At 55.7% G+C, this 204,654-nt stretch carries 203 protein-coding genes, 3 tRNA genes and 1 pseudogene (1 of these 207 cut by a window edge); 103 read left to right on the top strand and 104 right to left on the bottom strand.

The features are described from left to right. Positions 1–135 precede the first annotated feature (135 nt). From M0R30_RS05080 to hxlB, 4 genes are all read right to left on the bottom strand, one after another. On the bottom strand, positions 136–1,038 hold the full coding sequence (locus M0R30_RS05080) for an IS5 family transposase (RefSeq protein ID WP_292544183.1): 903 nt from the start codon (positions 1,036–1,038) through the stop codon (positions 136–138). A 110-nt stretch (positions 1,039–1,148) separates the two neighbouring features. Further along, entirely contained in the window at positions 1,149–2,186 is a 1,038-nt protein-coding gene (locus M0R30_RS05075) for a M42 family metallopeptidase (RefSeq protein WP_292544181.1), read from the bottom strand. A 4-nt stretch (positions 2,187–2,190) separates the two neighbouring features. Continuing rightward, positions 2,191–3,294 carry a pyridoxal phosphate-dependent aminotransferase gene (locus M0R30_RS05070; RefSeq protein WP_292544180.1) on the bottom strand — a complete coding sequence of 368 codons (1,104 nt, stop codon included), beginning with the start codon at positions 3,292–3,294 and terminating at the stop codon, positions 2,191–2,193. A 14-nt stretch (positions 3,295–3,308) separates the two neighbouring features. After that, positions 3,309–3,908 carry a 6-phospho-3-hexuloisomerase gene (gene hxlB, locus M0R30_RS05065; protein ID WP_292544177.1) on the bottom strand — a complete coding sequence of 200 codons (600 nt, stop codon included), beginning with the start codon at positions 3,906–3,908 and terminating at the stop codon, positions 3,309–3,311. Between the two features lie 122 nt (positions 3,909–4,030). On the opposite strand from hxlB, the gene M0R30_RS05060 reads away from it, so the two are divergent. Further along, entirely contained in the window at positions 4,031–4,885 is an 855-nt protein-coding gene (locus M0R30_RS05060) for a DNA adenine methylase (RefSeq protein ID WP_292544174.1), read from the top strand. A gap of 119 nt (positions 4,886–5,004) precedes the next feature. After that, a complete protein-coding gene (locus M0R30_RS05055; protein WP_292544172.1) occupies positions 5,005–5,355 on the top strand; it encodes a hypothetical protein in 351 nt (116 codons plus the stop codon). Between the two features lie 60 nt (positions 5,356–5,415). Here M0R30_RS05055 and M0R30_RS05050 read toward each other — a convergent pair whose 3' ends face one another. Next, positions 5,416–6,927 (bottom strand): MBL fold metallo-hydrolase, encoded by a 1,512-nt coding sequence (locus tag M0R30_RS05050; RefSeq protein WP_292544170.1) that lies wholly within the window; start codon positions 6,925–6,927, stop codon positions 5,416–5,418. Positions 6,928–7,020: 93 nt separating this feature from the next. Next, the gene (locus M0R30_RS05045) at positions 7,021–8,115 is read right to left on the bottom strand and encodes a PEGA domain-containing protein (protein ID WP_292544168.1); all 1,095 of its coding nucleotides are present in this window, start codon (positions 8,113–8,115) and stop codon (positions 7,021–7,023) included. A 174-nt stretch (positions 8,116–8,289) separates the two neighbouring features. Here M0R30_RS05045 and acsB point away from each other — a divergent pair, with 174 nt between their 5' ends. The 6 genes from acsB to M0R30_RS05015 are packed head-to-tail and all read left to right on the top strand — an operon-like array spanning position 8,290 to position 16,346. Further along, positions 8,290–10,320 (top strand): acetyl-CoA decarbonylase/synthase complex subunit alpha/beta, encoded by a 2,031-nt coding sequence (acsB, locus tag M0R30_RS05040; protein WP_292544166.1) that lies wholly within the window; start codon positions 8,290–8,292, stop codon positions 10,318–10,320. 5 nt (positions 10,321–10,325) lie between these two features. Then, positions 10,326–11,282 carry an acetyl-CoA decarbonylase/synthase complex subunit delta gene (locus M0R30_RS05035; protein ID WP_292544191.1) on the top strand — a complete coding sequence of 319 codons (957 nt, stop codon included), beginning with the start codon at positions 10,326–10,328 and terminating at the stop codon, positions 11,280–11,282. 1 nt (position 11,283) lies between these two features. After that, positions 11,284–12,621, top strand: a complete 1,338-nt coding sequence (acsC, locus tag M0R30_RS05030; RefSeq protein WP_292544164.1) for an acetyl-CoA decarbonylase/synthase complex subunit gamma — start codon at positions 11,284–11,286, stop codon at positions 12,619–12,621. After that, positions 12,622–14,523, top strand: coding sequence for an ASKHA domain-containing protein (locus M0R30_RS05025; protein WP_292544161.1), 1,902 nt, complete (start codon positions 12,622–12,624; stop codon positions 14,521–14,523). A gap of 5 nt (positions 14,524–14,528) precedes the next feature. Then, positions 14,529–15,575, top strand: a complete 1,047-nt coding sequence (locus tag M0R30_RS05020; protein ID WP_292544158.1) for a hypothetical protein — start codon at positions 14,529–14,531, stop codon at positions 15,573–15,575. Positions 15,576–15,587: 12 nt separating this feature from the next. Further along, the gene (locus tag M0R30_RS05015; protein WP_292544156.1) at positions 15,588–16,346 is read left to right on the top strand and encodes an AAA family ATPase; all 759 of its coding nucleotides are present in this window, start codon (positions 15,588–15,590) and stop codon (positions 16,344–16,346) included. Between the two features lie 162 nt (positions 16,347–16,508). Here the strand turns inward: M0R30_RS05015 and M0R30_RS05010 are convergent, their stop codons facing one another. After that, positions 16,509–16,697 carry a hypothetical protein gene (locus M0R30_RS05010; protein ID WP_292544152.1) on the bottom strand — a complete coding sequence of 63 codons (189 nt, stop codon included), beginning with the start codon at positions 16,695–16,697 and terminating at the stop codon, positions 16,509–16,511. A 93-nt stretch (positions 16,698–16,790) separates the two neighbouring features. On the opposite strand from M0R30_RS05010, the gene M0R30_RS05005 reads away from it, so the two are divergent. After that, on the top strand, positions 16,791–17,153 hold the full coding sequence (locus M0R30_RS05005) for a hypothetical protein (RefSeq protein ID WP_292544149.1): 363 nt from the start codon (positions 16,791–16,793) through the stop codon (positions 17,151–17,153). A gap of 419 nt (positions 17,154–17,572) precedes the next feature. On the opposite strand, the gene M0R30_RS05000 is transcribed toward M0R30_RS05005, so the two are convergent. From M0R30_RS05000 to M0R30_RS04990, 3 genes are all read right to left on the bottom strand, one after another. Further along, entirely contained in the window at positions 17,573–17,737 is a 165-nt protein-coding gene (locus M0R30_RS05000) for a hypothetical protein (protein ID WP_292544146.1), read from the bottom strand. 36 nt (positions 17,738–17,773) lie between these two features. Then, positions 17,774–18,316 carry an arginine decarboxylase, pyruvoyl-dependent gene (locus tag M0R30_RS04995; protein WP_292544143.1) on the bottom strand — a complete coding sequence of 181 codons (543 nt, stop codon included), beginning with the start codon at positions 18,314–18,316 and terminating at the stop codon, positions 17,774–17,776. 139 nt (positions 18,317–18,455) lie between these two features. Next, positions 18,456–19,142 carry an HAD family hydrolase gene (locus M0R30_RS04990; protein WP_292544140.1) on the bottom strand — a complete coding sequence of 229 codons (687 nt, stop codon included), beginning with the start codon at positions 19,140–19,142 and terminating at the stop codon, positions 18,456–18,458. Positions 19,143–19,256: 114 nt separating this feature from the next. Between M0R30_RS04990 and M0R30_RS04985 the strand changes: the two genes are divergently transcribed. The 3 genes from M0R30_RS04985 (at position 19,257) to M0R30_RS04975 (ending at position 21,544) form a co-directional block, all read left to right on the top strand. After that, complete coding sequence (locus M0R30_RS04985) at positions 19,257–19,463, top strand: hypothetical protein (protein WP_292544137.1); 207 nt, start codon at positions 19,257–19,259, stop codon at positions 19,461–19,463. A 108-nt stretch (positions 19,464–19,571) separates the two neighbouring features. Continuing rightward, entirely contained in the window at positions 19,572–20,882 is a 1,311-nt protein-coding gene (locus tag M0R30_RS04980) for a 2'-5' RNA ligase family protein (RefSeq protein WP_292544134.1), read from the top strand. 185 nt (positions 20,883–21,067) lie between these two features. Beyond that, the gene (locus tag M0R30_RS04975; protein WP_292544132.1) at positions 21,068–21,544 is read left to right on the top strand and encodes a pyridoxamine 5'-phosphate oxidase family protein; all 477 of its coding nucleotides are present in this window, start codon (positions 21,068–21,070) and stop codon (positions 21,542–21,544) included. Here M0R30_RS04975 and M0R30_RS04970 read toward each other — a convergent pair whose 3' ends face one another. After that, positions 21,545–23,680, bottom strand: coding sequence for a thioredoxin domain-containing protein (locus M0R30_RS04970; protein ID WP_292544129.1), 2,136 nt, complete (start codon positions 23,678–23,680; stop codon positions 21,545–21,547). A 178-nt stretch (positions 23,681–23,858) separates the two neighbouring features. Between M0R30_RS04970 and M0R30_RS04965 the strand changes: the two genes are divergently transcribed. The 5 genes from M0R30_RS04965 (at position 23,859) to M0R30_RS04945 (ending at position 31,106) form a co-directional block, all read left to right on the top strand. Beyond that, a complete protein-coding gene (locus M0R30_RS04965) occupies positions 23,859–24,587 on the top strand; it encodes a hypothetical protein (RefSeq protein WP_292544126.1) in 729 nt (242 codons plus the stop codon). Positions 24,588–24,647: 60 nt separating this feature from the next. Continuing rightward, positions 24,648–27,329, top strand: a complete 2,682-nt coding sequence (gene mutS / locus M0R30_RS04960; protein WP_292544123.1) for a DNA mismatch repair protein MutS — start codon at positions 24,648–24,650, stop codon at positions 27,327–27,329. Then, positions 27,326–29,122 carry a DNA mismatch repair endonuclease MutL gene (gene mutL / locus M0R30_RS04955; RefSeq protein WP_292544121.1) on the top strand — a complete coding sequence of 599 codons (1,797 nt, stop codon included), beginning with the start codon at positions 27,326–27,328 and terminating at the stop codon, positions 29,120–29,122. The genes mutS and mutL overlap by 4 nt, the downstream gene beginning before the upstream one ends. A gap of 460 nt (positions 29,123–29,582) precedes the next feature. After that, a complete protein-coding gene (locus tag M0R30_RS04950) occupies positions 29,583–30,476 on the top strand; it encodes an A/G-specific adenine glycosylase (RefSeq protein ID WP_292544119.1) in 894 nt (297 codons plus the stop codon). A gap of 72 nt (positions 30,477–30,548) precedes the next feature. Beyond that, the gene (locus tag M0R30_RS04945) at positions 30,549–31,106 is read left to right on the top strand and encodes a hypothetical protein (protein ID WP_292544116.1); all 558 of its coding nucleotides are present in this window, start codon (positions 30,549–30,551) and stop codon (positions 31,104–31,106) included. Between the two features lie 3 nt (positions 31,107–31,109). Here the strand turns inward: M0R30_RS04945 and M0R30_RS04940 are convergent, their stop codons facing one another. The 9 genes from M0R30_RS04940 to M0R30_RS04900 all read right to left on the bottom strand — a co-directional run bounded on the left by M0R30_RS04940 (position 31,110) and on the right by M0R30_RS04900 (position 37,067). Next, a complete protein-coding gene (locus tag M0R30_RS04940) occupies positions 31,110–31,286 on the bottom strand; it encodes a hypothetical protein (protein WP_292544113.1) in 177 nt (58 codons plus the stop codon). An 89-nt stretch (positions 31,287–31,375) separates the two neighbouring features. Continuing rightward, complete coding sequence (locus M0R30_RS04935) at positions 31,376–31,957, bottom strand: cobalt-precorrin-7 (C(5))-methyltransferase (protein ID WP_292544111.1); 582 nt, start codon at positions 31,955–31,957, stop codon at positions 31,376–31,378. After that, a complete protein-coding gene (locus tag M0R30_RS04930) occupies positions 31,954–32,961 on the bottom strand; it encodes a cobalt-precorrin-5B (C(1))-methyltransferase (protein WP_292544108.1) in 1,008 nt (335 codons plus the stop codon). The genes M0R30_RS04935 and M0R30_RS04930 overlap by 4 nt, the downstream gene beginning before the upstream one ends. Beyond that, positions 32,936–33,622: a precorrin-8X methylmutase gene (locus tag M0R30_RS04925; RefSeq protein ID WP_292544106.1), complete on the bottom strand. Its 687-nt coding sequence runs from the start codon at positions 33,620–33,622 to the stop codon at positions 32,936–32,938. Before M0R30_RS04925 ends, M0R30_RS04930 begins: the two co-directional genes overlap by 26 nt. Continuing rightward, positions 33,570–34,355, bottom strand: coding sequence for a precorrin-3B C(17)-methyltransferase (gene cobJ / locus M0R30_RS04920; RefSeq protein ID WP_292544104.1), 786 nt, complete (start codon positions 34,353–34,355; stop codon positions 33,570–33,572). Before cobJ ends, M0R30_RS04925 begins: the two co-directional genes overlap by 53 nt. Next, the gene (gene cbiG / locus M0R30_RS04915) at positions 34,339–35,211 is read right to left on the bottom strand and encodes a cobalt-precorrin 5A hydrolase (RefSeq protein WP_292544102.1); all 873 of its coding nucleotides are present in this window, start codon (positions 35,209–35,211) and stop codon (positions 34,339–34,341) included. Before cbiG ends, cobJ begins: the two co-directional genes overlap by 17 nt. Next, positions 35,208–35,942, bottom strand: a complete 735-nt coding sequence (locus tag M0R30_RS04910; protein WP_292544100.1) for a cobalt-precorrin-4/precorrin-4 C(11)-methyltransferase — start codon at positions 35,940–35,942, stop codon at positions 35,208–35,210. The genes cbiG and M0R30_RS04910 overlap by 4 nt, the downstream gene beginning before the upstream one ends. Beyond that, entirely contained in the window at positions 35,929–36,534 is a 606-nt protein-coding gene (locus tag M0R30_RS04905) for a cobalt-factor II C(20)-methyltransferase (RefSeq protein WP_292544098.1), read from the bottom strand. Before M0R30_RS04905 ends, M0R30_RS04910 begins: the two co-directional genes overlap by 14 nt. After that, entirely contained in the window at positions 36,525–37,067 is a 543-nt protein-coding gene (locus M0R30_RS04900) for a methyltransferase domain-containing protein (RefSeq protein ID WP_292544095.1), read from the bottom strand. Before M0R30_RS04900 ends, M0R30_RS04905 begins: the two co-directional genes overlap by 10 nt. Positions 37,068–37,224: 157 nt before the next feature. Between M0R30_RS04900 and M0R30_RS04895 the strand changes: the two genes are divergently transcribed. Next, positions 37,225–39,057, top strand: coding sequence for an AAA family ATPase (locus M0R30_RS04895; RefSeq protein WP_292544093.1), 1,833 nt, complete (start codon positions 37,225–37,227; stop codon positions 39,055–39,057). A gap of 254 nt (positions 39,058–39,311) precedes the next feature. On the opposite strand, the gene M0R30_RS04890 is transcribed toward M0R30_RS04895, so the two are convergent. Beyond that, positions 39,312–39,935, bottom strand: coding sequence for a hypothetical protein (locus M0R30_RS04890; protein WP_292544092.1), 624 nt, complete (start codon positions 39,933–39,935; stop codon positions 39,312–39,314). Between the two features lie 145 nt (positions 39,936–40,080). Next, positions 40,081–40,440 carry a GIY-YIG nuclease family protein gene (locus M0R30_RS14745; protein ID WP_366513111.1) on the bottom strand — a complete coding sequence of 120 codons (360 nt, stop codon included), beginning with the start codon at positions 40,438–40,440 and terminating at the stop codon, positions 40,081–40,083. Positions 40,441–40,767: 327 nt separating this feature from the next. On the opposite strand from M0R30_RS14745, the gene M0R30_RS04885 reads away from it, so the two are divergent. The 4 genes from M0R30_RS04885 to M0R30_RS04870 all read left to right on the top strand — a co-directional run bounded on the left by M0R30_RS04885 (position 40,768) and on the right by M0R30_RS04870 (position 43,544). After that, on the top strand, positions 40,768–41,085 hold the full coding sequence (locus M0R30_RS04885) for a hypothetical protein (RefSeq protein ID WP_292544088.1): 318 nt from the start codon (positions 40,768–40,770) through the stop codon (positions 41,083–41,085). A 137-nt stretch (positions 41,086–41,222) separates the two neighbouring features. Next, on the top strand, positions 41,223–41,774 hold the full coding sequence (locus M0R30_RS04880; RefSeq protein WP_292544085.1) for a TATA-box-binding protein: 552 nt from the start codon (positions 41,223–41,225) through the stop codon (positions 41,772–41,774). A gap of 1,210 nt (positions 41,775–42,984) precedes the next feature. Then, positions 42,985–43,200 carry a type II toxin-antitoxin system HicB family antitoxin gene (locus M0R30_RS04875; protein ID WP_292544083.1) on the top strand — a complete coding sequence of 72 codons (216 nt, stop codon included), beginning with the start codon at positions 42,985–42,987 and terminating at the stop codon, positions 43,198–43,200. 95 nt (positions 43,201–43,295) lie between these two features. After that, on the top strand, positions 43,296–43,544 hold the full coding sequence (locus tag M0R30_RS04870) for a type II toxin-antitoxin system HicA family toxin (RefSeq protein WP_366513110.1): 249 nt from the start codon (positions 43,296–43,298) through the stop codon (positions 43,542–43,544). Between the two features lie 258 nt (positions 43,545–43,802). Here M0R30_RS04870 and M0R30_RS04865 read toward each other — a convergent pair whose 3' ends face one another. The 3 genes from M0R30_RS04865 to M0R30_RS04855 form a co-directional block, all read right to left on the bottom strand. Continuing rightward, positions 43,803–44,291: a hypothetical protein gene (locus tag M0R30_RS04865; protein ID WP_292544080.1), complete on the bottom strand. Its 489-nt coding sequence runs from the start codon at positions 44,289–44,291 to the stop codon at positions 43,803–43,805. A 159-nt stretch (positions 44,292–44,450) separates the two neighbouring features. After that, positions 44,451–44,894 (bottom strand): MarR family transcriptional regulator, encoded by a 444-nt coding sequence (locus M0R30_RS04860; protein WP_292544077.1) that lies wholly within the window; start codon positions 44,892–44,894, stop codon positions 44,451–44,453. 181 nt (positions 44,895–45,075) lie between these two features. Beyond that, the gene (locus M0R30_RS04855; RefSeq protein WP_292544073.1) at positions 45,076–45,768 is read right to left on the bottom strand and encodes a DUF2202 domain-containing protein; all 693 of its coding nucleotides are present in this window, start codon (positions 45,766–45,768) and stop codon (positions 45,076–45,078) included. A gap of 207 nt (positions 45,769–45,975) precedes the next feature. Here M0R30_RS04855 and M0R30_RS04850 point away from each other — a divergent pair, with 207 nt between their 5' ends. Then, positions 45,976–46,677: a TIGR00266 family protein gene (locus M0R30_RS04850; protein WP_292544071.1), complete on the top strand. Its 702-nt coding sequence runs from the start codon at positions 45,976–45,978 to the stop codon at positions 46,675–46,677. A 322-nt stretch (positions 46,678–46,999) separates the two neighbouring features. Here the strand turns inward: M0R30_RS04850 and M0R30_RS04845 are convergent, their stop codons facing one another. Further along, positions 47,000–47,314 carry a transcription factor S gene (locus tag M0R30_RS04845; protein ID WP_292544069.1) on the bottom strand — a complete coding sequence of 105 codons (315 nt, stop codon included), beginning with the start codon at positions 47,312–47,314 and terminating at the stop codon, positions 47,000–47,002. A gap of 162 nt (positions 47,315–47,476) precedes the next feature. On the opposite strand from M0R30_RS04845, the gene artA reads away from it, so the two are divergent. Then, the gene (gene artA / locus M0R30_RS04840) at positions 47,477–48,355 is read left to right on the top strand and encodes an archaeosortase A (RefSeq protein ID WP_292544066.1); all 879 of its coding nucleotides are present in this window, start codon (positions 47,477–47,479) and stop codon (positions 48,353–48,355) included. Here the strand turns inward: artA and M0R30_RS04835 are convergent. Continuing rightward, complete coding sequence (locus tag M0R30_RS04835; RefSeq protein WP_292544063.1) at positions 48,327–48,959, bottom strand: CDP-alcohol phosphatidyltransferase family protein; 633 nt, start codon at positions 48,957–48,959, stop codon at positions 48,327–48,329. The genes artA and M0R30_RS04835 overlap by 29 nt on opposite strands. Positions 48,960–49,098: 139 nt before the next feature. On the opposite strand from M0R30_RS04835, the gene M0R30_RS04830 reads away from it, so the two are divergent. Together M0R30_RS04830 and sppA are read left to right on the top strand one after the other, a co-directional pair. Further along, a complete protein-coding gene (locus M0R30_RS04830) occupies positions 49,099–49,782 on the top strand; it encodes a dihydrofolate reductase family protein (RefSeq protein WP_292544061.1) in 684 nt (227 codons plus the stop codon). Between the two features lie 6 nt (positions 49,783–49,788). Further along, positions 49,789–50,592: a signal peptide peptidase SppA gene (gene sppA, locus M0R30_RS04825; RefSeq protein ID WP_292544058.1), complete on the top strand. Its 804-nt coding sequence runs from the start codon at positions 49,789–49,791 to the stop codon at positions 50,590–50,592. On the opposite strand, the gene truD is transcribed toward sppA, so the two are convergent. Next, on the bottom strand, positions 50,579–51,853 hold the full coding sequence (gene truD, locus M0R30_RS04820) for a tRNA pseudouridine(13) synthase TruD (RefSeq protein WP_292544055.1): 1,275 nt from the start codon (positions 51,851–51,853) through the stop codon (positions 50,579–50,581). The two genes, sppA and truD, sit on opposite strands and share 14 nt — an antisense overlap. Continuing rightward, positions 51,850–52,212: a peptidyl-tRNA hydrolase Pth2 gene (gene pth2 / locus M0R30_RS04815; protein WP_292544053.1), complete on the bottom strand. Its 363-nt coding sequence runs from the start codon at positions 52,210–52,212 to the stop codon at positions 51,850–51,852. The genes truD and pth2 overlap by 4 nt, the downstream gene beginning before the upstream one ends. 62 nt (positions 52,213–52,274) lie before the next feature. On the opposite strand from pth2, the gene M0R30_RS04810 reads away from it, so the two are divergent. Further along, positions 52,275–53,030 carry a class I SAM-dependent methyltransferase gene (locus tag M0R30_RS04810; RefSeq protein ID WP_292544050.1) on the top strand — a complete coding sequence of 252 codons (756 nt, stop codon included), beginning with the start codon at positions 52,275–52,277 and terminating at the stop codon, positions 53,028–53,030. A gap of 333 nt (positions 53,031–53,363) precedes the next feature. After that, the gene (locus M0R30_RS04805; RefSeq protein ID WP_292544048.1) at positions 53,364–54,044 is read left to right on the top strand and encodes a class I SAM-dependent methyltransferase; all 681 of its coding nucleotides are present in this window, start codon (positions 53,364–53,366) and stop codon (positions 54,042–54,044) included. Positions 54,045–54,059: 15 nt separating this feature from the next. Here M0R30_RS04805 and M0R30_RS04800 read toward each other — a convergent pair whose 3' ends face one another. Beyond that, positions 54,060–54,383, bottom strand: a complete 324-nt coding sequence (locus M0R30_RS04800; RefSeq protein WP_292544045.1) for a cupin domain-containing protein — start codon at positions 54,381–54,383, stop codon at positions 54,060–54,062. A 130-nt stretch (positions 54,384–54,513) separates the two neighbouring features. On the opposite strand from M0R30_RS04800, the gene M0R30_RS04795 reads away from it, so the two are divergent. From M0R30_RS04795 to M0R30_RS04775, 5 genes are all read left to right on the top strand, one after another. Continuing rightward, on the top strand, positions 54,514–55,518 hold the full coding sequence (locus M0R30_RS04795; protein ID WP_292544042.1) for an ATP-binding cassette domain-containing protein: 1,005 nt from the start codon (positions 54,514–54,516) through the stop codon (positions 55,516–55,518). Between the two features lies 1 nt (position 55,519). Further along, the gene (locus M0R30_RS04790) at positions 55,520–56,356 is read left to right on the top strand and encodes an ABC transporter permease (RefSeq protein WP_292544039.1); all 837 of its coding nucleotides are present in this window, start codon (positions 55,520–55,522) and stop codon (positions 56,354–56,356) included. 88 nt (positions 56,357–56,444) lie between these two features. Beyond that, entirely contained in the window at positions 56,445–57,533 is a 1,089-nt protein-coding gene (locus M0R30_RS04785; protein WP_292544036.1) for a hypothetical protein, read from the top strand. A 36-nt stretch (positions 57,534–57,569) separates the two neighbouring features. After that, entirely contained in the window at positions 57,570–57,788 is a 219-nt protein-coding gene (locus M0R30_RS04780; protein WP_292544033.1) for a hypothetical protein, read from the top strand. 97 nt (positions 57,789–57,885) lie between these two features. Further along, entirely contained in the window at positions 57,886–60,474 is a 2,589-nt protein-coding gene (locus M0R30_RS04775) for a calcium-translocating P-type ATPase, PMCA-type (protein ID WP_292544030.1), read from the top strand. 133 nt (positions 60,475–60,607) lie between these two features. Here M0R30_RS04775 and M0R30_RS04770 read toward each other — a convergent pair whose 3' ends face one another. Together M0R30_RS04770 and M0R30_RS04765 are read right to left on the bottom strand one after the other, a co-directional pair. Beyond that, on the bottom strand, positions 60,608–60,988 hold the full coding sequence (locus M0R30_RS04770; protein WP_292544027.1) for a response regulator: 381 nt from the start codon (positions 60,986–60,988) through the stop codon (positions 60,608–60,610). 124 nt (positions 60,989–61,112) lie between these two features. Beyond that, positions 61,113–63,179, bottom strand: coding sequence for a PAS domain S-box protein (locus tag M0R30_RS04765; RefSeq protein ID WP_292544025.1), 2,067 nt, complete (start codon positions 63,177–63,179; stop codon positions 61,113–61,115). A gap of 348 nt (positions 63,180–63,527) precedes the next feature. Here M0R30_RS04765 and M0R30_RS04760 point away from each other — a divergent pair, with 348 nt between their 5' ends. The 4 genes from M0R30_RS04760 to M0R30_RS04745 are packed head-to-tail and all read left to right on the top strand — an operon-like array spanning position 63,528 to position 66,332. Continuing rightward, positions 63,528–63,692, top strand: a complete 165-nt coding sequence (locus tag M0R30_RS04760; protein ID WP_292544022.1) for a hypothetical protein — start codon at positions 63,528–63,530, stop codon at positions 63,690–63,692. 7 nt (positions 63,693–63,699) lie between these two features. Then, positions 63,700–64,296 carry an acetate uptake transporter gene (locus M0R30_RS04755; RefSeq protein WP_292544019.1) on the top strand — a complete coding sequence of 199 codons (597 nt, stop codon included), beginning with the start codon at positions 63,700–63,702 and terminating at the stop codon, positions 64,294–64,296. A 5-nt stretch (positions 64,297–64,301) separates the two neighbouring features. After that, complete coding sequence (locus tag M0R30_RS04750) at positions 64,302–65,780, top strand: methyl-accepting chemotaxis protein (RefSeq protein ID WP_292543989.1); 1,479 nt, start codon at positions 64,302–64,304, stop codon at positions 65,778–65,780. Between the two features lie 18 nt (positions 65,781–65,798). Then, on the top strand, positions 65,799–66,332 hold the full coding sequence (locus M0R30_RS04745; protein ID WP_292543987.1) for a chemotaxis protein CheW: 534 nt from the start codon (positions 65,799–65,801) through the stop codon (positions 66,330–66,332). Positions 66,333–66,583: 251 nt separating this feature from the next. Here the strand turns inward: M0R30_RS04745 and M0R30_RS04740 are convergent, their stop codons facing one another. The 3 genes from M0R30_RS04740 to nudC form a co-directional block, all read right to left on the bottom strand. Beyond that, on the bottom strand, positions 66,584–66,736 hold the full coding sequence (locus tag M0R30_RS04740; RefSeq protein WP_292543986.1) for a hypothetical protein: 153 nt from the start codon (positions 66,734–66,736) through the stop codon (positions 66,584–66,586). Positions 66,737–66,862: 126 nt separating this feature from the next. Then, positions 66,863–69,796 carry a hypothetical protein gene (locus M0R30_RS04735; protein ID WP_292543985.1) on the bottom strand — a complete coding sequence of 978 codons (2,934 nt, stop codon included), beginning with the start codon at positions 69,794–69,796 and terminating at the stop codon, positions 66,863–66,865. Positions 69,797–70,043: 247 nt separating this feature from the next. Continuing rightward, a complete protein-coding gene (gene nudC / locus M0R30_RS04730; protein ID WP_292543983.1) occupies positions 70,044–70,922 on the bottom strand; it encodes an NAD(+) diphosphatase in 879 nt (292 codons plus the stop codon). Positions 70,923–71,061: 139 nt separating this feature from the next. On the opposite strand from nudC, the gene M0R30_RS04725 reads away from it, so the two are divergent. From M0R30_RS04725 to M0R30_RS04660, 14 genes are all read left to right on the top strand, one after another. Beyond that, positions 71,062–72,018: an aldolase gene (locus M0R30_RS04725; protein WP_292543981.1), complete on the top strand. Its 957-nt coding sequence runs from the start codon at positions 71,062–71,064 to the stop codon at positions 72,016–72,018. A gap of 199 nt (positions 72,019–72,217) precedes the next feature. Further along, positions 72,218–72,862 (top strand): cobalt transporter CbiM, encoded by a 645-nt coding sequence (cbiM, locus tag M0R30_RS04720; RefSeq protein ID WP_292543979.1) that lies wholly within the window; start codon positions 72,218–72,220, stop codon positions 72,860–72,862. 5 nt (positions 72,863–72,867) lie between these two features. Further along, positions 72,868–73,212, top strand: coding sequence for a PDGLE domain-containing protein (locus M0R30_RS04715; RefSeq protein ID WP_292543978.1), 345 nt, complete (start codon positions 72,868–72,870; stop codon positions 73,210–73,212). 43 nt (positions 73,213–73,255) lie between these two features. Beyond that, positions 73,256–74,083 carry an ATP-binding cassette domain-containing protein gene (locus tag M0R30_RS04710; RefSeq protein ID WP_292543975.1) on the top strand — a complete coding sequence of 276 codons (828 nt, stop codon included), beginning with the start codon at positions 73,256–73,258 and terminating at the stop codon, positions 74,081–74,083. A 2-nt stretch (positions 74,084–74,085) separates the two neighbouring features. Then, entirely contained in the window at positions 74,086–74,913 is an 828-nt protein-coding gene (locus tag M0R30_RS04705) for an energy-coupling factor transporter transmembrane component T (RefSeq protein WP_292543973.1), read from the top strand. A 47-nt stretch (positions 74,914–74,960) separates the two neighbouring features. Further along, positions 74,961–75,269, top strand: coding sequence for a hypothetical protein (locus M0R30_RS04700; RefSeq protein ID WP_292543971.1), 309 nt, complete (start codon positions 74,961–74,963; stop codon positions 75,267–75,269). A gap of 155 nt (positions 75,270–75,424) precedes the next feature. Continuing rightward, a complete protein-coding gene (locus M0R30_RS04695) occupies positions 75,425–76,522 on the top strand; it encodes a PGF-CTERM sorting domain-containing protein (RefSeq protein ID WP_292543968.1) in 1,098 nt (365 codons plus the stop codon). A gap of 297 nt (positions 76,523–76,819) precedes the next feature. Continuing rightward, the gene (locus tag M0R30_RS04690) at positions 76,820–78,904 is read left to right on the top strand and encodes a DNA topoisomerase subunit B (RefSeq protein ID WP_292543966.1); all 2,085 of its coding nucleotides are present in this window, start codon (positions 76,820–76,822) and stop codon (positions 78,902–78,904) included. Further along, entirely contained in the window at positions 78,894–81,386 is a 2,493-nt protein-coding gene (gene gyrA / locus M0R30_RS04685; RefSeq protein WP_292543965.1) for a DNA gyrase subunit A, read from the top strand. Before M0R30_RS04690 ends, gyrA begins: the two co-directional genes overlap by 11 nt. 79 nt (positions 81,387–81,465) lie before the next feature. Further along, positions 81,466–81,882 (top strand): secondary thiamine-phosphate synthase enzyme YjbQ, encoded by a 417-nt coding sequence (locus M0R30_RS04680; RefSeq protein ID WP_292543963.1) that lies wholly within the window; start codon positions 81,466–81,468, stop codon positions 81,880–81,882. A gap of 4 nt (positions 81,883–81,886) precedes the next feature. Next, positions 81,887–82,696: a 4Fe-4S dicluster domain-containing protein gene (locus M0R30_RS04675; protein WP_292543960.1), complete on the top strand. Its 810-nt coding sequence runs from the start codon at positions 81,887–81,889 to the stop codon at positions 82,694–82,696. Positions 82,697–82,761: 65 nt separating this feature from the next. Next, positions 82,762–83,304: an META domain-containing protein gene (locus M0R30_RS04670; protein WP_292543958.1), complete on the top strand. Its 543-nt coding sequence runs from the start codon at positions 82,762–82,764 to the stop codon at positions 83,302–83,304. A gap of 276 nt (positions 83,305–83,580) precedes the next feature. After that, positions 83,581–86,706 carry a response regulator gene (locus M0R30_RS04665; RefSeq protein ID WP_292543956.1) on the top strand — a complete coding sequence of 1,042 codons (3,126 nt, stop codon included), beginning with the start codon at positions 83,581–83,583 and terminating at the stop codon, positions 86,704–86,706. Next, complete coding sequence (locus M0R30_RS04660) at positions 86,703–87,812, top strand: response regulator (RefSeq protein WP_292543954.1); 1,110 nt, start codon at positions 86,703–86,705, stop codon at positions 87,810–87,812. Before M0R30_RS04665 ends, M0R30_RS04660 begins: the two co-directional genes overlap by 4 nt. Before the next feature lie 109 nt (positions 87,813–87,921). Here the strand turns inward: M0R30_RS04660 and M0R30_RS04655 are convergent, their stop codons facing one another. After that, entirely contained in the window at positions 87,922–88,839 is a 918-nt protein-coding gene (locus M0R30_RS04655; protein WP_292543952.1) for a DUF475 domain-containing protein, read from the bottom strand. Positions 88,840–88,950: 111 nt separating this feature from the next. Here M0R30_RS04655 and M0R30_RS04650 point away from each other — a divergent pair, with 111 nt between their 5' ends. Both M0R30_RS04650 and M0R30_RS04645 read left to right on the top strand, forming a co-directional pair. After that, entirely contained in the window at positions 88,951–89,628 is a 678-nt protein-coding gene (locus tag M0R30_RS04650; protein WP_292543950.1) for a DUF2115 domain-containing protein, read from the top strand. 53 nt (positions 89,629–89,681) lie between these two features. Next, positions 89,682–90,023 carry a hypothetical protein gene (locus tag M0R30_RS04645; RefSeq protein ID WP_292543948.1) on the top strand — a complete coding sequence of 114 codons (342 nt, stop codon included), beginning with the start codon at positions 89,682–89,684 and terminating at the stop codon, positions 90,021–90,023. Positions 90,024–90,111: 88 nt separating this feature from the next. On the opposite strand, the gene M0R30_RS04640 is transcribed toward M0R30_RS04645, so the two are convergent. Continuing rightward, positions 90,112–90,375: a UPF0147 family protein gene (locus tag M0R30_RS04640; protein ID WP_292543946.1), complete on the bottom strand. Its 264-nt coding sequence runs from the start codon at positions 90,373–90,375 to the stop codon at positions 90,112–90,114. Between the two features lie 79 nt (positions 90,376–90,454). Between M0R30_RS04640 and M0R30_RS04635 the strand changes: the two genes are divergently transcribed. Both M0R30_RS04635 and M0R30_RS04630 read left to right on the top strand, forming a co-directional pair. Beyond that, positions 90,455–90,883 carry an Sjogren's syndrome/scleroderma autoantigen 1 family protein gene (locus tag M0R30_RS04635; protein ID WP_292543943.1) on the top strand — a complete coding sequence of 143 codons (429 nt, stop codon included), beginning with the start codon at positions 90,455–90,457 and terminating at the stop codon, positions 90,881–90,883. Between the two features lie 55 nt (positions 90,884–90,938). Beyond that, entirely contained in the window at positions 90,939–91,133 is a 195-nt protein-coding gene (locus M0R30_RS04630) for a hypothetical protein (RefSeq protein WP_292543940.1), read from the top strand. A gap of 430 nt (positions 91,134–91,563) precedes the next feature. Here M0R30_RS04630 and M0R30_RS04625 read toward each other — a convergent pair whose 3' ends face one another. After that, positions 91,564–93,804, bottom strand: coding sequence for a DEAD/DEAH box helicase (locus M0R30_RS04625; RefSeq protein ID WP_292543938.1), 2,241 nt, complete (start codon positions 93,802–93,804; stop codon positions 91,564–91,566). Between the two features lie 476 nt (positions 93,805–94,280). Next, positions 94,281–96,002 (bottom strand): glycine--tRNA ligase, encoded by a 1,722-nt coding sequence (glyS, locus tag M0R30_RS04620; RefSeq protein WP_292543935.1) that lies wholly within the window; start codon positions 96,000–96,002, stop codon positions 94,281–94,283. A gap of 326 nt (positions 96,003–96,328) precedes the next feature. Here glyS and M0R30_RS04615 point away from each other — a divergent pair, with 326 nt between their 5' ends. The 3 genes from M0R30_RS04615 to M0R30_RS04605 all read left to right on the top strand — a co-directional run bounded on the left by M0R30_RS04615 (position 96,329) and on the right by M0R30_RS04605 (position 98,412). Continuing rightward, the gene (locus M0R30_RS04615; protein WP_292543933.1) at positions 96,329–96,937 is read left to right on the top strand and encodes a response regulator receiver protein; all 609 of its coding nucleotides are present in this window, start codon (positions 96,329–96,331) and stop codon (positions 96,935–96,937) included. A gap of 173 nt (positions 96,938–97,110) precedes the next feature. After that, on the top strand, positions 97,111–97,773 hold the full coding sequence (locus tag M0R30_RS04610) for a metal-dependent hydrolase (RefSeq protein WP_292543930.1): 663 nt from the start codon (positions 97,111–97,113) through the stop codon (positions 97,771–97,773). 297 nt (positions 97,774–98,070) lie between these two features. Next, entirely contained in the window at positions 98,071–98,412 is a 342-nt protein-coding gene (locus M0R30_RS04605; RefSeq protein WP_292543927.1) for a hypothetical protein, read from the top strand. Between the two features lie 4 nt (positions 98,413–98,416). Here the strand turns inward: M0R30_RS04605 and M0R30_RS04600 are convergent, their stop codons facing one another. Continuing rightward, positions 98,417–98,755: an STAS domain-containing protein gene (locus M0R30_RS04600; RefSeq protein ID WP_292543924.1), complete on the bottom strand. Its 339-nt coding sequence runs from the start codon at positions 98,753–98,755 to the stop codon at positions 98,417–98,419. Between the two features lie 52 nt (positions 98,756–98,807). Next, complete coding sequence (locus tag M0R30_RS04595) at positions 98,808–100,196, bottom strand: MFS transporter (RefSeq protein WP_292543922.1); 1,389 nt, start codon at positions 100,194–100,196, stop codon at positions 98,808–98,810. 212 nt (positions 100,197–100,408) lie between these two features. Between M0R30_RS04595 and M0R30_RS04590 the strand changes: the two genes are divergently transcribed. The 4 genes from M0R30_RS04590 to M0R30_RS04575 all read left to right on the top strand — a co-directional run bounded on the left by M0R30_RS04590 (position 100,409) and on the right by M0R30_RS04575 (position 103,107). Further along, the gene (locus M0R30_RS04590) at positions 100,409–101,362 is read left to right on the top strand and encodes a PEGA domain-containing protein (protein WP_292543920.1); all 954 of its coding nucleotides are present in this window, start codon (positions 100,409–100,411) and stop codon (positions 101,360–101,362) included. 91 nt (positions 101,363–101,453) lie between these two features. Then, positions 101,454–101,657, top strand: a complete 204-nt coding sequence (locus M0R30_RS04585) for a hypothetical protein (RefSeq protein WP_292543918.1) — start codon at positions 101,454–101,456, stop codon at positions 101,655–101,657. A 16-nt stretch (positions 101,658–101,673) separates the two neighbouring features. Next, a complete protein-coding gene (locus M0R30_RS04580) occupies positions 101,674–102,474 on the top strand; it encodes an RsmD family RNA methyltransferase (protein ID WP_292543915.1) in 801 nt (266 codons plus the stop codon). A 117-nt stretch (positions 102,475–102,591) separates the two neighbouring features. Then, the gene (locus tag M0R30_RS04575) at positions 102,592–103,107 is read left to right on the top strand and encodes a GNAT family protein (RefSeq protein WP_292543913.1); all 516 of its coding nucleotides are present in this window, start codon (positions 102,592–102,594) and stop codon (positions 103,105–103,107) included. Positions 103,108–103,116: 9 nt separating this feature from the next. Here the strand turns inward: M0R30_RS04575 and M0R30_RS04570 are convergent, their stop codons facing one another. The 6 genes from M0R30_RS04570 to M0R30_RS04545 all read right to left on the bottom strand — a co-directional run bounded on the left by M0R30_RS04570 (position 103,117) and on the right by M0R30_RS04545 (position 108,150). Continuing rightward, positions 103,117–103,707 (bottom strand): acetate uptake transporter, encoded by a 591-nt coding sequence (locus M0R30_RS04570; RefSeq protein WP_292543910.1) that lies wholly within the window; start codon positions 103,705–103,707, stop codon positions 103,117–103,119. Between the two features lie 310 nt (positions 103,708–104,017). Further along, on the bottom strand, positions 104,018–105,229 hold the full coding sequence (locus M0R30_RS04565) for an ABC transporter permease (protein WP_292543908.1): 1,212 nt from the start codon (positions 105,227–105,229) through the stop codon (positions 104,018–104,020). Then, entirely contained in the window at positions 105,226–105,906 is a 681-nt protein-coding gene (locus tag M0R30_RS04560) for an ABC transporter ATP-binding protein (protein WP_292543905.1), read from the bottom strand. The genes M0R30_RS04565 and M0R30_RS04560 overlap by 4 nt, the downstream gene beginning before the upstream one ends. A gap of 27 nt (positions 105,907–105,933) precedes the next feature. Next, complete coding sequence (locus tag M0R30_RS04555; RefSeq protein ID WP_292543902.1) at positions 105,934–107,232, bottom strand: hypothetical protein; 1,299 nt, start codon at positions 107,230–107,232, stop codon at positions 105,934–105,936. Positions 107,233–107,495: 263 nt separating this feature from the next. Next, complete coding sequence (locus M0R30_RS04550; protein WP_292543900.1) at positions 107,496–107,714, bottom strand: helix-turn-helix transcriptional regulator; 219 nt, start codon at positions 107,712–107,714, stop codon at positions 107,496–107,498. Continuing rightward, complete coding sequence (locus M0R30_RS04545; protein ID WP_292543898.1) at positions 107,704–108,150, bottom strand: DUF2178 domain-containing protein; 447 nt, start codon at positions 108,148–108,150, stop codon at positions 107,704–107,706. The genes M0R30_RS04550 and M0R30_RS04545 overlap by 11 nt, the downstream gene beginning before the upstream one ends. Positions 108,151–108,278: 128 nt before the next feature. Between M0R30_RS04545 and M0R30_RS04540 the strand changes: the two genes are divergently transcribed. Next, a complete protein-coding gene (locus tag M0R30_RS04540) occupies positions 108,279–110,231 on the top strand; it encodes an agmatine deiminase family protein (RefSeq protein WP_292543896.1) in 1,953 nt (650 codons plus the stop codon). Positions 110,232–110,260: 29 nt separating this feature from the next. Here M0R30_RS04540 and M0R30_RS04535 read toward each other — a convergent pair whose 3' ends face one another. Further along, positions 110,261–111,226, bottom strand: coding sequence for a cation diffusion facilitator family transporter (locus M0R30_RS04535; protein ID WP_292543894.1), 966 nt, complete (start codon positions 111,224–111,226; stop codon positions 110,261–110,263). 179 nt (positions 111,227–111,405) lie between these two features. Between M0R30_RS04535 and M0R30_RS04530 the strand changes: the two genes are divergently transcribed. Then, positions 111,406–112,005 carry a hypothetical protein gene (locus tag M0R30_RS04530; RefSeq protein WP_292543891.1) on the top strand — a complete coding sequence of 200 codons (600 nt, stop codon included), beginning with the start codon at positions 111,406–111,408 and terminating at the stop codon, positions 112,003–112,005. Positions 112,006–112,067: 62 nt separating this feature from the next. Here the strand turns inward: M0R30_RS04530 and M0R30_RS04525 are convergent, their stop codons facing one another. Both M0R30_RS04525 and M0R30_RS04520 read right to left on the bottom strand, forming a co-directional pair. Next, entirely contained in the window at positions 112,068–114,197 is a 2,130-nt protein-coding gene (locus M0R30_RS04525) for a SpoIIE family protein phosphatase (RefSeq protein WP_292543888.1), read from the bottom strand. 221 nt (positions 114,198–114,418) lie between these two features. Then, the gene (locus tag M0R30_RS04520; protein ID WP_292543886.1) at positions 114,419–115,996 is read right to left on the bottom strand and encodes a PAS domain S-box protein; all 1,578 of its coding nucleotides are present in this window, start codon (positions 115,994–115,996) and stop codon (positions 114,419–114,421) included. Between the two features lie 369 nt (positions 115,997–116,365). On the opposite strand from M0R30_RS04520, the gene M0R30_RS04515 reads away from it, so the two are divergent. Further along, positions 116,366–117,070 carry a hypothetical protein gene (locus M0R30_RS04515; protein WP_292543884.1) on the top strand — a complete coding sequence of 235 codons (705 nt, stop codon included), beginning with the start codon at positions 116,366–116,368 and terminating at the stop codon, positions 117,068–117,070. A 793-nt stretch (positions 117,071–117,863) separates the two neighbouring features. Here the strand turns inward: M0R30_RS04515 and M0R30_RS04510 are convergent. Beyond that, positions 117,864–118,133, bottom strand: coding sequence for a hypothetical protein (locus tag M0R30_RS04510; RefSeq protein WP_292543882.1), 270 nt, complete (start codon positions 118,131–118,133; stop codon positions 117,864–117,866). Positions 118,134–118,252: 119 nt separating this feature from the next. After that, positions 118,253–118,813 carry a flavin reductase family protein gene (locus M0R30_RS04505; RefSeq protein WP_292543879.1) on the bottom strand — a complete coding sequence of 187 codons (561 nt, stop codon included), beginning with the start codon at positions 118,811–118,813 and terminating at the stop codon, positions 118,253–118,255. Positions 118,814–119,246: 433 nt separating this feature from the next. Between M0R30_RS04505 and M0R30_RS04500 the strand changes: the two genes are divergently transcribed. The 4 genes from M0R30_RS04500 to M0R30_RS04485 all read left to right on the top strand — a co-directional run bounded on the left by M0R30_RS04500 (position 119,247) and on the right by M0R30_RS04485 (position 123,681). Then, on the top strand, positions 119,247–120,233 hold the full coding sequence (locus tag M0R30_RS04500; protein WP_292543877.1) for a MoxR family ATPase: 987 nt from the start codon (positions 119,247–119,249) through the stop codon (positions 120,231–120,233). Between the two features lie 79 nt (positions 120,234–120,312). Beyond that, complete coding sequence (locus M0R30_RS04495) at positions 120,313–121,209, top strand: DUF58 domain-containing protein (protein ID WP_292543874.1); 897 nt, start codon at positions 120,313–120,315, stop codon at positions 121,207–121,209. Next, positions 121,193–122,143, top strand: coding sequence for a VWA domain-containing protein (locus M0R30_RS04490; RefSeq protein ID WP_292543873.1), 951 nt, complete (start codon positions 121,193–121,195; stop codon positions 122,141–122,143). The genes M0R30_RS04495 and M0R30_RS04490 overlap by 17 nt, the downstream gene beginning before the upstream one ends. Further along, positions 122,140–123,681 carry a hypothetical protein gene (locus tag M0R30_RS04485; RefSeq protein ID WP_292543870.1) on the top strand — a complete coding sequence of 514 codons (1,542 nt, stop codon included), beginning with the start codon at positions 122,140–122,142 and terminating at the stop codon, positions 123,679–123,681. The genes M0R30_RS04490 and M0R30_RS04485 overlap by 4 nt, the downstream gene beginning before the upstream one ends. 185 nt (positions 123,682–123,866) lie before the next feature. On the opposite strand, the gene M0R30_RS04480 is transcribed toward M0R30_RS04485, so the two are convergent. The 4 genes from M0R30_RS04480 to cls all read right to left on the bottom strand — a co-directional run bounded on the left by M0R30_RS04480 (position 123,867) and on the right by cls (position 127,763). Further along, a complete protein-coding gene (locus M0R30_RS04480; protein WP_292543868.1) occupies positions 123,867–124,454 on the bottom strand; it encodes an archaellin/type IV pilin N-terminal domain-containing protein in 588 nt (195 codons plus the stop codon). A 498-nt stretch (positions 124,455–124,952) separates the two neighbouring features. Continuing rightward, positions 124,953–125,108 carry a hypothetical protein gene (locus tag M0R30_RS04475; RefSeq protein WP_292543866.1) on the bottom strand — a complete coding sequence of 52 codons (156 nt, stop codon included), beginning with the start codon at positions 125,106–125,108 and terminating at the stop codon, positions 124,953–124,955. A 296-nt stretch (positions 125,109–125,404) separates the two neighbouring features. Beyond that, positions 125,405–126,292: a PHP-associated domain-containing protein gene (locus tag M0R30_RS04470; protein ID WP_292543864.1), complete on the bottom strand. Its 888-nt coding sequence runs from the start codon at positions 126,290–126,292 to the stop codon at positions 125,405–125,407. A 37-nt stretch (positions 126,293–126,329) separates the two neighbouring features. Further along, positions 126,330–127,763: a cardiolipin synthase gene (gene cls / locus M0R30_RS04465; protein ID WP_292543863.1), complete on the bottom strand. Its 1,434-nt coding sequence runs from the start codon at positions 127,761–127,763 to the stop codon at positions 126,330–126,332. 106 nt (positions 127,764–127,869) lie between these two features. Between cls and M0R30_RS04460 the strand changes: the two genes are divergently transcribed. After that, entirely contained in the window at positions 127,870–128,187 is a 318-nt protein-coding gene (locus M0R30_RS04460; protein ID WP_292543860.1) for a hypothetical protein, read from the top strand. Between the two features lie 86 nt (positions 128,188–128,273). Here M0R30_RS04460 and M0R30_RS04455 read toward each other — a convergent pair whose 3' ends face one another. Then, on the bottom strand, positions 128,274–128,714 hold the full coding sequence (locus tag M0R30_RS04455; RefSeq protein WP_292543857.1) for a hypothetical protein: 441 nt from the start codon (positions 128,712–128,714) through the stop codon (positions 128,274–128,276). A 164-nt stretch (positions 128,715–128,878) separates the two neighbouring features. On the opposite strand from M0R30_RS04455, the gene M0R30_RS04450 reads away from it, so the two are divergent. Further along, on the top strand, positions 128,879–129,154 hold the full coding sequence (locus tag M0R30_RS04450) for a hypothetical protein (RefSeq protein ID WP_292543855.1): 276 nt from the start codon (positions 128,879–128,881) through the stop codon (positions 129,152–129,154). A gap of 58 nt (positions 129,155–129,212) precedes the next feature. Here M0R30_RS04450 and M0R30_RS04445 read toward each other — a convergent pair whose 3' ends face one another. Continuing rightward, entirely contained in the window at positions 129,213–131,750 is a 2,538-nt protein-coding gene (locus M0R30_RS04445; protein WP_292543854.1) for a PAS domain S-box protein, read from the bottom strand. Positions 131,751–132,047: 297 nt separating this feature from the next. Here M0R30_RS04445 and M0R30_RS04440 point away from each other — a divergent pair, with 297 nt between their 5' ends. The 9 genes and pseudogenes from M0R30_RS04440 to M0R30_RS04400 all read left to right on the top strand — a co-directional run. Continuing rightward, complete coding sequence (locus M0R30_RS04440) at positions 132,048–132,284, top strand: hypothetical protein (protein WP_292543852.1); 237 nt, start codon at positions 132,048–132,050, stop codon at positions 132,282–132,284. Positions 132,285–132,295: 11 nt separating this feature from the next. After that, the gene (locus M0R30_RS04435) at positions 132,296–132,892 is read left to right on the top strand and encodes an acetate uptake transporter (protein ID WP_292543850.1); all 597 of its coding nucleotides are present in this window, start codon (positions 132,296–132,298) and stop codon (positions 132,890–132,892) included. A 5-nt stretch (positions 132,893–132,897) separates the two neighbouring features. Further along, the gene (locus M0R30_RS04430; RefSeq protein WP_292543846.1) at positions 132,898–134,379 is read left to right on the top strand and encodes a methyl-accepting chemotaxis protein; all 1,482 of its coding nucleotides are present in this window, start codon (positions 132,898–132,900) and stop codon (positions 134,377–134,379) included. 78 nt (positions 134,380–134,457) lie between these two features. Next, positions 134,458–134,931, top strand: a complete 474-nt coding sequence (locus tag M0R30_RS04425) for a chemotaxis protein CheW (protein ID WP_292544186.1) — start codon at positions 134,458–134,460, stop codon at positions 134,929–134,931. Positions 134,932–135,063: 132 nt separating this feature from the next. Then, the gene (locus M0R30_RS04420; RefSeq protein ID WP_292543844.1) at positions 135,064–135,495 is read left to right on the top strand and encodes a PPC domain-containing DNA-binding protein; all 432 of its coding nucleotides are present in this window, start codon (positions 135,064–135,066) and stop codon (positions 135,493–135,495) included. An 81-nt stretch (positions 135,496–135,576) separates the two neighbouring features. Next, complete coding sequence (locus M0R30_RS04415) at positions 135,577–136,644, top strand: class I SAM-dependent methyltransferase (protein ID WP_292543842.1); 1,068 nt, start codon at positions 135,577–135,579, stop codon at positions 136,642–136,644. An 86-nt stretch (positions 136,645–136,730) separates the two neighbouring features. After that, positions 136,731–137,327 (top strand): hypothetical protein, encoded by a 597-nt coding sequence (locus tag M0R30_RS04410; protein ID WP_292543841.1) that lies wholly within the window; start codon positions 136,731–136,733, stop codon positions 137,325–137,327. A 281-nt stretch (positions 137,328–137,608) separates the two neighbouring features. Next, on the top strand, positions 137,609–139,318 hold the full coding sequence (locus tag M0R30_RS04405; RefSeq protein ID WP_292543838.1) for a PAS domain S-box protein: 1,710 nt from the start codon (positions 137,609–137,611) through the stop codon (positions 139,316–139,318). A gap of 12 nt (positions 139,319–139,330) precedes the next feature. Further along, positions 139,331–139,597: pseudogene (locus M0R30_RS04400) on the top strand (PAS domain S-box protein); the annotation flags it as partial. A gap of 155 nt (positions 139,598–139,752) precedes the next feature. Here M0R30_RS04400 and M0R30_RS04395 read toward each other — a convergent pair. From M0R30_RS04395 to M0R30_RS04360, 8 genes are all read right to left on the bottom strand, one after another. Beyond that, complete coding sequence (locus tag M0R30_RS04395) at positions 139,753–140,103, bottom strand: hypothetical protein (protein ID WP_292543836.1); 351 nt, start codon at positions 140,101–140,103, stop codon at positions 139,753–139,755. Positions 140,104–140,340: 237 nt separating this feature from the next. Next, entirely contained in the window at positions 140,341–142,671 is a 2,331-nt protein-coding gene (locus M0R30_RS04390; RefSeq protein ID WP_292543833.1) for a hydrophobe/amphiphile efflux-3 (HAE3) family transporter, read from the bottom strand. Positions 142,672–143,057: 386 nt separating this feature from the next. After that, entirely contained in the window at positions 143,058–144,152 is a 1,095-nt protein-coding gene (locus M0R30_RS04385; RefSeq protein ID WP_292543831.1) for a HAMP domain-containing sensor histidine kinase, read from the bottom strand. Positions 144,153–144,211: 59 nt separating this feature from the next. After that, entirely contained in the window at positions 144,212–144,508 is a 297-nt protein-coding gene (locus M0R30_RS04380) for a DUF4405 domain-containing protein (RefSeq protein WP_292543828.1), read from the bottom strand. A gap of 219 nt (positions 144,509–144,727) precedes the next feature. Beyond that, positions 144,728–145,690 (bottom strand): alpha/beta hydrolase, encoded by a 963-nt coding sequence (locus tag M0R30_RS04375; RefSeq protein WP_292543824.1) that lies wholly within the window; start codon positions 145,688–145,690, stop codon positions 144,728–144,730. Between the two features lie 200 nt (positions 145,691–145,890). Continuing rightward, complete coding sequence (locus tag M0R30_RS04370) at positions 145,891–146,160, bottom strand: DUF3303 family protein (RefSeq protein ID WP_292543821.1); 270 nt, start codon at positions 146,158–146,160, stop codon at positions 145,891–145,893. A 543-nt stretch (positions 146,161–146,703) separates the two neighbouring features. Further along, a complete protein-coding gene (locus M0R30_RS04365; protein WP_292543819.1) occupies positions 146,704–147,084 on the bottom strand; it encodes a hypothetical protein in 381 nt (126 codons plus the stop codon). Positions 147,085–147,138: 54 nt separating this feature from the next. Further along, positions 147,139–147,612, bottom strand: coding sequence for an OsmC family protein (locus M0R30_RS04360; protein WP_292543815.1), 474 nt, complete (start codon positions 147,610–147,612; stop codon positions 147,139–147,141). A gap of 373 nt (positions 147,613–147,985) precedes the next feature. Here M0R30_RS04360 and M0R30_RS04355 point away from each other — a divergent pair, with 373 nt between their 5' ends. Both M0R30_RS04355 and M0R30_RS04350 read left to right on the top strand, forming a co-directional pair. After that, complete coding sequence (locus tag M0R30_RS04355; protein WP_292543812.1) at positions 147,986–148,288, top strand: hypothetical protein; 303 nt, start codon at positions 147,986–147,988, stop codon at positions 148,286–148,288. 280 nt (positions 148,289–148,568) lie between these two features. Further along, entirely contained in the window at positions 148,569–148,757 is a 189-nt protein-coding gene (locus tag M0R30_RS04350; protein ID WP_292543810.1) for a hypothetical protein, read from the top strand. 60 nt (positions 148,758–148,817) lie between these two features. On the opposite strand, the gene M0R30_RS04345 is transcribed toward M0R30_RS04350, so the two are convergent. The 4 genes from M0R30_RS04345 to M0R30_RS04330 form a co-directional block, all read right to left on the bottom strand. After that, positions 148,818–149,675 (bottom strand): alpha/beta hydrolase, encoded by an 858-nt coding sequence (locus tag M0R30_RS04345; RefSeq protein ID WP_292543807.1) that lies wholly within the window; start codon positions 149,673–149,675, stop codon positions 148,818–148,820. 223 nt (positions 149,676–149,898) lie between these two features. Continuing rightward, the gene (locus tag M0R30_RS04340) at positions 149,899–150,231 is read right to left on the bottom strand and encodes a hypothetical protein (protein WP_292543803.1); all 333 of its coding nucleotides are present in this window, start codon (positions 150,229–150,231) and stop codon (positions 149,899–149,901) included. 12 nt (positions 150,232–150,243) lie between these two features. Further along, positions 150,244–150,477: a hypothetical protein gene (locus M0R30_RS04335; RefSeq protein WP_292543800.1), complete on the bottom strand. Its 234-nt coding sequence runs from the start codon at positions 150,475–150,477 to the stop codon at positions 150,244–150,246. A gap of 225 nt (positions 150,478–150,702) precedes the next feature. Continuing rightward, positions 150,703–151,884 carry a bifunctional 5,6,7,8-tetrahydromethanopterin hydro-lyase/3-hexulose-6-phosphate synthase gene (locus M0R30_RS04330; protein ID WP_292543799.1) on the bottom strand — a complete coding sequence of 394 codons (1,182 nt, stop codon included), beginning with the start codon at positions 151,882–151,884 and terminating at the stop codon, positions 150,703–150,705. A gap of 130 nt (positions 151,885–152,014) precedes the next feature. On the opposite strand from M0R30_RS04330, the gene M0R30_RS04325 reads away from it, so the two are divergent. Both M0R30_RS04325 and M0R30_RS04320 read left to right on the top strand, forming a co-directional pair. Then, positions 152,015–152,344 (top strand): carboxymuconolactone decarboxylase family protein, encoded by a 330-nt coding sequence (locus M0R30_RS04325; RefSeq protein WP_292543796.1) that lies wholly within the window; start codon positions 152,015–152,017, stop codon positions 152,342–152,344. A gap of 243 nt (positions 152,345–152,587) precedes the next feature. Further along, positions 152,588–155,131: a cation-translocating P-type ATPase gene (locus tag M0R30_RS04320; protein ID WP_292543793.1), complete on the top strand. Its 2,544-nt coding sequence runs from the start codon at positions 152,588–152,590 to the stop codon at positions 155,129–155,131. 27 nt (positions 155,132–155,158) lie between these two features. On the opposite strand, the gene M0R30_RS04315 is transcribed toward M0R30_RS04320, so the two are convergent. Together M0R30_RS04315 and M0R30_RS04310 are read right to left on the bottom strand one after the other, a co-directional pair. Further along, positions 155,159–155,722 (bottom strand): manganese efflux pump MntP family protein, encoded by a 564-nt coding sequence (locus tag M0R30_RS04315; RefSeq protein ID WP_292543791.1) that lies wholly within the window; start codon positions 155,720–155,722, stop codon positions 155,159–155,161. 87 nt (positions 155,723–155,809) lie between these two features. Further along, positions 155,810–156,601, bottom strand: coding sequence for a PhzF family phenazine biosynthesis protein (locus M0R30_RS04310; protein ID WP_292543788.1), 792 nt, complete (start codon positions 156,599–156,601; stop codon positions 155,810–155,812). 127 nt (positions 156,602–156,728) lie between these two features. Between M0R30_RS04310 and M0R30_RS04305 the strand changes: the two genes are divergently transcribed. Further along, positions 156,729–157,220 (top strand): hypothetical protein, encoded by a 492-nt coding sequence (locus M0R30_RS04305; protein WP_292543785.1) that lies wholly within the window; start codon positions 156,729–156,731, stop codon positions 157,218–157,220. A gap of 190 nt (positions 157,221–157,410) precedes the next feature. After that, positions 157,411–157,908, top strand: coding sequence for a hypothetical protein (locus M0R30_RS04300; protein WP_292543783.1), 498 nt, complete (start codon positions 157,411–157,413; stop codon positions 157,906–157,908). Between the two features lie 7 nt (positions 157,909–157,915). Here M0R30_RS04300 and M0R30_RS04295 read toward each other — a convergent pair. After that, positions 157,916–158,144: transfer RNA gene (locus M0R30_RS04295), tRNA-Trp, on the bottom strand. 155 nt (positions 158,145–158,299) lie between these two features. Between M0R30_RS04295 and M0R30_RS04290 the strand changes: the two genes are divergently transcribed. Next, the gene (locus tag M0R30_RS04290; RefSeq protein ID WP_292543780.1) at positions 158,300–160,000 is read left to right on the top strand and encodes an AMP-binding protein; all 1,701 of its coding nucleotides are present in this window, start codon (positions 158,300–158,302) and stop codon (positions 159,998–160,000) included. Between the two features lie 165 nt (positions 160,001–160,165). Here the strand turns inward: M0R30_RS04290 and M0R30_RS04285 are convergent, their stop codons facing one another. The 8 genes from M0R30_RS04285 to M0R30_RS04250 form a co-directional block, all read right to left on the bottom strand. Continuing rightward, entirely contained in the window at positions 160,166–161,377 is a 1,212-nt protein-coding gene (locus tag M0R30_RS04285; RefSeq protein WP_292543778.1) for a hypothetical protein, read from the bottom strand. 218 nt (positions 161,378–161,595) lie between these two features. Next, the gene (locus M0R30_RS04280) at positions 161,596–161,880 is read right to left on the bottom strand and encodes a hypothetical protein (protein ID WP_292543775.1); all 285 of its coding nucleotides are present in this window, start codon (positions 161,878–161,880) and stop codon (positions 161,596–161,598) included. A gap of 389 nt (positions 161,881–162,269) precedes the next feature. Continuing rightward, positions 162,270–162,839: a DJ-1/PfpI family protein gene (locus M0R30_RS04275; RefSeq protein WP_292543773.1), complete on the bottom strand. Its 570-nt coding sequence runs from the start codon at positions 162,837–162,839 to the stop codon at positions 162,270–162,272. A gap of 37 nt (positions 162,840–162,876) precedes the next feature. Further along, the gene (locus M0R30_RS04270) at positions 162,877–163,080 is read right to left on the bottom strand and encodes a hypothetical protein (RefSeq protein WP_292543771.1); all 204 of its coding nucleotides are present in this window, start codon (positions 163,078–163,080) and stop codon (positions 162,877–162,879) included. Between the two features lie 75 nt (positions 163,081–163,155). Next, complete coding sequence (locus M0R30_RS04265) at positions 163,156–163,374, bottom strand: DUF3006 domain-containing protein (protein ID WP_292543768.1); 219 nt, start codon at positions 163,372–163,374, stop codon at positions 163,156–163,158. Then, positions 163,371–164,798, bottom strand: a complete 1,428-nt coding sequence (locus tag M0R30_RS04260; RefSeq protein ID WP_292543766.1) for a lamin tail domain-containing protein — start codon at positions 164,796–164,798, stop codon at positions 163,371–163,373. Before M0R30_RS04260 ends, M0R30_RS04265 begins: the two co-directional genes overlap by 4 nt. Before the next feature lie 3 nt (positions 164,799–164,801). Beyond that, positions 164,802–166,127: an amidohydrolase gene (locus M0R30_RS04255; RefSeq protein WP_292543762.1), complete on the bottom strand. Its 1,326-nt coding sequence runs from the start codon at positions 166,125–166,127 to the stop codon at positions 164,802–164,804. A gap of 16 nt (positions 166,128–166,143) precedes the next feature. Next, on the bottom strand, positions 166,144–166,818 hold the full coding sequence (locus tag M0R30_RS04250) for an MTAP family purine nucleoside phosphorylase (RefSeq protein WP_292543759.1): 675 nt from the start codon (positions 166,816–166,818) through the stop codon (positions 166,144–166,146). A 216-nt stretch (positions 166,819–167,034) separates the two neighbouring features. On the opposite strand from M0R30_RS04250, the gene M0R30_RS04245 reads away from it, so the two are divergent. The 6 genes from M0R30_RS04245 to M0R30_RS04220 all read left to right on the top strand — a co-directional run bounded on the left by M0R30_RS04245 (position 167,035) and on the right by M0R30_RS04220 (position 172,284). Next, positions 167,035–167,106, top strand: a tRNA-Ala gene (locus M0R30_RS04245). A gap of 148 nt (positions 167,107–167,254) precedes the next feature. Then, a complete protein-coding gene (locus M0R30_RS04240; protein WP_292543756.1) occupies positions 167,255–168,589 on the top strand; it encodes a hybrid sensor histidine kinase/response regulator in 1,335 nt (444 codons plus the stop codon). A 119-nt stretch (positions 168,590–168,708) separates the two neighbouring features. Continuing rightward, a complete protein-coding gene (locus M0R30_RS04235) occupies positions 168,709–169,338 on the top strand; it encodes a DUF47 family protein (protein WP_292543753.1) in 630 nt (209 codons plus the stop codon). A 5-nt stretch (positions 169,339–169,343) separates the two neighbouring features. Further along, positions 169,344–170,525, top strand: coding sequence for an inorganic phosphate transporter (locus M0R30_RS04230; protein WP_292543751.1), 1,182 nt, complete (start codon positions 169,344–169,346; stop codon positions 170,523–170,525). Between the two features lie 65 nt (positions 170,526–170,590). After that, on the top strand, positions 170,591–171,220 hold the full coding sequence (locus tag M0R30_RS04225; RefSeq protein WP_292543749.1) for a DUF47 family protein: 630 nt from the start codon (positions 170,591–170,593) through the stop codon (positions 171,218–171,220). Between the two features lie 32 nt (positions 171,221–171,252). After that, positions 171,253–172,284, top strand: a complete 1,032-nt coding sequence (locus tag M0R30_RS04220) for an inorganic phosphate transporter (protein WP_292543747.1) — start codon at positions 171,253–171,255, stop codon at positions 172,282–172,284. Between the two features lie 5 nt (positions 172,285–172,289). Here M0R30_RS04220 and M0R30_RS04215 read toward each other — a convergent pair whose 3' ends face one another. The 5 genes from M0R30_RS04215 to M0R30_RS04195 all read right to left on the bottom strand — a co-directional run bounded on the left by M0R30_RS04215 (position 172,290) and on the right by M0R30_RS04195 (position 178,192). Next, a complete protein-coding gene (locus M0R30_RS04215) occupies positions 172,290–172,448 on the bottom strand; it encodes a hypothetical protein (protein ID WP_292543744.1) in 159 nt (52 codons plus the stop codon). Positions 172,449–172,481: 33 nt separating this feature from the next. After that, on the bottom strand, positions 172,482–174,326 hold the full coding sequence (locus M0R30_RS04210; protein WP_292543742.1) for an ATP-binding protein: 1,845 nt from the start codon (positions 174,324–174,326) through the stop codon (positions 172,482–172,484). Next, the gene (locus M0R30_RS04205; protein WP_292543739.1) at positions 174,323–175,615 is read right to left on the bottom strand and encodes an ATP-binding protein; all 1,293 of its coding nucleotides are present in this window, start codon (positions 175,613–175,615) and stop codon (positions 174,323–174,325) included. The genes M0R30_RS04210 and M0R30_RS04205 overlap by 4 nt, the downstream gene beginning before the upstream one ends. A gap of 76 nt (positions 175,616–175,691) precedes the next feature. Continuing rightward, positions 175,692–176,903, bottom strand: a complete 1,212-nt coding sequence (locus M0R30_RS04200; protein ID WP_292543736.1) for a response regulator — start codon at positions 176,901–176,903, stop codon at positions 175,692–175,694. Between the two features lie 254 nt (positions 176,904–177,157). After that, positions 177,158–178,192 carry a phosphate uptake regulator PhoU gene (locus M0R30_RS04195; RefSeq protein ID WP_292543733.1) on the bottom strand — a complete coding sequence of 345 codons (1,035 nt, stop codon included), beginning with the start codon at positions 178,190–178,192 and terminating at the stop codon, positions 177,158–177,160. 130 nt (positions 178,193–178,322) lie between these two features. Here M0R30_RS04195 and M0R30_RS04190 point away from each other — a divergent pair, with 130 nt between their 5' ends. Continuing rightward, entirely contained in the window at positions 178,323–179,354 is a 1,032-nt protein-coding gene (locus tag M0R30_RS04190) for an inorganic phosphate transporter (protein WP_292543730.1), read from the top strand. On the opposite strand, the gene nth is transcribed toward M0R30_RS04190, so the two are convergent. The 3 genes from nth to pyrH form a co-directional block, all read right to left on the bottom strand. Next, complete coding sequence (nth, locus tag M0R30_RS04185; RefSeq protein ID WP_292543728.1) at positions 179,351–180,010, bottom strand: endonuclease III; 660 nt, start codon at positions 180,008–180,010, stop codon at positions 179,351–179,353. The genes M0R30_RS04190 and nth overlap by 4 nt on opposite strands. 7 nt (positions 180,011–180,017) lie before the next feature. Further along, a tRNA-Pro gene (locus M0R30_RS04180) sits at positions 180,018–180,092 on the bottom strand. 72 nt (positions 180,093–180,164) lie between these two features. Beyond that, positions 180,165–180,869 carry a UMP kinase gene (gene pyrH / locus M0R30_RS04175; protein WP_292543726.1) on the bottom strand — a complete coding sequence of 235 codons (705 nt, stop codon included), beginning with the start codon at positions 180,867–180,869 and terminating at the stop codon, positions 180,165–180,167. A 43-nt stretch (positions 180,870–180,912) separates the two neighbouring features. On the opposite strand from pyrH, the gene M0R30_RS04170 reads away from it, so the two are divergent. From M0R30_RS04170 to M0R30_RS04160, 3 genes are read left to right on the top strand one after another with little or no spacing between them, the layout of a single operon-like run. Next, on the top strand, positions 180,913–181,086 hold the full coding sequence (locus tag M0R30_RS04170; protein ID WP_292543724.1) for a hypothetical protein: 174 nt from the start codon (positions 180,913–180,915) through the stop codon (positions 181,084–181,086). Between the two features lie 20 nt (positions 181,087–181,106). After that, complete coding sequence (amrS, locus tag M0R30_RS04165) at positions 181,107–182,120, top strand: AmmeMemoRadiSam system radical SAM enzyme (RefSeq protein WP_292543722.1); 1,014 nt, start codon at positions 181,107–181,109, stop codon at positions 182,118–182,120. Continuing rightward, on the top strand, positions 182,110–182,604 hold the full coding sequence (locus M0R30_RS04160) for a Mut7-C RNAse domain-containing protein (RefSeq protein WP_292543720.1): 495 nt from the start codon (positions 182,110–182,112) through the stop codon (positions 182,602–182,604). The genes amrS and M0R30_RS04160 overlap by 11 nt, the downstream gene beginning before the upstream one ends. Before the next feature lie 27 nt (positions 182,605–182,631). Here M0R30_RS04160 and M0R30_RS04155 read toward each other — a convergent pair whose 3' ends face one another. The 11 genes from M0R30_RS04155 to M0R30_RS04105 form a co-directional block, all read right to left on the bottom strand. Beyond that, positions 182,632–183,411 carry an alpha/beta hydrolase gene (locus M0R30_RS04155; protein WP_292543717.1) on the bottom strand — a complete coding sequence of 260 codons (780 nt, stop codon included), beginning with the start codon at positions 183,409–183,411 and terminating at the stop codon, positions 182,632–182,634. A 74-nt stretch (positions 183,412–183,485) separates the two neighbouring features. Further along, on the bottom strand, positions 183,486–184,004 hold the full coding sequence (locus M0R30_RS04150; RefSeq protein ID WP_292543713.1) for an NADH-quinone oxidoreductase subunit B family protein: 519 nt from the start codon (positions 184,002–184,004) through the stop codon (positions 183,486–183,488). Between the two features lie 11 nt (positions 184,005–184,015). Then, positions 184,016–185,596, bottom strand: a complete 1,581-nt coding sequence (locus M0R30_RS04145) for an NADH-quinone oxidoreductase subunit C (RefSeq protein WP_292543710.1) — start codon at positions 185,594–185,596, stop codon at positions 184,016–184,018. Further along, positions 185,596–187,077 carry a proton-conducting transporter membrane subunit gene (locus M0R30_RS04140; protein WP_292543708.1) on the bottom strand — a complete coding sequence of 494 codons (1,482 nt, stop codon included), beginning with the start codon at positions 187,075–187,077 and terminating at the stop codon, positions 185,596–185,598. Before M0R30_RS04140 ends, M0R30_RS04145 begins: the two co-directional genes overlap by 1 nt. Continuing rightward, positions 187,074–187,766 carry a hydrogenase subunit gene (locus M0R30_RS04135; protein ID WP_292543706.1) on the bottom strand — a complete coding sequence of 231 codons (693 nt, stop codon included), beginning with the start codon at positions 187,764–187,766 and terminating at the stop codon, positions 187,074–187,076. The genes M0R30_RS04140 and M0R30_RS04135 overlap by 4 nt, the downstream gene beginning before the upstream one ends. Continuing rightward, entirely contained in the window at positions 187,763–188,704 is a 942-nt protein-coding gene (locus tag M0R30_RS04130; protein WP_292543704.1) for an NADH-quinone oxidoreductase subunit H, read from the bottom strand. Before M0R30_RS04130 ends, M0R30_RS04135 begins: the two co-directional genes overlap by 4 nt. Continuing rightward, positions 188,701–190,638, bottom strand: a complete 1,938-nt coding sequence (locus M0R30_RS04125) for a proton-conducting transporter membrane subunit (protein ID WP_292543701.1) — start codon at positions 190,636–190,638, stop codon at positions 188,701–188,703. Before M0R30_RS04125 ends, M0R30_RS04130 begins: the two co-directional genes overlap by 4 nt. A 325-nt stretch (positions 190,639–190,963) precedes the next feature. After that, positions 190,964–191,302 (bottom strand): hypothetical protein, encoded by a 339-nt coding sequence (locus M0R30_RS04120; RefSeq protein ID WP_292543698.1) that lies wholly within the window; start codon positions 191,300–191,302, stop codon positions 190,964–190,966. A gap of 245 nt (positions 191,303–191,547) precedes the next feature. After that, positions 191,548–192,075 carry a ferredoxin-thioredoxin reductase catalytic domain-containing protein gene (locus M0R30_RS04115; protein WP_292543695.1) on the bottom strand — a complete coding sequence of 176 codons (528 nt, stop codon included), beginning with the start codon at positions 192,073–192,075 and terminating at the stop codon, positions 191,548–191,550. After that, positions 192,072–192,353, bottom strand: coding sequence for a glutaredoxin family protein (locus M0R30_RS04110; protein ID WP_292543693.1), 282 nt, complete (start codon positions 192,351–192,353; stop codon positions 192,072–192,074). Before M0R30_RS04110 ends, M0R30_RS04115 begins: the two co-directional genes overlap by 4 nt. Before the next feature lie 110 nt (positions 192,354–192,463). Then, positions 192,464–192,961, bottom strand: coding sequence for a ferritin-like domain-containing protein (locus tag M0R30_RS04105; protein ID WP_292543691.1), 498 nt, complete (start codon positions 192,959–192,961; stop codon positions 192,464–192,466). 203 nt (positions 192,962–193,164) lie between these two features. Between M0R30_RS04105 and carA the strand changes: the two genes are divergently transcribed. From carA to M0R30_RS04075, 6 genes are all read left to right on the top strand, one after another. Next, positions 193,165–194,220 carry a glutamine-hydrolyzing carbamoyl-phosphate synthase small subunit gene (gene carA, locus M0R30_RS04100; RefSeq protein WP_292543689.1) on the top strand — a complete coding sequence of 352 codons (1,056 nt, stop codon included), beginning with the start codon at positions 193,165–193,167 and terminating at the stop codon, positions 194,218–194,220. Continuing rightward, on the top strand, positions 194,220–197,387 hold the full coding sequence (gene carB / locus M0R30_RS04095) for a carbamoyl-phosphate synthase large subunit (protein ID WP_292543686.1): 3,168 nt from the start codon (positions 194,220–194,222) through the stop codon (positions 197,385–197,387). The genes carA and carB overlap by 1 nt, the downstream gene beginning before the upstream one ends. Before the next feature lie 147 nt (positions 197,388–197,534). Beyond that, positions 197,535–198,035, top strand: a complete 501-nt coding sequence (locus tag M0R30_RS04090) for a hypothetical protein (protein WP_292543683.1) — start codon at positions 197,535–197,537, stop codon at positions 198,033–198,035. A 172-nt stretch (positions 198,036–198,207) separates the two neighbouring features. Next, positions 198,208–199,404, top strand: a complete 1,197-nt coding sequence (locus tag M0R30_RS04085; RefSeq protein WP_292543680.1) for an argininosuccinate synthase — start codon at positions 198,208–198,210, stop codon at positions 199,402–199,404. Positions 199,405–199,772: 368 nt separating this feature from the next. Beyond that, entirely contained in the window at positions 199,773–201,272 is a 1,500-nt protein-coding gene (locus M0R30_RS04080) for a methanogenesis marker 14 protein (RefSeq protein ID WP_292543677.1), read from the top strand. Between the two features lie 15 nt (positions 201,273–201,287). Then, the gene (locus M0R30_RS04075) at positions 201,288–201,533 is read left to right on the top strand and encodes a hypothetical protein (RefSeq protein WP_292543675.1); all 246 of its coding nucleotides are present in this window, start codon (positions 201,288–201,290) and stop codon (positions 201,531–201,533) included. 15 nt (positions 201,534–201,548) lie between these two features. On the opposite strand, the gene argF is transcribed toward M0R30_RS04075, so the two are convergent. The 4 genes in view from argF to M0R30_RS04055 are tightly spaced (at most 36 nt apart) and all read right to left on the bottom strand, a layout consistent with a single transcriptional unit that may run on beyond the window. Further along, complete coding sequence (gene argF / locus M0R30_RS04070; RefSeq protein ID WP_292543673.1) at positions 201,549–202,460, bottom strand: ornithine carbamoyltransferase; 912 nt, start codon at positions 202,458–202,460, stop codon at positions 201,549–201,551. After that, positions 202,457–203,743 (bottom strand): phosphoribosylamine--glycine ligase, encoded by a 1,287-nt coding sequence (purD, locus tag M0R30_RS04065; RefSeq protein WP_292543671.1) that lies wholly within the window; start codon positions 203,741–203,743, stop codon positions 202,457–202,459. Before purD ends, argF begins: the two co-directional genes overlap by 4 nt. Positions 203,744–203,779: 36 nt before the next feature. Beyond that, positions 203,780–204,295, bottom strand: coding sequence for an orotate phosphoribosyltransferase (gene pyrE, locus M0R30_RS04060; RefSeq protein ID WP_292543667.1), 516 nt, complete (start codon positions 204,293–204,295; stop codon positions 203,780–203,782). Continuing rightward, positions 204,289–204,654 carry the 3' portion of a CDP-2,3-bis-(O-geranylgeranyl)-sn-glycerol synthase gene (locus tag M0R30_RS04055; protein ID WP_292543666.1) on the bottom strand. It continues 135 nt past the right edge of the window, so the window shows 366 of its 501 coding nt (coding positions 136–501); the start codon falls outside the window, past its right edge — the gene reads right to left on this strand; it ends in the stop codon at positions 204,289–204,291. Before M0R30_RS04055 ends, pyrE begins: the two co-directional genes overlap by 7 nt.

Raw genomic sequence — 204,654 nt, 5'->3', positions numbered from 1 at the left:
CGGGAGTGATCTCAAAGCTCGACGATTTCTTATACAACTGAAAGAAATCTCCTTGAAAATGATTGTCTGTAACCTTCACAGGTTCTTACAATTTTTCTTCGTGAAGGTTTTCTACAGAGCAAAAAAATAAAAAAATTACGGCTCTGTAGAATTCCTCAATAAAAGGAGAGCGCACAAAGAAGAGATCATTTTTGAGATGTTGTAGAGAATCACTTTGATTTTAATTTCCTTGACCTGTTGCCGGTATTGACGAGCTTTGAGAGCTTCCCCGAACTTTCGTTTTAGGACAGAGAAGACGGTTTCGACTTTGTTTCTCTGATGGTATTTTTCCTCGTCAAAAGATTGAGCGATCCGTTGACGATAATATCCGGAGATCCGCTTCCGTTTTCTGTTTCGGACTGGGATAAGCGAGCAGGCATTCAGCGTATCCCAAACGAGTTCATGGATCTCTTCGGAGTCGTATGCTTTGTCCATGACATAGAGGTCAGAGGGTCTGGTCCTGTGACATTGTTTGAGGAGAGTTCTGGCGTGAATGCTATCATGAACCGGATGTTGGGAGATCTTCAGACCGGTAATAATCTGTTGATTTGTATCGACAGAGACAGAAGTTTTCAGGAACCGTTTTCTCATTTTATCCGTTCTCCAGGAATAGTAGTGGCTGGCATACGAGCTGGTGAACCCTGAGGAATCAATTGCAGTACTGGGAATCCTCTCACCCCAGTCGTAAAACATTTTTACAAGTCGGTTCAGTATCCGGGTGAATGTCGTGGATCTTATCCGTTGACTGAACTTGTGGATTGTTGTAAAATGAGGTACGTTATCGAGATGGATCTTTGCACGAATTAAATCCATTATCTCCGCAAGTTCAACCGCATCCCGATAATCTTCTGACAAATACTCTTTCAGGAGAAGGAGCGTGAGTAACTGATGTTGCGTATAGGTTTTCTTCGAGAACTTCGATGAAAAAAGTGGAATGCGGGAGTCTCTGATTAGGCCAGAGGATAATTCAACAAACCTGATATACCGGTTTGCCGACATTAGTTTGCCTCCTTATCGTTAGTAGCATAACAAAATAAGGAGGCACTGTACCTTAGATCTTTCTGTCACTGTTTTACTTCTGTGAACTCAGCATTTCTACAGAGCCAAAATTACAGCGCTGGCTTCTTCTTCAGCGCAGCGACCAGCAGCTGCACCGCGGCCTCGAGGTCCCGGAGATCGAGGACTTCGACCGGCGAGTGGATGTACCGGGTCGGGATACTCATCGTGGTGCTCGGGATGCCGCCCTTCGTCAGGTGGATCGCGGTGGCATCGGTTGTCCCGCCACTGCCGACTTCGAGCTGCATCGGGATGCTCTCGTTGTCCGCCGCTTCCTTGAGCCAGCTCACGACCTTCCTGCTTGCAATGAGCCCGCGGCCGCTGGCGTCAACAATCGTGACGACCGGGCCTTTCCCCATCTCAACCGGGGCGTCCTTCATCTCGATGCCCGGGTGGTCGCCGGGGATCGTGACATCGGTGGCGATGGCGCAGTCAGGTTCGAGCGTATAAGCGCTCGTCCTTGCTCCCTTGAGACCGACTTCTTCCTGTACCGTGAAGACCGCACAGATCGTGAGCGGGGATTTGACCTCCTGCATGGTCTTGATCAGCATCGCAACCCCGGCCCGGTTGTCGAATGCCTTGCCGGTCACGCGGCCGTACCCGAGTTCCGTGAATTCCCGGTCAATGGTTACCGGGGTCCCCACGTCAACACCCAGCACTTCCACTTCCTGCCGGTTCGTGGCGCCGACATCGATAAACATGTCATCGATCTTGACGCCTTTCTTGCTCTCTTCGGCATCCATCATGTGCGGGGGTTTGCCTCCGATGACCCCGTACACCGGGCCCTTCGTTGAGTGCAGGACCACGCGCTGGTTGTAGAGCGTGGGGCCGTACCATCCGCCCAGAGCAACGAACCGGAGAAATCCTTTCTCATCCACGAACTTCACCATCAGGCCGATCTCGTCCATGTGGGCGGCGAGCATCACCTTGAACTTGTTCCCTTTCTTAATGGCGATCAGGTTGCCCATCGAGTCTTCGCGGATCTCGTCCACGTGGCCCTTGAGTTCCTTCTTTATTATCGACAATACGCTGCCTTCGCTGCCCGAGACACCGTGGGCATTGGATAATTTTGCCAGGAGTTCCTTTACCATGATATCACTTCACGAGTTTTTCGATCCGTTCAAGAGCGGTCATTATATTCTGTCGCGATGTGGCATAACTGAAACGGGTGTACTCCGGCGCATTGGCGCCGAATGCGGAGCCGGGGACCACGATGACGCCCTTTGCGATGATCTTCTCCGTCAGTGCCGGCTTCATCGGGACAAAGGCATAGAACGCACCTTCCGGTTTCGGGAAGGGCAGGCCCAAGTCGGAAAGGCCCTTCCAGATGAGGTCGCGGCGTGCCTCGTACTCGTCCCGCATGACCGCAACCGCACCCTGGTTGCCCTCGTACGCGGCAAGGGCCGCATACTGGGAGATCGACGTGGCGCAGGCCTGGCAGTACTGGTGGACCTTGAGGCACTGCCCGATGATCTCGGGCGATGCCGCAAGATAACCGAGGCGCCAGCCGGTCATCGCGTAGGTCTTGCTCGTGGCGTTGATGGTGATCACGTTGTCGCCGAATTTTGCAGCGCTCACGTGCTTCTTGCCGTAGATGAAATGTTCGTACACCTCATCGGATACGACCGTGACGCCCTTGTCTGCGGCATACTCGACAATCGCCCTGACCGATTCCTCGTTCTCGACTGCACCGGTCGGGTTACCGGGGGAGTTTAAGACAAAGAGCTTTGTGCCACCCATCAGGGCCTTTGCCTTCTCGACATCGATATGAAGGGTCTTTGTGAGCGGGACGCTGACCGGGGTCCCCCCGGCAATGGTGGCAAGCGACGCGTACGAGACAAAACCCGGGTCGGGGCAGAGGACGCGGTCGCCGGGGTTGAGGAGCGCCTGCATCACGATATGGAGTGCCTCGCTTGCACCGGCCGTGACGATGAGCTGGTCCGGGTGGTACTTGATCCCGTTCTCGTTTTTGAATTTTCTGCTGATCGCAGCCCGGAGTTCCGGGAGGCCGTTGTTCGTGGTGTACCCGGTCTTTCCGTCCTGGATCGCCTTGATCGCTGCATCCTTGATATGCTGCGGGGTGTCAAAATCCGGCTGGCCAAGCCCCATGTTGATGGAGTCCGGTCCTGCCGCTTCGAAAATTTTCCGGATGCCGGAGATCTCGATCCCCGCCACCCGTTCAGAGAATTTCATGCCCATAGGTCACTTCCTGTCTACTCGATATTCGTATGCCGGTTCTTGAGGGCAGTCTCGTCCGTCTTCGTTATTTCCATAAGCCGCGAGATGACGGCATCGGAAAAGATCATGGACGCGGTCTCGAAGAGGGTGCCGAGCGGTGCAAAGGACTTGTGCTCGCCCATCATCTGCCGGATCTCGAACTCCACGGTATCGTCTTCGACTTCGTCGCGGTGGTGCTCAATGATGACGATGCAGTCCGCAATCTTCCCGATCCGTGAATCCGCGTTGGAGGAGATGAGGCAGATGTGGGCCCCGATGTCCTTTGCGGTCTCGGCAATATCCGCCACGGTCTTCGTCCTGCCGGAGCCGGAGAAGATCACCATGACATCCCCGGGGCTCAGGGCAGGCGTGATCGTCTCGCCGACCACGTACGCCTTCAGGCCAAGGTGCATCAGCCGCATCGCAAACGCCTTGGCAACGAGTCCCGAGCGCCCGGCGCCGATCACGTAGACTCGCTTTGCGTCCAGCAGTTCGGCAATAAATTTCTCGACGTCGTTGTCAGATATTTTGTTCGCAATCGCCCGGATCTTCGATGCCATCAACAGCATCATTTCCTGCACCCTGTGGCTGTCCATGCTTCTCGCACAAGAGATGCACCCACATAGTAGATGAGAATTTCTGATGCCGGAGCCGGTATTTTCGTTACTGACGCGGGAACGGGGATAGATCTTTATGCAATGTTCTAAAAAGTTAGTCTGTGATTGCCCCGCTCGTGAAATGCTCGCCTTTTATCAAATGGGCCGGCGGAAAGCGACAACTTCTCGTGGAACTGGATCAGCGCCTCCCCCCGGCATGGAACACGTACTACGAGCCGTTCATTGGCGGTGGGGCACTGCTGGTCAACCTCGATAACCACCAGCTCATTTCGCGTGCGGTGATTGCCGACCTGAACAGCGAGCTCATCAACCTGTACCGGGTGGTGCAGGACAAGCCGGAGTCGCTCATCGCTGCACTGGAGGACGATGACCTCCGGAATGATGAGGCGTCGTACAAGGCATTGAAAGAGAAGTTCAACACCATCATCGGTAGCCCGTTGCATGAGATCGAACGGGCCTCCCTGCTCATCTACTTAAACAAGCACGGGTTCAACGGTCTCTGGCGGGTGAACCGGAAAGGGAAATTCAACGTGCCGTTCGGGAGCCACAAGAACCGTTCCATCCCTTCGGGTGCAAGCATCATGAAGTTCTCCGCACTGCTCGCGAAGGTGAAGATCCTGAATGCCGACTTCGAAGCGGCGGTAAAGACCGCCCGGAAAGGCGACTTCATCTATTTCGATCCCCCGTACCAGCCACTCTCAAAGACCGCGAACTTCACGGATTACAATTCCAGGGGGTTCCGGTTCGAGGACCAGGAGCGGCTCGCCCGGTTGTTCCGGAAACTTTCGAAAAAAGGGATCCGGCTCATGTTGAGCAATTCCAAGGTCCCGGCAATCGAGGACCTGTATGAGGGGTTCCGTATCGAGACCGTCACGGCCAGACGGTTCATCAACTGCAATGGCGAACGCCGGAGCGGGATCGAGGAAATTATTGTAACGAATTACCCGTACGACTGACAGGTATTAAGTTCCCCTGTTTTGTAAGATGGTGATGGACCGGTCTCCGGCAGGTCCCGGAGAGATCAAATCACAAGATTTAATGTCAGAGAACTATATCCATCAGCTTGCTTGTGCTTATGCCGATAATTGACACCGGAGTTACGGATAATCTGGAAAATGCCAAAAAAGGAGTCCAGCAGGGAGTCCAGTATTTATTCAAACGGGAAATGGTGAAATTCCTGAAATTCGGGATCACCGATCAGCCCCGGACGCAGTTAAAACAATTCGAGAAGGACGGCCTTCGGTATAATCACCTGTTCCTGATTTACAAAACACGATCATTTGCCAGCGTGAACCTGCTTAAAGAGTATGTCCTGGATACCTACCCGGAATATTGTGACAACGAGATCAGGAACTATGATGAGAAGAGTGGAGATACTCCCTATTTCCTGTATTGTGCAACCTATATCCCCCCAAAAAAAATGTAACTTCTTTCAATCTCAATCGTGTTGACGGGCGTATTTTTTCCGTATGGCCCCGGCCACCCTTCACTCGCTTTTCCCGGCCCGGTACTCGTCAATCTTTCCGTACTGAACAAGTTTCCCGTTCTCGAGCACCGAGACCGCCCCGTGCCCGCCGCAGATGAGGCAGCGCCGGCCGGCGGGTGCGAGCGCATTGTCCGTCTCCTCTGCAAGAGCCGTCAGGGCGATACGCTCCTGCTTTGCCCGGTCGCTGTCAACGTTGACAGAGGTGACGAGGAATGCCGCAAGCGAGCTGTAGTCCGCCCGCTCCTGTGTCAGGCTCCGGAAATTGATGACGCTGTCGGCCGCAAAGATCAGGCCGTGGGTTCTGGAATAGAGGAAGACCTGCCCGAAGGTATGTCCACCCAGGCCGTCCAGCACGTCCAGTTCCAGTCCGCCGATGGTGACCGTCCCGATGACCGGGAAGATCCCCCGCGTCGCACCGGTCGGCCCGGAAAAACAGTGGATGTCCGACGGAATGGCGAACCGCGAGAAGAGGTTGATCATCTTCGTGTAGAACGCCTCGAGCACCGACTCCTGGCTCCGCGAGCCATAGCCCCGGTTGTTGGTCCGGATGATCTCAAGGGTCCCCGTGTGCATGTACACCGGCACGGAGAAGTGGCCCGCGGCCCCGCAGTGGTCCGCGTCCGCGTGCGTGACGATGATGCGGGTGAGTTTTCTCATGTCCACCCCGTACCGGGAGAACATGGTCATGATATCGTCATGGTAGATGCCGTAACCGGTATCGATCATCACCAGTTCTGCCGGGGCCTGGATGAGGAATATGCTCCCCCCGCAGGGAGGCTGGAAGCAGTACAGCATCGTGTCTGGTGTGATCGCGAACTGCTGAACGGCGGAATAAAAATTATCACCGGAAGTTGCATTCATGGTCCGGCCGGTGGCAAGCACGCTGTCGAACACCTGGTGGGGGTTGCAGCCCCGGTCCATGAGCTCCTGCGCAATATGGTTGGTGTCCGCAAGGAACGAGAGCAGGAACGCATCCTCGGATTCGCCGATCAGTTCCCGGACTTCCTGGGCGTACCGGACATAAAAAACCGTGTCGTCAAGGTGTTTCCCGGTCTTGTCGTACTCGACAATCTCAAGCCGGTACCGCGACTTCAGCTGGTCGAGGAGGCGGTCGATCTCCCTGCTCTGCTCGAGGTTGAGGCTGACCGTGAGGCGGTCGGGGTGCCGGCCCTTGTCATCGAAATCGATCAGCGCGATGTTGGCTCCCGCCGAGGTGATGTACCCGAGGAACTCGTAGAGCGCCCCGGGACGGTGCGGGAGGTACACGCAGAACTTCAGGAAGTCAAGGGAGACGAGCGATGTCTGGAGGTACCCGATCCGGGCAAGGTCTTCGGTGATCTTCCGGTAGGCATCGTCCGATGCGGTCACTTCGTAAAAGACGGTCCCGGGGTCGATGCGGCGGTCAAACTGGATACGGTTGATATTGCCGTCATATTTTTTGATGATCTCGGCTGCCCGGTGCAGTGAACCGGGCTCGTCCGGCATATGCGCAACAAAAGAAAATTTTCCCATGATCCACCGTTTGCGGGTATACCGTTGTTGCCGGACTTCGATATAGGTTATGGTTGGCGGACCAGTGTTTTAAAAAAAAGGGATTATCAGAAATTATGGATCTCTTCGTCCTGCCGAAAAGGCCACGAAGAGGAATCCCGCGATGAGGAGCCCCGCACATGCGGTGACGGGAGAGACCGGCAGGGAGAGCGGGTTCTTAACAAGCGTTGGCGAGAGAGAGGTTGTTTCCGCGGGCTTTACGGTTACCTGGACCGAGTAGGCAAAGTAGCCGGGGGGTTTGATCTCCACAAGGTGGTTGCCCGGAGTAATGCTGCCCAGCGTAATCGGGGTTACACCCACGGATACCGAGTCAAGGAAGACCGGTGCACCGTCAGGGGTGGATGAGACCGACAGCGTGCCGGTCCCGGAGGAGGTTCCCGGGGGGACCTGTCCCGGAACGGTTCCGGGCAGGGTGCCAACAGAGGTTACCGGGGTTTCTGATGGCGCCGGAGTCTGGGGAGGGATGACCGTGATCGTGGTACGGAACGTGTTCTTCACGGACGGGCTGGAGACCGTGACGTAATATTCACCCGGCTGCATGTCCACGTGGAATGCATAGGTGAAATATCCTGACGCGGTTGCACCGGTCTCATAGGTATGGAGGACGTTCCCGTTTCCGTCACTGACCTGGATCCTGATATCCGTTGTTCCCTGTTCAGCGGTACCGAGCAGCTGGATGTAATTGCCGGTCTCCAGCTGGTCCGGGTTTGCGACAACGTAAAAGTCCGGTTTTTTCATCATGACCGATGTGGTTGAAGACTGTGTGGGATCGTTCAGGTCAAATGCCGTGATGTAATACCGTGCCGTCTGCATCTGGTCGATTCCCTTGATGGAGGACGTATACCAGGAGAAGCGCCACGTGCCATCAGCGTTCATCGGGACAGGATTGCCGGTCCCTTCAACGCCATTCAGGTCATAGATCGGGACACCGCCGGCAGGCAGTCCCGGGCCGGTGAGTTTCAGGACCGTGACATTCCCGGCATTATTGAACCCGTCGAGGGTGATCGTATCGCCGATATAATATCCACCGGGACCGCGGTATGCAATAGAGATCGTTTCATTTGCTCCCAGTGCCGGTTGTATGCAGACAGCAACGGCAGCAAGCAGAATAAGGGTTGAGATGCCCCTTATGAACTGGACCTTTCCCATATGTACCTCTCGTTATGAAGAATATCGTTTAAAACGTATATATTTCTTTATTGTCAGATTTCTGTAATAATTGCCCCAATTGCCCAAAATCGCCAGATTACACAAATCCGGGTTACCCGATAACGAAACTATATCTATATTACCGCGTAACCCTTGATACGAGGGAAACAGACGATGCCCGATGTTGAGTTGGCCAAAAAACATGGCGAAGACCTGCTGAAAACGAGGATCTCAACACTCCAGAAATCGTTTTCTTATGAAGATACCGCGTATCACCTCCCGATCTCCTATGCACTGACCGGCATTGCAGTGCATGACCAGAAAGCAGCGGCAGAGGTGTTTAGTAAGACCGCGAACAACCCGATCGTTGCATCCGAGTGCCTGCTTGCAGAACAAACCGCGGTGTCCGGCAAGGAGCCGGCACCATACACCGGTTTTATCAATGACACGGTCATCCGCAAGCTCGGGTATTCGCTCGTTGACGGGAGTATTCTTGGCCTCGCGCTGGTTGTCGGCTCACCTGGAAGCGGGGGGAGTGCTGCGGCCATCTGCCGCGAACTGCAGGAAAAATACATGCTCACGTTCCTTGCCGGAAACATTATCCCCACGTTGTCCGAAGCCGGCGTCCGGCTGGGCCTTGAATACCGTCTCATCCCCCTTGGTTCAACACCCTTCCACGGCATCCATTTCGTTGACATCATCGCCCGCGTTGCCATGATGTTCGGCGGTGTCACGCCCGGTGACGCGCACCGCCTGCTCGCGTATGCGACCGAACGTGCCAAGGCGATTGTCATTGTCTTCCCCGGCCTGAGCGATGAAGAGATCGCGCTCGTTGACGGCATGCGGGTGCTTGGTTTCTCCATCCTCTCGGTCGGCGGATATGAGGGCGGGACATGGACTCCCGCCACACCCGAGGACGTGGTCAGGCTGGGCATGGACCAGAAGGGCATCCGGGTCAATATCACCGCGATCCCGATCCCCATGGGATGTTCACCCGCATTCGAGGGAAAGAGCATACGGAAGGAAGAGATGTACGTGGAGTTCGGCGGCGGCAGGTCGCCGGCGTTCGAGCTATTAAGGATGCGCCAGCCCGGCGAGATCGAGGACGGGAAGGTAACGGTCATCGGCCCCGAGATCGATGCACTGAAAGAGGGATCCGCAAACCCGCTCGCGATCATCATCGAGGTCGCCGGCAAGGCGATGAAGAAGGACTACGAGCCGGTGCTCGAACGGCGGATCCACAACTTCGTCAATTATGGAGAAGGCTCCTGGCACGTGGCCCAGCGGGACCTCATCTGGGTGCGGCTCTCGAAGGAAGCCGTGGCAAAGGGCGTAAAGATCGAACACATTGGCAAGCTGCTTGCAAGCAAGTTCCGCATGGACTTCCCCCAGCTGCTCGACGCGGTTGCGGTCACGCTGATCACGGACAGCGCCAAAGTCACTGAAGCGAAGAAAGAGGCGGAGCGGGTGTACGATGAACGCGATGCACGGATCAAGGGGATGCGGGACAGCGAGGTCAGCACCTATTACTCCTGCACGCTCTGCCAGACGTTTGCCCCAAACCACGTCTGCGTCATCACCCCCGAGCGCCTCGCCCTCTGCGGCGCGATCAGCTGGCTCGACGGGAAGATCGCGTACGAGATCGCCCCTTCCGGAGCCAACCAGCCGATCGAGAAAGGTGCGGTCCTCAACGCCCAGACCGGGGAGTTCGAGGGTGTCAACCGCTTCGTGAAGAAGGCAAGCCACGGCGAGATCGAGCGGTGCTCACTCTACAGCGTGATGGAATACCCGATGACCTGCTGCGGCTGCTTCGAGGCGATCGCCCTGATGCTGCCGGAGGTGAACGGGATCATGGTCGTGAACCGTGAACACACGGGAATAACCCCGTCGGGCATGACGTTCTCGACACTCGCCGGCACGATTGGCGGCGGGGCCCAGACACCCGGGTTTGCCGGGATCTCCAAGAACTATATCCTCTCGGACCGGTTCCTCCAGGGGGAGGGCGGGATCGAGCGGCTGGTCTGGATGTCGGCCGCCCTCAAGGAGGAACTCAAAGAACGGCTCGTAAAGAAGCTCGCGGAACGCGGCCTTGCGGGGTTCCTTGAGAAGATCGGGGATGAGACCACCGCGGCAACCATCGAAGACCTCATGGTGTTCCTCGAACGCGTCGGCCACCCGGCCCTTGGGATGAAACCGCTGGTGTGAGCACGATGGCCTTCGACATGAATTTCGGCTGGACGTCAACGATTGGCGAAGTCGTGCTTGGAGCAACAAACGCGGACGGGGGCACGCGGAGACGCTCGTACCGGATTGGCGGGGGGACAACGCTCCCGTTCATGGAAGACCGGGCTGGCTCGCCGTCCCCGCTCATCGCTCTTGAGATCTGTGACTATCTCCCGTTCTGGCCGCCGATCGTGACGAATTACTGCGGGGACCTGGTCAACAACGTGGGCGAGTGGGCAAAAGCCGCTGACGGAACGTACGGGGCCGACCTTATCCGGCTGTACCTGACCAGCACGCGGCAGCGGAATTTTAGCGATATTGCCTCGCTCGGAAAAGTTGTCGAAGATGTGCTCGCGGCGTCCAGCCTGCCCCTGATCATCGAAGGGAGCAACGAGCCGAAGATCGACAGCGAGGTGTTCCAGAAATGCGGGGAAGTGGCGCAGGGTGAGCGGCTCCTCCTCGGCACCGCGGAGGCGGGGAAGTATCGCAGCATCGCCGCCGCTGCCCTTGCCTACAACCACTCCATCATCGCCCAGTCGCCCATCGACATTAACCTAGCAAAACAACTTAACATCCTCTTAAAGGAGATCGGCGTCCAGCGGGACCACATCGTGATCGACCCGTATACCGGGGCGCTTGGGTACGGTTTCGAATATTCTTACTCGGCGATGGAACGGATCCGGTTCTCTGCTCTCAAGGGCGATACCGATCTTGCCATGCCCATGGTCTGTTCCGCGATCGATTCGCTCACCATCAAGGAAGTACGGGAGGCAGAACCCGCGGTGCAGGACGAGATGGCAATCCAGTGGGAGTTCTACACCGGCATTGCCGCGGCGACCGCCGGCGCAGAGATCATCTGCGTCCGCCACCCCGGCACCATCCCCCTCCTCCGGAAGGCATTTACTGACATGAAAAAACCCGGGACAGCAGCGGAGGTGCGATAGGATGGCACTCAAGGCACTGGACATCTACAAGCTCCTCCCCAAGAAGAACTGCAAGGAGTGCGGCGATCCGACCTGCCTCACGTTTGCGATGAAACTCGCCGGCGGGAAAGCGGATGTCGAGCTCTGCCCGTACCTGAGCGACGAAGCAAAATCGGTTCTCGGGGCAAGTACGCGGCCACCCATCCGGCTCATCAGGGTCGGGATGGGCGAGCGCTTCTTCAAGGTGGGAGAAGAGACGGTCCTGTACCGGCACGAGAAGACCTTTTACCACCCGCCCGGCATCGTCTTCCGCGTCAGCGATACGCAGGCACCTGCGGAGATCGCGGCAGTCACCCGCCGGGTGCGGGACGAGACCTTCACCCGCGTTGGCACCGATCTCCGCTTCAGCGGTATTGCCATCGAGAACACGAGCGGATCAGCAAAGACCTTTGCAAAAGCTGTTGCAACCGTGGAGCAGGAGCAGGCCCACCTCCCCCCGGTGCTCATTGCAAAGGACCCTGCAGCGCACGCGGCAGCCCTGGTCCACTGTGGTTCCTACCGGCCGCTCCTCCATGCAGCGACCGGGGAGAACTTCAAGGAGATGTGTGCGCTTGCCAAAAAGTACGGGTGCCCGCTGGTCATCCGGGCGGCAACGCCCGATGGTCTTGCCCGGATGGTGAAGGACTGCACTGCCGAAGGAGTGCAGGACCTTGTGCTTGACCCTGCACCGGAAAACCTCGGGGCATTCCTCACCCGCTCCACGCAGATACGGCAGCTTGCGATCACGCGTTTAGTCCCGGAACTCGGCTATCCCGTGTATCTCGATGCCACCGCGACCGGACAGCAGGACGCGGCGGTTGCACTGGGTATCGTAAAATATGCCTCGGTCATTGTCACGGACCCGCTCTCACCCGGTGCCACAAAGGCCTCGCTCACGCTCCGCCAGAATATCTACACGGACCCCCAGAAACCCATCCAGATGAACCCCGGGCTGTACCGTGTCGGCACACCGGACAAGGACGCACCGGTCCTGATGACGGTGAACTTCTCGCTCACGTTCTTCACGCTCCAGGGTTACCTCGAGTCTACCCGCATCCCCTGCTTCATGCTGATCGTGGACACGGAAGGGCTCTCGGTCCTGACCGCCGTTGCCGCCGGCAAACTCTCCGAGATGCTCGTACGGGACTCGATTAAAAAATTCGGGGTCGAGGACGAAGTAACGCACCGGAAGCTGATCATCCCCGGGTATGCCTCGCCGCTCTCCGGGAGGATCGAGGATGCAACCGGCTGGAAAGTCCTCGTCGGTCCCCGCGATGCCGCGGAGATCGGGGAATTCCTGCACGAGGAGTGGAAAAAGTAGATGCGGACCGTTACCTTCCTCCCCAGTTACCGCAAGATCGATGTCGAACGCGGGACAACAGTCCTCGACGCTGCCCAGCGGGCCGGCCTCTCCATGAACGTGGTCTGCGGAGGCCTGGGCAAGTGCGGAAAATGTATTGTCTACATCCAGTCCGGCCGGGTGGACTTCGACCGCCAGAAGTACGGCCGGTTCTTCACGGAAGCCGAGCTGCAGAAGGGCGCCTGCCTTGCCTGCGAGACAACAATCCAGGGCGACCTTCACGTGGTCGTGCCGGAGAGCACTCTCATCCAGGAGCAGAAGATCCTCGTGGAGGGACTGGACCAGGAGATCGATTTCCGGCCGTCCGTGAAGAAATACTATGTCCAGCTCCAGCCACCAAGCCTTGCCGATCCTTCCCCCGACCTGTCCCGGCTCCTGTGGGGGATCCAGAAAAGCGGGGGGCCGGTGGCGGAGAAGATGTACGTCCCGCTCGAGGTGCTCCGCGAGATGCCGGGAATCCTGCGTCACAGCGACTGGAACGTGACTGCGACCATCGGGCTCGTGCCCGGAGGGTACCGTGTCATCGATCTCCAGGAGAACGATACCTCGAAGAGGGTCTACGGCGCAGCAGTCGACCTCGGGTCGACAACCGTTGTCGTCTACCTCTGGGACCTGGTCACGGGTAAGGTCGTCTGCGTTGCATCCAATTACAACAAGCAGATCAGCTGCGGGGAGGACATCCTGGCCCGGGTCAACTTTGCCCGGAAGAACGGTCTTGTAAAACTCCAGGCCCTTGCCGCGGAGAGCATCAACCAGGCCCTTACTACCGCGTCCAACACGGCAGGGATCGACCGAGAGGACATCTATGAAGTGGTCGTGGCCGGCAACACGGTGATGACCCACATGCTCCTCGGGATCGATCCCGCATACATGATCGCCGAGCCCTATGTTCCGGTCGTCCGCCGGGCGCTCTCCATTGCTGCCAGCCGGCTCGGTATTGCCTGCAACCCGAACGGGGGCGTGTTTGCCTTCCCGGCTGTCAGCGACTTCATCGGCGGCGACATCATCGCTGATATCCTTGCCTGCGGCATGGGCGAGCGGGAAGAGATCTCGCTCCTCGTGGACATCGGCACGAACTTCGAGGTCGTGCTCGGCAACAAGGAGTGGATGTTCTCCTGCGCCGGTGCTGCCGGTCCCGCACTCGAAGGCGGGGAGGTCCTCTTCGGCATGCGGGCAAACCCCGGGGCAATCGAGAAGATCGCGATCGACCCCGTCACGCTGGACCCGAAGTACTCGACCATCAACGGCATCAGGCCCCGGGGCATCTGCGGTTCGGGACTGATCGACCTGCTCGCCGAACTCCTCATCGCCTGCGTGATCGACCGCACCGGCCGGATCAATATGGAGATCAACAACCCCCGCATCCGCAGGAATGCCCACTTCCCGGAGTATGTCATTGCCTGGGCAAAGGAGACGGATATCGGAAAGGACATTGTCATCACGGAGAACGATATCAAGAACCTGATCATGAGCAAGGCCTCGGTCCATGCTGCGTGCCTGAGCCTGATGAAGGAGGCGGGGGTGACCCATAACGAGATTTCCACGATCTATTTCGCAGGTGCATTCGGGAACTACCTGGACAAGAAGAACGCGACCATCATCGGGCTCATCCCGGAGATCGCGATCGACCAGATAATAAACATCGGGAACGGCGCCGTGGCCGGCGCAAACATCGCGCTCATCAACCGCAGGGCGAGAAAGACCCTCGATGATATCGCGTATAAGATTGCTTACATCGAGCTGAACGCGGAAAAATCATTCATGGACGAGTACACCGGCAGTACCTTCCTCCCGCACACGGACCTTACGCTCTTCCCCGGCGTCCAGAAACTTCTCGAATCCTGCCGCACCAGGAGGGAGTAGGCAGCATGGCAAAGATGATCCCCTCGCCCCATTCGCTCGCAACCGGCGTTGGTGCACTGCCCCACACAGACCCGAAGCAGGCGTGCGACGATGTCCTCGCCCTCTTCCCTGATTTCCCGTACATCCCGACCCTCCCGGACCGGGGCCAGCTCGAGAGCATTGTCTTCAACGACTCCGAGCAGCTCCCGGGCCGCCTCATCCGGGAGGACCGGCTCCTCTTCGACAGCACGAAAGACCAGACCGCTGCTATGGAGAAGGTGTACATGGACTTCGTTGAGGGGAATTCTGCCGGTTACGGCCTCCATGTGGAATACGCCTCGGCATTTATCGAGATGCTGTCCCGGAAGGTCCCGCCAACGATCGTCCTGAAATGCCAGGTGACCGGGCCGGTCACGTTCGGTATGCAGGTGGTCGATGCCAACAAGCGGCCGATCTATTATGATTCCCAGCTCGCGGATGTCCTTTCGAAGATGATCGCCCTCAAGGCCCGCTGGTGCGAGCAGGCGATGCGGGATCAGACCGGAGCACAAGAGACACTCGTTGTCTTAAACGAACCCTACCTTGCATCGCTGGGATCGTCCGTTGTCCCGGTAGACCGCGAGACCGTCCGGTCCGGATGGGACGATATCGCTTCCCTTATCGAAGGCGGCCTTGGCATTCACTGCTGCTCCAACACGGACTGGGAGTTCGTCATCGGCCTCTCCCCGTCTGTCATCTCCATGGACGCGTATGCAACCTCAACGGAGTTTCTCCTGTACGCGGATTCCATCATCTCCTACATGGAGAAGGGCGGGGTTGTAGCATGGGGGATCGTACCCGCCGAGCATAAGGTCTTTGCAACGGAAACGGTGGACACACTCAACGCAAAATACCTCGCGATACGCACCCAGCTCTGCGCCCGTATGCCGGAGAAACTCTTCGATGCACAGTCGCTCATCACGCCCAGCTGCGGGATCCGGTTTGCCGACCGCAACGGGTCGCTTGCGATCATGGGAGCGGCAGCAGAGATCTCCCGGCGCATCCGTGCCGGGGAGACGGGCAGCCGCACCTGAAGGACTGACACCATGCCTCCGCACCCGTTCACGATCGCAGTCTCCGGCAAGGGAGGGACCGGCAAGACAACGATCAGCTCCCTTCTCCTCCGCTCGTTCATCGCGCTTGGCGAAACCCCGGTCCTCGCTGTCGATGCCGACCCGAACGCAAACCTCCACGAGGCGCTGGGCGTCGCCGTCCACGAGACCCTCGGGAGCATGCGGGAAGAGGCCTTCTCGCGGAACATCCCTCCCGGTATGAACCGGCACGACTATGTCCGGTTCCGGTTCCGGCAGGCGCTCGTGGAAGCGGAAGGGTTCGACCTCGTGGCAATGGGACGACCCGAGGGGACGGGGTGTTACTGCTTTGCGAACGACCTCCTCTCGGAATGCATGAAGCAGCTGGAACGCGACTACCGCTTCATCGTGATCGACACGGAGGCCGGCATGGAACACATCAGCCGGGGGACGATCGGCAAGCCCGACATGCTGCTCATTGTCAGCGACCCCGGCGCCCGGGGACTGCGGACGATTGCCCGGATCCGGGAGATTGCCACCCAGCTCGGGCTTGAGAAAGAGAAGATCCACGTGGTGTTCAACATGTACAAGACCGGGGCTGCTCCTGTGGATATTGGCGGGGAGCTGCCGATTGCTGTTGTGCCTGAAGATCCCTCTGTTGAGAAGGCGGACCTGGCTGCATCTCCGGTTTCTTTGATTCCATCGGATTCGCCTGCCCGGGTTGCGGTGCGGGAACTTGCGGAGAGGATCCGGGGGATGGCGGGGGAGAGGTGATGGGGATGGCGTTTACGGGAAGGTGTGATAAAAGATGTTACAGCTTATTGCGAGAATGCACCAAATTAAAAATAAAATCACGTGCAATTCTCTGATTTTTACCGAGAGAAATTATCTCGCTTAATTTTTTGCTTATGTTGAATCGCCCGTTCTCCCGGCCACTCACACCTTCGTGGAATAAACCCGCTCATATTGTAAAACGAGATTGCCCTTTTCTTCTTTGACGACAAGCCGGAAGACATCGCCGGGATTGATCTTCTGGGACTTGGCAACTCCAGAGGGGATAGTAAGATCAAGAGAATTAGATCCATAATGAAACCGGGACTTAACGATATTTTCCTTCGCAGGCATACACTCCAGTGTGGGATATGCACATTTAGGGATTAATGTATGCAATGTGCATAAATTTATTTTCTCACCCACCAACATCTCCACCGGTGCCAGGTGAACACAGACAGCACAAGCCCGGATGCCGGCCGTAACAGGGAGCGACAACCTTCGGAACTAGACCTCTTTTCAGATGTGGCGCTCCTCTGCATCCAGTATAATCCGCCAGGCCTCGCCATCATGGCCTCTGAGGAGACTCTCGTTTTTGCCCACCCGGTGCCCGGAGAGGAGCCCTGCTTTTATGTCTGTTACCGGTCCGGGCCTTCAGGCAAGCCGGATGTCTTCCCGTTAGCAGATCGAAACGAGGCAGCCGCATTCATCATCGGGATGACGGACATGAATCTCCAGGGAGCGACAGACGAAGAAAGCCAGCGGATCCGGGAATATTTCCCGGACTTTTTCGGGAGTGGGGACGGATGAGACGAGGGGGGACCGGGTCCGGGGAAATTAACAGGATATACAAAAAAGTTAGCCCGGTCCCGGCTGGTTCCGGATCAGGGCAACTGATCTCTTCAAAGAGGCCGTGGCTTTTCTTCAATATACCTCATCGTGATGTGCAAAGTCCACAAGTGTGATCTGTTCTTTTTTCTTATCCGGTTTATATGTCAGCACATAATGCCCGATATACAGGCGCCGTAAATCCTGCATGATGATTATCAGGAAAACGATCCATTTTTTATATGGTTTCTCGTTCAAAGCTCTGCACGTTGAAGTGCTCAGTGACGTTGAGACTCCATAATTCAGGGAGGATAAACGGCACAGCTGCCGAAGGTTTTTTTTAGAAAAATTTTGGGACTCGGTTTTTTAAGTAAATTCGAGGGCTCCCCGCCTCAGGGCCCCTACGGGTCACGGCGGGGCAGGGAGGTTCCGGCACAGTCAGTAACCGATCCGCCGCGGGGACCGCCGTACGCCGTTGAGAAGATATCAGCCTTCGACTGCATCCCTTCGGGAACAGCCACAGGCTGTAGAGAAGTGATAACTTCGAATGTGGCGGCGTTGCTCATAATTATTGAAAAAAGATCTAAAAAAATAGAGAAAAATTAAAGAAACATTGCCACGGCAATTGTCGTTGTCCAGAGACCGTTCTTGTCCCCTTCCGCTGACTGGCAGATATTCTTGGTCTTGATGATCTTGCCACTTGCCTTGTAGGTCTGTTCGCGTTCCGACCACGCGGCATTCACATCGAACTCGATACCGAGAGTCGTGGCGAGCATGGTCGCCGCGAGGTCTTCGGCATATTCCCCGGTCTTCTTCTCGGTTTCTCCGTACGCGTGGTGTTCCGAAAGGTACCCGTACTCTTCCGAAGCGCTCGGGAGGGCAAGCCCGATGGCCGATGATACGAGACGGTTGGGCTCGTTGGTATCGTTCCTCGCCATGACGCAGAAGGTGATCGCACCGGGTGCAAGTTTCCGAAGACCCGCAGAGCGGGTGATTTGTTTGCATTCAGGCGGGAAGATGCTTGAGACGTACACGAGATTACATTTTTCAATACCGGCCTTTCGCAGGGCCAGTTCAAAAGAGGCTAAACGATCTTTATGGACACCTACCCCTTTGGTGAAAAAGATCTCTTTCGGAACGTACATAGCTCTTATTTTACCGGACACATTTTTTAATTTATTGCTGAAACTGGATTAAAAACCAGAAATACTCGTATTTTTTCCGGAGTTTATGCTATCGCGCCCGCCCATATTGCCCGTTTTTGCCGGAAAAACCGGGTGATGATCAGGACCGGTTGATCTGGTCGATGATGACCGGGAGCTCGTCAAGCCCATCGATGATGAAATCCGCGCCGGGATCCCTGCGGCCGTCCGCAAACCGGTCCCCGTACCGGGCATAGACCGTGCGGATCCCCAGCCGGGCGCAGGGCTCGATATCGCGCCGGATACTGTCCCCGACAAGGAGGGTATTGTCCGGGGAGGCCCGCATCATCTCAAGCGCGGCGAGGAACGGCCCCGGGGCGGGTTTTTTTACCTGCACCAGATCGTACGCAATCATGCCGGTGAAGAACGGCAAAAGGTCGATCTTTTCAAGGCGCAGGGTTGCATCACGGGAGTGCGCATCGGTGACGATGCACATCGGGTACCCCCGTTCGTGCAGCTGCCTCAGGGTCTCTGCGACGCCGGGATAGGGTGAGATATGCCGGAGTTTTTCGGTCTCGTAGATCCTGCAGGCTTTCTTAAAAGTACCGTCGACCGGGATAGTGCGCTCTTCCATGTACTGCCGGATATTTTCATGCGACTCGAACCCGTGCACGGGCCTGAGGAAATACGAGAATAATTCCTCCCCGTCATCATGCCCGAGGAACCGGACAACCTCGCGGCAGGACGCGACCTGTGCCTCAACGAGGTCGAAGAGGGTGTTGTCCATGTCGAAAAAAATCGTGGATACCGGGAGTGAGGGCATACTCATACGTACCGGATTGTTGGCGTGGTATCGTGATGAGGATATTGTTTGCGGTAACGCGGCACCCGGGCCAGCAGGTACCGGAAGCGGTAACCTTTAATTTGACGGGCGATTACCTAATTGATACCATTTGGGGGAATTACTATCGCAGAACCAGTCATGGTACCGGTCATCGCCATCCTTGTCGGGGCTCTCCTGATCGCGATCGGCATCACCTCCGCATCCCCGCTTTCTCCCGGTATCGGGATCATCCTTGGCATCGCGGGGGTTGCAACCGTCCTTGTCGGCATCATCATGCTCTTTGGCCTTGCCAACAAAAAAGAATAATATCCCGCTCTTTTCTTTCCATTCCCCGGTACGGTACCTGCCGGAGTCAACCGGATTCCATTATAACCCGGAAGACCGACAATAAAAAGTGAGTGTGCGGTCTGGACCATGAATGACATATACCTTGTGGAGATCCGGCTCGGCAGGACCAAGTGGCGGGTCCGCCAGACGGTCGCCTCCATTGCCCGGGTATTCGGCATCGGGCAGTTCATGGAACGGCACCCGCACGTGACGCTCTTTGGCCCGATGGAACTGCTGGAGGGCGTCAGCCAGCAGCAGCTCATCGATGCAATCGGCACCGTTGCATCGCACTATGGTCCCGTCCCGTTTACCCTCGACGGTTTTGAGAAGCGCGAAGGCATGCACGGCAGCGTCATTGCTTTTTCTGTACGGCCTTCCGACAGCCTGGTGAGGCTGGTCGCGGAGATGGCCGGGGCATTATTGCCGATCTGCCGCAGCCATAATGCATGGGACGACCGGCCGGAACTGAAATGGTACCATGTGACGGTCGCAAACCACCTGGAACAAAAGAGGGCTTCGGCAGTGTTCCAGGCCCTGCCGGGCCCGGATACCGGGGATGGACAATCAGCGCAACCCGGGGGTTTCCTCTCCGGTCTCCGCACGGCATTCCGTTCTCTCTTTGAATCCGTTGAGGCCCGGAATATCCGGCCCCTCCTCATTGACGAGACCGGGCTCCGGATCTCGCTCATGCACGGGGAAGAGATCCTTGCCGAGTACGATCTCCTGGAAAAATGCTGGCTGCATGACAACCACCGGCATGACAGCCGGTCCTGGAATGAGACATTATCGCGGTTCCGGAAAGATGCGGGGTTCGAGCGCACGGAACCCCGGCTTCAACAACCCGGGGACACCCTCCTCATTGCCGACCTCCACCTCGGTCACGCGAACATCATCCGCTACTGTTCGAGACCGTTCCTCTTCTCCGATCCCGGCGGGATGGATCGGGTCCTGATCGCGAACTGGAACGCCGTGGTTACTCCCGGCACCCGCACCTATCATATCGGTGACCTGTGTTATGGCAGGACTGCCCGTCCCGAACACGAATACCGGGAACACCTTCACGGGGAGGTCACATTCATTGCCGGGAACCACGATGCCCCCGGGCCGGGGGCATGCTCCTCAGCCGTGATTGAACATGCGGGAACGCGGTTCTTCCTTGTCCATGACCCCGCAGACGCCCCGGCAGCGTTTGACGGCTGGGTGATCCACGGCCATCACCATAACAATGACCTCCGTCATTACCCGTTCATTGACTTCGAACACCGGAGGATCAATGTCAGTGCGGAAGTCGCAGGATATGTCCCGGTGAGCCTTGAGGAGACCTGGACGCTGGTACAGTACCGGCTGGCCTCGGGGAACACAAAACCGGTGCTTCTCAATTATCCCGGTACAGAATAAGCGCGGGAGGATCTCATTCTTTGTTTACCGTTTTTTCCGGCATTCTGTCCTCCGGCAACAACACCGCGTTCAGTCGCGTGGAAAGAGGCGGGCTTCTGGATCAAACGCTGAATACTGCTCTTTTTTGTATAAGCACCAATTGAAAAGGTTTATTGTCTTACGTTGGGAATCAGGTTTGAGTGACTATGGAGATCATCAAGATCCCGCGGATGGACAAAGTGGAATATGACAAACTGATCGAGAAAGGGTACATCTGCCGGATCGCATTCCAGGGTGAAAAATACCCGTACATCGCCCCGTTCCTGTATGTATTTGACGGTTCATTCCTCTATTTCCTCTCAACAAAATATGGCAAGAAGATCGAGTATTTCCGGAAAAGCCCCTATGCCTCCGTTGAGATCGAGAAGTTTACCAAGGACCTCTCGTCCTACACGTTCGTCACGCTCCAGGGATACCTGGAAGAAGTGGGCGATTCGATCGAGAAGAAGATCATACGCGACAAATTTGTCGACCTGATTGTCGAGCGCAACCTGTCGTGCAATATCCTTGCCGCACTCGGGCATTCCCCCATGGACGCGCCGGTGGCGATTGCAGAGGAGGACCGTTCCATTGTCTGGAAGCTGGTCGGCGTCAAGGACATCGTGTCGCTGAAGAACCTCTGATCATATCCCCGCTTTTTTATCGTCAAGGGCTTTTTCAAACGCGTCCGGGTCCGTGATCGGCACGGAGCATGCATGGCCCGAACAGAGATAGGCGGTCGTTTTTCCTGGGGTCCCGGCCAGGTCTTTTGTGAACGGCGCAAGGGAAACAAGCAGAGTGTCCGGTCCCGGTGCGGGGCGGAAGATGACCGTGCTGAGGGGGAGGTACCGTGCACGCACGGCAGCAATCATCCGTTCCGTATCCGGCGTCCCCAAATCTCCTGCAATCACGATCTCCTGCGTGGGCCCGGTCGCCCGGTCAACCGCACAGAGGAAGTACCCGTGAGCCGCGGGTTGTTCCTGCACCATCGTCCCAAAGGAGCGGGCGAGCTGGTGCGCATGCTTTTCATGGACCGGGTCCCCGGTGAGCCGGGATAACCGTACCAGGTTGTCGAAGGCAACCGCATTTGACGAAGGGAGTGCCCCGTCATAGATTTCTTTCTTCCGGGAAAAGAGTGACTCGGCTGTATCGGATACAAAGAAAAATCCGCCATGCCGGTTGTCAAAAAAATGTGCCATGAAATGGTTATTGAGCGCGAGGGCATCCGACAGGTATCGCGTATCAAACGTGGTCTCGAACAATTCGATGAGCGCAGTGATGACAAAGGCGTAATCGCCGGCAAAGGCGGGGATCGCTGCTTCGCCATCGCGGTACCGGTGCCAGAGTCCCCCCTCGGGGTCCCGCATGCCGGAGAGCAGGAACGCGGTCGCCCGTTCCGCGGCTGCACGATAGCCGGCATCGGCAAATACCCGCGAGGCTTGCGCCAGTGCAGCAATGAAGAGCCCGTTCCAGTCGGCGAGGACCTTATCGTCGCGTGACGGGCGGGGCCTCAGCCCCCGTGCAGCAAAGAGCCGGGCACGGATGGACGAGAGCCGGGCGTCCAGCTCCTGCCCGGGAATGCCCATGGAGGCAGCGAGGGCATCGGGAGGCAGGGTCCGGTACAGGATGTTTGCCGGACCGTCCCTGCCATCGCCCGGGAAATTCCCTGAAGGCCGTACAGTGAAAACACGGGCAGCGAGCCCCGCGTCGTCCGGCCCAAGCACGGCATCCAGCTCGTTCCGGCACCAGAGATAGAACGCCCCTTCCCCGCCGGGACTGTCCGCATCTTCCGCGGAGAAGAACGCACCTTCAGGAGAGCGGAGATCGCGGAGGACATAAGCAATAATATCCTCAGCAGTGCGCCGGAACCTCTCGTACCCGGTTGCCTGGAACGCTTCGGTGTACACCATCAGGAGGAGCGCCTGGTCGTACAGCATCTTCTCGAAATGCGGCACCCGCCATCCTGCATCCGTGGAATACCGGTGAAACCCCCCGCCCACATGGTCGCAGATGCCGCCGTCCCGCATCGCGTCAAGGGATTTTATCACCATGTCAAGGGCACGGCTCTCCCCGGTGCGGTTCCAGTACCGGATGAGGAAGAGGAGGACATGGGGTGTCGGGAACTTCGGGGCGGTCCCGAACCCCCCGTGCTCCGGATCGAACCGCAGGACCAGTTCCTCGTACCCATCATCGAGGAGCGTGGCATCCGGCTCCTGCCCGCGGGGGGCCGGTTGTCCTGCCGCGAGTGCGCTGATGATCTTCTCCGAAGACACCATAAGCTCGTCGCGCTGCCGGTGCCAGGCCTCCGCGATACGGGGCAGGAGCTCGATGAGGCCGTACACGGAGAAACGCCGTTCCTTTGGGAGATACGTGGCTGCAAAGAAGGGCACCTTATCCGGCGTCATGATGATGGTGAGCGGCCAGCCGCCCTGGCCGGTGACCATCTGGCAGATCTCCATGTAGGTGCTGTCGATATCGGGACGTTCCTCGCGGTCCACCTTGATGCAGATAAAATCCCGGTTGAGCAGCTCCGCCACTTCATTATCCTCGAACGACTCGTGTGCCATCACGTGGCACCAGTGGCAGGTGGCATACCCGATGGAGAGAAAGACCGGCTTATCCTCCTTCCGGGCACGGGAGAACGCCTCGTCGCCCCACGGGTACCAGTCAACCGGGTTCGCTGCATGCTGGAGAAGGTACGGGCTCTTCTCGCCGGCGAGCCGGTTGGAACGAGGGGGTGGCACAGGATTGTTCTCCGCTGACGGTCCTTCCCGCTGCATACCCGCAGATGAGGCGTATGACCATATCAGGCTTTCAGCCGTACCATTCCCGTCTCACAACAATACCGGAGGACTCCAAAAAAGCGGGCGGGATGGGAGGGGACCGGCATTCCGGTCTGCCCTTCGCTGGCATTAAGTGTCATCTGCCCTAACCACTCCTCCGGGATTCCTGATCCGCATGGAAGCACTCTCGTTCTTCATCGTCATTGCAACCGGCATTGTCGTGATGCTCATCTCCACGATGCTGGACCATCTCTGGGCGCAGGTGCTGCCCATGCGGGTCTTCTATTACCTTATCCGGGCACCGGGCGTTGTCGTCCACGAGTGCTCCCACATCCTCGGCTGCGTCCTCACCGGGGCAACAATAACAAAGGTCGTGCTCCTCTCAAAAGACGGCGGTTCGGTCACGTACACGCGGCCGAAACTCCCGGTGCTCGGGGACGTCATCATCAGTTCGGCGCCGCTCTTCTGCATACCGCTCGTCCTGACCGGGCTGACCGGATTCTTTTCCGCGTACCTCGGCTGCACCTTCCCCGCCTTCCCGGCACCCATTGATTCGGCAGGCACGCTGCACAGCCTCGGGATCGATATCGTGGAACTCTTCCGGCAGAACCTTGTTGCGGCCTTCCATCCCTGGTTCCTGCTCTACCTCTACCTCACGCTCAGCCTCGTCCTCTCGGTTGCACCAAGCCGGCAGGACATCAAAAACGCGGCCGTGGGGATCGTCTTAATCGCGCTCTTCGGGCTGCTCATCTTCATGAGCGCCGTCCCTTGGGCAGTCAGCACCCTCTGGCAGGTCACCAGCGTCATCGGCACGGGCTTTGCCCTCGGCCTCGCGTTCGGCCTGGTCGCGTTTGTTATTTCCCTCCCCCCGCTCGCATGGTACGTCTGGACCCACCGGCCATAGCACCGGGAGGATCGATCAGATCGGTATTAATTGATCCGGAGGGATACCTATCAGCACGATATGGTACGCGAAGCCGGGGCTGACAGCAGGACAGAGGACGAGAACGGCACCCGCCTGACTCCGGTCATGCGGCAGTACCGCGAAGCAAAGGAGCAGCACCCGGACACGATTGTCTTCTTCCGCATCGGCGACTTTTACGAGACGTTCGAGGCCGACGCGGAACTGGTGTCCCGGGAGCTGGAGATCGTGCTCACCTCCCGTTCACGGAGCGGCGATAACCGGATCCCCCTTGCCGGTGTCCCGTACCACGCGGTTGACGGGTACATTGCAAAACTGATCGGCAAGGGCTACCGGGTGGCAATCTGCGAGCAGGTCGAGGACCCGAAGACCGCCAAGGGGATTGTGAAGCGCGAGATCGTGCGGGTCATCACGCCCGGCACGGTGATCGATTCCGCGCTCGTCCCCTCGGTCGCGGCCACGTACCTGATGGCGGCATCCCCGGACGCAAAACTGCAGGAATGGGGCATTGCCCTCCTCGACATCTCCACCGGGGAATTCTTTGCAGCCACCACGGCCCACGACCCCGGGCTCGAAGGGCTCCGTTCGGAAATTGCACGGTACCGCCCGGCCGAATGCATCGTGCCGGCATCGCTGCCGGAGCCGGCCCGCCAGCGTATCCGGGACACCGGTGTTGTCGTGACCGTATGCCGGGACGAGCTGTTCGGAGAAGACCGGGCTCGGCAGCACCTGTGCGGGCATTTCCATGTTGCATCGCTTGGCGGATTCGGGTTCGACGGGGCTGCGTGCGCAACCGGTGCTGCGGGCGCCGCGCTGGCCTATGCACAGGAGACGCAGCACGCAACCCTCCCCCACATCAGCGGCCTCTCGATGCGCACCTCCGGCCAGTCCCTGGTGCTGGACGCCGTTACGCTGCGCAACCTCGAAGTCCGTGAGAGCATCCGGGCCGGCACGAAAGGGGCAACCCTCTTTGCCTCGCTCGACCTGACACTGACCCCGATGGGGAGCCGGCTCTTAAACAGCCACCTCACGCGGCCGCTCACGGATATTGCCGCAATCAACCACCGGCTTGACGCCGTGGAATTCCTTGCAGGAAAAACTGCCGCACGGCTCTCCCTCCGGGACCAGCTCAAATCCTGCGGCGACATCGAGCGGATCGCGGCACGCATCGCGTACGGGAACGCCGGCCCCCGTGACCTGGTCGCACTCGCGGAAACGCTCGCTGCCCTTCCCGGGCTCAGGCAGTGCGTAACAGAGATCAACAATGCCGGCCAGCCGGCCCTCGTCTCCGAAGCCCTTGCAGGGATCCGGGATTTGCCGGAGGTCATCGATCTCATCGGGAGGGCGATCACGGACGACCCCCCGGCCATTGCCCGGAACGGGGGGGTCATCCGGACCGGCTATAGCGGAGAACTCGATTCAATCCGCGGCGTCCTGCATTCGGGAAAGGACTGGATCGTCGAGCTGCAGGAGAAGGAGCGGGAAGCAACCGGTATCAAATCCCTCAAGATCGGGTACAACCGCATCTTCGGGTATTACATCGATGTGACAAAGCCCAACGTCCCGCTCGTCCCCCCGCGGTACGAGCGCAAGCAGACCACGGCGACCGGTGAGCGGTACACAATCCCCGAACTACGCGAGAAAGAAGTGCTCATCACGAATGCCGATGAGCGGGTGCTCATTCTCGAACGGGAATTATACTCACAACTCCTCGATACCCTGCGAAAGAGTATCCCCGCATTCCAGTCCATAGCAAACGGGATCGCCGTGCTCGATGTTGCAGCGGCACTCGCGGAAGTGGCACAGGTCCGGAATTACGTGCGCCCGCAGCTCGATGACAGCGACACGATCACCATCCGCGACGGGCGGCACCCGGTGGTCGAGCAGGGCGTGGCAGGAGGATTCATCCCGAACGATACGGAACTCTCCGGCAGCGCCACGCAGATCATGATCATCACCGGCGCAAACATGGCCGGCAAGTCCACGTACATGCGGGCAACGGCGCTCATCTGCATCATGGCGCAGGCCGGCAGTTTTGTCCCGGCACGCCACGCACGCATCGGCGTCCTCGACCGGATCTTCACCCGTGTCGGGGCGTTCGACGACCTGGCGAGCGGCCAGAGCACGTTCTTTGTCGAGATGCTGGAGCTGGCAAACATCCTCAACAACGTCACGCCAAGGAGCCTTGTCATCCTTGACGAGATCGGGCGGGGGACGAGTACCGCGGACGGGTCGTCGATCGCCCGCGCAGTACTCGAATACCTGCACGGGAAATCCGGCGCCGGCCCAAAGACTCTCTTTGCCACGCATTTCCACGAGCTCATTGCGATGGAAGAGCACCTCAAACGGGTAAAAAATTACCACTTCGCGGTGAAGGAGACAAAGGACGAGGTAGTCTTCCTCCGGAAGATCATCCCGGGCGCCACCGACAAGAGTTACGGTATTCACGTAGCGCGGCTCGCCGGCATCCCGAAGAAGGTGACCGAACGGGCGGAGGCGCTGCTTGACGAGAACATGAACGGGCCGGTCAAGGGAGGTACCCGCCCCCAGCGGTATACCCAGATCCTTCTCGTGGATGATCAGGCAAAGGCCCCGGCGGACACGCCCCACCCGGTGCTGGAAGAACTGGGGAACATGAACCCGGACGAGATGACCCCGCTCCAGGCACTCTCGAAGATCACGGAACTGAAGCGGAATCTCGAAGGCAACGGGAGTAACGGATGAAACACGGCAGCACCACACCGGTCATCCGGGTCCTCGACCAGGCAACGGTCAACAAGATCGCGGCCGGCGAGGTAGTGGAGCGGCCGGCCTCGGTTGTCAAGGAACTGGTGGAGAACGCGATCGATGCCGGCGCTCGGTCGATCCGGATCGAGGTCCTCTCTTCACGGACCGACATCACCTCCGTCCGCGTCACCGATGACGGCGCCGGCATGTCGCCGTCCGATGCGCTGCTCGCGTTCACCCCCCATGCAACGAGCAAGATTGTCGGCATCACCGATCTCGACACCATCAGGACCATGGGGTTCCGGGGCGAAGCGCTGGCGAGCATCGCGGCAGTCTCCCGCGTCACCCTCTTCACCCGGCCGAACAACGATGACCTTGCTGCCGGGACACGGATCGTCATCGCCGGGGGAGACGTGATCGAGAATGTCCCGGTGGGTGCGCCCGGAGGAACGAGCGTGCTTGTCGAGGACCTGTTCTACAATACCCCGGCCCGGAAAAAATTCCAGAAGACCAGGAACACGGAACTTGCCCATATCCACGACATGCTGGAGGGCATCTTCCTCGCAAACCCCAAAATCGCGTTCCGCCTTTCAGTAAACGGGTCGGAACTGGTGGTGACGGACAAAAGCCCGTCTTCCCTTGACACGATTGCCCGGATATTCGGTACCGCAGTTGTCCGCGACCTCGTCCCGGTGACGGGAAGCGGTTCGCTCCTGAAGATCACCGGGCACATTTCCCGGCCCTCGCTCTCGCGAAAGGACCATGCCCGGATATTTATCGCGATCAACGGGCGCTACGTCTCCTCCCCGGCGATCACGAATGCGATAAAGGAAGGGTACGGGACCCTGCTCCCGAAAGACCGGTTCCCGGTCGCGTTCCTCTCCCTTGAGACCGGGACCGGCCTGGTCGACGTCAACGTCCACCCCACAAAAAAACTGGTCCGCATCTCACGGGAACCGGAGATCACCCGGGCGGTATGCGATGCCATCAGGGATGCCCTGTCCGGCCACGATCTCATCCCGGACATCCGGTCAGGCCCGGCACTGGCACCGGCCATCACTACCGGCACGTCCCTGCCGGAACAGTCCCGCCCGTACATATATTCATCCATCCAGCCTGGCATTGTCAGCGAACCCACGCATACGGGAACAACAGCCACCGACCGCCAGCTCCGTCAGACCGAACTGGCGGCGGGACCCGTCCCGGCAGGCAGCCTCCCTCCCCTCCGGGTCATCGGTGAATTCGGCGGGATCTATATCCTTGCCACAACCGAGACCGGGGAACTCCTTGTCATCGACCAGCACGCGGCGCACGAACGGATCCTGTACGAGCTCGCGGGCAGGAAAGACGGGAAGGAGAAGCGCGTCCAGGAACTAATCGCCCCCGTGATCCTCCACCGGACTCCCCGCGAGAGCGCGATTCTTGCCGACCTCCTGCCGGCACTCGCAGAGGAAGGGTTCCATATCGAGGAGTTCGGCAGGGACACCTTCGTTGTCCGTGCGATTCCGGTTGTGCTCGGGAAACTGGAGGACACGTCGCTTCTCGAGGACATCATCAGCGACGTGACAAGCCCTGAACGGGGCCAGCGGGTCGATAACCGGGAACGCATCACCCGCATTGTTGCGTGCCGGGGGGCAATCAAGGCCGGGACGGTCTGCACGCAGGAGCAGTGCCAGCGTGTGGCCGACCAGCTCCGGCTCACGAAAAATCCCTTCACCTGCCCGCACGGCCGCCCCACGATGGTACGGTTTTCGAAGGTTGATTTGGATGGGATGTTTAAGCGAACCTGAAGGTTCGCTATAAACTCCTCCGGATGTTTAAGCGGACGTGATGGATTGGAAATTTTAGTCCTGTTGAAATCCTCGATTTATACGCAGTTTGGGAATCCTCTGTGGTAGTTATGAGGGTGACCCCCTCTCTCCCCCAAAGGGGGAGGCAGCCCAAGGGGAGCACCCCTTGACCCCCTTCCGGCATACATGTTTTCCGATTAACCATCTTGCCCAGCGAGGGCCCGACGAGGCGCCCGAGCGACCCCCGTAGGGGGTGGGTGGAATCGTAATTTTATAAAAAAACCTTGACTGTAGCGGCGTTCATCGTTTCGGTGAATACATTCCGGACATATTGTCACATTTTAGAGTTTCCGGTTACATAATCACAGAATTTAAAATCAATATTCCTAAAATGAAAAATCTCCCGTTGCCCTTACCTTCAGGATTATACCCTCTCCCATATTACCCGGGAGTACGAAAAATGCCCGCCCGCAAGAATAAGCCAGAGACTAAACAGATGCATCTCGATGGGACAACACCACCCATTTCTTTTGAAGACAGCGAGCAGGGCATTGCCGCGTTCCGGCAGATGGTACTCTCGCACTACGAGCAGTCCGGCCGCCATGACATGCCCTGGCGCCATACCACCGATCCGTACCATATCCTCGTCTCGGAGATCATGCTCCAGCAGACGCAGGTCGAACGGGTCACCATAAAATACCCGGAGTTCATTGCGGCATTCCCGGACTTTACGGCACTTGCACACGCACCGCTTGCGGATATTCTCCGCGTCTGGCAGGGGATGGGGTATAACCGGCGGGCGATTGCATTGCAGAAATGCGCCATCCGGGTTACTGAGGAATTCAGGGGCATCCTTCCCCGGGATGTTGAAACCCTTGCCACGTTTCCCGGCATCGGCCATGCCACGGCATCGTCCATCGCCGCCTTTGCCTTCAACCTGCCCGTTGTCTTCATAGAGACGAACATCCGCAGGGTCTTCATCCATTATTTCTTCCATGACAGGGACGCGGTGCGGGACGACGAGATCCTCCCGCTTGTCGGAAAAGCGCTCTATCTCGATGACCCGCGGGTCTGGTACTGGGCACTGATGGACCTCGGCACGTTGCTGAAAAAAAGCGTCCCGAACCCGAACCGGAAAAGTGTGCACTATACAAAACAGTCCGCATTCGAAGGCTCCGACCGGCGGATCCGCGGGCAGGTACTGAAACTGCTCCTGTCCCGGGGCGGGACGGCTCCCGCGGCAATCGTCCGGGAACTGGGGGAAGAGAAGAGCCGGGTACTCAGGATCCTTGCTGAGCTCGAAGACGAGGGATTCATCCGGAAGACCGGGACGAAAATTATGCTCGTCTCCTGATTGCAGGCAACGGCAACCAGCCATACGGTCGGACCTGTCTTCTGTAACCATCCAACAATTGATAATACCGGTATGCAATACAACGATCAGGATACGGAGCTTTCGATGATCGGCCTCAGGGATATTCCTGAAGAGACCCGGTGGCGGCTTGCAGCACAGTTCGCCGCACGCCTGCCTGCCATGTACGATACCGCATTCCGCCCGGTTGTTGGCGAACGGTACGACGAGATCGAGCAGGAGGTCTGGATGGGACTCTCCCGTACCGCGTTCACGATTGCCCGGGACCTTTCCCTGCCGGTGGGGAGTGCGCAGGACCTTGCCGAAACGATGCGGATGGTGCTCGTGATTTTGTTCGGCCCCGGCTTTGGGGCCGAAGCCCTCGAAATATCTTCAGACAGGTCGGTGATTATCATCAAGCGGTGCCCGTTCCTGGAGCACGGTGACACTTCCGGGAGTACCGTAAACCCGGCATTCCGGCGGTGCATGGCATTCACCCTGACTGCCACGACGGTCCTCAACAAAGAGTACACCGCCCGTTTTGTCAGGACCATGTGCACCGGGAACCGCCAGTGCGAGATCAAGATTGAAAAGGCAGCGGAACCGAAGGCCGGAACAAAAAAGAAAACGTGATCGTTACTTGAGATAATACCCGATGGCCATGAAGATCAGCCCGAGGTAGAACATCAGCGCAAACGGCCAGGTGAACCCGAGATTGATCGTGTCGAGCCGTTTTAAGTCCTGGACCGCGATCATGACAAAACCGAGAGTAAATAATCCGATGCTGAACTGTGTCCTTGTTGCCTTGTCCATGGGAATGATACCTCCCTACCAGTAATTGACACGGTTTGGGAAAAAAGGTTGTTGTCGGGCTTTTTCCGGCCTGACGATTTTTTGATCCGTCAGAAATTGCCGATGACAAGCGAGTAAAGAGCCGCCGTGGTCCCGGGGGGTGTCTCTACCGGAGCGACCGCGATCTTCTCCTCCGGGTACCCGAGGTTCTCGCAGACCGCGATCTGCAGGGGAATGGCGAGGCGCTGGAGCCGCGAGTACAGTTCATTGACATCGAACTTCGGGTCCGCAAGGAGGAAGACGATCTTCCCCCGTTTCAGTTCCTCGACCGTGTCGGTCATGCCCTTCTCGTGGCCCCGCCCGTGGGCAACGACCACGGATACCCGGGAGAGGGGGATGTGGAGGCGGGAGGTTGCGAGCTGGAGCGAGGAGATGCCCGGGATGACCTCGCCGGTCAGGTACCCGAGGCCGGCAAGCATGGGGTCGCCGGTCGAGAGGATGACCGAGTCCTGCGGGAGCCTGTTCAGGCTCTTGAAATCGTCGATGGACTTGACCCGGCAGGTGGAGCGGAGATAGGGCTTTGCCAGCTCGATTGCCCGCTCCGACCCGTACGCACTCCGGGCCGCCTTCAGTTCCTTTATTGCCTGTTCCGTGAGCAGCCCCGGGCCGCAGCCGACACCAATGATCTTCATGGACTCTCTCCTATGACCTGCCCTTCCCGGTCCACCAGCACCACGCTGATACGGGGATACCGTGCCTTAAACGCGGCAAGGTTCACCTTTACGATCGCAGGAAAGGCCGGGGTGACCGACAGTTCCTCAACGGTCGCGGACCCGGTCCCCTCGAGGACCTGCGGGTTGATATACCGGAGGATGAGAGCGGGGAGGCCAAAAAGGATCGCATCGCCACGGACCGCTTCAACAGACCGTTCGATCTTTCCCCCGATGAGTATCACCTCGCGGTCGGGATACATCAGCCGGGCAAACCGGAGGCCGGTGCGCCCGGTCGTGAGGACCGGGTGTTCCGCAGCCGAGATCCGGTAGATGGTGGAGGAGGTGAGGTGGTCGTCCCAGGGTTCGACAAGGCCCGTGGTGCCGAGGACCGAGATGCCTCCCACGACGCCGATCCGGGGGTTTAAGGTGATCTTCCCGATCTCTTTTCCCTTGGGGATGTGGAGCCGCACCTCGATGCCGGGCTGGCCGGTTGTTCTGAGGGCCTCCTCAACGGATGCCTCGATGCAGGCCATGGCCGGGGGGCTGACCGCAGGAGCGCCGGCCCGGTAGCGCGGGGTATCCCGGGAAAACCTCCCGATGCCTTCCAAAAATGAGAGATGAATGCCATTTTCTTTCCTGACCGCCTCGGCAACAAAGAGGAGGCCGGCCGTGACATCGCCGGGATAATCCCCGGGGATTTTCCTGGCAGTTGCCCGCCCCGCAGCACCCTCGGCGGCAACATCGACGGTCAGCCCGCAGGGGAGCGTGACCGGGACGGACGTGACCGCTGCACCCCCAAGCGAGAGGACCGCTGCCTTGCAGGCCGCTGCGGCAGTCGTGCCGGTGGTGAACCCCCGCACAAGGACGAGGCCCGTTGAGGTGAGAACGGCAAGGCCTTTTTTTACGAGCGCCAGCTTGTCGGGGTCCTGGCACCGCCCGACCCACGCGTCCGGGTATTCAAAGCCGGTGACCGGGTCCCGCATGACCTGAAGCCTCGATATACATGGTGATGCACTCGTTGACCGCGGCAACGGCAACCGGTGTCCCGCCCCGCGTCCCTTCCGAAGAGATCGAGGGGATGTCAAGCGCCCGCAGCACTTCCTTGGACTCGGCGGCGTTGACGAAGCCGACCGGCGCACCGATGATCGCGGCCGGCCGGATGCCGTCGCGGGCCATCGAGCAGAGCGAGAGCAGCGCTGATGGGGCATTCCCGATCACGACAATCGACCCGGGAAGCCGGTCTTTCAGCGCGATGAACCCGGCCGAGCTCCGCGTGATCCCTTTTTCTTTGACGATATCGGCGCCGAAGTCAAGGGCGCAGAGCACTTTGCTCGTATGCCCCTTCTTCTGGATGCCTATCTGGACCATCCGGATGTCGGTGATAATGGGGGCTCCCTGCCTGAGTGCTTCGAGGACCGCTGGGACGGGGTTGTTCACAAACCGCATCAGGTCCGCCATCGCAAAATCGCCGACCGCGATCGAGCACCGCTGCTTCACGCGGTCTTCGGGCGTCTCGTTGCCGATCGCTTCTCGTGCAAGTGCCCGTGACTTTGACGAGATCGCAAAGCCTTCCTGTGTGTCGGCACCAACGTCAATATACGTATTTCCGGTGGTACCCGCGTGGCGTGATGATTCCTTTGACATCGTCTCTCATCCTCCAGATCCTGCTCTCTGTTCCCCCGATGATAACCGTCGTGTGCATGTCAACGGCGTCCATCGATTGTTCCATTGCCCCGAGCGTTGTGACGAGCGTCTTCTCGTCCTCGCGCAGGGCATTTTTAACAATCCCGACCGGTGTCCCCGGCCCAAGATGTTTCCGCGCAATCCCGATGGCCAGCGCAAGGTTGTCCGGCCGGCCCCGGCTCTTCGGATTATACAGGACGACCGGGATCCCGAGCGTGAAGACCGCGTCAAGCCGCTGTTCGATCACGTCAAGCGGCGTGAGAAGGTCGGAGAGGCTGATCACGGCAAAGTCCCCGGAGAGGGGCGAGCCTACCCGGGACGCAGCGGCATTGGCCGCGGTCACGCCCGGGACCACCTCGACCGGGATATCCACGCCTTCGCGCTCCAGCACTTCAAGGACAATGCTTGCCATGCCGTACACCCCGGCATCGCCGCCGGAAACGATCGCGACATGGTTTGTCCGGGCGAGTTCGATCGCCTTTTTTGCCCGGTCCACTTCCTTTCCCATGGTACTGCTGATGACCTGCTTGCCGGCAAGCAGCGGTTCGAGCGGCTTGAGATACGTGGAGTGGCCGAGCACATATTCGGCTTTTGCCACCGCTTTCATGGCACGGGGAGTGATGTACTCCAGCAGCCCCGGCCCGAGGCCGACAATGGCAAGGGTCCCTTTCTCTCCTTTAACGTGCGATGGCAACGGTCACTCTCCCGAAAACTTTCTTTCCCATGACAAGGGTCCTGCTCCCTGACACGGCAAGGGCGCAGGGCTCGGCAACACCAAGGAGCCCGAGCCGGGTTGCCCGCGAGGGGCCGGTGCCTGCCTGTGCGTTTATGGTATCGTCATCAAGGAATATTAAATTCCCGGAAAGCGATGCGACCGCCTCGACAAGGCCGGTCTCGTTGAACTTTTTTTGCGTGGTCGCGTAGATGAGGACGTCCTCCGGTGCGATCCCGTTCTCCGCAAGGGCGGTCCGGACCGCATCCGAGACTTCCTCCGGCCGGATCCCTTTCCGGCACCCGATGCCGACCGAGTACACGCCTTTCCTGACGAGCAGCGAGACGCCGGGACCCGCGAGCACGATGGCAGGACCGTGGACCGCATGGACCGGGATATCGTTCTCCAGCAGCGCTGCGTTCACCTGCCGGGTGGAGTCCCGGTTCAGGACTTCGGTGCCTGTCCGTTCCGCAATAGTCTCGACAGAGTCCCGGCCCCGGGACTCCGTTGCGGTGGTGATGACCGGCACAAGGCCGAGGCCGGCCAGTTCCTTTGCAAGCGAGTTTGCCCCGTGGTGCCCGCCGAGGACCGGCACCGCGAACCGGAGGTCCGGGCTCACGACCACAACCGCAGGATCGGTCCACTTATCGTCCAGCAGCGATGCGATCTTCCGCACCACGATCCCCATCGACATCAGGGCAACGATCCGTTTGCGGCCTGCAAATACCGTGCTGAAAATATCCGACGAGTATTCCACGATATCCGCATTAAGAAATGCCGCGATACGTTCTGCATCCGTGCGGGAATACGGGAACGTGATGACAACCGTGTCGTTCATGAGTAGAGGTGCGATCGCGTGTAGTCGCAGGCGGTCCCGAGCACGGCGTGCCCGACAATGAGCAGGGCCGACCGCGTGATGCCGGCGGATTGTGCTTTCTGTGCGATATCGGCAACCGTGCCCCGGATGATCTGCTGGTCGGGCCACGAGGCGTGGTAGATGACGATCGCGGGCGTGTCTTTCGGGCAGGAGAGCTTTTCCGTGATTTCCGAGAAATGCTCGCTCCCCAGGAAGAACGCGATCGTTGCCGGGACTTTCGAGAGCTCGGGGATGTAATCCACTTCAAGTGTCTTACCCGCAGGCCGGGTGATGATGAGCGTGTCCGCTACGCCCTTTGGCGTGTACTCCGTGGTGAGGGCTGCTGCCGCAGCGAAAACCGATGAGACCCCGGGGACGATCTTCACCGTGAGCCCGGCTTTCTCCAGCTCTGCGATCTGCTCGACAATCGAGCCGAAGATCGCTGAGTCGCCGGAGTGGAGCCGCACGACCCGCTTTCCTTTCTGTGCCCGGTCGATCATGATGGCAACAATCTCGTCGAGCTTCCGGTCCCAGCTGTCCACCTTCTCCTCTGCCGGGCAGGTCTCGACAAGCGCCGGGCTGACGAGCGAGCCCGCGTAGACCAGCACCTCGGCTTTGTCCAGCAGCTTCCTTCCCTTGACCGTGATCAGTTCCGGGTCGCCGGCCCCGGCGCCAACGAACCAGATCACGTTCGCGTCATTATTTACGGGCATACATCACGCTCATGTAATCACTCTTCTCCGGCAGTTCATCGTTCCGGTACACTTTCATGTCATCGAAGAACATCCGCTCGACCAGCACGAACTCGCAATAGTCTTTGGCCCGCAGGCTCTCCGCGGTGGCTTTCGGGTGCCGGACTTTTAAGAGAATCATCGTTTCCGACACCGTACCGTCCGAGACGGTGAAGCCCTGGTTCACCGGCACACCGGCAGCGGCGGCAAACGCGGTGATGGAGCTGATCCCCGGCTCGGTCCGGAACTCAACCTTCGGGTGCGTCTCCGCGATCACGGCACAGAGCCGAGAGAACGTGGAGAAGAAGTTCGGGTCGCCCAGGATCCCGAAGACCGCGAGGCCGTCCTGCGCAACGGGCGCGATCTTCCGTGCGTTCTCCTTCATGCACGAGCGGATCTTTGCCTCATCGTCCGTCATCGGGAAATCGAGCATGACGGGTTCGCGGTACGGGGCCACGAGGTCGTGCGCAATCCGGCCGGGCACAAAGACGGTATCGGCTTCCTTCAGGAGCCGCACCGCACGGAGCGTCAGGAGCTCCGGGTTTCCCGGCCCGAGGCCAAGGCCTACGAGCATGCAGCACCCCGTGCGACAATAATAAAGACGGGATCGATGGGCTTGAACATGATACTGCCGGCAATCCCGTGCGACCGCGAGACCTGCACCTGCACAACTTCACAAAAGAGCCCGAGGTCTTTCAGGACCGTGACTGCGTCCGAGACCGTGGAGAGGAGCACAGCGTTTACCACGATCGTCCGCTTCACTTTCTTTGCGAGTACCGGAAGGATCTTTGCAAGGTGCTTTGTGCCGCCGAGGAATGCGCAGTCGTACACTTCGTTACTTTGCAGGAACGCTGTTGCTTCGGTGCAGGAGAAATTAATATTTTTCACGCCGGCCTCCTTTGCCGTCTTGGTTGCGAGCGTGATCGCTTCGGGGCGGATGTCGATGGCGATCACGGACTTTACTTCGCGGGCCATCGCGACCGAGACCTTCCCGGTGCCGCAGCCGATTTCCAGAACAGTGTCTGTGCTGCGGAGTCCGAGCTTCTGGAGCGAGACTGCCATGATCTCGTCCTGGGTCGGGCCGCCGGGGAGTTTTTCGGGAGGCATTCTGCTCAAGTTTTGTTTGGGGAGGGTATTAAGGGTTGTTTTCGGTTAACGTGCGGTTCGAAATAATGAATCCATCTTACGACAGGTAAAAAATCATAAAGCAAATTTTATACCAATGGCGGGAGTAAAAAGCAAATAATTATTTTGAGGCCTCAATATGCGAATTACGTCAATTAAAATTCAAAATAAGCCCCCTATTGACAATTTCGAAGCAACAAATTTATCAACGATTATAGTACTAGCCGGACCCAATGGAATTGGAAAAACACGTTTAATCCAGCAAATCATTGGCCTTCTTCAAAATCCACAGGCAGATCCGTCACGTTCTCTCAATATTGAGGCTACTTCATCTGGTGAAAGAGATTCTTGGAAAAAGAAATCACTTAATACACTTGATCAAAACGATTCAAACTTATTGCGTCAGCACCTTCAAAAAAACCGGAAACGGGGGAAATTTGAAAGTAGTATCTTGAATTTTGATTCATCAAGAACGTTCGAACAAATTGCACCGTTTCAATGGAGCTGGAATTTTCCAGATCCTTTCGATGAAGATGTTGTGTGGAATCTTATGATGAATCCATTCAAGAATAGATATCAGGATACAATTCACGCATTATACAGGAAAATTGGTCATTATCGAACAGAAGTTTCCCAAAGATATGAAGAGTTAAGAAAGGCTGGCAAAAAAGAAATGCCTATTAATCCTATTGACCCATTAGAGAAATTTAAAACTACATTTGATTTATTGTTGTTTCCAAAAAAACTTGCAGATATTCCATTAAATAATCCTGTTATACAGTATATAGAAAATGGGCAACTTCTATCAATTGACACATTAAGTTCTGGCGAACGGGAAGTATTCACAGTTGTATTTGATTTACTTCTACATGATCCAAAGGATTGTATTATTTTTTTTGATGAACCAGAAGTGCACCTTCATCCAGAACTGAGTTTCCGTCTTTTGAGAGCCCTTGAAAATGTTGGTGAAAGAAATCAATTTATTTTTTGTACTCATTCACCGGACATCATTACGCAATCACTGAACCATTCTGTAATTTTTATCAAACCAAAAAATGGAGGGGAAAATCAAGCCGTATCTGTTTTTAAAGATGATGAAAAAGCGATAGCACTTAATTTGCTTGGACAAAATTTAGGTGTCATCGCACTTGGGAAGAAGATAGTCTTAATCGAGGGTTCGGAATCTAGTTTGGATAAGCAAACATATGGTGAGATCATGGGATCTCACTTCCCTCAATACGTGCTCGTTCCGAGCGGTAGTAGACAGACCATTTTATCATTCTCAAAAATAGTTGAGGGTGTATTGTCAAAATCCCTATGGGGCATAGATTTTTTTATGATATCAGATCATGATAGCAGTCTTCCAGAGAATGTAATGACCGATTTAGTGTCGAAATCTTCAAACCATCTCGCATTCCTTCCACGGTATCATTTAGAGAATTATTTCCTAGACGAGGAAATTATTGCGCGAATGGTTTGTAAAATGGAGCCTCATGACAGTTGGCTTTGTGACCCGGTAAAAATTAGAGACAAACTCAAACAAATCGCTCGAGAATCAATCCCATACACCATTCGATTAGAGTTGGATTCTCTCGTTCAATCAAAAATTGGAAATGTTGGCCTTACCGTTAAGGGAATCAATGATATTGATCTATCAGATTATTTGAGTCTCTTGGAAAATTCATTTTTAGTTGAGCAAAAACGTGTAAATTCAGCATTTTCATTCGAACCTATTAAAGAGCACACTGAACGAAGATGGATTTATTTGAATGATCTGGTAGATAGAGACGATGATGAATGGAAAAAAGTGATTCCTGGACGAACATTATTCAATAAATTATCAAGTGCCGCGAACGTGAGCCCGGGACGATTTAAAACAATGTATATCAATCAAGCCAAAGAAGATAATTTTTCACCATTTGAGGAAATAATTCAAATTTTTGAAGAATTTGAGCATTCAACTAAAACCTGATTGGTATCGAGATAAAATCTTTTTCATTTTAAAGAGCGATTCGTTTTTCCTGCATACAGTTTTTCTGCAAGATTGTAGCGACTCGGAAACATCCTTGATCACGCAAACGTATAGGTAAGTGCGTAGCGCAAAACCCGACTAGGCGTTTTGCGCGTGGGCCATCGCACCACTCTATAAAAATAATTATAACTTAAACTCCATCGGAGTGTACAACTTTTCAAGTCCAAGTATCTTTTCAAAGGATTTGATGATTATCAAAACTGGTGATGGCAGAATGGGCATTCTCTGGTCGGACTAACCATTTGACCCGAATATGCTGTACTTACAGGTCTTCCGCAATTTGGACAAAAAGACAATATTCCCGTCAGACCTCCAGAAATTCTTGCCCCTACAACACTTTTAGCTTCATTACTTCGAACAACTATCCCAACACCAGAAAAAACTGTTGGGCTTTGAACATCCAATCCGATAACGTCTCCATCCACTTTATTGCCTTCAACCAAAATTTGAGTGTCCTTTAAAACAAAAGGTAAAATTTTTTGTTTTTTCAATTTCTCGGAGATTATCTGTTCGTGTTCAGTTTTCATTTGTTGGAGAACGGAGATTGTATAAAGTTCTGGATTATCATCGACAAGTTTATGATGGACATTACATAGTAAAATTGCGTTCTTGTAGGTTTCTTTATCTTGAAATTTTTCTTGATATCTCGCGGCGCTCGGTTTTTCTCCGATAATGTGACACTCTTCACCTAAGTTTGTATCCATCTCTCCATTTTTTGTAAATAACTTTCTTTCACAACTCTCCCCATTAAAATGATAGGAGCATATTCCAGCTGCTGCACTCCATAAATTCTTACGATCCTTAATTGATAAGTCCATAGATGATTGGAATCTTTATTGACATGTGTATATAATTATCTGAATTCCGTAGCGTCACCCTCCGGCATTTTCCCGCGTCAGGCATCGCATCGAAGTTACCCTAACAAGATTTTCAATTATATTCGTCAAAAAAGAAAGATGAGGATTAAGGCAGATTTACTTGGATTGGTGAAGTACCAGGTGGCGTGATATCATTCCACTCAGGCTTATACGTTTGGTAGAGGTATAGTTCGATCCCGTTACGGTTGGCTTGTGATCCAACTTCCGCTGTACAATATCCACATCGAAATTTCGACACTCCCGATTTAATTGAAGTGTTCGACTCCGATGAGGAAATGTGTTGGTAAAGTCTTTGTTCAAGATTCTCAGCTTGTCCAGTGTAATGACATCTCCATTTACCATCTTTGAAGTGAACCCATATCACATACACCCCAGAGGATGTTGGGGCATATTTCGAGATGTCACCGGAGTTAAGTTCGTGGATTAAAGACCATTTTATGTCCATTTTTTTCTCCAAACTTTTTCCTTTTGCATTCGGCTCAATGTTACACGCATTGAGCATCATGATACAAAGTAAATTTTACCGGCATATATACTCCCGGATTGCGCGGGGTGAAAGTGTTGTTTTCGTGTATTTTTACATCTGTATGGAAAATTAAGCAGAATTATCTGTCAATTTCCATGGTCTTGCTTTCATGATTTGCGAACAGGAACGTGCGTAGCCCCACCCCCATCATTCCCCCGCGTCGGGCATCGCAGAGCGGGGGATGGTTCGGAATCCGGGTACAATTGACCGATAACACCTTGCGATCATCATACCTACTTACCTCTCATGAGTAAGGAAAAATCCAAATCTTCTAAGATTGTGAACAGTGTTGATCCAGAATCTGTCTCCGATGCTATTGATATCGAGGTAATTTCCACGAAAATCTTTAAGGAAGGACCGGCCATCAACACCGTGTCATCTCTCTTGGTATACCGACAGGATCTCAAACTTGCTTCTGAATCCAGGGAGTACGCAGCTCTCGTGATAACATCCATCGAAGAGAAAGAAGATGGATCGATCTCGGTTAATCCTCTCGCTCTTGCAGCTACAACAATGGATCATGTCAGTCAGTTTTCCGGGATCGTTGAGTGGATCCACCTCTGATTCCGGGAAAGTCTCCGGAGCAGGAGATTCTGACGGCGTATTGAACTTTGTATTCTCCACAGGTGAATTTTAACCCGGTGAGACTCTGGGATAATTAACCGATAACAACTTGCGATCATCATACCCATCTAACCTTCATGAGTAAAGAAAAATTTCAGTCACCTAAGATTGAGAATATCGTTGCTTCGGGATCTATCGCTGATTCTATCGATCTTGTTGAACTTTCAGAAACGGTTGAGAACTGCGAACTCAACAAGAAACGATTCCCCGGTGCAGTATTACGACTTCAAAACCCCAAAATCACGGTACTCGTTTTCTCTTCCGGGAAGGTGGTAATTACTGGGATCAAAAGTCACGATGAATTTGTCCGTGGTCTGGATAATCTCATCCAGAGAATGAAAAAGGCCGGAGTAACCTGTCATGATGCACCTGAGGTGGCCGTTACCAATATCGTCTGTTCGTATGACCTCGGGAAGTACATTAACCTGAATAAGGTAGTTATCACGCTTAACATGGAAAAAATCGAGTACGAACCGGAACAGTTTCCCGGGTTGGTATATCGTATACCAGATCCAAAAATTGTTGCTCTTCTCTTTTCATCAGGGAAAATAATCCTGACAGGGGGAAAAACGATGGATGATGTAGTGAGAGGAGTTGCATTCCTTGAACAGATGTTAGGTAACATTTGATTATACTATCTGGAATGAAATCTCCCTGCCCCTCACAAGAAAATTTTGCTGAGTCCCCCACCCCCTCATCATTTTTTTTCGGTGACCCCCATGACCCCTCATGATTTCCCGCACGCACAAACACGACGCCCCGTCGTAAACCGTTTCGAAAACAGGGGCAGACCCTCACGGAAATTTTTTGCTGAGGGGGGGTACCCCTCACAAAAATATTTTCGTGACCCCCCGTACCCCTCAGCAAAATTTTCTGGCGATCCACTCATCCCCTCAAATATTTTGCGTGTGAGGCATCGCAGATTATGATTGCTCAAAGAAAAATTTCCAAATTTTTTTACTTCCACAATCCGCAAAAGATTTTCCAAAAATATTTCACCGCACCGGAAAATTTTCTCAAAAAAATTTCCCGTACCTTATCTCCCCAGGACCCTTCCTGTCTCCGACGTTACCGACGTAAATCCCAGCTCCGGAACCCCCTCTTAGATAGTGCAGATCCGGACTCATGCAAAATACCTGTGACAGGTCAGATACCTGTCCGATGCACCTGACCTGTCACGGGTCAGATACCTGTCACAGGTCAGATGACCCGTATTAGGGACCCCTAAAACTGCGATCCAAAACGGGGGTTCTTTTCAATTTTCGGTACCCTAGCCCGTTTTGAGAGAGATCAGCCGTCCAATAGCGCCCATTAGCGCATTTTTTATTCTTCGACGGAGAAAATCCAATCAGGGCCCGTATCGCCCGATAAAATCTCCTCATTGCGCGGTTTTTTGGGAATAAGGCACACTGAAGCGGGTCCGGGGGGTCTTTCTGGCATGGGTCTCCGTCGAAGAGTCTATGACTCTTCTCCTCCTCCAGGTCTGATGACCTGTCGGACGTCGGAGAATTAAGATCTGCTGAGGGTAAATCGGGAACTGAATTCGGCAGACAGTGTCTGCCCAATTGGTGCTTTCGCCGGGCCGATTGCCGGAGATTACCCAGACAGTGTCTGGGGAATCTGTGGGGCAACCTCATGATATTCGACATAAAAGCGGCGTATATACTCAAGATTTGTTGAGGAGAAAACTCGCCCGGGATTTTCTGTCAGTCTGGCCGGGAGATCCTGTAACACATGCGCTCCCTATCCGGCCCGCCGGCTCCCATGCGCAACAGAAACAAAGGGACGATCTCCTTAATATTTCCCGACACCAATAAAATATCAGGAGCGGGACAATCCATGCAGCCTTTCAAGATTATTGTCGAGAAACACCAGGACGGCTTTGTAGCATATCCTGTCGGCATGCGGGGAGTGGTCGTTGGCGAAGGCGACACCTATGAAGAGGCGGTGGCAGATGTCACCTCCGCGATCCGGTTCCATATCGAGACATTCGGCAAGAATGCTTTTTCCGATGACGATATCGTAGATGCACGACTGGCCGAGGTCGTCATCTGAAATGAACTTCGAAGATTTTATAAAATCTTCTCGATTTGTGGAAAACCTGTAACTCACAACCAATCTCACACTTCGTTGTGAGATTGGTTTAATTTCTGGGATTTCCACAAATTTTTCCTCACGACGTCCCCAAACAGCGGGTTCTCCACACGTTTCATATTCTTGGATTTGATGTTGTCCGGACCGGGAATCATATTGCACTGGAACGCATCAACCCGGACGGAACGAAAACTCCTATGACAATCCCGAATCACGAAACGATCAAGGGATCGACCCTGCGGACAATCTGCACGCAGGCCGTGATTTCACGAGACGCATTCCTGGAAGCATTTGAAAAAAGTTAAAGACTGACAGCAGATTTTCGTAGTACGATTCCTCCACCATCTCTGCTCCTCATGGACTCTCCGCGACGCCCCCTTCTCACTCATCCAGGCAAGGTTACGAATCAAAAAAATTTCGTAGCGCCATCCCCCATCATTTTCCCGCGCCGGGCATCGTAAATTAAAAAATTTCTGACTCATTTAAAAAAAATGCCGGATTGGTTTAACGATTATTCCCGGGTCCGCCCAATGACAGGGCGTTGGATAGGCCCGACATCTTTTTTAGAGACCCACAGGCAGCATTGTCCCGGTAGTGAAGTAGTGGTCAAGGCACCGCTTGAGCATCCCCGTCAGGCCGGAGAAACGCTCATCGAGCATGGTGTCAACAAACCGGTTCCCCGCTTCGGAGAGCCCGGTCACCGTCCAGGTAACGGCAAGATCGGTATCACCCGGTGTGGGTTGAGAAAGATCCATCTCCCAGTGGATTGTTATCAGGCCGGGCGTGACCCGGGAGAACACAACGCGCCGGTCGGGCATGTGTTCTGCACACATCCAGATGGTCAGCCCCTCATCGGGAAGCGTGGTGGTAAAGACACAGCCGGGCTCTGCGTAACCGGACTGCGAGTACACCATCGTATAGTCCCACCCGGCAATCCAGTCGCGTTCGCGCTCGGGGCAGAGGAGGGGAAAGACCCTTGAAGGGGGTGCATGAAGATGCAGCACGGCTTTTTTTGTGGCCCGGCTGCCGGATCCATACGTAGGCTGGCTCATGCCCGTCCCCTCGCGGTAAAAAATTCCTGCGCTGCATCGTCCTTTGTCCCTGCAGATTTTTTCATTCCCCGTTTGAAACAGTGATGTTGCATACCGGAAAAGTATTACCCGATCGGATAAATAGTTTGTTAGGGTGAACTAACTAATTTCCGACAGGACTTATTCGCCCGGCTCAAGCGGGCTCTCGACCATAATCCGGAACGCCCGGGTAAGGATCTTCTGCTCATCCGGTGTCGTGCATTGCTCCAGCCGTTCGATAAACTGCCGGCATGCCCGGTGCTTATGCACGAAAACTGCCTGTCCCATCTCTGAAAGGGAGAGGTGGAATTTTCTCTGGTCGACTTTGGACTGAGTACGGATCACAAAGTTGTCACTGATCAACTTGGTGATTGCTGCCGTGGCCGATGGCTTGGAGACCCCGATGATACGTGCAAGTTCGGTCAGCGTGATATTCTCATTGCGCTGGACCGCCTGCAGGTAAAAATACTGGTTGATCGTGATGTCAGGAAACCCGGGTGTCGATCCTGGTTCTGATCCGTCAGCTTCAATGAGGATATGATGATATCGTTCGATGACCTGCAGGAACAGATCCCCTAATTCCATGATTATAGTGGAGCACGGCCGGCGTTTAAAGATGTTGAAAGACCACGGGTCAGGGCAAGTGCCTGGCGCAAACAGTCCCGGCATTGCACGCGTAAGCCCTCGCAAATTCTTTTTTTTCTGACTCCAGAAAAATTAAAAAAAGTTCCGGGCGGCAAAATTAAAAAAAAAATTTCAAAAAAAATTACTGCACCGGGATCTGTTCCATCGGTGTGCTGATAATTTCATTGTAGGATGCCTGCGTGATGTACGTTGGCGTGTACGTCCCGCCGTACGCGGTGATCCACTGGTTGAGCAACCGGAGATTATTACGGGCGGACGCAAGCTGCTGCCGGTAGATGAACTGCAGGTCGCTGTTGTCAGTACGCCCCATGGCACCCTGGAGGTCTGCGATGTGCATGTCCTCGAACGTGGCGCTTGACGTCAGCGCAGTGGTAGCGGATGCGTAACCGCTGTTGATATCTGCCGTATACATCTGCTGGAGTTTCTGGTTCGTAAAGACTCCGGCAGCCTCGTTCTCCGGTGAGGGGATACCGTACCGCTGGAGGATCACGTTGTCGATCGCCATGTAGACCCCGGATGCATTGGCGATGTGCAGGAAGACCGGGATGTCGCTGTGCATGCCGTAGAGCGCGGTATTGAGATCGTGATCGAATTTTTCTGCTTCCTGCAGGTAGAGGATATCCGTAGTCTCAGTCTCATTGAGCGGTGCCTGGGGCATGGAGAGGAACGCTTTTTGCGAGGCATCGTTGTCAGGGACCGCAATGGTGACCGCGGGAGTCACAACGGTCTTGCTGCCCTGCTGGCTGGTGCATCCAGCGGCAACCGCCAGCATGCATACGACAAACAGGAGTGCGATGAAAGGAGTATTGCGCATATCTCTGATTGTACCTGAAATTCTTTTAATGGTTTTCCTGCATGCGGTCAATATCCTGACGGGTACGCAATCCTCTGCTGCGCTATTCACCAGGCTCCTTTGCGGATACCCTCATTCGTTCCTGCTCCCGTCCCGCAATAAAAATATCCCGGCTCACGCTCCCAAACACATTTGTACTTTTCTGACGGAATATCAAACAGGAATATTATGAAGCACGAGATCATTGGCAACAACCTGCAGATGGTGAAGATCGACCTCCAGCCTGGGGAAGGGATCTTTGCCGAAGCCGGATCGATGGTGAACATGACCGGGTCGTTCACGATGGAGAGCCAGCTCAAGGGCGGCATCATCTCCGGCCTGAAACGCGCTGTCACGGGCGAGAGCATCTTCCTCACCCGGTTCACCGCGGGCGACACGGCCGGGTTCGTCTCCTTTGCCGGGACCATGCCGGGGAAAATTTTCCCGGTGACGGTCAGCCCGGACAAGGATTTCATCGCCAGCAAGGAGTCGTTCCTCTGCTGCGATGATGGCGTGGACCTCGAGATCGCGCTCACGAATAAGATCCGTGCAGGGCTCTTTGGCGGGGAAGGCTTCATCCTCCAGCGCATGACCGGGCAGGGCACCGTCTTCCTCCACTGCTGCGGGGACATCATCGAGATGACCCTGAAACCCGGCGAGGTCGTCAAGGTGCAGACCGGGCTCGTTGTCGGGTTCGACCACTCGGTGAGTTACGATATCGCGCTTGTCGGCGGGATCACGACCGCGATCTTTGGCGGGGAGGGGCTGTTCGTCACTACCCTGACCGGCCCGGGAAAGGTCGTGCTCCAGTCCATGGACATCGCAAAACTCGCTGCCTCCATCATCCCCTACCTGCCCAAGCCGGAAGTCGTGCAGGTCAAGGCAGTCTGAAACGGAATCGGGAATGAATCCCGTACTCTTTTTTTAATCCGGATCCCACCTCGGCCATAGCCATTGTATCCAAAAAGGTACAGCAGGACCATCCGGCCTGACAAGTTGTGATGACAAGGTCAAATGTTACACACGTTGCCAAATCTGAATTATCGTAAAAAAAATGGTTACCGGAAATAATTGTTCAGGACCCCCGCAATCGGCCGGGCGGCAGGGAATTACCAAGAAAAATTCTTGAGAAAAATGTTGTCAATGGATTGTAGTTTGCTGGCTGGTTATTGATTTTCTGAATATATCGAATGGGTAAACGTATGATTGGTATCTAATCGTACTGGCGCCAGGTGTGACTGCATTCCGTGCAGCGGAAGAAACGGACCTCGCTTTCATCAGCAGCGCGGAGCTGGCGGAGCCACCAGATTGCAAGGTTGTTCTCGCACTTGGGGCACTTGATCTGGATCGTGGGCATGGTCTTGATGTTGGTATCTTCATCGTCCACGATGGTAATCTCGTTCTCCGTGCGCTCCTTCCTCATTGTCATCTGGTCGTTGCTGTCGATCTTCCTGATATAACCGCACTTACGGCACTTCAGCTGACCTCCGGACGACATCATAAGAGTCTTACATTCAGGACAAAACATGTGCATTACATGGGTCACTATAGAAGATTAACTCTCGTGTAATGCAGCTCATGATTTCCAGATTCGCAATGGTTCCGGCCGGGTCCGGAACGGACCACGGAGACCTGAAAAAAAACCGGCACTTCAGAATCCTTTTTTTGGTACTGCGTGGATAATTTACTAATGATCGAGTATCTGGTCCTTTTATCCTGTGCCGGATTTCTGGCATTCCTCATACCCGGTCGACATCGGAAGTATGCAGCTATCACCGGGTGGATATTCATTGTCCTGACCCTGTTTGCCGAGCTGCCGGAATTTTTTAAGGAATACAATTTCATGTATCCCCTGATCGCGGCAATGTCCGTGCCATTCCTCGCGATCACCATAAAATACCTCCTTATTAACGATGAACGGGCGATCAACATATCAAGGGCGGCGGCAGTCGCGTTCCTCATCTACGCCCCGTTCGGGTTCACGCAGGTGCCCCTCTTTGCCTGGCTCGGGGACCAGCTCATCTCCATGGTTGTCGGGCAGGTCATCTGGATACTCGAAGCCCTCAACTACACGGTCTCGCTCACCTGCATGAACGTGGCCACCGAACGGGCGATGGACCCGGCCGCATGCGGGGACCTGCTCCGCGACACGATCACCCGCAACGGGTACAGCGTCCAGATCGTCCTTGGGTGTACCGGCATCCAGAGCATCGCGATCCTGCTGGGTGTGGCCGCGGCAGTCCCGACAACAGTACGGCAGAAGTGCTATGCCTTCCTCATCATCGTGCTGCCCATCTATTTCCTCAACCTGCTCCGGAACGCCTTTGTGATCATGGCATACACGGACCAGTGGTTCCCGTATTACCCGGATATCGCAAGCAACGGCGAACCCGGGTACGAGAGTTTCTTCTGGGCGCACAACGTGATCATGGAACTGCTGGCGCTCGTGATCCTGGTCATGCTGGCGTACTGGCTCTTTACGCTGATCCCCCGGCTCGGGAAGTTCGCCGACGAGTTGTACCAGATGTATACCGGCGAGATCAGGAAAGCGTTCGGTAAAGGTAGATAATCCGCTGCAGCGCAGAAAGGTTCGTGCAGACGGCAATAATGATCACCGCTGCCCAGATAATCCCGAATACTCCGCCGGTAATTAAAACAACAAACGTCTCCGGCCGGCCGAAGAACCCGACCCCCTCGAGGGGGTCGTCGATCTTTCCTTCGACTTTTTCCCGGTACCCGATCTCCGCGTAGACGACCGGTTTGATAAACGTGTTCATCAGCGAGCCGATGATGGCGAGCGCGACAATACAAAAATCTGCCACCGGGGGAACGGGATAAAACTGGCTGACGATCTGGATCCCGGAGAGGCCGATGCCGAGAATGACCAGCGCATCGACATACTTGTCCACGATCCAGTCAAAGACCGCACCGAAGTTGGTGTGGGCGCCGGTCTTCCGTGCAACACTCCCGTCAATGAGGTCGAACACCGCGGAGAGGAGGAGGAAGAACGCACCTGGCAGGAACTGGCGCTGGAAGAAAAGGACCGCGCAGACGATACCGGCAGCGAGCGAGAGCAGCGAGATCTGGTTGGGCGTGATCCGGAGCCGGACAAAGACATCTGCCACCGGCTCAAGATACCCGATGAACCTTGGCCGGAGTGCAGTAATATTCATAACTTAAATTCATGCGCAGATCAACAATTAATAGTTGCTCATCCGGCGTTGATCTGCCATGCTGGAGGGGTTTTGGTCCGCCGCTATCGCCACGTTATTTATATTTGCCACCCTATTATTCCGGAGAAAAGAGGCTCACATGACCACTACTTCAGACCGTCCGCACGTGCTCATGATGTCGGAGATCACGGCGGATGGCAAACTTACGCTCAAGAAAGGGGCATCCTCAAAGATCCTGATGAAATACATGGCGCACGAGACCGAGATCCTGCTCCACGAGACGCGGGCAGAATACGATGCGATCATGGTCGGGGCCAATACGATCCGGATCGACAACTCGTACCTCACGGTCAGGTACATCGAGGGAAAGAGCCCGCTCCGGGTGATCCCGTGCAGTATGGCCGATCTCCCGCTCGATGCAAATGTGCTGGGCCCCGACGCCCCAACGGCCATCGCTGTTTCGGAAGCCGCTCCCAAAGACCGGGTCGAGGCGATCAAAAAGAAAGGCGCCCACGTGATCGTTGCCGGGAAAAACCATGTCGAACTCCCGCTGCTCATGAAGATTCTCCGGGAAAAATTCGGCGTGAAGAAGCTCATGATCGAAGGCGGGCCGACCCTGAACTGGCACATGCTGCACGACCGGCTCGTGGACGAGATCCGTCTCATCCACCTCCCCTTCATTGTCGGCGGGTCCGACACCCCGTCCCTTGTCGGCGGCATGCACATCGATAACGAGAACGAGATGATCCGGCTCAACCTGAAAAAATACTATATGTGCGGGAGCAATCTTGTCTCGGAATTCGATGTGCTCTACACTCAGTGAGGAACAATGGACATTTTCGAAGAACAGACCACAACTGCCGGTAAAAAACCGCATTCAACGCTGAAACTCGCCCTGGGAATTGCTGCCGGGCTGCTCCTCGTTGCCGGGCTGATGCTCGCCACGTATTACATGACCCACTCGGACACCCAGGGAGTGACCGTCATCCGTATGGAAGGGGCGATGCAGACGGGGGATGTCTCGGACGGCGAGACAATCGGCAGCGAAGTAATCGGGAAACAGTTGCGCGATGCCGCTGATGACCCGCTGGTAGAAGCGATCGTGATCAGGGTGGACAGCCCCGGCGGCACCCCGGCCGCGGCACAGGAAATTATCGGCGACCTCGAATACGCAAAGACAAAAAAACCGGTTGTCGTCTCGATGGGGGACATCGCCACATCGGCAGCGTATTACGTGAGCGCCCATGCCGACAGGATCTATGCGAACCCGGATACGTTCACGGCCGGTGTCGGGGTCATCTGGCAGTTCTCCGACATCAGCGGCTGGATGAAAAGCGAGGGGTATAATATCAGCGTGGTGAAGTCCGGCAGCAAGAAAGACATGGGCTCTACCTCCCGCCCGCTGACCGACGAAGAGACGGCGTATGCGGAGAAGATCGTAAAGGACAGTTTCGAGAATTTCATCACGGACGTGACCACCCAGCGGGCGATCTCGCGCTCGGATATCGAGGACGGCAGGGTGATCCGTGGCGCCGATGCACTCACGATGAATATCGTTGACGAACTCGGGAACCTCAACAACGCGATTGAAGGCGCAAAAGAGCTTGCAGCGTCCCGGTCTAGATCATCCTGACCGGGTCTGCCTTCATGAATTCGCGGCACACGGTTGTCGCGTAGTGGCCGGGCGGCAGGGTAAATTTCAGCCGCACACTGGTTTCTGCAACGGTTGATTCCAGTTCTGCCCTGAGCGAGATCGGGCGGAACGCTCCCTCGAATTTTGTCCCGACAAACCGTGAGGCCCGGTAAAAGTCGTCCGGGGTGATCCCACGCTCCGCAAGAAGGGCATCCATCACCGGTTCGGCCGGACCCGCCCCGCCGGCTTTCTCTTTTCCGGGCATGAAGAACGCGATGCTGCACCGGCCCCGCGTTATGTGCATGGCCGCGGCGGTCACATTTGCCGCTGTCACCGTATCGGTCCGCCCGTTAAGAAAGACCAGGTGGTCGCCCGGGACGGGCACGGTGAGCTGGTGGCCGTCATCGAACCGCTGGCTCAGGGCGCAGTTGAAGAGCCATGACTGGAACGCGGATATGAACATGGAGAGGAGCTTGGGCGGCAGTTCGCGGAGGGCTCCCGCGTAGTCGCCCGGGTGGTTGTGGAGGTACTGCAGCATCGCCCGCTCGTAGTTCATCTGGACCGGGAAGTCCCGGAGCGCCGGTGCCGGGTCGCGACTTTCGAGGAACGCCCTGCGGGTTGCCGCCGTATTCTCATTTTCCGAAGGGAACGGGAGCCCGATGTAGGTGAGGACGGCCTGTTCGTAATTGTCCCGGAGGATCCATTCCCCGACCGTGTGGGTGACCGGGCGGATCGCGCCGAAACGCTGGAGGCCGAAATAGTTCGGCACGCCTTCCCGAACGGTCTTTGTGATCGCATCCACCCGCGTCACGAAGTCCGTCTCTTCAGTGTCCCGTATGACAAGGTCGAACCGGTTTCCCAGCAGGTCGCCAAGGGACAGGGCTTCGTTCGCGTTCCGCACCGGCTCAAGGACAATGTCCTTTAAACGGACAGCGGCCACCTGTTCCGCGGTGACATCGTAGATCGAGATCCACTGCTTCGTGATCGCGTTCCGGTCCTTGGTGCCGGCCCAGCCGATGCGCCGGTGGCTGATGCCGAGCCGTTTTGCGATCTCTTTTACCGCGTGCTGGAGTTCCCAGTTGGTCTTTTCCAGGGTGCAGATGAGGTACGGGCCGGTTGTCCCTCCCTTGCCTTCAGGAGGGATCTCCTCGACAATAAAATCCTCGGGAGCCGCCCGGAGCCTGCCACCGATCCCTTCGGCATCGCTCGCATAGTACCGCATGCCGAGGTCGCATTCAAGCGGGTAGGTGCTCTGTTTCATAAGAGGGTGAGCGAGCCGGTGATCTTGTCGAGGTCCTCGCTCTTTGCCGGGCCAAGGCCGAGTGCGGTGATCGTGCCCGGCGGGATCTCGGTCATGCCGGCGTCCTGGATCAGGGACGTGGAGATGCCGTTCCGTTCGGCAAGGACTTTGAGTTCAAACAGCGTCCGCTCGTCGTTTGCCTTGAGGACGACCTTCTTCTGCCCCTCGGTGAGCCATGCCTTCTGCAGGGACTTGTCCGCACCATTGAAGGCGCCGATCGCGGCGTGCCCGGCCTGTGCGCACCGCTTGCCGCAGCTCATCTTGACATCGTTTCGTATGATAAGGCACTGCTTGTACCGGAATTCGGGCTCGGGAACCATTGGCGTATACTTGGTTGCCGCACGTCAAATAAGTATAGCAGGAAGGCAAACGATCCATAACAATGCCGCCCCCCGTCCCTGAAGCAAAGGCCCATTATGACCGGTTCCTTGCCGGGCATTACCTCTGGATGGCCGGGGGATTTGACGCAAACACGGTCCGGAGCCGGCAGTTTTTTTCTGCACATCGCATCCTGCCCATATTCAGCGGGACGGCAATTGATCTCGGTGCGGGGTGCGGCTTTGCGTCCATCCCCCTTGCGGAAACCGGCTTCCACGTCACTGCCGTGGACATCTGCCAGCCGCTGCTGGACGAGCTCCGGGGCCGGATACCGGGTCCGGGCATAGAAATGATTGCCGGAGATTTACTTGACTTTCCGATCTGGACGGGACGCAGGCCGGAACTTATCACCTGCATGGGGGATACGCTTACGCACCTGCCGGACCTTGATTCTGTTTGCAGGTTGATCCGGCAGTGTCACGTGGAACTTATGCCGGGAGGAAAACTCATCCTGTCGTTCCGGGATTATTCCGGAGAACCGGACGGATCCGTGGTGATTGTCCCTGTGCGGAAGGATGGCAAACGGATCTTCCTCTGCCGGCTCGAATACCTGCGGGAACATGTCCGAGTGACGGATATTATCTATTCCCAACTGTCGGGAAAATGGAAACGGTCAGCAAGTGAATATGCAAAACTCCGGCTGGCGCCGGCATTGGTGAGGGAGATGATGGAGCAGGCCGGGTTCAGGATTGAATTTATAGGGCCGGAGAACGGGATGATTGGGTTAATCGGGATAAACGAAAATATTCGAAAAATTTGAAACCAGTATAACGATCGAGTTTACGATGTAAACAGAAAATGGAAAAATATTTGAATTTACGATGGCTCCCCGCCTCAGGGCCCCTCGCGGGGATTGGGGGGTTTATCAGAATCCCGAAATTGAGAAGAACCTTCAGATTCTTCGAATCACGGCGGGGTAGTGAGTGTTCTCATTTCTAATTAGTTCTTGAACCGCCGCGGGGGCGCCCCTCCGGGGGCGGCGGCGTTCATCACACTGAGAGAGTTGAGTTATGGGCATCTTCTATGGATTTCAGCAGATCGTTGAGATCCATTTGATTTTTCACCCACTCCGGCATACACTCAGGTGACTCTGATGACCAGTGAAAAGCGTAACTTCGACTCCGTGAACGCAGTGAACGGGGAGAAGCGCAACTTCGACACTGCAGCTGCAACATGGGATGACAAAACGCGCCGGCTGAAACTGGCAAACGACGTTTCCCGGGCGATCTGCGAGACCATCGGGCTTTCACCGGAGATGGACGTGCTGGACTTCGGGTGCGGTACAGGCCTCCTCACCCTTCAGATCCAGCCGCTCGTCAGGAGCATCACGGGCATCGACAGCTCGCAGGGCATGCTCACCGTGCTTGAAGAGAAGATCAGGACGCAGGGGCTCACGAATGTAACGGTCCGGAACATTGACCTGGAACAGGGCATGGTGCCGGAAGGGCACTATAATCTCGTAGTCAGCAGCATGACCCTCCACCACATCCGGGACGTGCGCCGCGTCCTTGAGATCCTTGCACAGGTCCTGAAACCTTCCGGCGCTCTCGCCATCGCTGACCTTGACAGCGACAACGGAAAGTTCCACGACACACCGGAGGGTGTATTCCATAACGGGTTCGACCGCTGCACCATGAAGAAATATTTCGAAGCCGCGGGGTTCACGCAGATCCGCAACCGGACCGCCGCCATCGTGGACAAGGAGTCCCCCTCCGGGGAGGTACGGCCATTTACCGTCTTCCTCATGACCGGCCGGAAGAAGAATGAGGAGTAAATTCTTTTTTGGTGTTTACAGCAGGTATTCTTCCCTGACCGGGTAAAAAACCTCGATTGCCACCGAATCTTCATGGATTATTGCCGAATGCCCGACATTCCCGGGGATATTCCAGCTGTCGCCCGGCCGGATCTCCGATTCCTCATGCTGGATCCGGAGGGTCATGTGTCCCGAGACGAGATACCCTGTCTGCTCGTGGGGATGGGCATGCCGCGGGAGCTCGGTTCCCCTGTCCAGCCGGAACTCGGCCATCAGGGTGTTCTTCCCGGAGACAAGGGTCTTCTGCGTGATGCCGGGCAGTGATTCGCGGTAACCGGTTTCAGTGTGACGGGAAAACATAAAGGGTCCCGATCGTGACGTTGGCCGGGTGAACCAATAATGATAGCGCCGCTCTTCATGGCGCGAAGGGAGGGGCTCATGCAGGGTACGATCACTGGTTTCATGTATTACTACCCGGAATATCTCCGGTATGGAACAACCGGGTCCCGGCAGCGATGACACAATCATCCGCGTGGAGAATCTCGAACACCTGTACGGTGATTTCAGGGCCGTTGACGGGATCAGTTTCACCGTGAAAAAAGGAGAGATCTTCTCGTTCCTCGGGCCCAACGGTGCCGGCAAGAGCACGGCCATCAATATCCTAATCACGCTCCTCTCGCTCCAGAAAGGAACAGCGACGATTGCCGGCTATGACGTGACCACCGATGCCCAGAAGGTCCGGGAATCCATCGGGATCGTCTTCCAGGACATCACGCTGGACCGGGACATGACGGTCTGGGAACTATTGGAGTTCCACGGCAGGCTGTATGACATGCCGGTGAAGGAGCGCCGGGAACGGATCGACGAGTTGCTCATACTCGTCCAGCTCGAAGCAAAACGGAACGAACTCTCCAAGAGACTGAGCGGCGGCATGAAGCGGCGGCTCGAGATTGCACGCGGGCTGATGACCCGGCCTAAAGTCCTCTTTCTTGATGAGCCGACCATCGGCCTCGACCCGCAGACCCGGATGCGGATGTGGGAGTACATCAAAAATGTGAACCGCGAAGGCACGACCATCTTCCTGACCACCCATTACATGGACGAGGCGGACCAGCTCTCGGACCGGATCAGCATCATCGACCACGGGAAGATCATCATCTCGGGAACATCGGATGAACTGAAAAACACCCTTGGCCGGGACCTGATCTACCTTGATACCGACAATAACGGGAACGCGATGAAACTGCTTGAACAGGTACCGTCGGTCCGGGAGATCACGGCCAAGGGCAACAGGATCGCCCTCATGGTGAACGAAGACGGGACAAAAGTGCTGCCGGGCATCATCGATACGCTCCGCAACGCGGGGATCGAGATCTCCACCATCAACTTAAAAAAACCCACCATGGACGATGTGTTCGTTTTCTATACGGGCAGCGAACTCCGTGACGAAGGACAGGCGCCTGCACGCCAGATATTCCTCCGGGGAGGGAGATAACATGGGGTACGGCTTCCTGACGGTCTACTGGCGCGATATGATCCGGTTCTTCCGGTTCAAGACGCTGCTCATCTCATCGCTCCTCCAGCCGGCACTCTGGCTCGCGTTCTTCGGCATTGCCATGTCGAGCAACTTCGACCGGCTGATGGCTGGCATGCCGGTGCCCGAGGGGGCGTATGCTGTCGGGTACCTCACGTTCATGGGCGCGGGCATCATCGCGATGACGACCCTTTTTACCAGCCTCTTCTCCGGGATCGTGATCCTGTTCGACAAGAACTGGGGGCTGATGCGGGAGATCCTTGCAAGCCCGGTGAACCGAAACCATATCATTGTCGGCATCGCCATGTCCGGCGTGACCAAGTCGTTCATCCAGGCGATCATCATCATGGCCTTCGGCATCCTGATCGGCGCTGCGTTCTTTGCCGGTTACACGCCCGTGCAAATCGTTATCGGCGTCCTTGGCGTCCTCGCGTTTGTCGCCATGTTCGCTCTCGGTTTCCTCTTCCTGTCCGCCGCGATCGCAATCTCGATGGAGAGTCCCGAAGGGCTCCAGGGCGTGATGACGCTCCTGACCATGCCGATCTTCTTTGCAAGCAACGCCTTGTACCCGATCGACACCTTCCCGGAGGCCCTCAGGATCATCTCGGCTTACAACCCGATGACGATGCTCATCAACGGGATCCGGTACTTCGCGATCGGCCCTGATTTCTACGCACTCGGCCAGCACTATCTCTTCACCCCGGGGGAGGTCCTCCTCTCGTTCCTGGGGCTTGTGCTCTTCTCCGCCATCATGTTCACGCTCGCATGGTGGAGGTTCCGGCGGGCCGTGGTGACATAGCGGCATTCCTTTTTTTCCCTGCATCCGTTCCGGCAGCACCATTCAATACGATTGCCGAAGAATAGTTTCATACTAAGGGGAGCACGGGATGGGACACGTACTGGTATCGCCACTGAACTGGGGACTTGGGCATGCCACCCGGGACATCCCGGTCATCCGGACGCTCCTTGCCCGCGGCCATGACGTCACGATCGCGGGGCACGGGAATGCCCTCTCCGTACTGGAACAGGAGTTCCCGTCATGCACCTTCCGCGACTTCCCGGATTATTCCGTCCCGCTCAGCGCGAACAATTTCTTCCTGGCCCGGTTTGTTGCGTCATCCCCGCTCCTTCTCAAGGGGATTGCAGAGGAACGCCGGAACCTTGCCGCGATCCTCAGGGAAGACACGTACGACCTCATCATCAGCGACAACCGGCTCGGTGTATACTCCGACACGATCCCCTCCCTCTTCATCACCCACCAGCTTCATTACCACCTCCCCCTGATTGCATGGCCGCTGGAACTTGCAATCGCATGGCTCAACGGGCACCTCCATGAAAAATTCAACCGGATCATCGTGCCGGACAATCCACCCGGACCGCTCTCGCTTGCCGGGAAACTGTCCCGGGGAGAATCGGACATCACCCGTTCCCGTACCTATTATGCCGGTATCCTGACCAGTACCCGCAGGCGCGAAGTCGGACAGGACCTCGATTACCTGATAATCATCTCCGGGCCGGAACCCCAGCGGACCGAACTGGAGAAGATCCTGCTGCCGGCTGCTGCCGATCTCCCGGGGTCTGTTACCATTCTCCTCGGAAGCCCACGGGCTGCCGGGGGGACGGGGCACGCTGATCGGTGCAGGGTCCTGTCGTACGCGTCAACGGAAGAGAAGGAGGTCCTGATGAACCGGGCAACGTGCATCATCTGCCGGTCGGGATACACCACCATGATGGAACTGGCCGAACTGAACAAGCACCGTGCCCTGCTCATCCCGACACCGGGACAGCCGGAGCAGGAGTACCTTGCGGACTATTACGAACAAAACGGCTGGTTCCATGCACAGGAGCAGCACCGGCTGGACCTCGCAAACGACCTCCGGATCGCAGACGGGTTCAGGGGATTCCCGGAAGTGCCGGTAACGGATGAGAACGTGCGCCGGCTCTATGACGATGTGCTGGCGGGGTACCTGGAATGAAACGCTGCGCGAAGCAGGTGAGGTGCGTGATACACGATGGATGATATCATTCAGTACGGGATGAAGATCATCCTCGCACTCTTCATGGCGACCGTGGTTTTTCTCTGCGTGGTTGCCTGCCTGATCATCGTGGAACTGCAGGCACTGGCTGCCGGCGATGCAGGATTTATTCTGGCCAGTATCGCAGGTGTCCTGCTGGCATGTGCCGGGTATATCGGCACCGGATTCTGGCTGCGCAGGACCGGGCGGATATAACGGGGAACACCGCACGGGGCATAAGTCCCGGTAAATACCCACATTCTTTTAGACGAACCTCACCAATATACCTGATAAGTACAGAAGAGAATTCCCCATGAAAGAAGACCCGCTGATCCCCTTAGAAAAAATAGAAGTTCTGGTTGGTACCTCCGGCCTTTCCTCCGGCCGTGTCGGGGAGATGCGTACCCGGTACGGCGCCAACATGATGACACCCCCGGTACGGGAACCATTCTGGAAGCAGTACCTGGAAAAGTTCGACGACCCGATCATCAGGATCCTGCTCTTCGCGGTTGCCATATCCATGGCGGTATCCATTGTCAGGGGCAGCGGTCTTTTGGACACGCTCGGGATCATTGCTGCAATCCTCCTCTCAACCGGGATCGCCTTCTTCAATGAATACCGGAGCAGCAGGGAGTTCGATGTCCTGAATGCGCACCGGGACGAGATGGTGGTAAAAGTGGTCAGGGACGGCCACCCGGTGAATGTGTCCTCGCGGGACATCGTGGTCGGCGACCTGGTCCTGCTGGAGGCCGGGGATGCGGTCCCCGCCGACGGGTGGATCCTCTCTTCGGACGGGCTCGTTGCAGATGAGTCTGCCTTTACCGGAGAGAGCGAACCGGTCCGGAAGGACGAGAGCGAGCGCCTCCTGAAAGGCACGTATGTGACTGCCGGGAAAGGCCGGATGATTGCAGCCGCGGTGGGCGACTCCGCACAGATGGGCCTGATCGCCGCCTCGCTCGGCATCGACCATGCCACCCCGACGCCACTCGAACGGAAACTCGGGGAACTGGCCGGGGTGATCAGTAAGTTCGGGTACGCGATGGCGATCCTGATCTGCAGCACGCTGTTCATCCGCGGTTTTCTTACAGGTGAAGTGAGCGGCCTCAACATCGATACCGCCAACAATATCCTCCACTATTTCATGCTCGCGGTCGTTATCGTGGTCGCGGCGGTCCCCGAAGGGCTTCCGATGAGCGTGGCCCTCTCGCTCTCTCTTGCCATGCGGAAGATGACCCGGGCAAACTGCCTTGTGCGGCGCCTGATCGCCTGCGAGACGATCGGGTCGGCTACCACCATCTGCACCGACAAGACCGGCACGCTCACCAAAAACCAGATGCTCGTTGCTGCATCATCGGCCGGCAACCCAACGATGCCGGATTCAATCCCCCGGACACCTGTTGAGTGGATCACCATCAACGCTGCCGTGAACGGGACCGCATACCTTGACATCCACGGGGAGAAGACCACCGTGATCGGGAACTCAACGGAAGGGGCGCTCCTCCGCTGGCTGAAGGAGTACGGCCTCGATTATGCCAATATCCGGGCGGAGATGCACGAGACCAGGCAGTTCCTCTTCGACGGGAACCGGAAACGGATGTCAACGGTCGTCATCATCCAGGGAAAACCATTCCTCCTTGTGAAAGGTGCGCCGGAGATCCTTGCAATGCTCTGCACCGAAACACCGGAACTCGACGGGATCATGGCACTTGCATCGCGGGCAATGCGGACACTTGCCTTTGCCCACAAAGAGATTGTCAATGCCGACGACAGTGAGACCGCTCTTGTGTGGGACGGGTATGTCGGCATCCGCGACCAGCTCCGGGACAACATCGGCGAGTCGGTTGCCACCTGCCAGAAGGCGGGCATCCGGGTGCGGATGGTGACCGGGGACAACCCGGAGACTGCCCGTGCCATTGCACAGGAATCGGGGATCCACAAAGGCGGGACGGTCATGCCGGGCCCGGCCTTCCGGGCACTGTCACCGGAAGAGCAGGTGACTGCTGCCCGTGACCTCGATATCATGGCCCGGGCCGAGCCCATGGACAAACTGCTCCTCGTGCAGGCGCTCCAGAAGTCCGGCGACGTGGTCGCTGTGACCGGCGACGGGACCAACGATGCGCCGGCCCTCAAGCACGCGAACGTGGGTTTTGCCATGGGCATTGCCGGAACCGAAGTGGCACGGGAGGCAAGCGACATCATCCTACTCGACGACTCGTTTGCCTCCATCACGCAGGCCGTCTGGTGGGGCCGGTCGCTCTACGAGAACATCCAGCGGTTCCTCCTCTTCCAGCTGACCATTAATTTCTGCGCCTGCATCCTCGTCTTCATCGCGCCGCTCATCGGGCTCCCGGAACCGTTCACCATCATCCAGATCCTCTGGATCAACATCATCATGGACACCCTCGCCGCGTTCGCGCTCTGCTCCGAAGCCCCCCATGCGGGACTCCTGAAACGGCAGCCGATCCCGCAGGACACAACGATCATCACGCCGTTCATGTGGCTCTCGATCATCGTAACCGGCGCATTCCTGATCATTGCCGGGATCCTCCAGATGGCGACCGGCTTTCTGGGCGGCTCGACACCGGAAGAGATCACCACGGTCTTCTTCTCCGCGTTCATTGTCGCCGCGATCTGGAACGGGATCAACTGCCGGGCCCTTGACGGGAAGATGCCGCCATTTTTCAAAGGCAACCCGATGTTCTTTGTCATCATGGGGATGGTCCTTGTCCTCCAGATCGCACTGGTCCAGTTCGGCGGCAAGATCTTCTCAACGGTCCCGCTCTCTCTGTTCCAGTGGGCAACGATCATCGTTGCATCGGCATCCGTACTCGTGATCGGGTTCCTGCTGCGGGTATCGTTCCGGTATTATACCGGCAGAAAAAACCCGGTTTCCACGGATTAACATCACACTTTTTAATTCCGGCTCGTTCATCCGGGAAACGAGCGGAAACAGGAAATATTCTCCCGGGTTGAACACCCGGGCTTACAAAAAGGTTTATACCGGGAGATCGGGAGATGCCGGCAACCGGGAGTGATCAGGTCTTCTTTTTTGTTATTGACCAGATAACACGGCGGAGCTCGGCAAATTCCTGGTCCGGATCGCCGCCCCGGTGGAGATAATAGTCAGCTCCACAGTCAAGCGCAGTTCGTATGTCGGTATTCATGGTATAACCGGAATAGAGGATAATATAGGATGAACACCCGTCGTTACGCAGTTTCCTGACAAGGTCAGTACCAGTCATGCCGGGCATGCGCCAGTCTGATATGATCACGTCATACAGCTGCTTTCTGACTTTCTCGATCGCCTCTGCAGCGGCATTCGTGATATCTACCGAGTTCTCCGGGTCATCTTCGAGATCGAGACGCATAATATCAAGAATGTCCCGGTCATCATCGACAAGAAGAATCCGTGGCATGGTAATTACCCTCTTATACAGTATTTTGTTACAGGACGGTCGTATTTATGCATTGTCCTTTTTATCAGGGATATACATCAGGTAGATAAAAAAGATTTGCATAAAAAAGATCAAGATAAAGGAATTAGATTTGCGTTTCCTGCAAAAAGCGATAGTAAGTCTCCGGAACCTGTATCTCAAACCGTGCACTGGTTCCGGGTTCACCGGTCTCTGAGAGCGTGATATCGGTCAGGGACAGGATTTCCCGGGCAATGAACAGGCCCCGGTTTCCGGAACCATCGTTCTGGATATCAAAGAGCTGGTCTTTTTCTTCAGCAGAGAACCCGGGGCCGTTGTCATTGAAGATAATCATAAGGGCACCGTCCCTGATCTGGTAGCTCACCTGTATTTCCCGGGGGGGTTCACCCGTGCCGGTCATTTTTTCCATAAGGCGGTCAAAGACCCGGTCCAGCTGGGCGTCGGCAAATATCTCCACTTCCGGAAGGTCCGATACAATCCTGACCGATTTCTGTTCGTACGGGGTTATGATTCCGGCAATGATCGCGGGGAGATTCTGCCATTCCGGGGAGCGGAGCCCCATGTCCTTGAAGTCCCGCGTCATGTTGATCTCGGTCCGGATGGCTTTTACGGCATGTTCCTGCCGGTTGAGATATTCGAGAAGCACGGGATCAGTCATGGCTTTTTTGATCCTCCCAAGATACGCGAGCACGATGGTAATCTTGTTCTGGATGTCATGCCGGGCGATACTGGTATAGACATTGATCTTCTTGTTGGCTTCCTTGAGCGCCCGGTCCATGCGGATGCGCTCTGACAGGTCACGCGACGAACAGTAGACCATCTCCTTGCCCCGGAACTCCAGGTAGGTGAGCCGGACATCGACAGGGATACCTGTGCCATCCTTTTTTACCAGGTACGTTTCACGGGAGACCGACCGACCGTTCTTGAGGTCCTGCCAGAGGAGGTCCCATTCCTCCAGGGAATAAAACGGGACAAGATCGCCAAACTGGCAGTCCAGCAACTCGATTCTGGAATACAACAGACCCTCCGCGGCAACATCGTTTGCATACCTGATCCGGGCATCCTGGTCGATCCAGAAGACCATGTCCGTTGCCCGGTCCATGGCAAACTGGGCAAGGAGGAGCTGTTCCTCCATCCGTTCCCGTTGCGCAATTTCCGAATAGAGCTGGCGGTTGATCCCGCGCAGTTCCTCGGTCCGGTGGACGATGGACTCCTCAAGGGTTTCCTGGGTCTTTTTCAGTTTCTGTGCGGTGAGGACCTGTTCGGTGATGTCGATGCCAAACGAGTTGATGGTGTCCAGTTCCCCCCGCGAATTGAAGAGCGCCCGGTCCTGCCACCGCTGGTACCGCAGTTCGCCGTTCGCCATTACGACCCGGTATTCGATCGTACCCACGGGATATTTGAGAGAAAGACCAGCGAGATGGATTTGGATCCGGTCCGCATCTTCCGGGGAGATCAGTGGCTTGAAAGGGCGGCCGATCAGTTCTTCCCGGGTCTTTCCCACTGCACGGCAATAGGTCTCATTCACGTACCGCGTGATCCCTTCCGCAGTACGCCGGACAACATATTCCATCTCGTCATCCAGCAGTGCAAGGATGTCCGGGGATGTCGTATCTTTCCGGGAGATATCTGCGGACGGATTATCGAGATCGACTATAACGGAAACCCCGGGCCTGCCGTTCTCAAATACCACCGGGACCATGAGGAGAATTACCGACTGGATTTTTTCTCCCTGCCGTACCTGGGCACGGATCCGCTGTTCAGTTCCTTTCAGTACGGCCCGTACCAGTTGACCGGGCTGGATCCCGTCCAGGTACCGTAGAGGCAGGTTTTCGAGGGGATGGCCGGATACTTGGTCTCCCGTCATCGCCACAAGAGTGCAGAAGTCCTGGTTCTGGTCGATGATCATTCCTTCATGGTCGATGACAAAAAACGGGCGGGTGCAGATTTTTCTCAGGGAGGTGACCGGGAGACGTTCGGACTGGTAATAGACTTTTGAGGTCCCCCTTTTGCGCCCGTCAACGGCTCCCTGGATCTGGAGAATATCCATGTATTTGGCAACAGTATTACGGTTCATCGCCAGCACCGTGGAGATCTCCGTTATACTCATCCCGTCAGGATGGGTTGCCAGTAATTCCCTGATACGGATAATCTCTGCATGATTCTCTGCCATATCCGTCTCTGTACACCTGAGTTCGTCTGCTCAAGGTATAAATGCATCGAATATGCCGTGCATATCTGCAAAGCAAATAAAATCCTTTATAAAAAAATTATTGCAAAATGGGTGTATCCCAACAAAATGCTTGGCAGATTAGGATTGTGTTGCAAAACTTTGGAGATGAGAATGGTGGAACACTCGACACAGGCATTGAATTCAGGGATATATTCCCCCTCCCGCAAAGGTGAACGGAACGGGTTGCATGATCAAAAGGAACTCTTGTCACAGTTATCGGTAAAACTGGACGAGTACTTTGCCTTGCGAAACCTGGGCACACGGGAGTAGGAAGGGGAGGAAGCAGTCATGATGTCTAACGATTTGAAGATGAGGAGCCCGGCGGGATTCTGGCGTGACATGCCGATCGTGATCGGGTCTACTTCTTCCGACGCCAGCCGGGCCCAGCTCCTGTATGTCTGGCTGCGCTCCACGGGTATGGATGAGATGAATGAAATCAGAGGAATGTGGTGAATGAAACATGACAGAAACAGTTGACGAAGTATTCAAGAACATAATAAAAATTTCTGATACAACGGCAAACCCGGGCGTACTGGGCCTGCTGGCTTTCGGGATGACTACTGTCATCCTTAACCTGCACAATGCAGGATTCTTTGCAATGGGATCCGTGGTCTTTGCAATGGGCATCTTCTTCGGGGGCATTGCACAGGTCATTGCCGGGATCATGGAGTGGAAGAAGAACAACACGTTTGGTATGCTCGCGTTTATATCGTACGGGTTCTTCTGGATCGTGCTGGTGTTCATGATGCTGATGCCGGCTCTCGGGTGGACGGGAGCACTCGACAAGGTATCGCTCGTATCGTACCTTGCGCTGTGGGGGCTGTTCTCGCTCGTGATGTTTGTCATCACGTTCCGGCTCTCGAAGGCACTCCAGGTCGTCTTCGGCCTCCTTGTGCTGCTCTTCCTTCTGCTTGTCGTAGGCAACGCACTGGGCAACGAGACGATCATCCACATCGCCGGTTTTGAGGGGATCCTCTGCGGGCTCTCTGCCATGTATACCGGCCTTGGGGAAGTAATGAATGAGGTATACAAAGAGAAGGTAATCAACCTCGGGTGATGACAATGGTAGAACTAAACGAATTCAACGAGATGTTTGAGAGAAATCCGCTCTCCCAGGTACTTATCGACGCCGATCTTAAAATGCTGATGGTAAATGAGGCGTTTTGCAAGATGGTCGGGTATAGCAAGGACAGGCTGCTCGCTATCCGGATCAGCGACCTCCGGTCACAGAACATGATTAAGTACCTGGATGATAAAGGGCAGTCCATCCAGGATGCTATTACTACAAAAAGGGTATCGCATGGCGAGAGCACCCTTGAAACCCCTTCGGGGACGCACGTCATTGACAGGACAAACATCCCCCTCATGGATGAAAAGGGGAATGTGAAATACGTCTATGTCACGTACAATGAAATCACGAAGATCGTCAAGAACGGGAAGTTCATGGCAGAAGAGGTGGAGATCCTGTCCCAGGCATATGCAAAGATGGCAGCTGGTGATCTCACCGTCCGTGTGGAACTTTTAAAACCCGATGAAGACACCAAAGATGCGCATGATAATATCGTCAAGCTCCGGGATGCCGTGAGGGGGATTGTCATCAGCCTCGAGAATAACATCGGTGATGTCAACAAGCAGATGACAAACCTGACCGTCACAACTGACAATGCGGCAAAAAGTGTCGAAGACGCTTCCAAGAGCGTCAACCAGATTGCCAAGAATGCCGGTGTCGTCTCGGAAAATGCCCAGAAATCATCTGAGGGCATCGAGCAGATGTCCAAGGCAATGCAGGACATGAGCGCCGCAGTCGAGGAAATCACCTCGAGCATGGAGAGCGTTTCCACCCAGGCAAACAAGGCGAAAGACTCGGCGAAGAGTGGTGCACTCCTTGCAGATAATGTCAACAAGGACATGACGGAGATCACCAAGTCGTCAGAGAATGTGTACGGTATCGTCAAGGATATCGAGAAGCAGATGACCGACATCGGCAAGATCATCGTCCTGATCCGTGACCTCGCAAGCCAGACAAACCTGCTGGCCCTCAACGCCGCGATCGAGGCGGCCCGTGCGGGAGAGCATGGCAGGGGCTTTGCTGTTGTCGCATCGGAAGTCAAGTCACTGGCCCAGGAGTCCCGTTCAAGCGCGGAGAAGATCGAGGAGATGATCACGCAGCTCAACCTTGCCACCAAGAAGGCAACTGAGGCCATGGAATTATCAAAGACACTTGTCAACAAGGGCTCCGAAGAATCCCAGCAGGCCGTCGAGGCATTCCGCCAGATCCAGAATGCCGCCGAAGCGGTTGCAAACAGTGCTTCCGAAGTCGCAGCTGCCACTGAAGAGCAGGCCGCAACCACCGAAGAGATCACGGCAAGTGTACATGAAGTTGCAAAACTGATCGAAGAAACCGCCAAGGAGTCCGGAGACACCGCTGCAGCAACCGAAGAGTCTGCGGCAGCAATTGACGAGATCACACGGATGATCCAGACCGTCAACGACGTTGCTGTCCAGGCCATGGAAGCCAACAGGAAATTCAAGGTGGACTAATAAGGGAGGGAATTGCCCATGACAGCAAAGGTAAGCGAACCTGTTGCAACGGCACAAACTTCCGTTCCTTCCGAGAAACTGGCCGAAACGATCCAGGTTGTAGAATTTGTGCTGGGAAGCGAGCACTTTGCCATCGATCTCTTCGATGTCAAGGAGGTTGTCGAGTATACCACAATCACCAAACTCCCCAATGTCCCCTCCTACGTGAGGGGAATCATCGACCTGCGGGGTGAGATCACCATGATCATCGACCTCAAGCACCGGTTGAACATTACCGAAGAGAGCAGCACGTCTCTCGAGGCGTCCCGGATCATTGTTCTCGATGAAAAAATGGCCAAGTCGAAGATCAGTATCCTTGTTGATGATGTGACATCCGTATCGACATTCGAGGGAAACCAGGTCGATTATACCTCGGCATCCGTCAGCAAGGAGGACACCTCGATCCTGGGGATCATCAAGCGCAAGATCAAGGTCAAGGAGAAGGAGATCAACGAGCTGATCATCTGGATCGATATCAAAAAACTGCTTGGCGATATCGATTCAACCCTGTGATCGGGAATGTGGAGGAGTGCACCCCTCCCCATCCCGCATGGGGATGAAGAACCGGACCTGCCGGACCAGGGAAAAACCCGGAACGGTCCGGCAGCCCGGCGGTGGAGACCCCAGCATCTGCACACCATGATTATGGAAATGCTGGCACATTTCCTTTTTTAATAACTTGAAAGAACGAGATCCCTCTTTTTTAAGGTAATGGTACACACGGTTAAAAACCGGTTCCTGCCAACCGGCCCCCGCCGGGACATTCACGCCGGGGATGTGAAAATAAGAGCACCGATAATAATGACCGATAGGACGAGAGCCCCGCTCAGGACAAAGAAGAGGGAATAATCTGATACGGTACTTTTCTTATCCCGGGGAGTCTTCCCGGTCCCCTTTTTTTTACGGTTCTGGTTCATTCCTGCATCCTGTTAACAGACTGTGAATGGATATGCGCCACAAAAACATAAATGTACCCAGGGGTATGAGTATACCCTCCGCAGAATAACCGGATACTGCACTTAAAAAAGAATTTATGTGAATTATCAGGTAAACCGGTAGCCCTGTTCCTTGACGAGGACGATCATCTCCCTGACCTGCTCTTCCTGCTTATGAGTGAGTTTCCTGCCTTTCTGGATCAGCCGTCCCATCCGCACGATCTGCATCCGCTGTTCCTGGGTGAGGGTCCCGGAATGATGCGCCCATTTCAGGATATCATACCACTGTGCCCTGTTGAACGCGATGCCTGGGGGGATATCGGTACCATATTCGCCGGATTCCGGCGAGGGTTGCTCTTCATCCGCAATCTCGCCACGTTCATCCTCACTCTCTTCCTCTTCATCCGGTTCGTATCCAGGCTCTCCGGGTCCATGTCCCGGGGGCGTGGTGCTGAAGGTATCGGGGCTATCATTTGCCGTTTCGTCATCGTCAGAAGGCTCCCGGATAATCGAAACCGCCGGTACATCCTCCGTTTCGGGCTCGCCAGCGGATCCCTCCTCTTCGAAGAGGTCTTCAACATTGGTTATACGGGGTACCTGCGGTTCTGTACCGCCCGTGCCAGGATAAACATGCAGGGACTGGCCGGGCGTTCCCGTTATCACGGGGAGATCCGGCCCCTTGACAATAAGGGACCGTTTCTTTGCCTTTTCAGATTCCAGGTCCCCGGACTGCTGTAATGACTGTTCCAGATCCTGTTTTTCATGGACGGCAACATCAAGGCGCTCCTGCGCATTCATGTGGTCTTCCCATTCATCCGCAAGTGCCGCCCGTGCCTGGTCAATCTCATCCGAAAGACGGGACATCTTATCTTCAGCCAGCTGTTTTTCCCGTGACAGTGTGGCTACCTGCTCTTCAAGATCCCGGCGGATTGTCTGCGATGATTCGAGGTCGGCCGAGAGTTCACGGACGGTTGCTGTTAATGAGGATTCATTGTTCTTCCCCTCGGTTTTGGCAGACGAGAGCGCTTTGAGGAGATGTTCCTGTTCGGATTCAGCTTCCCTGCGCAACTGTCTCTCGCTCGCAAGCGCCAGCTGCAGGGATTCCCGTTCCCGTGATGCGTTCTGCAATTCCAAGAGAACCAGTTCTTTTTCCCGGTCTTCACCATGGCTTGCTTCTTCAATCCGTTTGTACTGTTCCCTGCTCTCATCAAGGTCGGCATGTGCCTGTTCAAGCTCGTCCGTGAGAGCCCGTACCTGCTGGCCGGCCTCGGCACTGGCAGACAATACCGCATGCAATTCCGATTCCAGGTCATGGATTTTAAAGGTGGCTGACTCCAGGCGGGATTCAAGATCCGAACGGACGGCGATGACTGCTTCGAGATCGGTCCTGGACTGTGCGAGGGCACTTTTGTGTTCTTCAAATGCGGTATTGACCGTCTGGTGCTCCCCGCGCAGCGATTGCAGGAGAGCATCGCGTTCCCGGATCTCGCTGGTCAACCGTTCTTCAGTTTCACGGTGCTGTTCTTTCTCCTGGTCAAGGGAGGCACTCACCGAACGGAGCTCTTCTGCGAGCGCCTGGAGATCCCGTGCGGTTTTATCCCTGGCTTCCCGGGTCTCCCGGACTGCCGCGTTCAGCGATTCCACTTCGCGTTCCTTGTCTGAAAGTTCGGCACGGGTCTTTTCAGCATCTGCCCGGAGATCGCTCTGCGCCTTTTCAGATATCGCGGCGTTGTTGCGCAACTCCGCTTCAACCTGTTCTTTTTCCGTCGTGACCGTTGCCAGTTGGTTCTCCAGGTCATGGATCTGTTTGTTCGCATTCCCGAGTTCATCTCTCTGGCGCAGGAGATCTTCACCCAGCTGTTTTTCAGTGTCCTTCAGCTCATCAATAGTACGGGTGAGGGCTTGTTCGGACTCGTTTTTTACCTGAGTAAGGGTCTGGATTTCATCTTCTGCAGACTGGGCATGGGCTTTCTCCGCGTCAAGGGAACTGCGCAGTTGTTCGCATTCAAGGGACAGTGCCTGCACTGACTTTTCCGATTCTTCCTTCCGGACCGTGGTCTCCAGCAACCGTGCCTCAACATCGATCCTCTGGGCAGTCTCGCTTGCAAGGGAGGCCTTTACGGACTGGAGGCCGGTATTGGCTGTTTCAAGATCTGCTGATACATGCTGGAGCTGCTGCCTGAGGTCATCGATCTCTGCTGCATGCCGTTGTGCAAAGTCTTCTGCCTCACGGATGAGCCGGGAGATCTGGTCTTCTGCCCCGGCAAGAGAGGTCTTCCCGGATTCGATCCCGGCATTGAGCCGTTGGATCTCTCCGGCATTCTCCGAGAGCTGGCGGTCTTTTGCCTCTGCATCGGCAATGAACGTACTGATAGCCTGATCTTTCTCCCTGACAGTCGCATTCAGGTTTTCGATTGACCGTGCCCGGTCACGGGCACGCTCTTCGGACTGGTTTAAAGACAGGGAAAGATTCTCCTTTTCCCCGGTGATCCGATTAATTTCAGCTGACCTGTTGACGGCAATTTCAAATGAGGAGAGGAGGAATTCCAGTAACTTCCGGCGGTCGGCAGTGACTACGAACTGTTGTTCATCATGCTGGATCTTGAACTGGGTCTTGATCTGTTCGGGGGTCTGTCTCTCGACGGGAGTGGCGAGCATTCCTTCAATCAGGGAGGAGAGATATGAGGGATCATACGGGTACGAGATGAAATTGTCAGCATTGCAGTCAAGCACGTGGAGGAGATGGGACAGGTTCGATGCGCCGGTCAGTACAAGGACAGGGACAACCCAGAGATCATAATCCGCCTTGATAGCGCGGCAGAGACCGTATGCCTCTTCCGGGAAGGTCACCGAATCACAGATCAGCAGGTTCGGTTTTCCTGACCGGAGGGTTTCAAAAAGGTTTGTTCCATCGGTGAAAAAGGTCACCCGGTATCCCGGTTTTTCCAGGTCTGCCGCCTGGACCGGGGAATCGGATGTACTTGTACTCAGAACGAAAATATCAACGATATTCTCATTCCCATCTGACAGGGAGTTATTCATTACAATCTCTCACATGTGACTGAAATCTCATCCAGCTGGATGCCTAGTGTAATAATTTTATATTCTGGATTATAGTATTTCTGGTCAAAAACGCCCTGTCCCTGCCACGAAACTGCCAAAAACGGGTAATAAATCATGTACCCGGACAGTGATATGACGTTGCAGATATACCGGGTCACGCCGTGAGAACGTTCAAAACCGGTGTCCCAATACCCGGAATCTTCAAATGCGCAGATTACCTGGAGGATTATGCCCGTCTGTCGGTCCCTTCGGCGATCCACCAGTCGATGAGTGCCCGTGAAATGCTCATCCGCGAGGGCAGGTCGGGGAGATGGTCGCGGTCAAACCAGCCGGCAGAGATGATCTCGTTATTGTCGATCGCGATCTCACCCCCGGCATAATCGGCAACAAACCCGATCATGAGAGAGTTCGGGAAGGGCCAGGGTTCACTGCCGAGATAGCGGATATTTGCGATCTCGATGCCGGTCTCCTCCCGGACCTCCCGGTGCACGGCTTCATCGAGGGTCTCTGCCGGGTCCACAAAACCGGCGAGAATACTATGAAGGCCCGGCGGAAACCGGGGAGATCGTGCGAGAAGGATTTCATCGTCCTTCCGGACAAGGACGATGATTGCCGGGGATGTGCGCGGGTACGTGACCAGGCCGCAGGCATCGCATACCTTCGCGCGCTCCTGACGCGACGGGCGGGTTTTGGCCCCGCACTGTCCGCAGAACCGGGTTGTCCGGTTGAAATCAACGATACGCACGGCAAGCGAGGCAATGGCAAGCTCATCATCGGAAAGGACGCTATAGAGTTCGCGGATATTGGGATAAAAAGTGCCAACGGAAACGGCCGTCCCGGATGGCATTTCTGCCGCATAATATACCGCAGTCCCCCGGTGCCCAAGGTACTGCACATGCTGAACCGGGAGGTCCAACTCTCCATAATCCCACCCGGGAAAAAGAGTTGCCGGAGAACCGGGAAAGATATACACCCCATTGTCCCTGACATACACCATGTTCGTATTTTTTGTGAGCACATCCGGTTCCGGGTACCGGGACTCAAGGAACACTGTTGAGAACATGGCCGTATGGTCGAATGGTTTTCCGGTAGTATCGTGAATCATTGGCAGGTTCCTAAGTTTAATCCCTGATCTCAAAAAAGCAATCTGTTACCCGGATAATAAGGAAAACTGGCGGACACCAAGATGTTATTAAACGTCCCCGCGGATAACTGATCACCCCCATCACCGGCGGTGAATTACCATGCCCTATCGCATCTCCCTCATCACCCTGGAAGAAAAAGATCGCCTGGCTGCCCGTTTCACACCTAACGTCAGGTACGAGATCAAATCCGAGATATACGGCTGCTGCATCAAGCTCCTTTCGGATGACCCCGTGCTCAGGGGTACCTGGCAGGAAAATTTTTACTCGATGTCCCAGAACATCCGTTCACATGGCAGGATGTATGTATTCAGGGACCCGGACTACCCCCCTGATTCGGTTTTTTATGAGCCGCAGTCCAGGACCGCGTTCCTGCTCAATGTCAGATATTACGGGTGGATCAAGTCCCTTGCCCTCAGTCTCACCAGCGATATCCTTGAAGATGAGCACGCAATCTTCTCGGTACACGGGGCCTGCATCGATATCGCGGGCAGCGGGCTCTGCCTCATCGGCACTTCGGGAGCGGGGAAGACAACGCAGACATACGGGCTGCTCCGGCAACCCCATACGCGCATCATCTCCGACGACTGGTTCTTCTCCCGGGTCTTCGGCCCGGAGATCCTTGCCTATGGATCGGAGAAGAACTTTTACATCCGCCAGGACCTTGAGACGGTCTGGAAGGAGTTCGGGGGGCTTGTCAGGGCCGAGGAATATGACCGGGACGGGCGTGCGGTCGCCGATATCCGCTGGGTGATTGGCAAAGGGAGGATGCTCCCCATGACAACGTTGAGGACCGTCATCATCCTCAAGCGCGACCCGGCCGATCGCAATACCGTGCAATCACTTAACCCGGATGCTGCGCTCGCGTTGTTCGAGCGGAACAATTTCTTTAACCCACACTTCCTTGTCAGCAATCCCTACAAGACTGCGATACGGATGAAATATATGAAGGATCTCCTGGACCGCACAGTTATTTACGAGGTAAATACTACCGGCACACCGGAAGGGACACAGAAGATGATCCGGTCCCTTGTCGCAGTCCCGCAGGCTGGATCCTGAAACGAATGGCAAAAACAAAGTACCGAATAGGAAAGTATAGGGAAAGGCCGAATTTGCCATTCAATTTTACTTACATTAAAAAAATATCATTCAATGGTCACTATTTTGTTGAGAATCGTCAAACCTGATAATTGAATCGCAACATTATTAACTCCATAAATATTACTAAAATTTGCAATTGTATTACTCTGGTGTTCACATGCACATCCCTGACGCATTTATTCCAATCTGGCAGGGCGCGATCTACTGGATCATCGCCCTTGTCTTTATCGCTCTTGCCCTCAGGTGGGCAAAGAACGAGATGAACGAAGAGAAACTCCCGCTCGTTGCGGTCCTTGCAGCCGGCATCTTTGCCCTGCAGTCATTCAACCTCCCCGTTTCGATGGGGACCAGCGGGCACCTCGTAGGCGGGGCGCTTGCCGCGATCATCCTCGGCTCTCCGTTTGCGGCAATCTTCATTCTCACACTGGTGTTGATCGTCCAGGCCATCCTCTTTGGCGATGGCGGCATAACCGTGCTGGGTACAAACATCATCAACATGGGAGTGATCGGGGGCTTTGTCGGGTTCTACTCATTCAAGGGCCTGATGGGCGTGACTAAAAGTATGCCCGTCTCGGTCTTCCTCGCAGCATGGCTGGCATGCCTTATCCCGGCACTTGCATGTGCAGTTGAGATGTTCCTTGCCGGAACCTTCCCGCTTACAGAAGGTCTTGTTGCGATGGGTATCTACCATGCCATCATCGGAGTAATTGAAGGGATCGTCACCGTGGCTGCTATATACCTGATCACCACGGCAAGGCCGGATCTTGTAGATATCGGGGTCAAAACTCCATCGGGGGCCTGAAAATCATGATGGACAACAAGACTTTCATTATTGCCGGTATTATTGTCGCACTGCTCATCGGAGGAATTGCAGTCTTTATGGCATCCGGAGATCCTGACGGCCTTGAAAGCACAGCGCTTGTTGTGCAGGGACAAAAGGATCTTACCGGGGCTACACCGGAAGATGCAGAGATCCACGAAGACTTAACCGGAAAATTCTCCTACTCATCTCCCATGCCGGATTACTCTCTTGGCGAATCTTTCGGATCACTTGGAGGTCTCATCGCGATTATCGTCGGTACATTCCTTGCAGTCATCGTAGTGCTCGGGCTTGCGTACGGCATCAAGCTGGCTGGTAAACCAACCAAGTGAAACCAATAGCATTTTACCTTTTTTCACCCAATTTCCTATACTCATGCACCTTATCGAAACCCGCAATCTCTGCTATATCTATCCTGGAGAAGTCAAAGCGCTTCACAATATCAATTTCATTGCCCCGAGGAATGCCCGTATCGCGGTAATCGGATCGAATGGTGCAGGAAAGAGTACCCTGTTCAAGCACTTCAACGGGATCTTCAAACCCACCTCAGGTTCCGTACTGGTCCGTGGGGAACCCATCACCAAGCAGAACACCAAGGAGATCCGGAAATTCGTCGGTATCGTCTTCCAGAACCCGGATGACCAGATCTTCGCCCCAACCGTTGAGCAGGACGTGGCATTCGGCCCTGTTAACCTCGGGCTTGATCCCGAGACAATCCACCACCGGGTGCACGAAGCACTCAGGGTCGTGGGAATCGAGCACCTTGCGAACCGTGTCCCCCACCACCTGAGCGGGGGCGAGAAGAAACGGGTTGCGATTGCCGGGGTGATCGCAATGGAACCCGAGGTGCTGGTTCTCGATGAACCAAATGCAGGACTCGATCCGCGTGGTGTTGCTGATCTCAATACGTTCATCAACTCGCTCTCGAAGAAATACGGGATGACCGTCATCTTCTCCACCCATGATGTCGGGCTCGTGCCGGAGATTGCGGATTACATCTATGTCATGGACAAGGGACGGATTGTTGCCAGCGGGACGGTTGACGAGATCTTTATCCAGCCGGATATGCTGAAATCCGTTCGGCTGGATGTTCCGGTCATTCCGAAACTTCTCAAATCGCTCCAGGAGAACGGCGTGGACGTTTCAATGGCATATACCTACGCAGATGCAGAGGCCGCCCTGCTCCGCTCATTCGGCAAATAACCATGATCGAAAGTCTTTTTCAGATAGAACGTGATGCCAACAGGGACAGCGTCATCCACCGGATCGATGCCCGGGTCAAGATCGCCATTGCATTCGCTGCCATCATCGCGCTTGTGGCTGTTCCATACTCGACAATGATCTATACGGTCGGGGCTATTTTCTTTGCATTTTTCTGCATCCTCTGGTGCTTTACCGGGCTGTCCCCGTTAGTCTTTGTAAAACGTGCACTCGCAATCATACCGCTCTGGGGAGTCATCATCTTCTTCCAGATCTTCTTAAAGAACAAGTATTACACTACCTATGACGTGGTCCTGAGCCTCCCCTTCGGGATCAATATCTATGCCCAGTCCATCGAGTTTGCGTTCATCCTGCTCGTCAAGTTCGCGGTCTGTATTTCGTTCATCATCCTGCTCTCTTCGACAACCAAGATGCAGGACATGCTCGAAGGCGGGGCCCGTATGGGCCTTCCTGCCGAGTTTGCCCTAGCCCTCGGGATGATGATCCGCTACCTCTTTGTATTCGGGTATATGTTCCGCAAGATGAACGAGACATTGAAGACCAAATGTTTCGACGCCTTTGACCGCCACCTCTCCTACCGGTACCGGCTCCGCCAGCTCGGCTATATGATCGGTACGATGTTCATCCGGTCCTACGAGCAGGGTGAGCGGGTCTATACCAGTATGCTGTGCAGGGGGTATGGCAGGGAAAGTTTCCTCTTTGTGGAAAGAAAGTCCCTGAAGGGACCGGAGTGGGCATTCCTCTCCTTCTCACTCCTCTTCATCATTGTCGTACCGGTTGCAGTCTGGTTCGGCCAGTACCGTTTTTTCTGATTGTGCCGGCCGGAACGTTTTAGCCCTCCTGCCACCATCATCTTCTCATGGAGCACCCGTTCGGTCATGGATTTGTAACGAGCATTACCCTGATCGCAATGCACTTTGCCCTGCCACCGGATCAGGCCTGGCACGGTGCCGGCGATCATGTTGAAGGCCTTGTCCTGCCGGAGAAATTCCGTGGAACTGAAGTCGAAGAACTCACGACCCTGCTCCGGAAGAAAGTGATCTGGCACCAGCCGGGTTCGATGGACAAGGAGGATGCCCGGGAAGTGTTCTTCACCCTAAAGCGGCTCGTAGTTGCCATTGATCATGAACTTGGGATCGGGGATGCGGAGATCGGGGAATTTAGGTAAGCGGGATCTCCATGGATTTCCTCTATCTCCTGATACGGTAACAGGGCATGAAAAACTGTTTTTTCCTGACGGTCAGATTAAAATAGAATCATTTATTTGTCAACGTGGTTACATTTACATGATATAATAATCATTGTATGTGCGGTGAAGAACACGTGACGGAACGATTAACCCTTGCACTTGTTGCAATTGCCCTGTTTACCCTTCTGGCAGTCATGCCGGTATTGGCAGAATCTAACCTGACTGATGAACAGATAGCTGCCATCATGGCCGCCAGGCCTTACATTATGGTCATGACAGCCGGCGACCAGAACTACGACGTCGGCGAGACGATCGAGTTCTTCGGCAACAACACCATATCCGATATGACCTACCTGTTCATTACCGGACCCGGCCTGCCCGAAGATGGCGCACAGATCAACAACCCGGACCCGGCACATTCGCCCCTCGAAAACGACAACCCTGCCTCCTACCAGCAGGTAAGTGTCAAGAGCGACCACACCTGGTCCTGGAAGTGGGACACCACCAACTATGTACTTGAAAGCGGTATTTACCGCATCCATGCAGTACCCCGACTTTACGACAAGGACCAGATTACTCCAACCGGCACGGCCCTGATCACCATCAAAAAATCCGCTGGATCAGCAACTTCAACCACGGCAACACCAACCCTGTCCGGAAACGAAAAGACCGTCCTCCCGGGCGCAGTCACCATCATCGCAGCCGGTAACCAGAACTACAACCTCGGCGACGAGATCGAGTTCAAGGGTACCAACACCGGGACCTGGAAGACCTACCTGTTCATTGTCGGACCCAACCTGAAGAGCGCTGGTTCACAGATCCAGCGGGCAGACCCCGGGAACTATGCAGTCCAGAACAATGATACGACCTCATTCAAGTCCATTGATGTCAACGGTGACCACACCTGGTCATGGAAGTGGGGGACTGCACACTATGCACTCGATGCAGGCACCTACACCATCTACGCAGTAAGCCAGCCCTACGACAAGGAAAACCTTGCAAACGCAGCATACGGCACGGTTTCAATCACCATCGGGAAGCCGCTCGAATCAGCAACCACATCCCCGTCAACTGCAATACCGACAACAACTACAATAGTGACAATTACTACAATAGCAACCCCAAATCCGTCAGCCCCCATCACGGCCCCGACAAAGTCGCCCGGCTTCGGTACCCTTGTTGCCCTGATCGGCCTCGGAGCAGTTGCATTCATTGCCATACGCAGGCACTAAAACCAGAATCTGAACATCCTTTTTCTGCACGGAACCTGGGTAGCTGACAACCCTGTTCTTCTGGAAGGTGATCTGGCACCAGCGATGCCGGTATGGGTAAGTTCCGGTAAGATCATCCCCTAAAAATCGTAAAAAAATATTTTTCATATAATCACTGTCACAGCGCCTTTTCTCTGAATGGAAAAAATACCGGGTTTCACGCCTGAAAACAGAGCACCACGCTTATATGGTCATGACGCCAATAATACATGTGAAAATTCTCTCGCAATTTTATCAGTTTTTTAACGGAGGTTTTACTTGACAGACACGTACGATGCATCACACATCACCGTGCTCGAAGGGCTCACCCCGGTCCGCGAGCGTCCGGCGATGTACATTGGCAGCACCGATACCCGCGGACTGCACCACCTCGTTTACGAAGTCGTGGATAACTCGATCGATGAGGCCCTTGCCGGGTACTGCAGCCGTATTTCCGTGGTCATCAACCGGGACGGCTCCCTCATGGTCGAGGACAACGGCCGGGGCATCCCGGTCGACCGTATGGAGAAGAACGGCAAGAGTGCTCTCGAGGTCGTCTTAACGGTCCTGCACGCAGGTGGAAAATTCGACAAGGAGTCCTACCAGGTATCAGGAGGTCTCCACGGTGTCGGTGTCTCGGTGGTCAATGCCCTCTCCAACTGGCTCTCCGCCCACGTGTACCGCGACGGCAATGTCTACGAGATGCGGTTTGCCCAGGGCAAAATGACCTCTGCGCTCACGACACGGGAAGAGACCTTAAGCGAACTGATTGCCCGGTACAAGCAGTGGTACGGCGCAACGGCGCAATTCACCCCCGATGATGTCCCGGACCAGGCCCCCACGCCAGGCCAGACCGCCCTCTCCTCCGCATACATCATCGATCCCGGCAGGAGCGACGAGGAGAACCGTCGCGTCTTCCTTGAGCAGTTCAGTAAGAAGATGTCCGGTACCCGGATCCATTTTGTCCCGGATGCCACCATCTTCGAGACCACCACCTTCGACTACGATGTCCTTGCCCACCGCATGCGGGAACTCGCGTTCCTCAACGCAGGGCTCACGATTACCATTACTGATGAACGGACCAGTGACTCCGCCACCTATTGTTACGCAGGGGGGCTTGTCGAGTTCGTGAAATACTTAAACGACGGTGCCGACTGCCTCCACCCGGTCCCGATCGATATCACCAAAAAGGATCCCGAGAACAAGCTCGAGCTCGAGATCGCACTCCAGTACACAACCGCATACGACGAGAAGATCTACAGTTACGTCAACTCGGTCAATACCCGCGAGGGCGGCACCCACCTTGAGGGGTTCCGCAGCGCCATCACCCGTACCATCAATACAGTTGCAAAGCGGAACGGCCTCATCAAGGAGAACTCCACGATCACCCTCCGCGGCGAGGATGTAAGGGAAGGCCTCACCTCCGTGGTCTCGGTCAAGATGGCCAACCCCCAGTTCGAGGGACAGACCAAGATGCGCCTCGGGAACAGCAGCGTCAAGGGTATTGTCGACTCGCTCGTGTACGCAGCGCTCAGCGAATATTTCGACGAGAACCCGAACGTACTGAAGACCATTATCGAGAAGGCGCTCTCCGCGGCAAAGGCACGCGAGGCTGCCCGTAACGCAAGAGACCTTGCCCGGCGCAAGAGCACGCTCGAAAGTGGCGGCCTCCCGGGAAAACTCGCGGACTGTTCCGAGCGTGACCCGGCAAAATCCGAGATCTATATCGTGGAAGGAGACTCTGCAGGCGGCTCGGCCAAGGGCGGACGGGACCGGAAGTTCCAGGCAATCCTTCCCCTCCGGGGTAAGATCCTCAACGTGGAGAAAGCCGGCGAACACCAGATCTTAAAGAACGCAGAAATCCAGACGCTCCTCTCTGCCATCGGCACCGGGGTCGGAGAGAAGTTCGATGCCGAACGGGCACGCTACCACCATATCGTGATCATGACCGATGCCGATGTGGATGGGGCCCATATCCGGACGCTCCTCTTGACATTCTTCTACCGCTACATGCCCAAACTTATCGAGCTGGGATACGTGTACATCGCCCAGCCGCCTCTCTTCCGGATCTGGAAAGGGAAAGAGGAACATTACGTGTACAAGGAAGAGGAGATGCAGAAAGTATCCGCGGCCATGGGGGAGAAAGGCGTCTCCGTCCAGCGGTACAAGGGTCTTGGTGAGATGAACGCCCAGCAGCTCTGGGACACGACCATGGATCCCGCACACCGTATCTTCCGCCAGGTGAACATCGAGGATGCGTATGAGGCAAACGAGATCTTCAAGACCCTGATGGGAAAGGATGTTGAGATCAGGAAGAATTTCATTACCCGCCATGCAAAGGAGGTGACCAACCTTGACATCTGATAAGACCCTCCCGGCAGGCACTCCCGAGACCCACCGTGTCGAGCCGATCAGCATCGAACAGGAGATGAAGACGTCCTTCATCAATTACGCGATGTCGGTCATCATCAGCCGTGCCATCCCCGATGTGAGGGACGGCCTCAAGCCGGTCCACCGCCGTTCGCTTTACGGCATGTGGGACATGGGCAACACGAGCGACAAACCCACAAGGAAGAGCGCGAGGGTGGTCGGTGACGTCATGGGTAAGTACCACCCCCATGGTGACTCTTCCATTTACGATACCATCGTCAAGATGGCCCAGCCCTTCAGTTACCGCCACATGCTCGTACAGGGGCAGGGCAACTTCGGTTCCATCGACGGCGATTCTGCGGCAGCAAGCAGGTACACCGAAGTGAGGCTCTTCCCGTACGCCGAAGCGCTCCTCGAAGACCTCGACAAGGACACCGTGAAGTTCCAGCCAAACTACGACGAGTCGCTGCAGGAACCAACCGTACTTCCGGCAAAGATCCCGAACCTGCTCGTCAACGGCACGGACGGTATCGCGGTCGGTATGGCAACCAAGATGCCCCCGCACAACCTGCGGGAAGTCTGTGACGCGGTCGAGCACTACCTCGACAACCCGGAAATTTCTGTTGAAGAACTGGTGCGTATCATGCCCGGTCCGGACTTCCCGACCGGCGGCGTCATGATGGGCGTCGAAGGCGTGAGGAACTACTATGAGACCGGGCATGGCCGGGTCATTATCCGCGGTGTTGCGACCATCGAGGAGTCCGAGGGCGGGAACCGGGGCGACCGGATCATCGTCACCGAACTCCCGTACCAGATCAACAAGGCCCAGTGGATCTCAGGGATTGCCGACATGGTCAAGGACAAGAAGATCGATGGCATCTCAGATATCCGCGACGAGTCCGACAAGGATGGCATACGGGTCGTCTTCGAGCTCCGCAAGGGCACGATGTCGCCGGTCATCCTGAATAACCTGTACAAGAACACGGCGCTCGAGTCCGGCTTCTCGGTCTCGAACATTGTCATTGTCGACAACCAGCCCAAGACCCTCAACCTGCACGGGCTTCTTAACAACTTCGTCCACCACCGGATGGAGATTATCCGGCGCAGGTCCGAGTTTGACTTAAAGAAAGCGCAGGACAAGGTCCATATCTTAAACGGCCTCCTGATTGCCCTCTCGAAAATCGACGCGATCATCAAGGCCATCCGTGCATCCGACACGGTCGACACTGCCCGGAATGCCCTCATTTCCCAGTTCGGGCTTGACGAACCGCAGGCAAATGCGATCCTCCAGATGCAGCTGCGTCGTCTCGCAGCGCTCGAACAGAAGAAGATTACAGACGAGAAGAGCGACCTCGAAAAGGAGATCACCCGGCTCAACACCATCCTCTCGAGCGAGGCTAACATCAAGGACGAGATCCGGCGCGAGACAAAGGAGATCGCCACAAAGTTCGGCGACAAGCGCCGGACCCAGATCGCGCTCGACACGAGCGACCTCTCCACCGAGGACCTCATCGAGGACAAGACGGTGCTCGTCTCCATCACCTCGGCGAACTACATCAAGCGCATGGACATCGACACCTACCGCAAGCAGCGCCGCGGCGGCCATGGTATAACCGGCATGACTACAAAGGAGGAGGATGTCGTCGACTCGGTCTTCATCGCCAGCATGAAGGACTACCTCCTCTGCTTCACGAACCTCGGCCGGGTCTACTGGCTCAAGGTGTACCAGATCCCCGAAAGTTCACGGATAGCGAAGGGCAAGCCGATCGTCAACCTCCTCAACCTCAAGGAGGAAGTGGTCACGACCGTCATCCCGATCCGCGAGTTCCGCGAAGACCAGTTCCTCATCTTTGCCACGAAGTTCGGGCAGGCGATCAAGGTCCACCTCGACGAGTTCTCCAACCCCCGTTCCACCGGGACCAACGCGATCAAGCTCAAGGAGAAGGACCAGCTCGTTGACGTGATCCTGACGGACGGCAACAACGAGCTGATCCTGACCACCCGGTTCGGCCAGAGCCTCCGGTTCCACGAGGAGAGCATCCGCATTGTCGGCCGGAATGCGCAGGGTGTCCGGGGCATGAAACTCAAAGGCGATGACACGATCGTTGCTGTCACGCTCTTGGCAAAGGACCACCTCCTCACGATCTCCGATGTCGGGTTTGGCAAGCGGAGCGAGTTCGACGAGTTCCGCGGGCATGGCCGGGGCACGATGGGTGTCCGGAACATGCTGCTCGAACGCGATGCCGTTGTTATCGAATCACGGGCGGTTTCCGACACGGACGAGATCATTGCCATGACCGCAGAGGGCGTCGTCATCCGTACCCCGGTCAGCGAGTTCCGGATCATCGGGCGGGGCACCAAAGGTGTCCGGGTGATGCGCCTCGACGACAAGGACAAGATCGTAGGTATTGCCATTCTCACTGAGGAGATGGCCAACGGGCCAGAAATCGCAGATCCGGAAAAACCGGAAGAGTAATTTTTTCGTTTTCTTTTTTGGCAGTAACTTTCGTATCCTTTATCTGTCCGGCCTCCGACATCCCTGTCAGGGGACTTCCATGTACCGGAAAGAGCTGCATGTCACTTCGGAACGCGAAGGGGATATCATCGACCTGACTCAGGAGGTCAGGAAGGCCGTAAAGGAGAGCGGCGTAAAGGAAGGGTTTGTCCATCTCTTTGCGCAACATTCAACCGCCGCGCTCACCACCATCGAGTACGAACCTGGCGTCATCTCGGATATGCAGAGGGCATTATCCGTCATTGCCCCGGACACGATCCCGTATGCGCATAACACCCGGTGGGGGGACGGGAACGGGAGGTCCCACGTGAAGGCGGCACTGGTCGGCCCGTCGCTCACAGTACCGGTGGCAAACGGGGAGCTGATGGCCGGCACATGGCAGCAGATCGTGCTGCTCGAATTGGACGTGAACGCAGGCCGGACGCGGACGGTTATCTGCAGCGTCACCGGGGAGTGACCTCATGAGCAACGATGACCTGAAGCAGAGTGTGATCCGGAAATGTGCGGAACTCGATATTCCCCTCGTGGGTTTTGCTCCCGCGGACCGCTGGGACGTGCCATTGTTCGAACCGTGGGTGCCGGAGGAGTTCCGGCCGCGTTCGATCTACCCGGACACAAAGACGGTGATCGTCATCGGCATGCCGGTCAGCCTGCCGGTTGTGGATACTGCCCCGTCGATCTGGTACCATGAATTGTACAAGACGGTCAATGCCCTGCTGGACCAGAACGGGTACCGGATTGCATCCGGCCTTACTGCACGGCGGATTCCTTCCATCTGGATACCCCGTGACGGGTATGGCTCGATCAGCGTCCTGAAGGAAAAACCGGTTGCATTCTTCTCCCACCGGCATGCCGCGTTCCTTGCGGGACTGGGCAATTTCGGCATCAACAATGTGGTCCTCACGCCGGAATTCGGGCCCCGGGTCCGGTTTGCCTCGATCTTTACTACCGCAGAACTGACCCCGGACCCAATCATCACGGATCCGCTCTGCACCCACTGCATGAAATGCGTGGATGCCTGCCCGGTCAATGCCCTTGACAGCGATGAATACCCCGCCGGCCTGACCGACAAGAAGACCTGTGCCACCCGTTCGGAAGCGCTGAACAACCGGTTCATCTCACCCTGCGGGATCTGCATCAGGGTCTGCCCGGTCGGTGAGGACAGAAAACGCTACCAGCGGGAAGACACCTCAATATACGATGAAGCCGACAGCCGCCACGCTTCCCATCACCGTGCATGGAAACACGTGAGGTCATACGGAGGCCGGTAACATCGGGAAGATACCATCCGGATAATTCAGGGCAGTTTATATACAAACAGCCCGAAATCACGGATATGAAAGTCCTCACAGCGGGAGTTATTACAATTGCCATCCTTGCGGTACTATTCGCGGGATGTACCAGCCAGGCACCGGCATCATCGGGTGCCGTCACGCCGGTTGCCGCCGCACCGGCCACAACAACAAGCGTGGCCCCGGCATTTCCACCGCAGCTTGCGGGAGACTGGGTGCTGACAACGATGGGAGTCCAGGAGGGCACGGCAGTCACGTACCCGACAACTGAGATCACCCTTTCCTTCAGCTCTGACGGGAATGTCTCCGGTAACGGGGGATGCAACAACTATTTCGGACCATATACCCTGACCGGAACAACGACCACGAAAGGCAGCGGCATTACCATCGGGCCCATTGGTTCGACCAAGATGTACTGCACTGATTATTCCAAGCAGGAATCAACGTACTTCGAGATGCTGCAGGATGCGGCGGCGTATGATGCGGACTCGACCCTCCTTACACTTACCGGTTCGACCGGAGATGTGCTGGTGTTCAGGCCCCCATCCGCGATCCCGGTCCAGACCGAAGGCATGTTGCCGGCCTGATCTTTTTTTTTAATCAGATAGCGATTATATCCACCATACCAAGCCGGTCGCGCCAGCAATGGGACAGGAATGACCGTATCTCATGCAGGGGAGTAATTGCAAACGTGTCAGCTCACGGCGAATCTATGATCCGGATCCCCGGTGTCCCGTGGGGGGTTACATAAAAAACAGTGTAATTATTACGGCCTGATCTTTTCAGGAAACCGGATATTTTTAATCCAATAGTAATTAAAAGGATACTGGGTATTTTATACATTTACCAGAGGAGATCAGCGGATGGTTAACGATATCAGGGGAGAACACACGTATATCCCTTCACCGGTAACTGCATTCACGGAGGTGAGGGAAGCCAATGGTGAACCTCCTGTCATCTCTGTTCTCTACGTTGATGACGAACACGCCCTTCTTGAGCCAACAAAACTATCCCTGGAGAAGCGGGGGAATATTTCGGTCGATACATCCACCAGTGCACGGGAAGCGCTGGAAAAAATGCAGACACGGACCTACGATGTCATCATTTCCGACTACCAGATGCCCCGGATGAACGGCATTGAGTTCCTGAAACAGTTACGGGAGAGCGGCAACCTCATCCCGTTCATCATTTTTACCGGTAAGGGCCGCGAGGATGCCGTGATCGAGGCGTACGACGCCGGTGCGGATTTCTACCTGGCGAAGGGTGGCAACCCGAAAGCGATGTTCCTGGATCTCACCAACAAGGTCGTGCAGAGCGTTACCCGGCGCAGGGCCGAAAAGGCACTCCGGGAGAGCGAAGAGCGGTACCGGAAGGTCATGGAGCAGAGCCATGACGCCATCTTCATTGTCCGGGGATCGAACTTTATATTTGTCAATAACCGGGTCTCTGTGATCTCCGGTTATTCGAAACCGGAACTCTACAAGATGGAGATCTGGGACCTCCTCCACCCGGATGACCGGGACCGCGTGATGGAAATATCCCGGAGCCGGGCCGCGGGAGGATCCACTCCGCCCACGTACGAGACACGTGTCATTGTCAAAAGCGGCGAAGTGCGGTATCTTGAGTTTGCCGTCACGAACGTTGTATCGGACGGTGAAAATGCACTCCTGTGTTCAGTACGGGATATCACGGAACGGAAAGAATCGGAAGAAGCACTCCGGAAAAGTGAAGAAAAATACCGGAACATTTTCACCACGTTCGATGATCTCTACTACCAGACAGATATGGAAGGAAACATCGTCACATTATCACCATCATGCAGAAAGATCACGGGGTGGGATCCCTCCGAACTGATCGGCCTCCGGGTACAGAATCTTTACCCGTTCCCGGAACAGAGAAAACTGCTTCTCGATAAGATGTTTGCCGATGGCGCAGTCAAAGACTTTGAAGTAATCCTGAAGAATAAGACAGGCACTCACCTGAATGTATCGGTGACCAGCCATGTCGTTCACGATACGTCGGGAAATCCGGTAGCTATTGAGGGAACGCTGCGTGATATCACAGAACGGAAGCAGGTAGAGGAAGCGCTTGCTGCAAGCGAGGATAAGTACCGGACCCTTGCCGATTTCCTTCCGGTGATGGTATTCGAAGCCGGTCTCGACGGGAGATTGACATTTACCAACCGCCTTGCCTACCCGACATTCGGCATCAATCCAGCCGACATAACATCGGGAACCAGCTTTATGGATTATATCGTTCCTGAGGAACACCGCATTGCACAGGAGAACATGCAGAAGGTGCTCCGGGATGAAGAACGGGAGTCCAGTGAATACACCATGATGCGGAAAGATGGCAGCCGTTTTCCGGGAATGATCAAGGCCAGTACGGTCATTGACAAGAAAACCGGCACCATTTCCGGGATCAGGGGCGTGATCATCGATCTGACAGAACGCAACCTGAAAGATGAAGCATTGCGACAGAGCGAGATCAGTTATCACGGATTATTCAATGCAGTCAAGGACGCAATCTGTATCCTTGATGAGACATGCTCATTTATTGATGCCAACAAGGGTGCCGAAGACATGTTCGGGTATCCCCACAAATTTTTTGTGGGAGACATTCTTGACCGGATTTCTGCCCATGGCCGTAATGACCTCGCGCAGGTGAAGGAACAGGTGAACAGGGCATTCCATGAGGGGCCCCGGCAGTTTGAGTTCTGGGCACGAAGAAGCAACGGAAGTGAGATTCTTACCGATGTCCGTGCATACAAGGGGACATACTTTGGCAAGGATGTTGTCATCGTTCTTGCGGTCGATATCACCGACCGGAAGCGTGCCGAGGAGGCCCTGCAGAAGGCATATGACGGACTCGAACAGAAGGTCGCGGAGCGGACCCGCAAGCTGAGCGAACTGACGATTAACCTGCAGAATGAGATCGCCGAGCGCAACCGCATCATGGAGGCGCTTGCCGCAAGCGAGGAGAAATACCGGTCCCTCGTGGAACAGATCGGAGATATTGTCTTCCATATGGACCAGGACGGGATCATCACGTATGTCAGCCCGCATGTCCAGGCAATGCTGGGGATAAGCAGCGAGCACTTCCCGAAGATCGATGTGTTCGACCTGGCATCTCCGGTATACCGGGATACCATAGCAAAATTAATTGATCCGGCGCTTGCTTCCCACGGGCCGGTCTCAGGTCTCGAGATCGAGATACCGGTTTTTTCACCTGGCGAGAGAAGGATATATGAAGTGAACGCCAGACCGACGTATGATAAAAACGGGACGTACTCTGGGTATTCCGGAATCGCCCGGGATATCACCGAACGCAAGAACCTTCAGAATGAAGTGGCCGCCTCGCTCAAAGAGAAAGAGATTTTGTTAAAGGAGATCCATCACCGGGTAAAAAACAACATGCAGATCATCTCAAGCCTCCTGAGCCTGCAGGCAAAACTGATGAAGGATGAACCAAGCCGGGATGCGATCCTGGAGAGCCAGACCCGGGTCATGTCCATTGCCCTGGTCCACGAGAAGTTATACCAGTCCAAGAGTTTCGCTGAGATTGACTACAACGATTACTTAAAGAAGATCGCTGATAACCTGCTCCAGTCCTACGGGATACCCCGGGGGAAGATCCGTATTGAAATTCACGCGGACAAGATTGTCCTCCCGATCAGCAAGGCGATACCCATCAGCCTGATAATCAACGAGATGCTCTCAAATTCGCTGAAATATGCGTTCCCGGGCGAGCGTACCGGGGTGATTGTCGTGGACGTGCAAAAAGCCGGTGATAAGTATACCCTCATTGTCAGGGACAACGGGATCGGGCTTCCCGTAGAGATCGACCTTGAGCATATCGAGACCCTGGGGCTCCAGCTGGTGAACTCGCTTGTTGCGCAGATCCTCGGCACGATTACCCTGGACCGCAACGGGGGAACAGAATTCCGGATAGATTTTACCCTTGAACCTGCCGGGGGGGAGACGGTATGAGTGACGTGAATATCCTGATTGTTGAAGATGAAGCCGTAACCAGCATGGATATCAGAAAAAGCCTGCTCGAACTGGGTTATTCCGTTTGTGCCGTCGCCACAACGGGAGAACTCGCCGTGAAGAAGGCAGGCGAACTGCACCCGGACCTCATCCTCATGGATATCATGCTCGCCGGTAAAATGAACGGTATCGAAGCGGCAGAGGAGATCAAAAAACAGTACCGCATCCCCGTGGTCTACCTCACGGCATACAGCGACGACAGTTTCCTTGCCAAGGCGAAACTCACCGAACCCTTCGGGTACATCCTCAAACCGTTCCGGGAACTGGAACTCAAGACAACCATCGAGATGGCACTGTACAAATTTGCCATGGAACATGCGCTCCGCATCAGCGAGGAGACGACCCGCGTGCTGCTCAATGCCACGGAGGATTTCCTGTTTTTGATCGACACCAAGGGCCGGTTCCTGGCCGTGAACCAGGCCCTGGCCCGGAGGGCCGGCAAAGACATCGCGGGGTTCGTTGGATCGGATATATCGGACCTCGTCACGCACGGGTTCATATCACCCCGCATGGCGGCCTGGAACCTGAACCCCACCCAGAAAAAACCGATCCATTTCCAGGAAGAGTTCCGGAACAACTGGTATGATACCTCGATATACCCGGTCACCAGCCCCGGGGGGGATATCGTATTGTTTGCGGTCTCGGTCAGGAATATCACGGACAGCAAGAAGACTGAAGAACAATCACGGCAGAATGAGGAGTTCTTCCGCTCGCTTATCGAGGAGACATCCGATATCATCTCCGTACTGAACAAGGACGGGACGATCCGGCACGAGAGCCCGTCCATCACCCGGTCGCTCGGTTTTGAACCGGCCATCCTTATGGGAAAATTGTTTTCCGATCTTGTTCACGAAGATAATGTGCCAGAATTCAACAGGCTCCTCACCGAGATCCTTGAAACACCGGGCATGGTCCGGCCCATACGACTGAAAATGAAAAATACGACGGGGACCCCGACGGTCATGGAAGGGATCATCAGCAACCTGTACGGGAACCCTGTCATCGACGGGATCATCATCAACGGCTGGATCCGGGCGGAATGTTAAGTCCCGGTAACCACGGCCATATCAGGGAATACCGGACCTCCCCTTTTCCCTGTATATGGGAAGATTAAACAAAAAAAATCAATAAAAAGGTGGTCCGTGTCCTTGTGAGTCAGGCTGTTTTCGGGATCGCTTTTATCGATTTTGCATAAAAGAAACCCACGATACCAAAGGTGATCACCGGGGAGACCCAGAACGGGATGTGGACACCGAAACTGTCCAGGATCATGATGATGCCGAGGAAGAGAATGGAGTACATGGCGCCATTCTTGAGATAGAGATATTTTTTGATATTATCGATGTTCCGTATCGTCAGTTCCCGAACAACAAACGCCCCGAGACCGTTTCCGATCAGGATCAGGGGCACGGCCATCGTGAACGCAAACGCCCCGATAACCCCATCGATCGAGAAGGTGGCATCGATCACTTCGAGATAAAAGATCTTGCTGAGATCCGACATGTCGCCGTGAAGCATCTCCATCTCGGCCTTTTCGGCATTCTGCCGGAACCCGTGGACAATGAAGAAGGCTGTGGACCCGACGACCGCACCGAACGCAACCATGGTGTTGTAGCCGAGGGCGATCCAGACCAGGGCTGCAAGGATTATCGAGACTACCGCAAAGAACCAGACACCTTTGCTGACAAAGAACCGCTCGCCCTTAAGGCCGAAGTTCTTGTCTTCGAGGAAAAGCCAGTGCAAGAAGAGGAAGAGGAGGAACGTCCCCCCGCCCATCAGGAGGACGGGTGCGGACTGTTCAATAGCGGCGATCACCAGCGGGTCGCTGGAGAACGTGGCCATGAATGCGCCGACGGGGCCGAGAGACGGCGCAGAGAGCCAGACGATCAGCCACGGGAGGAGGCCGCGAATGGCAAAGACCGCAAAGATCAGGCCCCAGAGCAGGAACCAGCGCTTCGCCCGCTCGCTCATCGTCGAGAGCACTTCGGCGTTGATGATCGCGTTGTCGATGCTCGTGATCGTCTCAAAGAGACAGAGCCCCGCGATGATCAGCACAATGGAGAGGATGTCCATGAATCAGGATCATATGGGGTTTGCCCGGGTAATAACAGTATTCCGTCCCGGTCGCCTGCACGATGAGCCCGCCGTAAGGAACGGCAGAGGTAAACCCATCACCTATTTCTGGTGCCGAAGAAGACATGTATCATCAGGCTGTACGGGATGACAGGCACCGGAAAAACCCTTGAACACGTCGAAGCGGACCATGCAGAGAGGGAGATCCGCGAGATCGCGGAGCGGATGCAGTCCGCCCGGACCAAAGGCGACCTGGGCATCATCGTCACGCACGAGGTACAGAAATATTCCCTGTTCGACCTCCAGATCATCGGGGGAAAACTCAACACCGAGATCGAGAGACTACCCCCGTCGTACCGGGACGCCATCCGCCCCTGCTTCCGCGAACAGCTCTTCGGAAAACACCACCTCCTGCTTGCAATGTACCGCAGCAGGGCGTTTGAACGGCTCACGACACCCATCCACGACCGGGAGCGCTTCGACGAATTCTGCGGGATGGTGCCTAATGGGACGTTTGCATGGGATGACTCCAGCGAACGGAACCCCTACTTCAGGAATCCGAAGAACCGCCTCTTCTATTACCTGATTGCCGCGTTCACCATGTTCGTCATGGAGGAACCGGGGCACCCGGTGGGCATGCCGTTCCCCGGGGGGTTCAAAGTGGAGCAGCGGGGACGGGACTATTACTGCCTGATCCGGGACAAGGAGAAAGAGATCTTTTATTCCATCTGCAACTTCTGCCCCGCACTCCAGAGCGAGGAGCCCGGCACGGGAGAACATCTATCATAGAATGACAGCCCGGTGAGAGAAAGCATATCCCGTCCTGCCAGACAAATGTACCCATGTCAGAAAATCACGGGGTACTGTATCCCCTTGCCCTCTTCAAGCAGCGGTACGTCCGGGGGTCTTCGTGGACCCAGATTGTGCTCAACTTCGGTATCATTACCGCGAATGCAAAACTCTTCGAGGACTTCTTCTACATCCATCTCGGGCTGACCCTGCCCATGGTTATTGCTCTCTCGGTACCCTGTTACATCATCATCTGTTATCTCATCGGGTACTATGACGAGAAGAGCGGGTTCTGGCAGATCGAGAACAACCTGAGCTACCGTGTCACGCCCTACTCGGAAGAAATGCTGACAAATATCCGCGAGATCAAGGAACATCTCAGGAAGAACAGCTGAGGGAACGACCGTCACGCGCAGGTATTACAGAATTCTATCATACGTTTGAATGCCGGTATGCGGCAAAAAAAACAGAAATTTTCTTCTTTTAATCCAGCGGGATCGTCTCCAGTTGCGACACGAGTTCCCAGATCCGTGTCCGTGCATGGATGGGCATATTGGGATCATTGGAGATCTCATCGATCTTTGAGATGGCTTCCGCGGCGCGCAGTCCCATCGCCTTGGAATTATTCGTGAGCAGCGTCCGGGTCTCATCAGCAACGCGCCGGATATTTCTCGGTATTGAACCGTCCTCCTGGATGTGCTGCAGCATCAGGATACAGTTTTCCATGGTCTTTTCTGCTGTTGGCATAGTATCGCCTACCTGTGTACCTGTAGTTAATATGCGGAACCGACATATATACTTTAAATATTGATCAGACGGTGACCCCATGGCTCCACGAAAAGAAGACGAGATAATGGCTGAATGCCTCCTCAAAGGGGGGAAAATGCTTGAAAAGACCTGCAAGACCTGTGGCTGCCCGCTCTTTGACGTCAAGGGCAAGACGCTCTGCGTTGTCTGTGCAGAGAACGAGACGGCGGCAAAACCTGCCAAGGGTGCAGCTGCTCATGCTGCCGCGGAGCCCCACGTCCATCACCATGAGCACGGCGCCGGTTGCGGGTGCGGCGTGGACCATGACGAGGAGTCCTGCACATGTGGCGATGACGAGGAGGGGGGTATGCTGGCCGAGGAGATCGCAATGACGATCCATTCCCTCTGCGAACGGGTCCACAACGAGAGGGACCCGGAGAATGTCCTTGCCCTCATGCAGGCAGTGAAGGCCGGGACCGAGTCGCTCGAGATTTTGTGCCGGTTGTAAGGATCGTTCCCGATCCTCTCTTTTTTTTTTGGTTTTTTTTAAGAGTTCGCTACGATTGATCCACGTCCGGATGGGAGCCCTCTCGTCCATTATGGTCATCGGCCATTCTGCCGGGCCGCTCGTCACCGGTATCATCATCACCATTGCCGGTTACACGCAGGGGTTCTTTGCAGGCTTTGTCCCTGCTCTTGTCGTTGCCGGTATCTTTACGGTGCCGGTAAGGGACCGGAGCGGGAACATTGCCCATTAAAGGGGGGGTCACCCCTCCTCTTTTCCTGTGCCGGATCCGGCGCAGGGGACCCCCCCTCGTACTAAGGGAGGGGTGGGTACCCCTATGGGTACGGGAGGGGGTACCACCCCCCCTGGCCCGCTCCGGTCTTCCGCATGAAAGACATCCTGTCAGACGTAGACTCCAGAAGAACTGCAACTGGCGTACGTGTAAAAGCAGAGGGGGGTACCCCCTCCGGGCATGGCAGGGGTGGGTGGGGGTCCCCGGTTTTAGGGTTTGATCTGGCACCGCAAGGACCCCTCGCTCTGAGAGAGGGGTGGGTACCCCCATAGCATGGGAGGGGGGGTTACCCCACCGTGTTCGTGCCATCCGGTTTATAAAAACATGACTCTTACGTCGGAGGTTCCCCATGTACCACAGTATCAGCAGGTTCAGGGGAGGGGGGTACCCCCTACCCGTACGCTCTCCGGCACAACTCAAAGATCTTCTGCGCCGTCTTCTCCCCAATCCCCGGAACCGCAACCAGCTCCTCCATAGAAGCATTAACCACAGCCTGCACCGACCCGAAGTGCGCCAACAATAACCGGGCGTTCCGGAGACCAATCTCCGGGAACGCCGAAACGACATATTCCTGTTCCTCCTTCAGCGAACGCTGGGACTTGTGCGGGTGTACCTTGCGCTCGCCCCGTTCGCCCTCCTCACGTTTCGCGATGACATAGAGCATCTGGGCGGTGTCCTGCTCGTCCTTCGTGAAGATGAGCGAGATGCCCATGTCAATGGTGATGGCAGCGAGCACACCCCGGATCGCATTCGGGTGGATGTCCCGCTGGGTGTAAAGATCCGCTCCCTCAACGATCAATACCGGGCGCGGGGCAACATCGGCCATCTCTTTGAGCTGCCCAAGCAGGTCGCGGTTGATGAGGGTGTCGGCGAAATCCCGCGAGGTCTTGCGCTCGATGAGGATACGGTCGCCGACGGCATAATCCCCGTGTGGCAGGCGTTCGAGCCGGATCGCTGCCCCCATGGTGGAGAGGACCTCGACAACTTTTGAGGAGGTCTCGCGGTCATCGATGACTATTTTCACACCCTGCGGGGTGAACTCCTCGATGCTGGCCTGATCTGCGATGATCGGGGTCTCCCGCGGGGATGAGAGCACCGTGTTCAGCGTCCGCATGCTCTTGTGCATCATCTTCTCCTTGGCCGTGCTGACGTGGCGGAAGACTTCGTCCGACGTGCCTTTGGTGATAAGGACAACAACCCGCCCTGCACCCGACCGTCCGGTCCTCCCTTTGCGCTGGATCGATCGGATCTCGGACGGGACTGCCTCGTAGAAGATCACGAGGTCGGTGGAGGGGACGTCAAGGCCCTCCTCTCCCACGGACGTGGCAACAAGGACTTTGAACTCCCCTTCACGGAACCTGGTCAGGGCCGCGATCTGTTTCTTCTGCGAAAGCCCCTTCTCCGCATCCTTGGTCGCCTGCCCGACAAAGCGTTCGCTTACGATCCCGTGTTTCGCAAGGTAGTCCACGAGGAGCTGCACGGTGTCCCGGTAGGTCGCAAAGATGATGATCCGGCTGTCGGGCGAATCCGCGAGCTGTTGTTTCACGAGGCCGAGGGCGACTTCGGGCTTGGGGTGAAGCTCGTGCGTCCATTCAACCGAGCGTTCGAAAAGTTCGCGGAACGAATGGTCCTGTACAAGCCGCTGGCTGGCCTTGCTGCCCCCCGCTCCCGTACCCTCTGCATACAGCTTGGCAAGATATCCTTTCAGCACCTCGCTCCCCTGCGACTCCGCGAGGGTGACCGCGTGCTTGAGTTTCATCAGCTCCGCATACACCGATGCCGCCGAAAACGCAGCCGAATCGCGGTTCGCGATCCGCTGCTGGATCTGGGCATTGATGGCGGAAAGTTCCCGCATGGAGAGCTTCTCCCGTTTCGGCACCGTGAAATGGAGTGATGCAAGGATGGCGAGCCGGTCGTCAGTGAGGGCATTGATCGTCTGGATCGCTGCCTTGAGATCGGGAGGGAGATTAATATTGATGTATTCGAGCTCCCGCTCAAAGACGTACGGCCGCACGTCCGCATCGTTCTCCGTGCGGGTCTCCACGTGTTCGATCCCGAGATTCGCGCAGACTTCCTGTACCTTCTCCTGTACACCACCCGGGGACGCGGTCATCGCGAGGAGGAGCGGTTTGTCCGCGGTCGCGAGATACCGCTGGGCGAGGAAGACATAGGCATAGTTGCCGACCGCCCGGTGGCACTCGTCAACAATGAGGAGGGACACATCCGCAAGCGTGTATCGCCCGGCAATGATATCGTTCTTGATGACCTGCGGGGTGGCGAGGATCACCGTTGCCCGGTTCCAGTCAGCGGTCCGCTCCTCGGGAGGGGCTTCTCCGGTGAACATGACAAATGGCGAGGCATCGGAACCTTCGGGGCTCTTTGCCAACAGGTACTTCTCGAAATACCGGAGGTGCTGCTCCACGAGAGGTTTTGTCGGGGCAAGCATCAGCACCCTGCCGCCCTCATTGTAGAGCCGGGACGCGGCAACGAGCAGGGCAACGGCAGTTTTGCCAAGACCCGTGGGGAGGATCACCATGGTGTTCCCGTCCAGCGCCTTCATCGCTATGGAGAGTTGGTACTCCCGCTTCTCGATGGCGTCCGGTTTGATGAGGGGGTGGCTGATGAAGTTCATTGGTTGGTGAGAGATTTGGTGCCGGTGGGTAATAAGGGGATTGTGCGGAGAGGAAAAGTAGAATAATAAATTGCATTGTGGATTACAGGGATATAATTACGGGATATCCCAAATTGGCCACAGAGTTATGAGCCTTCCCACCCCCTTCCGGGGTCGCTCGGCCGCCTCTTCGGGGCCTCGCTGGGCAGATTATCTAATAGGAAAAGTGAAGGCAATTGAGGCCGCCGCGGGGAGGCAATCGTCGCATCAGCGATGATTGACTGGAGAAGAATCCATCAGGATTCTGCGACTTCGCCCTTCGGGGCACCGAATTCCGCAGGAATGAGATGGCGAGAAGACTCTTCAGGTTCGTTGAGGCGGCGGCAGCCATCGCAAAGGGGGTATGGGGGCATCAGCCCCCATCATCATTCTTAACAGAATGGGAACGTTAGTTCTCATTTCTATATCTGAAGAATAGTCAAAAAAATATTGAGATATTATTGGAGCGACGCAAACGTAACGCTCCCTTCCACAAGAGCACCAATCGTCTCCGGCAGCTTATCAATCGCAATCCGCACCTGCTTCATGCTGTCCCGGTCGCGGAGCGTAACGGTATTGTTCTCCTTCGTATCGTAATCAACGGTAACAGCGAACGGTGTCCCGATCTCATCCTGCCTCCGGTAGCGCCGGCCGATTGCCCCCGAGTCATCGTACTCCGCGAGGATCCCGGCCTTATGCAGTTTCCGGGTAATCTCATCGGCGATAGTATCGAGACCGTCCCGCGTCATTAAAGGAAAAACCGCAACCTGTACCGGGGCTACCTTCGGGGAAAAACGCATGACCGTACGCTTCTCGCCATCGGCCTCATCCTCATCGTAGGCCTGTTCGAGCACCGCGTAGCACATCCGGTCGATACCGTACGAGGGTTCGATCACGTGCGGGACGATGTCCTCGCCCCGGATATCCACGACCTCGTCGCGGACTTCGAAGAGATCCGCGGGGATATGGATCTTCTCGCCATCGACAACGACATCAGCACCATCAGCGGTGGGAGTTGAATTCCCGAGTGCCTCGAAGATCGCCTTCGCCTTGTTCCGGTACTGTTTCCCGAGCACACCCATGTTGGGGATGATCCGCCGGCGCTGTACCTTCTTCGGCTCAGCGTACTGGATGAAGACCGTCATCGGGGTACCGCTCTCCTTTGCATGGGCGTTGAGGTCGTAATTGGTGCGGTCGGCGAGGCCCACGGTCTCGATCCAGCCGAAACGGTCGGACAGGATCTCGGCGTCCCAGCAGTCCGTTGCGTAATGCGCCCGCTCATCGGGGAGGTGCTGCCGGAACCGGAGGCGTTCCGGTTTTATCCCGATGGAGACGAGCAGCTCGTGGGTCAGGGCCACGTAGTAGGCGAGGTATTCGTTTGCGATAACGCCCTTGTCCACGGCCTCCCGCATCGAGAGGGAAACGGCCTCTTCGCATTTCTGCTGCTGGCCATAGGTCAGGAGCGGCATCCGGTAATCCGCGTACCGGTGGAACGTGGGGTGACGGTTCTTCTCGTCCGGGTGGACGAAGATCTCAGCCTCTGCCTGCGTGAACTCGCGGAGCCGGATCATACCCTGCCGGGGGGAGATCTCATTCCGGTAAGATTTGCCGATCTGGACGGCGCCGAACGGGAGCTTGTCGCGGTAGAACCGGAGGAGCCGGGAAAAGTCAACGAACATGCCCTGTGCAGTCTCGGGACGGAGGTAGCCGACCCGTTTCGTGTCCGGGCCAATGGAGGTCTTGAACATCAGGTTGAACCCGAAGACCTCGACATTCCCAAGCACCTCTTCGCAGGCAAGGCACTTGCAGGTGGCAAGGGCGGTTGCGAGATCCTGGTTACCCATGGTGGACGCATTCTTTACCCCTCCACCTTCAGCCACATGGTCTGCTCTCAGGAACTCCCTGCAGTGCGGGCACTGGCACATCTTGTCAGCGAACCCGGCAACGTGGCCGGAGGCGATAAAGACGGCCTCCTGTGCGATCGTGGGGCATTCGATCTCGTAGTACCCTTCACGGATGACGTAAAAATCCCGCCAGATATTCTCGATCCGCCGCTTCATCATTGCGCCCAGCGGCCCGTAATCGATGAACCCTGCAACAGCGCCGTAACACTCGGAGGTTGGCCAGATAAAACCCCTGCGTTTTGCAAGTTCCATCACGTTCTCAAAGACATCGCTCATGGTGATCACGAATTCGTTCTAATACTGTTGAACGACTGGCGACAAAAAGACTCTGATAAAAATGTGCACCGGGACATGAACCTGTGAGCACACGTTTGCGATCATTCTCTATTCCATCAGCTCATTACCGGGTCCCCCGGGAGTACCGGCGATTCTCCCCGGATTGCACAATCAGGTTCCTTTTCGATCGAAACTGGTACAAAAAAACCACAATGGCTTAAAGGATTTAAAACCAATTTATACGTCTTTTGGTCAAACAACGCGTAAAGATAGCATTAAATAGTTGGTAAAGTATTGTATATCCTAATCCCAATACGGGGTATGCAATGACCGAAGACAAACGTAAAGCACACCTTCTGAAACTCTTCAGTTCCATGTCGGGCAAGACCAAGATCGTCGAGCCCATGAAAAATATCCATGGTACCTTAAGAGACAGTGACGCAATAGAACGCGAGGTCGCTCTCGTCATGAGAGAGATCACGGAACAGGGGATCTTCAAGACCTCCTTAAAACCGATCCAGCTGGCAAAACTCGTCACCTCATTCTATGCAGACAAGAATGACACCGAGATTGCACGCGAACTCGGGGACGAGAAACTGTCAAAGACGGTGGCACGGGCACGGGTACGGCTCAAGCTCTTCCGGGAACTTGACTTCAAGATGCCCTTTGACAAGGAACAGATGGAGGAACTCGTCGAGTCCGGGAAGACCATGAAAGAAGTATCCGAAGAGCTGGGCGTAAGCCCCTCGACCCTCAGGGAATACCGGCACGTAATCGAGGAGCAGGAAGACCCGACCATCGACCCCTATATCGACCGCATCCGCGATGTGATGGAAGACCGGGACCTCTCGGAGCAGATGACCCGGAGCGCCACTGCCGACAGCCTCGGTGATTCCATCGATATCACTGAAGCTGAACTGATCGATGTGACATAAGGGCTCGTTTCCCCGGCCGGCAAGCCCCCTTTTTTTATCCGAGTGGTTCGTCAGAACCACGAGGAGGAGAAGATCGTATCAACGTTCTTTGACTTCTGACGGATCACTCGCTCCAGGTCCACCGCCTGCGTCCGGAGGGTAATGTTCATTCCTACGTAATCAGATCTGCATATATGCAACTCACCTGGCTCGGCCATTCCTGTGTGCTCCTCTCCGGCACAAAAAAAGTCCTTATCGATCCCTTCATCGAAGGGGGGAGCGTCGCCGCCACCAGTCCCGATATTGTTGCCGTCACCCATGGTCACAGCGACCACATGGGAGAGACCGTGTCAATGGGGAGAAAAACCATTGCCATCACCGAGATCGCAAAATACCTCAAAGCCAAGGGCGTCCCGGTCGAGAGCATGAACATCGGCGGGACACTGGTAGTCGATGGTGTCTCGTTCACCATGACGCAGGCAGTGCATTCAACGGCGATCGAAGAGGCGGGGCCGGGGTTCACGGGAGGTGTCCCGGCGGGTTTTGTCATCGGGATGGATGGCGTGAAGGTATACCACGCGGGGGATACCGCCCTCTTTTCCGACATGAAACTGATCGGGGAACTCTATCACCCGGACGTGGCGCTCCTCCCCATCGGGGGAAGGTATACGATGGGCGTTGCCGAGGCGATGATCGCAGCAAATTTCATCGGAGCAGGGACGGTCATCCCCATCCATTACAATACGTGGGACCGGATCGCTGCCGATCCGCTGGTCCTGAAAAAGGCAGTTGAACGGACAACGGACCTGAAGGTGCAGGTAATGCAGCCGGGCGAAACCTTTGAGATCCTCCCGTAATCCATTCACCGTTCCCTTTTTTCCGGGATCATGAGAACATTATAATGACCGGGTCAACTATTTCGTAGCCGTCCCGGACCGGGGAGTGCCATGCCGGACTATCCGAAGTGCGGATAGAAAAAGAACGAATGGACGAACTGCAGGACCGTCAACAACAAGACGATCGTGGTCGTTGCCTGTTCCGGTTGTGGCCATACGTGGGAGCAGCCGCTATAATCCATACCTGTATACAATGCCCGATGGACAGATCGAAATTTTTTTAGAGTCTCTGTCCCCAGTTCAGTACGAGGATGCATCGTGGCGCTGGAATGGGATCCTATACTCTTTGTTAACCTGCTGTTGTGTATTGCGATCGTCATTCTCGGGGTTCTCTGCTTCCGGAAGAGCGGTGAGATGCTGCCGGCATTCATCGGGGCAGCATTCGGGTTGTTCGGCATATCCCATGCAGCCACGCTGGCCGGGCTCAAGGTAGCCCTGACGGTCCCCCTGATTATTATCAGGACCCTTGCCTACCTGCTGGTGCTCATCGCGCTCTGGCAGCACCTGAAAAACAGCATGCTCCAGAAAGAGACGCGGCAGGCGTGGGTGGACTATTTCAAGGGAGAGACTGAGCAGGCAAAAGAGGAAGAGAGCGCCTGACCGGTCACGGTATTTTCTGCAGCGCCTCTTCCCGGGATTTACAGATGGTAAAGATGCTCGTAAACCCTGCCATGTCGAAGACCTTGTACACATTCGGGTGGAGCTCGACAAGGATGACCTTCCCGCCGGCTTTCATCAGGTCACGTGAGAGCTGGAGCATTGCCCTCATGCCGGCACTGGCGAGATAATTCGTCTTCGAGAAATCGAAGATCACGTTTTTCTGGTGTGCATCGGCAAGGATCTTCCGGAGATCCGTCTCCATGCCCGGTGCAGTGCTGCCATCGAGGCGCTCCGGGACCAGGACAATACAGGTCTCTTTGATGGTGGTTGTTTCTAACGTCATACGTATCCGTACGGTGACTTGGTTCAGGAAGCATATAAATGACGCCAGTCTGTCACGGGCTGTTGTTTCCGGGAGCGGGAATGACGTTGTGCCGCACCAGGGAGAAAAAAACCCCGGCAATGCAGAGCACGGCAAAGATGCCAAAACAGATCCGCATGCTTCCGATAAACGCCGGGTAGAGCGATTCGGTGATCTGGGCGTCGCCGATATAGATCGCCAGGATCATCATGGCAATGCCCATCGAGAACATCTGGCCGACAAGCCGCATCGTGCCCAGCGTCCCGGAAGCGACGCCGTATTTCTTCCGGTCAACCGAGCCCATGATCGCGTTGGTATTCGGCGAGGAGAAGAGGCCGAGGCCGGCGCCAAGGATGACGAGGATGAGGATGAACATGGAAAACGGGGTCGATGCATCCACGGTTACGAGAAGGACGAGTCCCAGTGCAGTCAGAGCCATGCCTGCCGATGCGATCTTACCCGGCTTTACCCGGTCGGACAGGCGGCCTGCTGCCGGTGAGAAGAGTGCCATGACCACCGGCTGTACCACAAGGAGCATCCCTGCATCCTGCGCGGTGAAGTCCTTGACATACTGGAGGTACAGGCTCAGAAAGAACGTGACCGCAAAGGTTGCGCTGTAATTGATCAGGGCGGCCAGGTTCGAGAAAGCAAAGACCCGGTTTGCGGTGAAGAGGGCCATGTCCAGCAGGGGATAATCGGTGCGGAGTTCCTGCAGGACAAACCAGACAAGGATCGCGCTCCCGGCAACCAGCAGGACAAAACCCGTGATCCCGGGGAGCAGGGAGAAACCGTACATCACGCAGACAAGGCCGAGGCCGTACCGTATCGCCCCGCCAATATCGAACGGCTCCCCGCGGCAATCCGCCCACTCATCCTTTAAGAACAGGAGGATCATGGCAATGGCGAACACCCCGATGGGGATATTGACGAGGAAGATACTCCGCCAGCCAAGATACTCCGTCAGGATCCCGCCGAAAAAAGGCCCGGTCGAGAGCCCCAAATAGACCGCGGTCGTGTAAATCCCCAGTGCCTTTCCCCGCTCATGGGCCGGCGTCACGGACGTGAGGATCGCAACCGCCGTCCCGAAGATCATCGCCCCCCCGAAACCCTGGAGCATGCGCACGAGGATGATCATCAGCGACGATGTGGAGAAAATCATCAGGACAGATGCCAGCGTGAAGATGAACAGCCCGCCGGTAAATATTTTCTTACGCCCGTAAATATCCGCGATCCTGCCAAACGGCAGGAGAAACACGGCAGATGCCAGGAGATAGGCCGATGCAACCCAGCCCATCTCGAGGGCGTCCATCGCGAACTCCCCGCCAATGGAAGGGAGGGCGATATTGACCGCGGAGAGGTCAAACGGCGTCAGGAAGCCGGAGAGGAGGGCGATGAAGAGGGCGATCTTCCGGGTATCGGGCATGATGGGTATACACCGTTTAGGAAGGACTGGCACAAAGAGATTGTGAAACACGCGGTTCCCGGGAATGCCAGGGTTCCCCGTAGAAGGTGGGGAATGGACGGATGAGCCGGAACAGATACAAGGCCCTGGAGGGACATGCATACCTGAAAGAATTAATGGGACCCGGTACAATAACAGATCTGATATATATGTCCCGTTTCCGCAAACCAGTGATGATGACCCTCGTCCTGCTCGCCTGCCTGCTCCTTGCCGGCAGCGCCTCAGCGGGAGTGAGCATCCAGGCATATTCGGGGGACACGATCCCGCTCTCCGGGTATTCCCCGACCAGCAATAACGTGTACCTCTACCTGACCGGCCCCAACCTCCCGTCAAACGGGGTTGCCCTCAATGACATCACGAAACTTGCAGAGGACGGGGGGTTTACCGTCGTGCAGGTAAACGGGGAAGATGACAGCTGGAGTTACAACTGGCATACGAACAACATCAACGGGCGCCTTGATGACGGGACCTACACGATCTGGGTCGTCAATGGCCCGAACGACCGCTCACACCTGCAGAACGCGGAATACGGCACCATATCCGTTACGCTCGGCAGGCCTTCCATCTCCATCAGTACACCACCAACACAGGCCGTGCCCGGATCCCTCCTCATCATATCCGAGCCGGCCGATGCGTCGGTGGTCGTTAACGGGCTGTACCAGGGAAAGTCCCCCCTCACGCTGAACACCATCGAGCCGGGGACCTATACCGTCAATGTCTCGAAATTCGGGTTTACCCCGGTCATCGCGACCGCCGTGATCCGCTCCGGTGAACAGGGGGAGATCACTGCGGTTCTTGCCCCCGAGAGAGGGACGCTGGTCGTCAATACCACCCCTGCCGGCGCCAATGTATCCCTTGACGGAACCCTTGCCGGGATATCCCCGGTCACCATAACGAACATCATCCCGGGCAACCTCACCGTTGAGATCGTAAAAGACGGGTATGTTCCCATCCGGCAGGAGGTCACGATCGCCGCAGGCACAACCTCTCCCCTGGAGGTCACCCTCTCGCCATCATCCCCCATATCTGCGCTCCCGCTGAAAACGCCGGGGCTCACCGCGGGGGCCCTGCTGTCACTCTGCGGAGCCGCCGCATCGGTTGCATATCTCCGGTCGCGGCCCCGGTAATATTTTTTTCACACCCTACCCGGGCCGGGTTTTTTGGATTATCCGGACACGGGTTTATATCGGAAAACAGGCAACCGGATAAAAAGACACCATGAATACCTTCGACATTCTCATGATCATCGCGCTCGGCACCTTTGCAGGGACGGTTATCGGCCTATTCATCGGGTATGCAGCGAAACGCCAGCAGCCCCGGTGGTCAATGATGACAGACCGGGATAAACTGGTCAATATCGCTCTTGTCCTTTTCTTCTCGGCCGTGTGCATTGCCGGCCTTGCATTGTATGAGATGATGTAGACGAAATTACCCGACAATGCAACTCAAAGACCGCCTTAAAGGTGCTGTGCCTGATGATGCCCTGAACCGGTTCTCCGGCCATTTCGATGTGATCGGGGATATAGCCATCGTCTCGATCCCTCCTGGACTGGATGAATACAAAAAGACCATCGCAGAAACGATCCTTACCGGCAGAAGAAACATTTACACCGTCATCAATAAGGTGCACAAGGTCCGGACGGATGCGAGGACCGCATCGTACGAGATCCTTGCCGGCGATACCACGGTCACCCGGTACCGAGAGTTTGGTTTTCAGTACCGCTTTGATGTCACGAAGGTCTTTTTCAATATCCACCTTGCCTTCGAGCGCATGCGGGTCACGAACCAGGTCGAACCCGGGGAGGCAGTCCTCGTCCCCTTCTGCGGGGTCGGGCCCTTTGCCATCCCGGCCGCAGCCCGGGGAGGCCGGGTCGTTGCGGTTGAACAGAACCGTGACGCGTATGCATGGCTCCAGGAGAATATTGCGCTGAACCATGTCCGGAACGCGATGACAACCATCATGGGCGACGTACGTGATACCACGCTCCTGCCAGAGAGACGGTTTGACCGGATCATCATCCCGACACCGTACGGCATGGATTCCATCCTTGACGTGCTCTCACCCTTCGCGGCTGGGGACGGCATGATCCATTTTTACACATTTAAAGCAGGGAACGAGATCCCTGCACTGGTGGAGGAATTTGCCGGGAAAGGTTTCGATCTCACGTACCAGAACACCTGCGGTAACGTAGCCCCGGGCATCAGCCGCTGGGTATTCGATCTGGTAAAAAAGGGTTGACAGGGTATCGGATCCCGGAAAAAGTAACGGGAGGGGCAAGATGCCTTCCCGACGCGCCTCAACCGCTAACGTTAATCTGCCTTTCGGATAGATATTTCCAGAGAGCTGCAATTATCCATGCACATCATCACACCCTCCGCCGTGCTCCGTGACTGGACGCAGGAAGATGCACCGTCCATTGTACGGCATGCGGACAATCCCCGCATTGCATCCATGCTCCGGGACGGTTTCCCTTCCCCGTATATCCTTTCCGATGCGAAGCGTTTTATTGCCAGGGCAACGGAACCCGGCGGGAAGAACCTCTTCCTCGCGATCGTGGTTGATGGCGAGACCTGCGGGGGGATCGGCATCCACCCGCTGGAGGATGTTCACCGGAGGACCGCGGAGATCGGGTACTGGCTCGCCGAACCTTTCTGGGGACAGGGGATTGTGACCGGGGCGGTCAGGGCGATTATACCGGTCGCGTTTGACCGGTACGCCATTGTCCGGCTCCAGGCCGGGATATTTGCGAACAATCCCGCATCCATGCGGGTCCTGGAGAAATGCGGTTTTGTCCGGGAGGCAGTCCATAAGAATGCCTTAACAAAGAACGGCACAACGATGGACGAAGTCATGTACGCGATCGTGCGATAAAAAAGGGAATTAAACCGGGAGGATCTTCCTGCCGAAGATCTCGTTGATGACCTGGCCCATGCCCATGTAGAGCGCAAGACCACCGGCAACGAGACCGGTCACGCCGCCGACAGTCAGGATCAGGGCGCTGCCGGTCAGGTTTGCCGCAACGAGGAAGACGACAAGGAGCACCACGGCTGCCAGCGTGATCTGGAGGAGACGGTGCATCGCAAGCGTGCAGATGAAGAGGCCAAACGCGAATACACCCCAGATCGCAAGGAAGGCGGCAAGCTCAACCGGCGTTGGGGCCTTTGCAAGACTGAGGGCCGGCAGGATCAGGATTGCCGCGAAGGTGATCCAGAAGAACCCGAAACTGCCAAAGGTCAGCATCCCGAAGCTGTTCTTCTTCTTCCATTCCATGAGCCCGACGCAGACCTGCGCAATGCCCCCGTAGAGGATCGCCATCGCGATAATGGGACTGGAAAGCCCAATGAAACCTGCATTGTGCAGGCTGAGCAGGAGGGTTGTCATACCGAATGCGCACAACCCGAGCGGTGCCGGGTTGGCGGTGTTGTCATTGAGAAAAATATTGTTCCTGTTGATCTCATCGATGTGTTCCATAATTACCTCACGTGAATACGAATACTGTGTACGGTGCAGTGTAAAAGTGCACCAGTAAACGGGTGAATTACACTGATAATACACCACTTTCTAAAAGTTGTGGTGCGCAATATTAAACAATTTTGATTTGCTTGTTCGATTTTTGAGATAAATGCACCGCATTTGGGAGATCTCCACTAAAATATGCACCACATCGGACACGGAATAATGTGATGAACGCCTCATTCCCTGGGGGAATTGCAGGATATACTATTGAAAAAGGGAGGGATGACCGGTGCACCTGACCATGCCCCGGCGTATACGGTTGTTCCTAATCGCTCCGCAGCGCCTCGATGGGATCGAGGTTTGCCGCCCGCCATGCCGGGTACACTCCCGAGAAGACACAGATGGCAATGCCGATCGCCATCGATACCGGGACATAGATCAGGCTCTGGTAAGTAAAGAAATACTTCGTTGTCCCTACCATGGCGAGCACCACGAGCCAGCCTAAGATGACGCTCATGATCGCCCCGATGATGGCACCGACCAGGCCGAGGATCACCGCTTCATAGATGAACATCCGGAGCACCTCGCTCTTCCGCGTGCCGATGCTGCGCAGGATACCAATCTCCCGGATCCGTTCAGTTACCGACATCATCATCACATTGAAGATCGAAGTCGCGGCAACCAGGAGCGAGATACCGGCAATCGCCATGACAAATGTAGTAAGAGTACTGACGGTCGAAGTGATGCTCTCCATCATGCGGCTGCTGTCCTGCACGGCTACCTCGTCCTCCTTGCGGTTCAGCTTGTCCTCGATGGCTTCAGTTGCCGTGTCTGCGTCGTTGATGTCGTAGAGAATGACGTTGACCTGGTCATACTCGCCTTCCCCGCCATAGAGGCCATTATAGGCCTTCTCCGTCATGATGATCGCATTGTCGCTGTTGAGATCCATGGACATGCCCTTCTCCTCAAGGATACCGACGACCCGCACCTTCTGGATGATCGCTTCTTCATCGTCCTCGTCACCGATGGTGATGCGACTGCCGATCGTGAGGTCATTGTTCTCTGCAAAGGTCGGGCCGACCACGACCGAACTCGATGTTTGGGGGAGTGACCCATTTGCCACCGTCAGGATCGTTGCCATGTCCTCATCCCGCATTCCGTAGATAGTTGCCCTGCGGTCATCGTCCCCGATCGTGATCGTATCGGACTCCTGGTAGAGCGGGTAGACATTCCCGTACTTCCCGGCAGCCCGTTCAATATCATCAAACTGATCCTTGTCGATATAATCGTCATCGCTAGAGCTGCCTCCGCCCCCCATCATACCGCCACCGCCGCCACCACTGTCCGGTTTCACGACCAGCACGTTGGCCATGGCCGAGAGCTCTTCGGTGACCGACATGGTCATATTCGCGCCCATCATGCCCATCGAGGATATAGCCACGACACCAATGACGATGCCGATGGCTGCGAGCAGCGAACGGAGGAAATTCAGCCGGATACTCCTCACCGAAAGCTGGAGGATGATATCGTTCTTCATGCGTCTGCCACCTTCCCGTCCCGGATCCTGATGATCCGTTCTGCCTGTTCACCCACGGACGGGTCATGGGTGACGATGATGACGGTCCTGCCCTGGTCGTGCAGGCCGTTGAGCATCTCCATGATCTGGCCACCCGTCTTTGTGTCCAGGTTGCCTGTCGGTTCGTCGCAGAGGAGGATATCGGGGTCGTTGACGAGCGCCCGTGCAATGGCAACCCGCTGCTGCTGTCCCCCGGAGAGTTCGGCCGGTTTGTGCTTGGCCAGGCGCTTGTTGATCCCCACATCGGCAAGGAGCCTGCTGACCCGGCCTGTGGTATCATTGCACCGGTGCTTGAGGATGTAGGGGTACTCCACGTTCTCGTACGCGGAGAGGAGCGGGATCAAGTTGAACTTCTGGAAGATATAGCCGATGGCGTTGAGCCGGAGATCGGTGAGTTTGTCATCGGACATCTTCCTGATGTTTTTGCCGGTGATGCGCAGCGTCCCGGAAGTCGGGACATCCAGTCCTCCGATCTGGTTGAGGAGGGTGGACTTCCCGGAACCTGACGGTCCCATGATGGCGACAAACTCGCCCCGCTCGATTTTGATCGAGAGATGATCGAGCGCCAGCACGTCGCCGGAGGGAAGCGGGTAGATCTTGCTCACATCGGCCAGTTCAATGACCGGTACGGTTGTCATGGTTCTGCCATCGGTAAGACCGGTTCCTTACTCCTGCTCTTCGCTGTCATCCGTTTCAGGTAATGGGTCCTTGCGGAACTTGTTCATCAGGCGTCGCAAGAGTCCCTTTCTCCACGCGTAGATGAGGATGACAAGGGCAATGAGAATGACAACGATCTCGGTCACCGGGATCTGGCTGAAACCGGACCCGAACGATCCGAACATTCCGCGACGCTGGCTGGATGCTCCGGCAGGTGCGCTGTTCATTGCTGATGAGCCGGGCATTGCCGAACTGTTGGAAGCGGCAATGCTGAAGGTCTCTCTGAATGAGTTCCCGTCGGCATCCTTATAATCGACAATCAACGGGACTGCCCCGTTGCCGGTCATGGTATAGGTCACTTCAAAACTGGAGAAGTCATCCGGTTCAAGGTTACCGATTGCGTACACGGGGTTCGGGTTGACTGGTGTTGCCGCTCCCCCCACCGTGACAAGGACCGACTTCGCATCGGTCAGTCCGTTGTTGGTCACATCCCCTTTCAGGGTCTGTGTCATGCCGGAACCGGAGCTTTCGATGTTGTTGACCACGATCTCCGCCCCGGTCTTGTCATCGCCGATGTTCAAGGGGAGGACCACACTGGTCTTACGGTGGTTGTCCCCGTTGTCGAATGTGACATTGAACACTACATCTTCAGGGGTCTCTGGTGTGATCTGGAATGTGGTTTCAGCCTTGCTGTTGGCAGCAATAGTCCCGATATACTGTTCCCAGGGGGATATCTCTGCACCCGTGCCTGATGCCATGACAATAACATTGATGATCTCGTCATCCCTCGGGTTGATGACACTGACATTCACGGTGTCCGTTTTCGAGATGGCGAAATTGTCAGGTTTTTGAGAGATGGTGACCCGGGCATCGGTTGAATCCACCTTAAGGGTCAGGACGGAATGGATCGCGTTTGACCCGGGAACATTCGATGACACGGTAAACAGCGGGAAATAGGTCCCGTCGCTGCAGTCAGCCGTGACAAGGAAGGTATAATCAACGGTTGCGCCCGGGCCGAGGTTCGTTGACGTGGCAAACGTGTCCTTGTTGCTCACGTGGAGGTTCGGGCTGATGAGATCCGGCTGGGATATCATCACCGATGCATTGGCAGCATTCGTGACATGCACGGTGATCGTCCCGGACTCGTACGGGTAGAAAACACCGGGTTCCATTTCATAACCGGACACATACACGAGCGCTGCGGCCTCGGTCTGCGAAGTGGCAGTGATGGTATTGCCTGCCGCGCTCACGGATACGATACTCATGATGAGGAGTACAATCCCCAGAAAAACTGATAATCTCTTCATATATCCTCACTTGATGGAATTTTCGTTGTGCAACACACCATGGTCATAGTAAAGGACCGCAACGTATGTTTTTCACAAATTGTTAATTATGTTTAACATTTTGTATATTATACCTTCTCATTGCGCAGGTAATCCGATGCTGATTATACCGTCGCTACAGGCGGGTGAAAGACACTGACTTCACGCTGCCGCGCACTACCATGAGTGAAAAGGGAAAAGGAAAAATGTAAAAAATCTGTTTACGGGGGCCACGGATGCCGCAATTACCTCTCGTCAACGGTACGTGCTTCCGCGTCGTAGGTGAACACCTCTTCAATATTCACCTTGAAATACCGTGCAATACGGAAGGCGAGCTCGAGCGAGGGGACATACTTCCCCTTCTCGATGGCAAGGATGGTCTGCCGCGTGACACCGATTGCCTGTGCAAGGTCCTCCTGGGTGAGATCGTACATTGCCCGGAATACCTTGATCTTATTCTTCATCGGTCTCCCATTCCCCATATTTGCGGGCATAGTACATCCTGAACCCGACATACAGGAAGATTGTCAGGCAGAGGAGCCCCAGCTGGAAATACCCCATCATACGGGGGGAGAGGATTTCAGGCGGTCGTGTGAAAAAAATTTCCCTGGGGAATTGCGGGACATACAGGATCTGCATGACCGCCCCGATCGAGATCGCACAGAACCCGACCCAGAAGACCTGGAACGTCCGGAGCACGGCCTGTTCGGTGATCTTTGCGCTCCGCTCATCTTCGATGAGATCGGTCACCCGTTTCCTGGCCAGGTATGCACCCACAATCCCGACAACGAAGGCGATCTCGATGAACAGGGGATTGTGGACCTCAACTGAATACCAGAAAACCGCAAGCAGGACGAGTGCAATGCACCCGGCCATGAGATAGAACGTATTCTTCTTCATGCAGCCCCTTTGTTATTGGTTTTTATCATTGACGCTAATTAATGTGACTGTAATTTCCTATTCACGAATAATATCATCCACTGTTCGTAGCAGTACATCATGATACGATATGGATATCCTGATATCCCATGAAGAAAAAACCGTATGCCACGAGGAGTGGAGAAGTGGGGGGAGTGACCGTCGGGCTCATCCAGATGGCGATGAGTCCCGATACGGATGAAAATACCGAAAAGGCACGCCGCAGGGTAGTGGAAGCCGCACAAAACGGTGCGAAGATCATCTGCCTCCCCGAGCTCTACGCGACCCGGTATTTCCCGCAACACCCCGGCACGGACGCATTGTCGTTTGCCGAGAGCATTCCCGGAACGTCGACCTGCCTGTTTGCTGCAATCGCCCGTGAATACCAGGTTGTCATCATTGTCCCGGTCTTTGAAAAAACCACTGACGGGAGGTTCTGCAATGCAGCCGTGGTCATCGATGCGGACGGGAGCCTCTCGGAGCCGTACCGGAAAGTCCACATTCCCCAGGACCCGGGCTTTTATGAGAAGGGGTATTTCTATCCCGGCGATACCTACCGGGTTTTCTCCACGCGGTACGGATGCATTGCTGTCCTGATATGTTTTGACCAGTGGTTCCCGGAGGCGGCCCGGTGTGTGGCACTGGAAGGGGCGGAGATCATCTTTTACCCGACGGCTATCGGGCACCCGGGACCGGACGAACCTGCGGAAGGCAACTGGCAGGACGCATGGGAACTGGTACAGAGGAGCCACGCGATCGCAAACAGTGTCCATATCGCTGCGGTGAACCGGGTCGGGACTGAGGGAGAGACCCGGTTCTTCGGGGGTTCGTTTATCGCTGATGCGTTCGGGAAGATCCTGGCACGGGCGGGCGATGGCGAGGAGAACCTGGTTGTCCCGGTCGACCTGTCCATGAACGTCGACGTGCAGGATTCCTGGGGGTTCTTCCGTAACCGGCGCCCGGAGACCTATGGCCGGATCACTGTGCCATTCCCGGGCGACGATGGCGCATTCCCCGCCCTGCGTCCCGGGGATACCCCAAGGAACCGGGGGTTCCATATGCCGGCCGAATGGGAACCCCACGAGGCGGTCTGGATCGCGTGGCCCCATAACCCCCGGACATTCCCGGACATCCCTGCCGTGGAGCGGGCATACTTTGAGTTCATCGCCCATGTCCATATCTCGGAACGCGTGGAAGTCTTTGTCCCGACAGCCATCATTCACCGGAAAGTGAGGGCAAAACTGCGGGAGATGGGTGTCGACCTCGAACGGGTAATCCTCCACACCAGCGATTACTCCGATGTCTGGATCCGCGACTATGGCCCGACATTTGTTGTCAGCCGTGCACTCGAGAAGATCGCAATGGTGCGCTGGGAGTTCAATGCCTGGGGAGGCAAGTATGACGACCAGCTCCGGGACGGGAAGATTCCCCGTGTGATGAACCGGCGGCTCATCCTGCCGATCTTCGAACCCGGTATCGTCCTTGAGGGGGGATCGATCGATACGAACGGCAGGGGGACCGTGCTGACAACCCGTGCCTGCCTCCTCAATCCCAACCGCAACCCCTCTCTGTCGCAGGAGCAGATCGAAGACCTGCTCTGCGAATATCTCGGTATCGAGAAGATCATCTGGCTCAACAAGGGGATTGCCGGGGACGATACGGACGGGCATATCGATGACATTGCACGTTTCGTCGGCCCGTCAACCGTGGTATGTGCCGTTGAGACCGATACGACGGACGCCAATTATTCCGCACTCAGTGAGAATTACGAGATCCTCTGCCAGTCACGCGACCAGGACGGCCGGCCCCTCACCGTTGTGAAGTTGCCGATGCCGGGGAAAGTCGAGGACGAAGAGCAGCGCTACCCGGCAAGTTACACGAATTTTTATATCGGGAATACAGTCGTGATCGTCCCGGTCTTCAATGACCCGAACGATGCCGTGGCATTGAAGATCCTGGAAGGACTCTTCCCCAACCGGACCGTCATCGGGATCAATGCCCGGGCGATGGTCGAGGGTTCCGGCACATTCCATTGCGCCACCCAGCAGCAGCCAAAAAAATAGACCGGGGCCATCACAGAAAAAGGGACCGATCACAACTTGCGATCAGGTGCAGGAGATGGGCAGGGTGTCCCGCCCGGCACGAGCCCGTCCGTGGGCACGATGCTGACAGAACTTTTGGGAATATTCTTCTCAAGAGATGCCCGGATCCGGTTAATACTCTCCTGCACGTCGGACATTTTCCTGTTGCCATCGAATTCAAGGAAGATCTCGATATAAACGTTGGCGCCGGAACGGCGCGAGCGGACACCGTGGAGTGCAGTATAGTCGTCGAAGAATTCGGCTAGGTGGCGGACGATCACCATCTGGAGTTCCTCGTCCAGCGTCTTGTCGAGGAGGTCCGGCAGGGAGGACGTGATGACCCGGTACCCGGACGTGAGCAGGAAACCGGCGATGATAAAGGACGCCAGCGGGTCGATGTACAGGGACCAGGCATAGTGCGAGAAGGCCAGGGTCGCGATCAGGGACACAAGAACCGAGAAATCCGAGAATGCCTTGGTGCGGAAGAGGCGCCACTGGGAGTCGATGATCGGCGACGGCTCTTTCTGGAACAGCCGGTAATTCTTCCTCCAGAGCCAGCTGTTCATGCAGACACCGATGATCATCAGCACGATACCCAGATAGGCCCCTTCGTGAACAAGCTCTGCCGGAATGACGATCCGGTAGACCGCGACAAAGAAGACGAGGGCAAGCGAGACAAACATCACGGCGCCGGTGACGATGGACGTGATGGTCTCGAATTTTCCGAGGCCGTAATCATATGACCCGGCCCCTCCTTTTGCCATCTTGCAGAGGGTAAGATAAGCAAAGAACGTGGCAAGAATTTCATTGGCACACTTCAGTGCATCCGCGAACAGGACAATCGATCCGGAGAGCATGGCGGCGATGATGTCCGGGATCCAGAGGACAAAATCCACAATCAGGCTGACAAGGACGGTCCGCTGTTTTGTGGCGAAGGATCCTCCGTCCGACTCATCTGTTGCACATGCATGGGACATGATTTGTATAGATCAATGCTCTCTGTTTCCAGATAAAGACCGGCGTGCATGACCCCGCCGGGCCGTATCACGCACAATGAGACTGGAACAGATTTAAGGGAAAAAACCCACATGTTTTACTGCAATCTCATTCACCACCATCATCCCGTTTCCATCACTCCCAATCCCAAGGATTGCCCATGACTCCCGCTGCTACCGATTATATACGGCACAACCTGCAGAAATTCGAACGATCGATCGATGATACAGCCGAGCATTTCAGCGAGCCGGGGGATCCCGGCCCGGGGTTTGCCAGCGCACCCTATTTTGAGAAGTGCTTGGTCCTGACTCAGCTCGACTCATTTGAGGGAAGTGAATCCGACTATGCGGCACTCGTTAAGGAATACCACCGGATCACGCAGAGACTGGACACCTTCAATAAAGAGAAAGGGAAGGAATTCCGCGACCGGTTGTTCAGCGATCTCCAGACGTTCACCCACCGGTACCACGCAGCAGTCTGCCATGTGTATCTTGGCCAGATCAAACCGGATGATGCCTGCGATATCTCCCGGCGGGATCTTATCGGGGAATTATGCAGGGAACTTAAAGGAGATTACGACATCCCGGGGATTGAGGCGCTCATCACGATGCTGGATGACAATTTATCCGGGGATGGCGGACCTTTGCCGGAGTGTATCAAGGAATTCAAGGGGGCACGTTTCCCTGACAGCAACCTGTCCCATTCCGACAGGGAATACCCGTTTACAGAAAAGAAGACCGGATCTGCTCATTCAGAATAACCCCCCGGACTCCTGTGCGGGATGAAGTACAAAGCGGCTGTAAACTGAATACCACGAGTCGTTCAGCGCACACGGATCAGGATAAGGGTGATGTCGTCCGATTGTGGTGCCGTGCCGCAAAAGTCCCTGATATCCTCGAGGAGGGCGGCCATAATCTCCTGCACGGGGAGGGACGTGTTCCTGCACACGGATGCCACCAGCCGTTCCTCGCCGAAATATTCATCCCGCTCATTAAACGCTTCGGTGACACCATCCGTATAGAGGATAATGAGGTCACCCCGTTCAACTGATATGGATGATACCGGGATACTGACATCGTCCACCACCCCGAGGGCAATCCCATGGTTTTCGAGAATCTCAGCTTTAGGGGGGTCGCCCCGTACCAGCAGCGGGGGATTGTGGCCGGCATTCACGTACGACAGGGTCATCTTCTGCGGGTCGAGGACACCGTAAAACACGGTGATGAACATGCTCGACCTGCCGTCTTCGTAGATGAGCCGGTTCGCCTTCTGGATCACGACCTGGGGATTGTCCTGTTCGGTGCCGCACACGCGGATCAGGGTCCGGCAGAGCGCCATGTACAGTGCAGCACTCACGCCTTTCCCGGACACATCGGCGATCACAAATCCCCAGCGGTCCCCGGTTACGGGAATAAAATCATACAGGTCACCACCGATCTCCATGGCCGGGATGGTGGTCGCTCCAATCTCAAACCCGGGAATCACCGGCACGGATTCCGGGAGGATCGTCACCTGGATCTCCTTTGCGATCTCCATCTCTCTCTGGTAACGCTCCTTCTCGACGTTCGTGCGCTGGAGGTCATCGATATTCTGCCGGAGGTCCGCGGCCATGTGGTTGAACGAGTGTGCCAGGTCCTCGAATTCATCGCCGGTGCTGAGGGTGACCCGGTGCGTGAGATCGCCGTGGCCAAGCGCGAGGGCCGCTTTCTTGAGGGCGTCCACCGGTTGTGTGATGATCCGCGACAGGTAGATGGCCAGGGCGATGACAATGGCAAGGATGATGCAGAAGAGGGCGGAGAACAGGACGGCAATCTGCCCGGTCCGCTGGTCGATGCTCTGCCCGGCCTCCACCGTTGATCTCGCGATCTTCGCCCGGGTCGCGTCTACCGGTGCGGTCACCTCGTCCACGGGCATCGAGACGGCAAAGCTCCAGTTCATGGATCTGACCGGGGCATAGGCGACAAAGGCCTCCCGTTTGCCAAACCACACTCTCTCGACACCGGTCTTTCCGGTGGTCATGTTCTTCCCGAGGGAAATAAGGGCAGGATTGCTGCTTTCAAAGATATTTTCCTGGGAGAACGGCTGGTCCCAGGAGAGATTACCGACCGACAGGCCCGGGCGGCTGACGATATCCCCGTCGCTGGCAAGGAGGACAGCATACCCGTTGCTTGGGATAGACGTATTCAGGAATGCAGAGTTGATCACATCAACTGTCACATCAGACGCGATGACCCATGTGCCGTCAGGAGTTGCAACGGCTTTGGACGAGGTCACGACAAGCCCGTGCTCGGCGGCGTCCGGGTACGGTTCGGTCCAGTACACATCGGGAGTCTTCTTCGCCCCGGTGAACCAGTCCCGTTCGCGGGGATCATAGGTATCATCCGTCAGGTTCCGCCAAGGGTACGTACGCAGGATACCGGAGTCCGTAGCAAGATAAACTGAGGTCAGGTTGGCATCCGCGACAAAGGTGCCCCTGAGGAGGTCATCCATCCCGGCGGACCTCCTGAATTCCTCTGAATCCAGGGGGAGCGAAATCCCAGGTACCAGCCGGTACAGGACTGCGGAGAAGGGATCTGCCGGGGAATCGTCCCCGCCGTAGGAAGAGATTACAGGCTGGAGGGGGGGATTCTTCTGCAGGGTGGCGGCCTGTACCGCGATGATCTCAAGCTCGGTATCCGTGTCCTCGAACAGGACATTCGCGATCTCTGCCTGATCCGATGCGATCTGGACAAGGTGGTCCTCTGCCGATTCCAAGAGGGCGGTCGTCGTCACATCGATCGCCTCCCGCCCCAGGTTGATACTGCTGGACTCGGCCGACCGTGCGACATCCGCGATCGTGAACAGCGCCACGTATCCCGTAATCATGAGGGAGATCAGGGCGAGTGCCAGGAACATGACCAGGATTTTTGTCCTGACATTGAGTTTTAGCAACGGGGATCGCGGGAGGCTCATGGAGGATCACGGGAGAAGATGGCCCGGTACAACAGAATCCGGGCACTATCCGGTATCTTCTCATTCATCCCGGAACATGATAAATTGTCAGGAATGATGTGGCAGGTATCCGCATACGGTTTTGTTACCGCCGATCCGGCTCCACCTGACCGTGGCGCCGGTCATCCGATGACCTCTATGGATGGATAATAACGGACGATCGAACAGGGATTATGCCCGCATTACTCCGGCCGGGTAATCACGCTGATCGTACCGGTGATCCTTATCGGCTTGTCGTTCTCATCCCGTTCAATAATCATCCCGCGGGCAGCCATCCACTTCCAGCTGCCATCATTATGACGGAGACGGAATTCGGATTTAAAATACGGTGTTTTCCCGTTCAGGTGCTGGTGGAATGCAAAATAAACTTTCGGGAGGTCAGCACTGTGGAGGTGCGACTGGCACATATCCATCGTAACAGCATCTGCTACGAATTCATACCCCATGGTCGTGGCAGTCCATTCATGGATATCACGGACGGTCATGGTCCGCATATCAACATCCCAGATGCCGATATCTTCCGACCGTAGGGCAAGCTTCAGCCGCTCCTCGCTCTCGTGAAGTGCCTGCGCCTCCAGCTTGCGCTGGGTCAGGTCGATGATGACGCCCCGGAGACCGACGGGAGTTTTCGTCACGGGGTCCATCACCGGCGCCCCATAGATGTGGGCGGGGAAGGTACTGCCATCTTTTTTCTGGAGCAGGTATTCCTGGCCTTGGGTCGCCCCCTGCATGGCAACATTCTGGATATCCGCGGATGCCCGCCGTCGATCCTCCGGGACGATATAATCAATGATGCAGATACTGTTCTGGAAATCTTCACGAGTGAGGCCGAAAATCTCGAATGCCTTGTCGTTTGCAAACGTGAGGATGTAGTTCAGGTCCATCTCATAGACGCCAACCGGCAGGATATTGGCAAAGCCGAGATTCGCGTCCCGGGACAGGTCGAGATCATGTTTTATCTGGTGGGTCTCGGTGATATCCCGGATCGTCTCGATGGCTCCTTCCACCATCCCGTCCGGATCACAGAGCGGGCCGGCATGGATCGACAGGTAGGCACCACGCCCCCCATTCAGGGCCGGGACAAAAAGGTCCTGTGAGATCTTATTCGTATAGAGCCGGAAGCCAGGACCCGGCGTTTCCAGGGCAGGGGGCTCCTGGAGCACGGTATCGATGATCAGGGGCCGGCGTCCCCCTAAGAAGGGGAGCGCATATTCGTAATCGCCTTTCCCGAGCATATCTTCCTTCCTGACACCGGTCATCGTCTCGATCGCGTGGTTCCAGGCAATCACCCTCCCGCTGGTATCTATGACAAAGGTCGCATCCGGCAGAAAATTGATGATATCGGTCAGCTGCTGGCGGGATTTTTTCAGTTCGTCCCCGGTCTGATTCCTCTCGATGGCCCGGTTGATCTTGTGTTTTAATTCCGCCAGCATCCCCTTGATATCAGGCCCCTTCTGCACATAATAATCGACACCGTTGTTGAGCGCTTCCATCACCACTTCTTCCCGCCCTTTTCCGGTGAAGATGATAAAGGGGAGATTCCCGTGGCGCATACGGACTTCCTTGAGGAGTTCGATCCCGTCCATCACGGGCATCTGGTAATCGGAGAGGATCAGGTCGTAATCGGCTGAGGCAATCCGGTCCAATGCTTCGTGGCCGGATGTGACGATATCGACCGAGTATTCACCGGTTTTCTCGAGAAATATCTTGTTGACGCCAAGCATGGCCTCGTCATCGTCAACATACAGAAGTGAATACATGAAAAAGTGCCCGCCGTTCTGTTACAATACCGGATTGTTCTTAAGGATAATCCCGTGCCAATCCCAATATATTACAAAAAGTGTACTATATATTAACTGTGATTTGCGTGTATTAAATAATCAGAACGCGTTTGAAAACGCGCCCGGATATTCCGTAAACACTATGTATCGCATATTTCCAGAAAAGGATACTATAAATAACGGAAGGGATTTTTTGCCAGACCCGGAACAATCCGGCACGGTCCTTTTTGCTGAAAAAGACCTGCATGGCATTGCCATCAGAAGTGACACAAAAAAAGGAACCGTTAGCGAATGTCGGCTGAATGAAAATCGTTACCTTTATCGGGTTACTGATCTTTGAAAAAGTCAATGAGTATTTCACAGGTTTTTTTCCGATTCAGCCTCCTTGCGGTGGCAATAGTGTTAATGGTACCGTGCGCATCGGCATGGGTATTCGGGGGCTGGTCGGACTCTACGCACCAGGCGCCGGTCCAGCCCGGCACTGATGTCGTAGTAAGTTACCGTTTCAGTTTCAGCTCCTTTGAGACCGGTTCGACATTCGATAAGGACAACACGCTGGTCATGTATACGGATCTTAAAGACCCGCACTGGGTGGTGACGATGATTGAGACACTTGACGACGAAACCACCCAGGCAACCGAGCTGGAGTCCCGGAATGCTGCACAGGTCCGGCTGGATGGCTGGGACCTCAGTTTTTCCCGGAAACAGTTCGATGTCACGGTTAACCTGAACGGGAAGGTCCCGGCCCTGAACCAGTCGCAGGAGATCATCCTCGCACGTATTCAGGAACTGGACCCCAGTGCAACACTCGTCAAAGGAACACTGATTAAGAAAACAGCACAGGTCGTGGTCCCGACCCCGGAACCGACCCCGGAACCCGCGGTGGAGGTGGAAGATACGATTCTGGTGATCACACCGGAACCGGTGACAACCGAGATACCATCCGTCCCGACGGGAAAGACGACATATTCTCCAGGCCCCGACCCCCTGCAGGTCTGCGGGATGCTCGCGGGATTATGCCTGATCACTGGAATGTCACGGCGCAGGGACTAATCCCTTCTTTTGGCAATCATACCGGAATGAAAATTTCTTCGGATGCCGAAAAAGGAGTCAGATGAACCTCGACATCCAATCAGCGTTCTCATTGCCGGAACCGGCATGCTGCAAGCGATTACCAGATCATCGATGCGGATCCGTTTGCGATATGCGAAAAATCACGCTGAAATTCACAATAAACGGAAAATTTGACTCAATTTCTAATAAAACTATGAAAAATGCGTTAGATTAACAAAAGATACAATTAAATATTTAATGAGAGGAATAAGAGTATACAAAAACAGGGAGCGTGAGATTACCTGGAGCATGGACGGTTGTGCATTGAACAATGATGCGGCTCGTTGTCGGAAACCCGATGACAGAGAATTCCCGCCGGCAGATCCCGGTATGATGGAAATGACTGTGGGAATCTTACAGAATACAGAACTACCAACTTGAACGGTATGAAAAGGAATCCCTTCGTTACATTCGGACTCGTTCTGCAAGCGTCATCAGCATTTCAATGCCGGTGGAACCGGCAGTGAAATATGCTCAGGAACGGGAGACTTCCACCAGAGGAAGAAAACATATTCCCAAAAAACCTCAACCGGACCAGGTGCCAACTGACCGCTTAAGGGAAAGCATGGCCGGCCTGGCATCGCTCTTCTTTTCCCGATTTGCCAGAGGGAATACGCCACGGGCTGATAGCACTTTTTTCATGAAACCGTATCGATAGACGACAGGCCTGTCCGAATACAGGACCATTGCATCGCGTATCAGCGGACCTGTGACACCCGAATGCTAAACCGTTTCACCACCGGTACTTCCGCTGCCTCTTCTCCTTCTCGTCAAAGGGCACGATGAAGTAACTGTGGATGCAGCGACGGTCATCCAGCTCGATCTCAAGATAGAGTTCCATGGCAGCGTGCTCAAATGCCATCGCCACCTGGTCAGCCCCGAGTTCGATAAATCCCAGCGAGAGAAGGTCCTTCTCCAGCATGCGGAGGGGAAGATTTCGTTCACGCGTGACGAGTCGTTCGACCAGGCGCTTCATCCGAAGCTGCCAGCCTTTATTAACCATGTCCTTGCTTCATCCTCCCGTGATGTGCGAGTATAGTGGGGGTTTGGGTGCCGTGTGAGATTAACATATGGAACAGGGCAGGCCAGAAATTAAAAAAAAGTGCCGGTGGAATCGCGGCCTTACTTTTTCGAATACTTCTTGCCGGCGGAGAACGCGTTCTCTACCTGCTTACCCACATCGAAATACCCGGCCTGGGCGTACACGATCGGGCGGATCTTCGCAATATCCGGTTTCCCGTCCGTCACGCACGCCTTATCCGCATGGATCTCCGCGATCTCGCCGATGTACAGCAGGTGGCTCCCGCATTCCACGGATTTGAAGAGCCTGCACTCGATATTGACCGGGCATTCCTCTGCCATCGGCGCAGTCTTCAGTTTCCCGTAGAACGAGGCAAAGACCTTCGACTTGTCCCCCTGTGCACCGGAGACGAGCCCGCAGTAGTCGGTTTCGACAACCTGCCCGGTTGACGCGACATTCAGGCTGAACGTCTTGTTCTCCTCGATTCCCGCTACCGTGTAACGCGATTTGTTGAGCGCCACGCAGACCATGGGCGGCGCCATGCAGGCAACTGTTGCCCATGCGGCAGTCATGTAGTTTGCTTTCCCCTTAACGTTTGCGCCCACGAGCAGGGTGGGCATGACACTCATGTACGGCATCGGGCCGAGCGTGATCTTGTCCATGATGGTTTTCTCCGGGATGAGGTTAGTGGGGGTGGCGGATAAGAGTTTCTTTGCCGGTCAGAAACGAGCTGGAAAAAAACAGGGTTTTTTTTTCCAAAATCCTCAACATTTTATACTGCATGATGCAAGCATGATGGAAGCCCCTGACAAGTCCAGGGACGGATAAATGGCTGACAGCAGCCGGTACCCGGGCATCTCCATTTCAGGGGGATACCAAAAGGGTCCGGATAACGGCAGAAACCATTTATCAGACCAAATAAAAATACCATGATACGGGATCTCCGCGGGGTTCTGGGAATGAACCGTGGATCAAATACCGCGGAGAAGGGGCAGGGCTATTACTGTCCGGATATGCATAGCACCGGTCCCGTACATGCGGCACTCAGGGCCCGGGGAACCGGGCTGTATGGAATAACGATATGGACGTGATACCATGAACGAAGATATTGTCAAGCTGACCAGTGTTGCAAAGACTCATGTCGGCACGCTCGACGCGATCCGGAACGAGATGAAGACCGTTATTGTCGGGCAGAACGACGTAATTGACCGGCTGCTGATGGCGCTGTGCGCTGACGGCCATGTGCTCCTGGAAGGCGTGCCGGGCATAGCGAAGACCCTGATGATCCGCACGCTCTCCCAGTGCGTTGACTGCAGTTTTACCCGGCTCCAGTTCACTCCGGACCTCCTCCCGGCCGATATCATGGGGACCAAGATCTACAACCAGAAGGACTCCAGTTTCGCGACCGTGAAAGGCCCGGTGTTTGCTCATTTCATCCTTGCAGATGAGATTAACCGGGCCCCCCCCAAGGTCCAGTCCGCACTCCTGGAGGCAATGCAGGAGAAACAGGTCACGATCCAGGGTGACACGCACCCTCTTTCCCGCCCGTTCTTCGTGCTCGCCACACAGAACCCGATCGAGTCTGAAGGCACCTATCCCCTTCCCGAAGCACAGGTCGACCGGTTCATGTTCAAGGTCCTCATGACTTACCCGGAGAAAGCGGACGAAGTGACGATTCTCGACCGGTTTACCGAAGGGATCACCATCACGCCGAGGAAGGTGATCTCGGCAGACGGGATCCTCGCGGTTCAGGATTTCACGAGGAAGGTATATGCCGATCCATCCATCAAGCGGTACGTGAGTGAGATCGTTGATGCGACCCGGAAGCCCGCCGTGTATGGGCTTGACGAGGCCCGGTATATCGCGCTCGGGTCATCCCCGCGGGCGTCCATCTTCCTGATCCTCGGGGGCAAGGCCCACGCCCTGCTCGCCGGCCGGGGATACGTGATCCCCGAGGACATCAAGGCAGTTACCCACGATGTCCTGCGGCACCGGATCATCCTCAATTACGAGGGGGAGGCAGACGGGATGACAACGGACGCGATCATCGACCGCATTCTTTCAACGGTGAAGGTCCCATGAAGGACGGCACGGTTCCCGTAACAGGAGGAAGTAACACCGGTCACTGGTACAGCCTCACCATTAACGGGGTGAACGGTATATGGAAGGCAGAAACGAACTGATCCGGCAGATCAAGAAGATCGAGCTCAGGACCGGTATCCTCGTAGAAGGGCTCCAGTCCGGGCTCCACCATTCGGTGTTCAAAGGCCAGGGGATCGAGTTTGCCGACATCCGCGAGTACGTGCCCGGCGATGATATCCGGTCGATCGACTGGAAGGTGACTGCCCGGTACAACCACCCGTTCATCAAGGAGTATACCGAGGAACGCGACCAGACATTCTACTTTATCGCCGACATCTCCGGCTCGGGAACGTTCGGGTCGAGGACGACAAAGCAACAGAAGATCCTCGAACTTATCGCAAGCCTGGGGTTTGCCGCGCTGAAGAATAACGACCGGGTAGGCCTCTGCCTCTTCTCGGACCGGGTCGAGAAATTCATACCGGCCAAACGGGGGAAAAAACACCTGGTAGGTATCCTCAATACCCTGATCGACCACAAACCGGTCTCGGACAGGACTGACATCGGGACAGCGGTAAAGTTCCTCGTAACGGCACTCTCCCGCAAAAGTTCGGTAATCATCCTCTCGGACTTCATATCGCCGGACTTCATGCTCCCGCTCCGGATCCTCTGCCGGCGCCACGAAGTGATCGCGCTCCGCATATCCGATGAACGCGAACGCGAGCTCCCGGATGTCGGGTATATCGAGCTCGAGGACCCCGAGACCGGCGAACAACTCCTCGTGGACACCTCTGATCAGGCATTCCGGGAGCGCTACCGGACCCTGGTGGAGGACGCCGAAAAGACACTGCACCACGAGTTCATGAAGAACCGCATCCACGAACTGGCGCTCACAACAGACGAACCCTACGAGATCCCCGTAAAGACGTTCTTTGCAGGACTGGCAGGAAGGAGGCGATACCATGACGGGATTCTATGATCCGGCCTGGCTGTCCGGCCTCATCCTCATCCCCGCGCTGGCCGGAGTATATGTCTGGATCACCAGGCAGAAAAAGCAGGAGGCGATCCGGTTCTCCCGGCTCGCGTTCGTGAAATCGGCACTCGGGGATGCGAAAAAAACCCGGCGTTCCCATATGCTCTTTGGCATTGCACTTTTCGCAATCGCCCTCCTGCTCATCGGGCTTGCAGACCCGCACATCCCGCTCGAACAGACCAAGGAGGGGGTCAACGTTGTCCTCGTCATCGATGACTCCGGCAGCATGCAGGCAACCGATTACCAGCCTACACGGATCGAGGCGGCGAAGAGCGCAGCCGGTATCCTCATTAAAAGCCTCGATACCAAGGACAATGCCGGCATCGTCATCTTCGAATCCGGTGCCACCACCGCAGCCTACCTGAGCCCGGACAAGGACCGGGTCCGCGAGAAACTGATGGCAATCTCCCCCCGGTCCGGGCAGACTGCCATCGGAGACGGGCTGGCGCTCGCTATCGATATGGCAAAATCAATCCCAAACCGGAAGAACGTTGTGATCCTGCTCTCTGACGGGGTAAACAATGCCGGTGTGATCTCGCCGGAAGAAGCCGTCGGGTTTGCAAACTCGGCCGGCATCCAGGTGTACACGATCGGCATGGGTTCTGACCAGCCGGCGGTCCTCGGGTATGACTGGCTGGGCAACCCGCAGTATGCCCAGCTCGACGAGACAACGCTCCAGTCGATAGCCACAAATACCGGCGGGAAGTATTTCAAGTCCGTTGACGGGCAGACCCTGAACGAGATCTACGGGAACCTGAACCAGCAGATCAACCGCGAGAAAGAAGAGACGAGCATCAAGGACGTGTTCATTGCCGGGGCTCTTATCCTGCTCCTCCTTGAACTCTACCTCAGGTACGGCAGGGGGCGGATCATCCAATGAGACGGATACTGCTTGCCCTCATCCTCCTTGCCGGCCTCGTCATCTTCCCGGCCTGGGCAGCCGGGATCACGATATCTGCCGACAGCAGCGAGTATTATTTTTCCCTTGGCGAACAGGCGGATATCCCCCTCGGGGTCACCAGCAGTTACGATCATGACATCACCGGCACGATCCAGTTCACGACAACGGAGCAGCTGCAGAATGCCGGTACGGTGATGATGAGTACCAAGAACCGGGTCTACACCCATACGGTTGTCCCGGGCGAATCGCAGATCGGCATCAGCGCCGGCACATCGGATGCCGAAAAGAGCGTGCGGGTGCAGGTCACCTACGATTACACGGACACCTCCCCGGTCCAGGTTACTCTCCCGGAGATCGTCATCCACTTCGTTGCACAACCCCCGCAGTCCGGCAGTCCGCAGTCTCCCGTAGCGAGCACGAGCGCACCCGGTACAGGCAATGTCCCATCATCGAGTTCCGTCCAGATCGTACAGCAGTCGGTCTCTGTTCAGCAGCAGGCGGGCAGGGACGGGACCGTGCAGCAGTTGCTCCAGGACAACCAGCAGGCGCAGGACGCAAATGCACTGAAAGAACAGCTGCAGAAAGAGGCAGAGCGGACAGCACAGGCAAAGGAGGAGTTTTTGGCTGCCCTTGACCGTGACCCCCTGCTGGCATCGGTCAACGAGACCCTTGCTGCCGACGGGTTCTTCCGGGCATCCCAGGCCACGAACCCGGAGTCCGGCACGACAGGCACATTCTCGTTGGAGTACCGGAATGTAGCCGGCGAGACGGCGACCATTGCCGGGACCATGGAGAAGGGGATCGTGCCTTCTGTGACTGAGACCTCTGCCGCACCGGTCAACGTCACGGCACCGTTGGCGTCAAACACGAGTTACCAGTCCGTAGTACAGCAGCTTGGGGAACACGGGTTCTCCCGCAACGGGACCGCGATGAACATCTCAGCTGCCGGGTCAACCGTCAACATCACTTACCTGGACCCGCAGGAAAGATGGGCATTCATCAATGCCACTACTGACGGGAAGAACGTAACCCGGCTGACGGTTGCAACCGAGCCGGCAGCACCGTTCGATTTCCTCCCCATCACTGCCGCCATCATCACCATGGCGGTACTCCTTGTCATTGCATGGGCCCTGTACCGGAGATATCGTCGGGCGGGCGCACCGGCAGTGATACCGGCAAGGTTTACGAACCTGCCGGACCCGTTCGATCACCGGAAGGCAGCCCGCGAACTCCTTGACCGGGCCGGAATCGCATATGCAAACCATCAGTATGCCGATGCATATGGCATGGCCGGGCAGGCCCTCCGGCTCTTCCTGTCCTGTGAGAACGGGGCACGGTACGAGATGACCAACACGGAACTTATCGCGTTCCTCCGGTCCCTGAACAGGGATTCTCAGAAGATCCATGAAATACTTGACCGCTGCACCGATGTTGAGTTTGCAAAGGGCACGGCCGGAGAGGGAGAGTTCCCCTCAATGGTCGCGTATATCCGGAATCACGTTGACGAAACGAAATAACCGGCATTATCTCTTTTTTATTGTGGACCAACAACCCGGGAATAACATGAACCGTGTCCCGGATATCGTAACCTGATCAAATCCCACGGTTGATATAACCAGAAGGAGCATCAGGAAATTTTTACAGAATCCTTTCAGAAAAATGAAGAATTTCCGGAAATTTTAAAAAAATAATCTTACCCGGATCAGTATACATCATACCAGTTGTCGCCACTCATTGCACCCGGGACCGTGCCCGTAAGGGTCACTGTTGCAGCATTGGAAGGCTTCACTTCTACCATAAACTTGGTGTTAAGGCCCATATCCGTTGAACTGAACGCGGTTGTGGTGATCGTTACCAGGACCATCTCCCGGGGGTTGAGCACACCGGTATGGATTCCATGGTTGCTTCCTGTCCCCGAGGCTTCTTTAACCCAGGTATACTCCGCTTCGCTACTTGAGTACGTCTGGGTCTTCTGGGGAGTGGTCACCGTATACGCAACGGTTCCCATATCCGTCCCGGTACCTGCAGCAGCGAGCTGGAGGAAGAAGGAGAGCTTCTGGACACCGTTGCCGGTACTATCTGCCTGCATACTGATCTGCCCTGCCGGCTGGATTCCGGAGGTTGCCTGGCCGATTGCAGTGTGAACGGTTGCCTGGGATTTCTCGGTTGTTGCAAACCCGGCACCGAGCATCACGTAAGCGAACACTGCAGCAACGACAATGAATGCGACAAGCACAATCGCGGCTTCGAGTCCGGTGAATGCGTTTTCATCTGATCGGGATACTGTCATACGTACACCTGAGTGAATGACTGTGAGTAATGGCTCATCGACGTCTTATTGTGGATTTGGATCTTATTTTATTTAAACATTTTTCCGGTTTTTTTTAAAAAAATACACAATTTACTATGAAATTTAAAATTTCTGCCCACAGATCCTTTTTTTAATAACTTAGGGAAATGCTGTGCATCACTTATAAGTCCGATGGGGGAAATGGCAGACACAGATCCAGCAATCTTTTTTCCTGTACCACACCAGGGCCAGGGCATCGATGAACCCGATTATGGTGAATGTGATTCGGAAAATAAATCCGACAGCGTACGCTGTGTAATTACACTTAATGACACTATCGGGTTGCCATCAAAAATAGACCGGCGCGGTTAAATTCGCGGCTCGCAGGATGCATGATTTAATTACTTTGAATAATTTTTATGCTGCCGGATAAGTCAGGCAACATGGCGTGCTGCACAAAAAATGCAATTATTTACCATTTCCCGTGGTCCCGGGATCTCACGGCTCCCGTTGCACACAGGCCGTTGCCATGTCCGGGAGCGAGCCGGACTCGACATAAACACGGTTGGTCTCCGGGCATGCGCTGTGCAGATCGGTCCCGATGCGATGGATTGCCTCGTGCACCTGCTCGGCCGGGATACTTTTGAAAAACATACCCCCATGTTCACGAGCAGGTCGTGCAGGCCCATGTACATGGTGAAGATCTCACCGGCGCGTTTGATCTACGGGTCCGACTCCACGCGCCGCCGGATGTCCGCAAGCTGGACGGGGTTCACGCCCTCACCCGGCAGCAGGCCCATGGCCCACGACGCAAGGATCCCGGCAACGCTTATCAGCAGCAGGCCGATGGCGACCGGGGCTAGTCCATCAAGGAAGGGGATGTTGAAGAGGTGGCCGAGGAAGATCCCGAGGAACGCGAAGATGAGACCGGGCAGGGTGGCGTGGCTTTTTTATTTCTCCTTCATTTTTCCCCGTTGGTTGAGGAGCCGGTCCACCCTCCCGACAAACCGCTCGCAGTGGATCTTTGTGGAGGGCAGGAGCCAGGGCATGAACCGTGCGGTGATGGCCGCCGCCGTGAGCATCTTTGACCCGAGATGGTTCTCCCGACCAATGACCGTTGCCCGGCCGTGTTTCAGTTCGTCAAGAAAATCCGCGGGGTCTGCGGACCGCGTGCAGGTGACCGCACTGCCGAGATCGAAGATGACGTGCCCGTCCGTTCCCCCGGTAACGGGAAGCCCGAGCCGGGTTGCAAGGGAGATTGCCTTTTTGTTCTCCCGGCGGGCCATATTGGCGCAGATCCCTTCGATCAGGTCGCATTGCCGGTAAAGCGACTCGTCAAGGTAACCCTTCTCAATACATTTCCCGAGCCCCGAGTTGAAGAGGAGGTACCCGTAGGGATGGGCAGCGCCACGCAGGCAGGCATACCCCTCCGCTGCATCAAGCACTTCCTGGCTCGTCAACGTCGTAAGCATCCACGGGCTCTCCCGCCGTCGGTCCCGGATATGCCGCACGAAAAAATCCTCCAGGTCCCCGGGAGATGAGAAATACACGAGGATGTGCGGACCATCTGACGTGCTGATCTCGATGCCCGGGATCACGAGAAGTCCATCCCGCTCCCTGCACGCGGCAAGCGCCCCGGATACCTCGTTGTGGTCGGTCACGGCGCAGCCGGCACCGTGCTTCCGGATCCACCGGAGCAGGGTTCTGATACTCACCGTCCCGTCGGAATGGACTGTGTGGAAATGCATGTCTGCCGGGTGATAGCCATCGGCAAGGATCCGCTCCGGGTACGGCCGGGCAAACCGGACATCGGGAGGATGCGGGGATGGCAGGGTCATGCCCCCTGTCGCGGCTGTTCACGCGGGCGACCGGGCATCAGAGCACCGGGGAGAAGAGCCGGGCGATCGGCCCCCAGATCTTTTCAAGGAGCGGCCGTTTCTCATACGATTCGGGCGTGATCCCGGTGCAGTGCGTCAGGTCGTCTTCGAAGATCTCCTTAAGTTTCTTCGCATACCCCGGGTTGTAGATCAGGGCGTTGGTCTCGAAGTTCAGCTTGAAGGAACGGATATCCCAGTTCGCACTCCCGACCGAGGCGACAACGCCATCGATGACGAGCGTCTTTGCGTGGATGAAACCGTCATCGTACGTGTATGCCTTCACGCCCGCATCGAGCAGGTCGCGGATCCATGCATGGTTCACGGTATAGACAATCGGGTGGTCGGGCTTGCACGGGATCATGATCTTCACATCAATGCCCGACTGTGCGGCCATCCGCAGGGCATCGATCAGGCTTGCATCCGGCACAAAATACGGGGTCTGGATGTACACCGATTCCGAAGCGGTGTTGATCAGCTGCAGGTAGGCGAGCTTGATCTGGTTGTGCTGGTTGTCCGGGCCGCTTGAGACGATCTGGACAGCAGCAGAGCCTGTACCGTTTGTTTTTGGGAGATAGCGTGAGGATAACTCATAATGATCTTCTGATGCAAAGTTCCAGTCCATGAAGAACCGCAGCTCCAGCAGGTGGGCTGCGTCCCCGTCGATCTTTACGTGTGTATCCCGCCAGAACCCGAGCTCGCGTTTCCCGACGTACTCGTCCCCCACGTTGAACCCCCCGCAGAACGCGGTCTTCCCGTCGATCACCACGATCTTCCGGTGGTTCCGGTTATTGAACCGGAAATTGATGAACCCCAGCAGTCCCGGGAAGAAGACCGCCTTTTTCCCTCCCGCATCGAGGAACGGCTTCCAAAATGACGGGGGGACCACCGAGAAGGGCAGGCCGTCAACAAGGACCCGGACCTCCACGCCTTCCTTTGCCTTTCTGGTGAGGAGCGCTGCCATCTCCGTGCCGAGACCGTCGGCCGAGATGTAATAGTACTCGACATGGACGAAGTCCTTTGCCTGTTCGATGGCGGAGAAGAGGGCACGGAACTTGTCGTGCCCGTTGGTATAGATCTCGATCGTATTGTTGTCCGAGACCAGCGCACGGTTGCTGACGAGCAGCATGCGGATGACCCGCAGGAACCTGTTCTCGCGCTCGTCCCCGCTTACCTTCTCGAGCCGGGCAACCTCGGTGAGCTGGCCGGCGACCAGTTCCTGGCCCTTCCGGTCATCCTCTTCCTTCACCTTGAAGAGCCGTGCCCGGTAAAAGTTCTGCCCGAACGCGATATAGACGAGGAATCCCAGTACCGGGATGAAGACGAGAAGGGTGAGCCAGGCAAGCGCGATCTCCGGGGTCTTCCGCTCAAAGAAGACGATGCTGATCCCAAAACAGATGTTCAGGATCGCGATCGCGAGAAAGATCAGGTCCATAGTAAACACTACCGGCTTTGTCCGACCATGCCTTCAAAGTTCCCTTTGTATCAAAAAATAATCTTTTTCTGGTGGATCACTGAATCATTAGTGTGGACGCACACCTATGCCGGACCTGAAAATACTCCCGGAGAAAGCAATCATCCTGCTGAATGAGAGAATCGAGGCGATCAACGCGATCAAACAGAACGAGTACGGCCTTTTGGAGTATTACGACTTTATCGGCTGGTGCTCGAAGACCTGGTCGGCGGTTGATGAAATATACGGGGCGGATGATTTCCATCCCGAAGAGGTCCGGAGTATCGGGCTCTCGAACTGTTCCTGCGATTCAACGATCGCGGCACAGATCCTGGTCGACGTGTACCACGCCCGCCTCCAGGATTACATCAATGAAATTCAGGATTCGATGAAGAGTGTCCCGTAATACAAATCTGAATTATTAAAAGGATCAAAAAGAATGTAATCAGTTTTTCTCTTATTTGTTCAGGGATTATTTGAAAAAACGGGATCTCACGCAATATTTTTTCGCGGGCCCGCAATACCGAACAGCACCCGTACAACCGGGATCCTCCTGATGATCTCGTAGCAGGTGAACGTCAGCAGGACGCTGATAACTACAATGGCTGCGAACTGAACTACCGGCGGGACTGATATCATAAGGACATACCAGGCAGTTGCCACGAGGAACGGCTGGCGAAGGATATACACCAGGTACGACGCCGCACCCAGATATGCTGCGAGGTTGTTCGTCACATTCATCAGGTGCCCGCCCGCCCCCAAGAATGCGAGAACGCCGATCCTCCCGGTCAGCGGGGATGAGATCACATCAACGAGCGTGAGGCTCCCTGACATGAGCCACGGCATGGTCGAGACGATGAGCCAGAGTGCGGCCGTGGAGGTATACCCGGAGGTCACGTAATAGCCGAACCACCCTGCATACGACCGACGCATGGACCGGGAAGAGCAGCAGGATGCTCATTCACCGCAGGTTGTCGATGTAGTACAGCCGGACCGTAACGCTTTTTTGTATGCTCTCTGCGAAGGTAAAATTTTATGATCGCGTTTCCTGTCGCAATTGTTTTTTGCCAGAATGACAACACAGATAGGATACCGTCATGACCTACCTGAACTGGGGGTGCGATCCCCTTGCAGCAGAATGCGAGTCCTGCCTCGATGCACTCTGTAACGTGTGCCTGGACGGATCCAGGAAACGACCCGGAGTCCTCGAACATTGTGATGGCCCGGGAGGTGATTACCCGGAGTCCCCTGAACTGGATTGTGACAACTGCGATCTGGAGAAGAAGCCTGACTGTGTTCACTGTGAAATAATTTTCCAGGTCTGCCAGGGCTGCGGGGAGAACCAGACCTGTGAGTTCAGGATTTCCGGGTAAGCCAGGCGCTTTTTTAAAATTCCTTCTGCGAATACGCGTCCGGTGACGGGGGACATTATCAGTCGTTCTTCTTCCCTGCCCGGTCTTCAACCAGTTTTCTCTCGGTGATATCGGTATTGATCCCCACGATCCTGACCGCATTGCCACCGGCATCCCGTTCAACAACCTTTCCCCGGGAAAGGATCCATTTCCAGCCCCCCTCCTTTGTCCGTACCCGGTATTCCGCCATATGAGCTTCCATTTTACCCTTGATCTGATCGCGGAATATCTGTTCCACGGAGCCCAGATCGTCCGGGTGGAGCAGGGATTGCCATGTGGCAAACGAATCGTCCAGCTCACCGGGTGCATAACCAAGAATCGTATTCAGGTGGGGGGAAAACATCCCGACGCCATGGGGGACATCCAGTTCCCAGAGGGCGTCTCTTTTGGCATCCAGCGCAAGCCGGTACTTCACCTCGCTCTCCCGGATGGCTTTTCGTGCCCGGACATTCTCGGTAATATCCCGGATCGAACCCAGGACCCCGTCAGGTTCGCCCGATGCACCGTACCGTCTCCGCGTATTGACCGAGACAACGACCGGCGTCCCGTCGCGTCTCTTCAGTGTTGCAACAAATCCGGAAACGACCGGATAGAGTCCCAGCTTTTCGAGAAGTGCCGTGCGGTCCCGGGGGTCAGCATACAGGTCAAGAATGGATTTCCCCCTGAGTTCCCCGGATTGCCATCCGGTCAACGCATACACGGACGGTGAAACGACCCGGAGAATACCATCCGCATCGGCCTCGTAGTAGGTATCGACAAACGACTCAAAGATGCACCGATATTTTTCCTCGCTCTCGTGAATTGCCTGCGCCATCCGCGTACGCTCAGTGATATCCCGGACAAAACAGATCTTGTGCTCCTCCTCTCCCCGCGTGACATAGACCGAGCCGACCTCCACATCGATGATCACGCCGTCCTTGCGCCGGTGCCGGCTCCGGAAGAACTGCCGCTTGCTCTGCCTCGCGTCAGCGAAATGATCTTCCAGCTGCTCCGGCCCGAGATCCGGGACCAGTTCGGATATATGCATGGAACAGAGCTCTTTCTGCGAATAACCGGTTGTCCTGCAGGCCGCATCATTGACGTACAGGATATTACCCGCCATGTCCAACCAGAAGACTTCATCATAGGCATTGTCCACCGAGATCTCTAGGAGCCGGAGGTGCTCTTCCGACTGCTTGCGTTCGGTGATATCCCGCACAAAGAAACAGCAGCTCTCGCTGTCGTCAAAGAACAAAAAATTTGCCAGCACTTCTACCTGGAGATTTTTACCTGACCGGCCCTCCATGATCGCTTCGAACAGGGCACACCCGTTCTGTTTTGCGGACTCCCGGATCTCGTGCCAGGGGACCTGGTGCAGCGAACCTCCTGCGTCCTGTTTCATGAAACAGGGGATATCACCGGCATGGAGGCCCAGGGTGATGAGTGCAGACTTGTTTTGTGAGGTGACAGCCCCGCTCTCATCGGCCCAGAGGATCATATCGCTGGAATTATTGACACAGAACTGTGTCCTCTGCAGGTTCCGCTCGGTCTGCTTGCGCTTCTGAATCTCCCCGAGCAGGACCTGGTTGATCCTTATAAACTCATTTGTCTTCTTCTGGATCAGGGTCTCGAGGTTCTCTTGATAATACTGGAGCTGGTTTTGGGCCATCATGAGTTCCGTGATGTCACTGCCGCATGAATGGTACTCGATCAGTTTTCCCTGCCGGAAGATGCCGCGGTTCTTCCACCGTATCCACCGTATCTCGCCAGAGGGGGTGATGAAACGGTGTTCAATGATCCTTTCAGGATTATCGGGGATAATTGAACGGAAATGTTCCTTCACAGATGGGATGTCCTCTTCAGGGATTTTCGACCGGTACTTTTTCCCGGTAAGCTGGTCCGGAAGGACCCCGGCAAGGTCAGCGAACGCCGGGTTTGCAAAGAGGATCGTGCCATCCTTTAATGAATGGACGATGAACTCCGACTGGGCGCTGGCGAGTGACCGGTAGCGTTCTTCAAGAAGGGTGATCTTCTCTTCAACCGTTTCGCGGTCCGTGATATCTTTTATCAGGACCGCACAGCCGGTAGTGCAATCCCCAAAAACCACCGGTATGCTCCGGATTTCATAGATATAATCCCTGTTTTTTTGTGTGCAGGAGATCCTGACCGGTTCACACGTGGAGGAGATGCCGGTTTTCGCCATGTCCCCGATCAGTGATCGCTGGAAGACCGGGCCTGCCAGGTTCTGGATCGGTCTGCCCAGGATTTCTTCGGGAGTACTTCCAGTCCATGCATAAAACGGGGTATTTGCATCAACACAGTTCATGTTCCGGTTAATGCCGACAACATAATCAGAGGATAATTCTGCAAGAACCGGGAACGGGACACGTTTCGAGATCGTGAACACCTTTGCCTTTCCGATATGGTGGATGTCAACCTTTCCCTGCTGGAAGAGAATTCCCAGATATTTTGCCATGGCATTCCGGTTCAGGCAGAGTTCCGCGGCAAGATCCTTCATCATCCGGCCTTCCGGGTGATCGGAGAGGATCCGTATTATTGAGGAAAGGTGTTCACGCATGCGATGCATTATTCTCACCTTTAATCTACATTCGTAAATAAGACAGGTCAAATGTTCCTGATGCAACGCGTTAAGGTAATGCCATTGGGTGATTTTATTAACCATCTGATTCTTCGGGAAGTATTGTTGTGATCAGGATCGCACCGGATTGGTTGAGAACCCCGTATGATTACGTTGTTCATTCTGCCTGTGCAGATAAGAGGATAAGGATCCGTTGAATCCGGCACAAAAAGAAGAACAAGACGATCAACGCTCATTATCGGGGATTGTAAGTTCAACCCGATGGGAAATGAAACCATGGAACGCAGGGATGCACCACGAAAATCCAATGCATTCTGGATCCAGCAGATTGATTTGATGGTCGAAACCGGCATGATTTCCGATTGGGCCGCTCATGGAGCGTGCGTGATCCAGGATAGGGCAGAACTCCCCTGTCATGCTCGCGTGATGGACGGATTGCTGCAGGGTGCCGGGGAGGATCCGGGTGCTTGTTCAGAAAAACCGGTATGTTACCAAAAACATGCGGACAAGTAGAGGAGATTAATGTGACGGATAGAGAACGAACAGAAACAAATATTTCAGTAAACGTTCAGGACAGGACGGCAAATCCCACCCCGCTGGGTCTTTTGGCCTTCGGCATGACTACGGTAATGCTGAACCTGCATAATGCGGGATTCTTTGCGATCGGATCAACAATATTTGCAATCGGGATCTTCTATGGAGGGATTGCCCAGATCATCGCAGGAATCATGGAATGGAAAAAGAACAATACCTTCGGGACAACGGCATTCATCTCGTACGGCTTCTTCTGGATCTCCCTTGTCAGCCTGTTCCTCATGCCGGTTTTCGGGTGGAGCCCGGCCGTACCGAAAGAAGCACTGGTATCATTCCTTACGATCTGGGGCCTGTTCACCCTTGTGATGTTTATCATAACCCTCAGGCTCTCGCGGGCACTCCAGGTGGTTTTCGGACTCCTCACGGTGTTGTTCCTGCTCCTGGTCGCGGGGAATGCTCTGAGTAATACGACAATTCTCCAGCTCGCGGGAATCGTTGGGATCATCTGCGGACTCTCGGCAATGTACACGGGTCTTGGGCAGGTATTGAATGAAGTCTATAAGGAACCGGTTATCCGGCTCGGGTGAGAACCATGATCGAGACAAAAGAATTCGAACAAATGTTTGATTATACCCCCCATGCACAGGCAATTGTGGACAGGGATCTGAAATTCATTAAGATCAATCCGGCACTCACAAAGCTCTTCGGGTATCCGAAGGACCGGCTCCTTGGCATGAAGGTCACGGACCTGGCGTCCAAGGGGCTTATCACCTATCACCGGAACACGGGCAAATCATTTGCTGACGCGGTTGAACTGAAGGAAAGTGTTTTTGGGGAGGCCACGATTGAATCCCCCTCCGGTATCCACGTCATTGAACGGGCAACGATCCCCCTCCCTGACGGGAACGGTGACATAAACCACATTTACCTCATCTACCATGAGATCAATGCGCTGGTAAAAAACCGGGAATACCTGGGACATGAGATTGACGAGTTCATCAAGGTTTACGACCGGATGGCAGCCGGCGACCTGACCGCAAGTCATGCCGTAGAAAAGCCCACGGACCCGGATCTTGAGGGGACATTTGCGACACTCGCAAAATTGCGGGCATCCGTGAGAAACATCATCAGCGCACTTCAGGTCAATATCAAGGATGTCAACCGGCAGATGGCGGACCTCACATCCATAACGGATAATGCCGCACGGAGCGTGGATGATGCATCCAAGAGTGTCAACCACATTGCAAAGAATGCCGGCATGGTCTCGGAGAACGCCCAGAAAGCCTCCGAAGGCGTTGAACAGATGACCAAGGCGATGCAGGACATGAGCGCCGCTGTTGAGGAAATTACCTCCAGCATGGAGAGTGTGTCGTCCCAGGCACAGACAGCAAAAGAGTCTGCCAAGAGCGGTGCCGTCATGGCGGACGAGGTCAATAAGAATATGGCTGAGATCACGGACTCCTCGAATAACGTGTACGGGATTGTCAAGGATATCGAGAAACAGATGAATGATATCGGCAAGATCATTGTCCTGATCCGCGACCTCGCCAGCCAGACCAACCTCTTGGCGCTCAATGCAGCCATCGAGGCGGCCCGGGCCGGCGAGCATGGCAGGGGTTTTGCGGTCGTTGCATCGGAGGTCAAATCCCTGGCACAGGAGTCCCGCTCCAGCGCGGAACGGATCGAGGAGATGATCACCCAGCTCAACCATGCCACGAAAAAGGCGACGGATGCGATGGAAGGGTCCAAGGTTCTCGTCAACAAAGGTCTCCAGGAATCGCAGGCTGCACTCGAAGCCTTCCGGCAGATCCAGAAAGCCGCTGAAACTGTTGCGAACAGTGCTTCCGAAGTTGCCGCGGCTACCGAGGAACAGGCTGCAACCACGGAAGAGATCACGGCCAGCGTCCATGAAGTGGCAGGCCTGATCGGACAGACCGCAAAGGAAGCCGGAGATGCGGCTGCAGCAAGCGAAGAGTCGGCAGCAGCGATCGATGAGATCGCCCGGATTGTGAAAGCCGTCAACGAGTCGGCAGTCCAGGCCATGGAAGCCAACAAGCGGTTTAAGGTGGACTAAACCGGGAGGGGATTTTCCATGGCAGTAAAAGCAGGTGAACCGGTCAACACCGTAAAAAACCCCGTTGCATCCGAAACGATGCCCGGCTCGATCCAGGTCGTGGAATTTGTCCTGGGCAACGAACATTTCGCCATCGATCTCTTCGATGTGAAGGAAGTCGTGGAATATACCACCATCACCAAGCTTCCCAATGTGCCGTCCTACGTACGCGGTATCATTGACCTGCGGGGAGAGATCACGATGATCATCGATCTCAAACACCGGCTGAATATCACCGAAGGGAGTGCCGCACCAGTCGAATCCTCGCGGATCATTGTCCTCGATGACAGGATTGCCCGGTCAAAGACCGGCATCCTCGTTGACGACGTGACTTCGGTCTCGACCTTCGAACGCGACCAGGTGGATTATACCTCCACGTCCGTGAGTCAGAACGAGTCCTCCATCATCGGGATCATCAAGCGCAGTGTCCGGGTAAAGGACAAGGAGGTAAACGAACTGATCATCTGGATTGATATCAGGCAGTTACTGGGTAATATCGACGCATCCGTATAACGTGACCGGCCCGGGGGGGATCCCCCCTCGTGATATCCCGGGCCGACAGAAGATTTCCTGAGGATGAGATAATACTCCTTTTTTACCCAGCTGCATCCCATACGTACCTGAAGAGATCTCCGGAGAGCTACGATGCGCTACAAAAAATCCGCCACGTACATCCTCCGCATTGACCGCGGGGAAGAGGTCATAAGCACGCTGAAACAGTTCTGCACGGAACAGAAGATCGCGCTCGGCACCGTGCAGGGGGCCGGGGACAACGTCGTGATCGGGTTGTTTGAGACGGCAACAAAAGAGTACCACACCACAACCCTCACGGGCGACCACGAGATCACGTCGCTCCCCGGCAGGATCACTACGATGGGCGGCGAGCCCATCCCCCTTCATGCTACCCTCTCCGATGCATCGCATCACGCGCTTGGCGGCCACCTGACGAGCGCTGTGGTCAGCGGCACCTGCGGGATATTCATCCAGGTGATTGACGGACGGGTTGAGCGGACGTTCAATGCCGGTGCCGGGCTGAACGTATTCGATCTCTCTTCCCCTTTTCTGAACGGGAATTGAACTTACGGGTTCCAGCCGGTATCCGGATCCAGAACACGGGCAGGCTTTTATCCCCCGCCCGACAATTCTTTCCAGAGATCCATGCTCTTCCTTTCAGAACGGGAACAACACGAATGGAGAGCGTACGCGGATGAGATCTTAAAAGACCGTCCCGCACCCGCCGGTTATGATACAAAAGTCCGGCAGAACCTGGTGCCGGCCTTTCACTTTTACATCGCAACCTTTCTTGCCGCACACGGCGCAGGGGAACAGGCGCTCGCATGGGCAAAGTCCGCAGTCCTCGAAGAGGAGGACGGGCTCTTTGGTCTCGCGTTTCTCGCGGGGTTCCTGGAGCGGTACGACAACCGGCTCACGAAGCCGGCACAGGTCTTTGCTGATCCGCAGCCGTTCATCCACTTCACCACCGTCCCACTCATGAGCAATGCACGGGTACAGTTCGTCCGGCACTGCGGCCAGTCGCTGCCGGTCTTCGACCACCCCGTCCGGTTCATGGATATCGGGTGCGGCAACGGGGCGCTGGCTGTCGCGGTCCTCTCGCACCTGCGGGAATGCGGGAAGATCCCCGGCTTTGACGAGATCCTGCTCGTGGACCCATCGCCTGCGATGGCAAACCTTGCAGAGAGTACCCTCCGTGCCGCATTCCCGGATGTCCCCATCACCACCGGGGTCTGCAGGATCCAGGACTGTTCTGGCAGGATCGATAAGAAGATCGACATCGCGATGAGCTCGCTTGCGTACCACCACATGCCCGTTGAAGACAAACGCATCCACTTAAAAAAACTCAAGCCATGGATCGACCACTTCCTCCTCTTCGAGATGGACGCCGACATCGACACGTCCGACCGGTTCTCTCCCGCCCTTGCCCTCGCGGTGTACCAGTCATACGGCCGGATCTTTGACTGCATCTATGCCCACGATGCACCGGTGGAAGTGGTGAACGAGTGCATCGACCAGTTCCTGATGACCGAAGTGATCTCCATCCTCACCGAGCCCCGGGGAGAGCGGAGCGATTACCACATGCTGCGGGGCCAGTGGAACACGCTCCTGGCCGAGGTGCTCGGCCCCGAGTTCTCGCTCCTGTGCGATTCGTCCTGCCATGCCGATGATTACATGGGGCTCATCACCCTCCATTACGGCCGGACCGGATAACCACAGGAGATCCGGAGGACCGGGAATAATTGCGGTTCCCCGGTGATCTGGCAAACCTTTTTCCTTACGCGGGGGCATGCATAACCATGAAAAGCCAATCCTCTGTTTCCCTATTCATCCTGGTGGCCGTGTTCATCATCCTCTCCGCAGGTATTGCAGGATGCGTGTCGCAGACCCCGTCCGCGCCACCGGTAACACAACAGAAACTGTCAACGATCGAACCCTCGCAGATGGGACTCGAGCCCCCGGATGTCCCGGCGGATTTCACCCTGGTGGAGAAATACGAGCGAAATGCTTCTGATTTAAGTGACTGGGCGCTCGAACACGGCTGGAAGAAAGGGTACGGTACCTACTACACATCAAATGGCCAGGATGTCCGTGGCATGGATCAGGTCATCTCTGTGTATCCCGTTGAAAATATCTCCCTGGTAATACCAAGTACCCTGCAAAACATGAAAGACTGGTCAGCAGAGGAAAATATGTCCATTGAAGTATTGCCGGCCCCCTCGGTCGGGGATTCCAGCAGCGCACTGAGAATGTCCGAAGCAGGCGATCCCATCGACCTGTACATGATCGCATTCGTGAAATACGACGTGTACGAGGAGTTGTGGATCAACGGGACCGCACCTGAATACGACACGCTCAAACAAGTTGCGCATACCGCAGCAGCGAAGATACAATAAAAAATTCAGATCCTTTTTTCACATTTTATTCCTCTGATCTCCATTCACTATACTCACGGACCTGCAGTTTATGCATTGCGTGACGGCAGGAAACACCACCGGGAAAAATGTCGCAGCCCGGGTTTTTGGAAAATATCAGTTCAGCGTGACCGCGAGCGGCCCCTGGACCGTTGAGATCTCATCATCGTATTTTTTTAATACCCTTTTTTATTATTCCCGCTGCTCACAAGGTCCCGTACAGTCGCAACACGGATATAGTGTAACACCCATATGGAAGACTAATGGCCGATAAGATTTGCGTCCTCTACGTCGATGACGAACCCGACCTTCTTGAACTGGGTAAACTCTTCCTTGAGGACGTCGGCCAGTTCACGGTAGATACCTCAACATCGGCAGAGGAATCGCTCAGTTCCCCTTCACTGGTGTCATACGATGCGATCATCTCCGATTACCAGATGCCCGGCATGAACGGCATCGTGTTCTTAAAAGAGGTCCGCCAGCGTTTCGCCGCTCTTCCCTTCATCCTCTTCACCGGCAGGGGCCGCGAGGAGGTCGTGATTGCGGCGATCAACAATGGCGCTGACTTCTACCTCCAGAAAGGCGGCGATCCCACGGCACAGTTTGCCGAGCTGGTGCACAAGGTGCGGCAGGCGGTCTCACGCAGGAAGAGCGAGAGCGAGATCACGAGCATCTTCCAGGCAGTCCCGGTCGGGATCGCGGTTGTTGCAAACCGGGTCTTAATCCGGGTCAACGAACGTCTCTGCACGCTGACCGGTTACCCGCGGGAAGAACTGGAGGGGAAAAATACCCGGTTCCTGTACCTGGACGACGAGGGTTATGCAGCGGTCGGGAGGATGCGGGAGCAGGCATACCGGGACGGTGCGCCGGAGGACGTCGATGTACCCTGGCGGCGAAAGGACGGCACGGTCATTGATGTCCATATCACCGCAGCTGCGATCGACCGGTCCAATCCCGGGGCGCCCATGACGTACAGCGCTCTCGACATCACCAGGGCAAAACGGGACCACAAGGAACTCCGTGCGGCGTATGAGCAGCTTACGGCCACGGAGGAAGAACTGCGCCAGCAGTATGAAGAGCTGGCAAAGAACGAGCGGATGCTCCGGGAGAGCAAGGAGAGGCTTGAGTCATTCATGGACTCGGCCACGGATGCATTCACGATCTGGGATGCACACCTCAACCTTGTCGATCTCAACCGGAAAGCCCTCTCTTACCTTCCTCCCGGGACAAAAAAAGAAGATATCATTGGCACGAACTATGCGAAGTTCATTCCCGGTTCGCACGAAAGGGGAGAGTATGACCGGTACCGTAACGTGATCAAGACTGGTATCCCGTTTTCCGGTACGGAGATGAGGCCGGAGCCGCAGTCCGGCAGGCAATGGTTTACCATCAAGGCGTTCCGCGTGGGCGACGGGCTTGGGATCAGCACAACTGATATCTCCCAGGTAAAAACTGCAGAAGAGGAGCTGAGAGCCGCGTATGAACATCTCAAAATATCGAAACAGACACTGCGGGAGCAGTACGGGGAGATTGCCCGGAGCGAAGAGCGCCTGAAGAAAAGCGAGGCAGAGATCTCTACCATCTTACGTGTTGCCCCCGTAGGTATCGGCCACATATCTGCTGACCGGGTGTTCCTCCGTGTCAATGACCGGTTCTGTGCAATCACCGGATATTCACGCGAGGAGCTGCTCGGGCGCAATGCACGGTTCCTGTACCCGGACGATGACGAATATACCCGGGCGGGAAGGTTCTACACCCTCGGCAACAGAGAGGGCAGCTTTGATACGACAGAGACCCGGTTTCTCCGGAAAGACAAGACACTCCGTGATATCCGGTTCTTCGGGACCCAGGTCGATCCGTCCAGGCCCGCAGCCGGCAATATCTTCATCACGATTGATATCACGGAAGAGAAACGGGCCCGGGAGAACCTCCAGGCCGCATATGAGAAGCTCCACGAGAGCGGGAAAAAATAACGGCACTTAACGGAAATCACCAGTGACGTCTTCTACCTGATGGACCATGAGGGCCGGTTCACGTATGTGAGCCCCCGTTTATCCCGGTACGGGTATATACCGGATGAAGTCCTCTCCAAAAATTTTGCCGGGTTCATGGCAGAAGAAGATTTGCCGGTCGTTATGGCAGATGTGGAGAAGACCGTGCTGAAAGGGATACCCGCGATCACCCGGCTTGAGGATCCGGGACAAATCCGGGAACCTCCACCCGGTGGAAGACACCACGGCCCCCATTGTTGATCCGACAGGCGCCGTGATCGGTATCTCCGGTATCCTGTGTGATATCTCCGGCCGCAGCGATGCCGGAGAAAAACCGTAAGAAACGCACAATGATCGGTGGATTACGGGAAATTTTTAAATGAGGTAAAGAACCGAAAGAATATTTTCCCCACGCATCAACCGCGTGAGGATTTGAGCTCGGTTTCGGTATCCCTGAGGTGCTTGTATGCGTCTGAACGCGAGACTACGCGGATGACTGCCCATAACACGGCCAGACAGATCCCAAATGTCATCAGTATGATGGAAAGGATGTTGTCGATCAGGAGAGAAATTATGAACCCGGTTACGCTCACGATGATCGCAAGGGACGCAGGACCGACAATACTCATCGTGGCATCGTACTCTTTTTTCGCCCAGGCTAATTCTCTCCGGGTGCAGAGGTCCAGGTTATACCCGAACTGCTGGTCCGGCGTGAGTCTGTCGTACTCCTCGTCCGTGATCTCCCTGATATAGTAATCATCTGCCATGTGTGGCACCACGTGATCCGGATCTGGTATGCGAGATATTAGGCATTTTGATCTGTTCTCCGGTTTTTTCCATTCCTGTACGGGAGAATTAGAACGACGAGAATTCCGGATTGTTTAGTAAACCTGAAAAAAAATTTAAGTATACCGGTTTTTTTTAATTTTTAAAAAATGATACCGGAAAAATTCTTTGAACCCGGTCCCGTTTGTGTCCGTGACCATCCCGGAAAAATTCCGGGGTTACGGAGTATTGCCAGGACCCGGATCATTCTCTTTTTTCGTGAACACCGGTGACTTTTTTGCCCGTAACCACTCATCGAAACTGCCCACAACAGAGAGCGCTGCCGGCATGATGAAGATAGCGCCCATCAGCGAGAACGCGACGGCGATGAGGGTCGAGATACCGAAGTTGCTGATGATGGGGAATGTCGCAAGGCAGAGTGCGGAGAACCCGAAGAAGGTGGCAAGGCCCGATACCGTGATCGCCGTGCCAATTTTCTGGACGCTCTCCTGGATGGCGGCGATCGGGTCATGGAGCCGCTCCTCCTCTTCGGCGTACCGTTCCATGACAAGGATCGTGTATTCCGCGGCCACACCGATCGTCATCGACCCGAGAGTTGCCGTGAGCGGGTTGTAGGTGAGCCCGATCAGGTACATCATGACTGCATTCCAGCCGACCACGAAGATGATCGGAATGATCGGCGAAACCGCGTGAAGGTGCCGGTAGACCAGGACCAGGAAGACGAAGACAAAGATGAACCCGAGCAGGGTCATCGTGTCCTTCGAATCTGACATCGCCTTTAAGAGCGTGGTCGTCACTTCGAAGTTCCCGGCGGGTTCTACCGAGATCCCGACAGGGGGTTCGAGGAACGCGATATCGTTTTTCACCTGCTCTTTTAAGGCGTTCTGCTGGGTGATCGAGATTTTTTTGGTGCTGAACCGGATGATCCCGCACATCGGGTCACTCAGGACGGATTTCTGTGTATCCCCCGGTATTTTCGCAAGCACAGTATTGAGCTGTGACTGTGTCTCCGGCATCACGCCGCCGTTATACTGGAGGATGTACGTGACGATGCTGGTCGCCCCGGTTATTTCCGGATGGTGCGAAAGTTCATAGTCCTGGAACTCCCTGATCCAGATCACGGTATCGAGGTCGGTGACACGCGATCCCTGGACCAGGAGGTCCGCAGTACTGGTTGCACCGATGACGCGGGTGACCTTCTCCATATTGATCTTGGCCGGCATATCCGAGGGAACAAACGCGTTCTCATCAGAACTGACCGGGATGGTCGGGTCGATCTGGAACCCGATCAGGGCGATAAGACCGGCCAGGAGCAGGACCGGTACCGGGTTCTTTGCAATTTTTACGGAGGTACTGGTGAGGAACTCCGCATAGGAGAAGGAACTTTTCTTTGCGTTCTTCTGCTTCCCGATGATCGTATCGCATGCATCCGTTCCCACGGCATAGCACTGCCCGGTCTTTTCGGGCTTGGGCTGGTAATTCAGCAGGAGGGCGATCGTAGGCATGCCGATACAGGAGACCCAGAAACAGGTGTTGATGCCGATGATGGAGACGACACCGAACGAGCGGATCATCGGGACCGTTGAGACATACATGGCCACAAATCCCATGGATGTGGCGAGCATCGCATACATGACGGCAGGGCCGGTCCTGGTCACGGTCATGAAAACCGCTTCATCAAGCGATCCTTTCCTTGCCTCCTCATCGAACCTTGCATGGAACTGGATCGCATAGTCGATCCCAAGGCCGATGAGGACCGGGAAAGCCCCGATCACCGCCATGTTCAGGCTGATGCCGGCAACGCCCATCAGGCCAAGAGAGGTGACAAGGCCGATCGCAACAAGCAGGACCGGCAAGAACCGGTGCCGGACATACGCAAAGAGGACCCCCATCGTGATTACCATCAGTACCATGGCACCGCCGATGAGGATGCCCATGTTGCTCATGAGTCCCTCGCTCATCTGCTGGGAGAATGCCGGCGAACCGGACATTTCAACGGTCACACCGGCCGGTGCAGCAGACGTATCGACAACCGACTGCACGTTGGCGAGGACGGACTTCTGGACCTTCTCGGACAGGCCCGGCGTGAGCTTGATCTGGACGAGGGTCAGCACGTTGGATGGATAGAGCATTGCACGGGTGCTCGCGGGGAGTGCATCGGCAATGGCGAGCGACTGTTCCTTCGACGCGGGAAGTATCCCGCCATGGTATGCTTTCAGTACATCCGTGATGCTCTGAACGCTCTCGATATTCTGCTGCTGCCGCAGGTCTGTTTCAAGGTCTTCGATATAAGCGAGGACATCCGGAGCGAGCGGGTCACCAGCTTCGATGATGAGGATGATCGTATCCGACTTGAAGTCCTCATTGTATTTTTTCTCAATGGCCCCGGCGGGGGAGTCCTTGAAGACATAGGTCTTCCATCCCGTCTCCATGCTGAGCATGGTCGTACCGTAAATACCGATGCAGAAGAGGGCGAGGATACATACCGCAACCAGTTTCGGCCTCCTGATGATCGTGTTCGCAATGCCTTCAAAGATCTCTTTTATCATCGGTATTCCTCCTGATCTGACCGTCATCCGTCAGGACTGCGGGAGAGCCCTGTTGTTTTTTCGTGATGCCCCCCGCTATTAAAAAAAACCTGCCAAAACTTTTTAAAAAAATAACCGCTGTCTTCCCCCGTATTTTTGGCCATGGTGAATTATTTTTCGCGTGCAGTAATTCAATGTGAATTATGTTGTATTTAATCATCCGTAAGAACGGTTATTGCCTGGCAACAGTCAGGGTGAACCAGGGTAGAGAGTATACTCCGGCAGGGAGTCATCCGCAATGGCCTCGCCCGGCTGAACGCCAGGGGAAAACGTTCGCATTCGGTTGACCCGGGTGCGGCCTCCTGAACGATTACGGCAATGAGCTGCACGTTATTCAAAGAAGATTTTCATGCGGGTTTCGTAAACCTGAATTTTCCGTTTGGTACCAGGATCTCGAACCGGACGCCCTTCCCGTACGCTCCCGATTCTTTAATGGAGAGTCCGGTGATGGCAAGGATCTCCCGCGTGAGGAACAGGCCAAAGCCGGTATTCTTCCCGAATCCTTTCTCGAAGATCCGCTCCTTGTCCGATTCCTGCACGCCAACCCCGTCATCTTCATACACGATCGCGAGGGTATCCGGACCGGGTTTCATTGAGGAGAGGGTGATGTGCCGGACCCGTTCCCCGTGGCGACGCGAGTTGTCGATCAGGTTCTCGAAGACTTTCTCAAGAAGGGGATCGGCAAAGATCTCAAGACCCATGACATTAACCGAGATCTCGATCTCGCCGGGAGGAAGGTTGGATCGCAGCGCCACTAAACACCCGCCGATATCCTGCCACGCAGGGGCGTTGACCCCGAGGTCCTCGTAATCTTTCGTGAACTCGATCTGCCGTCGGATGGTCTGTGCTGCGATATCTTCCTTATCGATGAAATGCATCAGCTCCGGATCCGTGCTCTTCATTTTCGAGAGTTCGATATAGCCCATGAGTGCAAGGAGCTGGTTCTTGATATCGTGGCGGGTGATGCTGGAGAGGAGATTGAGTTTTTTATTGGCGGTCCGGAATGCCTCCTGGGATTTTTCCAGCCGGGTGTTGAGGGAATACATCTTCTGGTTCGCATCAGACAACTCACGGTTCTGGAGAATGATCTGATCATAATAACAACGCATCTGTTCCACGATGGAACCGACAACAACTGCCACGATGAGCATTATACAGCCTCTCATCAGGGCATCCATAGAGAGCAGCCCGGTGAGCATATAGGTGACGGTCACGTGGAGACTGCCGAAAAGGAGCGCAACCCAGATCGCTTTTCTCCCGTACCAGAGGCCGGCGATGACAATGATCAGGTAAAAAAACTGCGTGTAGACGATGGTGATACCAAAATAGTAATGAACAACGAATTCAAGATCAAGACCGATAAGGACCAGGAATATGAACACGACCGGGTGGGGCCGGTTAAACGATTGCCACCATGATTCACCAGCATTGCATTTCTGCACGACTAAAACCTCGTTCTTTCCTGTGTTTGTAAATAATCCTGGGAGATATGGATCAATAATCACGCTATACAATCATCCGGATCTTTTGCATCCACTCTGAAATGTTTCCGGATATTTTTGAAATACATCCAGTGCAGGAGCATGTGGATGATGAGCAGGGCGGCAAAGGCAAAACTCACAATATCGTGCCAGAGGACCCAGTCATACCGGGGTATCCCCATCCAGGTTACCCAGCTGCCCCCGCGGCCTGCGCCGGATGGCAGGAAGAAATACAGCACCAGCCCGGTGACGAGCGACAGGATGAACGTGATCAGGCATCCGATATCCACGAGTGCGTTGATGGTTACGCGTTTCATGAGAAACCTCATGGTTCTCTGAAGATGTTCGGACTATTAAACCCAGCGAAACGGGACCATGCGGCTCATGCGTCGCACAGGTAACAAAAAATTCCGGGATATTTTCCGGTGAATTTATAAAAATTTTCAGGGAATTGCGGACGCCGCAGCCATCAAACGGACGATTGACAGGATTTTACCGGAACCGCAGTGATAAAAAAAAGAACCGGGTTTTCCCGGTCACGCGTGCTGCTTTAAAAACGAGAGGATCTTTGCCTGCGTCTCGTGGACCTGCGGCGAAATCCATGCACAGAGGTGAGAACCCTCGCGTACCCACAGCTTCTCCGCACCCGGGATGTTCTCCCAGGCATACACGCCATGGTAGAGGAGGACGTCGCTGTCATGGGTGCCGTGGATGATGAACACCGGGCACCGGATTTTGTCGACCGGGAGATCGTTCAGTTTTGCCAGCCCGTCGATGTCGTTGTCCACACCGGCACTGCGTTTTGAATACTCCGAGAGGGAGCGTGAGAACCGCAGGAGGAGTCGTACCTGGTGGGGGTCCTTTAATGCTGCCTCTACCTGCGTATCGATCTGTTCGGGCCGGAGCACGGACTCCTGCTGGAGGAACTCGTGCATGGTCTGCTTCGGGAAATGTTTCGTGAAGTAACTGACGAGCTGCTCACCGGGGCCGCTGAGGAACAGGGCCTGGGCAACGGGCCCGGCATTGGCCGGCATGAGGTATTGTGAGACCACGGCATCGGCAGCGACAAGCGCCGTGACCCGTTCGGGATAGCGGATGGCAAACTCATAACTGGAGGCGCCCCCGGCCGACCCGCAGATGATGGCGACCTTGTCGATCCCGAGCGTGTCGAGAAGTGCGGCATACAGGTCTGCCTGTTCGGCAGGCGACTTCCCGCTCGAAACAGGCGTGCCCAGATATCCCGGGCGGCTCGGCGCAATGAGCGAGAACCCGGCTTTTGTCACCCATTCAAACAGGAGAAGGCCCTGGTCGAACCCGCCGGGTCCGCCATGGACGGCCAGCACAACCGGCCCCTCGCCGATCCGGGCATATTCCACCGGGCCTTTTGCCGTCATTGCAACCTTGCCGAGTGCGACAAGTTCGTCCTGGCGTGCAACCTCGGCCCGGACCCAGCCGGCAAAATCGGAGGTAAACATAGAATCGTACGGTTCTTCTGTCATGAAAATCCAATAAAACCGCACGGTTAAAGTATTTTCTGATATGCCATCAGGTTCTGGTTGTCTGGCGGGAATGGATGGGGATGTGACGACACGGCATGCCGGCAGGATCTGATCATATCCGATGGGATCTCACGTGAGCCGGAAATTTTTGTACAGGAAAAAAATCCGGGAAACTTTCCGGAAAAATTTAATAAAATGGTTCAGGCCGGCCCGGTCGGGCCCGATGCATTGGCAGGCACAGCGACGAACATCTCGATCTCCATCCGGTCAGCCCGCTTCAGGACCATGTTCATCGCAGCCTTCTCATCCGGGGCTTCGAACATGACGACCGTGTCGTACTTCCCGGGCGTCCACCAGGCACCCTTGTACACAACCTGTCCTTTCGTGTCGGCCCCGATATCCTTCATATCCTGTTCGACAATGTCTTTTGTCCGGGGTTTTTTGAATTTTGCCGGTGCGAAGAAAAGCATACCAATACCTTGTTTGTGTTCTCGACAGGTAACTTACGAACCGGTGTTATTTAACGAGGCCGGTTTGACGTCCCCGGGTCACGGAGGGGGTCATTTTCCGTCGGAGACGGGAGATGGGAGACCATATCCCGTTCCGGCACGGCAGCCCGGGGGGTGGCTGTGAGCGTCCGGTCCGCGATTCACCTGTTTTTCGTCTGCAGGCGATCCTCTGAATTTCTGGGGGAATGATCTGAATGAAATTTTCGCCCATGGCGGCCTCCGGTAAGGCCCGGATTTCCGTAATTGGGGGTTGGCTGTGTAATTTTTGCGCATTTTCTCCCGCCGCTAAAGAGCACGGTTTTTTCAGAGGGAAAAGGCTTCGTTTGCCAGAAATCGCGATTATAAGAGAATTTTCCTCGGGTGTTGGCACCGTTTCCACTGCCGAATTTTTCGGCCCATAGCGGCCCGGGACCTCTTCGTCGGAGAATCGATCGCGGGGGAGATGCCCTCTCCCCACCTCACCCCGTTTATAAAGGAGGCCTGGCACCACCCGTGACAAGGGGTTCAGTCCCTCGCATACCGGTTCACGTACCCATCCGGGTCCCAGAACCCGATCTCGGCAACCGCGAGGTCGAGGACCCGGAGCCTGCGGAAGGTGCGCTCGTGCTGGGTCCGCAGCCAGATCTCGCGGGGCATCCATTTCGGGAACGGCAACCCCCGTACTTCGCGGAGATCGTCAGCCAGCAAATCTTCGTAGAAGCAGTCCGGGTCGATATGGTGGCGCACCACCCGGACTTTTAAGAGAAATGCGTAACCAGTCTTGAAGACCTGGAGGTCGTAGCCGAGGTCCGGGTTGTCGGTGTTCTCCTGCCAGTTGTAGCCCATCTTCTCTGCAAATTTTTTTGCATCGCGGATGGCTGCGAGGGGTCGGTGGCCGCGGGGCATCGTACTGAGCCGGGTTGGCGGTGGTGGTTTAATGGGGTTGTGGTTGGGAAATAATCAGCCGGACGTATTCCGGATAATCCGGTGTTCAGCGGTCACTTCCCCGACCTCGGCAAACATCGCGGCGATCGGGCAGAGGCGGGTGAGTGTCTGGTCGATAATATTTTTCACCATCGCGTCGTCCGCATCGGCTCTGAGAGTAATCTTCAGGTGGACGTGGTCGAAGTACGCGGGCATAGTCCTGACCCGTGTCCCGTGGAACGCGATGGCGAGTTCGTCCGGCACGATACCGTTGTCGCCGAGCGCCAGGATGATCTTCACGCCAACGCACCCGCACATCGAGCCGATAAGGTACTGGATGGGGTTGGGAATTTTGCCGTGACCGCCCATGCCGACCGGGGCTTCCATCGGGAATTCGATCTCACCGGATTTCGTGCGGGCGGTGAATGCACCATCCCCGTTGTAGGTGACGGTCATGTCGACCGGTTTCCACTCTTTCCGCGATTCGTCCCAGGGGATCTCCGTGCTCATGGGGGAGTGGTTGGGTGGGATGGATTAAGAACGTGTGGCAGGGGATGTGGAATGGAGGGAGACGCGTAAAACGCCTCATCGGGTTTTGCGCTACGGATTGCCATACTCAGCTCCCGCCGGTCCAGAACCCAGCCCAGCCAGGCCCCTACGAGACGGCCAAGCGACCCCGAAGGGGTGGGGGGAATCGCTCCGTGGTCACGTGAGCAGGAGGGGGTCGGGCGGTGTACTTTTTACAAGTGGCAGAAATTATATGGAAACCCGCCGGACCTGGCATTCCGCACAGGAAAATTTTCGGGCTCTTTTTTTCAATTCCGATCGTTTAAATATCCTCCACTCGCACATGAGGAATAACAGCAAGGAGGTAAATTTGTCAATGGAGGAATCCACAAGGTCACCGCTCGCCCGGCTCGTTCTCTTCATGGTCTGTCTCTCGATTGCAGGGAGTGTTGTTGCCGCGGCACACTATTACGCCATCGACATCCCGGAGCAACAGGATGTTCAGCCACCGGCCAATTCGGGCGATTTCTGCTTGGATGCGGTGGCGCAGAACATTGTCTGCTCCTGCATGAACAACAGGTATGGTTCTGCGGGATTTGCCGTCTGCATGGAGGGGGGACAGAAAGCGTACTCGTGCACCATCAATGCAATGCAGGTTATAGGTATGTCGTGCGGCTGATACGTTTACGTCATACAGATTATACCCGGGGGATACCATTTTTATCGCCTGATGCAAACAATACCAGTCTTCCCCCGGCAGCGACAGAATTCTTTTTACTCCGCCGCCGTTTCGCCATCCTTATCGGCAATCACGCAGGCGGGCTCGCGGCCATTGGTCATCAGAGAGTATATGCCCGCCACGCCAACCAGGGGGTAACGAGGCTGATTCGGTATCATTGACCGCACCACACACGGAAAAATCGCCACTCGCCCGGCTCGTGTTGATTATGGTCTGCTGAGTGATCGCCGGTAGTTTCTTTGCCGGAGTACACTTTTTCGTCATCGATCTCCCGGCCCAGCAGGACCTGCAGGCACCGAGAAACGAACGTTCCATGGTCTGGCTGGAATGCTTGAACCAGTGCATACCTGCCGGCAACAGCTGCGGGTTCTGCGACAACGTGTGCCGGAAAAGTGTACCTGTTCCCTGATGCGGCGGGGACGTACCGGGGAGGTTCATGCCCGGCCCCTCCGTTAAAAAAAGAATTCCCTCACTCAAGCGGCGACTCGTCCATGCCGAGGAAATTGAGAGCATTTTCCCCGTACTCGACCGGGGCATAGTGCGACCCGACATGCGGGAGTCCCCTGAACCGCACGAGCCATGAGCCATTGATCTGCCCGGCCATCCGGACCGTAACCGGGTCGGGTGTCAGGACATCTTCGGTGCCCACGACCAGCATAACATCCTTCTGGATCCCGGAAAGGTTATCCCAGGACCCGTTCCATGCAAGGTTTGCCCGGGCTTCCTCCCGGACGCCGGCCGTCTGCGTGGGATCGGTTGCAGACTCGTTGATGATGGAGAACAACAGCTGGGTCTCGGGGACCCGGATGCTGTAGGTCACGGAGTCCAGGACCAGTTTCCGGACGCGCTCAGGGTGATCGATGACCAGCTGCTGGGAGACTGTGGACCCCATCGAGGCGCCGTACACGTGCATGCTGTCATACCCGAGAGCCGTCATCAGCCCGGCGGCATCTTCCGCATACTGGGAAATTGCCGGCGTTGCATCGTTGTCGCCGCTGTATCCCATCCCCCGGTGGTCATAGGTATAGACATGGTATTGGGTGGCAAGGATCCCAAGGAAGGTCTCGTTCCACGCAGTATCCATGGTGGCGCCGAATCCCGGGACGAGCAGGAGGGGTTCACCGGACCCGAATTCCCGGTATGCCAGCGAAATACCGTTGACTTCGGCATACTGTACGGGCGTTGCATTGATCGATACGGTTGGGTAGTGCGGGGTTGTCTGCACTGCCAGGCGGGTGGCCGGAGGGGAGGCATTCGTGCACCCTGCCGTGGCAAGGAGGCAGAGAGTGACAGCGATTGCCAGGATTACCATCAGGGTCTTGCTCATGAAAAACCTCGTAACCGATATATCAGCATCGGATACTGTGCTGTCTTTTAATTGGGCGGGTCCTAAAAAATAATTTCCTGCGATTTTTTTGCACCGGGAACCGGTTCTCCCTATATCCGCACCGGCCTTCTCGTGCATCCTTCACGACATCGACACGGATGTCGCCGTCGGTCGCAATGAGCAGCTTGCCGCCGGCTGCCTTCTTGATCGCCGGGATGTCGCCTCATGCATGGGCGCTCTCGTTCCCCGCACATGCGGTAATAAAAATGATTTTACCGGGTGAAGATCGCGAAATCTTCCCGTAGTTCTTGTGCGCAAGTTCCTGGCTCATGATGTGATCGATGTATACCGTATCATCGACAACGTAATAGAACAGCACGAACTTCGAGGAGATATGCATCCTCCACCGGGGCTTCCGGGTCTTGAGCCGCTTGATATTGCCCTGTGCATCCGGGTGTTTTGTGAGCCGTTCGATATGTTCGCCGATAACCCGCCGGTCTTTCTCGGGCCTCTCCCGGATGAACGCCTTTACCTCGTCTTCGATCTCTATTCGCACGGTCTGCCCCGTTCAGAGGCCGAGATCTTTTTTGGCCTTGTCCCAGGAAACGTAGTGGGCGTTCTTATCGATCGCGTCAAGATCGCGTTCGAGCATCCGGGCCTGATGCTCCGCTATGAGATCTGCAACAGTCTCCCCGAATGTCTTCCCCGGCTTTTTCAACCGTGAGAGAGCAACCCAGGTGCTCTCGGTGAGGGCCACCCTCTTGTTCGCAACTTCTTCCTGCCGGATAACTGCCTGTGTCATATTCTCCTTCACCATATCATGATTGATGCCCTGTCGGGAGCTCTTGCCCCGGCGGGATACTAGTGCAAGATTGTACAGTTGTACAACCTTGGATGGTTCTGAAAATAAATCTGGCGTTTGCACAACAGTTGCAGGAGAGATCCCTTGCATTCACGGGTGAATAGCAAAATATTCAGATGAACAACAGGCTGGCAATCTACCGGAAGATGAAAAAAGATTGCAGATTTAAAAGTCAGTCATCACCCTGAACTGGTCGATCTCTTCCCGGTTCAGCTGGTCGAGGAACTCGTCGGCTGCGTGGCCGATGTCCTTCGAGGCGGTGATGGCACGGCCGACCACGAGGATGTCAGCGCCTGCCCTGAGTGCATCCTTCACGACATCGACACGGATGCCGCCCGCAGTTGCAACGAGCAGCTTGCCGCCGGCCGCCTTCTTGATCGCCGGGATGTCGCCCCATGCATGGGCGCTCTCTTCCACATCGATCGCACGGTGGAGTTCTACGATGTCGGGCTTGACCTTCAGGGTCGCGATCAGCTTTGCCGGGCTTGTCACGTTGAGCATGTCCACGATGGAGTAGATACCGACCTTGCGGGCTTCGGAGATTGCCTTCTCGATGGTCGAGGTCGGGGCAAGGCCGGAGACCACGACCGCGTCAGCGGTTGCATCGGCTGCCATCCGGGCCTCGAGGTTGCCGGTGTCGAGGATCTTCATGTCCGCGATGATGAATGCATTCGGGCGGAGCTTGCGGATCTCGCCAATGACCGAGAGGCCGAACTTCTTGATCAGCGGGGTCCCTGCCTCGATGATCACGTGGTCGTTCTCGGGCACATCCTTTAAGACCTGGGCGACCTTGCCCATGTCCACGAGGTCCATTGCTACCTGGAGGTACGGCGGGTCCCAGAGGCGCTGCACCTTGAATCCCATGATGCCGTGGGCCGCACGGTCTTTCTCGAACACGAGCGTCTTTGTGTCCGGGAACTTGTCCAGCGCACGGTGGAGAGCGAGCTTCGTCGCACCGTAGTTGTACCGGTAGATCCGGTTGTAGTCCTTTGCCTCCGGGTGGACAAACGCGGACACGAGGATGACGACACTCTCGACATCGATCCCGGCAAACGCGTTCTCTTCAACGCAGTCCGCAACCGCCTTTGCGACCGCAGCCTGCACCGGGCCGAACATCTCGTTGACCTGGGACATGTCCTTTAAGGTGACCTTCGGGATGACGACCGTTGCCGGTTTCGTAAGCAGGTTCGGGCGGACAACCGCAAGGAGCGGAGTGTGCCCGACTGACAGTTGTGAAACCGCATTTGCAAAAGCCGACCCGATCGGCCCTTCCTTATCTCCCATTAAGAGGTCGATGTGCGCCAGTTCCGCGCCATCGCCAATAAGTGCTTCTCCGACAAGATACATGGAACTCTCCGTACTGTTCAATTATGTGCCGCTAATCTATGATAAAGTTACTAACCGGCGGCCATCTCACGCAGTGCGAGGCCTTATCATCCGGGACTCCCAGCACTAACGTATCCTGGGAGTGTTCACGATGCAGACAAAGAACCCGTTTGATCTCTTCCGGCGGGAATGCCCGGAACTTGCCGAGAGGTTCGAAAACCTTGTTGAAGTGCAGAAGTCCTTATGCGGTCTTGACCAGAAGACAAAGCAGTTGATCAATGTTGCCATCCAGACCGCGACCCGGAACCCTGAGGGGGTGAAGATCCACGCGATGATGGCGCAGGACACTGGCGCAAACAAAGACGAGATCGTGGGCGCAGTCGTCATGAACCTGCACCTGACCGGGCTCGTCACGGTACTGGAGTGCCTGCCAGCTGCGCTTGCCGGGCTTGATGACGCGAAGAAACCAAAGCGGCGGTAACGCTGCACTTTTTTACTACCACGGGGCAAGTTTTTTTTAAGAGGGTCGTTGATTTTGGGATTTTTGTTCCCGGGTTACCCCTTTCATCGAATTCCTTTTCTCATACCAGTGTGAATACCCGCATATGGAATGAGATGCAGGATAAACCGTGACGTCCGTTAAAATGAGAAAAAATCCCGAAGGAAAAATCACCAGTGTTCCCGGGAATATTACCTTGTTTCCTGTCGGGACGGGTGCCCCCTGATGCCAGCTCTTGACATAGAATCCGTCAAAGGACTTTCCAGTGCCGAAGCAGCTGAAAAGATCCGCAAGGAGGGATACAACGAACTTCCCGAATCAGGTAAACACGGCATCTTCGGCATAATCGTTAACGTGATCAAAGAGCCGATGTTCATCCTGCTGGTCGTCAGTGGCCTGATCTATTTTCTCCTTGGCGATGTGACTGAAGCCCTTATGCTGATGAGTTTTGTCTTCCTCATCATCGGCATCACCGTGTATCAGGAACAGAAGACTGAACGGGCTTTAGAAGCGCTCCGGGACCTCGCGAGCCCCCGGGCACTGGTGTTCCGCGACGGGGAACACAAACGGATTGCGGGACGGGAAGTAGTGACCGGCGACATGCTCATTCTTGTCGAAGGCGACCGGGTCGCGGCGGATGGCGTCCTCCTCTTCTCCAATAACGTCTCCGTGGATGAATCGCTCCTGACCGGGGAGTCGGTTCCGGTCCGGAAAATTTCCTGGACCCCGGGCATGCATGCATTACGACCCGGGGGTGATGACCAGCCGTTCGTCTATTCCGGGACACTGGTCGTGCAGGGCCATGGCCTTGCTGAGGTCAGGTCTACGGGTGCCCGGACAGAGATGGGAAAGATTGGCACCGTCCTGCAGACCGTGGAACGCGACGAATCCCGGCTCAAGGTCGAAATTTCCCGCATTGTCCGGTTGATCGCCATCGTGGGCATTTTCCTCTGCATCATTATCGTTGTTGTCTATGGCCTGACCAGGGGCAATTGGCTTGAAGGGCTCCTCGCCGGGATCACCCTTGCAATGGCAATCCTGCCGGAAGAGTTCCCCGTAGTCCTGACCGTATTCCTTGCCCTTGGCGCATGGAGGATCTCGCGGAAAAATGTGCTGACCCGCCAGGAGCCCGCAATAGAGACCCTGGGTTCGGCAACCGTGCTCTGCGTGGACAAAACCGGCACCATCACCGAGAACCGGATGACCGTCCAGTCCTTTTTTGCCGGGGGGCAGTTCTGCGAACACGATGCCACGGGAAAAAATTCAGTGGCGGAGATCTGCCATGAGCTGGCCGAGTTTGCCATCCTTGCCTGCAAGAAGGATCCTTTCGACCCCATGGAGAAGGCACTCGTCCGGCTCAGCGACGGGGATTTTGGGAGGACGGAACATATCCACACCGGCTGGGAACTGATCACAGAATACCCGCTTTCCCAAAAGCTCCTTGCAATGTCCAATGTCTGGCGCTCACCGGATGGGAATGACTATATCATTGCCGCAAAAGGCGCACCTGAGGCTATCGCAGACCTGTGCCATTTCAATGCAGCGAAACAGCAGGCGCTTGCCACACATGTCAACACCCTGGCTGCACAGGGACTCCGGGTCCTGGGAGTGGCAAAGGCATCGTTCACCCGGCACAGGCTTCCCGAAGGCCAGCATGATTTCACGTTTACGTTCCTTGGCCTCGTGGGATTTGCCGACCCGGTCCGCCCGCTGGTGGCAGAAGCCATTGCCGAATGCCGTTCAGCGGGGATCCGTGTCGTCATGATCACCGGGGATTACCCGCTGACCGCAAAGAAGATCGCACGGGAGATCGGTCTTGACGGTGATGACACCTGCATCACCGGTGCCGGGCTTGATGCGATGAGCGGACAGGACCTCCAGAAGCAGATCCCGTCGGCCAGTATCTTTGCCCGGGTGGTACCGGAACAGAAGCTCAGGATCGTCAATGCCTTCAAAGCCGCCGGTGAAGTGGTAGCGATGACCGGTGACGGCGTGAACGATGCGCCGGCCCTGAAATCGGCGGATATTGGTATTGCCATGGGCGGGAGGGGAACGGATGTGGCCCGGGAAGCTTCCTCGCTCGTGCTGCTCGATGACAATTTCACCTCCATTGTTGCAGCAGTACGCCTTGGCCGGAGGATATTCGACAACCTGAAAAAAGCAATGGCATACATCATCTCCGTTCACCTTCCCATTGCAGGCATGTCCCTCATTCCTGTACTCCTGAACCTGCCCCTTATCCTGCTGCCGGTCCATATCGTTTTTCTCGAACTGATCATTGACCCGGCCTGCTCGATCGTGTTTGAATCGGAAAAAGAAGAAACTGGCGTAATGGCCCGCCCGCCCCGGCATAAAAGCGAGGGGCTGTTTACAACAAAGACGCTCGGGATCAGTCTCCTGCAGGGATTCGTCGTCCTTGCCGTGGTCCTGGTGATTTACCTGGATGCACTGGCCCGGGGACTCGGTGATGCAGAGGTGAGGACACTGACGTTTACCACCATTGTCATTGCCAACCTCAGCCTCATCGTGACAAACCGGTCCTGGTCGGATATGATCGTTACAACCTTACGCACCCCCAACCGGGCGATGGCCTGGGTATTTGCGGGCACGCTGATCTGCCTGGTCCTTGTCCTCTTCATCCCGTCACTCCAGGATCTCTTCCGTTTCGGGGCCGTATCTCCTGTTGATCTTCTGCTCTGTACCGTGGCCGGTATAGGGAGCGTGATCTGGTTTGAGTGCTACAAATACCGGAGCGGATCGGGCAGGTGATGGGAAAATGCAATTACCGGCCGGACATTATCCCGCGGTAAGATGCGTGAAGAGAATATTCAGCCCGATAAGGATGAGGATGAAGCCGCCGACGATCTCAATCCGTTTCCCGAGTATGGACTTGAGCCGCATGCCGGTAATCACGCCGATAAACGAGATGATGAAGGCCACGATCCCGATAATGAGGGCGGGCGTAAGGATGCTCATCTGGAGAAATGCAAACGATACCCCGACTGCGAGCGCGTCGATGCTCGTGGAGATTGAGAGGACCATCACCGGCACGAACTGAAGGACGCTGAGCATCTCCTCCTCATCCTCGTTCCCGAGCCCCTCGTGAATCATTTTGATGCCGATGATCGCGAGGAGGAGGAATGCCAGCCAGTGATCGGACCCGGTGATGAGACGGGTGAACCCGGTGCCGGCGGCCCACCCGGCGAGCGTCATACCTGCCTGGAAAATGCCGAAACAAAGCGCGATGATGAGCGCTGCTTTCAGGAGTTTTGTCTTTGTCGATGTCCCGATGGCAAGGGAGACGGCAAGACAGTCCATCGCGAGCGCAATACCGATAAGGACGGGGGTGATGAGGTTCATGAATTCCGTTATTGTAGGAGCCGGGGAATGATAAGGACTATGGAGGGGAAAAACGGTTCAGCCCGGTTCCGGGAAATGATTAAAAAGTTACACGAGAAGTTTTCCCGAAAACACGTGGACCGCGTGGCCTTCGAGGATGACCCGGTCGCTGTTCAGATTCACGCGTACCGACCCGCCCCTGCCTGAGCACTGGAACCCGACCAGTTCCGTCTTGTTCAGCTTCTCTCCCCAGTAAGGCCCAAGGCAGCAGTGGGCCGAACCGGTTACCGGGTCTTCCGGTATCCCCGCGGATGGCGCAAAGAACCGGGAGACGAAGTCGAAGTGCGGGAGGTCGGATGCCGCTGTCACGATGATCCCCCGTGCCTTGATGGTGGAGAGGGCGTCCATGTCGGGTTCAAGGCTGCATACATCGTCCGCAAGGGGCAGTTCCACGAGGATATCGAACCGGTTCCGGCCGGTATACAACGGCTCGATCCCGAGCGCCACGCCAAGACCGGGGATCGCCATGGATGTAGCGGCCGGTTCTGCCGGGAAATCCATGCTGATCCAGTCCTCTTCCTGCCGGACGGTCAGCGTGCCGGAGAGCGTCTCAAAGACGATCGCCTTGTCCCGGGGAACGCGGCCGGTCTCCCAGAGCACGAACGCGGCGGCGAGCGTGGCGTGGCCGCAGAGTTCTGCCTCCTTTTCGGGAGTGAACCACCGCAGGTTCCAGCCCGCTCCTTCCGGGAAGAGGAACGCGGTCTCCGAGTGCTTCAGTTCGGCAGCCACCTGCTGCATCCACGCCGCATCGGCCGGACCGTCCGGGATACAGACACCCGCCGTGTTCCCGCGGAACGCGGAGCTGGTGAAGGCGTCAACGAGGTGCAGTTCTGCTTGCATGGAAGAGAGATTGCATGCCGGGGGAAATAAAGGATCGGAACAGCGCAATGAAACCGGGTCAGAAAGATCCTGTGTCAGGGCGCAGGTGACCGGGAACGTATTATGGTATCACACAGATACCGGCATTATGCGATTGGCAGCATTCCCCCGGCCCGGCTGGTCTGCCGTCATTGTCCCGGGAATCCTCTTCGGGATCCTGTACCCGGCCATATTTTTCACCGTATATGGGTATCTTGAATCAGCCGGCCTCGGGGGACCGCATACCCTCCCGGTTAGTGTACTGATACTGGCCATCCCTCCGGTCCTGCTCTTCATCACCGGGGGCATAGCGGAACAACTGAGGAGCAGGGAGGGGGGTACCGGCAGAACGGCATGGACCTCATACCTTGCCGGGTTCCTCGGAACAGCGATTGCAATCCTCCTTCTTGTGTTCGGGTCCTACATAACAAGGGATACACCCGGCATGGCACCTGGCCTCATATCCCGTCTGGCATATGTGGGCAGCATGGAGATCCAATGCCTGCCGATCCTTCTTGCGGGCAGTATCATTTTCGCCGTGTTCGCCCTCGCAGGTGGCGTTTTCATGTACGGGAGATCAAAACAAACAGCCACAGGCTGACAAAAAAGCGGTAAGAGAAAACGTGGGGTTGGTGAGATTTGAACTCACGATCGACTTTGTCTCTCCGACATGCATCAGTGCTCCAACGGGTCATCATCAATAAACCTGAATCCGGGTTTTAATAACGAGAGACAGATATCGGGAAATATATTACGAACATTATTGAGAGATTGGGTACGAGGAGTTAGTAATGCCCATAAAACCGCACATGAAAGCAATAATTATCCCGGGACTGCTGTCCGGGTTCCTCATCTGGCTCCTCTTTTCCACAGGCCGGGATTTTTTCTTATCTATGTTTGGCGAATTTCGTCCGGTCATGACCATCATCATGGCATTTATCATCGTCCCGGTCCTGCTGGTGATCACCGGGGCGATATCAGAGAAGATCCGTAAGCGCGATCCTGTTGCCGGCCGTGAGCTGCTCGTCCCCTATTGTGCCGGCTTCCTTGGCGTATTTGTGGCGTGCAACCTGATCATGGCGGTATCCTCCGCGAACCAGTATGTCCCGTACCTGGAACCCGGTCTCATGCCCCGGCTGGCATTTGTGACGGGATACGCCATTTTTATTTTTCCCGTCGTGATGCTGGTGAGCGCAGTATTTGCCGGTTTCTCACTTGCCGGGGGCTGGCTTATGCACCGGAGATCAGGAGCGGCTGAAAAAACCAGCACGATAAAAGAGCAGATATGAGAAAACGTGGGGTTGGTGAGATTTGAACTCACGATCGACGGGTCTCTCCGACATGCGCATCAGTGCTCCAACGGGTCATCATCCAAGTCGAAACTCGTAACCGAGTTTCTCCTTGCCCACACTGGCTGATGCCAGAATGGGCAATTAGTCAGTAGACCCATTGTTCATCATCTGCGAGCACAAAGAACGCAAAGACCGCTGGAGCCCGTCGCCATACCGGGCTAGGCCACAACCCCTTACACCAGCAGGGACGGTATTCCCGTGCTGACTCAATAAAATCGCAGTGTATAAACTTAAGAGTTTTGCTCTTGTACGTGGGGCAGGGCTCAGGTGCACCACATTCCGGACAAATCACCACGCATATAAAATCTCGATTCTTAGTACTGATGCAATGATTGAGGGCAGTTATATTTGCGGGACTTCAGGTGTGCCCCTGCTGGGCATGACCATCAGCGAGATGGTCGACAGTATTGCAAAAAAATATCCGGACACCGAGGCGGTCGTTTCGGTGCACCAGAATATCCGGTACACCTACCGGGAATTCGCCGAGCAGGTGAACATCGTTGCCCGGGCCCTGATGGGCCTTGGTGTGGAGAAGGGCAACCGCGTCGGCATCTGGGCGATGAACTATGCCGAGTGGGTCGTGGTGCAGTTCGCCACCTCCAAGATCGGCGCCATCATGGTGAACATCAACCCGGCGTACCGCACGTACGAGCTCGAGTACGTGCTCAAGCAGGCCGAGATCTCGACCCTGATCGTGCAGGGCCGGTTCAAGACTTCGGACTACGTGGGAATGTTCTACGAGGCCTGCCCCGAGGCCTACGAGTCAAGGGCCGGTAAGATCTCCAGCGAGAAGTTCCCGTACCTGAAAAATGTGGTCTTCATGGGCGACACCGTGTATAACGGGATGTTTACCTGGAGTGACTTTTTGAAAAAGGCCGAGGAGATCAATATGGACGAGGTTGCAGAACGGGGCGAGGGACTCTCGTTCGATGACCCGATCAATATCCAGTACACGAGCGGCACCACGGGGTTCCCCAAGGGGGTTGTCCTGACCCACCACAATGTCCTCAACAACGGGTTCATCATCGGCGAGGGGATGAAATTTACCGAGAAGGACCGTCTCTGTATCCCCGTACCCTTCTACCACTGCTTCGGCATGGTCCTCTCGAACCTGGCCTGCGTCACCCACGGTTCGACCATGGTGCTGCCCGCACCGGCCTTCGATGCCGAGGAGGTCTTAAAGACCGTTGAGAAGGAGCACTGCACGGCCCTGCACGGTGTCCCGACCATGTTCATTGCCGAGCTCGCCCACCCTAACTTTGCCAGGTACGACCTCCGCTCCCTCAGGACCGGTATCATGGCCGGCTCTCCCTGCCCGATTGAAGTGATGAAGGAAGTCAACACCAAGATGCACATGAGCGATATCGTGATCGTGTACGGCCAGACCGAGACGAGCCCCGGCGTCACCATGACAACGACCGATGACCCGGTCGACCGCAGGGTGAGCACGATCGGGAGGGCGTTCCCGCATACCGAACTCAAGATCATCGACCCCAACACCGGCAAGATCGTGCCGACCGGTGAGATCGGGGAGATCTGCGCACGCGGCTACTGCGTCATGAAATGCTATTACAACAATCCCGCGGCCACGCACGCAACCCTCGACAAGGACCACTGGAACCACACGGGAGATCTCGGCACTATGGACGAGGAGGGCTATTTCAAGATTGTCGGCCGGCTCAAGGACATGGTAATCCGGGGCGGGGAGAACATCTACCCGCGTGAGATCGAGGAGTACCTCCACCACCACGAGAAGATCTCCGATGTCTACGTGGTCGGCGTCCCGGACATCAAGTACGGCGAGGAACTCTGTGCCTGGGTGAAGATGAAAGAGGGCCAGACCATGACCGAGCAGGACGTGAAGGACTTCTGCAAGGGGAAGATCGCCCACTATAAGATCCCGCGGTACGTGATGTTCGTCCAGGACTTCCCGATCAACATCTCCGGCAAGATCCAGAAGTACAAGATGCGGGACGAGTCGATCAGGGTGCTCCACCTCGAAGAGGCGGACAAGGTCCAGACTGCATAATCTTTTTTTTTCTATTTTCCTGAACTTTTCGCGTGCTCAAGGGTGTTCGAAGAAGTGCTTCGCACTTCTTCTCATCCTCAAGGCCTGATGGCCTTTCGGATTTCGAAGAAGGAGACAAGGTCCTGACCGTGTATCCCTTTTTTATGCCTCGCCTATGGTAAAAAATTATTTCCGACCTACCAGTTTTCCTAAAACTGCCATTACCCGGTCCAGGATGTTCCACTGCTCCTCAGGTTTCCTTCCTTGTTCTGCAGGTTGCTCTCCGGGCTCTGCGATCTTCGTATCAGAATCCATGGTTGGAGAGAGGGTGGGAGATACAATTGTCACCCGGGTGGTGGTGGGTGGTGTCATGGTGGGAGTTGCAATTGTCGCTGGGGAGGTGGGTGGTGCGGTCATAAGACTGGTTGTTGGGGTAACCCGGGGTTTTGTCTGTTCTACAAAAACCGAAAATGTGGTGTGCACTCCCGGGGCGGAGGCCGAAGGAGAAGTTGGATCGCGGGTCCCGTATTTCCCAATCTTCCAGTGAGGCCCGGACTGCCATAGGGCGTATATCGTGCCAGACGGATCTACGGCAACATCGTTAGTGGTCGCGCCGGTATCGCAGGTTGTTAAAAATTCCCCGGCAGGGTTAAACTCCTGGACCCGGGAGGTGAGATCGGCAACGTAGACATTACCTTTGGAATCAACTGCGATACCGGTGGGGGTCGAGAACTGCCCCTCGCCGGTCCCCTCACTACCCCATTTTGCGAGAAACGTTCCGTCCGGGCTGAATTTTTGTATCCGTTTGTTACCGGTATCAGCAATATAGACGTGGCCGGATGAATCAACGGTTACATCCATCGGTGCATTGAACGACCCGTCGGGGGTTCCATACGATCCCCAGGCCATCAGAAAAGTTCCGGTTGAATGGAATTTCTGGATCCTGTTGTTGCCCGTGTCAGCTACATACACGTTACCGGAGGGATCAACAGCGACACCGGCAGGGGAGGAGAACTGCCCCTCGCCGGTCCCCTCGTTACCCCAGGTGGTTACAAAACCCCGTGGGGTGTACTTCTGGACCGTGTTGTTTTCACGGTCGGTAATATACACATTGTGGGATGAATCAACGGCGATACCATAGGGAGAGGCAACATCCAGCTGCCCGGGTTCGGTCCAGTTGAGATTCCATCTGGATAGTATTGACCCGTCGGAGGAGAATACCAGGATCCTGTTGTTGCCCGTTTCGGCTACGTAGACCTTGTCGGAAGCATCAGTAGCAATACCGTTGGAGGTAGTGCCGGATCCTCCGTCATACGATCCCCACATTTTGACAAATGTACATGGCGCTTCCGCGGCAACTCCCTGGACCAGCACGAGGAACAGGAGAAGACACAGCACAATCGATACCGGATGCGCGAGGTTTTTTTTATTTTGCAAAATATCCCAACGCTCCTGATCGTTCTTTGTTCTATACTGATAATAAAATTAGTAATATGTTTTGATAAAAATATGCTCTTCACCTTCCGGATTTTCAGTTTTTTTTGTTTTCATGAGATGAAACAGCGCATGAAAACGTCATTATCCGGGGCAGTACCTAAAAAAGGAACGCCAGGCCTTCACGCTGTTTTCTTAATAGGCTCCGCAGGGCGCATTCCCACGATAAACCCGGCAAGCGCGAGGAGGATAAACCCAAACTGCGATGCGTTGATCATGTTCACATCGAAGATTGCGGCTAGGGAGAGCTCGATCGCATCGATGATCGTGTAGAGCAGGAGGAAGATGAGGCCTGCGTAAAATTCTGTCTTCTGCCATTTTATGGCAAGAGCGACTGCAAACAGGGCCACCAGAACGTTCACGTACTCAAAGAGTGCAAGGGCAAGGGGCAGGACCATATCAGACATTCATATTCACCATATGGGGTAGTGGGGCAGAACCGGTACATAATGGTTGGGGACGATGAACCCTATGAAACGCAAGGTAAGACGGCACAAAAACACCCTGGTTCTTCGACTCAACGAACCCTGCGGAACACAGGGTGAGGTGGGAGAAGATCTTAAAGGGGTTCTTCGATTCGACGAACCCTGCGGAACACAGGATGAGGCGGAAGAAGAACCTGAAGGGGTTTTTCGACTCGACGAACCCTGCGGAACACAGGATGAGGCGGAAGAAGAACCTGAAGGGGTTTTTCGACTCGAAGAACCCTGCGGAACACAGGATGAGGCGGAAGAAGAACCTGAAGGGTTCTTCGACTCGAACGAACCCTGCGAAAAAGGGATCTGTCCGTTCCCACTTACACGATCCGGTAACACCGGTAATCCATCTGCACCTGGATCTTCCCTCTCACTTCCGCACCGGCAATCTTCTCGCAGAGGTACAGGCCGAGGTCGATAGCAGCAGTTACGCCACCGGCCGTGATGATATTCCCCTCGTCAACGATCCTGTCGGTCGATACATCCCCCACAAAATTTTCCAGGATATTCATCAGCCGGGGGTGTGTTGTTGCCTTACGGGTACGCAGCAGGCCGGCAGCGCCGAGCAGGAGCGAACCCCCGCAGACCGCTGCAACCGTTGTCTTTTCTGATGCAACGGAGATCCAGCGCAGGAACGCCGGGTCCTTCATCAGCTGCTGGATCCCTTCGCCACCGGGAATGATCACGTAATCGTAGGATGAGAGGTCGCATCCCACCCGGTCCGCACTTAGTTCAGCGCCTTCAGCCGACCGGATACATTCCTTCCGGGCGCAGATATCGTACGTGAGGTCCGGCATAAATCCCATTGTTTTGAGACGGGTCAGCGGGTCGTATGCACCGGCAAAATCCAGCAGGGTGACGTTGTCGTAGATCACAAAGGCAATCTTCATTGGTCTTCCTCATCAGGGATAAATTAAAAAAGAAAAATTACAGGACGCCAAACCACGCGATATAGGACGTCGAGATCATGATGATCAAAAGCACGATCAGGATCTTGTACCCGCAGTTCTGGCAGATCCCGAGGAACGAGTTGTTGTGCTCCGTTGAGTATTCGGTCGAGCAGAACCGGCATTTCTTTGAGGGTTCGGTGTGGGCAGGATGGTCATGGTGCTCAAATGCTTCATGGGACATATAAGCGCCATTGGATCTCCTACAGGAAAATGGTGTCGCTCCGTAAGACCCGCAGGGCCGTGAAAGGAGTGGCGGTTACCGGCCCTTTTGTTCCAGTCGTTGTATGAACCCGGCGACCCTCTCCTTTGCTTCAGCGGTCGCAGCATCGTCCCGCACGATCGTGACGGTGACAATATCGCCCTCACGGCAACCGGGTGGCAGGAATGAGACGGGCAGGTGGAATGGCCGGGCATCGCCCTCGCGGGGGACCATGACCGCGATCCCTTCATCGATCTGATCGACCGTGGCTCTCATGCGGTCACGTCCTCTCCTTCCCGGTCGATCACTGTACCCGAGCCATCACGGAGGATGGCCGCATCCCCGCTGTTGCCAAAGAGCGGTACGGACCGTCCCATGAAGAGCGCGGTATCGTTCATTGTGCCGCTGCCGGAAAAGACCGTCACGGACGTGGACGGCATAAGGAGAACGGCGGGGAAGGTGAACACGGGAGAACCGGTACTGTCTGAGAGCGTCCAGCCGGCAATAAGCACCGGGCCGTCCCCCCGGTTTGCGATCCGGACCCATTCGCCGTTCAGGTTCTCCCGGTCATCCCCGGGCGCATCGAACTGTATTGCGCTGATGTACACGGACGAGGCATTGCCGATCTGCATGGGAGGCAGTGTTTCCGGAATCGTGATATTCGAGGGGAAGGCCGGGATGATACCGGTCAGGTTCAGGGAAATATTCTGGAGCGGGGCAACCGTCACGGTGGTCGTGGGAGGAATGAAGACCGGCACTGCGGTTGTCGCCACATCCCAGATTCCCGATCCGCCCTTCTCCGTTGTTACCGTGTAGGTGGTCCCGTCGCTTCGGACAAGGATCGTCCCGTCCCGGTCGGTCCGGTACACGATTACACCGGATCCGGAAAGCCGGTCGAGTATCTGGTCGTGGGGGTGGCCGTAAGGGTTGTCCTCAGCAACGCTGATGATCGCAACACCGGGGTGCACGCGGGAGAGGAATGCCGCGGACGTCGAATAGGTGCTCCCGTGATGGCCGACATTGAGGACCTGTGCATCGGCCGGGTACCCGGTCTTTGTGAGTGCTGCCTCCGTTTCGCCGCCAAGGTCACCCGTATAAAGGATGCTCACGGTGCCGTACGAGACCCGCAGGACCACCGAGTTCTGGTTCGGGTCGCCATTCAGCCGTTCCTCGGGTGGAGAGAGGACGAGGATGCGCAGGGCCGGGTCGAGGTCGATGGTCTGGCCCTGTTTTGCCACCATGTACGGGATCTCTTTCCGGTCGATCTCCATGAGGAACTTCTCGTAAATCGACGATGATGACGGCACGCCGCTGTCCAGCACCAGCCCGACCGGGAAGGTGTCCAGCACGTTCTGCATCCCCCCGATATGGTCCGAGTGCGGGTGCGTGGCAACGAGGAGGTCGATCCGGGTCACGCCCAGCCGTTCCAGGTCAGCGACAACGCGGTCGCCCATCTCCGTCTCCCCGGCATCGATCAGGATCGTCTTATTCCCAAAGAGGATCAGCTGCGAGTCGCCCTGGCCGACATCAAAGAAGTAAGCCGCAAGTTTCCCGTCACGGACCGGCTGGGAGGAGGGACCCGTCGTTGTGCCGGGCAGGTCCGTGCACCCTGCAGCAACAACAATCACGATAAGAAAAAGGATGACGCAGGTGATCGATGCTGCACGGGACCGTGCCGGGGATGCTGAACGGGGTTTCATAGGTTACGCGGTCTTTGCCCGTTCCACGAGCCCGAAGGCGGCCTCTGCCGCACCGTTCACGATATTCGCCTCGTCCGGGATGCCACGGTCGAGCATCAGGACCCGGCCGTTGCAGATGGTGGTCTCGACAGAACAGCCGTTGCAGGCATAGACCAGATTCGAAGCCGCGTTGTGGAGCGGGACATTACAGGCATCCCGTTTGCTGACAAGGATGATATCGGCAGGTGTCCCGGCCGCGAGCCGCCCGGTCGCAAGACCGAGCGCCTTGGCCCCGTTTTCCGTTGCCATCGCAAGGGCTTCGGGCGCCGGCAGGATCGTGGGATTGTTCCAGAAGAACTTCTGGAGGAGGGCCGCGATCTTCATTTCCTCGAACATGTCGAGGTTGTTGTTGGAGGAGCAGCCATCGGTCCCGAGGCAGGGGTTTGCCCCCGCAACCGTGAGCGCCTGGTACGGCATCGCCCGGTTGGTGGCGAGTTTCATGTTGCTTGCCGGGTTGTGGGACACCGAAACGCTCCGTTTCCCAAGGAGCTGGCACTCCGCGTCGTCCAGCCAGCAACAGTGGGCGGCGACCGTCTGCGGCGTAAGGAGGCCACAGGCATCGACGTGGGCGGCCGGGCGTTTGCCGTGCGCTGCAACACAATCAGTCACTTCCTTCTCGGTTTCGGAGAGATGGATATGGATCCCGCATTTCTGCGCCTGCGCAAACTCCGCACACCACTTCAGCCCTTCAGGAGAGACCGTGTAGGGCGAGTGGGGGCCGACCGCGAATTTGATCCGCGGGTTGTTCATGGCCTTTATATCCGCTGCCAGTTTCTCGGTGGCCTTGCACTCCGCTTCGCGCTTCTCCACGCTGGACAGGTCGATGAACCCGTACGAGAGTACGGCCCGGATGCCGGCCTCGTTCACGGCTGCTGCCGCCTGGTCCATCATGAAGTACATATCGTTGAACGCGGTCGTGCCGGACCGGATCATCTCGAGGCAGGCGAGTTTTGTCCCCCAGTACACATCTTTTTGGGTCAGGTGCGCCTCGAGGGGCCAGATCTTCTGGGCGAGCCAGTCCTGCAGGATCATGTCGTCGGCATACCCCCGCAGCAGGCTCATCGCCGCGTGGGTGTGGGTGTTGATGAGGCCCGGCAGGGCGAGCGCCCCGTTCCCGTCAATAAGAAAGTCCTCGTCGCCCTTCCACTCTTTTCCCGCGTTCTCACCGAGGGAAGAGATCATTCCCTTCTCGTCAATGACAATCTCGACCAGGCGGCCGTCCACCATAACGTTCGTAATCATCAGGGAGTGGTTCTTGCCAAAAATCCCGTTCGTGTCGTAATCCATCATACTCGTTCGTCCTCCTTTAGCTCATGTGCGTTATTATCGTATTCACAATCTCTTCCGTCCGATCTTTGTGTTTCCGCGACACGTCCACGATATGCTCGTACGTCAGCACCTCATCCCCGAGCCCGTTCGCGTAGTTCTCAACCGTGCAGAGCGCGGCAAAGTCTATGTTGAGCTCGCACGCAAGGGTTGCCTCGGATGCAACGGTCATGCCCACCACGTCAGCGATACCGGCAAGCGCATTCACCTCCGCGATCGTCTCGATCCGGGGCCCCCGGGTCTGGACATACACTCCGCCAAACCGGGCCGAGGGCACGATCCCTGCAAGGTTCTTTGCCAGGTCTTCCGAAAGTTCCGGCCGGACATGCTCGATCGCGTGGTCGTGGATGGACGGGATGTCGGACATGCTGACATAGTCCGTGGGGATGAGCATGGACCCGGGCGCAATCTCCTGTTTGAGCGAGCCCGATGACCCGAACGCCACGATATGCATCACACCGGCAATCGCCATGGCCGCAAGGTTTGCCCGGAAATTGATCCGGTGAGGGGGGCGGTTGTGCTGGTGGCGCATCAGCATGACAAGGTTGTCGCCGCAGAGCAGTTCGGCGTTGCCAAAGGGTGTCGCTACTTGTCGCTTCTCCAGTTTCGGGAGCGTTGAAAAGAGCAGGCTCGTGCCGCCGATAATCCCGAGCATCAGTGCCACCCCGGGGCACAGCCGGTTGCCGTTGTGTATATACCCGTCATATGATCCTTCGCAGGAAAATGTTGGTGAGGGAACACTAATAACTAGCGTCCACCAGTGTCCAGCGTTTTTTTAAAGAGCCGGTGTCGCGGGGTCCGGGTGTAATGGGTCGGGTCAGGCACCGGACAAACAATTCTTTTATCCTATGGCAACCTAGTAGATAGGAGCGGGCCGGTAGATCAGTGGTAGATCGCTTCCTTGGCATGGAAGAGGCCGCGGGTTCAATTCCCGCCCGGTCCATCCCGTTCTATTTCTATTCTGGTTTCCTGAACACGCTTCACCCGGTTCTCACCTTCGCGCCCTCCCCGCCAGCACGGCTTCATATGGACTCTTGCAGGATCAATAATATATCACTTATATACCAGCAAAGGGATATCCGGAAGTTGCGATGATTAATAAGACAGGGGTTGCGGGCCGGAGGATCCTCGTAGTTGAGGACAGCCGCACCCAGGCGGAATATCTCGGCCACCTTGTCGAAACAAAGGGATACCGGGTGACGCTGGCAGCGGATGGCCGCGATGCGCTCGATAAAATCGGGAACGAACAACCTGACATGGTGCTGACCGACATCATCATGCCGGAGATGGACGGGTACGAGCTCTGCCGGGCGATCAAGTCAGACACAACAACCGCGGGCATCCCGGTCATCCTTGTCACGCAGCTCTACGATCCCGCCGATGTACTCAGGGGTCTTGAGGCAGGAGCAGACAATTTTATCGTGAAACCCTTTGATCCCGGACAGGTCTTTTCGCGGATCATGGACACGTTTGAAGCCACCGCAGCCCCCGATCCCGATGGTCCCAGGACCGGCATCGATATTGTGTTTGACCGCCAGCCGCACACGATCACGGCAAGCCGGTCCCGGATCCTGAATATCCTCCTCTCCACGTACGAGTTTGCCGTGCGGAAAAATACCGAGCTCTCGGAAGCACACGAGCATGCGAGTTCGTTAAACGAGGAACTGACAACAACGATCGAGGAACTCCAGGTGGCAAACCGTAACCTCTCGAACGAGAATGCCGAGCGGAGCCGGGTGGAGAAGGCGCTCGCGGATGCAAACCGGAAGCTCAACCTCATGACGAGCATCACCCGCCACGACATCAACAACCAGATCCTCGCCCTCCAGGCGTACATTGAGCTCCTGGAACTGGAGATTACCGATCCGTCCCTCCTCCAGTATATGAGCAAAGCGAGGATTGCGGCGCTGACCATCCAAAAGCAGATTGCCTTCACAAAAAGTTACGAAAATGTCGGGGCGCAGGCCCCCCGCTGGCAGGATATCAGGAAGATCGTGGAACGGTTACAGCCCTGGCTCAAGGGGGCGGGAATCGGGCTCGTGACCCGGGACCTCGCAATCGAGATATATGCCGATCCTCTGCTCGCAAAGGTCTTCGGGAACCTGGCAGACAACTCCATCCGCCATGGCAGGCATGTGCAGCAGGTCACTATCTCCGCGGAACGACTGGACACCGGCGGGGTTGTTATCCGGTACCAGGATGATGGGGAGGGGGTACCGGAGATGGACAAGGAGAAGATCTTCCAGAAGGGGTTTGGGAAAAATACCGGGCTTGGCCTGTTCCTGAGCCGGGAGATCCTGGGGATTACGGGTATCACGATCCGGGAGACCGGCGTCCCGGGCAACGGGGTATTATTTGAGATCATCACACCTCCCGAAGAGGTCCGGAAAGCCGGAAATAATACTGCTTCAGGACCCTCCCGGTGACCGGGGAATGACCTCGCCTCCAGTCCCCCACGGGCCACATCAGACGTTTTCTTCGCTTTTCTATCAGGTCGTGGACACACCCTTTTTATCCTTGGGAATTAAGGGTATGTCTGAAGACCATGCGCATCCGTGACCTGATCCTTCCCGAGGACAAGATCTTTTTCACGCTGTTCCATGAGATGGCGGAGAAGATCAATGAAGCATCAACCACCCTCAACGAGATCACCCACGAGCTGCCCGGGGGGACCGAGAAGGCCCACAAGGTGCGGCAGATCGAGCACCTCGGGGACGAGATCACCCGGAAGATCTTCGAGCAGCTGGACGAATCGCTTATTACCCCGCTCGAACCGGAGGAGATCGCACGGCTCGCCCCGGCATTCGATGATGTTCTCGACAAGATCGACTGGGTCACCCACCAGTTGTGCAACTACGGGATCCCGGCAACAAACGACGTGCTTAAAGAATATTCCTATCTCATCCTGCTTGCCAGTTCGGAGATCACCCATGCGGTGGAGAGCCTTGCCACGCTGAAGAACCCCGAAGATGTGAAGACCCACTCTCTTGAGATCGGCCGGTTGTATAATCTTTCCACCGAACTCCTCTCACGGGCAGTCCTTGATCTTTTCAAGACACAGGATCTCCTCCTGATCATCAAACTCAAGGATATCTATGAAAGTCTGGCCAAGGTGATGGAGAAGTGCAATGATGTCGGGCACGCCCTCAACGACATCTCCATGGCCCACGTATGATCGGTATGGAACCCATCGTCCTGTTCGGCATCATCCTGGCCCTTGCCCTGAACTTTGTCAACGGGCTCAATGATGCCTCGCATTCAATTGCTACCGTAGTCGCAACAAAGGCCCTGTCACCGTTCAAGGCTGTCCTCTATACAGGGATTTGCAACATGATTGGGCCGTTCCTCTTCACGACCGCCGTTGCAGCCACTATCGGCACGGCTATCGTACATGCGAGCGGACTCACGCCGTTATCCATCGTTGTCGCCATGGGCGCCGCGATCGGCCTCGTCTTTGTCGCAACCCGGAGCGGCATCCCCATCTCGAGCAGCCATGCGATGGTGGGCGGGCTGCTCGGTGCCGGGATAGCCGTCGCGGGACTGTCAGCAGTGATCCTCCCCTCGATCAGCACGTTGGAGCAGGTCGCCTTTTATGGCCTGATCGGGGGAGTTATCGGGGCGATCATCCTTGGCCTGTTCACCGCCTCGTTCAAGGAGGATATCCGGCTCGGTGCCATGCTGGGAGCAGTCTGCGGTGCAGCCTTGATCATCCCGGTCCTGATGCTGAGCGGGGCCCTCAAGATCTCCGGACTCCTCGCAATCGTACTCTTCATCTTCATCTCCCCGATCATCGGAATCGTGGGGGCATTCCTCTTCGACATCCTCATCTCCCACCTCTTCCGGTATTCCCGCCGGAACCGTATGAGGCGGATCTTCCAGCCCCTCCACGTGCTTGCCAGCCTGCTCCAGGCAACCGCCCACGGTGCGAACGACGGACAGCATGCCGTCGGGGTCATCACGGCCCTGCTGGTATCCTCCGGCCTCCTGCTGACTTTTGATGTACCACAATGGGTCATTCTCACATCAGCTGTTGCGATCGGCCTTGGCACCTGCTTCGGCGGGTGGCAGGTCGTGGACAAGATGGCAAAGCAGATAACGAAGATCCGCCCGTACCAGGGATTCTGTGCGGCAACCGCGAGCAGCGCGATCCTCGTTGCCATTACTGAAGTGGGTATCCCGGTCTCCTCGACTCATGCGATCAACGGGGCGATCATCGGGGTCGGTGCAACGCGGGGAAAGAACGCGGTGCAGTGGAAGGTAGTGCGAGAGATGATGACCGCATGGATTATCACTATCCCGCTTGCCATCGCGGTTGCCTGGGCCGGGTACTTCGCGGTCTCGCTTGCCCTGACGGTATTATGAGCCCTGTGGAATTCCGTTATATTTTTTAAGATTCCCCACTGATTACCTCTGGGTTTGTGTTTGTTATGGGCTTGCGGGAATTGCTGATACCTCAGGATAAAGTGTTTTTTGACCTGTTTGAAAAACAGGCGGGAATTGTGAAAGAGGCGGCGTGGCAGCTGGTTGCCCTCACTGAAGACTTCTCCAATGTCAAGGATAAGCGTCATGCGATCGAGAAACTCGAACACAAGGGCGATCTCTTAACGCACGACATCTACAACCAGCTGAACACCACCTTCATCACGCCGCTCGATCCCGAGGAGATCTCCCGGCTTGCCTCGAGCCTTGACGATGTGCTGGACTTCATTGACGGGGCGACCGAGAAGATGCTCTATTACGGTATCGAATGCGCCGACTCGCACATGGTCGAACTCGCAAAACTGATCCATATGTCCTCAGTCGAGATCGAGAGTGCCGTCAAGGGTATCCGGTCGATCAAGGACCCCCGCTATATCGAGGAGCGCTGCATCGAGGTGAACCGGCTGGAGAACCTTGCCGATGATGTGCTTGCCCATGCGGTCACCGAACTCTTCAGGACCAACGACGCGATCATGATCATCAAGTTCAAGGACATCTACGAGCACCTCGAGACCGCGACCGACCGGTGCGAAGACGTGGCAAACGTCCTCTCCGACATCGCAATACGGCATTCATAACCATAATTTAAAGGGGACTTTGAGAGGCTGGCATGATCGAAGCAACGTGGGAACTGATCATCATCATCATCGGCATTGCGCTGGTCTTCGACTTCACCAACGGGTTCCATGACTCGGCCAACTCGATCTCAACGGTCGTCTCGACCAAGGTCCTGTCACCGCGGAATGCGGTAGTCTTTGCTGCGTTCTTCAACTTCATTGCAGCGTTCGGGTTCGGCGTTGCCGTTGCGAGCACGGTCAGCAAGATCATCCACCTTGACTTCGTCGAGACCGCTGTCGTCCCCTATATCATTCTCGGTGCGCTGATCGGTGCAATCACGTGGAACCTGATTACCTGGTTCTTTGGTCTCCCCACATCTTCCTCCCATGCGCTCATCGGGGGGCTTGCCGGTGCCGGTATCTCAGCCGCGGGCCTTGCCGCCATCAAGATGGAAACGGTCATGCTCGTGGTGACTTTCATGTTCGTCTCCCCGGTAATCGGGCTTGTCTGCGGATTTTTGTTCATGGCCCTTGTCCTCAATCTCACAAAAAAAGCAAACAAGCAGAGTACAGAGACCTATTTCAAACGTCTCCAGCTCTGTTCGGCAGCAGCATACAGTTTCAGCCACGGTACGAACGATGCCCAGAAGACTATGGGGATCATCCTTCCCCTCCTCTTCTCGATTGGGTACTTCGGAGCTTCCGTGGATCCCAACACTCTGCCGGTGCCGCTGTGGGTCATCCTTGCCTCGTACACTGCCATTGCACTCGGCACCCTTTCCGGGGGCTGGCGGATTGTCAAGACCATGGGCTACAAGATCACCAAGCTCCGCCCGGTGCACGGGTTTGCCGCAGAAACTGCCGGTGCTGCAACCATTCTCGGTGCGTCTGTTGCCGGGATCCCGGTCAGTACAACTCACATCATCTGCACGTCCATCATGGGCGTGGGGTCAACCATGGGTACCAGCACAGTGAAATGGGGTGTTGCCCGGAACATCATGTGGGCATGGATACTCACGATCCCCATCAGTGCCGCCATAGGGTTCGCCGCGTTTGTAGTGATCCGCGTTGTGATTGGATACTGATTTTTTCATTTTTGCTTATAAGAAAAGAAAATCCGGATTTTTTCAATATAATCATATAAAGGCGCTCCTTTTTCAGTACGCGGGTTATCTGGGAAAACCTCGCCAACCAGTTGGGTGATCGGAATATATCCGCATGCTTCGCGCTGAAATATAGCCCGGCGCATCCGGTGATCATCCTCATGAAGGTGCAGTAGCATTCATTTGGTTTTCGAGGTCAATAGCTGTGCCCGAATAAGCCGCAGGGTAAACCGTATCACCGCCCCGGACTGTTGCTCCCCCGGGATTCGATCTTCCGCCCAGATGTTCCCCCCATAACTTTCAACCAGCATTTTCACGATATGCAGCCCAAGACCGTAACTGCTCCGTATCCTGGTGTCCTGAGTGAAACGGTCGAATATGAGGGGTTTTAACGTATCGGGAATCCCCGGCCCGTTATCACTTACCGTGATCTCCACCATATCCTGAGGTATTTCCCTGGCACTAACCGTTATCGTTGTATCTTTCCCCCCAAATTTCAGGCTGTTAGAGAAGATATTGTCGAAGACAACTCCCAACATATCATTGGCGAGCACGCTCCTGTTGCATTGCTCCATAATTATGTGAGCTCCCATTCGCGATCCCATCTCCTTTTTTACGATTGAGGCAAGGTCCACGCACTTGATTTCCGGGGGATTCTTGTAGATCCGGCTGATGGTTTCGATATTCCGGATAACATCGTCACTCTTCTTGGCGAGATGGATGATTTTTTCGGCAAACTTCCGTTCTGTTTCATCGGCAGTACTCTGTACCAGTTCAGCATATCCCCGCAGTCCCATGATTGCATTGAGGATTTCATACGTGATGGCGTCAAGATAAATGTCGAGATAGAGATTGGCCTTACGGTTCAGCTCCTCCAGATCCCGGTTACGTTTTGCCAGCTCCTCACGGGCATCTTGCAAATCGTCCCGCTGCTGCTCGATCTCTTCGAGGAGTGCGTGCAACTCCTGTTGCTGGGACTGGATCGTTTCGAGCATCAGGTTGAGAGACTGGATAAGTGAGATCACCTCCTCATCGCCGGTCTCGGACATGCGGAGGGAGAGATCCCCGGATTCACTGAGGGATTTCATTCCCGTGTCGAGCTCACTTAACGGTGTAAGGATAAACTTCCGGAGGAGATGCTGGACGACAAATAGGTAAATGATGCTGAGCAGAATAATGATACCAGCGACAATTACGATGGAGTTCCAGACCTGCTGATGTACCGGGCGGGTTGTTTCAATTTTCAGGAGTAAGTAGGTGGGTTTGTTTTCAATCCCGGTAATAAGAGCATAACCTTTCAGTTGGTTATCACCAGACTGCTGGACAATGATTGCCCCTTCCCGGGCTGCCTCCGTTTCCTGTACGGATATTATCCCGTCAAAAGAGCCGGGAGTATACTGGATGAGCGATCCATCCATCTGGAGCATCCGGTTAATCTCGTCGATCCGGTCCCTGTCAAGCAGCCGTGCCATGACCAGTGTTCCTTCCAGGGATCCTGACTGGTTCCCGTAGAGCACCGGGTACCCGACAAGAATTACCGGGTTGTTATTGATCGACGAGAGCCCCCGCCTGCCGGATATCCCGCCCTGCATGCCCTCCGGGAGGATACTGTTATGGATGATCGTATCAAGTTCAGGAGGGATTGACGAGACGACATCCCCCTCCTTGGTTATGGTCTCGGAGAAGATCCGGGCCCCGCTGGCATTGTAGACCATGATGTAATCAATACCGAGATTTTTCATGGAGACCGGCTGGAACAGCCGCAGGAGATCGTTTTTCCCGCGGTCTTCCCCAAAAATCACGGCGGTTTCATCCCGGAGTGCCCAGTCGCGGCACGTTGCTGCCACATCTTCGGTTGCATAGTCAATCTGGGACACAAAGCGCTGGACATGGGATGTAGTTTCCTGCTTCTCGATTTCCCCAAATGCCTGGATTATCACCAGCTGGGTGATAAAACTCAGGACAATAAGAAAAACCACGAGCGTGGCAATAAGGATCAGGTGGGTGCGGGTCCGAATCTTCATGGAAAATGCTTTGGCAGAGTATTTCTCCGGAATGATCCGGACGGCACAAAAATCTCAAAACGACACCCTGTCCCTTCCATGCCATTCTCATGGATAGAGATACCGGTAATGGCGAGGATCTCCCGGATCAGGAACAGGCCGAGACCGGAATTCTTCCCGAATCCTTTCAGGAAGATCTTCTCCTTGTTTTCATCAGGCACTCCATTCCCGTCGTCCTCACAGGCCAGGAGGAGCCCATCCGGCTCTTCCAGCACAGAGAACCGTATTGCCGGGTTCGATCCGGCATACCTGATGGCATTATCCAGCAGGTTGTAGAAGACCTTCTCCAGCATCAGATCGGCAAAAATCTCGATGCCGTCACACTGGTTATCGATCATGACCGACGCAATTTTCAAAGGCATGCGGGCCTTCTGGATTGTTGTGGAAACATTCTGCCATTGGGGAGACTCAACACCGATCCTCTGGTAATCCCGGGAAAAACAGATCTGGGCGTGGATCGTGTCGATCACCTGTTCGCTTTTCACGAGATATCTCTTGACGGCTATAGTTCCCGGCTGGTCGCCGGCAAGCGCAAGGTATGAACTCAGTACCGTGAGCTGGTTGAGCATATCGTGGCGGGTGATGTCGTTCATCAGGTTGAGTTTCCGGTTTATGGTCGTGAGGGTCTTCTCAGCGTTCTTCCGTTCCGTGATATCGGAGGAGATGACGGTGACAGCAATCACGTTATTGGTTGCCGGATCGATAACCGGGGTGAGTTTCCGGTGATAATACTTCCCGTTCTGCTCGTACTCATCCTGTACCGGGCTTTTTGACTCTAGTACACGCTTCACCAGTACTGTGAAAACGGAAGTCAATTTCGGCGAGTGGAAATCCCCGTAGCATTTCCCGGCATAGACTTCGGGTGAGATACCCTGGCGGAAAAGGTGACGTGTATTGATCAGCAGGTAACGGGAGTCCGGATCGACCGTGTAGATCGAGTCCTCAACCGACTCCACAAACGAACGGTACTGGGCTTCAGACCTGCGGAGCTTTTCCTCAGCCTCTAGCTGGTGACGGAGGGCTTCATGGGATCTCAGCTGCTCACGATACGTGGACCGAAGCGGAAAAAACATGATAACGACCGCAACAATACTCGTGAAGACTATGGTTATAGCATGGGACTCCCAGAGGGTGATATCCGGATTGAGTACCTGCTTGGTCAGTTCATATATGAGCATCATGGCAAGCATCGACACAAAAACTATGATTAGCTTGATGTTCAGTGGAGAGAGCAGGCCTTTTTTGGACATGGCATCAAGAGAATGTGATCTATTCTGATATCAGCAATACCCGAAACCGCGAGGGAATGAACTTCGTTCCCCTTTTTCAGGGTATTTGCACTGCTGAAATTCTGGCAATCCGGAACTGCGGGCTTAACGTAATATGTTCCCGGAAGAGAACTGTACCAATCATTACGTCCCGGTAGATGGATCCGACACCCTTCTCATCCATCCTCATCAGTATTTCCGGTAAATCCAGGGGGAAGAACTCCTCAAGAGTTCCATTGCTCCCGTACTGGACCATGGCAGCGATCGCCGCATCGTTGTAGTACATGATCTTCCCGCCCGGGCTTACTTCAATGACCGGAGTTAATTCCAGATGGGGGAGCCCGGCAGGACGGGCAACATCCTTTGCTGCGGCAATCTTCCGGGAAATATCGTTCATCAGGATCATGTGGCCGAAGTGGAGGTTACCTGCATCGAGAGGCGCAATATGGATCTCGGTATCGATCGAGAAGCCGCCTTTATGTTTGAATCGTGTAATGATGGTGGACTTCCCCTTTTCCTTAAGATCCTTCTGGATCCGGTTGCCGATCTCCTGGTAGACCCGTGTATTCTCATAGAGTTTTTCCAGGTGTAAGCCTTTAAGATCGTCACGCTCATAACCCAGCATTATGGCAAGGGAATCGTTCACCCACTGGAATGTACGGTTCCGGACATAGGCAATGCCATTGGGGGAGGCGGCAAGAATGGCTTTGAGGATCGCGTGCTTGCGCCGTAATGCTGCTTCAGCTCGCCGTTGCTGCACTGCACGCCGTATTTTATGACCAAGTTCAGCGTACTGCGATTTTGGTTCCCCTCCTTTCTGGATATATTGATCCGCACCGCTGTTGAGCGCTTCAATGACAACGTCCTCCCTGCCTTTCCCCGTAAAGACGATAAAGGGCAATGACGGGGAACGGAGGCGGACTTCCTTTAAAAAAGCGAGGCCATTCATGACCGGCATCTGGTAGTCAGATACGATTGCATCAAACGATGTCGTTTTCAGGAGATCCAGTCCTTCGGCCGCAGACTGCGTTGTTGTAACTGTAACGCCTGCCTCCCGCTCGAGATAGGTTTTTCCGATATCCAGAAGTGCCGGCTCGTCATCGACGAAAAGGACTGATATTTCCATCGGCTTTGCCTGTTGGGATACCGACTGTTGTACAGCTCCTGAAACACCTGATGTTTTCAGCGATGTCGGGTCAGTCGTATTCGAAGAATTCCGGTCAGACGCAGTAGCGGGAATAATTATTTCCCTGATTGCACTTTTTATCATTGTATCCACCTCATGGAATTTTTTTTACAATCTTGAGGGTGTAACAGGATTATCCGGACAAGTTCTGGGATCTCCCAGGATCCTGCACGGGAATTTTTATCCGTAAGCCACGGTGTTTTTACTACAACCAAGGATTGTCCGCACGGATACATATACATTTTCGAAATAATCTATAGTATGAACCATAAGATATATAGAGATATGATGGAATTCCGGTACATTACAGGAATGATCAGGAAGACCGTGAAAAGAAATTACTTGCCAGCCCGCGGTTTATGCAGGCCTTGTTCATGTTCCACCAGCAGGTTGATCACCGTCTCGGAGATGTCCCCGGCATACTCCCCCGAGCGCCGGATGCTCTCGACAATATACCCGAGATTGATTGCAACCGGAGTGTCCAGCTTAAGGACCATGTTATTGATATCCCCGCAGATCTTCTCAAGAGCGCTGATGGACTCGATGTTCCGGTGGGCCTCTTTCATATCGGTATTGAAGAATGATATGATGCTCCGGTCGAAGACTTCGAGTGACAATGCACTTGATTTTCGGATGGCTGAAAGGATCTTTCTGTCAACATCCGCGTCAAGAATAGGCATGGCATGCTCGGCAATCCGGACTGCATGGTCGCCAACCCGCTCGATGATCCGGCTGAGCATGTAGTAATGCAACGCCATGCTGGAAGAGATCGCCATCTTCCGCGAGAGCGATGCGTTCTGCATGATCATGTTGGTCTGTCGTGCAATGAGCCAGTTGAGCCGGTCCGCATCCATGTCCCGGTTGATCACGTCCTGTGCAAGCGCCCTGTTCCGCGTCTCGAGTGCAGCGATTGCATCTTCATGCATTGCCTTGACAATCACAAACATCCGTTTTATGGTATTATCAAACGGCATCTCGGACGGGTTGAGCAGGTCCTTGATGGAGATGTTACTCTCGGTTTCCTCGACAACTTCCTGGCCGATCGTCATCTGGGTGAAGTCCCTGACCACCGTGCGCACAAAGGGCGGGAACCGGTCTTTTGTGGTGATGCGGATCATGGTAAACCCGGTGATGTAGGCACCGATAAGCATCCGGAAGAGGAACGCAGGATCCGATACGGTGCTGCTGTCGATCATTTTTACCCGCTGGATGGGTTCATCGGTGATCTTTTTGGTTATGAGAAGTGCCCCGTCAGGCTGGATCACCAGGCCGACCGGATCGTTCTTTTTTATCTTCTGCTCATCCGCCCAGTTCTTCGGAAGGGTCACCACGAACGATGCCCCCCCGGTTACCTGCACCCGTCGAATCTCCATCTTTATCTCCTGATCCCCGGAGAGATCCCCTTGAACAATTTTCCTCAATCTGTCTCTTTATTGTATATATATCAATATAGACTATGTCGACAACAAGTATATACTCCACTGGAAAATTGGAATCAATGACATGATCGAAGCAACCTGGGGACTAATCGTGGTCATCATCGGCATTGCGCTGGTCTTTGACTTCACCAACGGGTTCCACGACTCGGCAAACTCGATCTCGACCGTTGTTTCAACAAAAGTGCTCACCCCCCGCAACGCCGTCCTCTTCGCCGCTTTTTTCAATTTCGTCGCCGCATTCGGGTTCGGTGTGGCCGTTGCCAGCACGATCAGCAGGATCATCCAGATGGAGATTGTCGAGACCGCCGTTATCCCGTACATCATTCTCTGTGCACTGGTCGGTGCCATATCATGGAACCTGATCACCTGGTTCTTTGGGCTTCCAACGTCGTCCTCCCATGCCCTTATTGGCGGAATGACCGGGGCGGGTCTCTCTGCTGCCGGCCTCGCAGCAATAAAATGGTCAACGGTCGGGCAGGTCGCCCTGTTCATGGTCCTTTCTCCCCTGATTGGACTGGCATGCGGTTTCCTCTTCATGGCCGCAATCCTCAACCTCACGAAAAAGGCAAACAAGCACTCGGCAGAAACGTATTTCAGGCGTCTCCAGCTCTGTTCGGCAGCCGCGTACAGCTTCAGCCACGGGACGAACGATGCCCAGAAGACCATGGGAATTATCGTCCCGCTGCTCTTTTCGATCGGGTACTTCGGCGCAACCGTTGATCCGAACAACCTGCCGGTCCCGCTCTGGGTGATCCTCATTGCCCATACCGCCATTGCACTTGGCACCCTATCCGGGGGGTGGCGTATTGTCAAGACCATGGGCTACAAGATCACGAAACTCCGGCCGGTGCACGGGTTCGCCGCCGAAACAGCCGGTGCATCAACGATCATCGGTGCATCGATCTTAGGGATACCAGTCAGCACAACCCACATCATCTGCACGTCTATCATGGGTGTAGGAACGACCATGGGCGCCAGCACGGTAAAATGGGGCGTTGCCCGGACAATCATGTGGGCATGGATTCTCACCATCCCGATCAGTGCTGCAATCGGATTTGCTGCGTTTATGGTGATCCGGGTGGTCATCGGGTACTAAAACAGCTCATTTTTTGCCAGTGTTTTGAAGAACCGGCACTCCTTTGTAATCACGCACGTGTCGCACACCGGTTTCTTCGCATCGCACGTGGCCCGCCCGTGTGCAATCAGGACGTCGGTCAGATCCCCCCAGGTATCCCTCGGAAACAATGCCATGAGATCGCGCTCGATCACGGCAACATTGTCCGTGTCCGAAAAGCCGATCCTCCGGGCGAGCCGGCGGACGTGGGTGTCAACCGCGATCCCCTCGTTCTTCCCCAGTGCATGGTACAACACGATGTTGGCGGTCTTGCGCCCCACACCAGGGATCGTGAGGAGTTCGTCCATCGTCTCCGGCACCTTCCCACTGAAATGATCGAGCAGGGCCTGCGACGCGGAGATGATGTTTTTCGCCTTCGCGTGGTAGTAGCCGAGGCTGTGGATGATCTTCTCGACGTCCCCGGTTTTCGCTTTTGCGAGTTTTGCAGGATTCGGATATTTCGAGAAGAGCGGCTTCTTAACTTTCAGGACGGCCTTGTCGGTTGTCTGGGCGGAAAGGATCGTGAGGATGAGCACTTCAAACGGCGTGCCCCGCGCAACAGTCAGTGGCGACTCGCGGGCATCCGGGTAGCGTTCAAAAAGAAGAGAATATACCCGGGCAGCGTCCTTTTTTTTCATAGCCTGATGGGGTAGGGCGGATTCGAACCGCCGTCAAAGCGTCCCAAACGCTCTAGGATGGACCAGGCTACCCTACTACCCCGCGCCATCATAGTTGCGCCGCGAAGATAAAAATAAGTGATGGTATAGAGAAAACGGTTGGATTATTCCGGGGTTACACCGGCAGTGGTTTCTTCTTCCCATCCGAGACCACGGTGCCGAGGTACTTGCCTTTCAGGATCGCGTTCTCAAGGTTCTTCGGGTTGCGCCCGTCAAGCACAACGAGGGGTATCCCGCTCCGCTCAACAACGCGGGCGGCTACGATGTCAAGCACGTTATTGGAGCCGGCGCCAAGCGCCGTACCGCCAACGATCTCCAGCAGATTTTTAGGTGTCATCTCATCGAACCGCGTTGCATTCTTGTTCTTCCTCGGGTCAGCCGTGTAGATCCCGTCGACCGATGTCGCGTTGATGAAGACCGCCGCCCCGACCCTTTCGGAAAGAACCGCAGCCACTGCATCGGTGGTCTGGCCGGGGGTGATACCGCCCATCACTACGATCTTACCGGACTCGCCGAACTTCTTCGCCTCCGCGTGAGTCTCGGCAACCTTCGGGTACGCATCCTCGCCCAGCGCCGCGATCAGCATGGTCGCGTTCAGCCGGGTGATCAGGATCCCGATCTCGTCAGAGGTGCCCTCGTCAATGCCAAGGTCCCGGGTGATCTTGATGTAGCGCCGGGCCTCGCCCCCGCCGCCAACCACCACGAAGAGCCGGTGCTTCTTTGCGATCTTCTTCAGCACCGGCACGTACTCCCTGATCGTGTGTTTATCCAGGGACGGGATCAGGATTGAACCGCCCAGCGAGATGACAACCTTCTTCATTGCACTAGTTTTTGTACCGGATGGTCATATAGAGTTGTTGACCATGTTCTACTGCCCGGTCTGCAAGAGCCAGGATATCTTCCCGGTCGCGGGAGGGTATATCGGCCAGGTCTATGCCTGCAAGAAGTGCAAATACCGCGGGTCGTTTGTGCTCGAAGTCGACGACCCCGCTGCACTGGAGGAGGCGGACCGGGAAGCAAAGAAGAATCCCCGGTGATAACGGGGGGTGTTTTGCCCATGCATGAGGCACGCCAGTACCGGAAAACAGAGAATAATGCGGCGACCTGTTCCCTCTGCAACCACCGGTGCGTGATCAAGGAGGGCAAACACGGGATCTGCGGGGTCCGGATCAACGAGAAGGGGACCCTGTATACCGGGACCTACGGGAAGATCAGCGCGGAAGCAGTCGATCCGATCGAGAAGAAGCCGCTCTTCCATTACCTGCCCGGAACAACTTCTTATTCATTGGGCAGCGTTGGATGCAATTTCCACTGTAAGCACTGCCAGAACTGGCACATCTCACGGGCTGATCTCGAAACCGCACGACTCCGATCCCTGTCACCGGAAGAAGGTGTGAGCCGCGCAATCGGCAGCGGCAGTGCCAGTATCTCGTGGACCTACAACGAGCCGACAATCTGGCACGAGTACACGCTCGACATGGGCACGCTCGCCCGGGCACAGGGGCTCGGTACCGTGTACGTGACTAACGGGTACATCACGGAAGAGGCACTGCGGGAACTCGTGCCAATGCTCGGGGCGTACCGGGTAGATCTCAAGGCCTTCACGGACGATTTTTACCGGAAAGTCTGCGGGGCGCACCTCCAGCCGGTGCTCGACTCCGCCATGTTTGCCCGCGAACTGGGCATGCATGTCGAGACCGTGACACTCGTCATCCCCGGCCTGAACGACAGCATGGAGGAGCAGGAGGGGCTTATCCGCTGGGTGATCGAGCACCTCGGGCCCGACACCCCGATGCACTTCTCGGCCTTCCACCCGGATTACCAGATGACCGACCGGGGCGGCACACCCGTTGCAGTGCTGGAAAAGATCTATGAACGGGCAAAGGCGCTCGGGCTCCGGCACCCCTACCTCGGGAACGTGTACCACCACCAATATGAAAATACTTATTGCCCTGTCTGCGGTACTCTCCTTATCGAGCGGCAGGGCTTTTCCAGCCGGGTCCTTGATCTGGATGGCACGCAGTGCAGGAAATGCGGGGAGAAGATAGGAGTGGTGACTCATGTCCGATGAGATGCGTAGGGAGACCCGGTTCATTGCCGACCGTATGCTCGGCACCCTGACCCGCTACCTCCGGTTCATGGGGTACGATACCACGAGTGCAAACGGCCTCGCGGAAGGGAATCCCCGGGAGGACACGCTCCTTCTCGACATGGCCGAACAACAGCACCGCCTGCTCCTGACCCGGGATGCAGAACTTGCCCGTCGTGGAAAGGAACAGGTGGTTTATGTCCGGTCCGAGGAGGTGATGGAACAGGTGCAGCAGCTGATCGATTACCAGCTCATCAAGCGGCGGCTGGCCATGAGCCGGTGCTCGCTCTGCAATACGGTGCTGCGGGAAGCAAACACCTGCGAGATCCAGCATACCGATTACGCCCCGAAAGACTGGCGGAACCTCTCGTTCTTCTGGTGCGAACACTGCAAGAAACTCTACTGGAACGGCTCGCACGGGAAGCAACTGGAGGAGAGACTGGGGACGGCCCTGAAGAACGGATAGCGCAGAGCCGCTCGCGGGGGCAGTGCTTCAGATCGCCCCAACAAGGGTCTTGTAAAAATTCTCTGATGCTGTCCGCTCGGTCCAGGGGCGGTGGCCGCATTTTTCCAGGAGAACGAACTGAAAATCCGGAAGCACCTTTGCGAGCGGGTCATTTACACCTTCAGCCGGGTGGGGGTCCCAGTCACCGTGGATGGCGACGACCGGGCAGGTGATCATCTTTGCCATCTGGAGGAGGATCTGTTTCTTCCGCAGCTCGGATGCCTCGTCCCAGACCCCCTGGAAGACATCGTACTGGCAGTGGAATCCTTCATCCGGAACATTCGCCGGATCATAGGCATCCGCACGGGCAAGCAGGGTGCCAAGCTTCGCAAGGAGATCATTCTTGTTGGGCACATCAGGGTCCGCGAGTTTTGCCAGCAGCGCCTGGACCTCGACCTGGCCTTTCTTATTGAGCCGGGTCATCCGGGTCTGGGTGATCCTGGCAGCGTACTGTTCCTCAAAGGGCGGGCTGCTGACAAGGATCAGTTTTCTGACCAGTGCCGGGTAACGGGCGGTAAATATCCACGCGAGGAATGCACCCCACGAGAACCCGATGAGCGTTACCGGTTCCGTGCCGTTCTCTGCCAGCACCGAGGAGAGTTCCTGCACCTGCCCCTCAAGGGTCGTCGCGGTCTGGAACGGTTCAAGCACACCCATCACCGATGAAAGTTCACGGGCAACCGGCGCTACCTCGCCGGGAGCCCCCGGGCCACCGTGGAGTATGACCACGGGATACGGCCCGGGCCCCCATTTCCGTACCGATCTCATGCTGGATACCGGTTATCGTGCCGGAGTATAAATTGTCCCCGTCCCTGGTGCGGGTACTTTCAAAAGAGTGGTATTCACCGGGTCTTTCCGGCGTGTTTCATCAGCGCCAGCAGCCCGGTAAGAATATCCTTTGGCGTTGGGGGGTTGCCCGGGATCTTCAGGTCAACCGGGAATACCATCTCCGCGCCTCCGAGCACCGCGTAGGTGCTGTTAAAGATCCCGCCATCGCAGGCATCGTCCCCGACCGCAACAACGAATTTCGGCGACGGCATCGCTTCATACGTCTTCCGTGCAGCGCCCGCCATGTTGTGCGTCACCGCGCCGGTCACGACCAGCACATCCGCGTGCCGGGGCGAGGCAACGAACGTGATGCCGAACCGTTCGATATCGTAATACGGGTTGTTGAGATTGTTGATCTCGATCTCGGTTGCATTGTCACTCCCGGTGTCGAGCTCGCGGATCGCGAGGCTCCTGCCGAACACCGCATCGATCTCACGCCGGATATCCCGGCCGATCTGCTCGATATCATCATCCCGTATGAGCGGGTCTTCCGTCACTTTCCTTTTTAACAGGCAGGATAATGCGTTCACCATCTCGTTTCACCTCACAGGTCCGTCCCCGCGTAGGACAGGTTCAGGCTCTTGTTGATGAGCGGGAAGTCCGGGACGATCTCTCCCTGGAGCGCATGCTCGATCGCCTGCCAGTTGCAGAACGATGCGGTCCGGATCTTGTACCGTTCAACAACACCGTTCCGGATCCAGACCCAGCAGAGATTCTGTCCCCGCGCTGATTCCACAAGGGCGAGGGTATACCCGTCCTTCACTACGGGCTCGGTCTTCACGGGCCCATCCGGCATCGATGCCAGCAGCCGTTCGATCATATCAAGCGAGTCCAGGATCTCGGATGCCTTCACCGTGAACCGGGAGAGCACATCCCCGTCATGAAGCGGCTTTGGGGCCGGCACACACCGGTCGTAGATGCCGTACGGGTGGGTGACCCGCACGTCCACCCTCCCGCCGGATGCACGCGCCGCGGGCCCGGTGATGTTGAGGGGGCGCAGGAGGGATTTTCTGATGATCCCCGTTGGGGCGAACCGGTCAAGGACGGACGATGTCGAGAGGACGATCTTCAGGCCGACGCGGTACCGTTTCCGTGCCTGCCGGACAAACGTGCCGAGCTCCTCCAGCTGTTCCTTCCTGATATCTTTCGAGAGCCCCCCGATTTCAACCATTCCCCGCATAAACCGGGACCCGGTCAGGAGAGCATTCATACGGAAAACATCCTCCCTGATGACCGCAAACTGGTTGGCACCCAGCGGGAAGGCGATGTCGATGAGCATGCCGGCCTGGTCGCCGAGATGGGATCCGATCCTTTCCAGTTCCAGCAGGATTGTCCGGAGGTACCATGCCCGATCGGGGACGGCCGTACCCGTGCATTTCTCAACAGCACAACAATATGCGGTGGCATTGGCAACCGTCTCGTCACCGCTGACCGCCTCGGCAATGTGCACAACTTCCTGCGGGCGTTTCCCTTCAGCAAGTTTCTCGATACCCCGGTGCTTGTAGAACATCCGGATCTCGAGGTTGAAGATCTTCTCACCGATCACGCTGAACCGGAAGTGTCCCGGTTCGATGATACCGGCATGGACCGGGCCGACCGGGACCTGGTAGATCCCGACTCCAGTCACTTTACGGAACGGGTACTCTTCAGCCGGATCGACGGCCGAACGCATTGCCACCGGTTCGTTCCGGACGGATTTTAGGAGCGGGTGGAAACCTTCGGGATAGGTCTCGTGGAGGAAGAGTCGCCGTTCATCGAACGCGCCGTCGAATTCAATGCCGAACCCGTCCCGGCATTCCCGTTCGAACCACGAAGCGGAGGGGAGCAGGCGGGCAACCGATGTGGCCACCCCGCCAGTATTCCGCACGAGGATGAGCACGGTTGCCTTGTACTCAAAGACATACAGGAGTGAGAAACGCGATGCGGAAACGAAGCCCTCCGTGCAGAAAAGGCCAATGAGGGCACACTTGTGCAGGGCAAGGCTGGTCACCAGCGGCCCGAACTCAGTCTCACCGACATGCAGGTAGTATTCGCCATTGCAGCCGGGAGTGATCCGCGATGCGGCAATCTCCGGCCCGACAAGGCCCTGCACTGCCATTATCCCGGAACTATCATCAGTTGCCATCAGAACATCAGCTCCGCAACAATCCGGTCGAGGAACGTGATCTCCCCGACAGTGAAAACGGTCCCCAGGAAGACCATGAGGATGAGGAGGATTATGACAGGCACTTTCATGCCGAGGGGCGTATCATAGGCCACGATATCATCCCGGGTTTCCGGCCGGGATACCTGCGTGAATGTGCTGATCACGTAGTAACCAAGGGAGACTGCCGTGATAAACAGCAGGAAGAGCAGGATGATGAGGGCAGGGAGCGAGACACTTCCCAGCTGCAAGAGAATGAACAGTTTCGAGAAGAAGACCGGGAAGAGCGGCATGCCGATGATCGCAAGGCCGCCAAGGATGACCCCCCATGCCGCGAGTGGCTGGAGCCGGAACACATCCCGGATGTCATCCACGGCATCGGTCGAGAGCGTGCTGTGGTACTGGCGGTGGAGGATCCCGGCCGAGAAGAACAACGATGCCTTGGTGAAGGCATGGGCCATGATGTGGAAGAGCACCCAGAAGAGGGCGAGGGGGGTCGCGATGGCAAGACCGATCAAGAGGATGCCCATGTTCTCGACGCTGGAGAACGCGATCAGTTTCTTTAAGTTCTTCTGCGGGAGCATGGAGAGCGCGGCAATGCCGACCGTGAGCAGGCCGAAGACCAGGAGCAGGGGTGAAAGGGTAGTGACCGCCGGGGTCTGGTGCACGATCGCAAAGACGCGGATAATGCCGTAGATGCCCACGTTTAAGAGGACTCCGGAGAGTATCGCGCTTACGGCGGACGGTGCCCGTGCATGCGCTTCCGGCAGCCAGGTATGGAAGGGGAATATGCCGGACTTTGCGGCAAAACCGATGAAGACGAGCGCAAAGGCTGCGATCATCATGCCCGTGGGGAAGAGATGGGCCTGCTGGATGAGGACCGTCCAGTTCAGGGTCCCTTCACCGGAAACAGACCGGGAGGTCTCGAACAGGAACACCAGGCCGACAAACGAGAAGAGCATCGAGACTGACGCGATGAAGATGTACTTGATCGCAGCATCGATGTTGTCGCGTGCATAGAGGATGGCGACGAGCATCGCCGAGATGACGGTCGTGAGCTCGGCAAAGATCCAGAAGAGGGCGAGATTGTCCGAGAAGAACGCGAGGAGGATCACGGTGAGGAGGAAGGCCCAGGCCCCGTAGAAGAGCTTGAGGCTTCCTTTCCCGAGTTCATGGGTCTCGATCAGCCCTTCCACATATCCCCGGGCATAGATGGCAGCAAGCAGGAAGATGATCGTTGATATGAGCACTTCAAAGAGGCCGAGATGGTCGATAAAGAAATACTGGCTCCCGATCACAAAGGACGATATCGGGACCTGCCCGGACAGGAGGAGCCAGACCGCAATGGCGAGGAAGAGAGCCGCCTCTGCAATGCAGACCGTATTCATCTGGCGGTTTGTCCGGCTTACGGCAATGAGCGCGAGCGATGCTGCCGCGATGAGGATGATGGCGAGCAGGATCATGGTCCCTCCTCCGTATCTTCAACCAGGTGGAAGCGGTGGAGGCGGTTGTGGTAGTCTTCCAGGGTCGAGTCGAGGCCTACCGTGAGGATGGTGGTCAGCATGACGAGGATGATCAGGTCGATGATGATCAAAAACTCGATGATGAACGGGAGTTCTGTGACGAACATGCCAAAGAGCAGGACGCCATTCTCCATGGTAAGGTACCCGAGCACTTTCGTGATCGCACGTTTCCGCGAGAACGTGACCATCATGCCCATGAGCATCAGGGAGATCCCGATAACGGCCCCGAAAAAGAAGAGGCTCTCCCGCCCCGGGGTACCCTCCATGATGTGTGCAAGGGCGATGTAGATGAAGAGCATCAGGGCCATGGAAAGGAGGAGCGAGGTGGTGGGGCTCAGGAAATGGAACTCGATATCGCGCTTGATCCGGATCCGTTCCTGGATCGTCGCGATGAAGTAGGGGATGACCAGCACCTTGCTCGCAAAGGTGATGCATGCGATGGCAAGGAGGACCGTGGTGCCTTCAAGAGAATACAGGGCGAGCGCCATGAAGACCAGGGTAAGCGACTGGAGGGCATAGACGGACACCAGCGAGATCATGTTGCGGGTGGATATGATGTATGCGGCGGTGACGATGACAACGGCGAAGAGGACCCGTATGACATCCTGGATGAATGCGGGATCGATCATGCAAACACCTCGATGATGATGATGAGCGTGGAGAAGAAGAACGCCATGGCAAAGAGGCTTGGGAGGCGGAAGAACCGCATCTTGGACATCGAGGACTCGAAAAGCCCGATGATCCCGGCGAGGATCGTCCCTTTCAGGGCAAACATAACCGCTGCCACAACGATCGTGCCAAGGGTCAGGGACGTGGCAAGCCCGAACGGGACGATGAGGTTGATGATGAGCGCCATCAGGAGCGTCAGCTTGACCGCTGATGACAGTTCCATGAGGGCGAGATTGGAGCCGGACTGCTCGAGAACCATCCCTTCGTGGATCATGGTCAGTTCCAGGTGCGTCTCCGGGTTGTCGACCGGGATGCGGGACGTCTCAACGATCAGGATAATGAAGAGGGAGATGGCGAGCAGGATCAGGGTCGGGGTGGCAGGAGTGCCCGTTGCTGCGGAAGTAATGAACATCTCAAAGACGTTCAGGGTCTTAAAGACAAAGACGAGTGCGGCAAAGACGATGATGGTGGTGGGTTCGATGATCGCCGAGATGCTCATCTCCCGCGAACTGCCCATCCCGCCAAACGAGCTGCCGGCATCGAGGCCGGCAAGGGCCATGAAGAACTTTGCAAGCGCAAGGAGGTAGAGCAGGAGGATGATATTCCCGATCCCGCCAACCGGCTCAGGCACGAAGACAAGCGGGACAAAGAGTGCTGCGACAAGGATCGCCGCGATATTCACGAGCGGCGTTACACGCATGATCCACGACGAGTGAGATGAGTAGATCACTTCCTTTTTTAAGAGTTTTGCAAGGTTGAAGTACGTCTGGAACACGGACGGTCCGCGTCTTCCCTGTGTCCATGCCTTCACTTTCTTGATGATACTCATGAACAACGGGGCAATGGCAAGTACGGCAACCGTGTTGATGATGAGATAGAAGATAAACGAGAAGGTCATGCCAACCACCCGAGGTAGATGATGATCGCAATCACGGTACAGAAGACATAGAGGAGGTACGTGTCAAGGCACCCGCTCTGGAACCGGGAGACTACCTTCGCTGCATGATACGAGGCGCGGGCAACGGGGAGATAAACGTACTCCTCGAAGATCTTCATGAGGCTGATATCCGCCGTCCCTTCTGCGAAGATACAGTTCTTCCGGTCGAAGAATTTCCGTTCGTTCTTCATCTTGGTCCGGTATACCGTGGAGAAGATGATGTCGATCGGTTCTGAGAAACCGTGGCCGGAATATTCCATTGCCGGTTGCTGCGAGGGTGTCCCGCACCCCCATGTCCCGGCAATCCGCACATCCCGGGAAGCAGTAAAGAACAGGAATGCATAAGTAAGGACTGCCATCGCAAGGAGAAGGAGCCCGACCAGGAACAGGTCGGGCATCGGCACGGAGAGTCCTACCAGCACGAAGATCTGGGCGGCAAACACGCCGAGGATGATACATGCGGCGGCGAGGATGGCCGGCCCGAGCAGCATCCGTAACGGGACTTCCCGTGCCTCTCCGCTCTCCTTCGAGCGCGGGAGGGCAAGGAAGACGGACCCGAATGCCTTGACAAAACAGGCCGCGGAGAGGGCGCTCGTGAGGGCAAACAGCGCAAGGCAGATGAAGAGCAGCACCTTCAAGAGCGGGTCCGCTACGGCAACGGACGAGAAGAACGAGATGAAGATCAGGATCTCGCTCGCAAACCCGTTGAGCGGCGGGAGAGCGGCAATGGCGAGGGCACCGGTAAAGAACAGCGCCGAAGTATACGGCATCCGGTGCACGAGGCCTCCCATCTGTTCAATGTCACGGGTATGGGTTGCATGGACAACGGACCCCGCGGTCAGGAAGAGGAGGCTCTTGAACATTGCATGGTTGAGGGAGTGGAAGAGGGCGCCGAGAAGGCTGATGGAGGCAAGCCCGGGCATGTGGTAACTGGTGAAGATGACATACAGCCCGATACCCGTGAAGATGATACCGACATTCTCAATACTGCTGTACGCGAGCATCGCCTTGATATCATACTCCTTGAGGGCGTAGATGATCCCGAGCACTGCCGAGGCAGTTCCTAAAAAGAGGATCACGATGCCCCACCACAGTTCAGGAGAGAATACGTCCAGCAGGAAGCGGACGAGCCCGTAAACCGCGATTTTCAGCATCACGGCAGACATGAGCGCGGATATCGGGGACGGGCTCGCGGGATGGGCATAAGGAAGCCACTTGTGGAACGGGATAATCCCCGCTTTTATGGAGAATCCAATGAGGAGGGCGAGGAACGCTGCTGTTGACAGGAAGGAGATGCCGGCCGGGGCGAGGGAGAATGACCCGGTCTGTCCGTACAGGAGCACGATGCCGAGCATGACAAAGAGCGTGGAGAACTGGGTCATGACAAAATAAAAAATACCGGCTTTTTTCGTATCGGGTCCCGTGTACTCGTACATAACGAGGAGGAAGGAACTCCCGGCCATCAGTTCCCAGAAGAAGAGGAAAGAGACGGTGTTTGCCGAAACGACAACGAGCAGCATCGAGAGGATGAAGAGATTGGTGCAGCCGCAGAGCAGGTTTCTCCGGGAGCCCCCATCAAGGTGTTCGATATACTCGGTGGCATACAGGGCCACACACCCGGATACGGCAGCAATGAGGAGGAGAAAAAATGCGGCAAGGCGGTCCACAGAAAAACCCAGGGAAAATGCAGCGAACGGCTGGAATATCGTCCATGAAAAGACCTGGCCGGTGAGGAGAATTACCAGTGAGAGGACGCCCAGCACCACGGACCCGATGATTGTGCACCCGAGTGCAGCGGTCCTGAAGACACGCTGGTCCCGGGCAGCGGTAACAAGCGGGACCAGGATACCCAGGAAAAATACCAGTATCGACAGGATGAACAGTTCCACGATCATTGGACACTCCCCGGCATCAGAATATACTGATCATGGTTTTCCCGGATACCAAGCCACATCGGGAGGATAGCCCGTGCAGCAGAATTTGTTTTTGTACTATCCATTCAGATCATCGGCCGATGTTAATTTAACACGGTTATTTTTCTACCCTTATATATTATAATGACGATCAAGCCGGAAACCAGGTATTTTTTCTGATTTTTATACGAGTTATTCAGGTTCACGCAAACCCAAAACCGGAAAAAACGGAGGATATTGCCCTGATGGGAAAATGCTGATAAATTTTCAGATTTTTTAAGAGATGCGCGCCTGGACACACGCCGGGTCAGAGTTCCTTCTCAATCTCATTTTTTATCCGGTCGAGCGTGATCCGGCCGATCTTCGTCACCCTGCCGCTGACCAGGACCATGGGGATCGGGGGATATTCGCGCTCAATGATCTCCTTGATGTACGCCGGAACACCGTCGTCGACAAGAGTCAGTTTGAGTTCCACCCTGCCGCCATAGGTTTCCTGGAGCACTTTTTTGAGTTCATTGAATGCATCGACCAGTTTTCCCGAATGGTAGCACCCTTCAAGTCCGCAGGTACGGTTTTCATCACAGGGAAAGGGGGAGCACTCCGAAGTCTTCAGGCCAACGATCTCGATATTGACGGTTCCTGCCATACCACTATTCTTGATCAGGTGACTATTTTAGGATTCGGAACCGAAGGGCTGTTTAAAGCCCAACGGAAAGAAGAGTCGCACCTGCCGGTCTTCGACTTCCGAGTGGTTCGTAAGAACCACGAGGAGGAGAAGAGCCATCAGGCTCTTCGACTTCCGACAGGCTCGAAGAGCCCCCGTCTCTACTTTTCCTCGACCTTCTGTTGAAGGTCCCGGATTCATCAGGCCCGGAGTGACTCTTAAAAAAATCAGATGAAACGCTCGAACCGGTCCTTCTTTGCCTTGCAGACAGGGCAGATACCCGGGGGCTGCTCACGTGCACAGAGATACCCGCACACCTTGCACCTCCAGACCGGGAGAGGAAGCGTGAAGAGAGGTGATGGGCTGACAGGGACCGTGTGGACGGCACTCTTTTTGGTCTTTTGGCGTTCCGAACGGGGTGGTCGTCGTTCGGGGACCGGAGCAACCTGCTGTGTCCCGGTTGCAATTGCATCGTTCACATACAGGGCACAATAGCAGGCCCCGTACTCTTCAACATCGGAGTCGCGATAATCGCAGGGACAAACGATATCGAGATCTTCCTCCTTTTTCCCGGACGCTAACCGGCAGGGGCATGCACGGTACCCGTACCGCTGTTCGTTCCGGAGCAGGCCCCGGATCAGGTTTTTCACAAACTCCGCATCCGGGTTTAACCGGTACCCCCCGTTAAGGGCATCCTTCTTCAGGACCTCATATGCCAAGTCAACCTCCTGCTCGCTGATACCCGTAAAATTCATGCTCCGAGAGCCTCCCGTATCTCCTGTTCACGGAACCCGATGATGGTCTTTTTATTATCGATAACAAGTGTGGGAAATGAACCGGACGGGTTGAACTTCTCTACCATCGTGATGGCGTCGTCCTGTTCCTTCCCGTCAAGCAGGTCGACATACGCATAATCAAATTCAACGCCGATCTGGCGCAGGAGGTCCTTGGTCTTTGCGCACCACCCGCAGGTAGAGAGTGCGTAGAGCATAACTTTCCCCCGGTTCTTCCCGTTCACATGTTCGGTTGCCATAAAAAGCCGTCCTTTGTATGAAAGGAGATTGCGATACGAACTATTTATAACCGGGGATTATGCCCGTTTTTACGGGGAGCCGTAACAAGAAAAGGGTGATGGCGGTACCATCACTTCTTCTTCATGATGATCTCTACATCCTCCAACAGGGCCTGGAGATCTTCCTCGTGCTCCACTTCCTGCGAGAGGATCGTGAGGAGGATATTATAGGTGACCGGATCCTTGTCCTTTGTCTTCTTCATCAGGGAGTTGTACGTCCTGATGGCGCACTGCTCGCCCTTGATATTCTGTTCGAGGACCTTGACGATGAACGGGTCATCGGGAGCATCGTACCCGCAGTTGGTGAACTTATACCAGTCCTGCGGCTTCGTTACCGGGGTCCCACCCAGCTGGATGATACGGGTGGTGAGCAGGGTTGCGTGGTTCAGTTCCTCGGTTGCATGGAGCGTGAGTTCGCTGATGACCGCTTCCTTGTTGGGGCCTTTTACGACCTTGGAACCAATCCAGTACTGGTAGTAGGCGAGCCATTCATCGCAGTATGCCTTGTTGAGCAGGCCGACAAAATCCTTGACATCACTTCCAACAATTTTCTGTCCTTGTGTTCCCATTCTGATTCACCTCTGTTCCATTCTGGTAACGATCCAATATCGGAATGCATCGCTTATATGCATGTTTATCGTGGCAGGACTCCCTGATCGGCAGATGATAAAAAAGAGGACCCCGGCTTTTCCCGGCCGGTCCAAATCCTGCCTGCACTATCGTTAATAACCATTCAGGCATAACTATTATGGAAATCGTGAAGGGGTAATTCATGAAGGCGGTTCTGGGTCTTGAGGACGGGCAGTATGTTACAGGAAATGGATTCGGTGTTGAGGGCGAATGTTCCGGGGAACTCGTCTTCAACACCCTGATGACCGGGTACATGGAGGCACTCTCGGACCCCAGTTACTTCGGCCAGATCCTTATGTTCACATTCCCGACAATCGGGAATTATGGTGCCGATGTGCAGAATATGCAGAGCCAGAGTATCAAGGTGCTCGGGACGATCTGCCGTGAGATCTGTGACGCCCCCGATACAAAACCGACAATCCGCGAATATTTCGAACAGAAGAAACTGCTCGGGATGTCCGGTGTGGATACCCGCAGCCTCACGATCAAGACCCGCGTCCACGGCACCATGCGGGCAGCACTTGTTGTCGGCAGCGACGATGGAGAATATGCCGTAAAACTCGCCAGAAAGACCCCTTCTGTCACTGAATGCAACCCGATTCCCGAGGTTTCCTGCAAGGCACCCTACCGGATCCCGGGAAAGGGAAAACGGGTTGCCATCATCGACCTCGGCCTCAAGACCAATATCCTCACCAGCCTCACGCGGAGAAAAGGCGATCTCTACATCTTCCCCCACAATGCCACCCATGACGAGATCTTCGGGTGCGAGCCCGACTGCCTCTTCATCACCAACGGGCCCGGCGACCCGAAACAGGCAACAGCAACCATCGCAACCGTGAAAAATTGTATCGGTGAACTTCCGATCTTTGGTATTTGCATGGGCAACCAGATCTCGGCCCTTGCCCTTGGGGGGGACACGTACCAGCTCAAGTTCGGCCACCGCGGGGCCAACCAGCCGGTCAAGTATTATGACGGCAGGATCTTTATCACCACCCAGAACCACGGTTTTGCAGTTGACGCCGATTCCCTGCCGGAAGGGTGCGAGGTCACGTTTGTCAACGCCAATGACGGGACCGTTGAGGGATTCGAGAACGAGGACTTAAAGATCAACTGCGTCCAGTTCCACCCGGAAGCCCATGCAGGGCCCCAGGATACTGAATGTCACTATTTTGACGGTGTATTCCGGAGGCTCGGATAATGCCCAAGAAGATGCATATCAAAAAGGTCCTGATCATCGGATCGGGTCCGATCCAGATCGGCCAGGCCGCGGAGTTCGACTTCTCCGGGAGCCAGGCATGCCGTGCCATGCGGGAAGAGGGCGTCAGGGTCGTTCTCGTTAACTCTAACCCTGCCACCATCCAGACAGACCCGGAGATGGCCGATGCCGTCTACATCGAACCCCTCCGATCGGATATCATCGCGAAGATCATCGCAAAGGAGAAGCCTGACGGGATCCTCTCGGGCATGGGGGGTCAGACCGGCCTCAACATGACTGCAGAGCTCGCTGAAATGGGGGCATTGAAGGATGTTGAGATCCTCGGGACCCCCCTCGAAGCAATCTACAAAGGGGAGGACCGGGAAAAATTCCGGGACCTCATGCAGCAGATTGGCGAACCGGTCCCGAAGAGCGTCATCCTGACCAGCCTGAACCAGATTGACGATGCGATCGCGGCCATCGGGCTCCCGGCCGTAGTCCGGCCCGCGTATACAATGGGGGGCGCCGGGGGAGGGATTGCCCGGACCCGCGAGGAACTCCTCAGAATCGTTGAACTGGGACTCTCCCGTTCCCGCATCCACCAGGTCCTCATCGAGGAGAGCGTTCTTGGCTGGAAAGAGATCGAGTTCGAAGTCATGCGCGATTCGGCTGACACCTGTATCATCATCTGCGGTATGGAAAATGTCGATCCAATGGGTATTCACACGGGCGAAAGTGTTGTCGTGGCACCAATCCTCACCCTCCGCGATGACGAGTTCCAGATGATGCGCAGCGCCGCCATCAAGATCATCCGGGCACTCGATGTCCAGGGTGGCTGCAATGTCCAGTTCGCTTTCCTAAACGGGGAATACCGCGTCATCGAGGTCAACCCCCGGGTCTCCCGCTCATCGGCACTTGCATCCAAGGCCACCGGGTACCCGATTGCCCGGGTGGCGGCAAAGATCGCCATCGGCCTGCGGCTTGACGAGATCACCAACACCGTAACCGGCTGCACTCCGGCGTCTTTTGAGCCTGCTATCGATTATATCGTCGTTAAAGTTCCCCGCTGGCCGTTCGACAAGTTCAAGGGTGCCGACCGGACACTCACCACTGCCATGAAGAGCACCGGGGAAGTGATGGCAATCGGGAGGACGATCGAAGAGGCCTTCATGAAAGCCAAGAGGTCGCTCGATACCGATGTCCAGACCCACACGAGCCCAAGCGAGATCCGCATGATCCTGTCCAGACCCACGGACGAACGCTTCCACTGCCTCTTCGATGCGCTCCGCCAGGGCTTTACGATTGACGAGATCGTCCAGCTTACTTCAATCACGCCGTTCTTCCTGGAAAAGATCAAAAATATCGTGGAACATGAAAAACGCCTTGCCTCAGGAGCCTGCAGCAGGGATGATATCATCCGGGCGAAAGGATACGGGTTTTCCAACGCAGATATCGCCCAGATCAGCGGGAAAACACAGCAGGAAATTGATGCCATTACCGGTACCCCTGCCTATAAGATGGTTGACACGTGTGCCGCTGAATTCCCGGCAAAAACCCCGTATTTCTACTCCACGTATGAACCGGACTGTGAAATTGTCCCGACAGACTCAAAGAAAGTTCTCATTCTGGGATCCGGACCGATCCGGATCGGCCAGGGTATTGAATTCGATTACTGCACGGTCCATGCGGTCAAGGCGCTGAAGGAGGAAGAGGGTGTGGAGGTCCACATCGTCAACAACAACCCGGAGACCGTTTCCACGGATTTTGATACGTCGGACCGCCTCTTCTTCGAGCCGATGCAGCTCGAAGACGTCATCAACATTTTAAAAACCGACCGGTATTTCGGCGTCATGGTCCAGTTCGGCGGGCAGAACGCGGTCAACCTTGCCGTGCCCATTGAGAAAGAGATGCAGCGCCTCGGCCTTTCCACCCGCATTCTCGGGACCAGCCCCGATGCCATGGACATTGCCGAGGATCGCGACCGGTTCAGCGTGCTCTTAAAGAAACTTAACATCCCCTGCCCTGCAAACAGCTCTGCCTATTCCGAGAGTGAAGCACATGCCATGGCAGAGAAGATTGGGTACCCGGTCCTGGTCAGGCCTTCCTATGTCCTCGGGGGTCGTGCGATGGAGATCGTCCACGATGAACACGAACTCGAGACGTACATGAAAGAAGCGGTCCGTGTCAGCAGGAACCACCCGGTACTGATCGACTCCTACCTCCAGAATGCAATCGAACTCGATGTCGATGCCGTCTGCGATGGCGAGGAGGTCCTGATCGGCGGCATCATGGAACACATCGAACAGGCCGGCATCCATTCGGGGGACTCTGCCTGTGTCATCCCGACCCAGTCACTCCCCCCATCCATTATCGATACTGTCCGGGATTACACGAGGAAACTTGCCCTCGGGATTGGTGTCATAGGTCTTGTCAACCTCCAGATGGCAGTCAAGGACAACATAGTCTATATGCTGGAGGCAAACCCCCGGGCAAGCCGCACGGTGCCGTTCGTCTCAAAGGCAACCGGGATCCCGGTCGCAAAGATCGCCGCCAAGGTCATGGTCGGCAAGAAACTGCGGGACCTCGGGTACCGGGAGCGCGAGATCCGGCATGTCGCGGTAAAGGAGGTGCTGCTCCCGTTCAATAAGCTGATTGGGGTCGATACGATGCTGGGGCCCGAGATGAAAAGCACCGGCGAGGTCATGGGCATCGATTACGATTTCGGGCTCGCGTTTTACAAAGCCTGCCTCTCTGCCGATAACGAGCTGCCCCTCAAAGGGAATATCTTCATCTCCGTGAATATGGAACAGAAAGATGAGGCGATACCGATTGCCCGTAAACTGCGCGATCTCGGCCTCACCCTGTACGGAACGGAGGGGACCGTGGATTACCTGTACGAGGCGGGGATTGAGGCAAACCTCGTGCGGAAGGTCCAGGAAGGCTCACCCAACGTACTCGACATGATGCGCCACGGTGAGATCCGACTTATCATCAACACTCCCCAGGACAGACAGTCCCGCCAGGACCATTACCAGATCATGCGTGCGGCAGTGGACCTCCAGATCCCCTATATTACGACCCTTCAGGCAGCGCGGGCTGCTGCACTTGCCATCGATGCCATCAAGCGCGAGAAACTGACCCTTGAGCCGATCAGCCATTATCTGGAGTAATTGCGGGATTATTGGTAAAAACTCCCAAAATCGGGCTTATTTTTATTTTATGAAAAAAAGCCGGACCCGATCCGTATACTGCGCTGTCCGGAAAACTATCCAAAAGAATTGAATATCCTTATATACCGAAATAACAAAAAAAGATGCATGAAGAAATTATCTGTTGTTCTTGCAATCCTGTTCATCGGGATTCTGCTCGCGGGATGCACATCCCAACCGGCAGCACCTGCGGCCACAACCGCTCCGACCGCGGTCCCGACTGTTGTCGCTACCGCAGCCCCAATCACTGAACCAACCAAGGAAGTCGTTGTTGTTGTTGTCAACAAGACTGCCAATGTTACACCAACCGTTACTGAAACAATGATACCGACATACACGATCACTTTCACCCAGGACCTGAACATTATACCTGATGCGACAGCATACGTGAAAGTCGGAACCAAGGTTGTCTGGGCAAACACCGATCCCTACAAGCCACACAGTATTCAGGCAGATGATGTCCAGACCGGTGCATACTTTGGAACTATGAACCCTGTCGAGATCCCCTACGGCGGTAGCTATTCAGTAATCTTTGACAAAGTCGGAGCATTCGATTACACCACCGGACCATTCCAGCCTGCAACTGAAGGAAAAATTGTAGTCCAGTAAACCAGTACGATAACCGGGTTCAGGAATCAACAGCCTGAACAACTTTTTTGTTCTTTGAAAAAAATTCTTCTTAACCATTCCTTTTCAGTATCGGGAAACGCCAATCCGTCCCCTGAACATATATGCTGGTACTGCCAATGGTTTAAGCGCAATAAAGCGAATGGAGTGAAGCATGGGAAAAGGCACCATTGTTCTTGCATATTCCGGCGGGCTTGACACCTCGATCTGCATCCCGCTCTTAAAGGAACGGTATGATTACGATCGTGTTGTTACAGTAGCAGTGAATGTCGGCCAGCGGGACGAGGAGATCGATGTCGCAACTAAAAAAGGTAAAAAACTCGCAGACCGCCACTACACAATCGATGTACGTAAAAAGTTCGTTGAAGGGCATATCTTTCCGGCAATCAGGGCGAACGGATCATATGAAGGGTACCCGATGGGTACGTCCCTCGCCCGACCCCTCATTGCTGAAGAGGTCGTAAAGATTGCCAGAAAAGAACAAGCAACTGCAATCGGGCACGGGTGCACCGGGAAAGGAAACGACCAGCTCCGGTTCGATTTTATTATCCGCAGTGCCGGTCTTGAGGTCGTTGCACCCATACGTGAACTTAACCTGACCCGTGACTGGGAGATCGATTACGCAAAGAAGCACAATATCCCGGTGCCGGTAAAGAAGGACAAGCCCTGGAGCATGGATGAGAACTGCTGGAGCAGGAGTATTGAGGGAGGCCGACTCGAGGACCCTGCATACCACCCGCCGGAAGAGATCTATCTCTGGACCGTCTCACCCGACAAAGCCCCGTCAAAACCGGAGAAGATCACCCTGACATTTAAAGAAGGGATTCCCGTTGCCCTGAACACGAAGAAGTATGACGGGTACGAGATGATCCAGAAACTGAATGTCATCGCTGGAAAGCATGGCATCGGACGCAACGACATGATCGAGGACCGTATCCTCGGACTCAAGGCACGCGAGAATTACGAGCACCCCGCAGCCACCGTTATCCTTGCCGCCCACCGGGACCTCGAAAGCCTCACCCTGACCCGCGAGGAACTCGTGTTCAAACGAATGGTGGATGACAAGTGGTCGGAACTCGCTTATGAAGGGCTGGTCTATGAACCGCTCTATGCCGCCCTGAATGCATTCATCAACACCACCCAGAAACGGGTGAACGGAAAGGTGGACCTCGAATTGTACAAAGGCAGTGTGCGGGTGCTTGGCAGGACATCTCCCGATGCGATCTATTCCAGTGATATGGTCTCCTTCGACAGCGCAACTATCGACCAGTGCCATGCAATAGGGGTCTCGCAGTACTTCGGGATCCAGGCCCGTATGGTAAAACAGATGCAGGACAAAAAGGGGAAGTAATTCTTGCCTGATTCTCTCATTTTTCACCCATCCTGCTGAATTTTCCTATCCGGTGCAGTCACAATTTTTAGCGTGAAGTCCCCCTTCACAAACTGGTCGAAGAATTGCTCCGCAATTCTTCTCCTTGTCGGGGTTTTGCAACCCCTCCAATGTCGAAGATTGCCCCGCAATTCTTCGAAGACCTGCGGTCTTCTCATGCTTCGAGTCTGATGACTCTCAGCATTCTCCTGACACACCTTACGTACCATGAGGCAATGAGGCTCATCATGTCGAAGAACGCTGATGCGTTCTTCTCTTGGTTCGCCTCACGTTCCGTGAGACTCACCAAACAGAAACTTATATGGAGTGCCAGACAAGATTCGGAGTATATGTGCCCCAGTTTTTTTTCCCGATTCATAAAACCCAGACCGCATATCGTGGAGAGCCCGCCACCGCCATCCATCACCCACGGGGCAGGCATGAATATTCCCGAATATAAAAACAAACCGTATTTTATTGTCGGATCCGTGGAGATGGGCAACACAACGACAAAGTGCATCCTTACCGGTGTGAGTCTTGAGACCGGGATGTCGTATGTCATCAATAAAACAGTCAGCATGAGCCGGGATATCCGCCCCCCGAAACCGGGTGAGACCATCTTTGGCGCAACGCTTGACGGGACCGAGCTGACCCGTGAATCGGTGACGGAGCTTGTGCGGGATACCTTGATCAAGTGTCACAGGGATGCCAATCTTGATATAAAAGACGAACTGGATTTTGTTGTCCGCAGTACCGGTGTCGTAGCAGAGATGGAGTCCCCGGACCAGGTCGGGGACTTTGTCATCTCGCTCGCAAACGGCTGCCTCATCGCCGGGGTTCCCCCCCGTAAAATGACGCCCCCGATGTCAAAGGAGAACCAGTCCCAGAAACTCCAGCCGTTCAGCTTTGCCGACAAGGTGGTATTTGTCGGCGCTGTTGCCGGTGTGATCCCCCCTCTCGGATCAACCGGTGTCGAGATGGTGGCAAACGAGATGGAGGGGGAACTCGCGATGGCCGGGATCAAGGAGGGGGCAAAATGGACCCCCGTCGATTTCCGTAATCCCTGCGTCACGATCGATTTTGGTACAACCCTTGACGGGAGGATCACCAGCGATGTGCCGGCGGATGCACCGAACCCCTTTGCAAAAACCGTCGGGAACTTCTGCGGCCTTGCAGGGGCGATACCGGATGCAATCGTGCGGGGGACCGGCCTTGTCCATCTGCGGACGGGCACCGCACTCGATATTTTTGGTGAACACAGTGTCACGGGCGGGTTGTTCAGCCGGGGTAACCAGCGTGTTGTGGACGAGTACGTGAAGCACTGTCACGAGTATATCGACATCTGCATTGTTCCCCCGGAACGAAACCGCTTCGGGCGTGTCCCGGTCAATGCCCGGATCGCAAAGGAATCCGGTGTTGCGATGATCGGGTGCGACTGCGGAGAGAACTCAAGCGATCTCCCCCGGCTTATCGAGATAGGTGCAGAAATCCACAAGAAATACTCGCTGTCGACCCTGAACGAAGTGATTGACCGTGTCTGTACCCGCATGGCGCTGCGCCTGGTCGATGTTGCTGTCGAAGAGGGCCTTGTCCTGAAAAATTCATCGATCGGGTTTACCGGGAGGGCCGCGATCTCCGGGCGGAAACCCGAATATATCCTTAAAGGGATTATTGAGCGAAACCTTTTCGATGACCCGAACGATCACCTTGTCTTCGTCGATGACGGGCTGGCCCGCGGCGCGGCACTGATGGGACGGTGCATGAACTCCCTTGGCAAGCCCAAAAATCCGATCGGGGGCGTCCGCGGGGGCCCATGTATTATGAGCCGGCGGATTAAGATAGGTAAATAAGTCTGGTGAACAGTCATGACCGATACAGAAGACGAAAAACTATTCGATGTCCTCATCCCGCCCGGCGTACCTCAAAAAATCATCTTTGACGTGACAGAGAAGTTCGATGTTAAAGTCGTTGAACGCAAGGAACGGCTTAAATTCGCCAATATGGATGGCGATGAGCGGGAACTGCTCGCGTTCCGTGGAAAACTGGACGTGGTCCGCGAGGTTGAGAAATATATGATCGACCAGCTGAAGGCATTCGTTGAAGAAAAGTAAGATTTTTTTTATTTTTTATTTTTTCAGCATACGTACAAGCAGCGCCTTCTGGGCGTGAAGACGGTTTTCCGCCTCGTCCCACACAAGGCTCTGGCCGCCTTCCATCACTTCATCGGTAATCTCTTCGCCGCGGTGTGCCGGCAGGCAGTGAAGGACCCGTGCATCGGGAGATGCCAGTTTCATCAGGTCGGAATCGACCGTATAGTTCCTGAAGACATTCGTTCGCTCTTCCTTCTCGCCTTCATCGCCCATCGAGATCCAGGTATCCGTAACGATCACCTGGGCATCCTTGACAGCGGTCTCCGGGTCCTGTACGAGAGCCACTTTTCCGCCAAGGGCGCGTGCCTTTGCCACCAGATCCGCAGCCGGTTCATACCCTTTGGGCGTCGCGACCGTAACGTCCAGACCGGTGAGAACTGTTGAGAGGATCAGGGAGTTGCAGACATTGTTCCCGTCGCCGACCCATGCAACCCTGAGCTCATCGGTTGACCCGAAATGCTCCTGCATGGTCATGATGTCAGCAAGGAGCTGGCAGGGGTGTTCAAGGTCAGAAAGCCCGTTGATAACCGGGATCGTTGCATACTTTGCGTACTCCTCGATCGTACTGTGCTTGTAGGCCCGGATCATCATTCCCGATACGTACCGTGAGGCTGCTCTCGCCGTATCGCGGATCTCCTCACCCCGCCGGATCTGCATGTCGCGGGCGTTTAAGAAGAGGGCGTGCCCTCCCAGTTCGTTCATCCCGACCTCGAACGAGATGTGCGTCCTTGTCGAGGACTTCTCGAAGATCATGGCAAGGGTCTTGCCGGCGAGCAGCAGGTGTGTCGTCCCTGCCCTCTTCTGGCGTTTGAGCTCGTGCGCTTCAGAGAGCAGCTGTTCGAGCTCAGGTTCGTTGATATCAAGTATTGAAATGAAATCCTTCTTCATCGAAGCTCCTTCATGTGGGCGATACGTTTTTCCAGCAGGGCATTTGTCCCGATATCCCTGCGGTGGCGCACGCACCCCTTGACCTCGGAGGCTGCCTGCTCGGCTGCCTGCTCCGCTTGATCCAGGGTCTCCCCGATACCGACAAAGGCAAGGGTCCGCGAGGTCTGGGTAACAAGGTTTTCTCCGGCCTTCTCGACATTCGCATAGTACAGGAGTGCGTTGCTGTGGGGGCCAACCGTGATCACTTCACCGGCACCGGGAGATTCTGGATACCCTTCCGGGACCAGGTACTTACAGACGGTGGCCTGGGTATCAAAGGAAACATGGGACGGGAGGAGCGTGCCCTCGGCAATGTGGTGCACGACCTCCGAGAGATCGGAGGTTAAGAGGGAGAGGACATTCATCGCTTCCGGGTCCCCGAACCGTGCATTGAACTCGATCACTTTAGGGCCCTGTGCCGTATTCATGAACTGGCCGTAGAGGATCCCCTTGTACGGCTGGCCCATCCTCTCCATGGCAGCAATTGCGGCTTTCATGATCTCGATCGCTTTATTATAATCGGACTTTGTTACAAACGGCAACATGTGGTCCGGCATCGAATACGAGCCCATGCCCCCGGTGTTCAGCCCGATATCGCCCTCGAATGCCCGCTTGTGATCCTGTACGAGTGGCATGGGGATGAGGTGGGTGCCGTCAACGAATGCCTGGAGCGTGAATTCTTCCCCGATGAGGCGCTCCTCAAGCACGGCCTCCCCGTTTAAGAATTTGACATACTCGATCGCACCGGCCCGGTCCACCTGCTCGCCCATGATCCGTACCCCTTTTCCCCCGGTGAGCCCAATCGGCTTGACCACAAGATCGCCGTCATACCCGGTGATAAAATCCACGGCATCAGGAGCTGAATGAAAGACCCGGTACTTCGGGCATCCCTCGATGGCATTGCGTTCCATCATGTCCCGGCAGAATGCCTTGTCCGTCTCGATCCGGGCAGCGGCTTTCCGGGGCCCGACACAGGGTATGCCTTCCCCTTCGAGAGCATCCACGATCCCGGCTTCGAGCGGGGATTCGGGGCCGATGAAGGCAAAGTCCACGCCATTCTCCTTAGCATACGTAACAATCCGGGGGACTTCAGTCTCATTTACGAGAAGGACATTTTTGGCAATGCCCTCGATACCGGGATTGCGTTTTGCCATCACCGAAAAAACCGTGGTCGCTGTGTTGCGGGCAAGGGCTGCAGCTATCGCGTGCTCCCTGCCACCCCCGCCAACAACAAGAATCTTCATAGTACCTTCCTAGTGTACGCTGGGAATAAAAATTCCTTACTCTTTTAATATCTCGTGCAGCCTGACGAGCGGGATGATCCGGATACCATGGGACGCGAGCATTGCTTCTGCACCCTGCTCCCGGTCAACTACCGTGACGACCCGGTCTACCCGTGCCCCGGCATCCCGCAGGGCATTGATCCCATAGAGTGCAGAACCCCCGGAAGTCGTCACGTCCTCGACCAGCAGGACATCCTTATCATTCACATCCCCGATGATCACTCCTTTCCTGCCATGGCTCTTCTCCGAGGCACGTATGATCGCATAGGGCCGGTTCTTCGCAAGGGCGGTTGCAACACAGAGGGGGACACCCCCAACGGCGACACCGGCGACAACATCGAAATCATGCACTGCTGCAATCGTGCCGGCAATCGCGGAGAGGAGTTCCGGGCGGGTCACAGCGGTCTTCACATCGATATAGTACGGGCTTTTCGCACCGGATGCAAGGGTGAAATCCCCGAACTCGATTGCCCTGAACCGTATAAGCATCTCTGCAAGGGAATTCTTTACCATGGTACCTCCTTGACCTTGAGCATGAAACCGATGATATTTGTTGCGCGGTGGAGCAGGGGCGTGAGGATGAGTATGCAGATGAACGCCGCAAGCGTGACCTCGGTAAAGAGCCACGCCGGGTTGAAAATGAACAGGAGAATAAACGCCCCTGCAACGAGATCATACTGGTCGGCCACCGGCCATTTCGATCCCCGTTCTTTCCCGAACCGGCGTTTGAAGAAACTCTTGACCAGGTCACCGAGGAGTGCACCGACCGCGAGGAGTGTGACAGATACTACTGTCTGCCGGGGAAGGATACCCAGGTCATATACGCCAGTCGCCCAGATCTGGATAAAGCCGATTGCAATGCCGGCAATGAT

Source organism: Methanoregula sp. (genome assembly GCF_023227875.1).
Lineage (GTDB): Archaea > Halobacteriota > Methanomicrobia > Methanomicrobiales > Methanospirillaceae > Methanoregula.
The sequence above is the reverse complement of the archived record's forward strand: the minus strand, read 5'-3'. Positions and strand labels throughout refer to the sequence as shown.

Bases quoted from the DNA above. Each gene is read 5' to 3' on its own strand.
- M0R30_RS05020 (WP_292544158.1), top strand. From the start codon at position 14,529: ATGGCAAAGATGATCCCCTCGCCCCATTCGCTCGCAACCGGCGTTGGT.
- M0R30_RS04990 (WP_292544140.1), bottom strand. From the start codon at position 19,142: ATGAGTATGCCCTCACTCCCGGTATCCACGATTTTTTTCGACATGGAC.
- M0R30_RS04795 (WP_292544042.1), top strand. From the start codon at position 54,514: ATGGAACAACCGGGTCCCGGCAGCGATGACACAATCATCCGCGTGGAG.
- M0R30_RS05045 (WP_292544168.1), bottom strand. From the start codon at position 8,115: ATGGGAAAGGTCCAGTTCATAAGGGGCATCTCAACCCTTATTCTGCTT.
- carA (WP_292543689.1), top strand. From the start codon at position 193,165: ATGAAGGCGGTTCTGGGTCTTGAGGACGGGCAGTATGTTACAGGAAAT.
- M0R30_RS04145 (WP_292543710.1), bottom strand. From the start codon at position 185,596: ATGGCAACTGATGATAGTTCCGGGATAATGGCAGTGCAGGGCCTTGTC.
- M0R30_RS04485 (WP_292543870.1), top strand. From the start codon at position 122,140: ATGAGACGGATACTGCTTGCCCTCATCCTCCTTGCCGGCCTCGTCATC.
- M0R30_RS04810 (WP_292544050.1), top strand. From the start codon at position 52,275: ATGCCGCCCCCCGTCCCTGAAGCAAAGGCCCATTATGACCGGTTCCTT.
- M0R30_RS04430 (WP_292543846.1), top strand. From the start codon at position 132,898: ATGATCGAGACAAAAGAATTCGAACAAATGTTTGATTATACCCCCCAT.
- mutS (WP_292544123.1), top strand. From the start codon at position 24,648: ATGGTACGCGAAGCCGGGGCTGACAGCAGGACAGAGGACGAGAACGGC.
- M0R30_RS04705 (WP_292543973.1), top strand. From the start codon at position 74,086: ATGATCGAAAGTCTTTTTCAGATAGAACGTGATGCCAACAGGGACAGC.
- hxlB (WP_292544177.1), bottom strand. From the start codon at position 3,908: ATGGACAGCCACAGGGTGCAGGAAATGATGCTGTTGATGGCATCGAAG.
- M0R30_RS04315 (WP_292543791.1), bottom strand. From the start codon at position 155,722: ATGAACCTCATCACCCCCGTCCTTATCGGTATTGCGCTCGCGATGGAC.
- pyrH (WP_292543726.1), bottom strand. From the start codon at position 180,869: ATGAAGAAGGTTGTCATCTCGCTGGGCGGTTCAATCCTGATCCCGTCC.
- M0R30_RS04565 (WP_292543908.1), bottom strand. From the start codon at position 105,229: ATGAAGAACGATATCATCCTCCAGCTTTCGGTGAGGAGTATCCGGCTG.
- M0R30_RS04115 (WP_292543695.1), bottom strand. From the start codon at position 192,075: ATGAATTTTACGGGTATCAGCGAGCAGGAGGTTGACTTGGCATATGAG.
- M0R30_RS04365 (WP_292543819.1), bottom strand. From the start codon at position 147,084: ATGCCCCGCGGCCACCGACCCCTCGCAGCCATCCGCGATGCAAAAAAA.
- M0R30_RS04715 (WP_292543978.1), top strand. From the start codon at position 72,868: ATGATGGACAACAAGACTTTCATTATTGCCGGTATTATTGTCGCACTG.
- M0R30_RS04700 (WP_292543971.1), top strand. From the start codon at position 74,961: ATGGAGCACCCGTTCGGTCATGGATTTGTAACGAGCATTACCCTGATC.
- acsC (WP_292544164.1), top strand. From the start codon at position 11,284: ATGGCACTCAAGGCACTGGACATCTACAAGCTCCTCCCCAAGAAGAAC.
- M0R30_RS04530 (WP_292543891.1), top strand. From the start codon at position 111,406: ATGACTCCCGCTGCTACCGATTATATACGGCACAACCTGCAGAAATTC.
- M0R30_RS04580 (WP_292543915.1), top strand. From the start codon at position 101,674: ATGCAACTCAAAGACCGCCTTAAAGGTGCTGTGCCTGATGATGCCCTG.
- M0R30_RS04280 (WP_292543775.1), bottom strand. From the start codon at position 161,880: ATGTCTGATATGGTCCTGCCCCTTGCCCTTGCACTCTTTGAGTACGTG.
- M0R30_RS04670 (WP_292543958.1), top strand. From the start codon at position 82,762: ATGAAAGTCCTCACAGCGGGAGTTATTACAATTGCCATCCTTGCGGTA.
- M0R30_RS04375 (WP_292543824.1), bottom strand. From the start codon at position 145,690: ATGACAGAAGAACCGTACGATTCTATGTTTACCTCCGATTTTGCCGGC.
- M0R30_RS05025 (WP_292544161.1), top strand. From the start codon at position 12,622: ATGCGGACCGTTACCTTCCTCCCCAGTTACCGCAAGATCGATGTCGAA.
- M0R30_RS04995 (WP_292544143.1), bottom strand. From the start codon at position 18,316: ATGTACGTTCCGAAAGAGATCTTTTTCACCAAAGGGGTAGGTGTCCAT.
- M0R30_RS04830 (WP_292544061.1), top strand. From the start codon at position 49,099: ATGACCACTACTTCAGACCGTCCGCACGTGCTCATGATGTCGGAGATC.
- M0R30_RS04740 (WP_292543986.1), bottom strand. From the start codon at position 66,736: ATGAACCAGAACCGTAAAAAAAAGGGGACCGGGAAGACTCCCCGGGAT.
- M0R30_RS04615 (WP_292543933.1), top strand. From the start codon at position 96,329: ATGACCGAAGACAAACGTAAAGCACACCTTCTGAAACTCTTCAGTTCC.
- acsB (WP_292544166.1), top strand. From the start codon at position 8,290: ATGCCCGATGTTGAGTTGGCCAAAAAACATGGCGAAGACCTGCTGAAA.
- M0R30_RS04275 (WP_292543773.1), bottom strand. From the start codon at position 162,839: ATGAAGATTGCCTTTGTGATCTACGACAACGTCACCCTGCTGGATTTT.
- M0R30_RS04445 (WP_292543854.1), bottom strand. From the start codon at position 131,750: ATGCGTGAACACCTTTCCTCAATAATACGGATCCTCTCCGATCACCCG.
- M0R30_RS04835 (WP_292544063.1), bottom strand. From the start codon at position 48,959: ATGAATATTACTGCACTCCGGCCAAGGTTCATCGGGTATCTTGAGCCG.
- M0R30_RS04665 (WP_292543956.1), top strand. From the start codon at position 83,581: ATGGTTAACGATATCAGGGGAGAACACACGTATATCCCTTCACCGGTA.
- glyS (WP_292543935.1), bottom strand. From the start codon at position 96,002: ATGAGCGATGTCTTTGAGAACGTGATGGAACTTGCAAAACGCAGGGGT.
- M0R30_RS04380 (WP_292543828.1), bottom strand. From the start codon at position 144,508: ATGAAACGCGTAACCATCAACGCACTCGTGGATATCGGATGCCTGATC.
- M0R30_RS04395 (WP_292543836.1), bottom strand. From the start codon at position 140,103: ATGGCAGATGATTACTATATCAGGGAGATCACGGACGAGGAGTACGAC.
- M0R30_RS04460 (WP_292543860.1), top strand. From the start codon at position 127,870: ATGCCGGACCTGAAAATACTCCCGGAGAAAGCAATCATCCTGCTGAAT.
- M0R30_RS04745 (WP_292543987.1), top strand. From the start codon at position 65,799: ATGACAGCAAAGGTAAGCGAACCTGTTGCAACGGCACAAACTTCCGTT.
- M0R30_RS04510 (WP_292543882.1), bottom strand. From the start codon at position 118,133: ATGGTTAATAAAGGCTGGCAGCTTCGGATGAAGCGCCTGGTCGAACGA.
- cbiG (WP_292544102.1), bottom strand. From the start codon at position 35,211: ATGAACGACACGGTTGTCATCACGTTCCCGTATTCCCGCACGGATGCA.
- M0R30_RS04515 (WP_292543884.1), top strand. From the start codon at position 116,366: ATGAGTATTTCACAGGTTTTTTTCCGATTCAGCCTCCTTGCGGTGGCA.
- pyrE (WP_292543667.1), bottom strand. From the start codon at position 204,295: ATGGTAAAGAATTCCCTTGCAGAGATGCTTATACGGTTCAGGGCAATC.
- M0R30_RS04845 (WP_292544069.1), bottom strand. From the start codon at position 47,314: ATGTTTTGTCCTGAATGTAAGACTCTTATGATGTCGTCCGGAGGTCAG.
- M0R30_RS04865 (WP_292544080.1), bottom strand. From the start codon at position 44,291: ATGAGCCAGCCTACGTATGGATCCGGCAGCCGGGCCACAAAAAAAGCC.
- M0R30_RS04300 (WP_292543783.1), top strand. From the start codon at position 157,411: ATGCCCATAAAACCGCACATGAAAGCAATAATTATCCCGGGACTGCTG.
- M0R30_RS04600 (WP_292543924.1), bottom strand. From the start codon at position 98,755: ATGACGTTAGAAACAACCACCATCAAAGAGACCTGTATTGTCCTGGTC.
- M0R30_RS05010 (WP_292544152.1), bottom strand. From the start codon at position 16,697: ATGCCTGCGAAGGAAAATATCGTTAAGTCCCGGTTTCATTATGGATCT.
- M0R30_RS05000 (WP_292544146.1), bottom strand. From the start codon at position 17,737: ATGAGCAACGCCGCCACATTCGAAGTTATCACTTCTCTACAGCCTGTG.
- M0R30_RS04805 (WP_292544048.1), top strand. From the start codon at position 53,364: ATGACCAGTGAAAAGCGTAACTTCGACTCCGTGAACGCAGTGAACGGG.
- M0R30_RS04760 (WP_292544022.1), top strand. From the start codon at position 63,528: ATGATGTCTAACGATTTGAAGATGAGGAGCCCGGCGGGATTCTGGCGT.
- M0R30_RS04635 (WP_292543943.1), top strand. From the start codon at position 90,455: ATGGCTCCACGAAAAGAAGACGAGATAATGGCTGAATGCCTCCTCAAA.
- M0R30_RS04655 (WP_292543952.1), bottom strand. From the start codon at position 88,839: ATGGACATCCTCTCCATTGTGCTGATCATCGCGGGGCTCTGTCTCTTT.
- M0R30_RS04945 (WP_292544116.1), top strand. From the start codon at position 30,549: ATGCAATACAACGATCAGGATACGGAGCTTTCGATGATCGGCCTCAGG.
- M0R30_RS04735 (WP_292543985.1), bottom strand. From the start codon at position 69,796: ATGAATAACTCCCTGTCAGATGGGAATGAGAATATCGTTGATATTTTC.
- M0R30_RS04895 (WP_292544093.1), top strand. From the start codon at position 37,225: ATGCGAATTACGTCAATTAAAATTCAAAATAAGCCCCCTATTGACAAT.
- M0R30_RS04860 (WP_292544077.1), bottom strand. From the start codon at position 44,894: ATGGAATTAGGGGATCTGTTCCTGCAGGTCATCGAACGATATCATCAT.
- M0R30_RS04390 (WP_292543833.1), bottom strand. From the start codon at position 142,671: ATGATAAAAGAGATCTTTGAAGGCATTGCGAACACGATCATCAGGAGG.
- M0R30_RS04320 (WP_292543793.1), top strand. From the start codon at position 152,588: ATGCCAGCTCTTGACATAGAATCCGTCAAAGGACTTTCCAGTGCCGAA.
- M0R30_RS04595 (WP_292543922.1), bottom strand. From the start codon at position 100,196: ATGCCCGATACCCGGAAGATCGCCCTCTTCATCGCCCTCCTCTCCGGC.
- M0R30_RS04500 (WP_292543877.1), top strand. From the start codon at position 119,247: ATGAACGAAGATATTGTCAAGCTGACCAGTGTTGCAAAGACTCATGTC.
- M0R30_RS04505 (WP_292543879.1), bottom strand. From the start codon at position 118,813: ATGGACAAGATCACGCTCGGCCCGATGCCGTACATGAGTGTCATGCCC.
- M0R30_RS04415 (WP_292543842.1), top strand. From the start codon at position 135,577: ATGCTCTTCCTTTCAGAACGGGAACAACACGAATGGAGAGCGTACGCG.
- M0R30_RS04540 (WP_292543896.1), top strand. From the start codon at position 108,279: ATGAAGAAAAAACCGTATGCCACGAGGAGTGGAGAAGTGGGGGGAGTG.
- M0R30_RS04090 (WP_292543683.1), top strand. From the start codon at position 197,535: ATGAAGAAATTATCTGTTGTTCTTGCAATCCTGTTCATCGGGATTCTG.
- M0R30_RS04645 (WP_292543948.1), top strand. From the start codon at position 89,682: ATGTCAGAAAATCACGGGGTACTGTATCCCCTTGCCCTCTTCAAGCAG.
- M0R30_RS04800 (WP_292544045.1), bottom strand. From the start codon at position 54,383: ATGTTTTCCCGTCACACTGAAACCGGTTACCGCGAATCACTGCCCGGC.
- M0R30_RS04725 (WP_292543981.1), top strand. From the start codon at position 71,062: ATGCCCTATCGCATCTCCCTCATCACCCTGGAAGAAAAAGATCGCCTG.
- M0R30_RS04970 (WP_292544129.1), bottom strand. From the start codon at position 23,680: ATGCAGCGGGAAGGACCGTCAGCGGAGAACAATCCTGTGCCACCCCCT.
- M0R30_RS04150 (WP_292543713.1), bottom strand. From the start codon at position 184,004: ATGGTGAACGCATTATCCTGCCTGTTAAAAAGGAAAGTGACGGAAGAC.
- M0R30_RS04640 (WP_292543946.1), bottom strand. From the start codon at position 90,375: ATGCCAACAGCAGAAAAGACCATGGAAAACTGTATCCTGATGCTGCAG.
- M0R30_RS04490 (WP_292543873.1), top strand. From the start codon at position 121,193: ATGACGGGATTCTATGATCCGGCCTGGCTGTCCGGCCTCATCCTCATC.
- M0R30_RS04475 (WP_292543866.1), bottom strand. From the start codon at position 125,108: ATGTTTTTCAAAAGTATCCCGGCCGAGCAGGTGCACGAGGCAATCCAT.
- M0R30_RS04525 (WP_292543888.1), bottom strand. From the start codon at position 114,197: ATGAGCCTCCCGCGATCCCCGTTGCTAAAACTCAATGTCAGGACAAAA.
- sppA (WP_292544058.1), top strand. From the start codon at position 49,789: ATGGACATTTTCGAAGAACAGACCACAACTGCCGGTAAAAAACCGCAT.
- M0R30_RS04660 (WP_292543954.1), top strand. From the start codon at position 86,703: ATGAGTGACGTGAATATCCTGATTGTTGAAGATGAAGCCGTAACCAGC.
- M0R30_RS04210 (WP_292543742.1), bottom strand. From the start codon at position 174,326: ATGAAGATTCGGACCCGCACCCACCTGATCCTTATTGCCACGCTCGTG.
- M0R30_RS04930 (WP_292544108.1), bottom strand. From the start codon at position 32,961: ATGCGGGACCCGGTCACCGGCTTTGAATACCCGGACGCGTGGGTCGGG.
- M0R30_RS04925 (WP_292544106.1), bottom strand. From the start codon at position 33,622: ATGTCAAAGGAATCATCACGCCACGCGGGTACCACCGGAAATACGTAT.
- M0R30_RS04850 (WP_292544071.1), top strand. From the start codon at position 45,976: ATGAAGCACGAGATCATTGGCAACAACCTGCAGATGGTGAAGATCGAC.
- M0R30_RS04325 (WP_292543796.1), top strand. From the start codon at position 152,015: ATGCAGACAAAGAACCCGTTTGATCTCTTCCGGCGGGAATGCCCGGAA.
- M0R30_RS04260 (WP_292543766.1), bottom strand. From the start codon at position 164,798: ATGAAACCCCGTTCAGCATCCCCGGCACGGTCCCGTGCAGCATCGATC.
- M0R30_RS04205 (WP_292543739.1), bottom strand. From the start codon at position 175,615: ATGTCCAAAAAAGGCCTGCTCTCTCCACTGAACATCAAGCTAATCATA.
- M0R30_RS04420 (WP_292543844.1), top strand. From the start codon at position 135,064: ATGCGCTACAAAAAATCCGCCACGTACATCCTCCGCATTGACCGCGGG.
- M0R30_RS04425 (WP_292544186.1), top strand. From the start codon at position 134,458: ATGCCCGGCTCGATCCAGGTCGTGGAATTTGTCCTGGGCAACGAACAT.
- M0R30_RS04160 (WP_292543720.1), top strand. From the start codon at position 182,110: ATGTCCGATGAGATGCGTAGGGAGACCCGGTTCATTGCCGACCGTATG.
- M0R30_RS04875 (WP_292544083.1), top strand. From the start codon at position 42,985: ATGCAGCCTTTCAAGATTATTGTCGAGAAACACCAGGACGGCTTTGTA.
- M0R30_RS04710 (WP_292543975.1), top strand. From the start codon at position 73,256: ATGCACCTTATCGAAACCCGCAATCTCTGCTATATCTATCCTGGAGAA.
- M0R30_RS04900 (WP_292544095.1), bottom strand. From the start codon at position 37,067: ATGCCTCCCGAAAAACTCCCCGGCGGCCCGACCCAGGACGAGATCATG.
- artA (WP_292544066.1), top strand. From the start codon at position 47,477: ATGATCGAGTATCTGGTCCTTTTATCCTGTGCCGGATTTCTGGCATTC.
- M0R30_RS04880 (WP_292544085.1), top strand. From the start codon at position 41,223: ATGAGTAAAGAAAAATTTCAGTCACCTAAGATTGAGAATATCGTTGCT.
- nth (WP_292543728.1), bottom strand. From the start codon at position 180,010: ATGAAAAAAAAGGACGCTGCCCGGGTATATTCTCTTCTTTTTGAACGC.
- M0R30_RS04440 (WP_292543852.1), top strand. From the start codon at position 132,048: ATGGAACGCAGGGATGCACCACGAAAATCCAATGCATTCTGGATCCAG.
- M0R30_RS04750 (WP_292543989.1), top strand. From the start codon at position 64,302: ATGGTAGAACTAAACGAATTCAACGAGATGTTTGAGAGAAATCCGCTC.
- M0R30_RS04200 (WP_292543736.1), bottom strand. From the start codon at position 176,903: ATGATAAAAAGTGCAATCAGGGAAATAATTATTCCCGCTACTGCGTCT.
- M0R30_RS04890 (WP_292544092.1), bottom strand. From the start codon at position 39,935: ATGGACTTATCAATTAAGGATCGTAAGAATTTATGGAGTGCAGCAGCT.
- M0R30_RS04755 (WP_292544019.1), top strand. From the start codon at position 63,700: ATGACAGAAACAGTTGACGAAGTATTCAAGAACATAATAAAAATTTCT.
- M0R30_RS04330 (WP_292543799.1), bottom strand. From the start codon at position 151,884: ATGTATCTTGTCGGAGAAGCACTTATTGGCGATGGCGCGGAACTGGCG.
- M0R30_RS04080 (WP_292543677.1), top strand. From the start codon at position 199,773: ATGTGCCCCAGTTTTTTTTCCCGATTCATAAAACCCAGACCGCATATC.
- M0R30_RS04405 (WP_292543838.1), top strand. From the start codon at position 137,609: ATGGCCGATAAGATTTGCGTCCTCTACGTCGATGACGAACCCGACCTT.
- M0R30_RS04355 (WP_292543812.1), top strand. From the start codon at position 147,986: ATGGAGGAATCCACAAGGTCACCGCTCGCCCGGCTCGTTCTCTTCATG.
- M0R30_RS05080 (WP_292544183.1), bottom strand. From the start codon at position 1,038: ATGTCGGCAAACCGGTATATCAGGTTTGTTGAATTATCCTCTGGCCTA.
- M0R30_RS04105 (WP_292543691.1), bottom strand. From the start codon at position 192,961: ATGGGAACACAAGGACAGAAAATTGTTGGAAGTGATGTCAAGGATTTT.
- M0R30_RS04555 (WP_292543902.1), bottom strand. From the start codon at position 107,232: ATGAAGAGATTATCAGTTTTTCTGGGGATTGTACTCCTCATCATGAGT.
- M0R30_RS04195 (WP_292543733.1), bottom strand. From the start codon at position 178,192: ATGGAGATTCGACGGGTGCAGGTAACCGGGGGGGCATCGTTCGTGGTG.
- cls (WP_292543863.1), bottom strand. From the start codon at position 127,763: ATGGACCTGATCTTTCTCGCGATCGCGATCCTGAACATCTGTTTTGGG.
- M0R30_RS04570 (WP_292543910.1), bottom strand. From the start codon at position 103,707: ATGGAACACATCGATGAGATCAACAGGAACAATATTTTTCTCAATGAC.
- M0R30_RS14745 (WP_366513111.1), bottom strand. From the start codon at position 40,440: ATGGACATAAAATGGTCTTTAATCCACGAACTTAACTCCGGTGACATC.
- M0R30_RS05015 (WP_292544156.1), top strand. From the start codon at position 15,588: ATGCCTCCGCACCCGTTCACGATCGCAGTCTCCGGCAAGGGAGGGACC.
- M0R30_RS04560 (WP_292543905.1), bottom strand. From the start codon at position 105,906: ATGACAACCGTACCGGTCATTGAACTGGCCGATGTGAGCAAGATCTAC.
- M0R30_RS04265 (WP_292543768.1), bottom strand. From the start codon at position 163,374: ATGAGAGCCACGGTCGATCAGATCGATGAAGGGATCGCGGTCATGGTC.
- M0R30_RS04455 (WP_292543857.1), bottom strand. From the start codon at position 128,714: ATGCGTCGGTCGTATGCAGGGTGGTTCGGCTATTACGTGACCTCCGGG.
- M0R30_RS04585 (WP_292543918.1), top strand. From the start codon at position 101,454: ATGAATACCTTCGACATTCTCATGATCATCGCGCTCGGCACCTTTGCA.
- M0R30_RS04075 (WP_292543675.1), top strand. From the start codon at position 201,288: ATGACCGATACAGAAGACGAAAAACTATTCGATGTCCTCATCCCGCCC.
- M0R30_RS04520 (WP_292543886.1), bottom strand. From the start codon at position 115,996: ATGTATTCACTTCTGTATGTTGACGATGACGAGGCCATGCTTGGCGTC.
- M0R30_RS04305 (WP_292543785.1), top strand. From the start codon at position 156,729: ATGCGATTGGCAGCATTCCCCCGGCCCGGCTGGTCTGCCGTCATTGTC.
- purD (WP_292543671.1), bottom strand. From the start codon at position 203,743: ATGAAGATTCTTGTTGTTGGCGGGGGTGGCAGGGAGCACGCGATAGCT.
- M0R30_RS04270 (WP_292543771.1), bottom strand. From the start codon at position 163,080: ATGTCCCATGAAGCATTTGAGCACCATGACCATCCTGCCCACACCGAA.
- M0R30_RS04450 (WP_292543855.1), top strand. From the start codon at position 128,879: ATGACCTACCTGAACTGGGGGTGCGATCCCCTTGCAGCAGAATGCGAG.
- nudC (WP_292543983.1), bottom strand. From the start codon at position 70,922: ATGATTCACGATACTACCGGAAAACCATTCGACCATACGGCCATGTTC.
- M0R30_RS04130 (WP_292543704.1), bottom strand. From the start codon at position 188,704: ATGACCTTCTCGTTTATCTTCTATCTCATCATCAACACGGTTGCCGTA.
- M0R30_RS04495 (WP_292543874.1), top strand. From the start codon at position 120,313: ATGGAAGGCAGAAACGAACTGATCCGGCAGATCAAGAAGATCGAGCTC.
- M0R30_RS04610 (WP_292543930.1), top strand. From the start codon at position 97,111: ATGCAACTCACCTGGCTCGGCCATTCCTGTGTGCTCCTCTCCGGCACA.
- truD (WP_292544055.1), bottom strand. From the start codon at position 51,853: ATGAAACAGAGCACCTACCCGCTTGAATGCGACCTCGGCATGCGGTAC.
- M0R30_RS05055 (WP_292544172.1), top strand. From the start codon at position 5,005: ATGCCGATAATTGACACCGGAGTTACGGATAATCTGGAAAATGCCAAA.
- M0R30_RS04675 (WP_292543960.1), top strand. From the start codon at position 81,887: ATGAGCAACGATGACCTGAAGCAGAGTGTGATCCGGAAATGTGCGGAA.
- argF (WP_292543673.1), bottom strand. From the start codon at position 202,460: ATGAAGAAGGATTTCATTTCAATACTTGATATCAACGAACCTGAGCTC.
- amrS (WP_292543722.1), top strand. From the start codon at position 181,107: ATGCATGAGGCACGCCAGTACCGGAAAACAGAGAATAATGCGGCGACC.
- M0R30_RS04470 (WP_292543864.1), bottom strand. From the start codon at position 126,292: ATGACCCTGCCATCCCCGCATCCTCCCGATGTCCGGTTTGCCCGGCCG.
- M0R30_RS04345 (WP_292543807.1), bottom strand. From the start codon at position 149,675: ATGAGCAAGACCCTGATGGTAATCCTGGCAATCGCTGTCACTCTCTGC.
- M0R30_RS04120 (WP_292543698.1), bottom strand. From the start codon at position 191,302: ATGGCAGGAACCGTCAATATCGAGATCGTTGGCCTGAAGACTTCGGAG.
- M0R30_RS04235 (WP_292543753.1), top strand. From the start codon at position 168,709: ATGCGCATCCGTGACCTGATCCTTCCCGAGGACAAGATCTTTTTCACG.
- M0R30_RS04370 (WP_292543821.1), bottom strand. From the start codon at position 146,160: ATGCTTTTCTTCGCACCGGCAAAATTCAAAAAACCCCGGACAAAAGAC.
- M0R30_RS04255 (WP_292543762.1), bottom strand. From the start codon at position 166,127: ATGATGGATTACGACACGAACGGGATTTTTGGCAAGAACCACTCCCTG.
- M0R30_RS04240 (WP_292543756.1), top strand. From the start codon at position 167,255: ATGATTAATAAGACAGGGGTTGCGGGCCGGAGGATCCTCGTAGTTGAG.
- M0R30_RS04935 (WP_292544111.1), bottom strand. From the start codon at position 31,957: ATGAAGATCATTGGTGTCGGCTGCGGCCCGGGGCTGCTCACGGAACAG.
- M0R30_RS04135 (WP_292543706.1), bottom strand. From the start codon at position 187,766: ATGATCGATCCCGCATTCATCCAGGATGTCATACGGGTCCTCTTCGCC.
- M0R30_RS04310 (WP_292543788.1), bottom strand. From the start codon at position 156,601: ATGCAAGCAGAACTGCACCTCGTTGACGCCTTCACCAGCTCCGCGTTC.
- mutL (WP_292544121.1), top strand. From the start codon at position 27,326: ATGAAACACGGCAGCACCACACCGGTCATCCGGGTCCTCGACCAGGCA.
- M0R30_RS04765 (WP_292544025.1), bottom strand. From the start codon at position 63,179: ATGGCAGAGAATCATGCAGAGATTATCCGTATCAGGGAATTACTGGCA.
- M0R30_RS05075 (WP_292544181.1), bottom strand. From the start codon at position 2,186: ATGGTAAAGGAACTCCTGGCAAAATTATCCAATGCCCACGGTGTCTCG.
- M0R30_RS04545 (WP_292543898.1), bottom strand. From the start codon at position 108,150: ATGAAGAAGAATACGTTCTATCTCATGGCCGGGTGCATTGCACTCGTC.
- M0R30_RS04885 (WP_292544088.1), top strand. From the start codon at position 40,768: ATGAGTAAGGAAAAATCCAAATCTTCTAAGATTGTGAACAGTGTTGAT.
- M0R30_RS04975 (WP_292544132.1), top strand. From the start codon at position 21,068: ATGGAGATCATCAAGATCCCGCGGATGGACAAAGTGGAATATGACAAA.
- M0R30_RS04110 (WP_292543693.1), bottom strand. From the start codon at position 192,353: ATGGCAACCGAACATGTGAACGGGAAGAACCGGGGGAAAGTTATGCTC.
- M0R30_RS04785 (WP_292544036.1), top strand. From the start codon at position 56,445: ATGGGACACGTACTGGTATCGCCACTGAACTGGGGACTTGGGCATGCC.
- M0R30_RS04940 (WP_292544113.1), bottom strand. From the start codon at position 31,286: ATGGACAAGGCAACAAGGACACAGTTCAGCATCGGATTATTTACTCTC.
- M0R30_RS04360 (WP_292543815.1), bottom strand. From the start codon at position 147,612: ATGAGCACGGAGATCCCCTGGGACGAATCGCGGAAAGAGTGGAAACCG.
- M0R30_RS04625 (WP_292543938.1), bottom strand. From the start codon at position 93,804: ATGAACTTCATCAGCCACCCCCTCATCAAACCGGACGCCATCGAGAAG.
- M0R30_RS04790 (WP_292544039.1), top strand. From the start codon at position 55,520: ATGGGGTACGGCTTCCTGACGGTCTACTGGCGCGATATGATCCGGTTC.
- M0R30_RS04775 (WP_292544030.1), top strand. From the start codon at position 57,886: ATGAAAGAAGACCCGCTGATCCCCTTAGAAAAAATAGAAGTTCTGGTT.
- M0R30_RS04125 (WP_292543701.1), bottom strand. From the start codon at position 190,638: ATGATCGTGGAACTGTTCATCCTGTCGATACTGGTATTTTTCCTGGGT.
- M0R30_RS04225 (WP_292543749.1), top strand. From the start codon at position 170,591: ATGGGCTTGCGGGAATTGCTGATACCTCAGGATAAAGTGTTTTTTGAC.
- pth2 (WP_292544053.1), bottom strand. From the start codon at position 52,212: ATGGTTCCCGAGCCCGAATTCCGGTACAAGCAGTGCCTTATCATACGA.
- M0R30_RS04155 (WP_292543717.1), bottom strand. From the start codon at position 183,411: ATGAGATCGGTACGGAAATGGGGGCCCGGGCCGTATCCCGTGGTCATA.
- M0R30_RS04220 (WP_292543747.1), top strand. From the start codon at position 171,253: ATGATCGAAGCAACGTGGGAACTGATCATCATCATCATCGGCATTGCG.
- M0R30_RS04335 (WP_292543800.1), bottom strand. From the start codon at position 150,477: ATGACACAGGCAGTTATCCGGCAGGAAGAAGTTGCGAACAAGAGGGTG.
- M0R30_RS04980 (WP_292544134.1), top strand. From the start codon at position 19,572: ATGAATGACATATACCTTGTGGAGATCCGGCTCGGCAGGACCAAGTGG.
- M0R30_RS04950 (WP_292544119.1), top strand. From the start codon at position 29,583: ATGCCCGCCCGCAAGAATAAGCCAGAGACTAAACAGATGCATCTCGAT.
- M0R30_RS04190 (WP_292543730.1), top strand. From the start codon at position 178,323: ATGATCGAAGCAACCTGGGGACTAATCGTGGTCATCATCGGCATTGCG.
- M0R30_RS05050 (WP_292544170.1), bottom strand. From the start codon at position 6,927: ATGGGAAAATTTTCTTTTGTTGCGCATATGCCGGACGAGCCCGGTTCA.
- M0R30_RS04410 (WP_292543841.1), top strand. From the start codon at position 136,731: ATGAAAAGCCAATCCTCTGTTTCCCTATTCATCCTGGTGGCCGTGTTC.
- M0R30_RS04480 (WP_292543868.1), bottom strand. From the start codon at position 124,454: ATGACAGTATCCCGATCAGATGAAAACGCATTCACCGGACTCGAAGCC.
- M0R30_RS04855 (WP_292544073.1), bottom strand. From the start codon at position 45,768: ATGCGCAATACTCCTTTCATCGCACTCCTGTTTGTCGTATGCATGCTG.
- M0R30_RS04965 (WP_292544126.1), top strand. From the start codon at position 23,859: ATGGAAGCACTCTCGTTCTTCATCGTCATTGCAACCGGCATTGTCGTG.
- M0R30_RS04230 (WP_292543751.1), top strand. From the start codon at position 169,344: ATGGAACCCATCGTCCTGTTCGGCATCATCCTGGCCCTTGCCCTGAAC.
- cbiM (WP_292543979.1), top strand. From the start codon at position 72,218: ATGCACATCCCTGACGCATTTATTCCAATCTGGCAGGGCGCGATCTAC.
- M0R30_RS04170 (WP_292543724.1), top strand. From the start codon at position 180,913: ATGTTCTACTGCCCGGTCTGCAAGAGCCAGGATATCTTCCCGGTCGCG.
- M0R30_RS04140 (WP_292543708.1), bottom strand. From the start codon at position 187,077: ATGATCCTGCTCGCCATCATCCTCATCGCGGCAGCATCGCTCGCGCTC.
- M0R30_RS04780 (WP_292544033.1), top strand. From the start codon at position 57,570: ATGGATGATATCATTCAGTACGGGATGAAGATCATCCTCGCACTCTTC.
- M0R30_RS04085 (WP_292543680.1), top strand. From the start codon at position 198,208: ATGGGAAAAGGCACCATTGTTCTTGCATATTCCGGCGGGCTTGACACC.
- carB (WP_292543686.1), top strand. From the start codon at position 194,220: ATGCCCAAGAAGATGCATATCAAAAAGGTCCTGATCATCGGATCGGGT.
- M0R30_RS04910 (WP_292544100.1), bottom strand. From the start codon at position 35,942: ATGCCCGTAAATAATGACGCGAACGTGATCTGGTTCGTTGGCGCCGGG.
- M0R30_RS05070 (WP_292544180.1), bottom strand. From the start codon at position 3,294: ATGGGCATGAAATTCTCTGAACGGGTGGCGGGGATCGAGATCTCCGGC.
- M0R30_RS05035 (WP_292544191.1), top strand. From the start codon at position 10,326: ATGGCCTTCGACATGAATTTCGGCTGGACGTCAACGATTGGCGAAGTC.
- M0R30_RS04575 (WP_292543913.1), top strand. From the start codon at position 102,592: ATGCACATCATCACACCCTCCGCCGTGCTCCGTGACTGGACGCAGGAA.
- M0R30_RS04250 (WP_292543759.1), bottom strand. From the start codon at position 166,818: ATGCTCGGGATTATCGGCGGCACGAGCCTGCTCTTTTCAACGCTCCCG.
- M0R30_RS04215 (WP_292543744.1), bottom strand. From the start codon at position 172,448: ATGCGCCGGGCTATATTTCAGCGCGAAGCATGCGGATATATTCCGATC.
- M0R30_RS04770 (WP_292544027.1), bottom strand. From the start codon at position 60,988: ATGCCACGGATTCTTCTTGTCGATGATGACCGGGACATTCTTGATATT.
- M0R30_RS04905 (WP_292544098.1), bottom strand. From the start codon at position 36,534: ATGCTCGTAGGCCTTGGCCTCGGGCCGGGAAACCCGGAGCTCCTGACG.
- M0R30_RS04535 (WP_292543894.1), bottom strand. From the start codon at position 111,226: ATGTCCCATGCATGTGCAACAGATGAGTCGGACGGAGGATCCTTCGCC.
- M0R30_RS04550 (WP_292543900.1), bottom strand. From the start codon at position 107,714: ATGAAGAATAAGATCAAGGTATTCCGGGCAATGTACGATCTCACCCAG.
- M0R30_RS04290 (WP_292543780.1), top strand. From the start codon at position 158,300: ATGATTGAGGGCAGTTATATTTGCGGGACTTCAGGTGTGCCCCTGCTG.
- M0R30_RS04590 (WP_292543920.1), top strand. From the start codon at position 100,409: ATGATGACCCTCGTCCTGCTCGCCTGCCTGCTCCTTGCCGGCAGCGCC.
- M0R30_RS04680 (WP_292543963.1), top strand. From the start codon at position 81,466: ATGTACCGGAAAGAGCTGCATGTCACTTCGGAACGCGAAGGGGATATC.